This is a genomic window from Nocardioides houyundeii (assembly GCF_002865585.1).
Taxonomy (GTDB): Bacteria; Actinomycetota; Actinomycetes; order Propionibacteriales; family Nocardioidaceae; genus Nocardioides; species Nocardioides houyundeii.
Map to the genome: position 1 here is coordinate 225,014 of NZ_CP025581.1, position 221,172 is coordinate 446,185.

General features: G+C 72.0%; 223 protein-coding genes, 1 tRNA gene and 5 pseudogenes (2 of these 229 only partly in view). 130 read left to right on the forward strand and 99 right to left on the reverse strand.

Annotation, left to right across the window (positions count from 1 at the left end; translation table 11 throughout):
* From C0R66_RS01080 to C0R66_RS01095, 4 genes are all read right to left on the reverse strand, one after another.
* Nucleotides 1–1,697 carry the 5' portion of a HelD family protein gene (locus C0R66_RS01080; protein WP_101523125.1) on the reverse strand. 469 nt of this gene lie to the left of the window's left edge, so the window shows 1,697 of its 2,166 coding nt (coding positions 1–1,697); its start codon is at nt 1,695–1,697; its stop codon lies off the left edge, out of view.
* Nucleotides 1,698–1,794: 97 nt separating this feature from the next.
* Entirely contained in the window at nt 1,795–2,772 is a 978-nt protein-coding gene (locus tag C0R66_RS01085) for a hypothetical protein (RefSeq protein WP_101523126.1), read from the reverse strand.
* A 376-nt stretch (nt 2,773–3,148) separates the two neighbouring features.
* A complete protein-coding gene (locus C0R66_RS01090; RefSeq protein ID WP_241901533.1) occupies nt 3,149–3,655 on the reverse strand; it encodes a SigE family RNA polymerase sigma factor in 507 nt (168 codons plus the stop codon).
* A 96-nt stretch (nt 3,656–3,751) separates the two neighbouring features.
* Nucleotides 3,752–4,510 (reverse strand): enoyl-CoA hydratase-related protein, encoded by a 759-nt coding sequence (locus C0R66_RS01095; protein ID WP_101523128.1) that lies wholly within the window; start codon nt 4,508–4,510, stop codon nt 3,752–3,754.
* 155 nt (nt 4,511–4,665) lie between these two features.
* Here C0R66_RS01095 and C0R66_RS01100 point away from each other — a divergent pair, with 155 nt between their 5' ends.
* The 7 genes and pseudogenes from C0R66_RS01100 to C0R66_RS01130 all read left to right on the forward strand — a co-directional run bounded on the left by C0R66_RS01100 (nt 4,666) and on the right by C0R66_RS01130 (nt 14,549).
* A complete protein-coding gene (locus tag C0R66_RS01100) occupies nt 4,666–5,604 on the forward strand; it encodes a type IV toxin-antitoxin system AbiEi family antitoxin domain-containing protein (protein ID WP_101523129.1) in 939 nt (312 codons plus the stop codon).
* A gap of 122 nt (nt 5,605–5,726) precedes the next feature.
* Nucleotides 5,727–7,661: an anthranilate synthase family protein gene (locus C0R66_RS01105; protein WP_101525966.1), complete on the forward strand. Its 1,935-nt coding sequence runs from the start codon at nt 5,727–5,729 to the stop codon at nt 7,659–7,661.
* A gap of 31 nt (nt 7,662–7,692) precedes the next feature.
* Nucleotides 7,693–9,096: a hypothetical protein gene (locus C0R66_RS01110; protein WP_101523130.1), complete on the forward strand. Its 1,404-nt coding sequence runs from the start codon at nt 7,693–7,695 to the stop codon at nt 9,094–9,096.
* A 114-nt stretch (nt 9,097–9,210) separates the two neighbouring features.
* Entirely contained in the window at nt 9,211–10,899 is a 1,689-nt protein-coding gene (locus C0R66_RS01115) for a sulfatase-like hydrolase/transferase (RefSeq protein ID WP_101523131.1), read from the forward strand.
* Between the two features lie 23 nt (nt 10,900–10,922).
* Entirely contained in the window at nt 10,923–11,531 is a 609-nt protein-coding gene (locus tag C0R66_RS01120) for an anthranilate synthase component II (protein ID WP_241901534.1), read from the forward strand.
* A 350-nt stretch (nt 11,532–11,881) separates the two neighbouring features.
* Nucleotides 11,882–12,780, forward strand: a pseudogene (locus C0R66_RS01125) (anthranilate synthase component I family protein).
* Between the two features lie 62 nt (nt 12,781–12,842).
* Nucleotides 12,843–14,549, forward strand: a complete 1,707-nt coding sequence (locus tag C0R66_RS01130) for an HNH endonuclease (protein WP_101523133.1) — start codon at nt 12,843–12,845, stop codon at nt 14,547–14,549.
* A gap of 10 nt (nt 14,550–14,559) precedes the next feature.
* Here C0R66_RS01130 and C0R66_RS19825 read toward each other — a convergent pair whose 3' ends face one another.
* From C0R66_RS19825 to C0R66_RS01160, 6 genes are read right to left on the reverse strand one after another with little or no spacing between them, the layout of a single operon-like run.
* Nucleotides 14,560–15,951, reverse strand: coding sequence for a sensor histidine kinase (locus C0R66_RS19825; RefSeq protein WP_277869151.1), 1,392 nt, complete (start codon nt 15,949–15,951; stop codon nt 14,560–14,562).
* A complete protein-coding gene (locus C0R66_RS01140; RefSeq protein WP_101525967.1) occupies nt 15,948–16,655 on the reverse strand; it encodes a response regulator transcription factor in 708 nt (235 codons plus the stop codon). The genes C0R66_RS19825 and C0R66_RS01140 overlap by 4 nt, the downstream gene beginning before the upstream one ends.
* Nucleotides 16,656–16,708: 53 nt before the next feature.
* The gene (locus tag C0R66_RS01145; protein WP_101523135.1) at nt 16,709–17,569 is read right to left on the reverse strand and encodes a fructosamine kinase family protein; all 861 of its coding nucleotides are present in this window, start codon (nt 17,567–17,569) and stop codon (nt 16,709–16,711) included.
* Nucleotides 17,566–18,099 (reverse strand): low molecular weight protein-tyrosine-phosphatase, encoded by a 534-nt coding sequence (locus C0R66_RS01150; protein ID WP_101523136.1) that lies wholly within the window; start codon nt 18,097–18,099, stop codon nt 17,566–17,568. Before C0R66_RS01150 ends, C0R66_RS01145 begins: the two co-directional genes overlap by 4 nt.
* The gene (locus tag C0R66_RS01155; protein ID WP_101523137.1) at nt 18,092–18,478 is read right to left on the reverse strand and encodes a phage holin family protein; all 387 of its coding nucleotides are present in this window, start codon (nt 18,476–18,478) and stop codon (nt 18,092–18,094) included. Before C0R66_RS01155 ends, C0R66_RS01150 begins: the two co-directional genes overlap by 8 nt.
* Nucleotides 18,479–18,537: 59 nt before the next feature.
* Nucleotides 18,538–19,206, reverse strand: a complete 669-nt coding sequence (locus C0R66_RS01160; protein ID WP_101523138.1) for a GntR family transcriptional regulator — start codon at nt 19,204–19,206, stop codon at nt 18,538–18,540.
* A 95-nt stretch (nt 19,207–19,301) separates the two neighbouring features.
* Between C0R66_RS01160 and C0R66_RS01165 the strand changes: the two genes are divergently transcribed.
* The gene (locus C0R66_RS01165; RefSeq protein WP_101523139.1) at nt 19,302–20,192 is read left to right on the forward strand and encodes a dimethylarginine dimethylaminohydrolase family protein; all 891 of its coding nucleotides are present in this window, start codon (nt 19,302–19,304) and stop codon (nt 20,190–20,192) included.
* 12 nt (nt 20,193–20,204) lie between these two features.
* Here the strand turns inward: C0R66_RS01165 and C0R66_RS01170 are convergent, their stop codons facing one another.
* Nucleotides 20,205–21,203, reverse strand: coding sequence for an EamA family transporter (locus C0R66_RS01170; protein WP_101523140.1), 999 nt, complete (start codon nt 21,201–21,203; stop codon nt 20,205–20,207).
* Between the two features lie 33 nt (nt 21,204–21,236).
* Here C0R66_RS01170 and C0R66_RS01175 point away from each other — a divergent pair, with 33 nt between their 5' ends.
* The 7 genes from C0R66_RS01175 to C0R66_RS01205 all read left to right on the forward strand — a co-directional run bounded on the left by C0R66_RS01175 (nt 21,237) and on the right by C0R66_RS01205 (nt 26,741).
* A complete protein-coding gene (locus C0R66_RS01175) occupies nt 21,237–21,833 on the forward strand; it encodes a VanZ family protein (protein ID WP_101523141.1) in 597 nt (198 codons plus the stop codon).
* Between the two features lie 5 nt (nt 21,834–21,838).
* Entirely contained in the window at nt 21,839–22,924 is a 1,086-nt protein-coding gene (gene hisC / locus C0R66_RS01180; RefSeq protein ID WP_101523142.1) for a histidinol-phosphate transaminase, read from the forward strand.
* A 34-nt stretch (nt 22,925–22,958) separates the two neighbouring features.
* A complete protein-coding gene (locus C0R66_RS01185) occupies nt 22,959–23,945 on the forward strand; it encodes a glutathione S-transferase family protein (protein ID WP_101523143.1) in 987 nt (328 codons plus the stop codon).
* A 7-nt stretch (nt 23,946–23,952) separates the two neighbouring features.
* Nucleotides 23,953–24,771: a DUF72 domain-containing protein gene (locus C0R66_RS01190; RefSeq protein WP_101523144.1), complete on the forward strand. Its 819-nt coding sequence runs from the start codon at nt 23,953–23,955 to the stop codon at nt 24,769–24,771.
* 133 nt (nt 24,772–24,904) lie between these two features.
* Nucleotides 24,905–25,597: a hypothetical protein gene (locus C0R66_RS01195; protein ID WP_101523145.1), complete on the forward strand. Its 693-nt coding sequence runs from the start codon at nt 24,905–24,907 to the stop codon at nt 25,595–25,597.
* Nucleotides 25,594–26,070 carry a phage holin family protein gene (locus C0R66_RS01200; RefSeq protein ID WP_199286755.1) on the forward strand — a complete coding sequence of 159 codons (477 nt, stop codon included), beginning with the start codon at nt 25,594–25,596 and terminating at the stop codon, nt 26,068–26,070. The genes C0R66_RS01195 and C0R66_RS01200 overlap by 4 nt, the downstream gene beginning before the upstream one ends.
* Entirely contained in the window at nt 26,046–26,741 is a 696-nt protein-coding gene (locus C0R66_RS01205) for a DUF3618 domain-containing protein (protein ID WP_101523146.1), read from the forward strand. The genes C0R66_RS01200 and C0R66_RS01205 overlap by 25 nt, the downstream gene beginning before the upstream one ends.
* Here the strand turns inward: C0R66_RS01205 and C0R66_RS01210 are convergent.
* Nucleotides 26,715–27,440, reverse strand: a complete 726-nt coding sequence (locus C0R66_RS01210; RefSeq protein ID WP_101523147.1) for a phosphodiesterase — start codon at nt 27,438–27,440, stop codon at nt 26,715–26,717. The two genes, C0R66_RS01205 and C0R66_RS01210, sit on opposite strands and share 27 nt — an antisense overlap.
* A 45-nt stretch (nt 27,441–27,485) precedes the next feature.
* Nucleotides 27,486–28,577: a family 43 glycosylhydrolase gene (locus tag C0R66_RS01215; RefSeq protein ID WP_101523148.1), complete on the reverse strand. Its 1,092-nt coding sequence runs from the start codon at nt 28,575–28,577 to the stop codon at nt 27,486–27,488.
* A gap of 59 nt (nt 28,578–28,636) precedes the next feature.
* Here C0R66_RS01215 and C0R66_RS01220 point away from each other — a divergent pair, with 59 nt between their 5' ends.
* The 7 genes from C0R66_RS01220 to C0R66_RS18505 all read left to right on the forward strand — a co-directional run bounded on the left by C0R66_RS01220 (nt 28,637) and on the right by C0R66_RS18505 (nt 36,892).
* Nucleotides 28,637–29,572: an AraC family transcriptional regulator gene (locus C0R66_RS01220; protein ID WP_101525969.1), complete on the forward strand. Its 936-nt coding sequence runs from the start codon at nt 28,637–28,639 to the stop codon at nt 29,570–29,572.
* 114 nt (nt 29,573–29,686) lie between these two features.
* Nucleotides 29,687–30,853 (forward strand): pyruvate dehydrogenase (acetyl-transferring) E1 component subunit alpha, encoded by a 1,167-nt coding sequence (gene pdhA, locus C0R66_RS01225; RefSeq protein ID WP_422385604.1) that lies wholly within the window; start codon nt 29,687–29,689, stop codon nt 30,851–30,853.
* On the forward strand, nt 30,853–31,836 hold the full coding sequence (locus C0R66_RS01230; protein ID WP_101523149.1) for an alpha-ketoacid dehydrogenase subunit beta: 984 nt from the start codon (nt 30,853–30,855) through the stop codon (nt 31,834–31,836). Before pdhA ends, C0R66_RS01230 begins: the two co-directional genes overlap by 1 nt.
* A 28-nt stretch (nt 31,837–31,864) precedes the next feature.
* Nucleotides 31,865–33,265 carry a dihydrolipoamide acetyltransferase family protein gene (locus C0R66_RS01235; protein WP_101523150.1) on the forward strand — a complete coding sequence of 467 codons (1,401 nt, stop codon included), beginning with the start codon at nt 31,865–31,867 and terminating at the stop codon, nt 33,263–33,265.
* A 154-nt stretch (nt 33,266–33,419) separates the two neighbouring features.
* Nucleotides 33,420–34,586, forward strand: coding sequence for a glycoside hydrolase family 6 protein (locus C0R66_RS01240; RefSeq protein WP_158647818.1), 1,167 nt, complete (start codon nt 33,420–33,422; stop codon nt 34,584–34,586).
* A 48-nt stretch (nt 34,587–34,634) separates the two neighbouring features.
* On the forward strand, nt 34,635–35,873 hold the full coding sequence (locus tag C0R66_RS01245; RefSeq protein ID WP_101523152.1) for a serine/threonine-protein kinase: 1,239 nt from the start codon (nt 34,635–34,637) through the stop codon (nt 35,871–35,873).
* A 263-nt stretch (nt 35,874–36,136) separates the two neighbouring features.
* Nucleotides 36,137–36,892 carry a hypothetical protein gene (locus C0R66_RS18505; RefSeq protein WP_158647819.1) on the forward strand — a complete coding sequence of 252 codons (756 nt, stop codon included), beginning with the start codon at nt 36,137–36,139 and terminating at the stop codon, nt 36,890–36,892.
* 14 nt (nt 36,893–36,906) lie between these two features.
* Here the strand turns inward: C0R66_RS18505 and C0R66_RS19240 are convergent, their stop codons facing one another.
* Entirely contained in the window at nt 36,907–37,725 is an 819-nt protein-coding gene (locus tag C0R66_RS19240) for a carboxyl transferase domain-containing protein (protein ID WP_241901535.1), read from the reverse strand.
* Nucleotides 37,638–38,384 (reverse strand): acetyl-CoA carboxylase carboxyltransferase subunit beta, encoded by a 747-nt coding sequence (locus C0R66_RS19245; RefSeq protein ID WP_241901536.1) that lies wholly within the window; start codon nt 38,382–38,384, stop codon nt 37,638–37,640. Before C0R66_RS19245 ends, C0R66_RS19240 begins: the two co-directional genes overlap by 88 nt.
* 160 nt (nt 38,385–38,544) lie before the next feature.
* On the opposite strand from C0R66_RS19245, the gene C0R66_RS01265 reads away from it, so the two are divergent.
* The gene (locus C0R66_RS01265; RefSeq protein ID WP_101523155.1) at nt 38,545–39,732 is read left to right on the forward strand and encodes an MSCRAMM family protein; all 1,188 of its coding nucleotides are present in this window, start codon (nt 38,545–38,547) and stop codon (nt 39,730–39,732) included.
* A 10-nt stretch (nt 39,733–39,742) separates the two neighbouring features.
* Here C0R66_RS01265 and C0R66_RS01270 read toward each other — a convergent pair whose 3' ends face one another.
* Nucleotides 39,743–40,747, reverse strand: coding sequence for an NAD-dependent epimerase/dehydratase family protein (locus C0R66_RS01270; protein ID WP_101523156.1), 1,005 nt, complete (start codon nt 40,745–40,747; stop codon nt 39,743–39,745).
* A 109-nt stretch (nt 40,748–40,856) separates the two neighbouring features.
* Between C0R66_RS01270 and C0R66_RS01275 the strand changes: the two genes are divergently transcribed.
* On the forward strand, nt 40,857–41,213 hold the full coding sequence (locus tag C0R66_RS01275) for a VOC family protein (protein ID WP_101523157.1): 357 nt from the start codon (nt 40,857–40,859) through the stop codon (nt 41,211–41,213).
* A 29-nt stretch (nt 41,214–41,242) separates the two neighbouring features.
* Here C0R66_RS01275 and C0R66_RS01280 read toward each other — a convergent pair whose 3' ends face one another.
* Nucleotides 41,243–41,803 (reverse strand): RNA polymerase sigma factor, encoded by a 561-nt coding sequence (locus C0R66_RS01280; protein ID WP_101523158.1) that lies wholly within the window; start codon nt 41,801–41,803, stop codon nt 41,243–41,245.
* Nucleotides 41,804–41,853: 50 nt separating this feature from the next.
* Between C0R66_RS01280 and C0R66_RS01285 the strand changes: the two genes are divergently transcribed.
* Nucleotides 41,854–43,293 carry a serine/threonine-protein kinase gene (locus tag C0R66_RS01285; protein ID WP_158647820.1) on the forward strand — a complete coding sequence of 480 codons (1,440 nt, stop codon included), beginning with the start codon at nt 41,854–41,856 and terminating at the stop codon, nt 43,291–43,293.
* Between the two features lie 15 nt (nt 43,294–43,308).
* On the opposite strand, the gene C0R66_RS01290 is transcribed toward C0R66_RS01285, so the two are convergent.
* The 4 genes from C0R66_RS01290 to C0R66_RS01305 all read right to left on the reverse strand — a co-directional run bounded on the left by C0R66_RS01290 (nt 43,309) and on the right by C0R66_RS01305 (nt 45,667).
* Nucleotides 43,309–43,827: a flavin reductase family protein gene (locus tag C0R66_RS01290; protein ID WP_101523160.1), complete on the reverse strand. Its 519-nt coding sequence runs from the start codon at nt 43,825–43,827 to the stop codon at nt 43,309–43,311.
* Nucleotides 43,824–44,357 carry an NADPH-dependent FMN reductase gene (locus tag C0R66_RS01295; RefSeq protein ID WP_101523161.1) on the reverse strand — a complete coding sequence of 178 codons (534 nt, stop codon included), beginning with the start codon at nt 44,355–44,357 and terminating at the stop codon, nt 43,824–43,826. Before C0R66_RS01295 ends, C0R66_RS01290 begins: the two co-directional genes overlap by 4 nt.
* 92 nt (nt 44,358–44,449) lie before the next feature.
* A complete protein-coding gene (locus tag C0R66_RS01300; RefSeq protein ID WP_101523162.1) occupies nt 44,450–45,082 on the reverse strand; it encodes a hypothetical protein in 633 nt (210 codons plus the stop codon).
* Between the two features lie 66 nt (nt 45,083–45,148).
* A complete protein-coding gene (locus C0R66_RS01305; protein ID WP_101523163.1) occupies nt 45,149–45,667 on the reverse strand; it encodes a gamma carbonic anhydrase family protein in 519 nt (172 codons plus the stop codon).
* 62 nt (nt 45,668–45,729) lie between these two features.
* Here C0R66_RS01305 and C0R66_RS01310 point away from each other — a divergent pair, with 62 nt between their 5' ends.
* Entirely contained in the window at nt 45,730–47,061 is a 1,332-nt protein-coding gene (locus tag C0R66_RS01310; RefSeq protein WP_158647821.1) for an SGNH/GDSL hydrolase family protein, read from the forward strand.
* 37 nt (nt 47,062–47,098) lie between these two features.
* Nucleotides 47,099–47,509, forward strand: coding sequence for a hypothetical protein (locus C0R66_RS01315; RefSeq protein ID WP_101523165.1), 411 nt, complete (start codon nt 47,099–47,101; stop codon nt 47,507–47,509).
* A 6-nt stretch (nt 47,510–47,515) separates the two neighbouring features.
* On the opposite strand, the gene C0R66_RS01320 is transcribed toward C0R66_RS01315, so the two are convergent.
* The gene (locus C0R66_RS01320) at nt 47,516–48,190 is read right to left on the reverse strand and encodes a VOC family protein (RefSeq protein WP_101523166.1); all 675 of its coding nucleotides are present in this window, start codon (nt 48,188–48,190) and stop codon (nt 47,516–47,518) included.
* A gap of 196 nt (nt 48,191–48,386) precedes the next feature.
* Here C0R66_RS01320 and C0R66_RS01325 point away from each other — a divergent pair, with 196 nt between their 5' ends.
* The 5 genes from C0R66_RS01325 (at nt 48,387) to C0R66_RS01345 (ending at nt 52,912) form a co-directional block, all read left to right on the forward strand.
* Nucleotides 48,387–48,995, forward strand: coding sequence for a potassium channel family protein (locus tag C0R66_RS01325; protein WP_199286756.1), 609 nt, complete (start codon nt 48,387–48,389; stop codon nt 48,993–48,995).
* A gap of 41 nt (nt 48,996–49,036) precedes the next feature.
* Entirely contained in the window at nt 49,037–50,299 is a 1,263-nt protein-coding gene (locus C0R66_RS01330) for a glycoside hydrolase family 6 protein (RefSeq protein ID WP_114423906.1), read from the forward strand.
* 62 nt (nt 50,300–50,361) lie between these two features.
* Nucleotides 50,362–51,279: an ABC transporter substrate-binding protein gene (locus C0R66_RS01335; protein ID WP_101523169.1), complete on the forward strand. Its 918-nt coding sequence runs from the start codon at nt 50,362–50,364 to the stop codon at nt 51,277–51,279.
* A complete protein-coding gene (locus C0R66_RS01340) occupies nt 51,276–52,154 on the forward strand; it encodes an amino acid ABC transporter permease (protein ID WP_199286757.1) in 879 nt (292 codons plus the stop codon). Before C0R66_RS01335 ends, C0R66_RS01340 begins: the two co-directional genes overlap by 4 nt.
* Entirely contained in the window at nt 52,151–52,912 is a 762-nt protein-coding gene (locus tag C0R66_RS01345; RefSeq protein WP_101523171.1) for an amino acid ABC transporter ATP-binding protein, read from the forward strand. The genes C0R66_RS01340 and C0R66_RS01345 overlap by 4 nt, the downstream gene beginning before the upstream one ends.
* An 11-nt stretch (nt 52,913–52,923) precedes the next feature.
* Here C0R66_RS01345 and C0R66_RS01350 read toward each other — a convergent pair whose 3' ends face one another.
* Nucleotides 52,924–53,442: a hypothetical protein gene (locus tag C0R66_RS01350; protein WP_101523172.1), complete on the reverse strand. Its 519-nt coding sequence runs from the start codon at nt 53,440–53,442 to the stop codon at nt 52,924–52,926.
* Nucleotides 53,439–53,927: a flavodoxin family protein gene (locus C0R66_RS01355; protein ID WP_101523173.1), complete on the reverse strand. Its 489-nt coding sequence runs from the start codon at nt 53,925–53,927 to the stop codon at nt 53,439–53,441. Before C0R66_RS01355 ends, C0R66_RS01350 begins: the two co-directional genes overlap by 4 nt.
* Before the next feature lie 107 nt (nt 53,928–54,034).
* Here C0R66_RS01355 and C0R66_RS01360 point away from each other — a divergent pair, with 107 nt between their 5' ends.
* From C0R66_RS01360 to C0R66_RS01375, 4 genes are read left to right on the forward strand one after another with little or no spacing between them, the layout of a single operon-like run.
* Complete coding sequence (locus tag C0R66_RS01360; protein ID WP_101523174.1) at nt 54,035–55,042, forward strand: methylenetetrahydrofolate reductase; 1,008 nt, start codon at nt 54,035–54,037, stop codon at nt 55,040–55,042.
* Nucleotides 55,039–55,824, forward strand: a complete 786-nt coding sequence (locus C0R66_RS01365; RefSeq protein WP_101523175.1) for a class I SAM-dependent methyltransferase — start codon at nt 55,039–55,041, stop codon at nt 55,822–55,824. Before C0R66_RS01360 ends, C0R66_RS01365 begins: the two co-directional genes overlap by 4 nt.
* Nucleotides 55,821–56,741 carry an NAD-dependent epimerase/dehydratase family protein gene (locus C0R66_RS01370; RefSeq protein ID WP_101523176.1) on the forward strand — a complete coding sequence of 307 codons (921 nt, stop codon included), beginning with the start codon at nt 55,821–55,823 and terminating at the stop codon, nt 56,739–56,741. Before C0R66_RS01365 ends, C0R66_RS01370 begins: the two co-directional genes overlap by 4 nt.
* A 34-nt stretch (nt 56,742–56,775) precedes the next feature.
* Nucleotides 56,776–57,414: a maleylpyruvate isomerase family mycothiol-dependent enzyme gene (locus tag C0R66_RS01375; RefSeq protein ID WP_101523177.1), complete on the forward strand. Its 639-nt coding sequence runs from the start codon at nt 56,776–56,778 to the stop codon at nt 57,412–57,414.
* Nucleotides 57,415–57,420: 6 nt separating this feature from the next.
* On the opposite strand, the gene C0R66_RS01380 is transcribed toward C0R66_RS01375, so the two are convergent.
* On the reverse strand, nt 57,421–57,918 hold the full coding sequence (locus C0R66_RS01380; protein WP_101523178.1) for a MarR family winged helix-turn-helix transcriptional regulator: 498 nt from the start codon (nt 57,916–57,918) through the stop codon (nt 57,421–57,423).
* Between the two features lie 133 nt (nt 57,919–58,051).
* On the opposite strand from C0R66_RS01380, the gene C0R66_RS01385 reads away from it, so the two are divergent.
* Together C0R66_RS01385 and C0R66_RS01390 are read left to right on the forward strand one after the other, a co-directional pair.
* Nucleotides 58,052–58,843, forward strand: a complete 792-nt coding sequence (locus tag C0R66_RS01385; RefSeq protein WP_101523179.1) for an SDR family NAD(P)-dependent oxidoreductase — start codon at nt 58,052–58,054, stop codon at nt 58,841–58,843.
* 227 nt (nt 58,844–59,070) lie between these two features.
* Complete coding sequence (locus C0R66_RS01390; protein ID WP_101523180.1) at nt 59,071–59,274, forward strand: cold-shock protein; 204 nt, start codon at nt 59,071–59,073, stop codon at nt 59,272–59,274.
* Nucleotides 59,275–59,609: 335 nt separating this feature from the next.
* On the opposite strand, the gene C0R66_RS01400 is transcribed toward C0R66_RS01390, so the two are convergent.
* The gene (locus tag C0R66_RS01400; protein ID WP_101523182.1) at nt 59,610–60,695 is read right to left on the reverse strand and encodes an SDR family oxidoreductase; all 1,086 of its coding nucleotides are present in this window, start codon (nt 60,693–60,695) and stop codon (nt 59,610–59,612) included.
* 239 nt (nt 60,696–60,934) lie between these two features.
* On the opposite strand from C0R66_RS01400, the gene C0R66_RS18510 reads away from it, so the two are divergent.
* Entirely contained in the window at nt 60,935–62,686 is a 1,752-nt protein-coding gene (locus C0R66_RS18510) for a discoidin domain-containing protein (protein ID WP_158647822.1), read from the forward strand.
* A gap of 73 nt (nt 62,687–62,759) precedes the next feature.
* Here the strand turns inward: C0R66_RS18510 and C0R66_RS01410 are convergent, their stop codons facing one another.
* The 6 genes from C0R66_RS01410 to C0R66_RS01435 are packed head-to-tail and all read right to left on the reverse strand — an operon-like array spanning nt 62,760 to nt 68,378.
* Nucleotides 62,760–63,338: a cysteine dioxygenase family protein gene (locus tag C0R66_RS01410; RefSeq protein ID WP_158647823.1), complete on the reverse strand. Its 579-nt coding sequence runs from the start codon at nt 63,336–63,338 to the stop codon at nt 62,760–62,762.
* Nucleotides 63,338–64,090 carry an enoyl-CoA hydratase/isomerase family protein gene (locus C0R66_RS01415; protein ID WP_101523184.1) on the reverse strand — a complete coding sequence of 251 codons (753 nt, stop codon included), beginning with the start codon at nt 64,088–64,090 and terminating at the stop codon, nt 63,338–63,340. Before C0R66_RS01415 ends, C0R66_RS01410 begins: the two co-directional genes overlap by 1 nt.
* Nucleotides 64,075–65,268 (reverse strand): CaiB/BaiF CoA transferase family protein, encoded by a 1,194-nt coding sequence (locus tag C0R66_RS01420; protein ID WP_199286758.1) that lies wholly within the window; start codon nt 65,266–65,268, stop codon nt 64,075–64,077. Before C0R66_RS01420 ends, C0R66_RS01415 begins: the two co-directional genes overlap by 16 nt.
* Nucleotides 65,261–66,283 carry an LLM class flavin-dependent oxidoreductase gene (locus C0R66_RS01425; RefSeq protein ID WP_101523185.1) on the reverse strand — a complete coding sequence of 341 codons (1,023 nt, stop codon included), beginning with the start codon at nt 66,281–66,283 and terminating at the stop codon, nt 65,261–65,263. Before C0R66_RS01425 ends, C0R66_RS01420 begins: the two co-directional genes overlap by 8 nt.
* Entirely contained in the window at nt 66,280–67,023 is a 744-nt protein-coding gene (locus C0R66_RS01430) for an alpha/beta hydrolase (RefSeq protein WP_101523186.1), read from the reverse strand. The genes C0R66_RS01425 and C0R66_RS01430 overlap by 4 nt, the downstream gene beginning before the upstream one ends.
* The gene (locus tag C0R66_RS01435) at nt 67,020–68,378 is read right to left on the reverse strand and encodes an NtaA/DmoA family FMN-dependent monooxygenase (protein WP_199286759.1); all 1,359 of its coding nucleotides are present in this window, start codon (nt 68,376–68,378) and stop codon (nt 67,020–67,022) included. The genes C0R66_RS01430 and C0R66_RS01435 overlap by 4 nt, the downstream gene beginning before the upstream one ends.
* A gap of 139 nt (nt 68,379–68,517) precedes the next feature.
* On the opposite strand from C0R66_RS01435, the gene C0R66_RS01440 reads away from it, so the two are divergent.
* From C0R66_RS01440 to C0R66_RS01475, 8 genes and pseudogenes are all read left to right on the forward strand, one after another.
* Nucleotides 68,518–69,417 carry a LysR family transcriptional regulator gene (locus tag C0R66_RS01440; protein WP_101523187.1) on the forward strand — a complete coding sequence of 300 codons (900 nt, stop codon included), beginning with the start codon at nt 68,518–68,520 and terminating at the stop codon, nt 69,415–69,417.
* Nucleotides 69,418–69,630: 213 nt separating this feature from the next.
* Nucleotides 69,631–70,233 (forward strand): annotated as a pseudogene (locus tag C0R66_RS20045) (ABC transporter substrate-binding protein); the annotation flags it as partial.
* A 71-nt stretch (nt 70,234–70,304) separates the two neighbouring features.
* Complete coding sequence (locus C0R66_RS20050) at nt 70,305–71,231, forward strand: ABC transporter substrate-binding protein (RefSeq protein WP_338418206.1); 927 nt, start codon at nt 70,305–70,307, stop codon at nt 71,229–71,231.
* Complete coding sequence (locus C0R66_RS01455) at nt 71,228–72,241, forward strand: ABC transporter permease (RefSeq protein ID WP_101523190.1); 1,014 nt, start codon at nt 71,228–71,230, stop codon at nt 72,239–72,241. The genes C0R66_RS20050 and C0R66_RS01455 overlap by 4 nt, the downstream gene beginning before the upstream one ends.
* Nucleotides 72,241–73,152, forward strand: coding sequence for an ABC transporter permease (locus C0R66_RS01460; protein WP_101523191.1), 912 nt, complete (start codon nt 72,241–72,243; stop codon nt 73,150–73,152). Before C0R66_RS01455 ends, C0R66_RS01460 begins: the two co-directional genes overlap by 1 nt.
* Nucleotides 73,145–73,990 (forward strand): ABC transporter ATP-binding protein, encoded by an 846-nt coding sequence (locus tag C0R66_RS01465; RefSeq protein WP_101523192.1) that lies wholly within the window; start codon nt 73,145–73,147, stop codon nt 73,988–73,990. The genes C0R66_RS01460 and C0R66_RS01465 overlap by 8 nt, the downstream gene beginning before the upstream one ends.
* Nucleotides 73,983–74,876 (forward strand): ABC transporter ATP-binding protein, encoded by an 894-nt coding sequence (locus C0R66_RS01470; RefSeq protein ID WP_101523193.1) that lies wholly within the window; start codon nt 73,983–73,985, stop codon nt 74,874–74,876. Before C0R66_RS01465 ends, C0R66_RS01470 begins: the two co-directional genes overlap by 8 nt.
* Nucleotides 74,873–76,156, forward strand: coding sequence for a hypothetical protein (locus C0R66_RS01475; RefSeq protein ID WP_101523194.1), 1,284 nt, complete (start codon nt 74,873–74,875; stop codon nt 76,154–76,156). The genes C0R66_RS01470 and C0R66_RS01475 overlap by 4 nt, the downstream gene beginning before the upstream one ends.
* A gap of 157 nt (nt 76,157–76,313) precedes the next feature.
* Here the strand turns inward: C0R66_RS01475 and C0R66_RS01480 are convergent, their stop codons facing one another.
* Genes C0R66_RS01480 through C0R66_RS01490 form a run of 3 tightly spaced genes read right to left on the reverse strand, consistent with a single transcriptional unit; the run spans nt 76,314 to nt 79,254 of the window.
* Nucleotides 76,314–77,210, reverse strand: coding sequence for an LLM class flavin-dependent oxidoreductase (locus C0R66_RS01480; protein WP_101523195.1), 897 nt, complete (start codon nt 77,208–77,210; stop codon nt 76,314–76,316).
* The gene (locus tag C0R66_RS01485) at nt 77,207–78,580 is read right to left on the reverse strand and encodes an FAD-binding oxidoreductase (protein WP_101523196.1); all 1,374 of its coding nucleotides are present in this window, start codon (nt 78,578–78,580) and stop codon (nt 77,207–77,209) included. Before C0R66_RS01485 ends, C0R66_RS01480 begins: the two co-directional genes overlap by 4 nt.
* 32 nt (nt 78,581–78,612) lie before the next feature.
* Complete coding sequence (locus tag C0R66_RS01490) at nt 78,613–79,254, reverse strand: FMN-dependent NADH-azoreductase (RefSeq protein WP_101523197.1); 642 nt, start codon at nt 79,252–79,254, stop codon at nt 78,613–78,615.
* A gap of 106 nt (nt 79,255–79,360) precedes the next feature.
* Here C0R66_RS01490 and C0R66_RS01495 point away from each other — a divergent pair, with 106 nt between their 5' ends.
* The 5 genes from C0R66_RS01495 to C0R66_RS01515 all read left to right on the forward strand — a co-directional run bounded on the left by C0R66_RS01495 (nt 79,361) and on the right by C0R66_RS01515 (nt 84,658).
* Nucleotides 79,361–79,894, forward strand: a complete 534-nt coding sequence (locus C0R66_RS01495) for a MarR family winged helix-turn-helix transcriptional regulator (RefSeq protein WP_199286760.1) — start codon at nt 79,361–79,363, stop codon at nt 79,892–79,894.
* An 88-nt stretch (nt 79,895–79,982) separates the two neighbouring features.
* Nucleotides 79,983–80,810, forward strand: a complete 828-nt coding sequence (locus tag C0R66_RS01500; RefSeq protein WP_101525974.1) for a formate/nitrite transporter family protein — start codon at nt 79,983–79,985, stop codon at nt 80,808–80,810.
* Between the two features lie 59 nt (nt 80,811–80,869).
* Entirely contained in the window at nt 80,870–81,328 is a 459-nt protein-coding gene (locus tag C0R66_RS01505; RefSeq protein ID WP_101523198.1) for a tRNA (cytidine(34)-2'-O)-methyltransferase, read from the forward strand.
* A gap of 75 nt (nt 81,329–81,403) precedes the next feature.
* A complete protein-coding gene (locus C0R66_RS01510) occupies nt 81,404–82,393 on the forward strand; it encodes an LLM class flavin-dependent oxidoreductase (protein WP_101523199.1) in 990 nt (329 codons plus the stop codon).
* Nucleotides 82,394–82,447: 54 nt separating this feature from the next.
* Nucleotides 82,448–84,658 carry an MFS transporter gene (locus C0R66_RS01515; protein ID WP_101523200.1) on the forward strand — a complete coding sequence of 737 codons (2,211 nt, stop codon included), beginning with the start codon at nt 82,448–82,450 and terminating at the stop codon, nt 84,656–84,658.
* Between the two features lie 17 nt (nt 84,659–84,675).
* On the opposite strand, the gene C0R66_RS01520 is transcribed toward C0R66_RS01515, so the two are convergent.
* Nucleotides 84,676–85,593, reverse strand: coding sequence for an arginase family protein (locus tag C0R66_RS01520; protein ID WP_101523201.1), 918 nt, complete (start codon nt 85,591–85,593; stop codon nt 84,676–84,678).
* Nucleotides 85,594–85,689: 96 nt separating this feature from the next.
* On the reverse strand, nt 85,690–86,436 hold the full coding sequence (locus C0R66_RS01525) for a hypothetical protein (protein WP_101523202.1): 747 nt from the start codon (nt 86,434–86,436) through the stop codon (nt 85,690–85,692).
* Nucleotides 86,437–86,545: 109 nt separating this feature from the next.
* Here C0R66_RS01525 and C0R66_RS01530 point away from each other — a divergent pair, with 109 nt between their 5' ends.
* From C0R66_RS01530 to C0R66_RS01565, 10 genes are all read left to right on the forward strand, one after another.
* Entirely contained in the window at nt 86,546–87,946 is a 1,401-nt protein-coding gene (locus tag C0R66_RS01530; RefSeq protein WP_101523203.1) for an ethanolamine ammonia-lyase subunit EutB, read from the forward strand.
* Nucleotides 87,943–88,740: an ethanolamine ammonia-lyase subunit EutC gene (eutC, locus tag C0R66_RS01535; protein WP_101523204.1), complete on the forward strand. Its 798-nt coding sequence runs from the start codon at nt 87,943–87,945 to the stop codon at nt 88,738–88,740. The genes C0R66_RS01530 and eutC overlap by 4 nt, the downstream gene beginning before the upstream one ends.
* Before the next feature lie 128 nt (nt 88,741–88,868).
* Nucleotides 88,869–89,555 carry a DUF2238 domain-containing protein gene (locus tag C0R66_RS01540; protein WP_158647824.1) on the forward strand — a complete coding sequence of 229 codons (687 nt, stop codon included), beginning with the start codon at nt 88,869–88,871 and terminating at the stop codon, nt 89,553–89,555.
* Between the two features lie 95 nt (nt 89,556–89,650).
* A complete protein-coding gene (locus C0R66_RS01545; protein WP_199286763.1) occupies nt 89,651–90,193 on the forward strand; it encodes a class I SAM-dependent methyltransferase in 543 nt (180 codons plus the stop codon).
* 79 nt (nt 90,194–90,272) lie between these two features.
* Complete coding sequence (locus C0R66_RS19830; protein ID WP_277869152.1) at nt 90,273–90,401, forward strand: hypothetical protein; 129 nt, start codon at nt 90,273–90,275, stop codon at nt 90,399–90,401.
* Between the two features lie 130 nt (nt 90,402–90,531).
* On the forward strand, nt 90,532–91,053 hold the full coding sequence (locus C0R66_RS01550; protein ID WP_101523206.1) for a 2Fe-2S iron-sulfur cluster-binding protein: 522 nt from the start codon (nt 90,532–90,534) through the stop codon (nt 91,051–91,053).
* Nucleotides 91,050–92,051, forward strand: a complete 1,002-nt coding sequence (locus tag C0R66_RS01555; protein ID WP_101523207.1) for an FAD binding domain-containing protein — start codon at nt 91,050–91,052, stop codon at nt 92,049–92,051. The genes C0R66_RS01550 and C0R66_RS01555 overlap by 4 nt, the downstream gene beginning before the upstream one ends.
* Nucleotides 92,048–94,168 carry a xanthine dehydrogenase family protein molybdopterin-binding subunit gene (locus tag C0R66_RS01560; protein WP_101523208.1) on the forward strand — a complete coding sequence of 707 codons (2,121 nt, stop codon included), beginning with the start codon at nt 92,048–92,050 and terminating at the stop codon, nt 94,166–94,168. Before C0R66_RS01555 ends, C0R66_RS01560 begins: the two co-directional genes overlap by 4 nt.
* Nucleotides 94,169–94,300: 132 nt before the next feature.
* Nucleotides 94,301–94,606 carry an XdhC family protein gene (locus C0R66_RS19255; RefSeq protein ID WP_241901537.1) on the forward strand — a complete coding sequence of 102 codons (306 nt, stop codon included), beginning with the start codon at nt 94,301–94,303 and terminating at the stop codon, nt 94,604–94,606.
* The gene (locus C0R66_RS01565; RefSeq protein ID WP_241901538.1) at nt 94,603–95,448 is read left to right on the forward strand and encodes an XdhC family protein; all 846 of its coding nucleotides are present in this window, start codon (nt 94,603–94,605) and stop codon (nt 95,446–95,448) included. Before C0R66_RS19255 ends, C0R66_RS01565 begins: the two co-directional genes overlap by 4 nt.
* 25 nt (nt 95,449–95,473) lie before the next feature.
* Here C0R66_RS01565 and C0R66_RS01570 read toward each other — a convergent pair whose 3' ends face one another.
* A complete protein-coding gene (locus C0R66_RS01570) occupies nt 95,474–96,064 on the reverse strand; it encodes a nucleotidyltransferase family protein (RefSeq protein WP_101523209.1) in 591 nt (196 codons plus the stop codon).
* An 83-nt stretch (nt 96,065–96,147) separates the two neighbouring features.
* The gene (locus tag C0R66_RS01575; protein WP_101523210.1) at nt 96,148–96,555 is read right to left on the reverse strand and encodes a MerR family transcriptional regulator; all 408 of its coding nucleotides are present in this window, start codon (nt 96,553–96,555) and stop codon (nt 96,148–96,150) included.
* A gap of 58 nt (nt 96,556–96,613) precedes the next feature.
* On the opposite strand from C0R66_RS01575, the gene C0R66_RS01580 reads away from it, so the two are divergent.
* Complete coding sequence (locus C0R66_RS01580; RefSeq protein ID WP_101523211.1) at nt 96,614–97,441, forward strand: CE1 family esterase; 828 nt, start codon at nt 96,614–96,616, stop codon at nt 97,439–97,441.
* Between the two features lie 277 nt (nt 97,442–97,718).
* Nucleotides 97,719–98,255: a hypothetical protein gene (locus C0R66_RS01585; protein ID WP_158647825.1), complete on the forward strand. Its 537-nt coding sequence runs from the start codon at nt 97,719–97,721 to the stop codon at nt 98,253–98,255.
* 37 nt (nt 98,256–98,292) lie between these two features.
* On the opposite strand, the gene C0R66_RS01590 is transcribed toward C0R66_RS01585, so the two are convergent.
* From C0R66_RS01590 to C0R66_RS01620, 9 genes are all read right to left on the reverse strand, one after another.
* On the reverse strand, nt 98,293–98,649 hold the full coding sequence (locus tag C0R66_RS01590) for a hypothetical protein (protein WP_101523213.1): 357 nt from the start codon (nt 98,647–98,649) through the stop codon (nt 98,293–98,295).
* 109 nt (nt 98,650–98,758) lie between these two features.
* Complete coding sequence (locus C0R66_RS01595; protein ID WP_101523214.1) at nt 98,759–99,181, reverse strand: hypothetical protein; 423 nt, start codon at nt 99,179–99,181, stop codon at nt 98,759–98,761.
* 139 nt (nt 99,182–99,320) lie between these two features.
* Nucleotides 99,321–99,860 carry a YaeQ family protein gene (locus C0R66_RS01600; RefSeq protein WP_101523215.1) on the reverse strand — a complete coding sequence of 180 codons (540 nt, stop codon included), beginning with the start codon at nt 99,858–99,860 and terminating at the stop codon, nt 99,321–99,323.
* Between the two features lie 150 nt (nt 99,861–100,010).
* Nucleotides 100,011–100,340, reverse strand: coding sequence for a tyrosine-type recombinase/integrase (locus C0R66_RS18515; RefSeq protein WP_158647826.1), 330 nt, complete (start codon nt 100,338–100,340; stop codon nt 100,011–100,013).
* Nucleotides 100,324–100,923, reverse strand: a complete 600-nt coding sequence (locus C0R66_RS01610) for a tyrosine-type recombinase/integrase (RefSeq protein WP_101523217.1) — start codon at nt 100,921–100,923, stop codon at nt 100,324–100,326. The genes C0R66_RS18515 and C0R66_RS01610 overlap by 17 nt, the downstream gene beginning before the upstream one ends.
* A 179-nt stretch (nt 100,924–101,102) precedes the next feature.
* On the reverse strand, nt 101,103–101,273 hold the full coding sequence (locus tag C0R66_RS18520) for a hypothetical protein (RefSeq protein WP_158647827.1): 171 nt from the start codon (nt 101,271–101,273) through the stop codon (nt 101,103–101,105).
* 209 nt (nt 101,274–101,482) lie between these two features.
* Nucleotides 101,483–102,088, reverse strand: coding sequence for a hypothetical protein (locus tag C0R66_RS18525; RefSeq protein ID WP_158647828.1), 606 nt, complete (start codon nt 102,086–102,088; stop codon nt 101,483–101,485).
* Between the two features lie 338 nt (nt 102,089–102,426).
* A complete protein-coding gene (locus C0R66_RS01615; protein WP_101523218.1) occupies nt 102,427–102,900 on the reverse strand; it encodes a hypothetical protein in 474 nt (157 codons plus the stop codon).
* The gene (locus C0R66_RS01620) at nt 102,897–103,340 is read right to left on the reverse strand and encodes a hypothetical protein (protein WP_101523219.1); all 444 of its coding nucleotides are present in this window, start codon (nt 103,338–103,340) and stop codon (nt 102,897–102,899) included. The genes C0R66_RS01615 and C0R66_RS01620 overlap by 4 nt, the downstream gene beginning before the upstream one ends.
* Before the next feature lie 281 nt (nt 103,341–103,621).
* On the opposite strand from C0R66_RS01620, the gene C0R66_RS01625 reads away from it, so the two are divergent.
* From C0R66_RS01625 to C0R66_RS01635, 3 genes are read left to right on the forward strand one after another with little or no spacing between them, the layout of a single operon-like run.
* A complete protein-coding gene (locus C0R66_RS01625; protein ID WP_101523220.1) occupies nt 103,622–104,425 on the forward strand; it encodes a DUF262 domain-containing protein in 804 nt (267 codons plus the stop codon).
* A 14-nt stretch (nt 104,426–104,439) separates the two neighbouring features.
* Nucleotides 104,440–104,835, forward strand: a complete 396-nt coding sequence (locus C0R66_RS01630) for a hypothetical protein (RefSeq protein WP_101523221.1) — start codon at nt 104,440–104,442, stop codon at nt 104,833–104,835.
* Nucleotides 104,832–105,884, forward strand: a complete 1,053-nt coding sequence (locus C0R66_RS01635) for a HEPN domain-containing protein (RefSeq protein WP_158647829.1) — start codon at nt 104,832–104,834, stop codon at nt 105,882–105,884. The genes C0R66_RS01630 and C0R66_RS01635 overlap by 4 nt, the downstream gene beginning before the upstream one ends.
* A gap of 122 nt (nt 105,885–106,006) precedes the next feature.
* On the opposite strand, the gene C0R66_RS01640 is transcribed toward C0R66_RS01635, so the two are convergent.
* The gene (locus C0R66_RS01640; protein ID WP_158647830.1) at nt 106,007–107,005 is read right to left on the reverse strand and encodes an AraC family transcriptional regulator; all 999 of its coding nucleotides are present in this window, start codon (nt 107,003–107,005) and stop codon (nt 106,007–106,009) included.
* A gap of 358 nt (nt 107,006–107,363) precedes the next feature.
* On the opposite strand from C0R66_RS01640, the gene C0R66_RS01645 reads away from it, so the two are divergent.
* The 3 genes from C0R66_RS01645 to C0R66_RS01655 all read left to right on the forward strand — a co-directional run bounded on the left by C0R66_RS01645 (nt 107,364) and on the right by C0R66_RS01655 (nt 109,411).
* Complete coding sequence (locus C0R66_RS01645) at nt 107,364–108,068, forward strand: hypothetical protein (RefSeq protein WP_158647831.1); 705 nt, start codon at nt 107,364–107,366, stop codon at nt 108,066–108,068.
* A 74-nt stretch (nt 108,069–108,142) separates the two neighbouring features.
* A complete protein-coding gene (locus C0R66_RS01650) occupies nt 108,143–109,000 on the forward strand; it encodes a sensor histidine kinase (RefSeq protein WP_158647832.1) in 858 nt (285 codons plus the stop codon).
* A gap of 93 nt (nt 109,001–109,093) precedes the next feature.
* Nucleotides 109,094–109,411, forward strand: a complete 318-nt coding sequence (locus tag C0R66_RS01655) for a hypothetical protein (protein ID WP_158647833.1) — start codon at nt 109,094–109,096, stop codon at nt 109,409–109,411.
* Nucleotides 109,412–109,421: 10 nt separating this feature from the next.
* On the opposite strand, the gene C0R66_RS01660 is transcribed toward C0R66_RS01655, so the two are convergent.
* Nucleotides 109,422–110,729 carry an ammonium transporter gene (locus tag C0R66_RS01660; RefSeq protein ID WP_101523227.1) on the reverse strand — a complete coding sequence of 436 codons (1,308 nt, stop codon included), beginning with the start codon at nt 110,727–110,729 and terminating at the stop codon, nt 109,422–109,424.
* 111 nt (nt 110,730–110,840) lie between these two features.
* Complete coding sequence (locus tag C0R66_RS01665; RefSeq protein ID WP_101523228.1) at nt 110,841–111,560, reverse strand: TetR/AcrR family transcriptional regulator; 720 nt, start codon at nt 111,558–111,560, stop codon at nt 110,841–110,843.
* A gap of 279 nt (nt 111,561–111,839) precedes the next feature.
* Here C0R66_RS01665 and glnT point away from each other — a divergent pair.
* Together glnT and C0R66_RS01675 are read left to right on the forward strand one after the other, a co-directional pair.
* A pseudogene (gene glnT, locus C0R66_RS01670) lies at nt 111,840–113,056 on the forward strand (type III glutamate--ammonia ligase).
* Nucleotides 113,057–113,073: 17 nt separating this feature from the next.
* Nucleotides 113,074–114,066 (forward strand): alpha/beta fold hydrolase, encoded by a 993-nt coding sequence (locus tag C0R66_RS01675; protein WP_101523229.1) that lies wholly within the window; start codon nt 113,074–113,076, stop codon nt 114,064–114,066.
* A gap of 18 nt (nt 114,067–114,084) precedes the next feature.
* Here the strand turns inward: C0R66_RS01675 and C0R66_RS01680 are convergent, their stop codons facing one another.
* Nucleotides 114,085–115,413 (reverse strand): condensation domain-containing protein, encoded by a 1,329-nt coding sequence (locus tag C0R66_RS01680; protein WP_101523230.1) that lies wholly within the window; start codon nt 115,411–115,413, stop codon nt 114,085–114,087.
* 42 nt (nt 115,414–115,455) lie between these two features.
* On the opposite strand from C0R66_RS01680, the gene C0R66_RS01685 reads away from it, so the two are divergent.
* Nucleotides 115,456–116,268, forward strand: a complete 813-nt coding sequence (locus C0R66_RS01685; RefSeq protein ID WP_240311783.1) for an alpha/beta fold hydrolase — start codon at nt 115,456–115,458, stop codon at nt 116,266–116,268.
* On the opposite strand, the gene C0R66_RS01690 is transcribed toward C0R66_RS01685, so the two are convergent.
* Nucleotides 116,253–118,037: a thiamine pyrophosphate-requiring protein gene (locus tag C0R66_RS01690; RefSeq protein ID WP_101523232.1), complete on the reverse strand. Its 1,785-nt coding sequence runs from the start codon at nt 118,035–118,037 to the stop codon at nt 116,253–116,255. The genes C0R66_RS01685 and C0R66_RS01690 overlap by 16 nt on opposite strands.
* 113 nt (nt 118,038–118,150) lie before the next feature.
* Here C0R66_RS01690 and C0R66_RS01695 point away from each other — a divergent pair, with 113 nt between their 5' ends.
* From C0R66_RS01695 to C0R66_RS01720, 6 genes are read left to right on the forward strand one after another with little or no spacing between them, the layout of a single operon-like run.
* Complete coding sequence (locus C0R66_RS01695) at nt 118,151–119,656, forward strand: amidohydrolase (RefSeq protein WP_101523233.1); 1,506 nt, start codon at nt 118,151–118,153, stop codon at nt 119,654–119,656.
* A 39-nt stretch (nt 119,657–119,695) separates the two neighbouring features.
* Nucleotides 119,696–121,195, forward strand: a complete 1,500-nt coding sequence (locus C0R66_RS01700; protein WP_101523234.1) for a pyridoxal phosphate-dependent decarboxylase family protein — start codon at nt 119,696–119,698, stop codon at nt 121,193–121,195.
* On the forward strand, nt 121,192–122,478 hold the full coding sequence (locus tag C0R66_RS01705; protein ID WP_101523235.1) for a lysine N(6)-hydroxylase/L-ornithine N(5)-oxygenase family protein: 1,287 nt from the start codon (nt 121,192–121,194) through the stop codon (nt 122,476–122,478). Before C0R66_RS01700 ends, C0R66_RS01705 begins: the two co-directional genes overlap by 4 nt.
* Nucleotides 122,475–123,026, forward strand: a complete 552-nt coding sequence (locus C0R66_RS01710; protein WP_101523236.1) for a GNAT family N-acetyltransferase — start codon at nt 122,475–122,477, stop codon at nt 123,024–123,026. Before C0R66_RS01705 ends, C0R66_RS01710 begins: the two co-directional genes overlap by 4 nt.
* On the forward strand, nt 123,023–124,810 hold the full coding sequence (locus C0R66_RS01715; protein ID WP_101523237.1) for an IucA/IucC family protein: 1,788 nt from the start codon (nt 123,023–123,025) through the stop codon (nt 124,808–124,810). The genes C0R66_RS01710 and C0R66_RS01715 overlap by 4 nt, the downstream gene beginning before the upstream one ends.
* On the forward strand, nt 124,807–127,116 hold the full coding sequence (locus tag C0R66_RS01720; protein WP_101523238.1) for a GNAT family N-acetyltransferase: 2,310 nt from the start codon (nt 124,807–124,809) through the stop codon (nt 127,114–127,116). Before C0R66_RS01715 ends, C0R66_RS01720 begins: the two co-directional genes overlap by 4 nt.
* On the opposite strand, the gene C0R66_RS01725 is transcribed toward C0R66_RS01720, so the two are convergent.
* Nucleotides 127,088–128,260, reverse strand: coding sequence for a PucR family transcriptional regulator (locus C0R66_RS01725; RefSeq protein ID WP_101523239.1), 1,173 nt, complete (start codon nt 128,258–128,260; stop codon nt 127,088–127,090). The genes C0R66_RS01720 and C0R66_RS01725 overlap by 29 nt on opposite strands.
* Nucleotides 128,261–128,365: 105 nt before the next feature.
* Here C0R66_RS01725 and C0R66_RS01730 point away from each other — a divergent pair, with 105 nt between their 5' ends.
* The 3 genes from C0R66_RS01730 (at nt 128,366) to C0R66_RS01740 (ending at nt 132,596) form a co-directional block, all read left to right on the forward strand.
* Entirely contained in the window at nt 128,366–129,523 is a 1,158-nt protein-coding gene (locus tag C0R66_RS01730; RefSeq protein ID WP_338418207.1) for a ferredoxin reductase, read from the forward strand.
* A 34-nt stretch (nt 129,524–129,557) separates the two neighbouring features.
* Nucleotides 129,558–130,823 (forward strand): fatty acid desaturase family protein, encoded by a 1,266-nt coding sequence (locus C0R66_RS01735; RefSeq protein WP_101523240.1) that lies wholly within the window; start codon nt 129,558–129,560, stop codon nt 130,821–130,823.
* A gap of 165 nt (nt 130,824–130,988) precedes the next feature.
* Nucleotides 130,989–132,596: an SMP-30/gluconolactonase/LRE family protein gene (locus C0R66_RS01740; RefSeq protein ID WP_101523241.1), complete on the forward strand. Its 1,608-nt coding sequence runs from the start codon at nt 130,989–130,991 to the stop codon at nt 132,594–132,596.
* Between the two features lie 4 nt (nt 132,597–132,600).
* Here C0R66_RS01740 and C0R66_RS01745 read toward each other — a convergent pair whose 3' ends face one another.
* Nucleotides 132,601–133,530 carry an oxidoreductase gene (locus C0R66_RS01745; RefSeq protein ID WP_101523242.1) on the reverse strand — a complete coding sequence of 310 codons (930 nt, stop codon included), beginning with the start codon at nt 133,528–133,530 and terminating at the stop codon, nt 132,601–132,603.
* On the reverse strand, nt 133,527–134,381 hold the full coding sequence (locus C0R66_RS01750) for a maleylpyruvate isomerase family mycothiol-dependent enzyme (protein ID WP_101523243.1): 855 nt from the start codon (nt 134,379–134,381) through the stop codon (nt 133,527–133,529). Before C0R66_RS01750 ends, C0R66_RS01745 begins: the two co-directional genes overlap by 4 nt.
* 44 nt (nt 134,382–134,425) lie before the next feature.
* Here C0R66_RS01750 and C0R66_RS01755 point away from each other — a divergent pair, with 44 nt between their 5' ends.
* Nucleotides 134,426–136,174 carry an NHL domain-containing thioredoxin family protein gene (locus tag C0R66_RS01755; protein WP_101523244.1) on the forward strand — a complete coding sequence of 583 codons (1,749 nt, stop codon included), beginning with the start codon at nt 134,426–134,428 and terminating at the stop codon, nt 136,172–136,174.
* 19 nt (nt 136,175–136,193) lie between these two features.
* On the opposite strand, the gene C0R66_RS01760 is transcribed toward C0R66_RS01755, so the two are convergent.
* The 3 genes from C0R66_RS01760 to C0R66_RS01770 are packed head-to-tail and all read right to left on the reverse strand — an operon-like array spanning nt 136,194 to nt 137,555.
* Nucleotides 136,194–136,505 carry a hypothetical protein gene (locus C0R66_RS01760; protein ID WP_101523245.1) on the reverse strand — a complete coding sequence of 104 codons (312 nt, stop codon included), beginning with the start codon at nt 136,503–136,505 and terminating at the stop codon, nt 136,194–136,196.
* Complete coding sequence (locus C0R66_RS01765) at nt 136,502–137,221, reverse strand: hypothetical protein (RefSeq protein ID WP_101523246.1); 720 nt, start codon at nt 137,219–137,221, stop codon at nt 136,502–136,504. Before C0R66_RS01765 ends, C0R66_RS01760 begins: the two co-directional genes overlap by 4 nt.
* A 1-nt stretch (nt 137,222) precedes the next feature.
* Entirely contained in the window at nt 137,223–137,555 is a 333-nt protein-coding gene (locus tag C0R66_RS01770) for a hypothetical protein (RefSeq protein WP_101523247.1), read from the reverse strand.
* Nucleotides 137,556–137,620: 65 nt separating this feature from the next.
* On the opposite strand from C0R66_RS01770, the gene C0R66_RS01775 reads away from it, so the two are divergent.
* Nucleotides 137,621–138,025, forward strand: coding sequence for a hypothetical protein (locus C0R66_RS01775; protein ID WP_101523248.1), 405 nt, complete (start codon nt 137,621–137,623; stop codon nt 138,023–138,025).
* Nucleotides 138,026–138,109: 84 nt separating this feature from the next.
* On the opposite strand, the gene C0R66_RS01780 is transcribed toward C0R66_RS01775, so the two are convergent.
* Nucleotides 138,110–139,987, reverse strand: a complete 1,878-nt coding sequence (locus C0R66_RS01780) for an acyl-CoA dehydrogenase (protein WP_101523249.1) — start codon at nt 139,985–139,987, stop codon at nt 138,110–138,112.
* A 297-nt stretch (nt 139,988–140,284) separates the two neighbouring features.
* Here C0R66_RS01780 and C0R66_RS01785 point away from each other — a divergent pair, with 297 nt between their 5' ends.
* Nucleotides 140,285–140,740 carry an RrF2 family transcriptional regulator gene (locus C0R66_RS01785; RefSeq protein WP_101523250.1) on the forward strand — a complete coding sequence of 152 codons (456 nt, stop codon included), beginning with the start codon at nt 140,285–140,287 and terminating at the stop codon, nt 140,738–140,740.
* Nucleotides 140,741–140,875: 135 nt separating this feature from the next.
* Nucleotides 140,876–143,578, forward strand: coding sequence for a beta-glucosidase (locus C0R66_RS01790; protein ID WP_101523251.1), 2,703 nt, complete (start codon nt 140,876–140,878; stop codon nt 143,576–143,578).
* Here C0R66_RS01790 and C0R66_RS01795 read toward each other — a convergent pair.
* The 5 genes from C0R66_RS01795 to C0R66_RS01815 all read right to left on the reverse strand — a co-directional run bounded on the left by C0R66_RS01795 (nt 143,556) and on the right by C0R66_RS01815 (nt 147,594).
* On the reverse strand, nt 143,556–144,188 hold the full coding sequence (locus C0R66_RS01795) for a DUF2461 domain-containing protein (protein WP_101523252.1): 633 nt from the start codon (nt 144,186–144,188) through the stop codon (nt 143,556–143,558). The two genes, C0R66_RS01790 and C0R66_RS01795, sit on opposite strands and share 23 nt — an antisense overlap.
* Before the next feature lie 63 nt (nt 144,189–144,251).
* Complete coding sequence (locus C0R66_RS01800; RefSeq protein WP_101523253.1) at nt 144,252–145,349, reverse strand: hypothetical protein; 1,098 nt, start codon at nt 145,347–145,349, stop codon at nt 144,252–144,254.
* Nucleotides 145,349–146,515, reverse strand: a complete 1,167-nt coding sequence (locus tag C0R66_RS01805; protein ID WP_101523254.1) for a cysteine peptidase family C39 domain-containing protein — start codon at nt 146,513–146,515, stop codon at nt 145,349–145,351. Before C0R66_RS01805 ends, C0R66_RS01800 begins: the two co-directional genes overlap by 1 nt.
* A 204-nt stretch (nt 146,516–146,719) precedes the next feature.
* Nucleotides 146,720–146,795: transfer RNA gene (locus tag C0R66_RS01810), tRNA-Gly, on the reverse strand.
* A 37-nt stretch (nt 146,796–146,832) separates the two neighbouring features.
* Entirely contained in the window at nt 146,833–147,594 is a 762-nt protein-coding gene (locus C0R66_RS01815) for an SGNH/GDSL hydrolase family protein (protein ID WP_101523255.1), read from the reverse strand.
* A gap of 51 nt (nt 147,595–147,645) precedes the next feature.
* Between C0R66_RS01815 and dcd the strand changes: the two genes are divergently transcribed.
* Nucleotides 147,646–148,221, forward strand: a complete 576-nt coding sequence (gene dcd / locus C0R66_RS01820) for a dCTP deaminase (RefSeq protein ID WP_101523256.1) — start codon at nt 147,646–147,648, stop codon at nt 148,219–148,221.
* Here dcd and C0R66_RS01825 read toward each other — a convergent pair.
* A complete protein-coding gene (locus C0R66_RS01825) occupies nt 148,191–148,655 on the reverse strand; it encodes a hypothetical protein (RefSeq protein WP_158647834.1) in 465 nt (154 codons plus the stop codon). The two genes, dcd and C0R66_RS01825, sit on opposite strands and share 31 nt — an antisense overlap.
* 148 nt (nt 148,656–148,803) lie before the next feature.
* Between C0R66_RS01825 and C0R66_RS01830 the strand changes: the two genes are divergently transcribed.
* The 5 genes from C0R66_RS01830 to C0R66_RS01850 are packed head-to-tail and all read left to right on the forward strand — an operon-like array spanning nt 148,804 to nt 153,733.
* A complete protein-coding gene (locus C0R66_RS01830) occupies nt 148,804–149,838 on the forward strand; it encodes an iron-siderophore ABC transporter substrate-binding protein (RefSeq protein ID WP_101523258.1) in 1,035 nt (344 codons plus the stop codon).
* Complete coding sequence (locus C0R66_RS01835; RefSeq protein WP_241901540.1) at nt 149,835–150,866, forward strand: FecCD family ABC transporter permease; 1,032 nt, start codon at nt 149,835–149,837, stop codon at nt 150,864–150,866. The genes C0R66_RS01830 and C0R66_RS01835 overlap by 4 nt, the downstream gene beginning before the upstream one ends.
* A gap of 5 nt (nt 150,867–150,871) precedes the next feature.
* Nucleotides 150,872–151,927: a FecCD family ABC transporter permease gene (locus C0R66_RS01840; RefSeq protein WP_101525978.1), complete on the forward strand. Its 1,056-nt coding sequence runs from the start codon at nt 150,872–150,874 to the stop codon at nt 151,925–151,927.
* Complete coding sequence (locus C0R66_RS01845; protein WP_101523259.1) at nt 151,924–152,751, forward strand: ABC transporter ATP-binding protein; 828 nt, start codon at nt 151,924–151,926, stop codon at nt 152,749–152,751. The genes C0R66_RS01840 and C0R66_RS01845 overlap by 4 nt, the downstream gene beginning before the upstream one ends.
* Before the next feature lie 10 nt (nt 152,752–152,761).
* On the forward strand, nt 152,762–153,733 hold the full coding sequence (locus C0R66_RS01850; protein ID WP_101523260.1) for a siderophore-interacting protein: 972 nt from the start codon (nt 152,762–152,764) through the stop codon (nt 153,731–153,733).
* A gap of 36 nt (nt 153,734–153,769) precedes the next feature.
* Here C0R66_RS01850 and C0R66_RS01855 read toward each other — a convergent pair whose 3' ends face one another.
* The 5 genes from C0R66_RS01855 to C0R66_RS01870 all read right to left on the reverse strand — a co-directional run bounded on the left by C0R66_RS01855 (nt 153,770) and on the right by C0R66_RS01870 (nt 159,588).
* On the reverse strand, nt 153,770–154,108 hold the full coding sequence (locus C0R66_RS01855) for a TraR/DksA family transcriptional regulator (RefSeq protein WP_101523261.1): 339 nt from the start codon (nt 154,106–154,108) through the stop codon (nt 153,770–153,772).
* A 28-nt stretch (nt 154,109–154,136) separates the two neighbouring features.
* The gene (locus C0R66_RS18530) at nt 154,137–154,295 is read right to left on the reverse strand and encodes a hypothetical protein (RefSeq protein ID WP_158647835.1); all 159 of its coding nucleotides are present in this window, start codon (nt 154,293–154,295) and stop codon (nt 154,137–154,139) included.
* 51 nt (nt 154,296–154,346) lie between these two features.
* Complete coding sequence (locus C0R66_RS01860; protein WP_101523262.1) at nt 154,347–155,183, reverse strand: DUF4097 family beta strand repeat-containing protein; 837 nt, start codon at nt 155,181–155,183, stop codon at nt 154,347–154,349.
* 98 nt (nt 155,184–155,281) lie between these two features.
* Nucleotides 155,282–155,833, reverse strand: a complete 552-nt coding sequence (locus C0R66_RS01865) for a toxin-antitoxin system HicB family antitoxin (protein WP_101523263.1) — start codon at nt 155,831–155,833, stop codon at nt 155,282–155,284.
* A 152-nt stretch (nt 155,834–155,985) separates the two neighbouring features.
* Nucleotides 155,986–159,588 carry a (Fe-S)-binding protein gene (locus tag C0R66_RS01870; protein WP_101523264.1) on the reverse strand — a complete coding sequence of 1,201 codons (3,603 nt, stop codon included), beginning with the start codon at nt 159,586–159,588 and terminating at the stop codon, nt 155,986–155,988.
* Nucleotides 159,589–159,795: 207 nt separating this feature from the next.
* Between C0R66_RS01870 and C0R66_RS01875 the strand changes: the two genes are divergently transcribed.
* Both C0R66_RS01875 and C0R66_RS01880 read left to right on the forward strand, forming a co-directional pair.
* Entirely contained in the window at nt 159,796–159,990 is a 195-nt protein-coding gene (locus C0R66_RS01875) for a hypothetical protein (RefSeq protein WP_101523265.1), read from the forward strand.
* A gap of 45 nt (nt 159,991–160,035) precedes the next feature.
* On the forward strand, nt 160,036–160,560 hold the full coding sequence (locus C0R66_RS01880) for a ferritin (protein ID WP_101523266.1): 525 nt from the start codon (nt 160,036–160,038) through the stop codon (nt 160,558–160,560).
* 1 nt (nt 160,561) lies between these two features.
* Here C0R66_RS01880 and C0R66_RS01885 read toward each other — a convergent pair whose 3' ends face one another.
* Nucleotides 160,562–161,275 carry a LamG domain-containing protein gene (locus C0R66_RS01885; protein WP_158647836.1) on the reverse strand — a complete coding sequence of 238 codons (714 nt, stop codon included), beginning with the start codon at nt 161,273–161,275 and terminating at the stop codon, nt 160,562–160,564.
* A 40-nt stretch (nt 161,276–161,315) separates the two neighbouring features.
* Between C0R66_RS01885 and C0R66_RS01890 the strand changes: the two genes are divergently transcribed.
* Nucleotides 161,316–161,888: a CG0192-related protein gene (locus C0R66_RS01890; RefSeq protein ID WP_101523268.1), complete on the forward strand. Its 573-nt coding sequence runs from the start codon at nt 161,316–161,318 to the stop codon at nt 161,886–161,888.
* 21 nt (nt 161,889–161,909) lie between these two features.
* Here the strand turns inward: C0R66_RS01890 and C0R66_RS01895 are convergent, their stop codons facing one another.
* Nucleotides 161,910–162,146, reverse strand: a complete 237-nt coding sequence (locus C0R66_RS01895) for a hypothetical protein (RefSeq protein ID WP_101523269.1) — start codon at nt 162,144–162,146, stop codon at nt 161,910–161,912.
* Nucleotides 162,147–162,255: 109 nt separating this feature from the next.
* On the opposite strand from C0R66_RS01895, the gene C0R66_RS18860 reads away from it, so the two are divergent.
* Nucleotides 162,256–162,525 (forward strand): hypothetical protein, encoded by a 270-nt coding sequence (locus tag C0R66_RS18860; protein WP_199286765.1) that lies wholly within the window; start codon nt 162,256–162,258, stop codon nt 162,523–162,525.
* A 62-nt stretch (nt 162,526–162,587) separates the two neighbouring features.
* Here the strand turns inward: C0R66_RS18860 and C0R66_RS01905 are convergent, their stop codons facing one another.
* From C0R66_RS01905 to mftR, 5 genes are all read right to left on the reverse strand, one after another.
* A complete protein-coding gene (locus tag C0R66_RS01905) occupies nt 162,588–164,033 on the reverse strand; it encodes an aldehyde dehydrogenase (RefSeq protein WP_101523270.1) in 1,446 nt (481 codons plus the stop codon).
* Nucleotides 164,026–164,490 carry a nuclear transport factor 2 family protein gene (locus C0R66_RS01910; protein ID WP_158647837.1) on the reverse strand — a complete coding sequence of 155 codons (465 nt, stop codon included), beginning with the start codon at nt 164,488–164,490 and terminating at the stop codon, nt 164,026–164,028. Before C0R66_RS01910 ends, C0R66_RS01905 begins: the two co-directional genes overlap by 8 nt.
* On the reverse strand, nt 164,487–164,915 hold the full coding sequence (locus C0R66_RS01915) for a nuclear transport factor 2 family protein (protein WP_101523272.1): 429 nt from the start codon (nt 164,913–164,915) through the stop codon (nt 164,487–164,489). The genes C0R66_RS01910 and C0R66_RS01915 overlap by 4 nt, the downstream gene beginning before the upstream one ends.
* An 11-nt stretch (nt 164,916–164,926) precedes the next feature.
* Nucleotides 164,927–166,048 (reverse strand): NDMA-dependent alcohol dehydrogenase, encoded by a 1,122-nt coding sequence (locus tag C0R66_RS01920; protein ID WP_101523273.1) that lies wholly within the window; start codon nt 166,046–166,048, stop codon nt 164,927–164,929.
* Nucleotides 166,049–166,196: 148 nt separating this feature from the next.
* On the reverse strand, nt 166,197–166,784 hold the full coding sequence (gene mftR / locus C0R66_RS01925) for a mycofactocin system transcriptional regulator (protein WP_101523274.1): 588 nt from the start codon (nt 166,782–166,784) through the stop codon (nt 166,197–166,199).
* A gap of 84 nt (nt 166,785–166,868) precedes the next feature.
* On the opposite strand from mftR, the gene mftA reads away from it, so the two are divergent.
* The 7 genes from mftA to mftF are packed head-to-tail and all read left to right on the forward strand — an operon-like array spanning nt 166,869 to nt 172,809.
* The gene (mftA, locus tag C0R66_RS01930) at nt 166,869–166,985 is read left to right on the forward strand and encodes a mycofactocin precursor MftA (RefSeq protein WP_101523275.1); all 117 of its coding nucleotides are present in this window, start codon (nt 166,869–166,871) and stop codon (nt 166,983–166,985) included.
* A complete protein-coding gene (gene mftB, locus C0R66_RS01935; protein WP_199286766.1) occupies nt 166,985–167,257 on the forward strand; it encodes a mycofactocin biosynthesis chaperone MftB in 273 nt (90 codons plus the stop codon). The genes mftA and mftB overlap by 1 nt, the downstream gene beginning before the upstream one ends.
* The gene (mftC, locus tag C0R66_RS01940; RefSeq protein ID WP_101523277.1) at nt 167,254–168,516 is read left to right on the forward strand and encodes a mycofactocin radical SAM maturase; all 1,263 of its coding nucleotides are present in this window, start codon (nt 167,254–167,256) and stop codon (nt 168,514–168,516) included. The genes mftB and mftC overlap by 4 nt, the downstream gene beginning before the upstream one ends.
* A gap of 10 nt (nt 168,517–168,526) precedes the next feature.
* A complete protein-coding gene (gene mftD / locus C0R66_RS01945; RefSeq protein ID WP_101523278.1) occupies nt 168,527–169,789 on the forward strand; it encodes a pre-mycofactocin synthase MftD in 1,263 nt (420 codons plus the stop codon).
* 2 nt (nt 169,790–169,791) lie between these two features.
* Nucleotides 169,792–170,508 (forward strand): mycofactocin biosynthesis peptidyl-dipeptidase MftE, encoded by a 717-nt coding sequence (mftE, locus tag C0R66_RS01950; RefSeq protein ID WP_101523279.1) that lies wholly within the window; start codon nt 169,792–169,794, stop codon nt 170,506–170,508.
* Complete coding sequence (locus C0R66_RS01955) at nt 170,505–171,305, forward strand: mycofactocin-coupled SDR family oxidoreductase (RefSeq protein WP_101523280.1); 801 nt, start codon at nt 170,505–170,507, stop codon at nt 171,303–171,305. The genes mftE and C0R66_RS01955 overlap by 4 nt, the downstream gene beginning before the upstream one ends.
* Before the next feature lies 1 nt (nt 171,306).
* Nucleotides 171,307–172,809: a mycofactocin biosynthesis glycosyltransferase MftF gene (mftF, locus tag C0R66_RS01960; RefSeq protein ID WP_101523281.1), complete on the forward strand. Its 1,503-nt coding sequence runs from the start codon at nt 171,307–171,309 to the stop codon at nt 172,807–172,809.
* Here the strand turns inward: mftF and C0R66_RS01965 are convergent.
* The gene (locus C0R66_RS01965; RefSeq protein ID WP_101523282.1) at nt 172,747–174,306 is read right to left on the reverse strand and encodes a non-homologous end-joining DNA ligase LigD; all 1,560 of its coding nucleotides are present in this window, start codon (nt 174,304–174,306) and stop codon (nt 172,747–172,749) included. The two genes, mftF and C0R66_RS01965, sit on opposite strands and share 63 nt — an antisense overlap.
* Nucleotides 174,307–174,381: 75 nt before the next feature.
* Here C0R66_RS01965 and C0R66_RS01970 point away from each other — a divergent pair, with 75 nt between their 5' ends.
* On the forward strand, nt 174,382–174,729 hold the full coding sequence (locus tag C0R66_RS01970) for a hypothetical protein (protein ID WP_158647838.1): 348 nt from the start codon (nt 174,382–174,384) through the stop codon (nt 174,727–174,729).
* A 38-nt stretch (nt 174,730–174,767) separates the two neighbouring features.
* Here C0R66_RS01970 and C0R66_RS01975 read toward each other — a convergent pair whose 3' ends face one another.
* The 7 genes from C0R66_RS01975 to C0R66_RS02000 form a co-directional block, all read right to left on the reverse strand.
* The gene (locus C0R66_RS01975; RefSeq protein ID WP_101523284.1) at nt 174,768–175,307 is read right to left on the reverse strand and encodes a hypothetical protein; all 540 of its coding nucleotides are present in this window, start codon (nt 175,305–175,307) and stop codon (nt 174,768–174,770) included.
* A 159-nt stretch (nt 175,308–175,466) separates the two neighbouring features.
* The gene (locus tag C0R66_RS18865) at nt 175,467–175,610 is read right to left on the reverse strand and encodes a hypothetical protein (RefSeq protein WP_199286767.1); all 144 of its coding nucleotides are present in this window, start codon (nt 175,608–175,610) and stop codon (nt 175,467–175,469) included.
* A 156-nt stretch (nt 175,611–175,766) separates the two neighbouring features.
* The gene (locus C0R66_RS01980; protein WP_101523285.1) at nt 175,767–176,633 is read right to left on the reverse strand and encodes an HpcH/HpaI aldolase/citrate lyase family protein; all 867 of its coding nucleotides are present in this window, start codon (nt 176,631–176,633) and stop codon (nt 175,767–175,769) included.
* A gap of 2 nt (nt 176,634–176,635) precedes the next feature.
* Nucleotides 176,636–177,712, reverse strand: coding sequence for an HpcH/HpaI aldolase/citrate lyase family protein (locus tag C0R66_RS01985; protein WP_101523286.1), 1,077 nt, complete (start codon nt 177,710–177,712; stop codon nt 176,636–176,638).
* Nucleotides 177,713–177,773: 61 nt separating this feature from the next.
* On the reverse strand, nt 177,774–178,361 hold the full coding sequence (locus C0R66_RS01990) for a DnaJ family domain-containing protein (protein ID WP_101523287.1): 588 nt from the start codon (nt 178,359–178,361) through the stop codon (nt 177,774–177,776).
* Nucleotides 178,362–178,409: 48 nt separating this feature from the next.
* On the reverse strand, nt 178,410–179,876 hold the full coding sequence (locus C0R66_RS01995) for an MFS transporter (RefSeq protein ID WP_101523288.1): 1,467 nt from the start codon (nt 179,874–179,876) through the stop codon (nt 178,410–178,412).
* Nucleotides 179,876–181,237 (reverse strand): M20/M25/M40 family metallo-hydrolase, encoded by a 1,362-nt coding sequence (locus C0R66_RS02000; protein WP_101523289.1) that lies wholly within the window; start codon nt 181,235–181,237, stop codon nt 179,876–179,878. Before C0R66_RS02000 ends, C0R66_RS01995 begins: the two co-directional genes overlap by 1 nt.
* A gap of 133 nt (nt 181,238–181,370) precedes the next feature.
* Here C0R66_RS02000 and C0R66_RS02005 point away from each other — a divergent pair, with 133 nt between their 5' ends.
* The 6 genes from C0R66_RS02005 to mnhG are packed head-to-tail and all read left to right on the forward strand — an operon-like array spanning nt 181,371 to nt 187,791.
* Nucleotides 181,371–184,250, forward strand: a complete 2,880-nt coding sequence (locus C0R66_RS02005; RefSeq protein WP_199286768.1) for a Na+/H+ antiporter subunit A — start codon at nt 181,371–181,373, stop codon at nt 184,248–184,250.
* Nucleotides 184,247–184,774 carry a Na(+)/H(+) antiporter subunit C gene (locus tag C0R66_RS02010; protein ID WP_101523290.1) on the forward strand — a complete coding sequence of 176 codons (528 nt, stop codon included), beginning with the start codon at nt 184,247–184,249 and terminating at the stop codon, nt 184,772–184,774. Before C0R66_RS02005 ends, C0R66_RS02010 begins: the two co-directional genes overlap by 4 nt.
* Complete coding sequence (locus C0R66_RS02015) at nt 184,771–186,468, forward strand: Na+/H+ antiporter subunit D (RefSeq protein WP_101523291.1); 1,698 nt, start codon at nt 184,771–184,773, stop codon at nt 186,466–186,468. The genes C0R66_RS02010 and C0R66_RS02015 overlap by 4 nt, the downstream gene beginning before the upstream one ends.
* A complete protein-coding gene (locus tag C0R66_RS02020) occupies nt 186,465–187,058 on the forward strand; it encodes a Na+/H+ antiporter subunit E (protein ID WP_101523292.1) in 594 nt (197 codons plus the stop codon). Before C0R66_RS02015 ends, C0R66_RS02020 begins: the two co-directional genes overlap by 4 nt.
* Nucleotides 187,055–187,426 carry an MrpF/PhaF family protein gene (locus tag C0R66_RS02025; RefSeq protein ID WP_101523293.1) on the forward strand — a complete coding sequence of 124 codons (372 nt, stop codon included), beginning with the start codon at nt 187,055–187,057 and terminating at the stop codon, nt 187,424–187,426. The genes C0R66_RS02020 and C0R66_RS02025 overlap by 4 nt, the downstream gene beginning before the upstream one ends.
* On the forward strand, nt 187,423–187,791 hold the full coding sequence (gene mnhG / locus C0R66_RS02030) for a monovalent cation/H(+) antiporter subunit G (protein WP_101523294.1): 369 nt from the start codon (nt 187,423–187,425) through the stop codon (nt 187,789–187,791). The genes C0R66_RS02025 and mnhG overlap by 4 nt, the downstream gene beginning before the upstream one ends.
* Here mnhG and C0R66_RS02035 read toward each other — a convergent pair.
* Nucleotides 187,745–188,395: a nitroreductase family protein gene (locus tag C0R66_RS02035; RefSeq protein WP_101523295.1), complete on the reverse strand. Its 651-nt coding sequence runs from the start codon at nt 188,393–188,395 to the stop codon at nt 187,745–187,747. The two genes, mnhG and C0R66_RS02035, sit on opposite strands and share 47 nt — an antisense overlap.
* Nucleotides 188,396–188,459: 64 nt before the next feature.
* Here C0R66_RS02035 and C0R66_RS02040 point away from each other — a divergent pair, with 64 nt between their 5' ends.
* The 5 genes from C0R66_RS02040 to C0R66_RS02055 all read left to right on the forward strand — a co-directional run bounded on the left by C0R66_RS02040 (nt 188,460) and on the right by C0R66_RS02055 (nt 193,634).
* Nucleotides 188,460–188,765, forward strand: a complete 306-nt coding sequence (locus tag C0R66_RS02040; protein WP_158647839.1) for a hypothetical protein — start codon at nt 188,460–188,462, stop codon at nt 188,763–188,765.
* Between the two features lie 104 nt (nt 188,766–188,869).
* Entirely contained in the window at nt 188,870–189,022 is a 153-nt protein-coding gene (locus tag C0R66_RS18535) for a hypothetical protein (RefSeq protein WP_158647840.1), read from the forward strand.
* A gap of 17 nt (nt 189,023–189,039) precedes the next feature.
* Nucleotides 189,040–192,021 carry a helix-turn-helix transcriptional regulator gene (locus C0R66_RS02045; RefSeq protein WP_101523297.1) on the forward strand — a complete coding sequence of 994 codons (2,982 nt, stop codon included), beginning with the start codon at nt 189,040–189,042 and terminating at the stop codon, nt 192,019–192,021.
* 17 nt (nt 192,022–192,038) lie between these two features.
* Entirely contained in the window at nt 192,039–192,932 is an 894-nt protein-coding gene (locus C0R66_RS02050; RefSeq protein WP_101523298.1) for a sucrase ferredoxin, read from the forward strand.
* Nucleotides 192,933–193,046: 114 nt separating this feature from the next.
* Entirely contained in the window at nt 193,047–193,634 is a 588-nt protein-coding gene (locus C0R66_RS02055) for a hypothetical protein (RefSeq protein WP_101523299.1), read from the forward strand.
* A 36-nt stretch (nt 193,635–193,670) separates the two neighbouring features.
* On the opposite strand, the gene C0R66_RS02060 is transcribed toward C0R66_RS02055, so the two are convergent.
* Both C0R66_RS02060 and C0R66_RS02065 read right to left on the reverse strand, forming a co-directional pair.
* Nucleotides 193,671–194,876, reverse strand: coding sequence for an MFS transporter (locus tag C0R66_RS02060; RefSeq protein ID WP_241901541.1), 1,206 nt, complete (start codon nt 194,874–194,876; stop codon nt 193,671–193,673).
* Nucleotides 194,840–195,763: an EamA family transporter gene (locus C0R66_RS02065; RefSeq protein WP_158647841.1), complete on the reverse strand. Its 924-nt coding sequence runs from the start codon at nt 195,761–195,763 to the stop codon at nt 194,840–194,842. The genes C0R66_RS02060 and C0R66_RS02065 overlap by 37 nt, the downstream gene beginning before the upstream one ends.
* A gap of 40 nt (nt 195,764–195,803) precedes the next feature.
* Here C0R66_RS02065 and C0R66_RS02070 point away from each other — a divergent pair, with 40 nt between their 5' ends.
* On the forward strand, nt 195,804–196,298 hold the full coding sequence (locus C0R66_RS02070; protein WP_101523301.1) for a MarR family winged helix-turn-helix transcriptional regulator: 495 nt from the start codon (nt 195,804–195,806) through the stop codon (nt 196,296–196,298).
* A 17-nt stretch (nt 196,299–196,315) separates the two neighbouring features.
* Here C0R66_RS02070 and C0R66_RS02075 read toward each other — a convergent pair.
* A pseudogene (locus C0R66_RS02075) lies at nt 196,316–197,142 on the reverse strand (aldo/keto reductase).
* 53 nt (nt 197,143–197,195) lie between these two features.
* Between C0R66_RS02075 and C0R66_RS02080 the strand changes: the two are divergent.
* From C0R66_RS02080 to C0R66_RS02100, 5 genes are all read left to right on the forward strand, one after another.
* Nucleotides 197,196–198,893 (forward strand): ABC1 kinase family protein, encoded by a 1,698-nt coding sequence (locus C0R66_RS02080; RefSeq protein ID WP_101525981.1) that lies wholly within the window; start codon nt 197,196–197,198, stop codon nt 198,891–198,893.
* Nucleotides 198,894–199,105: 212 nt separating this feature from the next.
* On the forward strand, nt 199,106–200,956 hold the full coding sequence (gene dnaK, locus C0R66_RS02085) for a molecular chaperone DnaK (protein WP_101523302.1): 1,851 nt from the start codon (nt 199,106–199,108) through the stop codon (nt 200,954–200,956).
* Nucleotides 200,953–201,687, forward strand: a complete 735-nt coding sequence (grpE, locus tag C0R66_RS02090) for a nucleotide exchange factor GrpE (protein ID WP_241901542.1) — start codon at nt 200,953–200,955, stop codon at nt 201,685–201,687. The genes dnaK and grpE overlap by 4 nt, the downstream gene beginning before the upstream one ends.
* A 141-nt stretch (nt 201,688–201,828) precedes the next feature.
* Entirely contained in the window at nt 201,829–202,998 is a 1,170-nt protein-coding gene (gene dnaJ, locus C0R66_RS02095) for a molecular chaperone DnaJ (protein ID WP_101525983.1), read from the forward strand.
* Complete coding sequence (locus C0R66_RS02100; protein ID WP_101523303.1) at nt 202,998–203,429, forward strand: heat shock protein transcriptional repressor HspR; 432 nt, start codon at nt 202,998–203,000, stop codon at nt 203,427–203,429. Before dnaJ ends, C0R66_RS02100 begins: the two co-directional genes overlap by 1 nt.
* A gap of 28 nt (nt 203,430–203,457) precedes the next feature.
* Here the strand turns inward: C0R66_RS02100 and C0R66_RS02105 are convergent, their stop codons facing one another.
* The 3 genes from C0R66_RS02105 to C0R66_RS02115 all read right to left on the reverse strand — a co-directional run bounded on the left by C0R66_RS02105 (nt 203,458) and on the right by C0R66_RS02115 (nt 206,358).
* Entirely contained in the window at nt 203,458–204,840 is a 1,383-nt protein-coding gene (locus tag C0R66_RS02105) for a peptidase associated/transthyretin-like domain-containing protein (protein WP_101523304.1), read from the reverse strand.
* Nucleotides 204,841–204,932: 92 nt separating this feature from the next.
* Nucleotides 204,933–205,781: a pentapeptide repeat-containing protein gene (locus tag C0R66_RS02110; protein WP_101523305.1), complete on the reverse strand. Its 849-nt coding sequence runs from the start codon at nt 205,779–205,781 to the stop codon at nt 204,933–204,935.
* Nucleotides 205,782–205,797: 16 nt separating this feature from the next.
* Nucleotides 205,798–206,358, reverse strand: coding sequence for a response regulator transcription factor (locus C0R66_RS02115; protein WP_101523306.1), 561 nt, complete (start codon nt 206,356–206,358; stop codon nt 205,798–205,800).
* Nucleotides 206,359–206,576: 218 nt separating this feature from the next.
* Here C0R66_RS02115 and clpB point away from each other — a divergent pair, with 218 nt between their 5' ends.
* On the forward strand, nt 206,577–209,168 hold the full coding sequence (gene clpB / locus C0R66_RS02120) for an ATP-dependent chaperone ClpB (RefSeq protein ID WP_101523307.1): 2,592 nt from the start codon (nt 206,577–206,579) through the stop codon (nt 209,166–209,168).
* A gap of 124 nt (nt 209,169–209,292) precedes the next feature.
* Nucleotides 209,293–210,342 carry a hypothetical protein gene (locus C0R66_RS02125; RefSeq protein WP_158647842.1) on the forward strand — a complete coding sequence of 350 codons (1,050 nt, stop codon included), beginning with the start codon at nt 209,293–209,295 and terminating at the stop codon, nt 210,340–210,342.
* Nucleotides 210,343–210,370: 28 nt separating this feature from the next.
* On the opposite strand, the gene C0R66_RS20055 is transcribed toward C0R66_RS02125, so the two are convergent.
* Nucleotides 210,371–210,688 (reverse strand): hypothetical protein, encoded by a 318-nt coding sequence (locus C0R66_RS20055; RefSeq protein ID WP_338418209.1) that lies wholly within the window; start codon nt 210,686–210,688, stop codon nt 210,371–210,373.
* Nucleotides 210,658–211,532 (reverse strand): annotated as a pseudogene (locus C0R66_RS02130) (aminotransferase class I/II-fold pyridoxal phosphate-dependent enzyme); the annotation flags it as partial. The gene C0R66_RS20055 and the pseudogene C0R66_RS02130, both read right to left, overlap by 31 nt.
* Nucleotides 211,533–211,574: 42 nt before the next feature.
* Between C0R66_RS02130 and pyrE the strand changes: the two are divergent.
* From pyrE to C0R66_RS02150, 4 genes are all read left to right on the forward strand, one after another.
* Complete coding sequence (gene pyrE, locus C0R66_RS02135; RefSeq protein ID WP_101523309.1) at nt 211,575–212,114, forward strand: orotate phosphoribosyltransferase; 540 nt, start codon at nt 211,575–211,577, stop codon at nt 212,112–212,114.
* Between the two features lie 144 nt (nt 212,115–212,258).
* Nucleotides 212,259–212,603, forward strand: a complete 345-nt coding sequence (locus C0R66_RS02140; RefSeq protein ID WP_101523310.1) for a PadR family transcriptional regulator — start codon at nt 212,259–212,261, stop codon at nt 212,601–212,603.
* Nucleotides 212,600–213,301, forward strand: coding sequence for a hypothetical protein (locus tag C0R66_RS02145; protein ID WP_101523311.1), 702 nt, complete (start codon nt 212,600–212,602; stop codon nt 213,299–213,301). Before C0R66_RS02140 ends, C0R66_RS02145 begins: the two co-directional genes overlap by 4 nt.
* Nucleotides 213,298–215,016, forward strand: coding sequence for a sulfatase family protein (locus C0R66_RS02150; RefSeq protein WP_101523312.1), 1,719 nt, complete (start codon nt 213,298–213,300; stop codon nt 215,014–215,016). Before C0R66_RS02145 ends, C0R66_RS02150 begins: the two co-directional genes overlap by 4 nt.
* 5 nt (nt 215,017–215,021) lie before the next feature.
* On the opposite strand, the gene C0R66_RS02155 is transcribed toward C0R66_RS02150, so the two are convergent.
* Nucleotides 215,022–215,759, reverse strand: coding sequence for a DedA family protein (locus C0R66_RS02155; RefSeq protein WP_240311787.1), 738 nt, complete (start codon nt 215,757–215,759; stop codon nt 215,022–215,024).
* A gap of 97 nt (nt 215,760–215,856) precedes the next feature.
* On the opposite strand from C0R66_RS02155, the gene C0R66_RS02160 reads away from it, so the two are divergent.
* Together C0R66_RS02160 and C0R66_RS02165 are read left to right on the forward strand one after the other, a co-directional pair.
* The gene (locus C0R66_RS02160) at nt 215,857–216,501 is read left to right on the forward strand and encodes a TrmH family RNA methyltransferase (protein WP_101525985.1); all 645 of its coding nucleotides are present in this window, start codon (nt 215,857–215,859) and stop codon (nt 216,499–216,501) included.
* A 46-nt stretch (nt 216,502–216,547) separates the two neighbouring features.
* A complete protein-coding gene (locus C0R66_RS02165; RefSeq protein ID WP_101523313.1) occupies nt 216,548–217,228 on the forward strand; it encodes a YdeI/OmpD-associated family protein in 681 nt (226 codons plus the stop codon).
* 27 nt (nt 217,229–217,255) lie between these two features.
* On the opposite strand, the gene C0R66_RS02170 is transcribed toward C0R66_RS02165, so the two are convergent.
* On the reverse strand, nt 217,256–217,624 hold the full coding sequence (locus tag C0R66_RS02170) for a hypothetical protein (RefSeq protein ID WP_101523314.1): 369 nt from the start codon (nt 217,622–217,624) through the stop codon (nt 217,256–217,258).
* 138 nt (nt 217,625–217,762) lie between these two features.
* On the opposite strand from C0R66_RS02170, the gene fbaA reads away from it, so the two are divergent.
* The gene (gene fbaA / locus C0R66_RS02175; protein WP_101523315.1) at nt 217,763–218,797 is read left to right on the forward strand and encodes a class II fructose-bisphosphate aldolase; all 1,035 of its coding nucleotides are present in this window, start codon (nt 217,763–217,765) and stop codon (nt 218,795–218,797) included.
* A 141-nt stretch (nt 218,798–218,938) separates the two neighbouring features.
* Here fbaA and C0R66_RS02180 read toward each other — a convergent pair whose 3' ends face one another.
* Together C0R66_RS02180 and C0R66_RS02185 are read right to left on the reverse strand one after the other, a co-directional pair.
* Entirely contained in the window at nt 218,939–219,940 is a 1,002-nt protein-coding gene (locus C0R66_RS02180) for a type IV toxin-antitoxin system AbiEi family antitoxin domain-containing protein (protein WP_101523316.1), read from the reverse strand.
* 228 nt (nt 219,941–220,168) lie between these two features.
* Nucleotides 220,169–221,172, reverse strand: partial view of a DHA2 family efflux MFS transporter permease subunit gene (locus C0R66_RS02185; RefSeq protein ID WP_277869153.1) — the 3' portion only. The gene runs 478 nt beyond the window's last position; 1,004 of the gene's 1,482 nt are visible here — the last part of the coding sequence; the start codon falls outside the window, past its right edge — the gene reads right to left on this strand; the stop codon is at nt 220,169–220,171.

Consider the following 221,172-nt stretch of genomic DNA (forward strand, 5'->3'; position numbering starts at 1 on the left):
CGGTAGTTCTTGGACAGGTGGAAGGAGTGGATCTCCTTGCCCGACAGGGCCGCGTCGCGGGCGGCGTCGGACTCGGCGGGCACCGGCCAGGAGGACTGTGCGGGGTCGCCGACGATGGTCCACGACGCCACGCGGCCGCGGCGGCCCACCATCCGCCACTGCATCGGGGTGAGGTCCTGGACCTCGTCGATCAGCACGTGCGCGAAGGGATCGTCCTCGAGGCGGTGCAGCGGCGGGCGCCACGTCCGGCCCGCCGGTGCGTACTCCCGGTCCGAGGCCGTGGTCAGCTCCTGGAGGTCCCCGCCCACGTGGTCGTCCAGGGTGTGGTCCTCGTCCGCGCGCACCGGCACGTCGCCCAGGGCGTAGCGCAGCTCGTCGAGCAGCGGCACGTCCTCCACACTGAGCGGCAGGCCCTCGGCCCACGACTTCGACAGCAGGGCCTGGTCCTCGGCGCTGATCACGCCCTCGCCCACCCGGGCCAGCAGCTCGGGGTCCCGCAGCCAGCCGAGCACGTCAGCGGGGTCCAGCGGCGGCCACCACGCGGTCGCGAAGTCGAGGAAGGACTGGGTGGAGAGCATGTCGTCGTTGAAGAGCTCCCGGCCGCGCTCCCGGCCGCGCTCGCCGCGCACCTGGCGCCACATCGCGTCCAGCAGGGTCGAGGCCACCCGCGGGAGCTGTCGGTTGCGCATGCCCTGGGTCATCAGCTGGCGTCGGAGCCGACCGAGCAGCGCGGGGTCGAGCACGATGGTGTCGTCGCGCCAGAAGATGCGGTAGTCGCTCGGGCTGCCGGGAGCGGCCTGACGCGCCGTACGACGCATCAGCTCCGCCATCCGGGCGGCGCCCTTGACGTCGGCCACCGCGGGCTCGTCGTGCCGGGTGGCGCGCACCCCGTCGACGACCTCGCCGAGGGAGCGCAGGGCCACCGCGGTCTCGCCCAGGGAGGGCAGCACCCGCTCGATGTAGCGCATGAAGACGCCGCTCGGGCCGACGATCAGCACGCCGCCGGTCTCGTAGCGGCGGCGGTCGTTGTAGAGCAGGTACGCCGCGCGGTGCAGCGCCACCACGGTCTTGCCGGTGCCCGGGCCGCCGGAGATGGAGACGACGCCCTTGCCCGGGGCCCGGATCGCCCGGTCCTGCTCGGCCTGGATGGTGGCCACGATGGAGTGCATGGAGCGGTCGCGGGCGCGGGACAGCTGGGCCATCAGCGCACCCTCGCCGACGATCGGCAGGTCGGTCGGCTCGGAGTCGTCGAGCAGCTCGTCCTCGACGCCCACCACGGTGCGGTGGTCCGAGCGCAGCACCCGACGACGTACGACGTTCATCGGCTCGGCGCCGGTGGCCTGGTAGAACACCGCGGCCGCGGGGGCCCGCCAGTCGATCAGCAGGGAGTCGCGGTCCTCGTCGCGCAGGCCGATGCGCCCGATGTAGCGCGGCTGCTCGTCCACCGCGGGCTTCAGGTCGAGGCGGCCGAAGACCAGGCCCTCGTGGGCGGCGTCGAGCTGCGCGATCCGCTTGGCGGCCTGGAAGACCATCGCGTCACGCTCGACGAGGCCGCCCTCGTGGCCCAGCTTGCCGCGCCCGTGACCCTCGCGGGCGAGCTGCTTGGCGGCCTCGGCCGACTTGCCCAGCTGCACGTAGACCCGGTCGACGAACGCCTGCTCCACAGCGATCTCGCGCGCCACGAGCTCCTCGGACAACTCTGCTTCCCCACTCCCGGTCAGGTCCGGATCCAGGGCGGATTCGGCAAGTCTCCAAGACTACCGGGCGCCTCGTGCTATCCAGCCATGACGCTGCTCACTGCTGGCGGGTGTAGCGCAGGATCGCCAGGCGGGTGCGCGGCCCGGGGCCGCCCTCGACCTCCAGGCTCACCTCGCCGCCGGAGGGCAGGAAGCCGCTGGGCATGGCACCGTCCTCGCCCATGAACTGGGTGCCTTCGGGCTTGCCGTCCACCAGCAGCCTGACCAAGTGCCCGTCGGGCACCCCCGAGAAGTGGTAGGAGATCACCGCCGGCTCGTCGGGCAGCGTGGTGACCAGTGGCCCACCGGGCTCGCTGCGCGCCACCCGGTCGAAGGTCCAGGTCACCCCGTCGACCTCGACCAGGCGGGGCACCGGCTGCCCGGCTGCCATGAAGGGCAGGGGGTCGCCCTGCTCGTAGAGGCCGGCGGCCAGCAGCGCCTCGTCGCCCACCGGGACCGGGTCTCCGGCGTCGTCGACGAACCGGGCCGTCACCTCGACGGTCTCCCCCGGGCGCACCTGCCCGGCCGAGGTCCGGATCCCATCGGGCCACGACGCGAACTGATGGGCGCCCGGGTCGAAGAGAGCGTCGGGCCGGTCGCACCCGGTGCCGCTGACCATCATCTCGCCGTCGACGAGGACCTCCAGCGAGATCGTCTCCGGAGCCCCGACTCCGGGTTCGATCCGGCACACGGCCCCAAAGCTCAGCACCCCTTCGGGCACCTGGACCGACATGGTCAGCGAGCCCTCGCCGCGCACCGCGTCGGCGGCGACCAGCCGGTCGCCGGCCACCCGCTCGCGGAAGGTGAGCCCCTCCACGGTCACCCCGGGGGGCCGCTCGTCGGAGAGCTCGTAGAGAGCCAGGGCGTTCTCGCCAGGACCGGAGAAGCGCAGGGTGCCGCCCTGACCCGGGTCGGCCCGCCAGTACTGGGAGAAGTCCGCCGCGCCCGGCTGGTAGACGTCGCCGTCGGGCTCGGACACCGTCCAGTCGTCCAGGTCGCCAGATCCGACATCGGCCCCGTTCGCCCAGGCGACCACCTGGGGACGGTCCGACTCCTCCAGCTCGATCTCGACCTGGTCGGTGCCGGTGACGGAGCCGGCGTACTCGTAGGTCCAGCCGGCCGCCTCGATGGTGGGGGCACGGGGTGCCCAGCCAGCTGGGCCGGCACGTCGCCGCGTTCCGCGGGGCCGAAGGCGGAGTCTCCCCGGAACAGGTTGAGTCCACCCGCCAGTCCACCCACCAGGGCGACGGAGAGCACCGCCGCCGCGGTGCCGGCGACCCGTCGGCGTCGGCGTACGGCGGTGATCCGATCCCGGACCGCAGCCCTGCGGGACACCTCGTCCGGGGCGTGCCCCGAGACGGCGTCGGCGTGGGCGTGGGCGTGCAGCGATGTGCGCAGGTCGTCGAGAGAGCTCATCGCAGGCCTCCTACGGGGTCGGTGTCGTTCGCGAGGGCGGGGTCGATCCGCAGCTTGGCGAGCGCCTTGCTCGTCTGGCTCTTGACCGTCCCGGTGGAGCAGTCGAGCAGGTCGGCGGTCTCGGCCACCGACAGGTCGTCGAAGAAGCGCAGCACGACCACGGCACGCTGGCGCCGGGGCAGCCCGCCCAACGCCAGCCACAGGTCGTGGCTGTCGTCCACACCGTTCGACGGGTCGGGTGTGCCGGGGTCCGGCACGTCCTCGGAGGCGTGCTCGCCGTTCCAGCGCCGGCGCCACCACGAGGAGTAGGTGTTGACCAGGATGCGGCGCACGTACGGCTCGGGGTGGGTCTCGATCTTGTCCCAGGCGAACCAGGCCTTGGCCAGCGAGGTCTGCAGCAGGTCCTCGGCGAGCCCGTGGTCCCGGGTCAGCAGGTACGCCGTGCGCAGGAGGCCCCCGGAACGGGCGGCGATGAAGCCGTCGAAGTCGACTGTGCTCGTCACGGTCCCCTCCAAGCGGTCGCTGGCGGTTGAGGCGGTCATGCTGGTTGAGACCTGTTGGGTCTTCCCTCGGTTGCCCGCCGGACGAGACTTCTTCGTCTACTTCTTGCGGGAGAGGAACGCCGTCATCGCCTCGCGCGCCTCGTCGGAGCCGAAGAGCCGGGTGCTGAGCGTGGCCATCTCCTCCGCGCCCGCGTCGATCCGCGCCACCAGGGCCGCGTTGAGGATGTGCTTGGTCTCCCGGATGCCCTGGTTGGCGCCGGTGGCGAAGCTCGCGCACAGGCGCTCCACCTCGGCGTCCAGCTCGGCCGCGGGGACCGCCTTGGTGACCAGCCCGTACGCCGCCGCCTCGGTGCCGGTGAAGACCTCGCCGCCCAGCGCGGTCAGGGACGCGGCCCGCGGGCTCATCCGGTGGAACACCGAGAGGCTGATGATGGCCGCGGCCAGCCCGAGCTTGACCTCGGTCAGGGCGAAGGTCGCCTCCTCGGCGGAGACGGCGACGTCGGCCGCAGCGACGATGCCGATGCCCCCGGCGCGCACGGCGCCCAGGTTCTTGGTGACCACCACCTTCGGCATCGTGGCGATGAGGCGCTGCAGCGCGATGATCCGCCGGGTCCCCTCCTCCATCCCGGTGGTGCTCGCCTCGGAGAGGTCGGCGCCGGAGCAGAACACCTTGCCGGAGCTCTGGATCAGCACCACTCGCACGGCCTCGTCGCCGGCGGCGGTCTCCAGGTGCTCGAAGAGCTCGGTGACCAGCTGGCGCGACAGGGCGTTGCGGTTGTGGGGGGAGTCGAGGGTGATGGTCGCGACGGCGTCGGAGACGGCGTACGTCACGAGCGTGGTGGGGGCGTCAGGCATGGCGCACATCCTGCCGCACTTGCTTGGCGTTGGTCCTTGAATCAGGGCGGCCCCGATGTGTCACCCAGTGGCTCACAAGGGCCGCACTCGCCGAGTTCTACACAGCCGGGGTTCTCCAGAAGGTGCTGGGTGCGAGGTCTCGTGAGGATGCAGCGATGGATCTTTCCCCGGTCGCGCACCACCTCGCGCTCCAGTCCGGTGTGGTCACGCGCGCCCAGCTCCTCCGCACAGGGCTGGCTCCGCACGACGTACGCCGGTTGCTGCGCCGGCGCGAGCTCGTCCGACTGCATCCGGGCGTCTTCGTGGACCACACCGGAGAGCCGACGTGGCTTCAGCTCGCCTGGGGTGGCGTCCTGCTCCACTGGCCGGCCGCGCTGAGCCACACCTCGGCGCTCCGCGGGACCGACGGCCCGGGGCGCCGCTCCGAGGACGGGGCGCCGATCCACCTGGCGGTCGATCGCCAGCGTGGGCTGACGGCTGCCCCCGGCATCCGGCTGCACCGGACGGTGGGTCTCGACGGCAAGGTGCTGTGGAATGCGACGCCGCCGCGCGTCCGGATCGAGGAGGCGCTGATTGACGTTGCTGCCGAGGCGAGCCACGACTTCGCCGCGATCTCGGTGCTCGCCGACGCCGTCCAGGCCCGGCGCACCACGGCCGCGCGCCTGGTCGTAGCGCTCGACGGACGAGCGCGTCTCGCCCGACGTCAGTTCTTGCGCGCCGTCCTGCTCGACATCGACCAGGGCGCAGGGTCGGTCCTCGAGCACGGGTACCTGGTCCGCGTCGAGCGGCCGCACGCCCTGCCTCGGGCTCGGCGTCAGGCATCGGCAGTCGGGTCGATCTATCGCGACGTCGTCTACGAGCAGGTGGGTCAGATCGTCGAGCTCGACGGGCGCCTGTTCCACGACTCGGCACAGCGACGCAACCACGATCTCGACCGCGACCTCGACGCGGCCGTGGCCCGACTGGGGACGGTGCGGATCGGCTGGGGGCAGGTCTTCGGGACGCCGTGCCGAACGGCTGACCGCATCGGGCGGCTCCTGCGGGCCCGAGGCTGGGACGGCCGGCACAGGTCGTGCGCCGAGTGTGCTGATTGAGAGCGGGCGAGCGTGTCTGGCCTGGATGGTGGCGCTGCGTGAACGGGCGCAGGGTGCGCTGACCCAGGGGCCGTTTGGGACGCGGCGCCAGGTGTCGATCGACGCGAACTAGGGTGCTCGCCATGGACACCACCCACGCGTCGGCCCAGGAGGTGCGAGCAGCGCTCGCCGAGCTCCAGGGGCACGAGGCCTGGGCACTGCTGCGGCTGGCTCGCAAGGAGCCCGGGGACCCCGACGTCGTCACGTTCGTCGGTGGCCCGCGCAGCGAGGTCGACTCGCTGCTCGACGTGCCGCTGGAGGAGGGGACGCCGCCCGAGGGGCGCCGTTTCGACCGGCTGCTCGCGGTGCCCTTCCGCCAGGTGCGCGAGCGTGGCTTCGAGGCCCACGACGACGGCGCGCCGCTGGTGGTGGTCGACATCGAGACCGAGCAGCGGTTCGCGGTGCCCGCGGTGCTGGAGGCGATCGTCGACGAAGGGCTGGAGTTCACCGACCGCGGCGGGTTCGAGACCTCTGACGAGGACTACGCCGAGGTCGTGGAGTCGATCATCCGCGACGAGATCGGGCAGGGCGAGGGCGCCAACCTGGTCATCGGGCGGCACTACACCGCTGTCGTCGCCGACTGGGACGCGGACAAGGCGTTGACCCTGTTCCGACGGCTGCTGGACCGCGAGCGCGGGGCCTACTGGACGTTTTGCTTCTTCACCGGCGACCGCTACCTGATCGGCGCCAGCCCGGAGCGGCACGTCAGCGTGCACGGCGGCGACGTGCGAATGAACCCGATCTCGGGGACCTTCCGGGTCGGGGCGACCAGCGCGGCGGAGATGAAGCCGCGGCTGCTGGAGTTCCTGCGCGACGAGAAGGAGATCTACGAGCTCTTCATGGTCGTCGACGAAGAGCTCAAGATGATGTGCGAGCTGTGCCACGAGGGCGGCATGGTGCTCGGGCCCTTCCTCAAGCCGATGACCCACCTGGTGCACACCGAGTACCTGCTGGCGGGCCGGTCCAACCGGGACGTGCGCGAGATCCTGCGCGACACGATGTACGCCGCGACCGTGACCGGCAGCCCGGTGGAGAACGCGTGCCGGCTGATCAAGACCTACGAGCCCGAGGGCCGCGGCTACTACGGCGCGGCGCTGGCCCTGCTGGGGCGCGACGAGAGCGGCGAGGCCACGGCCGACAGCCCCATCGTGATCAGGACCGCGGACGTCTCCCTCGACGGCCGGGTGAAGGTGACCGCGGGCGCCACGCTGGTGCGTGACTCCGACCCGGCGTACGAGGTGGCGGAGACGCACGCCAAGGCCGGCGGCATCCTCTCCGCCCTCGGCCTGGTGCCCGGTGCCGGCACCCCCGCGCAGGGCCTGGCCGAGCTGGCGCGTGACGAGGACGTGCTGATCGCCCTGCAGTCGCGCAACCGCCGGCTCTCGACGTTCTGGCTCACCGACCAGGCCGGGTCCACCCCGGACCCGGAGCTGGCGGGCAAGCGGGTCGGGATCATCGACTGCGAGGACGACTTCGTCAACATGCTGAGCCACATGCTCGGCGTGATGGGCATGACCAGCGAGGTGGTCCGGCACGAGGCGCTCGACGACCACGACCTCGACGAGCTCTTCGACCGGTGGGACCTGGTCATCGTCGGTCCCGGCCCCGGTGACCCGCGCGACGGCGACGACCCGAAGATCGCCCGGGTCCGCGCCGCGGTGGACCGGCTGCTCGCGCGGCGCCAGAAGTTCCTGGCCGTGTGCCTGGGGCACCAGACGCTCTGCGAGCGGCTGGAGATCCCCCTGGTCTTCAAGGACATCGTCTTCCAGGGCACCCAGTCCACGGTCACGATCGGCGACCGGGTGGAGCGGGTGGGCTTCTACAACACCTTCGTCGGCCGGGTCGGCGAGTCCGGACTGCCGGACTCGGTGCGGGTCGAGACCGACCCGGAGACCGGAGACATCCACTCCTTGGTGGGACCGCACTACCAAGGCATACAGTTCCACGCGGAGTCGATCCTCACCGAGCGCGGCTACGACCTGATCAACGAGCTGGTCGCGCAGGTGCTGCGCGGCTGAGGCACCAACCACCACCAGGGGGACGCAAGACATGACGGCTGGATTCAAGGTGCGCCTCGCGGCGTGCGCGTCGGCGGCAGCGGTGGCGCTGGGCGCCCTGGCCGGTGCCCCCACCGCGACGGCTTCCCCCACCCCCACCGAGGTCAGCCTGAGCATCGTCGACCCCGCCGCCCGGGCCGCGGGGCAGCGGGTCTCCGCGCCCTCGTCGGCGCCGATCAAGAGCAAGTTCTCCATCCGCGGCAAGGTCAAGGTGAAGGGCAAGTCCAAGCGGACCGTGCGCCTGCTGGAGAAGCGCGGCAAGCGCACCGTGGTCATCGCCCGCAAGAAGACCTCCAAGAAGGGCGTGTTCACCTTCAAGGTCAAGGCGGGCAAGAAGCAGAAGGCCCGCAAGTTCACCGTGCTGGCTCCCCGGGCGCGTGGGGTGAAGAAGTTCCAGAAGCGGTTCAAGGTCCGCATCGTGTCCAACAAGGCCGCGAGCGCCGTGGCGCCGACCTGGGCGAACGGCACCTCGGTCGCCTACTCCGCGGCGCCCACGATCGCCTCGGGGTTCGTCGGCGGTGAGGCGGCCGCCGGTCGCACCGTGCTGGTCCAGCAGCAGTTCGGCAAGAAGTGGTTCGACGCCGCCCAGACCGTCTCGGGTGCCGACGGCTCGTTCTCGGTCGCGCTGAGCAACGACTGGCTGCGCAGCGCCCCCACCCGGGTCCTGGTCCCCAAGACCGGGTCCGCCCGCGCCGCGGTCTCCGAGCCCGCCGGTACGGCGGTCGTCCCCGACTACGTGCCCAACGGCACCGACCCCGGCGACTGGACCGAGTTCGACCCGTCCCGGCGCTTCCGGTTCAACCCGTGCGCGCCGATCGTCTACAAGGTCAACTACACCCACGCTCCCGGGTACGCCCGGGCCATGGTGGCCCGCGTGATGCGCCACGTCCGGCTCGCCACGGGCTACACGCTGGTCGACGGCGGGGACACCGCCGGCTGGCCGGACCCCGCTCCGGGGCAGGCCGGTGCGGACGCCGACACCATGCTGATCATCGGCTTCGGCGGCCAGGCGAACACCTCCATGGACCTGTCCGGCAACACGCTGGGTCGCGGTGGTCCGGACAAGGGCGTGTGGGCCAAGGACTCGCGCGGGCGGCACGTGCAGATCACCCGCGCCTCGCTGATGCTCGACACCGTCGAGCCGCCGGTCGCGTGGAACGAGGACATGATGTCCAAGACCCTGACCCACGAGATCGCGCACGCCCTCGGCCTGGGCCACGCCACCTCGCTGGGACAGATGCTCGGCCCGATCAACGGCCCCGAGCGTCCCACCCGCTACGGCACCGGGGACCTCGCCGGTCTCGCGACCAAGGGCATGCAGGCCGGGTGCTCGCGTCCCGAGCTCAAGAAGGGCGCGCGGGTCGCTCCGGTGACGAACAGCGTCAAGCTGCCCTGATCCTCACCTCGCTGGCTCCCCGAGTCCCAGCGGGTGGCGCTCCGGCTCACGGTGTGGCAACGCGCCGGCGGGCCGGGGCGTCCCTAGGGTGGGGGCCGCACGGGGGAGAGTGACATGACGAGAGCACGGTGGTGCGCCGCGCGGGCGGTCGCCCTGGTCGCCGCGGTCGCGATGCTGCTCGGGTGCGTCCCCGCGATGGGCGACGTGCACCCGGACCGCCCGGTCCGCAAGTCCCGGATCGCTGCGCCCCAGGCCCGTCCGAACATCGTCCTGGTCCTGATGGACGACTTCTCCATGGACCTGCTGCAGACCATGAAGGGGGCGGGGCGCCTGGCCCGCCGGGCGGCGACGTACCAGCACTTCGTCGTGGACTCGCTGTGCTGCGTCTCGCGCGCCAGCCTGATGACGGGGCAGTACCCGCACCAGACGGGGGTGCGCACCAACACCGCCTCGCTCGTGCCGGGGGCGGGACCGATGGGCGGCTGGTCGGCGTTCCGCGCCTACGGCAACGAGCAGCGCAGCGTCAACGTGCGGCTCCAGGCGGCCGGGTACACCACCGGCTTCGTGGGCAAGTACCTCAACCAGTACGAGTACCTCCCCGGGGTCAAGCCGCTGCCCCCGCTGCCGGCCGGCTGGTCGCAGTTCAACGCCCTGTTCGGGTCGGCGTACGACGGGTGGGGCTTCGACAGCACAGGCGTCTCCGGCGGCCGGCTCCAAGCGCGGCACCACCCCATCCCGCCGGCCACGGCCTCGCGCGCCACCCGGGACGCCTCGTACGCCGGCCAGGTGGTGGAGGACTACGCGCTGGACTTCATCCGTGCCCACCGCTCCGACGCCGCGCCGTACTTCCTCGAGGTGGCGCCGTACGCGCCGCACAACCGGACCAACCCGCAGGGCGCCTACCCGGGCGACCCGGTCTTCCCGCCCGCCTTCCGGGACCGCGCGGGTGGCAAGAAGGCGCAGGGCAACTGCGGCCTCGTCTCCTGCCGCTCGCTGACCACCAAGGACCTGCCCGGCTTCGGGGACCGCCGCGCAGACAACGCGCCGCGGACCCTGGCCGGCCGCAAGGCCCGGGCCTGGAACACCGTGCCCACCCTCGGCGCCGCCCGGGCGACGGCCCACCTGCGCAACCGGGCGCAGATGGTGCAGTCGATCGACCGGACCCTGCGCCGGATCCTCAAGGCGGTCGACGAGGACACCGTGGTGGTGCTGACCTCCGACAACGGCTTCCACCTCGGCCAGCTCGGGATGGGGATGGGCAAGGGGACGGCCTACGACACCGACATCCGGGTGCCGCTGCTCATCGCGGGCCCGGGGATCGCCCCGGGCGCGCGGGCCGAGATGACCAGCAACCTCGACCTGGCTCCCACCTTCGAGGAGCTCGCCGGGCTGCAGCCGGCCGCGTTCCGCTCCGGCACCTCGCTGGTGCCGACCTTCACCGACCCGACGCTGCGCACCCGCGACCACGTCTTCGTCGAGCACACCACCGACACCGCCGGTGACGACCCGGACCTGGCGTTCACCGGGGGCGAGCTCAAGCGCATCCCGTCCTACGTCGCGGTGCGCAGCCGCGACGCGCTGCTGGTGCGCCTCGACCTCGACCCCGACCTGCGCCGGACCAGGTACGCCTACGAGTTCTACTCCTACGCCAAGCGCGGCTGGGAGAAGAGGAACGTCGTGCACCAGGCCCGGTACGCCGCCCAGGTCGCGGCGCTGCGGGCCAAGCTGGGGGAGCTCGACGCGTGCGCCGCGACCGCCGGGGACACCGCGGTGAGCGAACGCTGCCGCCGCATCACGCAGTGAACCCTGCTATGACTGGCGCTGCCATGAGTAGCGCTGCCGTGACCCCCGACGTGGTGGTGGTGGACCACCACGACTCCTACACCCACAACCTGGTGCACCTGGTCGCGGGCGTCACCGGGGTGCTGCCGCGGGTGGTGCAGCACGACGAGGTCCCGGTCGCCGAGGTGCTCAGGCACAGCCACGTGGTGCTCTCCCCGGGACCGGGCCACCCCGAGGTGGAGCGCGACTTCGGCGTCGGGCGCGAGGTGCTGCGTGCCGGTACCCGCCCGGTGCTGGGGGTCTGCCTGGGGATGCAGGGCCTGGTGACCGCCTTCGGTGGGCTGGTGGACCGGGTGGAGCCCGCGCACGGCGACCTCGCCGTGGTCGAGCACGACGGGCGGGGGGTGTTCGCCGGCGTGCCGCAGCGCTTCGGCGCCGTGCGCTACCACTCGCTCGCGGTCCGGGCGCTGCCCGACTGCCTGGAGCAGACCGCCACCAGCCGCGGTGCGGACGGCGACCCCGTGGTGATGGGCGTGCGGCACCGCCGGCTGCCGCTGGAGGGCGTGCAGTTCCACCCCGAGTCGATCCTGTCCGAGCACGGCGCCGCGCTGGTGGCGAACTTCCTGGCGCCCGGGTTCGGCCGGGGTGCGTGATGACCACCCCCGAGGAGCACTTCGCCGAGGTCGCCGCCGCCCAGCCCCGTTGCTTCTGGCTCGACGGCGGCGGTGCCCGCGACTGGTCGGGACGCCGCTCCATCATCGGCTGGCTGGACCCTGACGACGTCTCCCTGACCCTGGACGCCCGGGCCGGGGAGGTGCGGCGGCACAGCGGCGGGGGGTCCGTGGTGGTCGGCTCCGACATCTTCGAGGTGCTGGAGGCCGAGCTGGCGTCCGGGTCTGCCCAGGACCAGTGGTTCGGCTACCTCGGCTACGCCTCCCGCCCGGACCTGCCCGCTCGGGCGGCCCGGTCGGCGGCCGAGGGCGGGCTGCCGGACGCGGTGTGGATGCGGCCCCGGCACGTGCGGTCCTTCACCCACGCCGCGGCGGTGGGCACCCGGCGTACCGGACCGGCGGAGGGATCGCCGACGGTGCCCGCGGAGTACGCCGCCGCGTTCGCCGCCGTCCAGGAGGAGCTGCGCGCCGGCAACTCCTACGAGGTCAACCTGACGCACCGGGTCACCACCCGCTCCGACCTCGACCCGGTGACCGCCTACCTGCGGCTGCGCGAGCTCAACCCCGCCCCTACGCCGGGTTCCTCCAGCACGACGTCGACGGGGCCCGGGGCTGGCTGCTCAGCTCCTCGCCGGAGCGCTTCGCCCTGGTCGGCGCCGACGGGGAGTGCGAGACCAGGCCGATCAAGGGCACCACCCCGCGCGGTGCCAGCGCAGCCCAGGACGAGGCGTCCCGCGCGCACCTGGCGGCCGACCCGAAGCTCCGTGCCGAGAACCTGATGATCGTGGACCTGCTGCGCAACGACCTCTCCGCGGTGTGCGAGCCGGGCACGGTCACGGTGCCCGAGCTGATGGCGGTGGAGTCCTACGAGAGCGTGCACCAGCTGGTCTCGACCGTCCGCGGACGGCTGCGTGCCGGTGTCTCGACGGTGCGCGCGCTGCACGCCCTCTTCCCTCCGGGGTCGATGACCGGCGCGCCCAAGCTGCGCACCATGGAGATCATCGACGCGGTCGAGGACACCCCCCGCGGTGCGTACGCCGGCGGGTTCGGCTGGCTCGCGGCGGACGGACGCGCGGACCTGGGGGTGGTGATCCGGTCCCTGATGACGGCCGGCGACGGCCGGTGGACGCTGGGGACCGGCGGCGGGATCACCGTGCGCTCCGAGGTCGCGGCGGAGTACGCCGAGGCGACGTGGAAGGCGGAACGGCTGCTCCGGGTGCTGGCGGGCTGAGGGGCTCGCGCGGCTGTGGATGACCGCAGCGAGTGTCGGCAGTAGTGACTAGAATCGAACACATGATCGAGTCATCCACTTCGGCCTCGCGCGGCGGTTCCCCTGACCCCTGCGCCGGTCCGGGGACGTCGGAGGCGCTCGCCGTCGGTTGGGCGGCCGACCTGGTCGAGCAGCTCTCGCAGCTCGGGTCCTGCGCGGACTCGGTGACCGGCGAGCCTGCCGACGGCGGTGCAGAAGACGGTGCAGAAGACGGTGCAGACGGGGGTGGCACGCGGCTGGCCCTGATCGAAGAGCTCACCCGGGTCACCTGCGCGGCGGCGGCGGCTCGGGTGCGACTCACCGCGTCCTTCGTGGCCCAGGAGACCCGGCGGGTGGAGGCGGAGCGGGACCGGGTCCGGCGGGAGCGACGCGCCGGCACCCGCAGTCCCCACAGCCGTGCGGTGACCGGCCCCCGGGCGGCGCTCGTGGTCGGTGCCCAGGTCGGGCTGGCCCGGCACGAGTCCCCGGCGCGGGGCCGTCGGTACGCCGACGCCGCCGTGCTGCTGGTGCGCGACCTGCCGCACACCCTGGCCGCCCTGAGCCGCGGCGACCTCGACGAGGAGCGGGCGATGGTGGTGGTCCGCGAGACCGAGCACCTGGCGCCGGCCCAGCGGCGGATCCTGGATGCCGAGCTGGCCGCGGCCGACGGTGCCGCGGAGGGGCCGGATGCTCTCGACGGGCCGGTCGAGGGGGTCGGCGCGAGCGCGCTGGGCACGATGGGGCCCGAGGCGCTGCGCCAGGCCGTGGTGCGCCTCTCCCTGCGGCTCGACGACGATGCGGTCTCCCGTCGCATGAGGCGTGCCCGCCGGCAGCGGCGCGTCGTGGGTCGGCTGCTGGGCGACGGCACCGGCAAGGTCTGCGCCGTCCTGCCCGACGATCACTACGCGTCGGTGATGGCCGCCCTGGCGCAGGCGGCCGGTGCCGCCGCTGCTGCGGGGGACTCGCGGACCCGTGACCAGGTGAAGGCAGACACCTTGGTCGCCCGGATCACGGGGCTGGACACCACCCGAGCCGCCCCGGTCGCGGTCAACCTGGTCATCAGCGTCGAGTCGCTGCTGGGGCACTCCAGCGAGCCGGGCTTCCTGCACGCGCTGACCACCACCGCCGGGCGGCCCACGGGCCGGGGCTCGATCGGTGGCTACATCCCTGCCGGACTGTGTGCCGACCTCGTCTCCTTGGCGACCGCGGACTCCAGGGCGTCGCTGCGCCGGCTCTTCACCGCACCCGGGGACGACCAGCTGGTCGCGATGGAGAACCGTGCCAGGCTCTTCGACCGCCAGCTCGCCATGATGATCAACTTCCGCGACGGCGGCGTCTGCCGGACCGTCTGGTGCGACGCACCAGTCCGGCACGCCGACCACGTCACCGCGGTGGCCGACGACGGGGCCACCAGCCTCGGCAACGGCCAGGGGCTGTGCGAGGCCTGCAACCTCGTCAAGGAGACGCCGGGCTGGGACAGCTGGGCCACGACCGACGAGCGAGGTCGGCACGAGGTCGGCACCCTCACGCCGCACGGTCACCTCCACCTGTCCCATCCGCCCGGACTGCCCCGGCCGCCGGGTCCGGGCGCCGGGACGGGCGCTGGGATGGGCGCCGGGTTGGCGGCGAGCAGGCCCGGCGCCCCCGAACCGCCGGGGGTGCCGGCCGGCCGGAGGTGGCTGGAGAGCCGGGGGTTCAGCACGGTGGAGGCCGGTTTCGGTGCTCGGGTCCTCTTCGCCGACGCCGGCTGAGCGCCGCTTCCTACTCCGAAGCCACGTGCTGGGGCGCGCGCGGCAGCCACATCACCAGACGGGCGCCGCCGCTGGGGGAGCGGTCCACGCGGACGGCGCCGGCGTGCCGCTCCACGGCCTGCCGCACGATCGAGAGCCCCAGCCCGGAGCCGGGCATGGAGCGGGAGTCGTCGGAGCGGTAGAACCGGTCGAAGACGTGCGGCACGTCCTTGGCGGCGATGCCGGGACCCTCGTCGTCGATGGTCAGCACCCCGCTGGTGAGCCGGACCTTGATGGTCCCGCCCTCCTTGCTCCACTTGGCGGCGTTGTCGAGCAGGTTGGTCACCGCCCGCTCCAGCGCCTGGGCCTCGCCGCGCACCCGCCACGGCTCGAGCTCGACGTCGAAGACCACGGCAGGGGCCCGCCGGCGCACCCGGGCCAGCGCCCGCTCCACCACGTCGACCAGGTCGATCTCGGCGATCACCTGCGAGAGCGGCTCCTCCCGGGCCAGCTCCACCAGGTCCCCCACCAGGGTGGAGAGCTCCTCGATCTGGGCCCGCACGTCATCCAGCAGCTCGCGCCGGGCGTCCTCGGGCAGCCCGTCGCCGGCCTGGCTGAGCAGGTCGAGATTGGTACGCAGGCTGGTCAGCGGGGTCCGCAGCTCGTGCCCGGCGTCCGCGACGAGGCGACGCTCCCGGTCGCGGGAGGCCGACAGGGCGGCCAGCATGTGGTTGAACGCCGTGGCCAGGCGGGCCATCTCGTCGTCCCCGTCGACCTCGAGCGGGCGCAGGTCCTCGGTCTGGGCGATGTCCTCGACGGAGGCGGTCAGTCGGCGTACCGGCCGCAGACCGCTGCGCGCCACCATCCACCCGGCCATCGCGGCGACCAGCACCCCGGTGGCTCCGAAGGCGAGCATCACCGTGCCCAGGCCGCGCAGTGTCCGCTCGTTCTCGTCCAGCGTCTGCAACAGCACCAGGGCCTGGCCGCCGCCGGCAGGCACGGTGGCCGCCCGGTAGACGACGCCGTTCTCGGCCCGGATGGTGCGCACCGACTCGTCCAGGGTGCCCTCGGCCACGGCCAGCTCCGGGGCGCCCAGCGCCACGGTGGGGCCCTCGTTGTCGGCGGTGAGGACGTTCTTGTCCTCGCGGATGAAGATGACCCGGACGTCCGCGGCGCCCAGCATCCACGAAGGCACGTCCCGGGCGGTCATCTCGGCCAGGGCGCTGTAGGAGGCGGCCTTGGTGGCACGGTTGAGCAGCGACTCGTCGAGGGAGGACTGCAGCTGCATCCGGACGGTCACGAACGACCCGGCGGCCATGAACGCGATCGCCACCCCGACGGCCATGGTGGTCAGCAGCGCCACCCGGCTGGCCAGCGAGCGGCGGTAGTGCCACCCGTGCCGCTGCCACATCGCCGGGCTCACCCGTCCTTCAGCACGTAGCCGACGCCGCGCACCGTGTGCAGGAGGCGGGACTCGCCCTCGGCCTCGGTCTTGCGCCGCAGGTAGCCGACGTACACCTCGAGGGAGTTGGCGGTCGTCGGGAAGTCGTAGCCCCAGACCTCCTCCAGGATGAACGAGCGCTCCAGCACCCGGCGGGGGCGGCGCAGGAACATCTCCAGCAGGGTGAACTCGGTACGGGTGAGCTCGATCAGCCGATCACCGCGCCGCACCTCCCGGGCGCCCAGGTCCATGGACAGGTCGCCGAAGACCAGCGACTCCTCGGCCTCCTCGGCCGAGGGGGTGATCCGGCGCAGCAGGGCGCGCAGCCGGGCCAGCAGCTCCTCGAGGGCGAACGGCTTGGTGAGGTAGTCGTCGGCACCGGCGTCCAGCCCCTCCACCCGGTCGCCCACCGCGTCGCGGGCGGTCAGCACCAGGATCGGCACGTCGTTGCCCGCGGTGCGCAGTGCGCGGGTGGCCTCGAGCCCGTCGAGCCGCGGCATCATCACGTCCATCACCACCACGTCCGGGAGGGTGGACCCGATGCTGGCAAGAGCCTCGGCGCCGTCGCGGGCCAGCGCCACGTCGTAGCCGTTGAACTCCAGGGAGCGACGCAGGGACTCCCGCACCGCCTTGTCGTCGTCGACCACCAGGACCCGCGGCTTCGTCGACTGCTTGCTGTCCGGCATGGCCGCCATGCTGCCAGCGCGACCTGAGGCGGCGCTGAGAGGGCCGCTCGCGCTCACGTGTAGCGGCCGGCGACCGCACCGGCACGGGCACCGTACCCGCCGCCGAAGTGGCAGGCGTGGACCAGGAGCGGGTGCAGCTGGTGCAGCCCCGTCCGGTCCTGCCAGCCGTCGGCCAGCGGGGCCTCGTCGGCGTAGGCGGTGAGCGCCCGCTGCAGGTTGGGCAGCCCGAACAGCGACAGCATCGCCAGGTCGGTCTCGCGGTGACCGCCGTGCGCGGCAGGGTCGATCAGGTGCACCGCGCCGTCCAGGCCCCACAGGCAGTTGCCGTTCCACAGGTCGCCGTGGATGCGCGCCGGGCCCTCCTCGGGCACCAGCGCCGAGAGCCGGCCCAGGACGGAGTCCACGGCCGCGGCATCGCTCTCCTCGATCGCGCCCCGGTCACGGGCCAGCTTGAGGTAGGGCAGGATCCGCCGGGTGGCGAAGAACTCCGCCCAGGTCGGGGCGGTGCGGTTGGGCAGCGGCAGCCGGCCGATGTAGCCGTCGCGCTCCCCGCCGTACGCCGGGGCGCCCGCGGCGTGGGTGCGCGCGAGACGCCGGCCGAAGTCCACCGCCGCGTCCGGGGTGGTCCGCCCGGGCTCGATCCAGCGCACGATCAGGCAGTCGCTGTCGACGGCCAGCACCTCGGCGGCGGGAGCGCCGTCGGGGACCTCGCCGAGCCAGCGCAGCCCGGCGGCCTCGGCCTCGAAAAAACCCGGCGGCGGGTGCGGGAGGGTCTTCATCAGGGCCGTGGAGCCGTCGTTGAGCCGCAGCCGGGTCGCCGTGGAGATGTCGCCCCCCGCGACGGGAGCGGTGCTCACCACGGCCACGCCGAGCAGCGCCTCGGCCCGGCGTGCCACCACGGGGGAGCGGGTCATGGGGCGACGGCGTCCGAAAGCAGCCTCACCAGGTGCGTGCTGGTGCGCTCGACCATGGACATCACCTCCGTGAACCCTTGCTCCCCACCGTAGTACGGGTCAGGTACCTCGCCGCCCGGGTTCTCCGGATCGAAGGCGCGAAACAGCCGGACCCGAGGGGTCTCGCCGCCGACGTCGGCGAGGTTGGACCGGTCCATCACCAGGACCAGGTCGCAGTCCTGGTGCCAGCTCGGCTCGAACTGCCTGGCGCGGTGCCGCGTCGGGTCGTGTCCGGCCCGGGCGAGGGTGGCGGCGGCCCGCTCGTCCATCGGCTTGCCCACGTGCCAGCCGGCGGTGCCGGCGCTGACCACCTCGACCCGGTCGTCGAGACCGGCGGCGGCGACCTGGTCGGCCAGCACCACGTGCGCCATCGGGGAGCGGCAGATGTTGCCCAGGCAGACCAGTGCCACCCGGTAGCGGCCCGGCGTGCGGGGAGGAGGCAGCGCCTCGGTGTCGCCCGGGGCCTCGGTGTCGCCCGGGCGGTCAGTCATCGACGGCGGCGCTGAAGAACCAGCCGACCACGGTGATCACGATCGATCCCCCCACGGCCGTCCAGAATCCGTCGACCTTGAAGCCGATGTCGAGCTGGCCGGCCACCCAGGCGGTGAGCATCAGCAGCAGGGCGTTGATGACGAGCAGGAAGAGCCCCAGGGTGAGGATGATGAACGGCAGCGAGAGCAGCTTGACCACCTTGCCGACCACGATGTTGACCGCCCCGAAGATCAGGGAAACCACCACCAGCGGGACGAGCTTGTCCTCCAGCTGGGCTGAGAAGGGATGGTCGGCGCCGGCGAACCGGATGCCGTCGAAGAGCCAGGCTGCGGTGGCCACCGCCACGGCGGTGGCGACCAGCCACGTCAGGAAGCGCATGCACCTCACCCTAGGGGGAGGCGCGCAGCCGGGTCGGAGACGCGGGCCTGGGACGCGCCTCAGAAGCGCAGGGCCGCCTTGATCGCCACCTCGGCGTCGGCGAGGTGCTCGGCAAGGTGGTCCGCTGCCGCGGCGACGTCGCCGCGCTCCAGCATCGCCACCAGGTGGGTGTGCGATCCCGCCTGGTCGTGGGCGTTGCGCCGGAGCCGGTCGATCTGGGCCAGCGCCAGGCGCAGCTCCGCGCTCAGGCCCTCGGCGACCGCCACCAGCCGGGGGCTGCCGAGCAGGCCGACGAAGGAGGCGTGCACCGCCAGGTGTCGGGCGTTGAGCGCCTGGTACGACGCCCCGTCGGCCACCGCGGCGGCGTAGGCGGCAAGGGCCTGGCGCACCGCCTCGCGGGCCTCCTCCTCGGCCTCGGCCCAGTGCCGGGCCCCGGCGACCTCGAGCACGGCCCGGGCCCGGCAGACGTCGGCGACCGAGTCGGGGTCGGGCTGGGCGACGCTGACCCCGCGGTGCGGCTCCCGGGTGGCCAGGCCCTCGGCCACCAGCACGGTGAGCGCCTCGCGCACGGTGGGGCGGGAGATCCCGAGCTGCTCGGCCAGCGCGACCTCGCGCAGCGGCGTACCGCTCTCCAGCTCGCCGTCGAAGATCGCCCGACGCAGCTCCTCCACGACGCGGTCGACGATGGAGGACTGCTCCAGGTGCAGGTTCCCGAACGACTCGCCCATGACCCCGAGTCTGTCAGGAGTTGATAAGTGGGCGGCGCGCCGCCACACTCACTCCACACGATTGTCAGACAATCTGACAGAACGGGGGCGATGACATGTCAGAGCTGCAGTGGGGCAAGCACTACCTGGCGGTGCGCCCCGACCACTTCCGGGTCGACTACGTCATCAACCCCTTCATGGACCCCGCCGACCAGCCCGACGCCGCGGTGGCCCGGGAGCAGTGGGACCACCTGGTCCACACCATCGAGGCTCACGGCGGCGTGGTGGAGGTGCTCGGCCAGCGCTCCGACGCCCCCGACATGGTCTACGCGATGAACCTCGGTCTCGCCGTGCGCGGCGCGGACGGCAGTGCGAGCGCGGTGCTCTCCCACATGCGCTACGAGCAGCGCCGGATGGAGACCGAGTCGGCGCAGGCCTGGTTCGCCGACGCCGGCCACGTCACCTCCTACGTCGGTCGCGACGGCGTGGGCGCCCACTTCGAGGCCGGTGACGCCTTCCCCTTCGGCGACGCCCTGGTGGTGGGCTACGGACCGCGCACCGAGGAGCTGGGCCTCAAGCACCTCGCCGCCGGCCTCGGGGTGCGGGTGCGCGGGCTGCGCATCGACCACCCCGGGATGTACCACCTCGACCTGGCCTTCTGCCCCCTCGACGAGCGTCGCGCCATCATCTGCCCCGAGGCCTTCGACGACGCCTCCCGGGCCGCGTTGCTCGAGCTGGTGCCCGAGCCTCTGGTCCTGACCGAGGACGAGGCACTGACCACGTTCGCGGCCAACTCGATCGTGATCGGGCGCACCATCGTGATGCCGGCTGCGCCGGAGCGGGTGCGGACCCAGCTGGAGGAGTGGGGGTTCACCGTCGTGGTGGTGGAGATGGGCGAGTTCCACAAGGCCGGCGGCTCGGTCCGCTGCCTGACCAACCCCCTGGACGTGACGCTGGGCCGCGACCTGCCGCTTGTGCCCGGCGGCGAGGTGCTGCTGCCCGGCTAGGTGGCACCGCGGCTACGTCAGGGTGATCGGGTCCTCGGGGTGCTCCTCGCCCCGCGCGGTCTGGGCCAGCAGGATGCCCGCCACCACGGCGACGCAGCCCAGCACGGCCACCGCGCTGAGCGACTCGGCGTACCAGGCCCAGCCGAGGGCCGCCGCGCCCACCGGCTCGAGCATGGCGATCGCGGTCACCAGCGTCGCCGGGATGTAGCGCAGCGCCACCAGCTCCACCCCGAACGGCGCCAGGGTGCCCAGCAGCACCACCCAGGCCAGCACCAGCCACAGCGGCGCCGAGAGGGCGTCCAGGCTGCCCTGGAGCGAGACCGAGGCCGTCAGGTCCGCCTCCACCAGCCACACCGGGGAGGCCAGGTTCATCGCCACCGTCGCCACGGCGAAGCCCCACAGCATCACCTGCACCGAGGAGAGCCCGGCGTCGTGGCAGGCCTCACCCAGCAGGAAGTACGCCGCGAAGCAGATGGCGCCGCCGATGCCCGCCAGCACCCCGAGGGTGTCGAACGAGGCGCCCTGCCAGATCTCGGTGGCCGCCGCCAGCCCGGCCACGGCCAGCGCCAGCCCCCACCACAGACGCGCGGTGACCTCGGTGCGCTGCACGAACTTCGCCCACAGCGCCACCAGGATCGGCGCCTGGTACTCCAGCAGCAGCGCCAGGCTGATGGTCAGCCGGTCCAGTGCCATGAAGTAGCACAGCTGCAGCAGCGCCACCCCGAAGAGACCCAGGGCGGTGACCAGCAACAGCTGCCGGCCCCGCGGCAGCCGCAGCGCCGAGCGCTGCCACGCCACGGCGACCACCAGCAGGGCGACGAAGGTGCCGGTCACCCGCAGCGAGGTGAGCTCGAGCGACCCGATCCCGTTGCGCAGCGCGACCCGCGAGACCCCGGAGTTGAGGATGAACAGCGTCGCGCCGACCACGACGAGACCGATGCCGAACCGGCGCTGGGCAGAGCGCTGGGCAGAGCGCTGGACCGGGCGCTGGACCGGGCGCTGGACTGACATGGAGCAGATTGTCGCGCAGGTAGCCTCGACCCCGTGATCGAGGTTGGCGGAGCGGCGGTGATGGTGCTGGGGTCGGCGGCCTCCGGGCTCGTCCTGGCTCTGGTCGGGCTGGTGCTCGCGCGCTGGCTGGGCCCGGTCACCGCGTTCTCGCTGGTGGGCTTCGTGTGGGCGCTGGTGGTCATCGGGCTGGTCACGCTGGTGCCTCCGACCGGCTCGACCACCCTGGTGCCCGCGGAGGCGCGGCAGCCGACCTGCTCGCGGACCGTCGGTGGCCCGGCCCCGGACGGCTTCTGGATCTTCAGCGGCACCCAGCGGATGCTCAACACCGCGCTCTTCGTGCCGGCCGGGGCGCTGCTGGTGCTTGGTCTGGCCCGGTGGCGCACCGCCTGGCTGCTGGTCCCGATGGGGCTCGCCGGCCTGGTGGGCTACTCGGTGCTCATCGAGATCACCCAGCTGGAGCTGGCCCGCATCGACCGCGCCTGCGACATCACCGACGTCGTCGACAACGCCACCGGGGCGCTCATCGGCTGCGGCATCGGGCTGGCGCTGGCGCTGGTGCTCCAGCCGTGGCGGCGCCGGATGCGCGAGGAGGCACGGCGCGACCGGACGCACCCGGGGTTACTAGGGTGAGCGCCATGACCAGCAACCCCCAGCCGCGCGCCGACCTCGCCGCCATCCCGGCGTACGTCGCGGGCCGGCCGCCCACCCCGCGGCCGGGCCTGATCGGCTACAAGCTCTCCTCCAACGAGAACCCCTACCCGCCGCTGCCCGGCGTGCTGGACGCGGCCGTGGCCGCGGCGCAGGAGATGAACCGCTACCCCGACATGGGCTCCGCGCAGCTCTACCAGGCGCTCGCCGGCAGGCTCGGCGTGCCGAGCGACCACCTGGCGGTGGCGACCGGCAGCGTGGCGCTGATCTACCAGCTGCTCAGCGCGTACTGCACCCACGGCGAGCCGCACGACGAGGTGGTGCACGCCTGGCGCTCCTTCGAGGCCTACCCGATCGCGGTGACCGTGGCGGGCGCCCGCTCGGTGCGGGTGCCGCTGACCGCCGACGGGCGCCACGACCTGGACGCGATGGCCGCGGCCGTCACCGAGCGGACCAAGGTGGTGCTGCTCTGCACGCCCAACAACCCCACCGGCCCGGCGCTCACCCAGACCGAGGTCGAGGTGTTCCTGGCGCGGGTGCCCTCGCACGTCGTGGTGGTCCTGGACGAGGCGTACGTGGAGTTCGTGCGCTCGCCCGACCCGGTCGACGGCGTGGCCACCGTGCTGGCGCACCCCAACGTGGTGGTGACGCGGACCTTCTCCAAGGCCTACGGCCTGGCCGGCTTCCGGGTGGGGTACGCCGTGGCGCAGCCGCAGCTCGCCGCCGCCCTGCGTGCGGTCTCCCTGCCCTTCGGGGTCAGCCACGTCGCCCAGGCAGCGGCGATCGCCTCGCTGGAGGCCGAGGAGGCCCTGCTCGAGCGGGTCGAGGCGCTGGTCGCCGAACGGACCCGGGTGCTGGCAGCCGTCCGCGCCGCCGGCTGGGACGTGCCCGAGTCCCAGGGCAACTTCATCTGGTTCCCCGTCGGCGACCGGGCCGGCGAGTTCGCCGCCGCCGCCGAGGAGCTGGGCATCACCGTGCGTCCGTTCGCCGGCGACGGGGTGCGGGTGACCATCGGCGAGGACGAGGCCAGTGACCGGGTCGTCGAGCTGGCCCGCAGCTTCCCGCGCACCTGACTCGCCCCGCCCGGGCGGCGTCTAGGGTCGAGGCATGAGCGACGACCTGACTCCGACGTACACCGAGAAGGGCAAGCCCTTCGAGCGGGACATGGACTACATCGGAGACCGGGTCCTCGCCGGGAAGCGCTCCTCGGACCCGCACGACGCCGAGTACGGAGGCCGCGACGACGTCCAGGTCTGGCCCGTGCAGCCCGGGCGCTACCGCCTGGTGGCCGCCCCGGCCTGTCCGTGGGCCAACCGCTCCATCATCGTGCGCGAGCTGCTCGGCCTGACCGAGGTGATCAGCCTGGGCAAGCCGGGGCCCACCCACGACAAGCGCAGCTGGACCTTCGACCGCGACCCGGGCGGGCGGGACCCCGTGCTCGGGATCGAGCGGCTGCAGGAGGCCTACCTCAACCGGTTCCCGGACTACCCCAAGGGCATCACCGTCCCGGCGATCGTGGACGTGGAGACCAAGCAGGTCGTCACCAACGACTTCCCCTGGATCACCCACGACCTCTTCTTCGAGTGGCGCGAACACCACCGCCCGGACGCTCCCGACCTCTGGCCCGAGGACCTGCGCGAGGAGATGGAGCAGGTGATGAAGCGGGTCTTCACCGAGGTCAACAACGGCGTCTACCGCTGCGGCTTCGCCGGCTCCCAGGAGGCCTACGACGCGGCGTACGACCGGCTGTGGGCCGCGATGGACTGGCTCGAGGAGCGCCTCACCGACCGCCGCTACCTGATGGGCGAGGCGATCACCGAGGCCGACGTGCGGCTGTTCACCACGCTGGTCCGCTTCGATCCGGTCTACCACGGCCACTTCAAGTGCAACCGCAACAAGCTGACCGAGATGCCGGCGCTGTGGGGCTATGCCCGCGACCTGTTCCAGACCCCCGGCTTCGGCGAGACGGTCGACTTCGAGCAGATCAAGGCGCACTACTACGTGGTGCACACCGACATCAACCCGTCCGGGATCATCCCCAAGGGGCCGGAGCTGGAGTCCTGGCGCACCGCGCACGGGCGCGACCGCCTCTGAGCCCGCGATGACCGGTGACCTGCGTGTCGGCATCAGCGGCTGGCGCTACGCCGGCTGGCGAGGCGACTTCTACCCCAAGGGCCTGCCCCAGCGCCGGGAGCTGGAGTACGCCGCGGAGCACCTGACCTCGATCGAGATCAACGGCTCCTTCTACTCCCTGCAGCGCCCCACGTCGTACGCCGCGTGGCGCGAGGCGACCCCCGAGGACTTCGTCTTCGCCGTCAAGGGCGGCCGGTTCATCACCCACCTCAAGCGGCTGCGCGACGTCGAGACGGCGCTCGCCAACTTCTTCGCCTCCGGGGTGCTGGCCCTGGGCCCCAAGCTCGGCCCGCTGCTGTGGCAGCTCCCGGCCAACCTCGCCTACGACCACGACGTGCTGGACGCCTTCCTGGCGCAGCTGCCCCGGAGCACCACCGCGGCGCTCGAGCTGGCCCGTCGCCACGACGACAAGCTGGCCGAGGACCGGGTCCACCTGGCCACCGACGCCGACCGGGTGCTGCGCCACGCCCTGGAGTTCCGCTCCGAGACCTTCCTCGACCCCGGTGCCTACGACCTGCTGCGCCGGCACCACGTCGCCTGCGTGCTGGCCGACACCGCGGGCCGCTGGCCCAAGGTGGAGCAGGACACCGCCGACTTCCGCTACGTGCGGCTGCACGGGGACGCGGAGCTCTACGCCAGCGGGTACGGCGACCCGGCGCTGGACGAGTGGGCCGCCCGCTGCCGGCGCTGGTCCGAGTCCGGCCAGGACGTCTTCGTCTACTTCGACAACGACGCGAAGGGCTTCGCGCCCTACGACGCGATGGGGCTCATCTCCCGGCTGCGCTGAGTCACGCGCTGGACCAGGGGGATGCGCAGATTGCGCAGCCGCCCGGACGCGGGCTGCATCCCTGCGGCAGGTCCGGGTACGTCGAAGCATCGTCAGACGCACCATCCGTCATCGTCGCACGAGAGGAGAGGCCATGAGCAGCACTGATGCCTCCGCCGCAGGAACCGCCAAGGATGAGGCCAGTCGCCTGGCCGGCACCACCAAGGACGAAGTGAGGTCGGTCGCGGAAGAGGCCAAGACCCAGGCGCGCAACGTCATGGGGGACGCGCGCACCATGGTCGACGAGCAGTCGCGCACCGGCCGCGACCGGCTGGTCGAGACCGCCCGCACCTTCGGTCAGGACCTCGAGGAGATGGCCGACAACGGTCCCGGCGGCATGGCCGGCGACCTGGCTCGCCAGGTCGCGGGCAAGGCGCGCGAGCTCGGCGACCGCCTCGACGGCCGCGAGCCCTCGGAGATCCTCGAGGACGTGCGCAGCTTCGCCCGGGAACGGCCCGGCACCTTCCTCCTCGGCGCACTGGCCGCGGGGCTGGTCTTCGGCCGCGTGGCCCGCGGCGCCAAGGACGCCTCCGGCTCGGACTCGGGCTCGGGCATGGGCTCGGGCATGGGGTCCGGATCGGCCTCGGGCAGCTCGACCGGGTCGGCCCCGGTCGGCACCGGTGACGAGGGCGTCGGCCTGTGGACCGGGCCGCCGGCTGGCGGCGCTGTCTCGCCCCCGCCGGGTGCGGTCTCCCCGGGTCCGGTAGCGGGCGCTCCGGCGCCCGGATCGCCCGGGACCGGTTCGTCCACCCCGCTGTACGACGAGACGCGCGGGACCACGCCGTGAGCGTCACCGGGGGACCCGGCGACCCTGTGCACCCGACGCCGGACCCGCTGCACTCGACGGATCCCCTGCACCAGGGCGGCACGCTGCCCCCGACGGAGACCCGCTCGCTGGGCGACATCATCGGTGACATCACGGCTGGGCTCAGCAACCTGATCAAGCAGGAGATGGAGCTGGCTCGCACCGAGATCAAGCAGGAGGTCTCCACGCTCGGCAAGGGAGCCGGGCTGCTGGGAGGCGCGGGAGTCGCAGGCCACCTGATGCTCCTCTTCCTCTCCCTGGCGGTCGTCTACCTGCTCGACAACTGGATGCCGACCGAGCTGGCGGCGTTGATCGTCGCCATCGTGTGGGGTGTCGCAGCCGCCGTGCTGGGTGCCCGCGGTCGCAAGGAGATCAAGGAAGCAGACCCGCAGCTGCCCAAGACGCAGCAGACCTTGAAGGAGGACGTGCAATGGGCCAAAGCCCAGAAGAGCTGAGCGCCGAGGAGCGCAGGCAGCAGGAGCTGAACCGGGACATCGAGCGCACGCGCAGCCAGCTGAGCCGCGACGTCGACGAGCTCGGCGACAAGGTGAGCCCGAGCCAGGTGATGGAGCGTCGCAAGCAGGCGGTCCGTGGGCGGGTCGTGGGTCTCAAGGACAAGGTCATGGGCTCCGCCCAGGGCGCGGTCGGCTCGGTCCAGAGCGGCGGTCAGTCCGCCGGTCACTCGATCACCGGCACCGCCTCCGACGCGGCCTCCGGGGCGAAGGACACCGCCACCGGCGCCGTCCAGTCCCTCGGCCGGCAGGCCGAGGGCAACCCGCTGGCAGCGGGCGTCATCGCGTTCGGTGCCGGCATGCTGATCTCCTCGCTCATCCCAACCAGCCGGGCCGAGCAGCGCCTCGCCCAGCAGGGCGTGGACGCCGCCAAGGAGCATGGCCAGCCCGTCATCGACCAGGCCAAGTCCATGGCCGGTGACGTCGGCCAGCAGCTGAAGGAGACCGCCCAGCAAGGGGCGGCCGAGGTGAAGTCCTCGGCGCAGGACTCCGCAGAGTCTCTCAGGTCTGAGGGCCAGAGTTCGGCCCAGAACGTCCGGGAGTCAACATCGGGATCCAGCAGCGGGACCGAGACCGGCTCCAGTGGTTCAGGCAGTTCTGGTTCCACGGTCTGAGGGGGGTGGCCGGGCGTCTCCGCGAGGGGCGTCCGGCTCACACCCACCCGTGTCCGGCCGCCCGGCGCGGCTCCCGGCGTACGACGACCGTCGCACCCGAGCCAGCCAGGCGGGCACGAAGTGCCACCCCGGCGGCTCGTTGAGCACCGGGTCGAAGTCCGGCGTCGGTCGCCGCGGCCCGGTCACCACCAGCTCTCCGCGCTGCAGCTCTGCCGCGGCGCTGGCCACTCGGAGCCGGATCCGCACCGGGAGCCGGCCCGCGAGCTGATCCACCTCGACGCCGGTCAGCCGGTGGTCCGCCAGTTCCGCCAGCACCAGCACCCGGGTGCGGTCGACCGACTCCCAGGGCAACAGCGAGGTGAAGGTGGCGCGACCCCACGACGCGGCCGGCCACAGCGCCCACCGCCGCCACCCACGGGTGCCGGGCGAGGTGGCCAGCAGCACGTCCACGGCTCCGCCGGCATCGGGGTAGCGGAACGCGATCCCCAGGATGTCGGGCAGCCTCGCGGGCAGGCCGATCGCCTTGGACATCCGCACCACGCACTCGGTGCGCCCGGTCGGCAGCGGTCCGGCGCCCTGGATCTCCAGGTGTCCGGCCAGCACCTCCCCGCGCGGGTGGAAGAAGCGGGCGGACCGGGCTCGCGAGCCCAGCCGGAAGGTCTCGCGGGCGACCGCGGACAGCGCTGGTACGACGTCCATGCCAGGCCTGTACCCACCTGGACCTTGACCCACGTGATGGGGGGATCAGGGCCTGACCCAGCGCCCGATCCGCGGCAGCCCGTCGACCCAGTTCAGCCGGGCGGCGTACATCGCCCGCTGGGCCCGCTGCTTGGTCCGCTTGGACCAGTCGAAGCCGCTGGAGCAGGGCCGGACGATCCGGTGGCAGGTCCACCCGTGCAGGAAGATCCGGTTCCCCGCCACGTCGGCGCCGCCGGGGCCGCACAGGCCGGTGGTCGCCCGGTCCAGCAGCACGCCGTACTCGGGGGCGCTCCAGTCGGTCAGCACCGGCGAGCGCAGCCAGATGGTGCGGTAGGTGCACCGCGTGTAGTCGCCCTCGGAGAGCAGCAGCACCCACCCCTCGGGTTGAGCGACGAGCACCGGGTTCTCCAGCACTCCGTCGTGCCGCAGCAGCTCGATGCTGACGGCGCCGGGGTGCACCCCGGTGCCGGTGCGGTCCAGCTGCACCAGCCGGATCGAGGAGGGGATCCGGTCGGTCTTGTAGAGCAGCACCAGCCCGTCCGAGCCCTGGTGCACCGACGGGTCGATCACCCCGGCGCGGGGGAGCGTGGCGTCCGTTGGGACCAGCGGGTCGCCTGCTGGCGGCGTCTTGACGTACGACGGGCAGACCAGCGGCGCGTCTCCCACCGGGGTGAACCCCCGCAGCGCGGAGCGGGACCGGGCCACGCCGATGCACCGTCCGTACGGCCCCAGCCCCTTGACCGGGGCGGAGTAGTAGAGCAGCCACCAGCCGCGGACCCGGGTGACGTCCGCGGCCCAGATGTCGCCGGCTCGGGACCAGGAGGGCAGCCTGCTCAGCGCGGGGCCGCCGCGCTGCCAGCGGCCGTTGCGCGACCGGACCCAGGCGCGCGGGGCGCGTTCCCCGGTGGCGAAGCCGACGTACCCGCCGCCGAGCCGCTCCACCGCGGGATCGGCGAAGTTGCTCGCCACGATCGGCTTCGGGCTGCCGATCACCGTGGGCGGGCCGGGCTCGGCCCGGGCCGGCAGCGCCGCCAGTGTGGTCGTCCCGGCGAGCGCCAGGACGCCTGCCAGCACCAGCAGGAGCAGGGTGGTGCGGGTCCCCCGCGCGGGCGCGTCCCGGCGCGGGTCAGGGGTCATGGCGCCGAGGCTAGTGCGCCGAGGGCATGGGTGCGCATCGGCGCGGGTACACCGTGCGCATGCACCTTCGACCACTTCGCTTGGAGACCGCCGACGTCTCCGCGGCCGAGAGCCTGCTGCGAGGCAGCCTGGTGGGTGTGGAGTCGCTGGAGTTCGGACCCGACCTGTCCCTGGACATCAGCGGGGTGCGCGGCGACGACTTCAGCGTGATGCGGCTGACGCACTCCTCGGTGGCGCGGTTGATCACCGGTCCCCCGGGGAACCTGCACGTGCTGGAGGTGCTGCGCGGCTCGGCACGCCTGGGAGTGCGAGGAGTGGAGACGACGCTGCGTCCCGGGCAGGTGATCGCCATCGACTCCGGCTCGCGGGTCCGGCTCGCCAGCGACCGGCTCAGCGTCGGGATCGTCACGCTGTCCCGCGACCTGCTGGCGGCCGCGGCCGACGAGCCGAGCGCCACCATCTCCTTCCCCGACCACTCGCCGCTCTCCGCGGACTGGCCCGAGCAGTGGCGCGGTGCGGTGCGCCGCCTCAACCGCGAGGTGCTGGGGCGCTCGGAGGCCCGCGGCGAGCCCAGGGTGGTCGCAGACCTGGTGTCGGCGCTGGCCGTCAGCGCCCTGGCGGGGTTCGCCCACGAGCTGCAGGACCGGCACCGGGAGCCCGGACCCAGCGCGGTGCGTCGGGCCACGGCGTTCATCGACCAGAACGCCGACCAGCCGATGACGGTGGCCGAGATCGCCCGGGCCGCGCACACCAGCGTGCGGGCGCTGCAGCAGGCCTTCGCCCGGCACCACGACAGCAGCCCCACGGCGTACCTGCGCCAGGTGCGGCTGGAGCGGGCGCACCGCGAGCTGCTCCAGGCAGACCCGGACGACGGGGTGACGGTGGCCGAGGTGGCCGCCCGGTGGGGCTTCGCCCAGCCCGGTCGGTTCGCCGCGCACTACCGCGAGGCCTACGGCCGGCTGCCCAGCGACAGCCTTCGCGCCCAGCCCATGTAGGTTGCTCTCACATGTGTTGTCGGTCACACCCCCGACCGGCGACCCGTGCGAGACGACAGGCGCACTGGCGCGGCGGTGATCCCGCGGCTGCCAGGTGAGAAGAAGGAGTGCAGCGTGAGCCACCACGGATTCGGACCGGACCTGGTCGAGGTCTTCGGGCCCTCGCAGTCCGACGGAGGACCAGAGCTGGTCCAGCTGCTCACCCCGGAGGGGGAGCGCGTCCACCACCCGGAGTTCGACCGGGACTTCAGCGCCGAGGAGCTGCGCGGCTTCTACCGCGACATGGTGCTGACCCGGCGCATCGACACCGAGGCCACCGCCCTGCAGCGCCACGGCGAGCTCGGGATCTGGGCCCAGCTGCTCGGCCAGGAGGCCGCCCAGATCGGCGCCGGCCGGGCGCTGCGCCCCCAGGACCACGTCTTCCCCACCTACCGCGAGCACGGCGTCGCGTGGTGCCGGGGCATCGACCCGCTGGCCCTCCTCGGCCTCTTCCGCGGGGTCGACCACGGGTCCTGGGACCCGGAGGAGAAGCACTTCGGGCTCTACACGATCGTGATCGGCGCGCAGGCCCTGCACGCCACCGGCTACGCCATGGGCATGCAGCGCGACGGCGTCGTCGGCACCGGCGACCCGGACCGCGACGCGGCCGTGGTCGCGCACTTCGGGGACGGCGCCTCCAGCCAGGGCGACGTCAACGAGGCCTTCATCTTCGCCGCCTCCTACAACGCCCCGGTGGTGTTCTTCTGCCAGAACAACCAGTGGGCAATCTCCGAGCCGATCGAGCGGCAGTCCCGGATCCCGCTCTACCAGCGGGCCCTGGGCTTCGGGTTCCCCGGCGTCCGGGTCGACGGCAACGACGTGCTGGCGACGTACGCCGTGACCCAGGCGGCGCTGCAGCGGGCGCGGGACGGCCAGGGGCCGACGCTGGTGGAGGCCTACACCTACCGGATGGGCGCCCACACCACCACCGACGACCCGACCCGCTACCGGCTCTCCGACGACGTGGAGCGCTGGAAGCTGCGCGACCCGATCTCCCGGGTGGAGGTCTACCTGCGGCGCAACGGCCTGGTCGACGACGACTTCATCGACACGGTGCGCGCCGAGGCCGACCAGCTCGGCCACGACCTGCGCGAGGGCTGCAAGGCGATGCCGGACCCGCAGCCGCTGGACATGTTCGACCACGTCTACGCCGAGGAGACCCCTGAGCTGCGCGCCGAGCGCGAGGGCTTCGCGGCCTACCTCGCCCAGTTCGACGGACACAGCGTCGAGGGGAGGCGCTGATGGCCATCCAGCGGATCACCCTGGCCAAGGGGCTCAACTCCGGGCTGCGCAAGGCGATGGAGGACGACCCCAAGGTGCTGGTGATGGGGGAGGACGTCGGCAAGCTCGGCGGGGTCTTCCGGATCACCGACGGGCTGCAGAAGGACTTCGGCGAGGACCGGGTCATCGACTCCCCGCTGGCCGAGTCCGGCATCGTGGGCACGGCGGTGGGCCTGGCGCTGCGGGGCTACCGGCCGGTGGTGGAGATCCAGTTCGACGGCTTCGTCTACCCGGCGTACGACCAGATCGTGTGCCAGGTCGCCAAGATGCACTACCGGTCCAAGGGCCGCTCGAAGATGCCGATGGTCATCCGCATCCCGTTCGGCGGCGGCATCGGCGCGGTCGAGCACCACAGCGAGTCGCCGGAGGCGCAGTTCGCGCACACCCCGGGAATCAAGGTCGTGGCCTGCTCCAACCCGGTCGACGGCTACTGGATGATCCAGCAGGCCATCGCCTGCGACGACCCGGTCGTCTTCCTCGAGCCCAAGCGGCAGTACCACGCCGACAAGGCCGACCTCGACGACTCCGTCGACCCCGACCCGCTCTTCTCCTCCCGGGTGGTGCGGCGCGGCCAGGACGTCACGCTGCTGGCCTACGGGCCGACGGTGAAGACCGCCCTGTCGGCGGCCGAGGCCGCGGCCAACGAGGGCACCTCGCTGGAGGTGATCGACCTGCGCACGCTCTCCCCGCTGGACCTGGGCCCGGTGTACGAGTCGGTGCGCCGCACCGGCCGCGCGGTGATCACCCACGAGGCCCACGTCAACCTGGGCATGGGCTCCGAGGTCGCGGCGCGGATCACCGAGGAGTGCTTCTACAGCCTGGAGGCCCCGGTGCTGCGGGTGGGCGGCTTCGACACGCCGTACCCGGCGTCGCGGATCGAGGAGGACTTCCTCCCCGACCTGGACCGGGTGCTGGACGCCGTCGACCGCTCGCTCAAGTTCTAGCCCGCAACTTCTAGCAGGAAGGGCCGAGATGGCCGAGTTCAAGCTGCCCGACGTCGGCGAGGGCCTCACCGAGGCCGAGCTCGTCTCCTGGAAGGTCCAGGCGGGTGACCTCGTGGAGATCAACCAGGTGATCTGCGAGATCGAGACCGCCAAGTCGATCGTGGAGCTGCCCAGCCCGTACGCCGGCACGGTGCTGTCGCTGCTGGTGGTCGAGGGGGAGACGGTCGAGGTGGGTACCGCGATCATCGCGATCGGCGAGCAGGTGGCCGAGATGGTGATCGACCTGTCCAACCCCGCCGCCAGCGGTGGGGGCGAGGGCGAGTCGCTGGTCGGACGCAACAAGGCCGACCGTGGCCCGCAGCGCCGGGCCCGCAAGGGCTCCGCGTCCCCGGCCACCGACGCCGGGGCCCAGACCCAGCTCCAGGTCCAGGGCGCGTTCGCCGCCGGCGGCGCCATGCCGCTGGAGGTGGCCCCGGCCGACGAGCCGGCGGTGCCCGCCCGCGAGCCCGAGCCGGCACCGGCCAGCCTGCGCGCCCTGGCCAAGCCCCCGGTGCGCAAGCTCGCCAAGGATCTCGGGGTGGACCTGACCCGGTTGGCCGCGAGCGGTCCCGGCGGCACGGTGACCCGGGCGGACGTGGAAGCCGCGGCCGCCGCGACGGAGTCGGCGCCCGCGCCGATGCCCGAGCAGTACGCCGACCTCGGCCGGCCCGGCGTCCACCCGATGACCGGCGCCCGGGAGACCCGCGAGCCGATCAAGGGCGTGCGCAAGATGATGGGGCAGGCGATGGTCGACTCGGCCTTCACCGCCCCCCACGTCACGGAGTGGATCACCGTGGACGTGACCGCGACCGTGGAGCTCGTCGAGCGGCTCAAGGGCCGCCCCGAGCTCCGCGACGTCAAGGTCAGCCCGCTGCTGGTGCTGGCCCGGGCCTGCCTGCTGGCGATGCGGCGTACCCCGGCGATCAACTCCTTCTGGGACCAGGCCGCCCAGGAGGTGGTCTACAAGGGCTACGTCAACCTCGGGATCGCCGCGGCGACACCGCGCGGACTGGTGGTGCCCAACATCAAGGACGCCGACAGCCTCTCGCTGGTGGAGCTGGCGCGGGCCCTGGGCGAGCTCACCGCCACCGCGCGAGAGGGCCGGACGCAGCCCGCCGAGATGAGTGGCGGCACCTTCACGATCACCAACGTCGGGGTCTTCGGGGTGGACGCCGGGACGCCGATCATCAACCCCGGCGAGTCCGCCATCCTGTGCTTCGGGGCGGTCCGCAAGCAGCCGTGGGTAGTGGACGACGACATCGTGGTGCGCCAGGTGACGACGCTGGCGCTCTCCTTCGACCACCGGCACGTGGACGGCCAGCAGGGCTCGCAGTTCCTGGCCGACGTGGCCGGGATCCTGGAGGACCCGGGGACCGCGCTGCTGTTCTGACCCGCGGCGGTGCGGGCGGCCGCGAGCTGGGCAGTTCGCGCCGACGTACGTCGTTTCGCTGCAAAGCCGAGCGGCCGTACCCATTATTAGGTACGTGTTCCCGACGACTCCAGCTCATGGCCTCGGCGTAGACCGCGGATCGGACCTCCTGCTCGTGCGCCACCGGACCGGCGTGCTGGTCCTGGTCGCGTTGATCGCGGCGGGTCTGGGTCTGGGCACGCCCGTGCACGGCGAGGTCTCGCGGGCGGTGGCGGTGCACGGCGCCGCGACCCCCGGGGAGATCTCGCAGACCGCGCAGCGGGCGCACCGCGCCAACCCGCGCAACCCGCTGGCGGGCCGGGTCTGGGGTGTCTACCAGGGTCCGCAGGACCAGGTGTGGGCTCCGTACCAGGCGGCCACCGGCAAGGCGAAACGGCTGATCGGCAAGATCGCGCTCCGCCCCCGGACCAAGTGGTACGGCGCGTTCGTGCCCGACGAGCAGATCGGCAGCCGGGTCGCGGACTACATCGCCTCCTCGCAGCAGGGCGACCCGCAGGCGCTGGTCCAGCTCGCCGTCTTCCGGATGCAGCCGTGGGAGCAGGACGCCTGCTCGCGTTCCGCCACGGACCAGGAGCGGCGCAGCTACCGGACCTGGATCAAGAACCTGGCCGCCGGGATCGGGTCCACCCCCACCCTGGTGGTGATGCAGCCCGACGGGCCGTTCCTGTGGTGCGTGCCGCGGCCGCGGGCCACCGCGCGCCAGCTGCGCTTCGCGACCCGCACCCTCGCCGCGCTGCCCAACACGTCCGTCTACATCGACGCGGGGGCCGCTGACTGGTGCGAGAACGGCAAGGGCAACGACCCCGAGCGCTGCGCCGAGATCCTGGAGCGCACCGGGATCGAGTTCGCCCGCGGCTTCGCGCTGGACTCCACCCACTACACCGGCCCGGCGGAGAACATCCGGCACGGCGCGGAGATCGCCGCGGTGCTGCGTCGCCACGGCTACGGCCGCAAGCACTTCATCGTGGACACCGCCAAGAGCGGTCGCCCCACCGCCTGGGAGGACGTCGTCCCGGCCGCGAAGGGGGACGAGAAGGACAACGCCCGCACCTGCCGCACCAGGCGGCAGAAGCGCTGCGTCACGCTGGGCGTCCCGCCCACCGCGCAGGCCTGGCACCGGGGCTGGGGGCTGTCGCCCGACGTGCGCGCGCTGGCGGCCCGGCACGTGGACGGCTTCGTCTGGTTCGGGCGCCCCTGGCTGTACAACCAGGCCGACCCCTTCGTGCAGAAGCGGGCCCTGTCCATGGCCCGCAGCACCCGGTGGCCGGGCCCGGGCAACTGATTTTGTCTTCACCGGTTTCGCCCGCCGCCGACGGGGTAGGACTCGGCCGTGACTGCGCCTGCCCGGATCGGCCCCTATCTCGTGGGGCCCCGCATCGGCCGGGGGGAGATCGGCGTGGTGCACGCGGCCACCGACGACGTGGCCGGCCGCCAGGTCGCGCTCAAGCTGATCGGCACCCAGGTCGCCGACGACCGAGAGTTCCGCGCCACGTTCGCCCGTGAGGCGCGCAAGCTCTCCTCGCTTCGCTCCGAGCACGTGGTGCCGCTCCATTCCTTCGGCGAGGCCGACGGTCACCTCTACCTGGCCACCGACCTGTTCCCCGACGGCGACCTCGCCCGGATGCTGCAGCGCTTCGGCCCACCGCCCCTGAGCCAGGCGCTGGAGCTGGTCGCCCAGGTGGCCGACGGTCTGGCCGACGCGCACGCGGTGGGGCTGATCCACGCCGACCTCAAGCCCTCCAACGTGATGCTGCGCCGCGAGGGTGCCGGCTTCCGGGCCTGCCTGGTGGACTTCGGGCTGGCCCGCGGCGCCGCGGCCTGGATGGCCCCCGAGCTGCACCACGGTGCTCGGCCCGACGTCGGCACCGACGTCTACGCGCTCGGCTGCGTGCTGTGGGCCGCCCTGTCGGGCCAGCCGCCGTACGCCGGGGGCACCGACTTCCGCACCGCACAGGCCCACCTGGACTCACCCGTGCCGCAGCTGGCGGACGGCTCGCCGCTGGAGCAGCGCGTCAACGCCATCCTGCGCCGCGCGCTCTCCAAGGACCCCGCGGGCCGGCACCCGTCGGCCGCCCAGCTGCGCGACGACCTGGTCGCGGCCCAGGCGCTGCCCGGACCGGGATCGAGTCCCGCCGCGCCGGTGCTCGCTCCCCGCCGACCAGCCCGCCGGAGCGCGGTGCGACGAGCCGCAGTACGACGCACCTCGGTGCGGACAGCCGGCGTGGCGGTGGCGCTGCTCGCGGCAGCCGCCCTGGGCGTCGCGGGGACCCTGCTGGTCGTCGACCAGGAGACCGAGCCGCCCGCGGCCTCGGTCTCCTCGGTCCCGGTCGCTCCGGACGAGGCGGTGGCGGTGGACAACATGGCGACGGCGTTCGCCGAGCAGCTCGTGGTGGGTCCGGACAAGGCTGAGTGCATCGCCCAGACGTGGATCGACGCGGTGGGCGTGGCCTCCCTGGTGGACGCCCGGTTCCTGGACTCCCGGATGGACTTCTACGACCGGGACCTGGAGACCGTGGACTCCGACCTCAAGGACCAGCTCGCGCTGGCGGTGCGGAGCTGCCTGTCCTGACGCCTGGGGCACGCGGCGCGCCGGGCTGGGTTCCACGAATCTCGTGTTGTGGTGTCAAAGTGCCTACTCACGCGTAGGTTGTGTCCCTGCACGGAGGGATCGAGAGTGACGAGGGGTCTGCAGTGACGTGTCCGAGGTGTGACGAGGCACTGGCGAGCGCGACCAAGTGGTGTCCCCACTGTGGCTTCCAGCAGCTGCTCCCGGCGACTCTGGGACCGACCAAGCCGCTCTCCAGGCCGCTGCTGCGAGGCACCCCGACCCCCGTGCCCGCCGGCTCCGGGTCCTCGGCGCGCGAGGTGAGCGCCGTCTTCGGGATTCTCGTGGTGACCGGGCTGCTCCTGCTCGCGATGAGCGTCTTCCCAGGAGAGGGTGACACCCCGGCAGCAGGCGGGGGCCAGAGCCTTTCCGAGCCCCCGGCCGACACGGTGCTCGTGCCCGGTCCGGACGGCGACGAGCCGACCCCCGAGGCCTGGCCCAGCGGTTCGGCCAGTCCGTCGTCGGGCGCGTCGGCCAGTCCGTTGGCGAGCGCGTCCGGCACTCCGTCGTCGAGCCCCGCAGCCAGCGCCACGCCGAGCCCCACGAACGGCCCGACCGCCAGCGGCACCGCGAAGCCCTCGCCGACCGCGAAGCCGACCGGCAAGCCGGGTGAGCCCCGGAAGCCCCGGACCCCCAAGCCCACCAGCGGGCCGACCCGGACGCAGAACCCCACGCCCCAGCCCAGCGCCACCCCTGAGCCCACCCCCACCATCGCGCCGACGCCAACGCCCACGCCGACGCCGCCACCCACGCCGGTGCCGACCGTCAGCGTGCCCGTGGGCCCGTCGCCCGCGGAGGCGGCCAAGGGCCTGAAGCCGCTCCTGAACTGTGGGAACCTGGTCAGCTCGGTCTCCTACCCGGTCGCGGTCGAGTACTGGCGAAGGCAGCTCAAGCCGCTGTGGCTGGACTGGAACCTCGACGGTCGTCCGTGCAACGAGACGGGCTTCTACTCCGCCGCGGTCGTGAAGGCCTACTTCGGCTGAGTCTCGCGGCCGGCTCAGCGCAGGTAGCGCGCCGCCCGCGACTCCGGGGTGCCCGGCCCGACGCTGAGCAGCCGGGTCAGCTCGTACTCCAGCACGGCGCCGATGCGGCGGCAGAAGTCGACCGGCTCGTCGGCGGCGTCCGGGTGCTCGGCGACGATCCGGTCCACGATGCCGAGCTCGTGCAGGTCGATGGCGCGCACGCACTGGGACCGGGCCATGTCCGGGGCGTGGTCGGTGTCGCGGTGCACGATGGCGCTCGCGCCCTCCGGGGGCAGCGGGGAGAGCCAGGCGTGCTGGGCGGCGACCACCCGGTCGGCGGGCAGCAGGGCGAGTGCCCCGCCCCCGTTGCCCTCGCCCATCATCAGGCACAGGGTCGGGGCCTCGAGGGTGACCAGGTCCTCCAGGCAGCGCGCGATCTCCCCGGCGAGGCCGCCGTTCTCGGCGTCCGCGGACAGCGCCGCGCCCTGGGTGTCGATCACGGTGACCAGGGGCACGCCGAGCTCGGAGGCGAGCCGCATCCCGCGCCGCGCCTCGCGCAGCGCTCCCGGCCCCATCGGGTGGTCGGTGGTCTGGCCGCGGCGGTCCTGCCCGAGGAAGACGCACGGCGCCGCGCCGAAGCGGGTCAGTGCGAAGAGCAGCCCGGGGTCCGACTCGCCCTGCCCGGTGCCGTTGAGCGGGATCACGTTGGTCGCGGCGTAGCGCAGCAGCCGCCGTACGCCGGGGCGGTCCGGACGGCGCGAGCGGGTCACCACGTCCCAGGCGTCGATGTCGCCGATCGGCTCGGTGCCCGGGTCCTCGACCGGGGGCAGCGGCAGCCGGGCGCGCTCGAGCACGTCCAGGGTGCGCCGCAGGATGTTGGGGACCTCCTCGGGGCCATCACCCCGTCGACGATGCCGCGCTCGAAGAGGTTCTCCGAGGTCTGCACGCCCTCGGGGAACGGCTTGCCGTAGAGCGCCTCGTAGACCCGCGGTCCCAGGAAGCCGACCAGGGCGCCCGGCTCCGCCACGGTGAGGTGACCGGTGGAGCCCCACGAGGCCATCACGCCGCCGGTGGTGGGGTGCCGCAGGTAGACCAGGTAGGGCAGCCCGGCGCGCTTGTGCGCCGCGACGGCCTCGGAGATCCGGACCATCTGCACGAAGGCCGCGGTGCCCTCCTGCATCCGGGTGCCGCCGCTGACCGGAGCGCCCAGCAGCGGCAGGCCCTCGGCGGTGGCCCGGTGGATCGCCGACACCAGCCGGTCGGCGGTGGCGCGCCCGATGGAGCCGGCGAGGAAGCCGAACTCGCTGACAACCACGGCCACCCGGTGGCCGTCCATCCGTCCCTCGCCGCTGACCAGCGCCTCGTCGACGCCGGACTTCTCCCGGGCGGCCGCCAGCTGCGCGGCGTACGCCGGGGCGACGTCGCCGTGCTCGGCCGGCGAGTCCCAGGAGATCCAGGAGCCGTCGTCCAGGACCAGGTCGATCAGCTGCCGGGAGTCCAGACGAGTGGTCACGGGCGTGAGCGTAGGCCACGCAGGGCGGGCCGACCGGCGGCGGCCCGGGGCCTGGCGGACCTCCCGCAGGGGTGGTCAGGCGGACCGGTGACCCCTAGGGTCGCAAGGGCGGGGCCGTGCCGGGAGGGCTGCGGTCACGCCGAAGGCTTGGGAGGGCCGCATGAGCACACGCACGCACGCACGTATCTCGCTGACCGGGGTGCTGACCCTGGTGCTCGGGCTGGTGCTCGGGCTGGTGATGTCGGCCCTCGCGCCGAGCGCCATCGCCCAGCAGGCGCCGGGTGAGGTCGCCGGCACGGTCACCAGCCAGCACTCCGGCGGGCCGCTGGTCGGGGTGACCGTCGACTTCAGCGTGGTCGAGGGGGGCTCCTCGCAGCTGGTCGCCAGCGCGGTCACCGACGCGGAGGGCCGCTACACCGCCACCGTCCCGGTGGGGACCTACCGGGTCGAGATCCGCGAGCCTGGTCGGATGCTGCCGACGGTCAGCCTGACCCGTGAGGTGACCGCGTCAGGGGTCCTGGACCTGGTCCTGGACGACAGCGTCACCGAGCTCTACGGCCAGGTGACGGCCGGCGGGGTGCCGATCCGGGCGACCATCGAGCTGCAGGTCAAGACCCCGACACCGTTCCCCGTGACGGTCGTCAGCACCACCACCGACGCCCAGGGCAACTACCGGCTGTCCAACCTCGGCGTGGGTGAGTACTACGTCTTGGCCACTCCCGAGGACCCCCGCTACGCCGCCCAGTACTACCCGGGCGTGGCCACCTGGCAGGAGGCGCAGAAAGTCGCGACGCCCCGCGCGGAGCCCCTCGACTTCGACCTGTCGCCGCTGCCGTCGAGCGAGAGCTCCATCCGGGGCCGGGTCACCGCCGAGGGTCAGCCGCTCGAGGGGGTGACCGCGCTCCTGGGCCTGTACCGCGAGGACGCGCAGGGACGGAGGCAGGCTGTCCCGGGCTTCATCAAGTTCCCCGGCAGCGGGGGCAACTACGTCATCGAGAACCTCTCGCCCGGCACCTACTTCGTGAGCGCCTCGCAGTACGGCGGGGACCAGTACTCCCCGACGTTCTTCCGGGACGCGGTGAGCATCAACGACGCGGAGCCGATCGTGCTGGACGGCACCGCCGCCGACGTGGCCGTCGCGGACCTCGACCTGAAGGCGGCCCCGACCCCGACCCCGACGCCGACCGTTACCCCGACGCCGACGGTTACCCCGACACCGACGGTTACCCCGACGCCGACGCCGACGCCGTGGTGGCGCCAGATCTGCTCTGCTCCGCCCACCGGCCCCTCCTGGTACCAGGTGCTGGTGCGCTGGGCGTGCCGCACCGTCCAGCCGCTGCGCGGCTGAGCGCGGCGGCTCAGCCCGGGCGCGACGACGCGACCCGCCAGTCCTGGAGGAGGGAGGCCTCCTCCTCCAGGGCCAGGCCGGTCCGGGCCCCGCCAGGCGTGCTGCTCAGCCAGGCCAGGGTGTCCCGGGCGGTCTCGGCGTGCGGCCGCAGCCTCAGCCCGGCCGCCATGCTGGGCGCCGGGTCGTGGGCGACCAGCCCGTCGTGCTCTGGCCGGGGGAGCCACAGCGGGATGGACCTCGGCCCCGCCCACGGCTGCACGCCCCGGGACTGCAGGAAGTCCTGGTCCACCCAGGTGAGCTCCGGGGTGGCGCCCACCCCGGCGGCGACCCGGTCCAGCAGGTCTCCCAGCGGCACGATCTCGCCGACCGCGTCGAAGACGCCGGCGGTACGGCGCTCGGCCAGGTCCACGATCCAGCTCGCCAGGTCGCGGACGTCGATGATCTGCACCAGGTCGTCCGGTCGGCCGGGGGCCAGCACCTCGACGTGCGCCCCGTGTGCCTGGGCCAGCCGCCAGGGCCAGTAGGTGAAGCGGCCGGTGTTGTCGTCCGGCCCGCTGACCAGACCCGGACGGACGATCGTGGCCGAGGCCGCTCCGCGTAGCACCGCCTGCTCGCAGGCGACCTTCATCTGCCCGTAGATCTCGGGCGACTCGTAAGGGTCGCCGTCGGTGTGGCGGGGCTCGTGCAACCGCAGCGTCGCCGGCGTCCCTGCGACGTCGGTGTCCGGGTAGACGTTGATCGTGGAGACGAAGACCCAGTGGGCGTCGGGCATGCCGGCCACGGCGGTCCGCACCTGGGAGGGCAGCCGGGCCACGTCGACCACCGCGTCCCACCGCTCCTCGGTCACCGAGGCCGGCCCGGGGTTCGTCCGGTCCCAGGGCAGGTGAGTGGTTCCGGCCGCCACCGCGCCGGAGACGCCGCGGCAGGCGCAGGCCACCTGGTGCCCCCGGCCGACGGCGTCGCGCGCCACGGCGCGGGAGAGGAACTGGGTGCCGCCCAAGACCAGCAGTCTCATCCCCCCACGCAACCTGGGAGACCTGCGTGGGGGCAAGACGGACACGCCGGTGTCCACGTCATTAGTTTTGTATCTTGTCGTGTCTCGTCACTTGACCAGCAGGAGAAGCATGTCCGTCGCCCGCATCGCCTCGATCAACCTCGAGTGCCCCGATCCCGTCGTCCTGGCCGGCTTCTGGGCCGCCCTCCTCGGTGGCGAGGTCGCGGTCGAGACGCCCGACTTCTGCGCCGTCAAGGTCGACTCGATCTACCTGGGCGCCGTCCGTGTCCAGGGCTACCTGCCGCCCACCTGGCCGTCGGCCGAACGGTCGCAGCAGCTCCACCTCGACCTCGCGGTCGAGGACCTCGACGCCGCCGAGGAGGAGGCGCTGCGCCTCGGCGCGACCAAGGAGTCCGAGCAGCCGAGCCCGGAGCGGTCCCGGGTCCTGCGCGACCCGGCCGGCCACCCGTTCTGCCTCCGGGCCTAGCTCGCGGCCGCCACGGGCGACGCTCCCGGTCAGGCACCGCCGCGCAGCAGCGGCCTCGCGAGCTTGCGACCGTGGTGGATCTGGGCCTTGACGGTGCCCAGGGGCACGTCGAGCTGAGTGGCGATGTCGTCGTAGGCCAGGCCGTAGACGTCCCGCAGCACCAGCGGCTGCACCAGCGTGGGGTGGTCGCGCTCGATCGTCTCCAGAGCCTCCAGCAGGTCCAGCCGGGTGCCGGCGATGATGCTGGTGGTGCGCGGGTCCGGGCGCTCCAGCGGCGCGTCGTCGGTGGGCGTGGCCAGGTTCTTCAACCGGCGGTACGTCGTCCGGGCGCTGTTGAGGGCCACCACGTGCAGCCAGGTGGTGAAGCGTCCCCGCCCGTGCCACTGCCCGATCTTGCCCGCCACGCTGAGCAGCGCCTCCTGGCTGGCGTCCTCGGCGTCGTCGGAGTACGGCAGCACGCCCCGGCACAGGTTGAGCACCCTGGGGCGCACCTGGGCCAGCAGCAGCTCCATGGCGTCGCGGTCGCCGGTCTGGGCGCGCCGCGCGAGGTCGTCCACCTCGTCCGGGCTCAGCGGCTCGGGCAGTGTCATCGCACGCCTCTCCGCTCCGGGAACCTGGACGCAGGCAACATAATGCAGCGGTGCCCCCACCCGTGACGCTCGGCCGCTACCCGGTGCGTCGGCGCCTGGGCGCGGGGGCCTTCGCCACGGTGTGGCTGGCGCACGACGAGCAGCTGGACTCCCCGGTCGCGATCAAGGTGCTGGCCGACAACTGGGCCGGCGACGGGCACGTGCGTCAGCGCTTCGTGGAGGAGGGGCGCTTCCTGCGCAAGGTGGAATCGCCGTACGTGGTGCCGGTCTACGACGCCGGCGAGCTGGAGGACGGGCGTCCGTTCCTGGTGATGGCCTACGCCGACCAGGGCACGCTCGGCGAGTGGCTGTCCCGGGGGCCGATGACCCGCGCCCAGGCGCTGCAGGTGATCACCGAGGTGGGTGCCGGACTGACGGCACTGCACACCCGCGGGGTGCTGCACCGGGACGTGAAGCCGGGCAACGTGCTGCTGCGCAGCGATGACGGCCGGGTCCGGGCGATGCTGGCCGACCTGGGTCTGGGCAAGGAGCTGGACATGTCGTCGCGGTTGACGGTGATCGCCGGGACCCCGTCGTACGTCGCCCCGGAGCAGGCCCGCGGTGAGGCGCTGGACGGCCGTGCCGACCTGTTCTCCCTGGCAGCCCTGGCCTACCTGCTGCTGGCCGGTCGTCCGGTGTGGTCCCACCAGTCGCTGACCGTGGCCGCCGCGCCGCCACCGGTGCCGCCGATGGGGGAGGCGGTCCCGGCGGAGGTCGAGGCCGTGGTGCGGCGCGGTCTGGCGACCGACCGGGAGCAGCGGCCGGACTCGGTGCGGGAGTTCACCTCGGCCCTGCTGGCCGCGGCCGGTGGACGCAGCGAGGCCGCACCCACCCAGTCCGGGGCCCTGGCCGGGTCGGAGCCCAAGCGGACCGTGCTGGACCCGGCTGAGCACCGTCCCGGATCCCTCTCCCGGGCCCGTTCGTCGCGCCGCCGGCTCTCCTGGCGGCACGGGATGGTCGCGGTCGCCGCGCTGGCGCTGGGCGTGGGCGGGGGATGGGCGGTCGGGGAGCTGACCCGGTCCGAGACCCGCCGGGTCGACGAGGGGACGGTGTCGGTGGAGGTCCCGCGGGCGTGGACCGCCTCGGTGCAGGACGCCGGGTGGATGCCACCGGGCTCCGAGCGCGACTTCCCCGCCCTGGCGCTGGGCACCGGCGCGGACTGGCGCGAGGCCGGGTACGGCGTCTTCGTCGGGCTGCTGCCGGGCAGCGACCTGCCCGCAGCGGTGCCCGGGCACGCCGAGTGCAGCGAGCAGGGTCGCCCGGTCCCGGAACGGCGCGGCGACGACGAGCTGCTCACCGTCGTGCACCGGGGCTGTCCGGGAGCGGCGTCGGTGGTCGTGGAGCGTGTCGTGCAGGTCGCGGCCGACCGGCTGCTGTGGGTGCAGGTCCGCAGCGCCGACCGCGCGACCGCCGAGCAGGTGCTGGCCAGCGTGGAGCTGGACGGCGGCTGACCGGCGCCGCGGCGCTCAGGCCGGGCGCGCCAGCTTGCCGAAGACGCTGCGGTGGAAGACCAGCGGTTGGAAGGTCTCCGAGTGCGCCACCGCGTGCAGCCGCAGCAGCACGATCGTGTGGTCCCCGGCCACCACCTCGTCGTGGATGGTGCAGTCGAAGTGGGCGAGCCCCTCGACCGGGAACAGCGCCCCCTGCTCGCTGACCCGCACCGGGACGTCGTCGAAGCGCTGGTCGACCGGGCCGGCGAGCTGTCGGCACACCTGTCCGTGGTGGTCGGCCAGCACCGTGACCCCCAGGTGCGGAGCCAGGCGCAGGTCGGGCCAGGTCTTGGAGGAGTTCGCGATCGAGAACGACACCAGCGGCGGGTCGAGGCTGACCGAGGTGAAGGAGCTGGCCGCCAGCCCGGTCGCCCGGCCGTCAACCTCCGCGGCCACCGCGACGACGCCGCTGGGGAAGGTGCCGAAGGCCTGTCGCAGCTGCACCGGGTCCAGGTCCTGGTTGGTGCTGAGCGGGTTGCTGGCGGGGTCGGTCATGCCGGCACCCCGGCCCGGGCGGTGACCAGCACCCGCACGTCGTCGGCGACGGCGTCCAGCCAGTCGGCGTACGCCGTGGGGTCGTCGTGCGCGGCGTCGAGCACGTAGAGCCCGCGCACCGTGCGGCCGCCGAGCTCGTCCAGGAGCGGGCGCAGGGTGTGCTCCGGCGCCAGCGCGTGGGCGGGTCCGCCGCCGAGCATCAGCGGCACCGCGACCCCGCGCAGCCCCGTGCCGCCGGCGAAGCGGTCCAGGAAGATCTTCAGCAGGCCGGTGTAGGTGGCCTTGTAGGTGGGGCTCGCGACCACCACCAGGTCGGCGGCGCCGACCTGGGCCACCAGCTCGGTGACGCCCGCGTCGGACCAGTCCAGGAGGCGCCCGCCCAGGGTGCCGAGATCGACGACCAGGTCGGGTGCGGAGCCCGCCAGCGCGGTCGCGACGTGGGTCGCGGCGGCCAGGGTGCGCGACGCCGGCTTGGGGTTGCCGACCACCACCGCGACGCGGGGGCGAACGGGGAAGAGGGGCTGGCTCATGTCACTCCTGGAGGCTTTTGAACTAATGTCTATCAAGATACTCCAGAATAAAGCCACGAGCAGTCATGGTCCCGGATGCTGAGCCCGGCGCGTCAGCCCTGGCGCAGGCCCGCGGCCACCCGGTCCAGGAGCTCCTCGGCCCCCGCCGCGTCCCGGGCCCGGCCGCTCACGTTGACCTCCACCTCCGCGTCGGGACCGTCGCCCAGGTCCACCCAACGCACGAAGTTGTGACGCTGGTGGCCGAGGTCGTCGATGTAGGTGTACTCCAGGCCGTCGGCGCCCAGCGAGGTCGAGCGCACCCCGCGCTCCTGCTCGCGGACCGAGGCGAGCCGGGCCGCGCGGTGCTCGGCGACGCCCGCCTGCTGGCTGCCCACGTGCTCGACGCGCAGCACGAAGGTGTCGTTGGGGTTGCCCCGCACCTTCCACTTGAACTCGTTCGGGGCGTTGCTGATCCGCACCCAGGCAGCCGGGACCGGGAACGTCACCCGGGTGGGCCCCTCGCCGAACGACGTCTCCTCCAGTGCCAGCCCGGTGGGCAGGGGGGCCGCGTCCGGGTCCGGGGTGATCTCCTCGCCGGCGGCCGTCGGCACGCTCGGTGCGGCCGCCGGCACCGGGACCGCCCGGCCCGAGGCGCGCACCGGATCGGCGGCGTACGACGCGGCGTAGCCGGCGCCCGCGCCGAGGCAGAGCAGCAGCCCCGTCGCTGCCAGTCCCCGTCCGCTCATGGGCGCCAAGATAGTCGCGCCATCGTCGAACCGGGTGCTGTCCGGCGAGCCCGGACCCGTCCGGAGTCAGTCCAGGATCTTGGCGTCCCGGTGCAGCTCGCGGTGCTCCTCGTAGATGGCCGCGTTGAGGTGCAGCCGGGCGACCTCGTCCTCGGTGAGCTCGCGGCGCACCTTGCCCGGGACGCCCGCGACCAGGGTGCGGGGCGGCACCTGCATGCCCTCGGTGACCAGGGCCCCGGCCGCGATGAGCACCTCGTCGCCGATGACCGCGCCGTTCATCACCGTGGCTCCCATGCCGACCAGCACGTGGTCGCCGACCGTGGCACCGTGGATGACCGCGCCGTGGCCGACCGAGACACCAGCGCCGAGGGTCAGCGGCTTGCCCGCGTCCACGTGGAAGACGCAGTTGTCCTGCACGTTGGAGCCGGGGCCGATGGTGATCGGCTCGTTGTCGGCCCGCAGCACGGCACCGTAGAAGACCGAGGCTCCCTCGGCCAGGTGGACGGAGCCGACCAGGGTCGCGTTGGGGGCGACCCAGGCGGAGTCGGGCACGACGGGGGAGCGGTCTCCAAGGGCGATCAGCATGGGGGCAACCGTAGCGAGGCTCCCTCTGTGACTGCGATCACATCGGGTGTTACCGTCCGTTTGTGCGCCGAACGATTCCGCTGCTGCTGTCCGCCCTCGTCCCCGTGATGGCCGTCCTGGCCTGGATGCCACCCAGCCAGGCGGACCCCGGCGGCTTCAGCGTGGTGTGGGACAAGGGTCCGGGCGGCGAGCGGTACGTCGCCCTGGGTGACTCCTTCGCCTCCGGCCCCGGCATCGCGCCGCAGCGCCCCGAGGGCTGCACCCGCAGCGAGCGCAACTTCTCCACCCTGTTCGCCCAGGCGCTCGACGTCGACGCGTTCACCGACGCCAGCTGCGGGGGCGCCACCACCAAGGAGCTGTTCGCCGCCCAGGGCGCCGGCAGCGCGGCCAACCCCCGGCAGCTCGACGCGCTGTCCGCGGACACCACCCTGGTCACCTTCGGCACCATCGGCGGCAACGACATCGGGCTGGTGCAGCTGGCGGCCAGCTGCTTCACCACGAACTGCGTCCCGACGTCGGGCGACCCGTACGCGGCGAAGTTCGACGCCCTGAAGACCCAGCTGACCAAGGGCGTCGCAGAGGCGATGACCAAGGCGCCCGACGCCCAGATCCTGGTCGTCGGCTACGGCACCTACCTGCCGCCCGCCGGCTGCGTCGACGTCTTCGGCGGTGCGCTGACGCTGGAGGAGTTCGGCTACGTGCAGAGCCAGATCGACCGGATGTCGGACACCCTCGAGGCCGTGGCCGTCGAGCAGGGCGTGGACTTCGTCGACATGCGCGACATCCCCGGCTCGGTCGACCACACCGCGTGTGCGGCTCCCGAGCGGCAGTGGATCCGGGCCCTCAACACCTACAACGACGGCGTCACGCTGCACCCCTCGGCCTGCGGCATGTCCGCCATGGCCCAGCACCTGACCCGCACCCTCGAGGACCTCCGCGGCTTCCCGCAGACGCCCTTCGACGACTCGTGCGTCAGCGCCGGCGGCCCCGCCTCGACCCCGGCGCCCAGCCCCACGGCGACGCCGACCGTGTCGCCGACTGCCAGCCCGACGGCCACCCCCACGGCGACCCCCACGACGGCGGCGCAGCCCACCCGCGAGACCCGTCTCGCGGCGCTGCGTGCCGAGGCCCGCACGGTGCGGGTCCGTGCCTCCTGCGTGGGCGGCACCAAGGTGCGGCTCGGGATGCGCGGCGACACCGACCACGTCACCCGGGTGCGCTTCGTCGTCGGCGGCCAGAGGGTGGCCGTGGCCCCGGAGGCGCCGTTCCGGGTCACCGCCCAGGCGGGCACGGTGCGGCACAGCGGCCTGGTCAAGGCCAAGGTGACGCTGCGCGACGGCGACCTCAGGATCGGCCGTCACAAGACCGTCGAGCGGCCCCGTTGCCTGCGGTGACCTTGTGCGTCGCTGACGCTGCGGCGATCATCGGAGGATGGACGTAGGCCTCCTGGTCCAGCTGGGCGTCGTCGTCGCCTTTTTGGTCCTGCTCTGGGTGCTGCCTGACTGGGTGGCCTACCGCGAGCGTGCCCGGAGGATGGTCCATCTCCTCGGGGTCGACGCTCCCGAGCCGCCGGCCCCGACCGGCCCGCCGGTCCAGCGGATCGCCGCCGACGCCCAGCGGATCCGCTCGGCGATCCGGCAGGCTCCCGCAGGGACGCCGGTCGCCCGGATGCGCGGCTGGCAGCAGGCCTACGACGACGTGCTGGTCGTGGCCTGCGAGGCGCTGGACCTGGAGCAGCGCCTGGGCCGCCTGCCGCCCGGCGTCCAGCGCGACCTGGAGCGCGAGCGGGTGGAGCGGATGCTGGTGCGGGCCGGTCTGCTCGCGGGCAGCGTCGACCGCTAGCGCAGATCAGCGCGGCGGGAACACGCAGAACTCGTTGCCCTCGGGGTCGGCCAGCACCGTCCACTGCGGCTGGTCCCACAGATGGGTCGCACCCCGGTCGAGCAGCTCCTCCGCCCGCCCCACGACGTCCCAGTGCAGCCGGTTGGGCTCGGTGCGCGGCTCGGGCACCGGCCCGAAGTCCAGCGTCATCCGGTCGTCGACGGCCACGCCGGTCAAGGTCCACCAGTCGCCGTGGGGGTCGCGGGTCGGGGTCGCGCCGAACAGCTCGCCCCACCACTGGGCCAGGTGCTCGGGGTCGGCGCAGTCGATGGCGACGCCGTGGAGGCGGTAGTCCGGCACCTGGTCGGCGCCGCGCTCGAACCCGCAGAACTCGTTGCCCTCGGGGTCGGCCAGCACCGTCCAGTCGAAGCCGGTCTCCGAGGACGGTGCCAGCACCGTGGCGCCGAGGGCGACCAGGTCGTCGACCGAGGCGCAGTCGACGTCGAGGTGGAGCCGGTTCTTGACCCGGTGCGGCCGGTCCACCTGGTTGACCCACACGGTGTGGCGCGGCGTGGGGCCGGTGAGCCGATCGGGGTCGGCCGGGTCGGCGACCTCCAGGCCGCTGACGGCGGACCAGAACCGCGACTGGGAGCCGACGTCGAGGGCGTCGATGCACAGGTCCTGCCAGGTCACGAGGCTCATGAGTCCAGTCAAGCGGTTCCAGGTCGCGGCCGCCACTGCAGGACGACCCGTTCTCCTGCGCGTCCCGTGGTCCCTCGGCGAGGATGCCGGCTGTGCGCGTTGGACCGGCGCATCCCGACGATCCGATGGGCATGAAATGGGACGTACCCGCGACTCGGCTGTGACGCGCTGGGAGCGCCGCACAGAGGTCCCGCTGATGCTCCTCGTGCTGGCGTTCGTGGTTGCCTACGCGTGGCCGGTCCTCGATCCGCGCCTCGACCAGGACCTCAGGACGTTCCTGACCGCGCTCTCGTGGGGCGTGTGGGTCGCCTTCGCCGTGGACCTCGCCATCCGGCTGTTCCTCGCCGAGGAGCGGAAGACGTACGCCGCGCAGCACTGGTACGACGTCGCGCTGGTGGTGCTGCCGATCCTTAGGCCGCTGCGACTCCTTCGACTCCTCGCGCTCCTGCGGATCCTCGACCGCTCGGCCGCCAGCAACTTTGCGGGCCGGGTCCTGGTCTATGCCGCCTCGGTGGCGGTGATGGCCGTGGGCCTCGGTGGCCTGGCAGTCCTGGACGCCGAGCAGGACGCTGCCGGGGCGAACCTCACCTCGTTCGGCGATGCCGTCTGGTGGGCTTGCACGACGGTGACGACCGTCGGCTACGGAGATCGGTTCCCGGTCACCTTCGAGGGGCGCGCGGTGGCCGTCGTGCTCATGGTCGTCGGCATCGGTCTCGTCGGCTCCGTGACCGCCTCGCTTGCCTCATGGATGCTCGCCCGCATCGAGGAGGAACGTCGTACCGGGCGGGACCGGGAATCGTCCTAGCGGGCAGCCGAATCCTTCCTCGGTCGCTAAGGTGCCTGGTCATGCCCAAGATCCGCCGTGGCCACCGCGACGCGCTCGTCAAGTACCTCCTCGCGCTGTCGTTCACCGTGGTGTCGGCGCTCGCCACCGCTCCGGCGCCGCAGCTCTCGCCCGCCCTGGACGAGGCGGCCACGAGGCTGGCGAGACTGCCCGCGTCGGACGGCCCCGGGGTGAACGGGCCCGGCAACGGGCGGGGCACCGGGAAGGGCAAGGCGGGCAAGGCCGAGACCAAGAAGCAGCAGGCGGACAAGCGTCGGGCCAAGAAGAAGGCGGCGGCACGGAAGGCCGCCCCGGCGAGCGACAACCCGCTGGTCGGGCACCCGATGGGCGTCTACCAGGGGCCCGGCGACCAGGCGTGGGCGCCGTACGTGAACTCCAGCGGGGCCAACCGCGAGCTGCTCGCGAAGATCGCGCTGCGCCCCAAGGCCAAGTGGTTCGGTGCCTGGATCGCGGACCGCAGCATCCGGGCCAGCGTCGCCGACTACGTCGCCAACAGCACCGGCGGCGACCCCAACGTCCTGGTGCAGATGGCGGTGTTCCGCATGGTCCCCTGGGAGCACGAGGCGTGCCGTCGGCTGCCCACCCCGGGCGAGCAGGCCAGCTACCGGTTCTGGATCGACGAGTTCGCCGCCGGCGTCGGCGCCGCCCACGCCGCCATCGTGCTCCAGCCCGACGGTCCGTTCGCGCTGTGCGCCCCCGGCGGCTCCCGGCTGCCCTCGGAGCTGGTGAAGTACGCCGCCACCAGGTTCGCCGCGCTGCCGAACACCCACGTCTACATCGACGCCGGTGCCGCCGACTGGCCCAAGGACAACCCCGCAGAGGCCGCCGAGATCCTGGTGCGAGCAGGAGTGGGACAGGTTCGCGGGTTCGCGCTCAACTCCACCCACTACGTCGCGGTGGCCGACGACATCGCCTTCGGCACCAAGGTGGTCGCCGAGCTGGCCCGCCGCGGCATCCCCGGCCGGCACTTCGTCATCAACACCTCCTCCAACGGCCAGGGCTTCGAGTTCAGCCAGGGCCGCGGCAACCACCCCGACAACGCCAACGTGTGCCGCACGCCGGCGGAACGGGTCTGCGTGACCCTCGGCATCCCGCCCACCGTCGACGTGGCCAACCCGCGCTGGGGGCTGGGCGAGGAGCTGTCGGCCGCCGCGGCCGAGCACGTGGACGCCTACCTGTGGTTCGGCCGGCCGTGGCTGAACATGCAGAACGACCCGTTCGTGCTGGACCGGGCGCTGGCGATGGCGCGCACCACTCCCTGGTAGCCCGCGTCCCGCGCCCCGTGGCCGCGACCGAAGGTGCCCGGGTCAGGACTTACGATTCGCCCATGCGCCTTCGCCCCGTCTCCGCCCGTCCCGCCGTACGCCGTCGCGTCGGCGCCTTCGCTCTCGCTCCGCTGCTGCTGGTGGGTTCCGCGTGCGCCCCGACCGAGGACGCGGACGACGAGGCCACCGACAGCGAGACCGGTGCCAGCGACGCCGAGGTCACCGACCCCGCGGCCTGTGCCGAGGACGCGGTGCGCAAGCCCGGCACCCTGACCATCGCGACGGACTCCCCGGCGTACGAGCCGTGGTTCACCGACAACGACCCCACCACCGGCGAGGGCTTCGAGTCGGCCGTGGCCTACGAGGTGGCCAAGCGCCTCGGCTTCGACGCCGACGCCGTCACGTGGGTCACGGTGCCGTTCAACACCTCCTACAAGCCCGGGCCCAAGGAGTTCGACTTCGACATCAACCAGATCTCGGTCACCCCCGAGCGGGCCGAGCGCGTCGACTTCTCCTCCGGCTACTACTCCGCCGCCCAGGCCGTGATCGCACTGGAGGAGAACGCCGCCGCCCAGGCCACCAGCCTGGAGGACCTCAAGGGCCTGCGCCTCGGCGCCCAGACCGGCACCACCTCGCTCACCGCGATCCGCGACCAGATCCAGCCCGACGCCGAGATCTCCGTCTTCGAGGACACCAACGCCGCCAAGCAGGCGATGATGAACGACCAGGTCGACGCGATCGTCGCGGACCTGCCCAGCGCCTTCTACATCACCGCCGCGGAGATCCCGCAGGCCTCGATCACCGGTCAGTTCCAGCCCGACTCCGAGGACCAGGAGACGTTCGGCCTGCTCTTCGAGAAGGGCAGCGAGCTGGTCGGCTGCGTCGACGCCGCGCTGGCCGAGATGGACACCGACGGCACCCTGGCCCAGCTGCAGCAGGCGTGGCTCTCCGACACGGTCGGCGTTCCCGAGCTCCAGTGAGCCGGCCAGACCCGGCGTACGCCGCCACGGCTGACTGGCAGCCGAGCGAGCGCGAGCTGGACCGGCGCCGGGTCCGGCGCACGCTGCACCGCCGCTCGCTGGGCGTCGCGACGCTGACCACGCTCGTCGTCTTCGGGGCGCTGGCGGCCGTGGTCGTCTCATCGCCCGGCTGGGGAGTGGTGCAGGAGTACTTCTTCGACCTCGACCACGCCCGGGACTCGTTCCCCGCGATCTGGGCGGGTTTCTGGCTCAACGTCAAGATGTTCCTGATCGCCGAGCCGCTGATCCTGCTGCTGGGACTGGGTCTGGCGCTGGCCCGCCAGGCCCGCGTGGCGTGGCTGACCCCGCTCCGGCTGCTGGCCGTGCTCTACACCGACCTGTTCCGGGGCGTGCCGACCATCCTGCTGGTGGTGCTGCTGGCCTTCGGGATGCCTGCGCTGCAGCTCCAGGGCGTCCCCAACGACCGGTTCTTCTGGGCGCTGGTGGCGCTGGTGCTCTCCTACGGCGCCTACGTCGCGGAGGTCTTCCGTGCCGGCATCGAGTCGGTGCACCCCTCCCAGCTGGCCAGTGCCGAGACGCTGGGGCTGACCCGGGCGCAGGCGATGCGCCACGTGGTGGTGCCGCAGGCGGTGCGCCGCGTCGTACCGCCGCTGCTCAACGACTTCGTCTCCCTGCAGAAGGACACCGCGCTGGTCTCCACCGTCGGCATCTTCGACGCCGTCTTCGCCGCCCGCGACTACGGCAACTACAACTTCAACGACACGCCCCTGGTGGTGGTGGCGCTGTTCTTCGTGGTCATCACCATCCCGTTGGCCCGGCTCACCGACCACCTGCAGAAGCGGGTCGCGGCCCGGGAGCGGGCGGGTGCGCGATGACCGCCCCGACCTCCGCGGAGCCGCTGCTGCGGGTGCGCGGCCTGCGCAAGACGTACGGCGACCGGGTGGTGCTGCACGACATCGACCTCGACGTCGCCCCCGGTGACGTGATCTGCCTGATCGGGTCCTCCGGCTCCGGCAAGTCCACCCTGCTGCGCTGCCTCAACCTGCTCGAGGAGATCGACGACGGCCTGATCGAGCTGGCCGGGGTCGACATCTCCGACCCGCGCACGGACCGCCGGGCGGTGCGCTCGCAGATGGGGATGGTCTTCCAGGCCTACAACCTTTTCCCGCACCTGAGCGTGCTGGACAACATCACCCTGGCCCCGCGCAAGGTGCACGGCGTGGGGCGTGCCGAGGCCGAGCAGCGGGCCCGCGACCTGCTCGCCCGGTTCGGTCTGGCCGACAAGGCCGCCGCGCACCCCGACCGCCTCTCCGGCGGTCAGCAGCAGCGGGTCGCGCTGGTCCGCGCGCTGGCGACGAGCCCGGCGCTGCTGCTGCTCGACGAGATCACCGCGGCCCTGGACCCCGAGCTGGTCGGCGACGTGCTGGGGGCGGTGCGGAGCCTGGCGCAGGAGGGGACGACCTTGGTGCTGGCCACCCACGAGATGTCGTTCGCCCGCGAGGTGGCGACCCGGGTCTGCTTCCTCGACGGGGGCCGGATCCTGGAGCAGGGTGCGCCCGCCGACATCTTCTCCAGCCCGCGGGAGGCGCGGACGCGGCAGTTCCTCGACCGGGTGCTGAGCGAGCGGGGTTGAGGGCTGGATCCTCAGATGCCGTTGAGGTCGAGGTGGACGGAGAACCCGTTGCCCACGCGGTCGCCTGCCGGCGCGGCGAGCCCGGCCAGCACACCCACCGCGACCGCGAGGAGCAGCAGGCCTCGGGCGAGGGGCTGCAGCTCGGCCTTGGTCAGGGTGCGCTGCCGACGCAGGTAGTCGCTGGTGGAGAAGTTGACCATGGCCACCAGCTGGACCAGGGAGACCGCCAGGGCGACCAACCAGAGGGCGTTCGCCGACTCCCCAGCGCTCCAGAGCGCCACCACCGGCTGGAGACCGACGGCGATCCACGCGAGCACCAGCCGGACGGTGCGCCCGTGCAGCACCCCCACGGAGCCCCAGGTGAGGAGCGCGGCACCCACCGCCGCCGAGAGCAGCACGGAGATCGGCCCGGAGTCGGTGAAGCCGCGATCGACGACGTCCAGCAGCTGCATCGCCAGGAAGGTCCATCCCAGGATCCAGGCGGAGCCGGGCAGCGTCGGGGTCGTCGTCTTGTCCGCAACGTCGGTCACGGGCTGAGTGTGGCACCCCAGCGCTGTGCCCGCTCGATCTCGTGCTCGAGCAGTGGGCCCTCCAGTTCCTCCACGTAGAAGCTCTCCACCGCGATGAGACGGCCAAGGTGGTGCCGCTTCACGCTCCTGGCGGCTGCCTTGGCCGCCGACCCGGGGAGGGAGCGCACCTTCGCGACCCGGGTGTCGAAGGTGGCGACCGCGACCTGGTCCGAAGGTGCCTGCGCCTCCAGCCACTCGCGGATCCCGCGACCCTCGTGGCCCGGCGCCGCGCCCTTGGTGGTGGCGTCCTTGCGGGTGGACTCCCGACTCATGGAGAACGCGTGCGTGGGGCCGCCCACGACCAGCAGGTCGACGACGGCGGGGAGCGTGGGGGGCGCGTCCCCGACCTCGAGCGCCGGTACGTCGGGGCCCAGCCCGCGTGCCACCGCCCGGGCGATCGCGCGGGTGTTGCCCCACATCGACTCGTAGACCACCAGGGTGCTCATGGCGGGGGTGCGTTCTTCATGCCCCCCACGTTCCTCCGTCCGCGCCACGCCGACCAGTGCTTGCGCGTGTGAGGTGACAGATAGTCCGGTCGGTCTAGAGTCGGGGAATGGTCCTCGGCTGCCCCAAGACGATGACCTACGGGCCGTGCGGCGGGGTGCGCGACGACGCCTCGTGCGAGCTCGACACGCGGCCGTGCCCGTTCGCCGGGCCGGACGCGACCGTCGTGGCGTGGGAGCGCCCGCCGAGCGAGCCCACCTTGCCGGGCAGCTCGTTGCTCGCCGCGGCCGGGCGCGGCCCGGTCGTGCTCACCGACCTCACCATCCCGTCGTTCGACCCTGCCGGCGTCGCGGCCGTCACCCGCACGCTGGCCGGCTCCTGCGACGCGCTGCTGGTGGGGGAGCACCAGAACCGGCCGGACTTCCCGCCGACCCTGATGGCCGCCCTGATCGCCGAGGCCGGGGGCGTCGCCTGGGTGACGCTGGCCTGCCGCGACCGCAACCGGCTGGTGCTGGAGCAGGAGCTCGCCGGCCTCGCCGTCGCGGGCGTCGACGGGGTGCTGTGCGTGACCGGGGACGTGCGCGCCCAGGGCGTGCGACCCGACGTCACCCAGGTCTTCGACCTCGACGGCACCCAGCTCGCGGCGCTGGCCCGGGAGGCCGGTCACGCGGTCGCCGTACCGGAGTCGCCCGCGGCCCTGCCGCGACACCTGCGGCCCGCCCGCCTAGTGGAGAAGCAGCGCGCCGGGGCGCACCTGGCCGTCCTGAACCACGTGCGCAGCCCCGAGGAGGTGGCGGCGTTCGTGGCGGCCTCCCGCGCCCTCGGCCTGACCATCCCGGTGATCGCGGCGGTCGCGGTCTACAGCGACGAGCGGTCCGCGCGGCTGCTGCAGAACTTCCCCGGGCTCCACCTGGACGACGCCCAGGTCACGCAGGTGCTGGGCGCCTCCGACGTACGATCCGCGGGCGTCGAGGCGGCCGTGCGCGAGGCGCGGGCGATGCTGGCCATCGACGGCGTGGCGGGGGTCAACCTGTCCGGTCTGGGCTCCGGCGCCGGGGCGATGGCCGGCGCACAGGTCAAGGCCGAGGTGGGCAACCGGATCCGGGAGGACAGATGAGCGAAGCAGAGGCGATGGCCGACGAGTTCGACACCATCGCGTGGTGGACGGCCTCGGCGGTCGCGGAGCTCGGGGAGGACCATGCCCTGCCGGCTGCGTGCCGGGGCAGCGGCAGCCCGGCTGCGCTCGCCTGGCTGGCCTCCTCGATGGAGCTGGGTCAGGGCACCCGGCTGCTGGACTCCGGTGCCGGGGTCGGCGGTCCCGCGGAGTACGCCGCCCGCTCGTACGGCGTGCGCCCGGTCCTGGCCGAGCCCATGGAGGGCGCCTGTCGCGCGGCGCGCCGCCTCTTCCGGCGCCCCGTCGTGGTCTCCGACGGGCTGCGACTGCCCTTCCCGGACGCGGCCTTCGACGCCGCCTGGTCGCTGGGCGTGCTGTGCACCGTGGAGGACAAGCGGGCCTACCTGAGCGAGCTTCGGCGCACAGTGGTCCCGGGCGGTGCCGTGGGGCTGCTCGTCTACACCCGGGCCGTCGACGACCTGCCCGACCAGCCCGAGGGCAACCACTTCCCCAGCCACGACGAGCTCGTCGCCGACCTGGCGGCGGTCGGGCTCGAGCTGGACGACGAGACCGCGCTGGCCGACGTCGCGGCCACCCCCGAGGACTGGGACGAGGCCGCTTCCCGGGTCGAGGAGGTCGTGGCGCGCGAGCACCGCGACGACGAGCGCTGGCAGCGCGCCCAGGCCCAGCAGGAGACGATCGCCGGGCTGATCGGTGACGAGCTCGTCGTCGGCGTGCTCCTCACCTGCCGCACGCCAGTGCCGTCTGACATCGTGGAGCAATGACCTCCACCACCCGCCCGCCCCTGCCCGTCGTCGTCGTGACCGGTGCCAACGGCCTCGTCGGCAGCCACGTCGTCGCCGCGCTGGCCGCACGAGGGGCGACGGTGCGGGCCGTCGTACGCCGTCCGGGGACGGCGCCCGCGATCCCCGGGGTCGAGGAGCGGGTGGGGGAGTTCTCCGACCCGGCGTTCGCCGGCCACGTGGTCGCGGGCGCCGACACCCTCGTCACCACCGTGCACCCGTTGAGCGGGGACGCCCAGACCCAGCTCGAGGTCGGGTACGCCGGCACCCTGGTGATCGTGGAGGCCGCCGCCGAGGCGGGGGTCCAGCGGCTGGTGCACCTGTCGACGGCGGCCGTCTACGACCGCCGCCCCGGGGTCGGCGACGTCGACGAGCACGCCGCGCTGGCGCCGGACGACCCGGGCGACTACGCGGTGATCAAGCGGGACCTGGACCTGGCGCTGTCCGAGGTGAGCGGCCTGACCCGGGTGCTGCTGCGGCCCCCGGCGATCCTCGGCCCGGGGGAGTCCTCGGTGTGGAACACCCTGCGCCCGGCGGACATCGCCCGCGACGAGGCGGAGCGGCACGCGGTGCCGGAGAAGTCGTTCGCCTGGGTGCACGTCGACGACCTGGCGGCGCTGGCCGCCGACGTGGCGGCCGGCCTGGTGGCGACCGCGAACGACCCGGACGACGGACCGGTGGAGGGCGCGTGCACCCCGGTCAACGTGGCCGGCGGCCCGGCGACGCTGCGGGACTACTACGGCGCGGTGACCGAGGCGCTGGGTGTGGAGCCGGTGTGGGAGGAGGGCCCGGCGTGGACCGGGCAGATCCTCTCCGACCGGGCCCGGCGCTGGGGCTGGGAGCCGAAGGTCGACCTGGACCAGGCGCTGGGCGAGCTGAAGGACGGCCTGCGGCGCTGACGGGCCGGGGCGCGACGAGGGAGAGGGGCTGCGGATGCGACCGTCTGCAGCGGAGGTCTGGCCGGTCGTCCATGCGGAGCGGGATCGGCTGGCCGACGACCTGGCGGATCTGACCGCGGAGCAGTGGCGGACCCCGTCGCTGTGTGCCGGCTGGGACGTGCACGACGTCCTGGCGCACCTGGTGCACACCGCCAGGACCACCCGGCTGTCGTTCGCTCGCGACATGGTGATGGCGCGCGGCAGCTTCGACCGGGTCAACGACCGCGGGATCACCCGTCAGCAGAGCGCCGAGCCGCGCGACACCCTGGCGTCCCTGCGAGCGGCGAGCGACCTCACGCGGACGCCGCCGGCGAACCTGGCGACGCGTCTGGTCGAGGCGATCGTGCATGGGGAGGACATCCGCCGCCCGCTCGGGATCCACGGGGCCTACCCGCACCCGGCGACGATCGCGGCGCTCGGCTACCAGGTCCGGACGCCCGTCTCCTTCGGTGGAGGGCGGGAGCGCGTGTCCGGCCTGAGGTTGGTGGAGGCCTCCTCCGGCACCAGCTGGGGCGACGGTCCCGAGGTGGTGGGCCCCGCCCTCGACCTGCTGCTCGCGGTCAGCGGTCGCCCGGTCGCTGCGGCGCGGCTCACCGGCGACGGCGCCCCGCGGCTGCTGGGGGGCGTGGCGTGACCCGTCTCAGCTCGTGGAAGCAGGGGGCTGCCAGCCGCCCTCGTCGCGGATCGAGCGCATGATCCGCTGGGTGATCTGACGCAGCTGCCTCTGCTGAGCCTGCGTCAGCGGATCGAGGACGAGTCGGTGCACCGTGGCCACGTGTCCGGGGGTGGCCTGCTCCACCTTCCGTGACCCCAGGTCGGAGAGGGTCGCCAGGGTGTACCGCCCGTCGCTCGGGTCGGTCTCGCGCCGCAGCCAGCCCTTGGTCTCCAGGCGCGAGACCGCTCGGGAGAGCCGGGACAGGGAGCTGTTGGCGTAGCCCGCCAGCACGCTGAGGCGCAGCGTCCGGTCGGGCGCCTGGGCGAGCGCGTAGAGGAGGCCGTACTCGAAGTGCGTCAGCTCGGCGTCCCGCTGCAGCTGGGCGTCGAGCGCGGAGGGCAGCCACTCCAGCACGGTGGCCAGGGAGGCCCAGGTCTCGAGGTCCTCGCCGATGAGCTCTGCGGGGGTGCTGGGGTCCGACATGGCAGCAGGGTACGGGACGTCACGCCGAGGTGATGACTTGATCAGGAAAGTCATCCGGCCTACGGTTCACTTGACTGAGCAAGTGAATCGGCTGCCCGAGGGGCGGCGCTACCGGACCGGATGATGGGAAGACATGGATCTGCAACTGGCGGGCAAGTCGGCGTTCGTGAGCGGCTCGACGCAAGGAATCGGCTATGCGATCGCGCAGGGGCTGTTGCGAGAGGGCGCGGCGGTCGTGATCAACGGCCGGGACGCCGACCGGGTCCGCGCGGCGGTGGCCACCCTGGAGGCGGCGGTGCCCGGTGCGGCCGTCTCCGGGGTCGCCGCGGACTTCGCCGACCCGGAGCAGGTGTCGCGGCTGCTGGAGTCCCTGGGCGACCTCGACATCCTGGTCAACAACGTCGGCCTGTTCGAGCTCCGCCCGTTCGCAGAGATCGCGGACCAGGAGTGGCAGCGCTACTTCGAGGTCAACCTGATGAGCAGCGTGCGGCTGTCGCGGTACGTGCTGCCCGGGATGCTGGCGCGGACCTGGGGTCGCATCCTCTTCGTGGGGAGCGAGTCGGGGGTGAACGTGCCGGCCGACATGCTCCACTACGGCGTCACGAAGGCCGGGATGCTGGCGCTCGCCAACGGGCTGGCCAAGCTCACCCGCGGCACCGAGGTCACGGTGAACACCATCCTCGGCGGACCGACGTACTCCGACGGGGTCGCTGGCACCGTCGCCCGGATCGCGGCGGCCCAGGGCATCCCGGGCGAGGTGCTGAAGGGCGCCATCATCGGCCAGAACCAGACCTCGCTGCTGGAGCGGTTCATCGAGCCGGGCGAGATCGCCAACCTTGCGCTCTACCTCGCGAGCCCGCTCTCCGCTGCCACCAACGGAGCCGCGGTGCGGGCGGACGGGGGAGTCCTCACCGCCATGCTGTGAGGTGCCGGCGCAGGCGCGGGTCGTCGCCGAAGCAAGAACATTCCACTTCATGACGTATGGTTCATCGTGTTGAAGGGATGGCTCCTAGAGCCGTCTTGGCCGCACACCATGTCGCGGCTTGTATCTCGTACTCCTGGTTTTCGGTTCGCTGGACATCAGCTCAGTTTGGATGTCTTCAGCGGCCCGCGGAGCACAGTGCTCCCCGGTACCGAACAAAGGAACAGATCATGGCACAGGGCACCGTTAAGTGGTTCAACGCTGACAAGGGCTTCGGCTTCATCGCTCAGGATGGTGGCGGCGAGGACGTGTTCGTCCACTTCTCCGCGATCCAGTCCGGTGGCTACAAGTCGCTCGACGAGAACCAGAAGGTCGAGTTCGACCTCGCCCAGGGCCCCAAGGGTCCCCAGGCTGAGAACGTCCGCGTCTCCTGATTTAACTCCGAAGAGCCCCGACCGCACTGCGGTCGGGGCTCTTCGTGCATTTACCCCTCATCGCGTCCCGCAGCCCGGCGCTCAGCTCTCGGACTGCAGCCGGATCCCCGCCAGCAGCAGGTCCAGCGCCCGCCAGCGGTCGGCGTACCTGCGCAGGAACTCGGCCGGCTCGAGACCGCTCTCCACGAACTCCTTCGCTCTTCCACGGCGAGCGGGTCACCTTCCTGGTGCTGGCGGTGATCGTGGGCCTGGTCGCGACCTTCGGCTTGCTCTCCCTCACCGACTCCCGTGCCGCCACCGAGGAGCACTGAGGAAGGGAGGCCGGGGACGAGCTCTCACGGGATGACGCGGGCGTCGCGGTACTGCTGGGCGTAGTCGAAGAACGTCTTCCGGGAGTCGCGGGTCGCGGAGAAGCCCGCGGCGCGGCTCTTGTTCATGTCGGTGACGACCTCGATCTCGCGCCCCAGGTCGGCGTCGGAGTGCCACCAGGACGCGACGCGGGACAGGTCCGGCTCCACCAGGTCGTACTTGGCTGCCATCTCCCGCCACAGCGGCTCCGTGCCGGCCATCGAGGCCTCCAGCGTGCGCGGCGCCCCGGCGTACCCCTCCCACTCCAGGTCGAACCACGCCGCGATCTGGGGCCAGAGCCAGCGCCACCGGAAGACGTCGCCGTTGGCGGTGTTGAACGCCTGGTTCCGACCCGCGGGCGTCCGCGCGGCCCAGGTCATCTGCTCGGCGAGCAGGCCGGCGTCGGTGACGTCGGTCAGCGAGTTCCACTGCTTCTCCGAGCCGGGGAAGACGAAGGGCAGGTGCCGCTCGCGGCACAGCGAGGCGTAGGCGCACAGGGTGGCGACCATGTTCATCGCGTTGCCGGTGGCGAACCCGAACACCGTGTGGGAGCGGTGCACGCTCCAGGTGAACCCGTCGCGCTCGGCGGCGGCGAAGAGCTCGTCCTCCTGGGCGTAGTAGAAGTTGGGGTAGGGCAGCCGCTCCTCGTCCTCGTGGAACGGGGTGTCCGGCATCGCGCCCTGGCCGTAGGCCTCGAAGGGGCCGAGGTAGTGCTTGAGCCCGGTCATCAGGGCAACGTGCTTGAGCGACTTGCCCGGAGACAGCGCCGCCAGGAGGTCACGCACGGCGCCGCCGTTGACCCGGATGTTCTCGGACTCGGTCTCCATCCGGGTCCACGCGGTGATCGCCACGAACTCCGGCGCCACGTCGGCCAGCGCCGTGGCCAGCCCCGCGGGGTCGCCGAGGTCGGCACGGACGGGGCGTACGTCGGGGTGGGGCGTCGAGCCGCTGCGTGAGAGGCCATAGGTCTCCCAGCCGTCCTCGAGGAGTCGCCGGGCGACGGACTGCCCCACGATCCCGGTGGCTCCGACGACCAGGGCGCGCCCCGGTGAGGTGGTTGCTGACTCGGACATGGCAGTCCTCTCGCGGTGGGGGATCGGTCTACGACACCAGTGTGGTCTGGACCACTTTGGTCTTTGCGCCCGGCCCGGCTTACGGTGCTCCGGCCGGCGTTACCGGGAGGGGCGGCGTCGGCGCCGGGGTGTCACACGCCGACACCCGGAGGTCTCCGCACACCCGCGGTCCCAGCTCCCTCCCCGCTTCCCCCGGCTGCAGCCCCTCGGACTCGCACACCTCGGGAAGGTTCCCTCTCTTGTCACGCCTCAGCGCCACGTTGGCGCTCACTCTCGTCGGCTCCGTGGCCGCCGTCCTGGCCGGCTCGACGCCGGCCCAGGCCGCCGTGCCGACACGTCCCTTCGACCACTACGTCGCGCTCGGCGACTCGTTCACCGCGGGCCCGTTGATCCCGCCGACCAGCCTGGCGCCGTGTGCGCGCTCGACCAACAACTACCCGCGGATCCTGGCCGATCGGCTGGGCGTGAAGCTCACCGACGTCTCGTGCTCCTCGGCCCGCACCGAGCACATGACCACCCCTCAGGAGGGCATCCTCGGCACCGCGCCGCCGCAGTTCGACGCGCTGCGCCCCGACACCGACCTGGTCACCCTCGGCATCGGCGGCAACGACGGCGGCCTCTTCGGCACGCTGATCGACGAGTGCCCCGCGCTCGCCCCCAGCGACCCGGAGGGCTCGCCGTGCCAGGACGAGTTCACCCAGGGCGGCGTCGACCTGATGGCCGCCAAGATCGTCAAGACCAAGCAGGACGTGCTCGGCGTGCTCGACGGCATCCGCGAGCGGTCGCCGTACGCCGAGGTGGCGGTCGTCGGCTACCTCCGCCTGATGCCGGAGAGCGGCTCGTGCACCAACGGCGCGGTCCCGATGACCGGCAAGGACATGCTCTGGGCCGACAGCCTCCAGCGCCAGCTGAACACCGCGCTGGCCGAGGCCGCGGCGGAGCGCGGCGCGAAGTACGTCGACCTGTACGGCCCCTCGCGCGGCCACGACGCCTGCGCGGGCGAGGACGCTTGGGTGCAGGGCAAGTGGATCGACATCCTCAAGGCGATGGAGTACCACCCGTTCGCCTCCGGCATGGAGGCCGGCGCGAAGATCGTCTACGAGACCCTCTTCGGCACCGACCTGGCCCGCGGCCGGCAGGTCCAGGCCTCGGGCACCGAGCACGGCTACGCACCGTCGTACGCCGTGGACAACGACACCTCGACCCGCTGGGCCAGCGGTGAGTGGGCGGACGGCGCCTGGCTGCAGGTCGACCTCGGCGCCCGCCGGTCGGTGGACCGGCTGGTGCTCAACTGGGAGAAGGCGTACGCCGCCGGCTACCGGATCGAGGTCTCCGACGACGGCGCCACCTGGCGCACCGTGTGGGAGACGATCAACGGGGACGGCGGGCACGACACCGCCACCTTCGACGCCACGCAGGCTCGTTACGTCCGGGTCAGTGCCGCCAAGCGCGCGACGCGCTACGGCATCTCGCTCTTCGACCTGGAGGTCTACGGGCCGGCGGAGTCGGGGTCCCCGGGAGCGGGCACCGGAGCCGGGACGGGAGCGGGCACGGCGACGCAGGTTCCCGCGCCCACCGCGACCGAGACCAGCGCCGGCGCCACGACGGAGCAGCGGCGGGTCAACGCCACGGTGCTCGGCTCGCCCCGGCCCGACCGGGTCCGGGTGCGACTGGCCGACGGGAGCAAGGCCGTGGTCCGGCTCGTCGGGGTGAAGCAGCCCCGGTCGTCGTGTCGTCCCGCCGCCCGGAAGGCGGCCCGGAAGGTGCTGGCCAAGGGCAAGAAGGTGGTCCTGGTCCGCGACGCCCGAGCATCCGGCAAGCGCGCCTCGAGCCGCTACGTGATGGTGGGCGGCAAGGACCTGGGGAAGCGACTGGTGCGCGGCGGTCACCTGCTGGTGGCCAAGGGGTCCTTCACCAAGCGCAAGGCCTACACCAAGGTGCAGCGCGCCGCGCGGAAGCACGGACGCGGCTCGTGGGGCGGCTGCCGCTGACCTGAGCGCGACGGACTCCTCGGTCAGGTCGGAGCCAGACCTGGCCGAGGAGGCTCGCTGCCCGGGCCCTGCCTCAGCGTGCCCAGGTGGAGGTGAACCAGTGCACGGCCCCGGTCTCCGGGTCGTAGCTGCGCCGCGGCAGGGTGCCGATGTCGGCGCCGTAGACGTGGATGCCGATCACCGGCTCGGCGCCACCGCACGAGACCTGGTGCACGTCGTCGTCGGTGGTGCAGCACACCGTCACCTCACCGGCGGTCCACGAGTCGCTGCCCTCGGCGACCAGCGGGACGTCCGGTGCCGCGGGCTTGTGGAAGCGGGTCTCGACCTCGACACCGCTGTAGATGCCCACCACGCCCCAGGTCTCGTGGCCGTGCACCGGCGTGCCCTGGCCGACGTCCCAGACGGCGCTGGCGATCGAGAAGGCGCCGTCGGCGGCGACGTGCAGCGGGTACATCACGTAGCGCTCCGGGTCGGGCCGTCGCAGCAGCTCCGGGATCTCGAAGCCGCTGCGGAGCAGTGCGGTGAGCTCCCCGTGGACCGCCGCGGTCAGGGCCTGCTCGTCCAGGCCCTGGTCGATCAGCGCCCGCACGGTGGCGGCGAACTCCGCCACCTCGGGGATGTCGCTCTGCACGGGGACGATCTCCCTTGTCATCACACGCTCTCTCTCTGACGGGACGGCTGGCGGGACGGCTGACGGGGTGTGGCGGCATAGGCCAGGACGCGCTCCTGCAGGCCGGGCTCGGCCACCGAGCGGGCGAGCGCGGCGAGAGCGCCGTCGGCGTCGTAGGCACGGGCCTGGGCCAGCAGACCGGGCCGGGCGATCGGAGCGGTGAGCGCCCAGGTGCGCAGCACGGCGTCGACGCAGGGTTCCGGGTCGTCGGCGAGCTCGGTGAGCAGCCCCTCGCCGAGTGCCTCCGACGCGTCCCGCCGGCGGCCGCCGTCCAGGGCCCGGTGGGCGCCGGCCTGCGAGGAGAGCCGCGCCGTGCCCAGGACGACGCCGAAGGCCGAGCCCGGGAACCGGAACGATGCTCCCGGGGTGCCGATCCGCCTGTCGCAGGCCAGCGCGAGGTCGGCACCGGCGCCGATCGCGGCGCCCTCGACCACCGCGACGGTCAGGCAGGGCAGGGTCAGCAGCCGCTCCAGGACGAGGCCGATGCGCAGCAGCCGATGGGCCAGCGACCCGTCGGTCTCCTGGGGCAGGTCGGCGAGGTCGAGCCCGGCGGCGAAGTGCCGGTCGTTGCCGCGCAGCACCAGCGCGTCGGGGCGGGCCTCCGCGGCCTCCTCCAGCACGCCGTGGAGCGCCTCGACCAGCTCGGTGGAGAGCGCGTTGGCGCGGTCCGGCCGGTCGAGCGCGACCTGCCAGACCGCGCCGCGCCGGACCCGGAGCGTCACCGCGCCGCCCATTCGGCGAGCACCTCGGCGGTGTCGTGGCCGAGCAGCGGCGCCGCCCGGTCCAGCCGCGGGTCGAGCCCCGCGATCCGCGCGGGGAACACCACGGCCGGCGTCGGGCCGGCCAGCGGCACCTCCAGCTCGTCCACCAGCCCGGTGTCGCTGACGTGCCGGTCGGCGAGCATCTCGCCGAAGGTGTTGACCGGACCGCACGGGACCCCGCGGGCGCGCAGCTCGGTGAGCCAGTGCTCCCGCTTCTCCCGGTGGAACTGCTCCTGGAGCAGCGCCTCGAGGTCGTGCTGGTGCGCGACCCGGTCGAGCTGGGTCAGGAACCGGGGATCGGTCACCAGCCCAGGCAGCCCGACGACCTCGGCGACGGCGTGCCACAGCCGGTCGTTGCCCGCCGCGACCGTGAACTCCCCGTCGGCGGCCGCGAACCCCTGGTACGGCGCGTTGCGCGGGTGCGCGGTCCCCAGACGTTGCGGCTCCCGGCCCGACCCCCAGTACTCGCTCGTCTGCAGCGCCGAGACCCCGATGAGGCAGTCCAGCATGGGGCAGTCCACGTGCACCGAACGTCCGCTGTCGCGGACCTGCGGCAGCAGCGCGGCGATGGTGTAGGCGGCGTACAGGCCGGCGGTGAAGTCGCCGACCGGCACTCCCGCCTTCACCGGGTGCCCGTCGGGGTCGCCGGTGACGCTCATCAGCCCGGACATGCCCTGGATGACCACGTCGTAGGCGCCGTCGTTGACGTACGGGCTGGAGAGTCCGTAGCCGGAGATCGAGCAGTAGACCAGCCCCGGGTGGCCCGCGGTGACCTCGTCGTAGCCGAGCCCGAGCCGGTCGAGCACGCCCGGACGGTAGTTCTCCACCACCACGTCCGCGGCCTCGATCAGCTGCCGGGCGTGCGCGAGCTGGGCCGGGTCCTTCAGGTCCGCGACCACCGAGCGCTTGTTGCGGTTCACCGAGGCGAAGTTGTGGCTGAACCGCTGCTCGCCGTCGGCGGAGGTGGCGAACGGCGGCCAGGCGCGCATCTGGTCACCGCTCGGCGGCTCCACCTTGACGACGTCGGCGCCGAGGTCGGCCAGCAGCATCCCGGCGAACGGCCCGGCGGCCACGTGCGCCAGCTCCACCACCCGGACGCCCTCGAGGGGTCGACGCAGCGGGGGAGCGGCTGGACGACTGCGCTCAGGCACTGGCCACCTCGGGAACGGGTGCGATGACGTGCTCGGCGAAGAGCTCCTTGCCGGCGCGCCAGGTGGCCGGGTCGAGGCCGGGGGAGTCCGCGTGGTGGTAGGTCATGGTGTGGCCGAGGCGGCCCTGGAGCTGCTCGAACTTCTCGCGCACCTCCGCCGGGCTGCCGACCAGGGCGGTGCTGGTGGCCAGGTAGGACTCGAAGTCGTCGTACGGCAGCCGGCCGAAGACCTGGCCGAACTGCTGCATCTGGCAGTCGAACGCCGGCCGGAACTGCCGGCGGGCGTCCTGGCTGCTCGCGGCGACGTGCACCCCGGCGACCCCGACGCCGACCTGGACCTCGGCCGCGTCGCGGCCGTTCGCGGCCCACTCCTCCCGGTAGGTCGCGAGGTGCTGAGCCACCGCGTCGATCGTGGCGAAGAGGTTGCCGCTGACGAGCCGTTCGCCCCAGGCCGCCGGCCGGGCGGCCGACTCGCGCGAGGAGAGCCCGGCGTGCCAGACGGGGATCCGCGGCTGCCTCGGCGGGGGCGAGAGCTCGACGCCGTCGAGGGCGGGCCGGAGCCCACCGTCGTACGTCGCGGAGCGGTTGTGCCACAGGTCGCGCAGCAGCTCGTACGACGCGACCGTCAGGGGCGTCTGCTGCTCGGCGCTGATGCCGAAGACCTTGGCGGAGGTCGGGCCGAGGCCGGTCCCGATGATGAGCTCGAGCCGTCCACCCGAGAGCTGGTCCACCGTGGCGTAGTCCTCGTAGGCCCGCACCGGGTCGTGCATGGCGATCGTGGTGGCGGCGGTGAACAGGCGGATCGTCGACGTGCGAGCCGCGAGGTAGCCCAGCAGCACGGCCGGCGACGAGCTCAGGTACGTCGGCTCGTGGCGCTCGCCGACGCCGAACCCGTCGAACCCGAGGCTCTCGGCGAACGCGGCGGTGTCGCCGAGCTGCCGGTAGCGCTGGGAGACGTCGGCGCCCGGCTCGTGCGGGATGAGGCTCATCAGCATGAAGCGGTGCTGCGGGCTCATGCCGTGACCCCGTCCAGGGCGAGCTCGCTGACGATCGCCGGCAGGTCGCGTCCCAGGCGCAGGGACTCCAGGAAGAGCACGATGGTCGCCGCGACCGCGCGGTGCGTGGCGTCGTTGAGCACGTCGTGCCGTCCGCCGTGGACCACCTTGACCACGGCGTGGGGCACGCCGGCGTACGGCGCGACGGCCTCGTCCAGGGCCGTGACGGTGTCGGCGTCCCCGTGCAGCACCAGCGTGGGCTGCTCCGGTACGACGGGTGCCTCCCAGTCGCGGGGAAGCGGCAGGTTGAGCGCGCCGCGCTCGAAGGCGCTGTCGCCCTCGAGGACTCCGCGGTGCACGGGGCACGCCGAGCGCGCGTCCAGCTCGGCCGCCCAGTCGTCCACGCCGGCCCAGGAGGCCGAGGAGGCCGACGCGGCACCGGCGATGATCGCCGCGTCCGCGTGCACGTCGTCGGCCACCCGACCCACCCAGCTGGCCCCGGTGTCGGCGCCGAGCAGCACCTTGGGGGCCGGCAGGGACTCGTCGGCGACCAGCTTCTCCAGGACCGTGCGGCTGCCCTCGGTGTCGTCGAGGTCCAGGGCTACCAGCCGCACCTTCCAGCTCTCCGCCGCGATGCGCCGGCCGAAGCGCTGGTACTGCGCCGTTGTTTCACCCCGGCCCGGGACGACGATGAGCGTCCCGCGCGGGACCGCGCCGGTCGGCTCGTCCCAGGCGTCCGGGCCCCGCTCCCCGGTGCTCATGCGCTCGCGCCCGAGGTGCGCGCCGCGGCGTACCTGTTGGCCGGGACCGGAAGGCCCAGGTTGCCGCGCAGGGTGTCGGACTCGTAGTCCTTCCGGTAGACGCCGCGCTCCTGGAGGATCGGCACCACCTCCTGCACGAAGCGGGAGAAGTTCGCCGGGTGCCCGGTGTGGATGTTGAAGCCGTCGGCGGCCCGCGCCTCCCACCACTCGACGAGCTTGTCGGCGACGGTCGACGGCGATCCCACGAACTCGCGCTTGCGCCACACCCGGGTGGACTCGACGGCCTCGCGCAGGGTCCAGCCGTTGTCGACGGCGCGCTTCGTGATCGCCTGCGCCTGGGTGTAGAACGAGCGCTCGCCGTAGGCGAGGGTCTCGGCCGGGAAGGGGGCGTCGAGGTCGTACTGGGTGAAGTCGTGCCAGCCGAACGGGCGCCCGAACTCCCCCAGCGCGGCCTCGAAGGTGTGGTCCACCTCGTGGTAGTGCGCCTCGAGCTCGCGGGCCTCCTCGTCGGTGTCGGCCACGACCACCTGGACCCCCGGCATCACCACGAGCTCGTCGGGGTTGCGGCCGAACTTGTCCCGGGCCCGGGCCTTGATGTCGGTGTAGAACGCCTGGCCGCTCGGCACGTCGGGTGCGTGGGTGAAGATGCCCTCGCCCACGCTGGCGCCGAGGTCACGGCCCTGGTCGGAGTCGCCGGCCTGGAAGATCACCGGGGCGCCCTGGCGCGAGCTCTCGATGTTGAGCGGGCCCCGGACCTTGAAGTACTCGCCCTCCCAGTTCAGCGTGTGCTGCTTCGCGGCGTCGAGGAACTGCCCGGTCTCCCGGTTGCGCGGGAAGGCGTCGTCCTCGTAGGAGTCCCACAGCGCGCGGGCGAGCTCGACGTACTCCCGGGCCCGCCCGTAGCGGGTGTCGTAGTCGTACATCTCGTCGAGGCCGTAGTTGAGTGCGGTCCCGGCGTCGCCGGTGGTGACCACGTTCCAGCCGGCGCGGCCGCCGCTGATCAGGTCGAGCGAGGCGAGGCGGCGCACCAGGTTGAACGGGCTGTTGAAGCTGGTCGTCAAGGTGCCGACCAGACCGATGTTGGTGGTGTGGGTCGCCAGCGCGCTCAGCAGGGTGAGCGGCTCCAGCCGGTTGAGGTAGTGCGGCGGCGAGTACGGGGTGATGAACTGGCTGTCGACGATGAAGAGCAGGTCGAACTTCGCCGCCTCGGCCTCCTTGACGGCCTTGAGGTACCAGCCGATGTTGACGCTCGCGTCGCCCGGGATGTCCGGGTCGTGCCAGAGCGTGTGCTGACCGGGGCCGCCGGTCGGGGTGGTGACCGCCCCCAGGTGAATCTGCCGCTTCGCCATCATCATCCAATCCGTGATACGCGCCCGAACCTCTCGAGTCGCATTGAACACAATCTCAACTAAGTTACGAGACAATGTCCAACAATGAGTCACCACTTCATCCATCACGTCCGCTGATGGGTAGGACGGACAGGTCTGCCGAGCAATGCCAGGAACCCTCGACATCACCCCGCTGCGCAGCTTCGTCGCCGTCGCTGACAACGGCGGCTTCCAGCGAGCCGCCGACGCGCTGCACCTGAGCCAGGCGGCCGTCAGCCAGCACGTACGCCGTCTGGAGCTGGCCGTGGGGCGGCGGCTGTTCGAGCGGGACGGGCGGTCCTCGCGGTTCACCCACGACGGCGAGGCGCTGCTCGGCTACGCGCGCCGGCTGCTGGAGCTGCACGACCGCACCCTGGCCCACTTCCTCCCCGACGAGGTCCCGGCGCTGGCCATCGGCTCCACCGAGCACGCCGCGGCCCAGCTGCTGCCCGCCCTGACCGGCGCCATGGGCAGTGCCCTGCTCCGGCACGAGGTGCGCCTGCGGCTCGACCGCGGCGTCCGCCTGCGGGAGGACCTCGCCGCGGGTCGGCTCGACCTGGCGATCCTGCCGGGACCGACGGCGAACCCCGAGCTCGACGGGTCGGCCAGTGCCCTGACCGTCGGCTCGCTCGAGCTCACCTGGTACGCCGCCCCCGGGTGGAGGCTGCCCGGTGACGGCACGGTGCCGATCGTCGTCTTCGAGAGCCCGTGCGCGCTGCGGGTGCGCGCGGTGGAGACGCTGAACGCCCACGGGCTCAGTCCGAGCGTGGTCGGCGAGGCGGTCCAGCTCGCCGGGGTGCAGGCGGCCGCCGCCGCGGGCGTGGGGGTCGCGCTGATGGCCACGCTGGGCCAGGTGCCCACGGGTCTCGTCGAGGTCGAGGACCTGCCGCTGGTGCCGCCGCTGGAGTTCGCGGTGTGGGGGCGCTCCGGGATCGACCCCGGGCTGCTCGCCTTCGTCGCCGACGCCCTGGGCCGGACGGTGGCCGCCGCCCCACGTGCGGAGCGGGGTGTCGACGTGGCGGTGTGAGCGCGGTGACCCATCGCGCTGGGCGATGAATGCGGCGAGAAAGCGTTGTTGGACTCCAGGCGTCCTGACGGGCACCCTCGTACCCGTCCCGGATTAAGTCGATCAACTAACTTATATTCAGGACTCGCAGCCGCCTCAGCGGTGGCGCCCGATCCACGGGGTCCTGACGACCCCGGCAGCGCGGCCTGGCCGCAAGAAAGGCTGAATCGCACCATGAGGAAGAAGTCGCGCCCCACCCTGGCTGCGCCCGCCCCCCGCGGCACCGTCCGCCGTCGCACGAACCGCGTGCGGCGCTCCCTCGTCGCCGCGTCCGCGGCCGTCCTGACCGCCTCGCTCCTGGCCGCCTGCGGTGGCTCGAGCTCGTCCGGTGCCGCCGGCAGCGGCACCGGGGGCGTCCTCAACATCGCCAACCCCGGCGACGTGCCGGCGTACGACCCGGTGGTGCTCGGCCCCACCGCAACCACCCAGACGCTCTCGCTGATCTACGAGCCCCTCTTCACCCTCGACGAGGCCGGCAAGATCCAGCCGGCCCTCGCGACCGAGTACACCTTCAACGACAAGGGCGACCGGCTCTCGCTGACCCTGCGCAAGGGGCTGACGTTCCAGGACGGTTCCCCGCTCGACGCCGAGGCCGTCGTCTACCACCTCGAGCGCGGCCTCTCCCAGGAGAACTCGGCGCTGAAGGCGGCGTACCACGAGATCAAGAGCGTGAAGGCGGTGGACGCCACCCACGTCCAGATCGACCTCATCCGGACCGACTTCGGATTCCCGCTGATCCTGGCGAACCGCTCCGCCCTGATTGCCAGCAAGCAGGCCGCGGAGAGCGACCTGAAGACCCTCAACGCCACCGGTCCCGTGGGGCGGGCCCGTTCAAGGTGGTCAAGGTCGTGCCCGGCGCGTCGATCACGCTGGAGAAGTGGGACGGCTACTGGGACGCCGACAACATCAAGATCGACAGCGTCAAGGTCAGCCTGCAGACCGACCCGGCCACGGTGCTCTCCGGTCTGCAGACCGGCGTCTACAACTTCGCGCTCAGCCTGTCGCCGCAGAACGTCGAGTCGGCCAAGTCCTCAGGCCTGAAGGTGTGGGCGGACACGGCGGCCAACTGGGTCGCCGCGTTCGTCAACGTCAACAAGAAGATCGCCCCCTTCACCAACCCCAAGGTCGTCGAGGCGTTCAACGCCGCCATCGACCGCGAGGCGTTCGTAAAGAACCTGACCTTCGGGCTCGGTGTCGCGAGCGCCAACCCGGTGCCCTCGAACAACCCGGCGTTCAACCCCGCCATCGACGAGGAGATCGCCTTCGACCCGGCGAAGGCCAAGAAGCTGCTCGCCGAGTCGGGCGAGAAGGACCTCTCGATCGAGGTCCACGTCTTCCCGACGACGTCGGCTCCCGCGGAGCAGCTCCAGCAGCAGCTGGAGGCCGTGGGCTTCAAGGTCAAGATCGTCGCCGACGACACCACGTCGTTCTACCCCGGCTACTACGGCAAGACCCAGCAGGCCGCGGTCTACGGCTACGTGGGGCGGGACAACAAGCTGCTCGCCCTCGACGAGCACTTCTCGGAGTCCGGCATCCTGAACCTCTCCGCGACCGAGGACCCGGCCTACACCGCCGCGCGGCAGAAGGTACTCACCACCCCGCTCGACGACCCGAACTACGACGACTACCTCCAGGCTGCCGCCAAGGTCGGCGTCGAGACCGGCGGCAGCGTCTTCCTCTACACCTCGCCCACCGCCTCGGTGACGTCGGCGGACGTCTCCGACTTCGGCAAGACCGACGGCTTCTTCCGCTGGAACGGGATCACGGTCGGATGACCGTGCTCGCGGAGAGCGGGACGGACTGGACCGTCCGGCCCGCCCTCCACCGTCTGCGGCGGGTCGCCGCCGGCGCGGGGCGGCTGCTGGCCGCCTTCGTCCCGGTCTTTCTGCTCGGCTCGATCTTCACCTTCCTGCTGGGCGCGTTGAGCGGGCGGAGCCCGGCGGTCATCCAGCTGGGCGAGAACGCCACGCCGGAGGCGGTCGAGGCGATGAACAAGGAGTGGGGCCTGGACCGGCCCTTCCTCGTCCAGTACGTCGACTGGCTCGGCGACGTGCTCCGCGGCGACTTCGGGGTGAGCTGGGCGAACAACACCCCGGTCAGCGAGCTGCTCGCCGGCCGGGCGGCGATCAGCCTCTCCGTGGCGGTGCTCGCCCTGGTGCTGGGCGTCGTCGTCGGGTCGGCCCTCGGCGCCCTGGCCGCGCACTACCACGGCTCGTGGTTCGACCGGGGCGTCACGATCTTCACCTCGATCATCTCCGTGATGCCGCCCTTCATCGTGGGCATCGCGCTGATCGTCGTCGTGGCGGTCCGCTTCGAGTGGCTCCCCGCCGCCAGCTACGTGCCGTTCGAGCAGGGGCTCTGGCCGTGGCTGAGCCACATCATCCTGCCGGCGCTGGCGCTCAGCCTGGACACCATCTCCGACATGGCGCGGCAGCTGCGCGTGGGCCTGCTCAACACCTCGAAGGAGAACTACGTGACCGGGGCGATCGTGCGCGGTCTCAGCCCTCGCCGGGTGTTCTTCGTCCACACCCTGCGCAACGGCGTCGGTCCGGCCATCGCCGTGCTCGGGCTCAAGTTCCCCAACCTGCTCGGCGGTGCGGTGGTCACGGAGTCGATCTTCCAGCTCTCCGGCTACGGCCTGTTCTCCGCGCAGTCGGCGATCAAGGGCGACGTCCCGGCCGTCCAGGCCGTGCTGGTGGTCGCGGTGATCCTCGTCGTCGTCTTCAACCTGGTCGTCAACGCGGTCCTCGCCCTGCTCATCCCGGCATCGAAGAGAGGTGTGTGATGGTCCGCAACGTGCTGCGGCTCCGGAGCGGGCAGGTGGCGGTGACGATGCTGGCGCTCCTGGTCCTGCTCGCCGTCCTCGGCGGCTTCCTGGCGCCGTACGAACCCAACGCCACCGTCGGGGACCCCCTGACCGGTCCCTCGGGAGGGCACTGGCTCGGCGCCGACTACCTCGGGCGCGACGTGCTGAGCCGCCTGCTCGCGGGCTCCGCGCTGAGCCTCGCCGGCGCGCTGTTCGTCGCGGTCCTGGCCTTCCTCCTCGGGACGGTGCCGGGCATGCTGTCGATCTACCTCGGCCGGACGTTCGAGTGGATCTCGCTGCGGCTGACCGACACCCTGATCGCGCTGCCGTTCCTGGTTTTCGCGGTGGCGATGACGGCCCTGCTCGGCAACGGCGTGGTGCAGGCGCTCTTCGCGGTCGGCATCCTGCTCGCCCCCGTCTTCTACCGCGTGGCGCGCAGCGCCACGATGGGCGTCGAGAGCTCGCAGTACGTCGAAGCGGCCGTCCTGGCCGGGGCCAGCACCAGCTGGGTGGTCTCCAAGCACGTGCTGGTCAAGGTGCTGCCGCCGCTGGCGATCTCGTTCGCGACGACCCTGGGCATGGGCCTGGTGGTCATCGCGAGCCTGACGTTCCTCTCCATCGGTGTCACCCCGCCCACCGCGACCTGGGGCGGCGTGCTGGCCACCGACCTCCAGTTCATCGCGATCCGGCCCTTCGCCCCGTTCGTCCCGGTCGTGCTCATCCTCGTCTCGGTGCTGGCCTGCAACCTGCTCGCCGACGCCATCCGGGACGTGACGGGCGAGTCGGGCCGGCAGCTCCTCGCCGCTCGGGAGGCCAGGCGGTCACGCCGTCGCCCCCTGGTCGCGGCACCATCCCCCGCTGGAACCCCCGAAGGAGACACCCATGTCTGACAGCGTTCTCACCGTGCGGGACCTCGAGATCACCAACACGGTGACGGGAGCACCGCTCGTCCACCGGGTGGACCTCGACCTGCGGCGGGGCCAGGTGCTGGGCATCGTCGGCGAGTCCGGAAGCGGCAAGACGATCACGATCCGCGCCGTGCTCGGCATCCTGCCGCACGTCCTGGAGATCACCCGCGGCTCCATCGAGATCCTGGGCCGAGCGACGACCAGCTTCAGCGCCCAGGACTGGATCGACACCCGAGGCACCGTCATCTCGGCGGTGTTCCAGGACCCGGGCTCCTACCTCAACCCCTCCATCCGCATGGGCAAGCAGGTCCAGGAGGTGCTGCGCGTCAAGAAGGGCCTGTCCCGTGCCGAGGCGCGGGCCGAGACCCTGCGTCTCTTCGAGGCAGTGCACCTGCGCGACCCCGAGCTGGTCTACCAGCAGTACACCCACGAGCTGTCCGGCGGCATGCTGCAGCGGGTGCTGATCGCCGCGGCCATCGCGCTGGGACCCGAGGTCCTCATCGCCGACGAGGCCACCACCGCCCTGGACGTGACCGTGCAGGCCGAGATCCTCGACCTCCTCGTGGAGCTCAAGGAGAGGGAGGGGCTCTCCCTCGTGGTGATCTCCCACGACCTGGCGGTCGTCGCCCAGCTGTGCGACGACGTCCTGGTGATGCGGGACGGGGAGGTCATCGAGCATGGCACCGCCGAGGCCGTGCTGCGCTCCCCGCAGCACGAGTACACCCAGCTGCTCATCGCCGAGCACGAGCGGTACGGGCTCGACTACTTCTTCGCCAAGCACGCCCTCGCCTCGTCACGGAAGGTCGCCACCTATGCCTGACCTGCCCCGCACCCGTCCGCTGCTCGCCCTCGAGCGCATCGACGTGCACTACGGCCGTGGCCGCACCAGCACTCACGTCATCCATGACGTGAGCCTCCAGGTCGCCCGCGGCGAGATCGTCGGACTCATCGGGGAGAGCGGCTCGGGCAAGTCCACGATCGCGCGCGCGGTCCTCGGCCTGGTGGGGCTCAGCGGCGGTGACATCCATGTCGACGGTGAGCACGTCAACGTCCACTCGCGGGCCCAGCGCCGCGCCTTCCGGCGCCGCGGCGTCGTGCAGTACGTCTTCCAGGATCCGCTGCGCAGCCTCGACGGCGACGTCTCGATCGGCGACTCGATCGCGGAGCCGCTCCGCATCCGCGGCGGCCTGTCCCGGGCGGCGGTCAAGGAGAAGGTCCGCGAGTACGCCGGCAAGGCCCGGCTCGACGTTCAGCTGCTCGACTGCTATCCGGCCGAGATCTCGGGTGGGCAGCGACAGCGCGCGGCCATCGCACGGGCGCTGATCACCGAGCCCAAGCTGCTGATCCTCGACGAGCCCGTGAGCGCGCTCGACGCGGCGACCCGGGTGCGGATCATCGACGGTCTGACCGCCCTGCGCGACGAGGGCATCGGCATGCTCTACATCTCCCACGACCTCGGCTCGGTGGCCGGCGTGACTGACCGCACCGTGGTGCTGAGCCAGGGAGTCGTGGTGGAGTCCGGCCGCACCCAGGACGTGGTCACCGACCCGCAGCACCTCTACACCAGGCTGCTCGTCGGCTCGGCGCCGCTGCTCTCGGGGGAGGCGCTGACCCGGCATGAGCGCAACGAGCTTCGCAGGCAGCTGAGTCAGGCCTTCTTGGACAGCGACGAGGCCAGGGACCAGGGCCCTAGTCTTCGGACATGAACGCACGGGGGCTCGGACTGATGGTGACGGCGCTGTTGACTGCGCTGCTGACGACACTTCTCGGGGGCCAGGCCGCCACGGCGGCTTCTCTCGAAGCTGCGGCACCTGCCGACAACGGGCCGCGCTTCCTGGAGGACTACCCCAGCTTCTCGCCCAACGGGGACGGGGACCATGACCGTCTCGAGGTCGGCTACCAGCTCCGAGTCGGCGCTGTCGTCCAGATCCGGGTAGAGCCGCGCACCAAGGTTGCGCCGTTCACCGTCGCGCTCGGGTGGAAGCCAGCAGGCCGCCACACCTGGAGGTGGAACGGGCGGACCCCACAGGGGAGGCTCGTGCCAGAGGGCTTGTACGAGGTCCACCTCCTGACGCCACAGGGTCGCGCGGAGTCGTTCGCGTCGCTGGACCTGACGTTCGAGTCAGGGGTCTTCGTCTCGGAGCGCTTCGGTGCCCCTCGCGACCAGGTCTCCAAGGTCTACCCGCGCTCCGTCGCCGTCCGGGACGGCGTACGCCTGTTCGTCGGCCGGGTTTCCGACGGTGAGGTGCGAAGCGGTGTCGTGACCTTCCGCAACGCGTCCGGTGGCGTCGTGCTGCGCCGTGACCTGCGTTCCCTGGACCGGGACGACGAGCTGATCTGGGAGGGTCGCGACAGTCGGGGACGCCCGCTGCCGCCAGGTCGCTACCTCGCCACTGTGTCGGGGGCCGACAGGCTGGGCAACGAGGGCGCCAGCAAGCCGCTGCGGCTGTGGGTCTCCCAGGATCGCCTGGTGTGGCGTCAACGGACCCGGGTGCTGACGGCGCAGAAGGCGTGGATCTCGCCGTGCAGCGGCAGTACGACTCCCGAGTGCCAGATGACCGTCCCCGGTGGGGAGGTGACGCCCAGTGTCCGTCTCGCGGGCGGACTGACCCACCGGGCTGAGCCGAGCCAACCCTTCATGGGAAGAGCCCGGTCACAGCACTTCCTGGCGGTGCCGAAGGCAGTGCGCGGGGTGGACGCCATCCGGGTCGCCTTCGCCGGTGAGCCGACGAACCCGGGCGGGACCGACGTCGGCCACCTCTCCGCGGGAGCGGGCGGGCCGGGAGCCGAGGCCATGGTGTCCTCCGGCAGCACAGGACGAACGCGATGGGTCGAGGACCCGGTCTATGGCGACGGGGTCGAGCGCTCGGACCGCGACCGCCGGCGACTGCCGGGCGCTTACTGGGAGTTCTGGACCGAAGGGGATGACGCGTTCGACGTGGGCACCTTCACGGTGAGCCTCCGCTACCTGGCCGTCGCCGGGTAGCCAGCCCCGGTCACCGGCAAGAACGAAGGCACGAGTGCGGCTCGTTGGGTCGGCGTGGAGCCACCCTGCTGGGGGCGCAGCGCAGCACGACCCTTGATCGACTCAGGCAAGCACGTCCTTGAGACAAAGCAACTCGCGCGGGTGGCCACAGGGCCGTTCAGGCGCGCGCCGCGGCGACCTCACGTCGTACGGCGGGGGCCACCTCGGCCGCGAACAGCTCGGTGGTGGCGGTGTCGTCGGAGGGGAGGATGAACCCGCTGGTGCCGTAGGTGAGGGCGATGTCGGTGAGCTCCTCGACCCACTGCTCGGGCGGGCCCTGGAGGACGCCGGTGCTGGTGCGGGCGAAGGCGCCGGAGATGTTGAGGAAGCGTCGTACGGCACGGGGGTCCCGCCCGGCGGACTCGACGCCCTCGTCGATGTGCTTGTTCATGGCGGTGAGGTCGGCGGCGCCGCCGGGCAGGTAGGGCAGGGAGGGCAGCCAGCCGTCGGCGACCCGGCCGGTCAGGTCCAGCATGCGTGGCTTGTAGGCGCCGATCCAGATGCCGGGGTGGTGGGCCGGCGCCGGTCCGCGCTTGGCGCCGCTGACCGAGTAGTGGGTGCCGGTGACGCTCAGGCCGCCCGGCTGGTCGGTGTCCCAGATGCCGCGGATGATGGTGACCGCCTCCTCCAGGGCCGCGATCGACTCGCCAGCGGTCCGCCGAGGCCCGCCCATGGCCTCCACGCCGTCCCAGAAGGCACCGGCGCCGATGCCGAGCTCGACGCGTCCGCCGGAGAGCAGGTCGGCCGTGGCGACGCTGCGGGCGAGCACGGCGGGCGGGCGCAGCGGCAGGTTGGTTACGTTGGCGCTGAGGTGGATCCGCTCGGTACGGGCCGCGGCGTAGGCGATCAAGGTCCAGGTGTCGTGGAACTTCGCGACGTACGGGTGGTCCTGGAAGGTGACCAGGTCCAGGCCGGCCCGGTCGGCCACGATCGCCTGCTCCACCGCGTGGTGGACCGGCTGGTTGGTCGGGGTGACGAAGGTGCCGAAAAGCAGGTCGTGTCCGTAGTCGGTCATGCGAGGCTCCTGGTGGGTGGGGTGGCGAGGTTGAAGTTGTCGCGGAACAGGTTGGTCGGGTCGAGCTCGGCCTTCAGGGCCCGCAGCCGGGCCAGGGTGGCCGGCGGGAACGCCTCGAGGATGCGGTCGGGGCCGGTGTCGGTCTCGAAGCTCAGGTAGCTGCCGGACAGGTGCGGCCGGAGCTGGTCCCAGGCGCGGTCGACGCGCTGGGCGTTGGCGCCCATGGCGACGATGGAGAATCGGGCGTCGCGGTGCGCGAAGGCCGTCGCGTCCCGGGGCACGTCGGCGACCGCCCCGCCCATGCTGCGCAGCTGGAACCAGTGCACCGCGCCGCTGGCGAGCAGCCGCGCGCTCGCAGCGGCGACCTCGGGCGTGAGCTCGGTGACCAGCCCGGACCGGGAGACCGGCTCGCCGCGTCCCTGGTGCGGCGCGTCGGGGAACATGTTCATCACCGCCGCGTACGGCGCGATCACCACCTGCTGCTGGACCAGCGGCGCGATCTCGGCGAACGGCTGGAGCTGCGCCACGACGACGTCGGGGTCGTCGGAGGCGACCATCGCCATGATCTGGGCGACCCCGGATCTGCCCATGATCAGGTTGGGGGTGGTCTCCCGTGGGGCGGCATCGGTGACGCGACCGAACTCCTCGAGGAACGCGGCCGGGTCGTCGACCCGGAAGGCGAGCTGGGCCCAGCCGATGTCGGGCACCTCGTCAACGGTGAACTCGAACGACGTGACGATGCCGAAGTTGGCGCCGGCGCCGCGGACGGCCCAGAACAGCTCGGGGTGCTCGGTGTCGCTGGCCCGTACGACGGAGCCGTCGGCCAGCACCATCTCGACGGCGCGCAGGTGGTCGATGGTCAGACCGTGCTTGCGGCCCAGGAACCCGATGCCACCGGCGGTGGCCAGGCCACCGACCCCGACCCCGCCGTAGTCGCCCGAACCGAGCGCCCAGCCGTGGGGCTGGAGGGCGCTGGCGACGTGCTTCCACCGCGCGCCGGGCCCGACGCGGACGAGTCGACGGGATGCGTCGAGGACCTCGATCGCGTCCAGGGCGCCGACGTCGATGACGAGGCCGCCGTCGTTGGTGGAGCGACCGCTGATGCCGTGACCGCCGCTGCGGACTCCCAGCGGCAGGTGCTGGTGGCGCCGGGCGACCGCGACCGCCTCCACCACCTCGGCCGGGCTCTGCGGTCGGAGCACCAGCCCCGGGCTGCCGCCGCGCAGGTACGTCGACCGGACACCCGGGTACGCAGCGTCGCCGGGTTCCACCGCGGTCCCGGCCAGCACGTCGGGCAGTCCGTCGTAGTCGATCCCGGGACGGCGGTGCGCCCGGAGGTCGGATCGGACTGCCCGTCCGTGCTGCGTCATGATGCGCCTCTTCTTGACCGGTCCTGGGTGGCTCAGGCGGCGCGCCGGGCCGCCAGCGCGGCTCCGGTCTCGACGGCAGCTTCCTCGGCGCTCTTGCGCATCACCGCCGCCAGCTCGGCGAACTCGTCGAGAGCGGGGTTGATGCCGACGAGGGTGAACTCGCGCTCGATCAGCGTCAGGTCCGCGCCCCACAGGTCGACCAGGATCCGACGCAGGTAGTCGGTGTTGTGGTCCCAGCCCTCGCGCGGGGTCCCGGCGCCGTAGGCGCCGCCGCGGGTGACCACCAGAGCGGTCGGGGTGCCCTCCAGCAGCCGGGCGCCCTGCGGTGCGCCGGCCAGCGCCAGGTCGATCCAGGACTTCACGTGCTGGGAGACGCCGAAGTTGTAGAGCGGGAGCGCGAGCACGGCCGTGGTGGCCTGCTGCAGCTCGTCGGCCAGCTGCTGCGCGAGGCCCAGAGCCTGGTGCTGCGCGTCAGTACGGTCCGTCTCCGCGGTGGCGCCGCCGACGACCGCCGAGGCCCAGGCCTCCGCAGGCAGCGGGTCGCGGCCGAGGTGCCGGCGTACGACGGGGGCGTCGGGGTGCGCGGTGGTGAGCTCGGTGAGGACGAGGTCCCCCAGCGCGCTGCTGGCGGAGTGGTCGCCCTGGATGGAGGAATCGACACGAAGGATGGACACGGGAGTCTCCTGACGAGGGGGCGCGAGGATCGACCCCGCTTGAATGTTCAAGTCACACGGTAGCCGCTGTGACTTGAACATTCAAGCCCCGCGCTATCCTGGGTACGTGACCGCAGAGAAGGAGAGCCGGATCCACTCGGCCCAGGAGGACGAGCCGTGGCTGACGCCCGAGCAGCAGCGCGAGTGGCGCGGGCTCGTGGCACTGCTGATGACCCTTCCGGCCGCCCTGGACGCTCAGCTCAAGCGCGACGGCGGAGTGAACTCGTTCGAGTACCAGCTGCTCGCCGCCCTGGGGGAGGCGCCCGATCACAGGATGGTCCTCAGTGACCTGGCCCTGCTCGCCCAGGGATCGCTCTCGCGGATCTCGCACGCCGTGACGCGGCTCGAGCGCGCCGGCTGGGTGGAGCGAGGGTCCTGCTCCGTGCCCGGTGCTCGGCGCACGGAGGCCCGACTCACCGAGGCGGGCCTGGCCAAGCTCGAGGAGCTCGCCCCCGGTCACGCCCGCGAGGCGCGCCGGCTGGTGGTCGACAGACTGACCCCGGAGCAGCTCGCTGCTCTGGGCGAGGCGGCTCGGACGATCGCCCGGGCCTGCGCCGAGGACGGGCCGCCCGAGTGTCGCGAGAAGATCGTCGACTGCTGAGCTCGTCGGCGGTGACCCGCGCGGGCGGCCTCCGGGGTCGATAGCGTGTCGTCATGAACGCACCTCCTTGGCGACTGCGGTCCCGATCGTGACCCGGCCGTCCGGTGGTTCCGACGACCTGGCGGCGCCGAAGGGCTCTCGCGAGGAACCCGAGCTGGAGGAGGCCTACGACCGCCTGGTCGACCAAGGGCACGAGCGGCTGAGCCGCCCCCTGCTGCCACTGCTGTCGACCGGTCTCCTGGGTGGGGTCGACGTGGGCGTCGGGGTGCTGATGTACCTGGTGGTGCAGGCGGAGACGGGCAACCACCTGCTCGCCTCGCTCGCCTTCACCGTCGGCTTCGTGGCCCTGCTGCTGGCCAGCAGCGAGCTGTTCACCGAGAACTTCCTGGTGCCGGTGATGGCGGTGGTTGCCAAGGAGGGGACGCTCACCCAGCTGCTCAGGCTCTGGGTCGTCACGCTGGCGGCGAACCTGGTGGCCGGCTACGCCATGGCGGGGATGATCGTGGTGGCGCTGCCGGACGTGCACGAGGTGGCGGTGGAGGCCGGCTCGCACTACGCCCACCTGGGTGTGTCATGGCGCTCGTTCTTCCTCGCCGTGCTCGCCGGCGCAGTGATCACGCTGCTGACGCGGATGCAGAACGCGACCGAGAGCCTCGGTGTCCGCCTGGTCCCGGCTGTGCTGATGTCTTTCGTGCTCGTGGGCGCCCAGCTCTTCCACTCCGTGCTCGACTCGATCCTGATGTTCGCCGGGCTGTTGACCGGCGAGGCCGACTACGGCTACCTGGACTGGTTGGGAGCGCTCGGCTGGTCCGCGCTCGGCAACGTCGTCGGCGGACTCGTGCTCGTCACCGGCCTCCGTCTGCTGCGGGTCCCGCACCGGGTCGCCGAGAGCCGCGAGGAGGGGCAGACCGGCTGAGCCGCCGGCGTTTCTCCCGGGTCATCGACGGGGAGTTAGTTTGAGGGGTGTTTCACGTCATGTTCCTCGAGCCCCGCATCCCTCCCAACACGGGGAACGCGATCCGGATGGTCTCCGGGACCGGCGCCACCCTGCACCTGGTCGAACCGCTCGGCTTCGACCTCGAGGAGTCCAAGCTGAAGCGTGCGGGCCTGGACTACCACGACCTGGCCTCGGTCGAGGTGCACCCTGACCTCGACACCGCGCTCGCCGGCGAGGCGCTGGCCTCCTCCAGGGTGTTCGCCTTCACCGCGCACGCGACGCGTTGGTACACCGACATCGAGTTCCAGCCCGGCGACGTGCTGCTCTTCGGCCCGGAGCCGACGGGCCTGCCGGACCAGGTGCTGAACCACGGCCGGGTGACGGAGCGGCTCCGGATCCCGATGGTGCCGGGCCGTCGCTCGCTGAACCTGTCGAACTCCGCAGCCGTGGTGACCTACGAGGCCTGGCGGCAGCACGGGTTCCCCGGCGCCCACTAGGCACAGCGACGGATCACACCTGCTCCGGCACGTCCGGAGCGGAATAGACCCCCGCCCCCAGGCCGTTGGCACACCATGACTGCGACCCCCATCTCGATCCTCGACCTCGCCCAGATCGCAGCCGGAGGCAGCGCCGCCGACAGCTTCCGGACCAGCGTCGAGATCGCCCAGCTCGCGGAGCGCAGCGGCTACCGTCGCGTCTGGTACGCCGAGCACCACAACATGCCGACCATCGCGTCCTCGGCGACCGCCGTACTCATCGCGCACGTCGCGGCACACACGTCGTCCATCCGTCTTGGGGCCGGCGGGGTGATGCTGCCCAACCACTCCCCGCTGGTGATCGCCGAGCAGTTCGGCACCCTGGCGACGCTGCACCCGGACCGGATCGACCTCGGGCTGGGCCGTGCTCCCGGGAGCGACCAGAACACGATGCGCGCCCTGCGCCGGGACCCGAGATCGGCCGAGTCGTTCCCCAGCGACGTCCAGGAGCTTCAGGGCTACCTGACCGGCAGGTCGCAGATCCCCGGTGTCGAGGCCGTCCCGGGCACCGGGACGAACGTGCCCCTCTACATCCTCGGCTCCTCGCTCTTCGGGGCCCAGCTGGCGGCCGCGCTGGGTCTGCCCTACGCCTTCGCCTCGCACTTCGCGCCTCAGGCGCTGCAACAGGCCGTGGCGACGTACCGCCGCAGCTTCCAGCCGTCCGAGCAGCTCGCCGAGCCCTACGTCATCGCCGGCGCCAACGTGGTCGCCGCCGACTCCAGCGAGGAGGCCCACGCGCTGCTGCGGGAGTCCCAGCGACTGCGGGTCAGCCAGCTCGTCGGCCGGGGTCGCACCTTCAGCGACGCCGAGGCCGACGCCGTCCTCGACTCGCCGTCGGGCCAGCAGATCAAGCAGATGAGCCACTACACCGCCGTGGGCAACCCTGACGAGGTCCGCGAGTACCTCGACAAGTTCGCCGTGCACGCCGACGCCGACGAGCTGATCGTCGCCTCGATGGCGCGCAGCACCGAGGCGACGCTGCGCTCCTTCGAGCTGCTGAGCCAGGTGGCAGACCTGGCGGGATGACCGCCGGGCGAAGCGGCCGGGAACAGAGCGGGGCCGGTGCGGGTTGAGGGGCCCGTGAGTGCACCAGAGATCACCCGCGCCAGCGTCGGCCTTCGCAGCGAGCGGGGGCCGATCCTGCTGGCCGTCATGCTCAGCATCGGCCTGGTCGCCATCGACTCGACGATCCTGGCCACCGCGGTGCCCGCGGTCGTCGACGACCTCGGCGGGTTCACGTCGTTCCCGTGGCTGTTCTCGATCTACCTGCTGGCCCAGGCCGTCGCGGTGCCGATCTACGGCAAGGTCGCCGACCTCTACGGCCGCAAGCCGGTGATGCTGCTGGGCATCGGACTCTTCGTCCTCGGGTCGCTGCTGTGCGGCATCGCGTGGAGCATGCCGGCGCTCATCGTCTTCCGGCTGCTGCAGGGCCTGGGCGCCGGCGCCGTGCAGCCGATGGGCATGACGATCGTGGGCGACATCTACTCCATGGAGGAGCGCGCGAAGGTCCAGGGCTACATCGCCAGCGTCTGGGCCACCGCGTCCATCGTGGGCCCGACGCTGGGCGGGGTCTTCGCCGACTACCTGTCGTGGCGCTGGATCTTCTTCGTGAACCTGCCGCTGGGCATCGCCGCCGGCTGGGTGATGTGGCGCCGCTTCGACGAGCGGGTGGAGCCGCGCAAGCACAGCATCGACTACCTGGGTGCCGTCTTGCTGGCCGCCGGGGGCACGCTGCTTCTGCTCGGCCTGCTCGAGGGCGGGGTGCGCTGGGAGTGGGCGTCGGTCCCCGGGGTCGCGATCTTCGTCGTCGCCGCCTTGCTGCTGGCCGCGTTCGTCGGGGTGGAGTCGCGGGCTCCGGAGCCGGTCCTGCCGCTGTGGATCTTCCGGCGCCGGGTGCTGAACGCGTCGAACTCGGGCGCCTTCGTCGTCGGCGTGCTGATGCTCGGGCTGACGTCGTACGTGCCGTTGTACGCCCAGGGCGTGCTCGGGCACGGCGCCCTGGTCGCCGGTCTGGCGCTGGCGTCGATGACGATCGGGTGGCCGATCGCGGCCTCCACGAGCGGGCGCTTCTACCTGTCGATGGGCTTCCGCAAGACGGTCCTGATGGGCTCGCTGTTCGTGATCGCCGGCGCGGCACTGCTGCTCCCGGTGAACGCCGACAGCGCGCTGTGGCAGCTGGCCCTGCCGTGCTTCGTGATGGGCATCGGGTTCGGGTACGTCGCCAGCCCCGGCGTCATCGTCGCGCAGTCCTCGGTGGGCTGGCAGCACCGCGGCGTGGCCACCGGCACCAACATGTTCTCGCGCTCGATGGGCAGCGCCGTCGGGGTGGCGGTCTTCGGCGCGATCGTGAACAGCCGGCTGGCCGGCAGCGCCGAGGGCGCCTCACTCGACCTCGAGCACCTCTCGGCCGGGGTGCTGGCGCCCGCGATCCACCTGGTGTTCGTCTGCTCCGCGGTGGTTGCCCTGGCACTGCTGCTCTCCGGGCTGCTCATGCCGCCGCATGCGGGCGAGGAGGCCCGTCGGCTCCTGAGTCGACCGATCGGACGGACCCGGCGACCACCTGAGAGGGTTGAGCACGTGGATGTTCGGGTGGGCCTGTGCGGCTGGACGGTCTCGCAGTCGTCGTACGTGCGTCGGTTCCCGGTCGTCGAGGTGCAGCACACCTTCTACGAGCCGCCGGCCGACGCCCTGCTGGCCCGCTGGCGCGCGCAGGTGCCGCCAGGCTTCGAGTTCACGATCAAGGCCTGGCAGGTCGTCACCCACGAGTCCAACAGCCCCACCTACCGGCGGATGAAGCAGCCGCTGCCGGCCAGTGCCCGGGGCCAGGTCGGGGCGTTCCGTACGACGCCTCCGGTGCTCGCGGCCTGGCAGCGGACCCTGGAGTGCGCCCGGGTCCTGCAGGCCACCGCCGTGCTGCTGCAGTGCCCGAAGAGCTTCCGTCCCACGGCCGAGAACGTGGCACGGCTGCGGACCTTCGTGTCGCAGGTGGAGCGGCCGACCGGGCGGCTGCTGTGGGAGCCTCGCGGCGAGTGGCCCACGCAGCTGCTCACCGAGCTGTGCGCCGAGCTGGACCTGGTCCACGTGGTCGACCCGATGCAGACCGAGACGGTGACGCCGGAGCAGACCTACTACCGGCTGCACGGCACCACGGGCTCGCGGCACGTCCACACCGATGACGAGCTGCGCCGGCTACGGGACCTCGTCGACGGTCGCCCATCGCCGTACGTCATGTTCAACAACCTGCCGCGCACCGGGGACGCGGAGCGGTTCCGCGACCTGCTCTCCGGCTGAGTCCGCACGATCGGTCGCTACGAGTGGTCGCCCACCGCTCCCGCGAGCACTCGGGCCAGACGAGATGCCAGGTCTTGGAGCGTGGAGCCGTCCGGCTCGCCGTGATCGGGATTGATCTCGCACACGGTCAGGCCGCAGAAGTTGGGCGCGGCCACCAGCACCTCGAGCGCCGCCATCACGGTCTCCAGCTTCAGGGCAACGTTGCGGCGGGTGTTCTCGGCCAGCGGAGCGTCCGCGAAGTCGACCAGGTCGATGTCCAGGTGCAGCAACAGCCGGTCGAACTGCGCGGCCCATCCCTTCACCACCCGGGTGGCGGCCTCGACCGGGTCGTCACGTACCTCGTCGTGGTGGACCCAGGCGATGTCGCGCTCGTCGATGACGGTGCGCTCGAAGGCGGTCGGCTCCACCTGCCCGAACAGCAGGACCTGCTCAGGGTCCAGGAGCGGGACACGAGGACCGACCCCTGCGAGGCTCGCGACGGTCCCGTCCACACCGAGCAGGTGGGCCACTCCCATCCAGTCCAGCGCGCCGTCGTCGGTGCTCTGCGGAGTGTTCAGGTCGGCATCGTGGTCGAGGTAGACCAGGCCAAGGGTCCCCGGCGCCGTGGCGGCGCCGGCGACGGTCCCGAGCTCCACGGTGCAGTCACCGCCGAGGACCAGCACCTTCGAGCCCTCCGCGGCCAGGGCGTCTCGGACCCGGGACGCGACGCTGCTGGCGGTGTGGGTGACCAGGTCCGCGTTTCTCGCGCGCGGGTTGTCCCGGTCGGCTCGCATGCGGATCGTCTCGGTGTCACCCGCGTCCTCGACGTCCACGCCGTGCCCGCGGAGCAGGTCGATCAGGCCCGCGTCCCGCAATGCGCGCGGAGCCTGTTCCTGGCCAGGTCCGTAGGCCCCGGCGCTGCTCGGCGCTCCGATCACCGTCAGTCGGTTCGACATGTGACCACTCTGGCGGAGCCCGCGGATCCCGGCAACCGTGCTCTGCGGTGGGCGCTACGGGCCCAGGAAACGCCTGACGGCGGGCAGCGGAGCGCTTCAGGAGACTCTCTTGAAGGAGATGTGCTTGACCCGGGGCTTGTGGCTCGGGGCGGTGACGATGACCCGGAGCAGGACCCGCTTGCCCTTCCAGCCGGGCCGCACCTTGGCCTTCAGGCCCTGCTTGACGACCTTCCCGCCCACGACCCACTTGTAGGCGATCATGCGGGGTTCGGTCACCGATCCACCGATCACCGGCCCCTCCAGGGGGTTGAGGCGCGTCTTGGTGACGCGCAGCGTCTTCCCGACCTTCGCCCGCCTGGGCGTACCGGGGGCCTTGGTGCTCCACGCGGCGATGTACGAGGCAGGTACGACGGTCGCTGGGCCGTCCTGCCAGGCATCGTCGCAGTCGCGCGGGTAGTCGCTCGGCGTCGGGACCTGCCCTGCGAGGACAGGCATGGTCGGGTCGGAGAACGTGACGCGATACCCGACAGCCGGTCCGACGTCGTCGGGGTCCATCCGCTCCGAGACCGTGAAGCCGTCGTACCGGCTGGTAGCGCCCGCGCCGGCGAAGGACTCGGTCGTCACCACGCGGTCGCAGCCAGTGACGGTGACGGTGTAGGTCACATCCGCGGCGACGCCCTGGGAGAACGTGACGATGACATCACTGATGGTGGCGTCCAGGACCTGGAACTGCTGATCGACCACGTGGATGTCCCGCGGCTCCGCCTGGGCGGAGGCAGGCACGGACAGTGCGACGGCGGCCAACGCCGCGGACGTCGACAGGTTGACGGTGCGAACCTTCACATTTCCCCCCGGAACTTCGCTGTTGGGCCTCATCCTGCCCGGGATCAGCCTCGAAGGTGACCCTCGAGAGAAAGCAGTCCACGCGCGACTCATGGGGGAGGGTAGGTCCGTGCGCATCTACCGGCAAGCCCTGCGAGGACACGGCTACGCCTTCCACGGACTGACCGACCTGCTGGCCAAGGCCTCCCCGCTGCGCTCCGGCGACGAGCTGGCCGGCTGCGCGGCCGAGGACCCGCTGGAGCGGGTGGCAGCCCAGGTGGCGCTGGCCGACGTACGGCTCACCGACTTCCTCGACGACCTCGTCGTCGCCTACGAGGACGACGAGGTCAGCCGGCTCATCGTGGACTCCCTGGACCGGGACGCCTTCTCGGCCGTCTCCGAGCTCACCGTCGGCGGTCTGCGGGACCACCTGCTGGAGACCGCCTCGGGTGCCGGTGCCGCCGCCGCGCTCGCGGCGCTCGCCCCGGGCCTGATGCCGGAGATGGCGGCGGCCGTCTCGAAGATCATGCGCAACCAGGACCTGGTCGTGGTGGCCCGGGCCGTCGACGTACGGTCCCGGTTCCGGACGACGGTCGGCGGCCCGGGCAGGCTCTCGACCCGGCTCCAGCCGAACCACCCGCTGGACGACCCGCGCGGCGTGGCCGCCTCGGTCCTCGACGGCCTGCTGCTGGGGTGCGGGGACGCGGTGATCGGCATCAACCCGGCCTCGGACTCACCCGGCGCGGCGCACGACCTGCTGGTGCTCCTCGACGAGGTCCGCACCACCTACGAGATCCCCACCCAGTCGTGCGTCCTGGCCCACGTGACCACCACCTTGGAGCTGATCGAGCGGGGCGCCCCGGTGGACCTGGTCTTCCAGTCCATCGGCGGTACCGAGGCGACCAACCGGTCCTTCGGGGTCGACCTCGCGCTGCTGACCGAGGCCAGGGACGCGGCGCTGTCGCTGGGCCGCGGCACCGTCGGGCAGGACCTGATGTACTTCGAGACCGGCCAGGGGTCCTCGCTGTCGGCGAGCGCACACCTCGGCACCGGGGGACGTCCGGTGGACCAGCAGACCCTGGAGGCCAGGGCCTACGGTCTCGCGCGCCACCTCAGCCCGTTCCTGGTGAACACCGTGGTCGGGTTCATCGGTCCGGAGTACCTCTACGACGGCAAGCAGATCACCCGCGCCGGGCTCGAGGACCACTTCTGCGGCAAGCTGCTGGGACTGCCGATGGGGGTCGACGTCTGCTACACGAACCACTCGATGGCCGACCAGGACGACATGGACGTCCTGCTGGTCTCCCTGGCCGCTTCGGGGGTCTCGTTCATCATCACCGTGCCAGGTGGGGACGACGTGATGCTCGGCTACCAGAGTGCCTCCTTCCACGACGCCCTCGCCGTACGTGAGCTGCTGGCCCTGCGGCCCGCCCCGGAGTTCGAGGGGTGGCTGGCGGGTCTGGGGCTGCTCTCGGCCGACGGTGCGCTCGTCCCGCTCGAGCACTCGCCGCTGACGGGGCTCGGCTCGTGAGCGCCCCGGACTGGGTGCGGCTGCGGCAGTCGACCAGCGCCAGGATCGGTCTGGGTCGTGCCGGCAACGCGGTGCCGGTCGCGGCCGACCTGGAGCTGCGGATCGCGCACGCCGAGGCACGGCGCAACGTCCTGACCGACCTGGACACCGACGCCCTGGAGCGGGACTTCCGCGCAGCGGGCCTGCCCGCGCCGGTCCGGGTGCGCTCCCGGGCCCGGGACCGTGCGGAGTACCTGCGCCGGCCCGACCTCGGCAGACGGCTGTCAGAGGAGGACCACGGTTCGCTGGGCGCCGTGGTGCCCGCGGAGCGTGACGGCGCAGCTGCGGGCAGTCGTCCGCGTCTGGTCGTGGTGTGCGCGGACGGGCTGTCTGCCCAGGCCACGCAGTGCCACGCGCTGCCGCTGCTGGTCGAGCTGCTGCCTCGCCTGGACATGGAGGTCGTGGCCTGCCTGGCCGCGACCCAGGCTCGTGTCGCCCTGGGCGACCCGATCGGCCACGCGTTCGGCGCGGCCCTGGTGCTGGTGCTCATCGGCGAGCGGCCGGGACTCTCGTCCCCGGACAGCCTGGGCGCCTACCTGACCTTCGACCCGCGGCCGGGACGCACCGATGCCGAGCGCAACTGCGTCTCGAACATCCGGACCCCGGGCGGCCAGTCGTACGCCGGTGCCGCGCGGGTGCTCGACGGTCTCGTGCGGTCGATCCTCGCCGGCGGTGCCAGTGGTGTGGGCGTCAAGGACCTGACACCGCGCGAGGACGAGACGTCCCAGCTGCGCCGCACGGACGTGGCCGAATAGCCGCGAGGAGCACGACCTAGGGCGCGACGTTCCGTGAGAGGCGCCTCGTACGTCATGGAGCTGGTCATGGGGGCACGACCGTAGCCGCCGCTCCGGTCGGCTTCGTGGAGCCCGCTAGCGTGGGTTGTGTGAGCGAACTCACTTCAGTCCCCGTTCCACTCCCCGTTCGGGAACCCGTCATCGTCATCGTCCTCGACCTGGCGGCCAAGGCGATGCTCCTTGTCCTGCTGATGACCGCGATCCGGTACCCCGAGCTCGGCCACCTCGAGGGCAAGGGCGCCACCGCCCGGGCGGTCGGCTATCCGCTGATGGCGTTCGCGATCCCGGCGGTGTGGTTTCTGCGGTACCGCCACCGGACGACGTTCCCGTGGCTGGTGGACCTGATGGCGACCCTGACCTGCTTCACGGACACGCTGGGCAACCGGATGGACCTCTACGACAGCATCCGGTGGTTCGACGACGTGATGCACTTCGTCAACACCGGCGTGCTGACCGCTGCGTTCATCCTCCTCACCCTGCCGCCGTCCCAGACCCGTGGACGGGTGCTCGAGCGCTCCCTCGCCTTCGGCGTCTCCGCGGCGCTCGCCTGGGAGGTCGCGGAGTACTACGCCTTCCTCAGCACCTCGGGAAACGTCGACCGGTACGCCGACACGCTGGGCGACCTCACGCTCGGCTCGATCGGGTCGGTGGTCGCCGGGCTGGTCGTGCACTGGGCCTGGGAGCACGACCGACTCCTGACGGCGGGGCCCCAGCCCCTGGCGACCGTCTTGGCGGTCGACGTACGTCCACCGGACGACCGGCGACCGTGGCCCTGAGGGCGGGGTGCGGCACCCAGCCTGGCTACGACGCGCTGGCCGCGGCCTACGACGAGGCGTTCCCGACCGGATACGTCTCGTCGGTTGAGCGGCAGGTGATCGCGCTCTTCGCCGAGGACCTGGTGGCGACCGGACTGCAGGGGACGGTCTTGGACGTCGGGTGCGGCACGGGGCACGTCACCCGCGACCTGTCAGCGCGAGGACTGGAGGTCCTGGGGGTCGATCCGTCGACCGCGATGCTGGGGCGGGCGCAGCAGCGTTATCCGGAGATGAGCTGGGCGCTGGGAGATGCGAGTCTTCGCGAGCTCCCGCAGGACCAACCTCCCTTGGCAGGGATCGTCGCCCGGTTCAGCCTCATCCATGTCGACCCGGAGCTGATCCCGGACGTCTTCACCAGCTGGACCGCTCGACTGCAGCCGGGCGCCCACGTCATGGTCGCGTTCCAGTGCGCCGAGGATCCGGCTGAGGCGGTGATGGAGTTCGACCACGTCGTCGCTCGGGCGTGGCGCTGGCACCCTGACGCGATGGCGGCCGCACTGACAGAGGCCGGCATTCTCGAACGCTGGCGTCTCGTGGCCCAACCGGACGCGTCCAATCGCTTCGCCACCTGTCACCTCGTCGGTCAGGTCGCGGCGTGAGTGCCGAAGCGCCGTACTCCGATCTGAGGCGCGGCCTCACTGCCCACGTGCACATCCCTGCAGGCCCTACCATCGAAGAATGTCCACGAGGGGGTCGGAGCGCGCCGACGTCCGACGCAACCGCCAGCTGATCCTCGACGCCGCCGCAGCGGCGGTGCTGAACAACCCTCAGGCGAGCATCAGCGACGTGGCGAACGGGCTGGCCTGACGCGGGCCACCGTGTACCGCCACCACGAGGACCGGGACGCGCTCGAACTCGGCAGGTGTTGTGGATCAGACCGAAAGTCGAACGTCGAACAGCCGCGAATAGCTGCGAACGATCTGGGTACGGCCCGGCCATGGATTCCGAGATCCGGCTGGTCGTCGACGGCACCCCGCACTCCCTGTCCGTCGACACGCGGACCACCCTCCTTGACGCGCTGCGCGAGCGGCTGCAGGTCACCTCCCCGAAGAAGGGGTGTGACCACGGCCAGTGCGGCACGTGCACCGTCCTGCTCGAGGGACGTCGGCACCTGACCTGCCTGGCGCTGGCGGTCGCGCACGACGGAGCCGAGATCGTCACGGCAGCGGGACTGTGTCACGGCGAGGGCGAGGAGCAGGGCGACCTGCACCCCATGCAGGAGTCGTTCCTGGAGCACGACGGCTACCAGTGCGGCTACTGCACGCCCGGCCAGGTCTGCTCGGCGGTCGGCATGCTGGAGGAGGCCAGGCAGGGGCACCCGAGTTACGTCACCGGCGACCTGACAGCGGACGTGGACCTCGATGATGCGGAGATCCGGGAGCGGATGAGCGGCAACCTCTGCCGGTGCGGGGCCTATCCCGGGATCCTCGCGGCAGTTCGCCAGGCGGCCGGCCGATGAGGACCTTGGCTTACCGCCGCCCCACCTCCGCGGAGGAGGCAGTCGAGCTCATGGCGAGCAACCCCGGGGCCAAGTTCATGGCCGGCGGCAGCAACCTGGTCGACCACCTCAAGCTCGGTGTCGCCTCTCCGGAGCTGGTGGTCGACGTCAGCGCCCTTCCCCTCGACGTCGTCGAGGAGTGCGAGGGGGAGGACGGCCACTTGCTGCGCATCGGCGCCAACGTCCGCAACAGCGACCTGGCTGCGCACCCGGTGGTCCGCTCCCGTTTCGCGGTGGTCGCTCGCGCGTTGCTCGCCGGTGCCTCCGGCCAGATCCGGAATCAGGCGACCACGGCCGGCAACCTCCTCCAGCGCACCCGCTGCGTCTACTTTCAGGACGTCACGACGCCGTGCAACAAGCGGGAGCCGGGAAGCGGCTGCTCCGCGCTGGACGGCTATGGGCGCTACAACGCGATCCTCGGCGCGAGTCCGGAATGTGTGACGACCCATCCCTCGGACCTGGCGGTCGGGCTGGCCGCCGTCGACGCCACCGTGGTGGTGCTCGGCGTGGACGGCGAGCGCCGGGTCCCGCTGGAGGACCTGCACCGGCTGCCGGGAGAGCACCCCGAGGCCGACACCACGCTCGCTCCCACCGACCTGATCACCGCCGTCGAGCTGCCGATGAGTCACCCGGACACGGTGTCGACGTACTCGAAGGTCCGCGACCGCGCCTCCTTCGCCTTCGCCCTCGTCTCGGTGGCCGCGACCCTGCGCCTCGACGGTGGCACCGTGGACGAGGTCCGCATCGCCTGGGGCGGTGTCGCCCACAAGCCATGGCGCGCGCACGTCGCCGAAACGGCGCTGGTCGGAGGACGGCTCGACGAGGACGCGGTCCGGGCCGCCGTCGATGACGAGCTGGACGTAGCCACGACCAGTGCCGAGACCGCCTTCAAGGTCGCCATGGTCCGCAACGCCACCACCATGACGCTCCTGCGGCTCGCCGAGGAGGCAGCGCGATGACCGAGCAGCAGACCCGACGGATCTCGCCGCGCTCGATCGGCACGTCGCTGGACCGCGTGGACGGGCCCGAGAAGGTGACGGGCCTGGCGTCGTACGCCGTGGAGCACGCCGCGGACGACGGAGTCGCCGCGCCGCTCAGCCTGTGGCTCGTGACCTCGACGGTGGCCAAGGGGCGGGTGACCCGGGTCGACGGCTCCGCCGCGCTGACCCACCCCGGTGTGACCGCCGTGCTGGACCACACCAACGCGCCCCGGCTGGCGAAGACGGACAACGGCGAGCTGGCGATCCTGCAGGACGACCGGGTGGGCTTCCGCGGCCAGGTGGTCGCCCTGGTGCTGGCCGAGACCTCCGAGGCGGCGCGGGAGGGCGCGGCGCTGGTCGAGGTGACTTACGAGCAGCAGCCGCACGCGGCCGAGCTGCGCGAGGACAACGCGACGTACCGTCCCGAGCGGGTCAATCCCGACATGGAGACCGACACCGATGAGGGCGACGTGGACGCGGCCCTCGCGTCGGCGGAGGTGGTGGTCGAGCAGACCTACCGCACGCCCTACGAGCACAACAACCCGCTCGAGCCGCACGCCACCGTCGCCTGGTGGGAGCAGCACGACGGGCGCGACGTGCTCACGATGTTCGACTCGACCCAGGGTGTGCACGGTGTCGTCCAGGCCCTGGCACCCATGCTCGGCCTCGAGCCCGACCAGGTGCGGGTGCGGGCGCCGTACGTCGGGGGCGGGTTCGGTAGCAAGGGCGAGGCCCACGCACACGTCATGGCGGCCGCGCTCGCCGCCCGCACGACCAGGGGACGACCGGTCCGCCTCGCGGTGACCCGGCAGCAGATGTTCTCCCTCACCGGCTACCGCACCGCCACGATCTCGCACATCAGGCTCGGGGCGGACGCCGATGGTCGACTGGCTGCCATCGAGCACGCCGTGCAGGAGCAGACGTCGGTCGTGCGCGAGTTCGCCGAGCAGACCGCCGCGCCGACGCGGATGATGTACGCCGCCCCGAACCGGCGCACCAGCCACCGCCTGGCACGGCTCGACGTCGCCGTGCCGTCGTGGATGCGGGCGCCGGGGGAGATGCCCGGCATGTACGCCCACGAGGTCGCGATGGACGAGCTCGCTGTCGCGTGCGGTCTCGATCCGATCGTGCTGCGCGAGCGCAACGAGCCCGACCGGGACCCGGAGACCGGCAAGCCCTTCAACGACCGTCGGCTGCTGGACTGCCTGCACCGCGGGGCCGACCGGTTCGGCTGGGGTGACCGTCCGCTCCAGCCGCGGTCCCGCCTGGACGGCGACTGGTGGGTCGGCACGGGGGTCGCGTCGGCGACGTACCCGGCCATGAGATCGCCCGGGAACAGCGCTCGCATCACCTCGCTCGAGGGTGGTCGCTACGCCGTCGCGATCGGCGCCGTCGACATCGGCACCGGCGCGCGGACGGTCCTGACCCAGATCGCGGCCGACGCGCTCGAGGTCGACCCGGCGGACATCGACCTCGCGCTCGCGGACAGCCTCCTGCCACCCGCCTCGGTGGCTGGGGGCTCGTCCGGCACGACCTCGTGGGGCACGGCGATCGTCGCCGCCGCGCAGCTCTTCCGAGCCGACCACGGCGACACCCCCGACCCGGGACTGCACACCACGGCCTCGGCCGCGGACAACCCCGCGGCCGAGGAGTTCGCGTTCCACTCGTTCGGTGCCGTCTTCGCCGAGGCCCGGGTCAACCGCTGGACCGGCGAGGTCCGGGTCCCGCGGCTGCACGGCGTCTACTCCGTCGGTCGGGTCATCAACCCGAGGACCGCGCGCTCGCAGCTGATCGGCGGGCTCGTGATGGGGCTCTCCGCGGGCCTGTTCGAGGAGTCGTACCGCGACCCGCGCTTCGGCCACGTCGTCACCCAGGACCTCGCGACGTACCACGTGGCCGCGCACGCCGATGTGCTCGACGTCGACGCGGAGTGGCTCGAGGAGTCCGACGAGGTCTTCACGCCCATGGGGTCGCGCGGCGTCGGCGAGATCGGCATCGTCGGCACGGCCGCGGCGGTCGCCAACGCCACCTTCCACGCCACCGGGGTACGGGTGCGCTCGCTGCCGCTGACGCCCGACCACTTCCTCACCACCTAAAGTCCTGGGGCGATCCGCCGCCCCCGGGTGCTCGTCGTGTCCGGTCAGGCCGGCCGCGCCCGAGCGTCGTTCGACGGACCCTGCAACGGAACGGAGTGGAGAGAAGTGTGGACATGTGGCTAGGCCGATGCGATGCGTGAGGTGCTGCCCCAGTTGCTGACGTGGTGGGAGGCCGGCCAAACCGTGGGCATGGGGACCGTCATTGCGACCTTCCAGTCCGCGCCCCGTCCGCCGGGTGCGTCGATGCTGGTGGGTCCAGACGCGTCGGCCGTCGGATCGGTCTCGGGAGGCTGCGTGGAGGGATCCGTCTACGAGTCAGCCCAGGAAGTTGCCGGCACGGGCGAGCCGGTTCTGCACCGCTACGGCGTGTCCGACGACGATGCCTTCGCCGTTGGTCTGACTTGCGGGGAATCCTCGACGTCTACATCGAGAGGGTGAACCGGGACACATTTCCGGAACTGCCTGAGATCGCTGCAGACATCGCCGCCGGGCGGCCGGTCGCCGTGGCGACCGTTGTCGAACATCCGGATAGAGCTCGGATGGGCCGCCGCATGGTGATCCGGCCCAGTGACGTGGTGACTTCGAGCGAGAGATCGCTAGGGAGCGCGCGTGTAGATGCCGCCGTTCGAGACGACGCCTTGGGCATGCTCGCAACTGGCCACAGCGGAACCCTCTCGTACGGGCCGAGCGGGGAACGGCGCGGGGAAGGCATGCGCGTTTTCGTCTGGGCCTTCGCACCGCCGCCTCGCATGCTCGTCTTCGGTGCGACCGACTTTGCCGCCGAGATGGCACGAGTCGGTGGCTTCCTCGGCTACCGAGTCACGGTGTGTGATGCCCGGCCGGTCTTTGCCACGGCGAGTCGGTTCCCGGAGGCCGACGAGGTCGTCGTGGAGTGGCCGCACCACTACCTAGCCGGGGAACTGCAGGGGGGACGCATCGACGGGCGCACCGTGGTCGCGGTTCTCACCCACGATCCGAAGTTCGACGTACCGCTGCTGGAGGTGGCGTTACGGGTGCCCGAGATCGGCTACGTCGGCGCCATGGGCTCGCGGCGTACCCACGAGGACCGGATGACGAAGCTCCGTGAGGCGGGGTTGGATGAGAAGGAGCTGGCCCGGTTGTCCAGCCCGATCGGTCTCGATCTCGGAGCCAGGACGCCGGAAGAGACTGCGATCAGCATCGCCGCCGAGATCATTGCGAGTCGCTGCGGCGGGACCGGTCAGCGGCTTCGTGCCACGCAGGGGACGATCCACCATGCGGCGCGCCCCCTTACTGGATGAGCTGACGTGTCAGGGGCGGAACGAGTCAACGGCGTGACGAAGGGAAGTCCTCGGGGCGGTCGACGTCCATCCCGGTTGCCAAGTCTCCGCATTCCACGGAGACGACCTGATGTGTTGCCAGGTAGCCGCGGGCTCCAGCGTCGCCCACGGAGCTGCTTCGAATCGCGCTCCAGTGCGCGCGGCCCAGGACCACGGGGTGGCCTGCGTTGCCGTCATAGACCGCACGTGCGAGCGAATCGGGACCAAAACGGGCCGTCATTCTCTGCACGACTGCAGCCGACACGTCCGGCAGGTCCACCAGGGTGACGACGGCTGCCTGTGCCGCAGTTCCCGCGGCCGCAGCCAGTCCTGCCCTCAATGACGCCGACTGCCCCGTGTCCCAATCCTCGGCGATGACGGATTCGACGATGCTGCCATTCACGGCACAACGAGCGACCAACGTGCGTGCCTCAGCCGCTGCCGCACCAAGTACGACAACGAGGTGGTCGCAGCCACCCAGGACGAGTGCGTTCATCGCGTGGTGCACCAAGGGGACGCCGCCAGGATCACGAACCAAAACCTTGGGCTGTCCGTACCGACGGCCCGCCCCGGCCGCAAGGATCAGCCCAGTCAGCATTCCATCATCATCCCTGGTGGTAGTACCGCCCGCTCTGGTTCGACCTCAAGGGAGGGTCGACGCCGTCGGGCAGGTCGAGGGCGTTAGCCTGCGCGCTTTGCATGAGACGTTGTCCACGCCCCGGCGCCTTCTGCGGAGCAGCCCGTCGACGCGTTCTCTTGGAGGAAGTCGACGAGCAAGGCGCGGGTCCGGGTCAGGTCGTCAATGCGGGCACCCAGGTCTTCGCACATCGACTCGACGCGGGCGCGCACTGCGACCGGATCGACCTCGTCAGGTTTGCCGGTTGCGCACGGCAGCACTGCGCTTACCGCCTCGCGTGAGAAGCCGATCTCGTACATGACCCGGATTGTCTGGACCACGACCACGTCGCTCTCGGCGTACTGTCGGTAGCCGTTGAGCGCGCGCTGCGGTGTGACCAGCCCCTGCTGTTCGTAGTAGCGCAGCGAGCGTGGGCTGACGCCGCTGCGAGTGCTGAGCTCGCCGATGTTCACACGGTGACTCCGCTCGCACTTGACCTTGACACGATGTCAGACTCTAGCGTCATCCAACGTGAGCGAGAGCATCGAGGCCGCGGGCCGGCAGAGGACCTTCACCGTCGTGGGCGAGCAGGAGGGGCCGCCGGGACGGGCGCTGCTGCTCGTCTTCCACGGCTCCAAACAGGACGGCGCCGCGCACCGGCGCTTCACCGGCCAGATGTACGACGCGCTCGCCGCTGACGCGCAGGCGGTCGTCGTCTACCTCGACGGCTACCAGGGCAACTGGAACGACGCGCGCAAGCAGTCGTTCTTCCCAGCTCGCATGGAGGGCGTCGACGACGTCGCCTTCGTTAGGGCGGTCGTCGATCGGCTTGTCGCAGGGTGGGGCGTGGACCGCGCCCGGATCGTCGCGGTCGGCTACTCCAACGGTGGCCAGATGGTTCTGCGGCTCCTGCACGAGGTCCCTGATCTGCTTGCCGGGGCCGCCGTGGTCTCGGCAACGATGCCGGCGCCGGGCAGTTTCCGCACCGACATCTCGCAGCCATCCGCCGTCCCGGTCCCGGTCGTGCTCGCGCACGGCACCAAGGACCGGATCGCCCCCTTCGACGGCGGCACCATGAGCGGCCTCATGCGCCGGGTCTTCAAGGTCGGTGGGACCACGCTCTCCGCGCCAGAGACCGCGGCCTACTTTGCGCAGCGCAACGGCATCACCACCCCGCCCACGCAGCGGTCAAACGGTGACGTGGAGCGAGTCGAGTACGCCGAACTCGATCGGGCGTCCGTCACCCTGCTCACCGTGAGCGGCGGTGGGCACACCGTGCCCGGACCGAAGCGGGCGCCGTTCCTGCTCGGCCGCACGGCTCGGGGGTGTCGATGGCCGACGAGGTCACTCGGCTACTGACGGCGGAGCGGCCCTGACCCGCTCGGGCCATGCCCACAACCCGGCACAGACAACCCTGTGGTCGGCAGCCCCAAAGTCTCCGACGAATAGGTCCGGGCAGGCCAGGTCGGCAAGGCGCGGGGTCGTGCGCTCGTCGGCATGAAGTGCGAGTCGAGCTCATGCCCGACTCGCGGGAGATTGACGCACATCCTGGCGCCCGACTTGCGGCAGATCCAGACGTACGAAAGAACGGAACGATTGCGCTGACCCACGAATGAGTCGTGTGAGACTCACAGACGTGCATCCCTCCCGCGCGGCGGCCCTCCTGGTGTGCGCCTGGACGCTCGGTGTGCTCGGCGCGGCCACGGCTACCGCTTCGTGCGCGACAGACTCCCCAGATCCATCGCCGTATGCGTTCCTAGGAACGGTCGTCGGGACCAGCGAGGGCGGTCGAGTGGCGGAGGTCGTCACAGACGAGGCAGCGACGGTGACCGTCCAGGGCACCAAGGACAGGACCTGGTTCTCCAACTCCTACAGTTCGAGCGACCGGCGCTACGCGTTAGGCGGTAGGTACGAGTTTCACCCGCTCAACGAGGACTCCCCGTACTCGGACAACGCCTGCACCGCCACCCGACAGGTCAGCGGCCCACCGTTGTCCGCTTTCCCGGAGCCACAGACCCGCGAGGGGGTGCTGCCCGAGTGGTTACCGGTGGATGAACAGGCCGGGCCACTCGGATACCTCATCTTCTTCGGCCCCATCGCATTCGGAGCATTGGCCTTGTTCACCGTGCTGAGGGGACTCCACCGCAGGCGGCGCACGGCACATGCCTCCTGAGTAGGCCCGCGCGCATCGCGGCAGATCCGGTTGTTCGCTAGGACCGCAGGAAGGTGTCTTCGATGAGCACCTCAGGGGCCAGTCGCACCCGCGTTCGGCCCAGGTGACCCGCAGATCCGTACTCCAACAAGATCTCTGCCGTCTTTCCGGCGCCAGCGACCGTGAGCACAGTCGCCGTCTCGCGGTGAAGGTCCGTCACGATCTCACCACCCCGGCGGTGTCGCACCCGCACGCTGTTGTCGGTGACATCCCAGGTCAGATGAACGGCTTCGCCGCCCGTGACGGGGTAGACCAACTCACGGACGTACTCGTCGCCGGAAACGGCCTCAACGTCTGGCGTCACACCGAGGGCCGTCCGCCACGCCTCGTCATCCGCAACTTGAAGGGAGGTCATGCGGGAAGCCTAGTGATCGCATCTCGGCATGATCGGATGTTCTGGTCGGGCCCATATGCGGGGAAGTGACGCAGCTTTCCGAACCGCACAAGCAGCGGCCAATGGCCCGTCAGGCGAGGTCCTCGAAGGACTCTTCGCCGGGCCTCCAGCACATCCAAGCTTGGTCCTCGAAACCGGTCAGTACCGCAATCTCTGCACCGGTCAAGGCATCCCGGTCTGGATGCAATGCGATTGCCGCGTTCGGGAACTCGATGCGCAATCCCGTCCCTGTCGCTTCGTGCGTGTTCAGGACCAGGTTGGGGATCAGGGCACGAAGTGCGTCCGCGTAGCCGAGGTCGCCATCCGAGAGCACTTGTCCGCCTACGGCTTCTACTGTGGGCATCGCGTCGCAGGTCAGGACGGGCATGTCTTCTCCGAGGCCCTCGAACCGCAGTTGAGCGTAGTCCTGGACAAACTCCACCGAGACCAATCGCGCACCTACGAGCCTCCCGAGAAATTCGTTCGGGACGTACGGCGGCGGGTCGAGAGACATATCCACATGGTGCCGTAGGAGGTGTCCGCGTTTCCACAGATCTGCACGTCCCGCAGGCGGCGGAGTGGGTGTGGCCTGCTGGCACCCATGAAGTGCTGCTCGGCAACAGCGGGGCCGATAGCGAGGGGAGCCCGCGCCACTAACTGATCGGATGATCGTGGACCGCCGACGAAAGGTGCACGCCATTTAGTTCGAGGTAGAGCTGCCGCTCGGTAACAGTGAGCGTGAGGGCGTTGCGGCGCTCGATCGCGTCCACGGCGGAATCGATGAACCCGGGATCAAAGTTGTGCAGGACGATCTCGCTTGAGCGATGTATTTTCGCGCCCGCCCACTGCGCCAGCACCCTGGTGTGGTCGCGGTGCGTGTAGATGGCCGTGCGCTCAGCAGCCTTGCTGCCCGCGTGAAGGCGCGCGGCGTCCGGCGCCCCAACCTCGATCCAGGCCAGCAGCTTCCCGCTTAGGTCGCGCACGAGCACCGCCGGGTCGGCGGCCGCCGAGATCCCCTCGCTGAACGCGATGCCCTCTTCGTATTCGAGGCAGTAGGCGAGCACACGCGTCACGAGGTACGCCTCGGTTTCTGACGGATGCCGCGCCGCCCGAAGCGTGAACTGCTCGTAGACGCCCCGATCCATGTCGGCCAGCTCGATCTCGAACGTGTGCATCGTCGCGCCGGCTGCCATGGGGCAATGCTGGCCTACATCGCGTCCTGAAGTCGAATGGCCTGAATCGCCGGGGGGAAACGAGGAAACGTCGCGACGTGTCAGCGACAAGGCCTTGTCTTCCCTCGGAAAGGGGCGCATATCCTTCTAGGCGCAGGGGACGCAGGACGTTCACACTCCAGCGACGTAAGCGGTGAGGAAGTGGACACCGTGTCGGTCGAGGTTTCCGCGGGCGCGGTCGTAGTGCTCGGTCGTGCGTGGGTCGGCGTGGCGCGCCAGGATCTGCGCGTCGCGGAGCGGGACGCCGGCGTCGAGAGCGTTGGTGATCGCGGCGTGACGCAGCGAGTGCGGGCTGATGTGCCGAGGGACGCCCGCGACCTTGGCGATCCTCACAACCATCCGGTAGACGTCTCGGCGGTCGATCGGATTCCCCGTCGTCGGTCTCAGGACGAGCGGCCCGTCGGATCGCTGCCCTCGGCAGGCCTCAAGGACACGCAGCACTGGGGATCGTGATCGGCATGGTGGCGGGCTTGTTGCCCTTTCCGACCAGATGCAGGACTCGGTGACCGCGCAGCGTATCGGCGTAATCCTCGATGCGCACTGCGGCTGCTTCAGATGCGCGCAGAGCGTTGATGCCGAGAAGGAATGCGAGCGCCCCGTGGTGCGCCGTGAGTGTCTGGGCGACTTGGAGGAAGCAGATGAGTTCGAGCCGGTCGAGTCCTTGGGTGCGGGACTCGTCGTGCTGGATCTTGGGGAGGCGCGCGTAGACGGCAGGGTCGGCTGCGATCAGGCCATCGATGTGTGCGAACCGGAAGAAGCCGCGGACGCCGTGCATCATCGTGACGATCGAGGAGTCCATCAGGCCGGTTTCGCCGAGTTGGTGGATGTACAGCTCGACGTGGGCACGCTGGATCCCGAGGAGGGGGTCCAGTCCGTTGTTCTCGCACCAGGTGAACCAGCGCCGGAGCTGGTAGGCGTAGAGCCGGTGCGTGCGTCCCGAGTATCGGGCGAGGTAGGAGACGGCTGCGAGTTGCGCAGCGGTCATGGTGAAGGGCTGGAACGGGAAGACGGTCGAGTCGGACATGAAACGCTCCGTGCCGCGGCTGGCTTAGCTCAGCCCGCCCGCCGCCAACGCGCCGAGCTCCTGGGTCCGCGACGCTAATCCGGCGCCGGACTCAGCGCGTCCGCAGGCGGAGGAAAGACGCACCTTGTACAGCGCCCATCGCGGCGGAGGCTGGAGTCGTCCTCTCGGCGCGGATTCTGTCAGTCGTCTCGCAGGGCTCGATGCTGGTCGACGTTCCGTCCGGCCGCGGGGTCCGGCGGAACATCCGACTCGACACTCGCGACGGTCTCGTCCAGCCGCACGACTGGCGGGAGGCTGCGGTAGTCCTGCTTGGGCTCCACCTCACCGCGGCGGTCGTCCTCTGCTGTCATTCCTTGACCCTAGCCCTGCAATCGAGATCAACGGGTGCAGCGCACCCATGACATCGGCGGGAAGCGCTCAATACGATGTGGGCGAAGTCGGGGGCGGCGCCCGCAAAGCGGCGGTATGACGCGCTTCTTGCTGGCTTCCGACGAGGGCGAGCCTGCCGTCTGGCGCATCACTCGGAGCTCGGTGGCTCCAGACTGGCGAGCTTGGATCTCTAACGCGCTACTACGAGCTGTCCGATGGCATCCCGCGACCAGACTTGACCTGCCGCATCACGAAAGCGAACTTCTACGCGCAATTCCGAATGCTCCACCTCGCTCGGTGTCCGTCCATGGGGCTTGGCGGTGAGGTCCAGACTCACTGGGAGGTTCTCCTGTGTCGGAGGCAGATACGCCAGCCGCTCGCTTCCCAGCAGCCGCCGGTCGCGGCCCACGGAAGTCTCATCCATAAGAACGAGCCAGAAGTCGACTTCCACTTCGGTCGCCGGCAGAGCCGACGCGTTCCGGAGCAACGCGCGCGCACCGACGATTGCTTCAGGGTCTTCCTCGGTATAGACGTCCTCGATCGAGGATCTCGTCCCCAGCGAGAGCCCAGCTGGCCACGCTGCGATCAGCGCGGCTTGGGAAGCTCGTTGAGCCTCCTCCCATCTATGCTCTCGCTGCGATTCGAGGCCAAATGCCCGAGCCGCGTAGAAGCCCGCCACAATGGCAGCGCCCACACCGATCAGTGTCGCCCAGGCTTCAAGCCACGAAGGTAACTCTGATAACGGCCGGCCTGCCACGCGCCAACTTCCCCAGGAGAGCGCGCTGGTCAGTGCCACCCCAGCCAGGGCGCTCAAGAGAATCTTGCGGGGACCCCAACCATTCGGTTTCATCACCCCGCTATGATGTCGCAACTCAACGCCGCGATGCACAAGCGCGGGTGGAGACCTCCGGCCTGCTTCTCCAGCCTCGGGCCAATGCGAACGAGTGTGTGACAGTGACTCGTTCGCTCCGAGCGCAGTACGACTCACGCGGCGGTATGACCATCCTCGCCGAGGTTTTCGGGAGTGCCCCGGAAGGTGGGCCATGCCGTTCCGCTGTGGGACGTGGCACTCCTGGCGACTCTCGAGGGCGCCCACCTAACGGTCCGTTGACTGTCATCTCCTGACCCCGGCAACTACTCGAGCCTGGCAAGGGCGTTTCGGATTGCTGCTTCGAGCTTGGCCTGCTGCGAAGCCGTTAGTTCGTCCGAGGTGCGTATGACAACGGTGCCGACAACGCTGTGTGACCCCGAGGAAAGGACGCCGCCGTCGAAAGCCGCCAGGTAGGTGTTGCGCGCCTCCGCATCATCGATCGTCTTGTAGACCTCGATAGCGCCGCCAGCTTCGGTTCCCTTGTCAACGAGGTCACGGCCAAACACGCTTTCCTGATCCACCAGGGTTGAAGCGAGGTACACGGTCGCGGTGTACCCGCCCTGCTTGTTGAGGTTCCCGTTTGGATCGCGATCTTCAGTGACTGCCTGGACCCCGCGGACGGCCCTGAGGTCCTTGACCCGGTCAATCGCAAAGTTCCCGCCGGGGTTGGTCACCTGCTCCATCTGCTTGATGCTCGCCTCAAGGGCCGCCTTGGACTCACTTACCTGGACGATCACCGCGCCGTAGTCCCGAGGTCCTCTATGTCGGCGATCCGCGCCGGGAACTCTTCGGTCGCCTTCTTGATGTCTTCAGTTGACCGGGGGAGATCCGGGGCTGCAGGCGCATCGTTACGACTGCCCTGAGCCTCGCCAATGGTCGCACCAGCGCTCACCAGGAGGTTCGCGTCGAGGGGCTGCGCGTCCGAATCGATCACGTCTTGTAGCCCAGAGACGGCAGCGTCCAACTCACCGTTCCGTGCATCGAGTCGTTCGACGGCGGTGTTGTACCCCTCGTTGGCCTTCTTGAAGGCGTCGACGGCCTCGTCGTGGGGAACCTTGACTTGGAGGTACCAGGCGCCTACGACTGCAAGCACCGCAACAAGAGCCGCGGCAACGATGAGGCTCAGCTTCTTTACGCGAGGCTTCGCGGACGGGGGTGTTTGCACTTCGTCTTCCACAGGGGGGCTCTCCTCGATGCATTTCGCAGACCGAGCCGACAGGCTAGGTCGTTCTCCTAAGCTCGCAGGAGTTCGGCTGATTCGCTGTCCCGCGCGCCGCCCCGGGGTGTACATCGCGCTCGTTCGCGAGGGTGTGACGCGGTGCCGTTCTGGTCATCGTGGGCGCTACAGACTGAGGCAATTCAGTCACGCCCACGGCTGCAACGGGAACTGGCACCAAGATCCGCTGGATCGGTCTAGAGTCGGCAATCACACTGGACGCAGACAGGAGAAGTTGACGAGTGTCGCTCTTTCCAGGCGAGGAACTGACGTTCTCGACACAGCCCGCCGTAGCGCTCAGGTCGTCGGACGACGCGGTCAATGAGAAGTACGTCTCTGGCGAAGTTCGGATCGTCACCGAGCAGGCTCGCTACCCGTTGAACACCATAGCCACGATGGTGAGCAGCCCCGACTACGAACTCAATCCCGAGTTCCAGCGCCGCCATCGCTGGTCACCTGAGAAGCAGTCTCGACTTATCGAGTCTTTTATCATGAACGTGCCAGTCCCTCCAGTTTTTCTTTACGAGGATGAGTACTCGCACTTCGAAGTGATGGACGGCCTGCAGCGACTGACTGCTATATCGAGCTTCTATCGGAACGATCTAGAACTAGTTGGCCTCACCGAATGGCCAGAACTGAACGGTCGCACGTACGCCCAACTGCCGGACCAAGTCCGCCGCGGGATAGATCGCCGATACCTCTCGTCCATAATTCTGCTACGGGAGACGGCCAACACGCCCGAGGAGGCGGAGCGCCTCAAGCAACTTGTTTTCGAGCGTATCAACAGCGGCGGAGAGAAACTTAAAGAGCAAGAGTCCCGTAACGCTGTCTATAACGGGCCATTGAACAAACTTTGTATCAAGCTCTCACGCAATCCGGACCTGTGCGTCCTGTGGGGGATCCCTCCGCCGAACCTCATGGAACATCTTGAGGTCGCTGATCCACAACTGGAGATCAATCCGCTGTATCAGACTATGGGCGACGTAGAATTGGTCCTTCGCTTCTTTGCGCATCGGCAACGACGGCGCATCGGGGGGGTGCCCTAAAGACGTACCTCGACATGTACCTCAAACAGGGGAACAGCTTTCCTGAATCGACGCGTGACGACCTAGCGACCCTCTTCGAAGAGACCATAGCCCTCGTGCGCGAAGTTCTCGGCGAAAAAGCTTTCTGGTTATGGCGCTTCAGGCACAACCAGTGGAACTGGCTCGCCCGTCCAACTACCTCTGCCTACGACGCGGTTATGTACGTATTCAGCCAGAACCTGCACCGAGCAGCCGAACTCCGGAGGCATGCCGAAGATTTCCGGGCAGCGATGCCCGTTTTTTACCAGCACCACGTGCAAGCCTTCGACGCGCGGACCACCAACATGACGAATTTGCGTGAACGAGACATGCTGCTCGGGAGGCTCGTGGAGTCGGTTGTCGAGCATGGGCGATACGTTCCGAGCGAATGAGGTCCAACCTGATCGAGTTGTATGCGCGCACAGCTCTACTCCGCAGAAACCTCGAACTCGCCGAGTCGGTAGACGCACTTCGATCTTGGCGCCGACCCCACGCTCGACGGTATGCCGCCGATCGACAGATCGAGGCCTTCCAGCGCAACGCACCAGGGAAGGCGGACACAAGAGGGTTCACCAACAGTGGAATCTTGGTTGGCCTGTATGGCGCCCTTGAGCAGTACGTCGAGCGGCTGATCGAAGATTCCGTCGAGACGTACATCGCTTGTTGCCAGTCGTACGCCGGTCTACCTGGAGGCGTTCTCCGACAGTACTCAATCTTGAGCGCTGAGGTGCTGACCGCCATGGCAGCCGAACGCTACTCCGGAAGCGTGACGGAGGAGGAGTTAGCGGCGGGCCTGTACGGAACGCTCAAGCGAACTACCCCTATCCCTCTCGCGACGGGTGTGTTCTCAAGGCATACCGCGAATTTTCGCTGGGAACTCATCAAGTCGCTGTTTGCTAGAGCCGGTCTTGATGTGGCGTCAACACGGACATCCAGTCATCTGACTGATGCCATGGCGGCGCACTTCCCGGACGAGGGGGATCCAGTCTTCGTCATCAATGACTTGGCGGAGCGGCGGAATGCCCTCGCTCACGGGATTACGTCAGATCTCCTCTCCTTCGAATTGCTGGGCTCGTATGTTGCCGTTATCGAGGCATTCGCTGAAGCGCTTTACGCGTCAGCGGCATCGGCGACGTTGCGCGTGATCTTGGCGGAGGGGGCGATCATCGAATTCGGGAGCCTGGGACGTCCAGACAGAGTCTTTCGCCGCGAGGTCGCCGGGTACCTGACCCTGCCACAAGAAGTCGCAACCGGGCGGGTAGTCGCCATCATCAGGAGTGATCGGGTATCGGCCGCCGTCGTAAAGGAGATCCAGGTGAATAACGCCACCGTGAAGGTGGCTGAGCAGGGCTCGTCTGCCGGGCTGCGGCTTTCCGCCCCACTATCCGGGCGCAGTCGACTGTGTCTGCTTCCGGACAATGCTCGGCGCATAGCTGAGTAGCGGCGGGGCAGCTCGCTTCGCCCAATGCCGGGCTTCCAGTGGCCGGACGGACTGTGGAGCATAGTGGGTGAAGTGACGCTCGGCGAGGACTCTCGCCGAGCGGCGTACGCCTTAGGCCCAGCTCAGGACACCGGACGCGACATCGTCGCGGAAGGGGTCTCGCCGTACTCCTTGCGGTAGGCGATCGAGAAGCGCCCCGGATGCAGGATCCCGTGGCGTAGCGCCACCTCCTGCACGGTCGTCTCTCCCGGCGACGCCGCGACCAGGGCTGCGTGCGCCCCGCGGAGTCGTACGCCGCGCAGGTAGGTCATCGGTGGAGTGTCGTAGTGGCGCTTGAACCCGTCCTGCAACGCCCGGACGCTGAGATGCACCTCGCTCGCCAGGGTGACTGTCGTCCATGGGTGTTCCGGACGCTCCTCGAGCAGGTGCGCGGCTCGCTCGATGGCTGACCTGGGAGACGTCGGCCCCGGTCGGTCGAGCTCATCGCTGTACCGGTGGCGGTGGGTGAGCAGGAAGCTGTTGACGACGAGCGCCTCGACGTGGCGTTGCACCAGCGCGGTCGGCGCTGTGCCACGGTCCAGGTGCATGAGTGCCAGCTGCACAGCCGGGACGAGGGCCCGCGCCAACCCGTTGGCCTCGGCCTTGGCCTCTGGACGCAGCGGCCCGCGGAGGCTGTGCCCGAGGAGCGACTCCAGCTGGTGTTCGATGGCCCACTGGGACAGGAACAGAGTCAGCACCCGGCAACCGCGGAACCAGTACGCGTTGGTGACCGTGCCCGGTTCGTAGACCAGTCCCTCGCCGGCGACCGCAGCCTGGGCCTCGCCGCCGTTGGCCGCTCCGGTGGCCCGACCCTGGAGGGTCAAGTTGATGTGAAAGCCGCTGGTGGCGTCGGTGACCACCCGGGCCGCCGAGCCGAACGACAGCACCCCGACCATCGACGATGCGAACTTGGCCTCGGTCAGATTCAGGTGGAACTCCGGCTGGGCCTGGCTGGGCAGCACCAGCCGGGTGGACACCTGGTACCTCGAGGCGACGGCGGCCTCGGCCTCTTCGGGATCGGTCGTCTGGAAGGTGGCGTCCGGGTGGATCCCACTCGGGGGTCCGAGCTCGGTCGCAGGCATCACAGGCCGCCCACGCGACGCGCGACTTCGCCGCGCGCTCGGGTGGGCAGCTTGCTCATCCCCAGTGCAGGGGTCCAGAACCGGTGGGCCACGCACAAGGGTTACCCCCCGGGCTGGCATTCATGCCCCATGCCCGCGGCGTGTCGGTCCGTCGGTGCTGCAGCGGCGTACCGCCGGGAGCGGCTGGTCCGACGGGATCGCTGTCCGATGTGCGCATGCTCCTGTACCGAGAGCGCGGCCTCGGGCAGGGAGCCGCGCACGCCGGACCGGATCCGCTACGGCCGACATATCGTCCGCTGCAGCGAGCCGACTCGACCTGGATCGTCCACCGAAAGGGCAGGGGACTAGTGCCACGGCTATGAAACTGATGCCACGCTCCGACGTACGACTGCCACCGCCGCTGGTGTGGCAGCTGCCCACCCTGTGCCTCACGGCAGTCGCGGGAGCCGGTCTCATGCTCGGCAGACCGGCGCCCCACGCCTCGGCGACCACGGTGGTCGGCCTGGCGCTGATGGCGGCGGTGACGTTCGCCTGCGGTGTCGTCCCCTGGACCGCACTGGCGCGCCGCTGGCAGGCCCTCATGCCGTTGACGTCCATGGTCGCCGTGGCGTTGATGGAGATCGACACCGTCGAGGTGATGCCCTCCGTGGTGCTGCTGGGACTCTTCCCCGCCCTGTGGCTCGTCTTCGAGTTCGGGCGGACCGGTACGGCGCTGGCCGTCTTCTCCGTCGCGGCGCTGCAGTACGTCGACTACCTGAGAGATCCCTATCTCCCCGCCACGAGCGTGGCTTGGGCGCAGGCAGTCATGCCGCTCATGGTCGCCGTGAGCCTGTGCCTCGGTGCCCAGCACGTGACGGAACGGCTGCGGGAGAAGGGCAAGGTGATGGCAGAGCAGGCAGCGCTGCTGGAGAGCACCCTGGAGCTCGCCCACGACCGGCTCCTCCTGGTGCAGGCCATCCTCGACTCGGTCGACGCGGCCATCGTGGGATACGACGAGGACGGCGAGGTGATCCTGGAGAACTCCTCTGCTCACGCACTCGCCGCCCGGGCGGGGCGCGACTGACCGGGCCCTGGGACGGTCGACCGCTCCACTTCTACTGCGACGACCGGGCGACCCCGGTGCCCGAGGGCCAGGGCGTGTTGAGCCGTGCGAAGGCAGGCGAGGATGTGCCGTCGCAGACCTACTGGCTCGGGCCTCCCGAGGACCAGGTGGCGGTGACGCTCTCGGCGCGGCAGATGCATCGCCGAAACGGTGACCGGCTTGGCGCCGTCGTGGTGGGCTGGGACGTGACCGCGAGTCTCGAGGCGGTCAGGGTGCGGGAGGAGTTCCTCACCACCGTCTCCCACGAGCTGCGGACGCCGCTGACCGCCATCATGGGATACCAGGAGCTGATCGTCGACGAGCTCGACCCGCAAGACCACCGGATCGGCCCCATGCTCGCGATCGCCCAGCGCAACGCCGGCGTGCTGCTGTCCAGGGTCTCCCAGCTCCTGCAGGTCTCGGGGGCGGACGGACCGCCGATCCAGCCGCGACCCGTCGACGTCGCCGCCCTCGTGCGGGACGTGGTGGCCAGGCACCAGGGCAGTGCGTCGGACGCCGGCATCGCCCTGACCGCCGAGGTGCAGACGCCCGTGACCGCCCACCTGGACCCCGACGCGTGGCAGCAGGTGGTCGATCACTTGGTCTCCAACGCCATCAAGTACACCCCCGCCGACGGAGAGATCGAGGTGGCTCTGGAGTGCTGGGACGACGCGCTCACCCTCCGCGTCGTGGACACCGGCATCGGGATGTCGCGGGCCGAGCAGGAGCGAGCCTTCGAGCCCTTCTACCGCACCACGACGGCACGCGACCGGGCGATCCAGGGCCTCGGGGTGGGGCTCTCGATCACCCGGCAGATCGTGGAAGCCCACGGCGGCGCCGTCACCCTCGCCAGCCTTCCCGACCGAGGAACCGGCGTGACGGTCCGGGTCCCGCTACGGCCGAGCAGCGTGTAGGTGTCCGTGATCCGACGCCCGGACGACGCGGGTTCCCGCGATGCACTGCCCAGCAGGCGCGCGGTGCGATCGGCCGCTGTCTCCACTTGGCTCTTGGCTGTCGTCCTGGCCTTCTGCGCCATCCGGGCTGCCAGCACCATCGCGGCGGTGCTGGAGGTCTCCGTGCTCGTCGTCGCTGCACTCGGGGCAACCGCCATGTGGTTCCGCGACTGCTTCGAGGCGCGCCTCAGCGTCATCATGGCGGTCGTCGCGACCACGGGCGGCACACTGCTGGACATCGTCGTGGGAATGCCCGGCTCCGGCGACGCCGTCCTGCCTCCTGCGCATGTGCTGCTCCTCGTGCTCGGCGCGGGGACGCTGCTCGCTCTGCTCCCGGAAGGCCTCGGCGTTCGCCTTCACCTCGGGGGCTGAGCCGGATTCCTCACACCTCCAGGTAGTGCTGCTGCTCCGCGTGCCCGCGCGGCTGGTGCGCCAGCTCGCCGGTGTCCTCGTAGGCGTTCTCCGCGTGCAGTGCCGAGTCCAGACCGACCCGCTCGTCCTCGTCGGAGACCCGGATCCCGATGGTGCGCTGCAGCACGGTGGCGATCAGGAAGGTCATGGTGAAGGTCCAGGCGCAGGTGGCCAGCAGCGCCAGGGCCTGCTTGCCGAGCAGGTCGATCCCGCCGCCGTACAGCAGGCCGGCCTGGCCGATGGGGGAGTCGGGGTGGCCGAGGAAGCCGATGGCCAGTGCCCCGACGATGCCGCCGACCAGGTGCAGGGCGACCACGTCGAGCGCGTCGTCGTACCCGAAGCGGTGCTTCAGGCTCACCGCGAAGTAGCACACGACCGCGGCCAGGATGCCGATCGCCATCGAGCCGATCGGGGAGACCGTGCCGCACGACGGGGTGATGGCGACCAGGGCGGCGATCGCGCCCGAGCAGGCGCCCAGCGTGGTGGCGTGGTCGTCGCGCAGCTTCTCCACCACCAACCAGGCGCAGGCGCCGGCGCACGCGGCGGCCAGGGTGTTGAAGATGGCGACCGCGGCGTCGTTGTCGGCCGCGCCCAGCGCGGAGCCGTCGAAGCCGAGCCAGCCGGTGAGCAGCAGGCCCACGCCCACGATGACCATCGGCAGGTTGTGCGCCTTGGGCTGCACCGGCCAGGTACGCCGCCGCCCGAGCACGATGGCCAGGGCGAGCGCCGCGATGCCGGAGTTGACGTGGATCGGGGTGGACCCGGCGTAGTCGACCGCGCCGAGCACGTTGGCCAGCCAGCCGCCGGTGTAGCCCTCGGCGTCGAAGGCGAACGTCCAGTGCGCCACCGGCAGGTAGCACAGCGTCACCCAGATCGCGGCGAACACCATCCAGGCGCCGAACTTCATCCGGTCCGCCGCCGCCCCGGCGACGATGCCGATGGTCAGGCCGGCGAAGCCCAGGTGGATGGTGGCCAGGCCCAGCGGCGGGAGCCCTGCCCCTTCCTCGGCGACCAGCAGCGACCCCATCCCTGCGTGCTCGAGCGGGTTGCCGATGATCCCGGCGCCGCCGACCGAGTCGCCGAAGACGACCGAGTAGCCGTAGGCCACCCAGATGAAGGCGGTCAGGGCGAACGACCCGAAGACCATCATCATCATGTTGGTCGTGGTGCGGCGCGAGACCATGCCGCCGTAGAAGAGGACGAGCCCGGGCAGCATCAGGATCACCGCGATGATCGCGGTGAGCAGCCAGGCGGTGTTGCCGGCAGTCGTGGAGTCCATGGCGGTGCGCCTCCGGAGGTCGGGAGTGGGATGCGCACCCGGAATTCGATGCGTTATTGAAAGCGTGGGACTGCCAGTTTTCAATAACGCATCGAATCTGTTTCCGTCCTGTTAAACCTCGCCGAGCTCCGCCAGCGCTGCAGCCTCCACCTCGGGCGCTAAGGAGGGGTCGGCCAGCAGGGCCCGCAGCGCCGTCGCGGCCGCCAGTCGCGCGGCAGCGGGAGCATCCGCGAGGGCCGCCGGTCGGTCAGCGGCGTCCGGGGTGGGGGTGCGGAAGCGGTGCTGGACGCCCTCGGTCTGCGCCAGGCAGGCGACCACCGCGATCCGGGCGTCGGCAGCGACGAAGTCGCCCGAGGCGATGCCGGCGGCCACGATCTCCTCCAGCGCCGCGCGCAACCGGCCGTAGTCGTCGAGGATCTCCGCGAAGGTCTCGGGCTGGGAGCGTGCCACCCGCTCCAGGTCGTAGAAGTCCAGGGCGCCGCGGCACATCTGCAGCACGTCGGTGTGCAGCACCGCATACAGGTGCACCGCCGGGGGAGTGGCTCCGCCGGAGAGTCGCTCGGCGACCTCCAGGGACTCGCGGTTGGCGCTGACCAGCGCCCGCAGCAGCTCCTCCTTGGAGGAGAACCAGTAGTAGACCGAGGACTGCCCCAGCCCCACGGTCCGGGCCACCTCGGTCATCGTCGTCGCGGCGTACCCCCGCTCGGCGAAGAGCCGGGCGGCGGCGTCCAGGATCTCCTGCCGCGGGTCCCCGCCCGCGGCACCGGTACGCCGGGGGCGCCCCACCGCGCGCGGCTGGGCCGGGGAGTCTTTGGTGGACGTCCTGGTCATGGCATCTCCGATCGATTCGCAGAGTTAACGAGCCCGCAACAATTTCGATGTGCCATCGAAACGTGTCGAGAGCACTCTTTCGATGAGCCATTGAAACCGTATCCCAGGAGGACCACGATGAGCGCCACCGACACCACCAGTGTGACCCCCGCCGAGACCGACGTCGCCGAGGTCCAGGGCCGGCTCGAGGCCGCCGGCGTGCGCTACGCGCTGGCCGGCTTCAGCGACGTGCACGGGCGCCTCAAGGGCAAGGTCGTCCCCATCGCCCACCTGGCCAACATGGCCGGCGGCTCCGAGCTCTTCACCGGCGCGGCGGTGGACGGCGTACCGCAGGAGATCAACGACGAGGAGGTCTCCGCCCAGCCCGACCTCGACCGGGCCTTCGTGCTGCCGTGGAAGAAGGACGTCGCCTACTTCCCCTCCACCCTCTACACCGAGGGCAAGCCGTTCGAGGCCGGCTCCCGGCACATCTTGCAGCGCCAGATCGCCGCCGCCGCCGAGCTCGGCCTGAAGTTCAACCTCGGCATCGAGACCGAGTTCTTCGTGCTCGACGACGGCCCGGACGGGCCCACCGAGGTCTCCGACCGCGACACCGCCGAGAAGCCCTGCTACGACCTGACCACCACCCTGGACAACTTCGGTTGGCTCACCGAGCTGGTGGAGGCGATGGACGAGCTCGGCTGGGACGTCTACTCCTTCGACCACGAGGACGCCCGCGGCCAGTTCGAGATCGACTTCATGTACGCCGACGCCCTCACCATGGCCGACCGCGTCGCGTTCTTCCGGCTGATGGCCGGCGAGATCGCCCGCAAGCACGGCCACTTCGCCTCCTTCATGGCCAAGCCATTCGCCGACCGCACCGGCTCCGGCGCGCACTTCAACATGTCGCTGGCCGACCTGGACACCGGCGCCAACCTCTTCGCCGAGGGCGACGACCCGCACGGGGTCGGCGTCTCCGAGATCGGCTACCACTTCATCGCCGGCATCCTGCGCCACGCCAAGGCGATCAGCGCGGTCATCGCCCCCACCGTCAACAGCTACAAGCGACTGGTCCGCAAGGGCTCCACGTCCGGCTCCACCTGGGCGCCGGTCTTCGTCAGCTACGGCGACAACAACCGCACCAACATGATCCGCGTCCCGTCCGCCGGGGCCGCGTGGAGTGCCGCGCCGCCGACATCAGCTGCAACCCCTACCTGGGTGCCGCCATGCTGCTGGCCGCCGGCCTGGAAGGGGTCCGCGAGCACCTCGACCCCGGCGCCCCGCACCGGGAGAACATGTACGACTACTCCGACGCCCAGATCGCCGAGCTCGGCATCGGGATGCTGCCCCGCAACCTCTCCGAGGCGATCGACGAGTTCGAGGCCGACTCGCTGTCCCGCGAGGTCTTCGGGGAGGCGCTCTACAACTCCTTCATCGACCTCAAGCGCGGCGAGTGGGAGTCCTACGCCTCGCACGTCTCGGCGTGGGAGACCGAGCGCTACCTCAAGTTCTTCTGATGCCGCACGCTGAGGGGATGGACACCTTCGACCTGGGCAGGCTCGCGCTCGAGTCCGGCGCGAGCCTGCCCGGGCGGTTGGTCTACGCCACCCACGGCACGCTGGCCCCGGACGGCGACAACGTCGTCCTGGTGCCGTCGTACTACACCGGGACCCACGACAGCTACCTGCCGTGGATCGGTCCCGGCCGGGTCCTCGACACCGACCGCTGGTTCGTGGTCGTGGTCGACATGCTCGGCAACGGCCTCTCCACCTCCCCGTCCAACGCGGACCCCGAGGTGCGCGGCCCGCGCTTCCCGCTGGTCACCGTGCGCGACCAGGTGCGAGCCCAGCGGCTGTTGCTGGACCACCTCGGCGTCCGGCGGCTGCGGCTGGTGATGGGCTGGTCGATGGGCGCCATGCAGGCCTACGAGTGGGCGGTTTCCCACCCCGGCGACGTGGACGCGCTGCTGGCGATCGCCGGGGCGGCCCGCTGCTCCCCGCACAACCACGTCTTCCTCGAGGGCGCCCGGGCGGCGCTCCGGGCCGACCCCGCGTTCGCCGGTGGGGCGTACGACGTACCGCCGGTCGCGGGGCTGCGCGCCTTCGGCACGGTGTACGCCGGGTGGGCCTACTCCCGCGACTTCTTCCACGACCGCGCCTACCAGGCGCTCGGCTACGCAGACGTGGACGCCGTACTCGAGGACTGGGCCCGCGACCACGAGGGCCGCGACGCCGGAGACCTGCTGGCGATGATGGACACCTGGCAGTCCGGGGACGTCGGGCGCGGACGTCCCGGTGGTTACGAAGCCGCGCTCGGTTCCATCACCGCGCGGAGCATCGTGATGCCCTCGACCACCGACCAGTACTTCACCCTCGCCGACTCCCGGATCGAGGCCGACCTGGTGCCCGGCGCCGAGCTCCGGCCGCTGGTCTCCGACCTGGGTCACGTGGCCGGTCGCCCCGGCGTGCGGGAGGCGGAGACGGCGGTCGTCGCCGGAGCAGTCCGCGACCTGCTGCACCGAGCCTGAGGCGCAGCAGGCCGCGGGCTATGGGGTGGCGTCCTCGAGCGGACCTCCCGAGACGTCCTGGACCTCCCGGCGCAGCTCGGCGACGAGCAGGTCCAGCCACCGACCGACGTTGCGGCGCGCCTCGTCGGTGTCGGGGTAGCGACAGCGCAGGTGCAGTCCCGACTCGTCCAGCACGAACCAGAGCATCACCCCGTCGGTGCGGATGGAGGCGCCGACGTACTGCGCCTCCAGCCCGGTGGCATCGACCCTGACCGGCAGTCGCCGCAGGTCGAGCCAGGAGATCGCGAACATGCCCGGGGCCTCGGGCATCCCGCCCCAGGGCGAGAGCACGTCCTCCAACGGCCAGGAGCCAAGCCGGACCGCGTCCTTGACCGCGGCCGCGGCGGCGCGGGGGTCCGGGTCGTCGCTGCAGAGCACCGAGTTGGTGATGAACCAGCCCACCGAGTCGTGCCACGTGGGCTCGTAGCGACTGTGCACCGGGAAGACCGCGCGCAGCGGCTCGTCGGCCAGCACCCGCGTGACCCGGGTCATCGCGGCGACGACCACGGCCAACGCCGAGACGCCGAGCCCAGCGGCCAGGGCGTCCAGCGAGGCGCTCCCGTCCACGTCCAGCACGTCGCGGACCTCGACCCGCTCCCAGTGCATGCCGTCGTCCTCGCCGAGCGACATCGGGAACCGCGGCATCACCCCGCCCGACTCCTCGAGGGCGCTGCGCCAGCGCTCACGCACCTCCGCCGGCGCCGGCTCCATGGCCCGCAGTGCGGCCGTGTGGTCGGCGAAGGGCGGCGGGGCGGGCAGTCCCGCGAACGGCTCGTGGCCCAGCCGTACGGCGTCCAGGGCGCTGAGCAGGTCCCGGGCGATCACCAGCATCGACCACATGTCGACATGCGCGTGGTCGGCGGCCACCACCACGGTCTGACCGTCCGCCGTCTCCAGCAGGGAGAGCCGGTGCGACGGCGCGGAGCAGGGGCGGCACGCGGCGTCGAGGAGCTCGCGCAGCGCGTCGTTCACCGCCTGCCCAGGACCGATCCGGTGGTCGGCCCACCGGCCCTCGCCGACGGCGGTCGCGTGCAGCTCGGGGCCGTCAGGGCCGGGGGAGAAGACCGAGCGCAGCGTGCCGTGCCGGAGCAGGACCGCCCGCCAGGCCGCCTCCACCTCGTGGACCGGCCTGGCGGAGGGGAGCCGGAAGGAGAGGGCCATCCACGACCCCTCGCGGTCACCGGCCCCGACGTGTCGTCGCTGGTCGAACGAGACGGGCAGGGCGCGGTCGGTGGGCACGACCGACAGCTCATAGGTGCGCAACCGACCGAAGGGCAGCCGAAGATGAGCGATGTTGGTCAGGCGCATGAGCCGTACCCTAGGTCTCCCGTCACGGACAGGAGCCCCGGCTTGCCCAGACTCACCGTGCCCCACGCCGAGCTCGACTGGGAGCTCAGCGACGAGGGCGGCGCCCCCGTCGTCCAGCTGCACGGCCTCACCTCCAGCCGGTACCGGGACCGGCTGCTCGACCTGGACCTCGGCCTGGGGCTCAGCGGCACCCGACTGCTGCGCTACGACGCACGCGGGCACGGTCGGTCCACCGGACGGAAGGTGCCGCAGGACTACCGGTGGGAGGCGCTTGCCGACGACCTGCTGCGGCTCCTGGACCACGTGTTCCCCGGGGAGGCGGTGCACGGGGTCGGGCCGTCCATGGGGTGCGGCACCCTGCTGCACGCGATCACCCGGCGACCTGACCGGTTCTCCGCGCTGACTCTGGTGGTGCCGCCCACGGCGTGGGAGACGCGCACGGCCAAGTCTGCGGACTACCTGGAGGCCGCTGACCTGGTGGACCGCGAGGGGTTCGAGGCGTTCGTCGCGGTGGGAGCCGCGGTCGCTCTGCCGCCGGCGACGGTCGGTACGCCGCGCACGGTGCCCGACGTGCCGAAGGAGATGCTCTCCACCCTGTTCCGCGGCGCGGCGCTCACCGACCTGCCACCCCGCGACGCCGTGGCCCGGATTGCCGTGCCGACCACGGTGCTGGCCTGGACCGACGACCCCTCGCACCCGCAGAGCACCGCGGAGGAGCTGGTCTCGCTGGTGCGGGGGAGCCGGCTGGTGCTGGCGAGCGCGCCGGAAGACGTCGCCCGGTGGCCAGGGCTGCTGCACGAGCAGGTGCAGTCCCGGCACGGGACGCGCTCAGGAGATCCTCATTCACTCTCCTGACGTGCCTGCTCGTCGAGCAGCGCGCGGGCGTGCTCGCCGTCCTCCTCCTGGTCAAGCCCCCTGCGGAAGCTCTCCAGCTTTTCCTCCCCGCCCGGGAACGGCGGCAGCAGCGGTACGTCGGGGTCCACGATCGCCTCCAGCACCACCGGTCGGTCGGCGGCCAGCGCCCGGTCCCAAGCCGAGTCCAGCTCCTCGGGGCGCTCCACCCGGATGCCGGTGAGGCCGAGCAGGTCGGCGTACCGGGCGTAGGGAAAGTCCGGCAGCGTCTGGCTGGCGTCGAAGCGCGGGTCGCCCTCGGTCTCGCGCTGCTCCCAGGTCACCTCGGCGAGCTCGTCGTTGTGCAGCACCAGCACCACGAACCGCGGGTCCGCCCAGTCGCGCCAGCGGTGCGCGACGGTGACCAGCTCGGCGATGCCGTTCATCTGCATCGCGCCGTCGCCGACCAGCGCCACCACCGGCCGGTCCGGGGCGGCCAGCTTGGCCGCGATGCCGTAGGGCAGGCCCGACCCCATCGACGCCAGCGTCGAGGACAGGTGGGCCGGCACGCCGGGTGGCAGGGTGAGGTGCCGGGCGTACCAGTAGGTGATGGACCCGACGTCCACGGCCACCTGAGCGTCCGCGGGCAACCGGGAGGACAGGGCGCGCACCACCCGCTCGGGACTGAGCGGGTGGGCGTCGGCGTTGGCGCGCTCCGCGGCGATCTCGTGCCAGCGCACCACCTGTTCGGTGACGCGCTCGCCCCACACGGGGTCGCGTTCCTCCTCCAGCAGCGGCAGCAGCGCCTCGAGCGTCTCGGCGGCGTCGCCCACCAGGCCCACCTCGACGGGGTAGCGGTTGCCCAGGTGGCGGCCGTCGATGTCCACCTGCACGCCGCGGGCCTGTCCCGGCGCGGGATAGAACTCTGTCCAGGGGTCGTTGCTGCCGACGATGAGCAGGGTGTCGCACTGGTCCAGCAGCCACCCGGACGCGGTGGTGCCCAGGTGGCCCATCACCCCGCAGCTGGTGGGCAGCGTCTCGTCCCACCACGGCTTGCCGAGCAGGCTCGTGGTCACCCCGGCGCCGAGCCGCTCCGCGACCGCGCGGACCTGGTCGCCGGCGTCGCGCGCCCCCTGGCCCACCAGCAGCGCGACCCGCTGCCCGGCGTTGAGCACCGCAGCGGCCTCCGCCAGGTCGTGCTCGGCGGGCAGCACCCGGGGCGGGCGCCACTGCGGCACGGTCGGCACCACGCCGTGCTCGTGCGGCAGGTCCTCGGGCGCGGGCTCCACCTGGATGTCGTGGGGCAGGATCACCACGCACGGCGAGCGGGTGGCCAGCGCGGTGCGGAAGGCGCGATCGATGACCATGGCGGCCTGCTCGGGTGCCAGCACCGCCTGCACGTACTGCGCCGCGACGTCTTTGAACAGGCTGCTGAGGTCGATCTCCTGCTGGTACTCCGCCCCCAGGGCGGTGGTCGGTTGCTGACCCACGATCGCGACGACCGGCTGGTGGTCGAGCTTGGCGTCGTACAGCCCGTTGAGCAGGTGGACGGCGCCCGGACCCTGGGTGCTGATCATCACTCCGACCTCGCCGGTGTACTTGGCGTGCCCCACCGCCATCAGCGCGGCGTTCTCCTCGTGCCGGGCCTGCACGAACTCCGGGTCACCGCCGGCCCGGCGCAGCGCCCCCATCACCGGGTTGATGCCGTCGCCGGAGTAGCCGAAGAGCCGGCCGACCCCCCACGCGCGCAGCCGCTCCACGACCAGGTCGGCCACCAGCCGCTGCTCAGCCACGTCGTCCTCGCATCGCCTTCTCCTCCTGCTCGCCGAGCACCCACGTGCCCACCGGACGCGGGCCTCATGCGGGGCCTTCGCGCAGCGCCGGAGTCGGCGCCTAGGGTTCGCGCATGGACCACCTGCTGATGCGCGACGTACGGCTGGTGCCCGTGCGTGCCGGCGATGTCGTGCCCGACGCCCCCGTCGACATCCGGATCCGCGGCGGCGAGGTGACCGAGGTCGGTCCCGGCCTGGCGGTCGAGGACGCCGAGGTCGTCGACGGTGGCGGGGGATGGGTGATCCCCGGGCTCTGGGACCACCACGTGCACCTGGCCCAGTGGACGCTGGCCAGCAGCCGCCTGGACCTCAGCCCGGCCCGCTCCGCGGCCGACGCGGTGCGGATGGTGCGCGAGCGCCTGGATGAGTGGCCGGACCGGCCCGTCATCGGGTGGGGGCACCGGTCCACCGCGTGGCCGGAGGAGCCGGTGGTCTCCATGCTTGACGCCATCGACACCGACCAGCCGATCATCCTGATCGCCGGCGACGGTCACCACGGCTGGCTCAACACCACCGCACTGGTCACCCTGGCGCTGCCGGTGCGCGAGGGCGTGGTCTCCGAGGCCGAGTGGTTCCGCGCCTACGGCCGGCTCGCCACGGTGATCGGCGACGACGGCAGCGGCCCCGACGCCTACCGCCGTACCTTCGACGGGGCCGCCCGCCTCGGCGTCGTGGGGGTCACCGACTTCGAGTTCTCCGGGGGCTTCCGGGAGTGGGTGGAGCGCCGCCGCGGCGGCGCCGACACCCTGCGGGTGCGGATGGCCACCTACGCCGACGGGCTCGACGAGGTGATCGCGGCAGGTCTGCGCACCGGCGACCCCCTGCCCGACTGCGACGACCTGATCCGGATGGGACCGCTGAAGATCATCAGCGACGGCTCGCTGAACACCAAGACCGCCTGGTGCTGCGAGCCGTACGTCGGCCCGTCGCCGCTGGGCTTCCCGCTCGGCAACCCCAACCAGAGCACCGAGGAGCTGCGCGAGCTGCTGGCCCGGGCCACCGAGCACGGGCTCGAGGTGGCGGTGCACGCCATCGGCGACCAGGCGGTGGCCGAGGTGCTCGACGCCTTCGAGGCCACCGGCGCCCGCGGCACCGTCGAGCACGCCCAGCTGGTGCGCCGCGAGGACGTGACCCGGATGGCGGCCCTGGGCGTGGTGGCCAGCGTGCAGCCGGCCCACCTGCTCGACGACCGGGACGTGAGCGAGCGGCTCTGGCCCGGGCGCGGTGACCGGTGCTTCGCCCTGCGCTGGATGCTCGACGACGGGGTGCGGCTGGCGATGGGCTCCGACGCCCCGGTGGCCCAGCTCGACCCCTGGCTGGCGATGGCCGCCGCGGTGCACCGGACCGCGGACGAGCGGGAGCCCTGGCACCCCGAGCAGTCGATCACCGCGCGGGAGGCGCTGGCCGCCTCCACCGACGGTCTGGGCGTCGTGGCACCCGGGCACCCGGGCGACCTGGTGCTGCTCGAGGTGGACCCGCTGGCCGAGCTGGGCTCGCCCACCGAGGTCGCCGCGCACCTGCGCGGGATGGGGGAGCGGGTCGCTGGGACATGGGTAGCGGGACGGCGGGTCTACCCCTAAGGTAAGCCTTACCTAACTCCCTCGCGGAAGGTCAGCTCGGTGACCCCTCCACCCCTGCAGCACCTCTTCCACCCCCGCAACGCCGCGGCCTACCTGGACAGCGTCCGCGCCGGCGCCGAGACGGTCGCGGCCCACCTGGACCGCGGCGGCCGCCCGGCCACCGGGTGCGACGCCCGCGACGCCGCGGCCCAGGTCGCGGCGGTCGACCTGGACGCCCCCCTCGGTGACAGCGCCGCGGCGCTGGAGGAGCTCTCCCGGCTCTGGCTCTGCGACACGGTCTGGTTCCACGAGCCGACGTACGCCGCGCACCTCAACTGCCCCGTCGCCATCCCGGCGCTGCTCGCCGAGGTGCTGATCAGCTCCGTCAACGCCTCCCTGGACACCTTCGACCAGAGCGTGGGCGCCACCTTCATCGAGCGGCACCTGGTCGACTGGACCGCCGGACGCATCTACGGCGCCGCCGCCCCCGACGCCGACGGCATCTTCACCAGCGGCGGCACCCAGTCCAACCTCCAGGCGCTGCTGCTGGCCCGGGACCACGCGCTCGCCGGGACGTCCCAGGGCCGGCTGCGCATCCTCGCCTCCGCCGAGGCCCACTTCAGCGTCGGCAAGGCCGCGCGGCTGCTCGGGCTCGGCGACGCCGCGGTCGTGGCCGTCGCCACCGACGCCCAGCGCCGGATGGACCCGGCGGCGCTCGCCCGCGCCCTGGACACCGCCGCGGCCGACGGCGACGTCGTGATGGCGGTGGTCGCCACCGCCGGCACCACCGACTTCGGCGCGCTGGACCCGCTGCCCGAGATCGCCGCCCTGGCCGGCGCGCACGGTGCCTGGCTGCACGTCGACGCGGCGTACGGCGGGGGGCTGCTCGCCTCCCGGACCCGCCGGCACCTGCTGGCCGGCATCGAGCACGCCGACTCGGTGACCGTGGACTTCCACAAGACCTGGTTCCAACCGGTCTCGGCCAGCGCGCTGGTGGTGCGCGACGCCGCCACCCTGCGGCACGTCACCTGGCACGCCGACTACCTCAACCCCAAGGACGCCGCCCACCCCAACCAGGTGGACAAGTCCATGCAGACCACGCGGCGCTTCGACGCCCTCAAGCTCTGGATGACGCTGCGCACCATGGGCGCCGACACCGTCGGCGACTGGTTCGACGCCGCCATCGACCTGGCCGACCAGGCGGCCCAGGCGGTCGCCGGGTCCGGTGAGCTCGAGCTCGCCGCCGAGCCCCAGCTCTCCACCGTGGTCTTCCGCTACCGCCCCGCCGGGCTCGCCGACGCCGAGACCGACCAGCTCAACACCCGGATCCGGGCCCGGCTCTACTCCGGCGGCCAGGCGATGGTCGCGGCCACCAAGGTCGCCGGCCGCACCTACCTCAAGCTCACCCTGCTCAACCCGATGGCCACGCCCGCGGACATCCTCGGTGTCCTCGCCCGGGTCCGCGAGGCCGGCGAGGCGCTGCTGCTCGAACGCATCCCCTCGCCCCGCACCGGCGGCCTCGCGGGCCGCGACCTGCACCTGGTGGAGGCTGGTCGATGACCCGGGACCGACTGCACGACTTCGTCGCCGTCGGCGTGGGCCCGTTCAACCTCGGCCTGGCCGCGCTCACCGAGCCGATCGCGGAGCTGGACGGCGTCTTCCTCGAGGCCCGCGACGCCTTCGACTGGCACGGCGGGATGATGCTGCCCCAGGCCACCCTGCAGGTGCCGTTCCTGGCCGACCTGGTGACCCTGGCCGACCCCACCTCCCGGTTCTCCTTCCTGGCGTTCCTCAAGGAGACCGGCCGGCTCTACCAGTTCTACATCCGGGAGAACTTCCTACCGCTGCGCCGGGAGTACAACCGCTACTGCCGCTGGGTCGCCGACGAGCTGCCCGCGGTCCTCTTCGGCCGCTCGGTCACCGCGGTCGAGCACGACGGGACGGCGTACGTCGTGACCGCCGCGACCGGCGAGGTGTTCCGCGGCCGCCGCCTGGTGCTCGGCACCGGCACCGCGCCCCGGGTGCCTGCCGGTCTCGAGAACGTCGGCATCCACTCCTCCGACTACCTGCACCGCAAGGCCGAGCTCCAGGCCACCGGGTCGATCACCGTGGTCGGCAGCGGCCAGTCCGCCGCCGAGGTGTACGCCGACCTGCTGGCCGACCAGCCCGCCCACGGCTACGCGCTGAGCTGGGTGACGCGCAGCCCGCGCTTCTTCCCGATGGAGTACACCAAGCTCACCCTGGAGCTGACCTCCCCGGAGTGGTCGGCGCACTTCCAGGGACTCCCGGCGCAGACCCGGGCCCGGGTGCAGGCCGGCCAGGCGGCGCTGTCCAAGGGGATCAGCGCCGAGACGATCGACGCCATCCACGACGCGCTCTACGCTCGCTCCCTGGACGACGACCTCGACACCACGCTGCTCACCGCCACCGAGGTCACCGGCGCCACCCGTGACGGTGCCGGCTGGCGGCTGGGCCTGCGGCACACCGAGACCGAGGAGGAGTTCGCGTTGCGCACCGACTCGGTGGTGCTCGCCACCGGCTACGCCGCAGGAGTGCCGGCGTTCCTAGCGCCCGTCCGCGACCGGCTCCGGCTCGACGACCGGGGCCGCTACCTGGCCAGCGCCACCTTCTCCGTGGACCACGAGGGCCGCGAGATCTTCGTGCAGAACGGCGAGGAGCACACCCACGGCTTCGTCGCCCCCGACCTGGGGATGGGCGCGATGCGCAACTCCGTGATCATCGCGGCGATGCTGGGCCGCGAGGTCTATCCGGTGGAGAAGCGGATCGCCTTCCAGGAGTTCGGCGTCCCGGACCGGCTGCGGCTGACGGAGGTGGCCCGATGAGCCCGAGACTCACCATGGAGCCGCTCGACCTGGAGCGCGACCTGGGCCTGCTGCACCGCTGGGTCACCCACCCGCGCTCGGTCTACTGGGGGATGCAGGACGCCTCGGTGGCCGACGTGGCGGGCGAGTACGCCCGGATCGCCGAGGACCCGCACCACCACGCCCTGCTGGGACGCGCCGCCGGGGAGCCGCAGTTCCTCCTCGAGCGCTACGACCCGCGCCACCACCCCCAGCTGGCCGAACTGCCCGAGCTGGAGCCCGGCGACGTCGGGATGCACCTGCTGGTGGCGCCCACCGACTCGCCCGTGCCCGGCTTCACCTCCGTGGTGATGCGCGCGGCCGTCGCCTCCATCCTGGCCGACGCGCCGCGGGTGGTGGTCGAGCCCGACGTCCGCAACGACAAGATCGCGGCGCTCAACGCCGCCGCCGGCTTCCGGGTGCTGCGGCACGTCCAGCTCAGCGACAAGGTCGCCGCGCTCAGCGTCTGCGACCGCGCCGACTTCGCCGCCTCCCGCCTGGGCCGCGCCGGGCAGGGCGGTGCCGCATGAGGTACGACGAGCACCTCACCCCCGAGCTGCTGGAGCGGGCCCAGCGCCACCTGATGGCCAAGGCGATCTCGGAGTTCTCCCACGAGCGGCTGCTCGCCCCGCGGGCCGTCGGCGACGGCTACCTGCTGGAGACCCCCGGCGGGCGCTCGGCGTACTCGTTCACCGCCCGGGTGCACCCCCTGGAGCACTGGGTGATCGACGAGCAGAGCGTGACCCGCACCGTCGACGGCGAGCCGGCCGCGCTCGACGTCCAGGAGCTGGTGGTGGAGCTCGCCGGGGTGCTGGGCATCCCGGACGCCCTGCTGCCGACCTACCTGGAGGAGCTGGCCAGCACCCTGGCCGCGGCCACCTGGAAGCTGGCGCACGGCACGCTCACCGCCGCCGAGCTGGTGCACGCGGACTACCAGCAGATCGAGGCCGCGATGACCGAGGGCCACCCCGCGTTCCTGGCCAACAACGGCCGGATCGGGTTCGGCGCCGACGACTACGCGGCGTACGCCCCGGAGACCGGGAGTGACGTCCGGCTGCTGTGGCTGGCGGTACGCCGGGACCAGGCCCGGCTGTCCCTGGCCCGTGACGTCGACGAGCGCACCCACTACCTGCGCGAGCTCGGGGCGGAGACCGTCGCGGAGTTCGAGGACCGGCTGCGCGAGCTCGGCCTGGACCCGGCCGGCTACCTCTACCTCCCGGTGCACCCGTGGCAGTGGGTCAACCGGGTGGCGATCTCCTTCGCCCCCTCGGTGGCCCGCCGCGACCTGGTGCTGCTGGGGGAGGGGCCCGGCGCGTTCCGGGCCCAGCAGTCGATCCGCACCTTCTTCCCGCGCGAGCACCCGGAGCGCTCGTACGTGAAGACCGCCCTGGCGATCCAGAACATGGGCTTCCTGCGCGGACTCTCTCCGGCGTACATGGCCGCCACCCCGGCGGTCAACGACCTCGTGGCCGACCTGGTCGCCGGCGACGCGACGCTGGGCGAGTGCGGGTTCACCGTGCTCCGCGAGCACGCCGCCATCGGCTGGACCGGGGACGCCTTCCACGCGCTCGCCACACCCTCGCCGTACCGCAAGATGGTGGCCGCACTGTGGCGGGAGAGCCCGGTGCCGCGGCTGGCACCCGGCGAGCGGCTGGCCACCATGGCCTCCCTGCTGCACCGCGACGCCGTCGGCGCCTCGCACGTGGCCGCCCTGGTCGCCGCGTCCGGCCTGGACCCGGCAACCTGGGTGCGGTCCTGGCTGCGGGCCTACCTGCGCCCGCTGGTGCACTGCCTGGTCGCCCACGACCTGGCGTTCATGCCGCACGGGGAGAACCTGGTGCTGGTGCTCCGCGACCACGTCGTGGTGCGCACGATCATGAAGGACATCGGCGAGGAGGTGGCGGTGATGGGTGACGCCCCGCTGCCGCCCGAGGTGGAGCGGATCCGCGCCCAGGTGCCCGCCGACGTCCAGGCCCTGGCCATCCACACCGACGTCTTCGACGGGGTGCTGCGCTACGTCGCAGCGATCCTCGACGAGGACGGGGTGCTCTCCGACGCCGACTTCTGGGCCGAGGTGCGCCGCTGCCTCGACGACCACGCGGCCGACCACCCCGAGCTCGCCGACGCCGTCGCCCGGCACGACCTGACCCGGGAGGAGTTCCGGCACAGCTGTCTGAACCGGCTCCAGCTGCGCAACACCCTGGCCATGGTCGACCTGGCCGACCAGTCGGAGTCGCTGATCTTTGCCGGCACCCTGGAGAATCCGGCTGCCAAGCCCGTCGCGGCGGTCTCCCCGGCAGGAGCGGACCGGTGAGCGTGTGGCGCGACCCCTGGGGGGTCCCGCACGTGCGCGGCGGGTCGGTGGCCGAGCTCGCCTTCGAGCAGGGCCGGGTGACCGTCGAGGCGCGCGGGGAGCAGCTGGAGCGGGAGCGGCTGCACGGCGAGGGACGTCTCGCCTCCGTCGTCGGGCAGTCCGGGGTGGAGTGGGACGCCTTCGCCCGCCGCGCCGGGATCGCCGAGCTCGCCGAACGGGCGTTCTCAGGCCTCGACGCGGAGACGCAGGAGTTCGTCCGGGGGTACGTCGACGGGGTGCGGGCGGCCGGGCTCACTGAGTGGCAGCCGTGGACCCCGCTGGCGGTCTTCCTGGTCCAGCACATCCACTTCGCCAACTACCCGAGCGTGCTGTGGCGCCACCACGTCGAGCGGCACCTCGGCACGGCAGTCAAGGACCTCTTCCGGCGCGAAGGGATGCCGAACGGCAGCAACGCGTTCGTGATCGGGGGCGGCCGGACCGGCTCGGGGCTGCCGATCATCGCCGGCGACCCGCACCGCATCTTCGAGTCCCCGGGCGTCTACATGCAGGTGCGGCTGGTCTGCGACGAGCTCGACGTCGCGGGCCTCGCCTTCCCCGGCGTGCCCGGGGTGCAGCACTTCGGCCACGCCGGCGAGGTGGCGTGGGCGGTCACCAACGCGATGGCCGACCACCAGGAGCTCCGGCAGGTCACGGGCGAGGCGGTGCTCGAGCGGCGTACCGAGCTGGTCGAGGTCGCCGGGGCCGACCCGGTGCCGGTCGAGATCGCCACCACCGCCCACGGGCCCGTCGTGGTGCACGACGCCGCCGGCAAGGAGGCGTGGGCGCTGTGGACTCCCGCCTGGTCGGCCGGAGATCTCGGCTTCGGGGCCCTGCTGCCGCTGCTGCGCGCCCGTTCCGTCGCCGACGTGGAGAGCGCCCTGGAGGCCTGGGTGGAGCCGGTGAACAACTGGATCGTCGCCGACACCGGCGGCCGGCTGCTGCACAAGGTCGCCGGCCGGATGGCGGGGGACCCCCCGCTGCCCCGGATCGAGGGCGGACCGGACGACGTGCTGGTCACCGCCAACGACCGGCGCGACGACTCCTTCGCCGTGCTGACCGAGGACTTCGCCGCGCCGTTCCGCCGGGACCGGATCACCGAGCTGCTGGCCGGCGACGGCTGGGACGCGACCCGCGCGGCCGAGGTGCTCACCGACGACCTCCAGCTGGCGTGGCGCTCGCTGCTGGACGCGCTCCCGGACTCGTCCTCACCCGTCGTCGCCCGGCTGCGGGCCTGGGACGGCCGGATGGCGGCCGACAGCACAGAGGCGGCGCTCTTCGCGGCGGTGCGTGCCCGGCTGGTCGAGCTGGTCTGCGCGTCGCCGGCGTTGGCGCCGCTGCGCGAGCCCTGCCCGTACGGCGTCCTGCACGCGCCCTGGTTCCACCTCGGGGTGCGGGTCGCCACCGCGCTGCCGCACCTGCTGCGCCGCCCCGACGACGTACGCCGCCTGCTCGACGTGGACCTCCCGGCCCTGCTGGCCACGGCGGTCGACGACGTCGCGGGCGACCCGCCGTCGGGCACCTGGGGCGAGCGGCACCGGTTCGTCCACGACGGCACCCCGCTCTCCGGGGACACCGACTGCGTCGCGGCCACCGGCTGGGCCCCGGGCTCCGAGCTGGTCGCCCGCGGGCCGGTGGCGCGCTACGTGTGGGACCTGGCGGGACGGAGCCGCAGCCGCTGGGCGATGCCCGAGGCTTCGCAGGTGCCGGTCTGGGCGGCCGGGACGCTGCTGCCGGTCGAGCCCTTCACCCTCGCTCCGGTGGACCCGGCTCGCGACGCCGAGCTGATCCACCGCTGGGTGACTGCGCCCCGCGCGGAGTTCTGGGGGATGGCCGAGCGGACGCCGGCGGAGGTCGGGGAGATCTACGCCTACATCGCCGACCAGCCGCACCTGAGCGCCAGCCTGGTGCGCAGCGACGGCGTGCCGATCGGGATCTTCCAGACCTACGACCCCGCGGTCGACGAGATCGGGGAGTTCTACCAGCGCCGGCCCGGTGACCTCGGGGTGCACCTCTTCCTCGCCGACGACGCCGCGCGCGCGGGTCAGACCCCGGCGCTGATGGCGTTCCTGATGGCGGGCGTGTTCACCGACCCGCAGGTGAACCGGGTGGTGCTCGAGCCGGACGTGGCCAACGACAGGTCCATCGCCCTGCTGCGCCGGCTGGGCGCGACCCTGGGCCCGGTGGTGCAGCTGCCGGGGAAGCAGGCGCAGTTCGCGTTCCTGACGAGAGACTGGTGGCTCAGCGCGGGGGCACCGCCAAGGCGATGACCGCGTCGCGCACGAAGTCGGGGTCCTCCAGCAGGTCGCCGTACACCTCTCGGAGCTGGCCCACCCGGTAGCGGACCGTCTGACCGTGCACGAAGAGGGCGGCCGCCACCGCCTCGCGCCGTCCCTGGTGCAGCAGCCAGAGCCGCAGCGTCTCGGTCAGCTTGTCGCGGGCCGCCGGGGTCAGCTCGGCCAGCGGCGCCAGGACCCGGACGCGCAGGTCGGCGGCCGCCTCGGCGTCGGCGCTCACCACCAGCTCGGCCAGGTGGGACTCGGTGTCGCTGACCGGGCCGGACAGCTCCAGGCCCCGCCGCGCCCGCAGGTACGACGTCCGCACCTGGTCCCAGGGCCGGGCCGGACCGACCACGGCCGGGTGGCCCGTGGCGCTGCGCAGCAGCACCGCCCGGAGGGCGTCCGGCACCAGCAGCACCGAGTCGTCGTCGACGGACGCGGGGTCGGTGACCGTCAGGGTGCGCGGGTCGAGCAGGTCCCGGACCTGGCGCAGGTGGGCCTCGGGGACGAGCACCGCGGTCAGCGTCTGGGGGAGCTCCCAGTCGGCGCGCGTGGCGGCCCGGGCCAGCGCCTCGGTCTCCTCCCCGCGCAGCAGCGCCAGCGCCAGCGCCTCGCGCATCCGCTCCCGCACCCGACCGGACGTCGCGGCCTCGTCGCTGTGCCCGGAGACGCTGGAGGCGGAGAGCTGGTCGATGTAGGCGAAGACCAGTCCGGCGAACTTCGCCAGGGTCTCGGCGTCCACCCCGTCGGCGAGCAGGCCGGCCGACATCTCGTTCCAGGAGACCCGCGCCCCCACCCGGTAAGCGGCGAGCAGCGACTCCATGCTGCGCCCGGAGCGGGCCTCGCCGCGGCCCAGCTGGTAGGCGCCCTCCATCGCCGGGGCGGTGGGCCGGGTGCCGTCGGAGTTGCGGCGCGAGGCCAGCTGGATGAACCCGCCCAGGGCCAGCTGCACGGCGTTCCGGATGTTCTCGCCCATGGCGCCGGAGAGCGCATTAGCATAAGTGGGAACCTCGGCGATGATGGCTTGGACGGCCGCATCGGCGACGCGGGGCAGGCGGCTCCGCATCACCGCGACCTCGGCGCCGCTGAGGTCGAGTCCGTGGTTCGCTGCCGTCCGGGCGTTATGTCGGGGCATCGGGACTCCCTCAAGGCTGGTTTCATCATGAGCGAACAAATGTGATGTGTATCTTCACGTGTGGTGGTCAGGAATCTACCCCCCGGGACCAGTCATGATGGGTGCATGGCCATGTTGCTGAACCAACCCAACCCCAGCCCGAGGGCTGCGGGGCGCCGTCGCGGCGCCACCCGGTTGCGGGACCGCGCCATCCGGCTGGTGGAGGCGGCCACCACGCCGCTGCTCCCCGCCGACTACCTGGACCTCTTCGCGCCCCTGCGCTCGGGCGCCGAGCTGCGCGGCCGCATAGTGGCCGTGCATCCCGAGACCGCCGACGCGGCCACCATCCTGATCCAGCCGGGTGCCGACTGGGCCGGTCACGTGCCCGGCCAGTACACCCGCGTCGGGATCGACGTCGACGGGGTGCGCCACTGGCGGGCCTACTCGCTCACCCACGGCCCGCGCGCCGACGGCCTGATCTCCATCACGGTCAAGGCCGTGCCGGACGGCATCGTCTCCAGCCACCTGGTCCGCGCCGCGGCGCCCGGCACCCTGGTCCACCTGGAGCAGGCGACGGGTGAGTTCGTGCTTCCTCCCGAGGGCGGCAAGTTCCTCTTCGTCACCGCCGGCTCCGGGGTCACCCCGGTGATCGGGATGCTGCGCAACCTCTTCCCGGTCGCCGACGCCGGCGTCGTCCGGCTGGCGCGCAGCGAACCGTTCGACATCACCGTGGTGCACGTCGCGCCCAGCGAGCCCGACTCCATCTTCCTGCGCGACCTCAAGGCGCTGCACGAGGCCGGGCTGATCCACCTGGTGCCGCGCTACGACGACGTGCACGGCGTGCTCGACGTCGCGGAGCTCTCCTCGCTGGTGCCCGACCTCTCCGCCCGCACCACCCTGGCGTGCGGGCCCGCCGGGCTGCTGGACGCGCTGGGCTCGCACCACGAGGCCGCCGGGCTGGCGCTGATCATCGAGCAGTTCCGCACCACCCGGGTCGCCGCCGGGGAGGGGGGCACCGTCTCGTTCGAGCAGTCCGACCGCGAGGTCGAGGCGGACGGCGCGACGCCGATCCTCGACGCCGCCGAGGACGCCGGGCTGCTGATGCCCAGCGGCTGCCGGATGGGCATCTGCATGGGCTGCGTGCTGCCGCTCAAGGAGGGCTCGGTGCGCGACCTGCGCAACGGCGAGGTGACCACCGCCATCCCCGGCGAGACCGACCCCGGGGGCATCAAGATCCAGACCTGCATCAGCGCCGCCGCCGGCGCCTGCCGCATCGACCACTGACCGTTCCCACTCGACCGACCTGCAAGGAGTCGCCATGACCGCCATCACCAAGAAGGCCGAGAACCCGACCGCCCACCTCTCCCCGGAGGACATCGAGGAGCTCGGGCGCGAGCTCGACCGCATCCGGCAGAGCGTGATCGACGACCGCGGCGCCAGCGACGCGGCGTACATCCGGGGCATGGTGAAGACCCAGCGCTACCTCGAGCTCGGCAGCCGCGCCGTGCTGCTCTTCTCGTCGCTGCCCCCGGCCTGGCTGGTCGGCACCGCCGGGCTGAGCGTGGCCAAGATCCTCGAGAACATGGAGGTCGGCCACAACGTCATGCACGGCCAGTGGGACTGGATGCGCGACCCGAAGATCCACTCCTCGACCTGGGAGTGGGACAACGCCTCGACCGCCGAGGGCTGGAAGCACAGCCACAACGAGGTGCACCACACCTACACCAACATCGTCGGCAAGGACAACGACCTCGGCTACGGCATCATGCGCGTCGACGAGGACCAGAAGTGGTACCCGATGCACCTGGGCCAGCCGCTGTGGAACTTCATCAACGCCTGCTTCTTCGAGTACGGCATCGCCGCCTACGACCTCGAGCTCGGCAAGAACCTCTCCAAGCCCAAGGACAAGCGCAGCCCGGAGTTCAAGCGCCGCGCCGCCAACACCCTGCGCAAGATCCGCCAGCAGATGACCAAGGACTACGTCGTCCACCCCGCGCTGTCGATCCCGACCGGGTCGTTCCTGCCGACCCTGGCGGCCAACTTCACCGCCAACCTGGTGCGCAACCTGTGGTCGCACTCGGTGATCATGTGCGGGCACTTCCCCGAGGGCGTCGAGACCTTCGAGCGCGACGCCATCCCGGATAAGGAGACCCGCGGCGAGTGGTACCTGCGCCAGATGCTGGGCAGCGCCAACATCTCCGGGTCCGAGGCCATGCACATCATGACCGGCAACCTGAGCCACCAGATCGAGCACCACCTGTTCCCCGACCTGCCGAGCAACCGCTACAAGGAGGTCGCCCCGCAGGTGAAGGCGCTCTTCGACAAGTACGACCTGACCTACCTGGAGCGCCCGCTGCCCCAGCAGGTCTACAGCGCCTGGCACAAGGTGGTCCGCCTCAGCCTGCCCAACGGGTTCCTGGCCTCCACCACTCCCAAGAACCTGCCCGGCCAGCTGACCAAGCTCTACAAGATGACCACTGGCGGCCCCAAGGTGCGCCGCGCCATCCAGGCCCGCCTCCTGCAGGAGGCGCGCCGGCGTCAGCCCGGCCAGGCCGCCCCGGCCCCGGAGCGCACCGCGGCCTGAGGCCTGCTCGCCCTGATCCCCGCCGGAAGGTGCCCGACTCGGGCGTCACCGGCGGGGATCTCGGCATGGTGAGCAACTACCCTTGCGGCCATGCCTTCCCCCGCCTTCCCCCGGCGTACCTCCGCTCGAGTCGCGTCCGTCCTCGCGGCCCGCGGTCGCTGAGACGTGGGCTGGCTGCTGCTGGCGCTCTTCGCGCTGGTCTACCTCGCCGTAGGCCCCTGGACCTTCTTCCTGGCCGCCGCGCTGCTCGCGGTGCCCCGGATCCGGGAGCGGGTCCCGCGCCCTCGGCCCACCTGGCGGGGCGCCGGCATCGGGGTCGCGGCGCTGGCCGTGCTGGCGCTGCTGGTGGTGCTGATCCCCGACGGCCGGCTGCCCATCCCCTCCGCGGGCGGCTCCCTGGTGACCCCGGCGTACGACGGCCGCCAGGTCTCGGCCCGGCCCGTGGCCGCCGAGGTCCCGCCCCAGCACCCGTGGCTGGCGGCCAACGGCACCAGCTCCCTGCACAAGGACGCCTGGAACACCGACGCCGTCCAGGGGCCGGGCCCGCTGGGGGACCGGCCCGGGGTGGAGACCGGCTCCTACGGGCTGGAGCAGTGCGCCTCGCTGGCCTTCGACAGTCGCGGCCGGATGGTCGGCCTGTGCCGCGACCGCAAGGGCCCGGTGCTGCGGGTGCTGGATCCGGAGAAGCTGCGTCCGCTGGCGACCAAGCGACTGCCCGCCGGCAAGGACGAGGGCCCGGAGGGCCACGACGTCTGCGGGGGGAGCTACTTCTACCTCGACAACGGCGACCGCGCCGTGGTCATCACCGCCGACCGCAAGATCCAGGCGATCGGCACCGCGGACGCCGACGACGAGCCCGACCTCACCGTCGACGAGTCGTGGAGCCTGGAGGACCTGGTGCCCGCCGACGACTGCCTGGTGGCCGCGCTGCCGGACTGGACCGGACGGATCTGGTGGAGCTCCCAGGCGGGGCGGGTCGGCGTCGTGGACCCGGTGGCCGGCACCGTGCAGGTGCTGGAGCTCGGTGAGGCGGTGAGCAACTCCTTCGCCGTCGACGAGACCGGCGGGGTCTTCCTGGTCACCGACCGGGCGCTCTACCGGTTGGCCGTCGACGCCGCGGGCGCGCCGGTGGTCACCTGGCGCACCGAGTACGACCGCGGCGTGGAGCGCAAGGCGGGTCAGCCCAGCCAGGGCAGCGGCACCACGCCCACCCTGGTCGACGGCAACCTGGTGGCGATCGCGGACAACGCCGAGCCCCGGATGCGGGTGGTCTTCCTGGACCGCGGCACCGGCACCGAGGTCTGCCACTCAGCGGTCTTCGACGGCGGCGAGAGCGCCACCGACACCTCCCTGGTCTCGGTCGGATCCGGTGTGGTGGTGGAGAACAACCACGACTACGACTCGCCGCTCTCCACGGCGCTGGGCTTCGGCACGTCGCCCGGTCTGGCCCGGGTCGACGAGCGCGACGGCCAGTGCCGGGTGGTGTGGACCAACGACTCGGTCGCGCCCTCGGCGGTGCCGGTGGTCTCCTGGGCCAACGGGCTGCTCTACACCTGGACCAAGCGGCCCAACCTGTGGGGCGTCGCCGCGTGGTACCTGACCGCGATCGACGTGCACTCCGGCCACACCGCCTTCTCGGTGCGGTCGGGGACCGGGGCGCTGCACGACAACCACCACAGCGGGCTCGTCCTCGGTGCCGACGGGTCGGCGTACGTCGGCACGCTGGGCGGGCTGGTGCGGGTGCGGGACTACCAGCGGAAGAGCGAGGACTGACCGGTCAGGGGTAGGTCAGGCCCACCGTCTGCTCGCTGATCTCCCAGAGGCGGCGCTGCGCCATCTCGTCCCGGGCCAGCGGGGTGCTGCCCACCAGGCGGGGCGGCCCGGACAGCTGCCCGAAGCCACCGGGCCCGCAGTAGGACCCGCCGGGCAGGTCGGCGGTCGCGGCCATCAGCACCGGCCAGGCGCCGCGCTCGGCGGACTGGGAGACCGCCTTGGTAGCCGCGTCGAGGATCGAGGCGAGGCCGCCGGCGGAGCGGCCGGTGCGACCGTTGGCGACCAGGTGGGTGCCGGAGATGCCGGGGTGCGCGGCCAGCGCCCTGACCGGGAGTCCCCGGGACCGGGCTCGCCGGTCCAGCTCGAAGGTGAAGAGCAGGTTGGCCAGCTTGGACTCGGCGTACTCCGGCCAGCGCTTGTAGCTGCCCCGGGGCGTGCGCGGGTCGTCCAGCGGCGCGGTCCGGGCCCGGCGGTGCATCTGCGAGCTCACCGTGACCACCCGTCCCTCGCCGCTCTCGGTCAGCTGCGGCAGCAGCAGCCCGGTGAGCAGGAACGGCCCGAAGTGGTTGGTCGCCATCTGCAGCTCCAGGCCGTCCACGGTCCGCTGGTAGGCGGGCGCCATCACCCCGGCGTTGTTGACCAGCAGGTGCAGCGGCCCGTACGCCGCGGCGTCCTGCCCTGCCCGGCGTACCGAGTCCAGCGACGCCAGGTCGACCACCAGCTTCTCCAGGGCGGCCGCGGGCACCTCGGCCCGGATCGCCTGGGCGGTCTCCTCGAGCTTGGCCCGGGTGCGGCCCGCCAGCACCACCCGGGCGCCGTGCCGGGCCAGCTCCAGGGCGGTGTGGTGTCCCAGGCCGCCGAGGCTGGGGCCGGTGACCAGGGCGGTGCGTCCGGTCAGGTCGCCGATCTCGGCCGGCGACCACGGCTCGGTCACGGGGTGACCGCCAGGGACTCCACCACGCGCAGGCCCAGGTCGGTGTCGCCGCCGACCCGCACCAGGCCGGGCTCGGGACGGCGCCGGCCGCCGGCCAGCAGCAGGAAGGACTCCAGGTCGCAGTGGATGGTGGCGTCGATCTCGTCCGACGCCGTCTCGGCGAGCAGCCGGCCGCGGCCGTCGGGAGCGACGCAGGCCACACGGCGGGGCAGCCCGGCGACCTCCAGCGCGACCGTGGTGCCGACCGGCGCGCGCACCTTCTTGGCGAGCACGAAGCCCAGGCTCTCGGCGAGGTACTCGGCCGAGTGCCGGGCCGCGGGGGAGTCGAGGTTGCCGGGGCGCCCGACCGCCCGGCGCACGTCCTGCTCGTGCATCCACACGTCCAGGGGACGGTTGCGCAGCAGGGTGCGGGTGGACCAGCCGATGGCGCCGAAGAGGCCCGGTGCGACCGCGTCCGGGTCGCGGGGCGGGTCGGCGAGGAGCGCGGTGTTGCGGCTGGTGGCGGACTCGCGGATCTCGTTGATCAGCTGGTCCGGGGAGGCGTCGCGCCGGGCCACCACGCCCTGCTCGGTGAAGGTGCCCATCGGGCTCTTCAGGTGCCCGCTCTCGACGAGCTCGACCTCGGCGTGCGGGGTGCCCACCAGCAGCGACTCCAGGTGCGCGGTGTGTGCGGCGACCGCGTGCACGTCCCAGCCGGGCAGGTCGGTGGGGCGCGCCCAGTCGTCGTCGTCCAGCTCCTCCAGCAGCGTGGTGAAGTCGTTGACGGCCTGCCACCAGGTCGTCACCGCGGCGGCGAGCTCTCGGGACGCCTCGTCGGTGGTGGCCGTGGTCGTCTCGCGCTGCTCGGTCATGGCCCGCAGCCTAGGGTCTGGGTGGGTGCGGGGAGAATGGCTGCATGCGTGTTCGTGCTCCCGAGCTGACCGGACGCGGGTGGCTCAACACCTCCGGTCCCCTGTCCCTGGCCGATCTCCGGGGGCGCTTCGTGCTCCTGGACTTCTGGACCTTCTGCTGCGTCAACTGCCTGCACGTGATCGACGAGCTGCGGCCCCTGGAGGAGCGGTACGCCGAGGAGCTGGTGGTGGTCGGCGTGCACTCGCCCAAGTTCGTGCACGAGGCCGACCCGGACGCGCTGGTCGCCGCCGTGGAGCGCTACGACGTGCACCACCCCGTGCTGGACGACCCGGAGCTCACCACCTGGTCGGCCTACACCGCGCGGGCCTGGCCCACGCTGGTGCTGGTCGACCCCGAGGGCTACGTGGTCGCCCAGTACGCCGGGGAGGGGCACGTGCACGCCATCGACCGGCTGCTCGGCGAGCTGGTGCCCGAGCACCGCGAGCGCGGCACCCTGCAGCCCGGCGACTCGCCGTACGTCCCGCCGGTGGTGGAGCCGAGCGACCTGCGGTTCCCGGCCAAGGCGGTGCCGCTGCCCGGTGGCGGGGTGCTGGTCGCGGACGCCGGGCACCACGAGGTGGTCGAGCTGGCCGGCCCGGAGGGGCCGGTGCTGCGCCGGTTCGCCGGCTTCGCCGAGCCCAACGGCCTGTGCCTGCTGCCCGGCGAGGTGGCCGCCGAGGTGGGCTACGACGTGGTGGTGGCCGACACCCGGCACCACCAGCTGGCCGGCATCACCCTGGCCACCGGCGAGGTCCGGGTGCTGGCCGGCGACGGCGAGCAGTGGATGCCCGGCGACGACACCAGCAGGCTCTCCAGCCCCTGGGACGTCGCCTGGTGGGAGGGGGCGGTCTGGGTGGCAATGGCCGGGATCCACCAGCTGTGGACCTTCGACCCGCGCACCGGCTCCGTCGCCGTGGCGGCCGGCACCACCAACGAGGGACTGCGCGACGGACCGGCCGACCAGGCATGGCTGGCGCAGACCAGCGGCCTCGCGGTGGCGGGGGAGCGGCTGTGGTTGGCCGACAGCGAGGTCTCGGCGCTGCGCTGGGTGGCCGACGGGGAGGTGCACACCGCGGTGGGGACCGGACTCTTCGACTTCGGCTTCCGAGACGGCGCGAGCGACCAGGCGCTGCTCCAGCACCCGTTGGGAGTGACCGCCCTGCCCGACGGCTCGGTCGCGGTCTGCGACACCTACAACGGCGCCGTACGCCGGTTCTCACCCGAGGACGGCGAGCTCACCACGCTGGCCACCGGCCTGGCCGAGCCCAGCGGGGCGTACGTCGACGGCGAGCACCTGGTGGTCGTGGAGTCGGGCGCGCACCGCCTCACCCGGGTCGCGCTCGGCGCCTCGGCCAAGGCCGCCGACTTCAGCCACCGCACCCAGCGCCCGGTCACCGAGGTGGCGGCGTCGCTGGTGCTGGACGTGGCGTTCACGCCGCCGCCGGGGCAGAAGGTGGACGACCGCTACGGCCCGGCCACCCAGCTGATGGTGACCGCCACCCCGGCCGCGCTGCTGCGCAGCGGTGAAGGACGCGGCACCGACCTGCGGCGCACCCTCGAGCTGGACCCGAGCGTCGGCGAGGGCGTGCTGCACCTCGCGGCCCGCGCTGCCTCCTGTGACGACGTGCTGGGCGAGGGCGCGGCCTGCCACGTGCACCAGCAGGACTGGGGCGTGCCGGTGCGGGTCAGCGCCGACGGGGAGGCCGTGCTGAGGCTGCCCCTGGGCGGCACCGGGGTCGGTGAGGGCAGGTGAAGACCCGGCAGCCGGGAGGTCAGGCCTCGCGCCAGGGGTCGAGCTCCTCGCGGGCGGACTCCACGAGCCGCTCGCGCTGGTCAGGGTCCATGGCATCCCAGGTGCCGTAGCCGCGCGAGGCCAGGGGGGCGACGAACGCCCCGAACTCGTCGTCGCGCGCCAGCGTTCGCAACGACTCCTCGCCACGCAGCACGGCGTCGATCCGTCGGCGCACCGCCTCGTCCTCGGCATGGTCGCGCAGGGTCCGCAGGGACTCACGGAGCATCGCGTCGAGCTTGCTGTTCGCCGCCAGCGTGGGGAGCAGCGGCCTCGGCTCCTCCTCCTCACTCACCCGGGCACCTGCGTGTTGTTGTAGGCGCCGGGGAGGTCGACGGTGCTGAACCCCTTGACCGACGCCAGGGAACCGGCGATCAGGCCGAGCAGCGCCTCGCAGGCGAGCCACACCTTCGCCCGGATCTCGAGCAGCTCCTTGATCACCTGGGCGCCCTTGTAGATCGAGTAGCCGGCGCCGCTGGCACCGGCGATCCCTCCGACGATCGTCCAGGAGCTGGCCGCCGCGGCGGCCAGGCTGATGCCGGCGGCGATCGCCCAGTCGGCAAGGCTCTCCACGAGTCCTCCCACGGCGTTGGCCATCTCCTTGACCCCGAAGGCGGTCTGGTCGTACTGGGAGGCGATGTCCTCGAAGTTCGCCTTCTGCTCGGTGAGGCGGGCGGCGAGGTCGGTGAAGTACGTCGACGCCGAGGCCGCAGCCTGTCCGTCCCAGGTGACGCGGAGCGTGTCCAGGTCGGTGGTGACCCCGTGGGCCGCCTCGTCGCAGAACTGGCCCAGCTTGCGGAGGGCGTCGGCCGACCGCGAGACCTCGCTCCAGTCGCCGGCGAACCACTCGCCGACCTCCTGGGGGATGTTGGGCCCGCCCATCTTGTCGATGGCGACCATGGCCCAGTGGCCCAGGGAGATGAGGTCGCCGATGTGCAGGTACTGGTCCAGCGCCGCCGGGATCAGCGGCTCGGCCTGGGGGGCGGTCAGCAGCTTGCTCGGGTCGTCCATGTCAGCCCACCTTCGGGATCCGGGTGGATGCCATCGAGTGGAGCTGGGCGTCGGCCTCGGCCGCCCGCTCGGTGTCCGTGTCCTCGTAGTGACGGGCGGTGGCCAGCAGCTCGTCCGCCGACTTGTCGCACACCTGGGCGAGGTGGGCGAAGAGCTCCTGCACCGCGGGGCGCACCTCGCTGGTGGAGTTGAGCAGCCGCACGAAGGCGGAGCCGCCCGACGCGTCGGGCTTGGTGTGTGCGGCGTAGGTGACAGCCCCTTGGCAGGCTGCCTCCAGCATGATGAACTCTCGGGCGAACTGCTTCACCCGGCCCGGACGGACCTTGAAACCCACGGCGTCCCCCTCCCACAGCGCTGGCGACTGTGCCGCGCCGCCCCGAAACTACCCCAGGATGAGCGATGGAAACCTCGAACGACCAGCTGCCAGACCGCGGAGCCGTGCTGCGCGGTGGGCTGGTGGGCGCCCTGGTGGGTGCCGGGCTGCTCGCTCTGGCCGTATTCTTCCTCTTCCGCCTCGACGAGCCCGCGGACCTGCTGGGCGTCTTCATCCCGTTGTCGGTCGGCCTGGTCGCGGCCGCCCTCGGGACCATGGCCCTGGTCCCGCTGCGGTGGGGGGACGGTCCCGAGGCCGGCGTGGTGATCGCGCGGTTCTTCCGCGGCCTGGCCGTGGGCGGCCTGGTCCTCACGGTCGCGGGCGTCGCCCGCGGCGAGCTGCCGTGGATCGCCTTCGCCCTGCTCCCCCTGCTCGCCTGCGGGGCCCTGGTCCGGGAGAGCGGACGTTTCGCCCGGCTCCCCGCGCGCTGAACGGCGCCGCGCCGAGGAGCCAGGGCCTGGAACGACGAAGGGCCGCACCCCCTCGGGGTGCGGCCCTTCAGTGTCTGGCGCCGATCAGAACGCGGCCTCGTCGAGGTCCATCAGCGAGAGGTCGATGCTCTCGGCGATGGCGCGCTCGGCGGTGAGCCGGGGCAGGTTGGTGGTGACGAAGAACTGCGCCGCCGCGACCTTGCCCTCGTAGAACGCCTTGTCCGACGGCTTGACGTCGCCGCCGAGCTTGGCCAGCGCCACCTCGGCCTGGCGCAGCAGCAGCCAGGCGCAGACGACGTCGCCCAGCACCATCAGCAGGCGGGTGGTGTTGAGGCCCACCTTGTAGATGTTGCGCAGGTCGCCGCCCTCGGCGGAGGCGTCGGCCGACATCAGGTCGTTGATCATGTGGCCGACGATGGCGTTGGCGTCCGCGAGCGCGGTGGCCAGCAGGGCGCGCTCGTTCTTCAGGCGGCCGTTGCCGGCCTCGGACTTGATGAAGCTCTCGATCTCGCCGGCCAGGTGGCCCAGCGCGCGACCCTGGTCCTTGACGATCTTGCGGAAGAAGAAGTCCTGGCCCTGGATCGCCGTGGTGCCCTCGTAGAGGGTGTCGATCTTGGCGTCGCGGACGTACTGCTCGACGGGGTACTCCTGGAGGAAGCCGGAGCCGCCGAAGATCTGCAGCGACTCGGTGCCCAGCAGCACCCACGAGCGCTCGGAGCCGTAGCCCTTGACGATCGGGAGCAGCAGGTCGTTGACCGCCGCGGCGAGCTTGTCGTGCTCGCCGTTGTGCTCGGCGATCATGATCTGGTCCTGCCAGGTGGCGGTGTAGATCACCAGGGCGCGCATGGCCTCGGCGAACGACTTCTGCACCATCAGCGAGCGACGTACGTCGGGGTGGTGGGTGATCGTGACGCGGGGGGCGGTCTTGTCGGCCGACTGGGTGAGGTCGGCGCCCTGGACGCGCTCCTTGGCGTACTCCAGCGCGTTGAGGTAGCCGGTGGACAGGGTCGCGATGGCCTTGGTGCCCACCATCATCCGGGCGTTCTCGATGACGTCGAACATCTGCGCGATGCCGTTGTGCACCTCGCCGAGCAGCCAGCCCTTCGCGGGCTCGCCGCCGCCGACCTGCGGGTCGCCGAAGGTGACCTCGCAGGTGTTGGAGACCTTGATGCCCATCTTGTGCTCGACGTTGGTGACGTAGACGCCGTTGCGCTCGCCGGTCAGCTCGCCGGTCTCGTGGTCGAAGTGGTGCTTGGGCATCCAGAAGAGCGAGAGGCCCTTGGTGCCCGGGCCGCCGACGCCCTCGACGCCCTCGGGGCGGGCGAGCACCAGGTGCATGATGTTCTCGTTGAGGTCGGACTCGGCCGAGGTGATGAAGCGCTTGACCCCGGTGATGTTCCAGGAGCCGTCCTCGTTGGGGGTGGCCTTGGAGCGGCCCGCGCCCACGTCGGAGCCGGCGTCGGGCTCGGTGAGCACCATGGTGCAGCCCCACTCGCGCTCGACCATGATCTGGGCGACGCGCTGGTCGCGCTCGTTGCCGTTGGCGTAGACGACGCCCGCGAACGGGGCGCCGGCGGCGTACATGTGGACCGGAGCGTTGGAGCCGAGCACCATCTCGCACATCGCCCAGTTGAGGCTGGAGGGGGCGGGGGTGCCGCCGAGCTCCTCACGGATCTGGAGACGCCAGAACTCGGCGTCGATCCAGGCCCGGTAGCTCTTCTTGAACGACTCCGGCACAGGGGCGGTGTGGGTCTTGGGGTCGAAGACCGGCGGGTTGCGGTCGCTGTCCTCGTAGGACGCGGCGATCTCCTCGCGAGCGAGGCGGTCGACCTCGGCCAGCACCTCGCGGGCGGTGTCGGCGTCCACCTCGGCGAACGGACCCTGGCCCAGGACCTCGTCGCGACCGAAGACCTCGAAGAGGTTGAACTCGATGTCGCGCAGGTTGCTCTTGTAGTGGCTCACGGACCCACCTGTCTGTTTCGGAGTGACCGGTTCCGGACGGAAGACCAGTCCTTGCGTTTCGGATCGTGTCGGTGCGGGTAGACAGGCCAGGACCTGTCGGCCTACGCACGTGACTGGCGCGTAGCACGCGCGTGCTACCCGCCAGTAACCCTAATGGTGCCTTGCCGCCCGCCTGTCGCGCAAGCAGACGTGCCAGTGATCTATGCAACGAGGCGCAATCCTACCTTTTTCCGCGATGTCGCTGCGGAGAAGACCCAAGTGCACTAGTTCGGTCGACTCGTCTGACAAACTGGGCTCATGCGAGTCTCTGCCAAGTCCGATTACGCCCTGCGAGCGCTGATCGAGCTGGCACGCAGCAACGAGGGCCCGGTCAGCGCCGAGGAGCTGGGTCGCCGCCAGGAGATCCCGCACGGGTTCCTCCAGGCGATCCTGGCCGACCTGCGGCGGGCGGGTGTCGTGGTCTCCCAGCGGGGGCAGTCCGGTGGCTGGCGGATGGCGCGCGCCGCCGAGGAGGTCTCGGTGGCCGACGTGATCCGCGCCGTCGACGGGCCGCTGGTCTCCGTCTACGGTCTGCGGCCCGAGGCCGTCTCCTACAACGAGAAGGCCGCCGTGCTCCAGCACGTGTGGATCGCGGCCCGGCACTCGCTGCGCGACGTCTTCGAGCAGGTCTCGATCGCGGCGCTCGCGTCGGGCACGCTGCCCGAGGAGGTCACCTCCCGCACCTCCGACGAAGACGCCTGGCAGCCGCACTAGTCCGACACTGAGCCGTCCCCCGGCTGGGGGCAACCGCGGCAGGGTCATTGGACGGCGGCAGGGTCATTGGACTCTGGGCAGGGAGCAGTCGGCGACGCACGCTGCCGAGGTAGCCCTTCCACGTTGGGAACCTCCATGTCCGCCATTCCGCGACCTGCTATGCGCGCCCTCGGCGTACGACGCACCCGCCGGTGGCGCACCGCGGCCGGTGCCCTCGGTGCCGCGCTGCTGGTCGGCGTGCTGGGCATCCCCGGACCATCGTCCGCCGCGGACGAGCCGTGGATGAACGCGTCGCTGTCCCCGGACCGGCGGGCCGACCTGCTGTCCCGGGTGATGACGCTGGAGCAGAAGGTCGCGCTGTTCAACGTCAACGGCGAGGTCACCGTGCCCGCGCTCGGCATCCCGCCGCGGCACGAGATCGACGGGACGTCCGGGGTGCACCAGAGCGAGCTGCCGGCCACCGCGATGCCCTCGGCGCTGGCGCTGGCCTCCTCCCGGAACCGCAGGCTGGCGCGGCAGTGGGGCCGGCAGACCTCCACCGAGGCCTTCGCCTTCGGCTACGACGGCAACGCCGCGCCGACGATGGACGTGGTGCGCTCCCCGTTCTGGGGCCGCACCTGGGAGACCTTCGGCGAGGACCCGATCCTCAGCGGCATCCTGGGTGCCTCCGAGATCCGGGGCGTCCAGTCCGTCGAGGGCGTCTACGCCCTCGTCAAGCACTTCGGGGTCTACAACCAGGAGACCGGCCGGGCCCAGCTGGACAACGTCATCGACCAGGCCACGATGCGTGGCACCTACCTGCGCAACTGGGCGATCGCGGCGCGCGCCGCCCGGCCAGGGGCCGTGATGTGCGCCTTCCCCAAGATCAACGGCGAGTACGCCTGTGAGTCCCGCCGGCTGCTGACCCGGATCCTCAAGCGGGAGTGGGGCTGGCCCGGCTTCGTCTCCACCGACGTCAACGCCGGGCACAGCTGGAGCATGTTCGAGGCAGGCACCGACGTCGCCGGCGCGCCGTGGGTCGGACCGGCGCTGCTCGACCAGGTGCGCACCGGCGCCATCCCCAAGGCCCGCTTCGAGGACATGGTCCACCGGATCCTGCGCACGATGTTCGCGCAGGGTCTCTTCGACCGCCGGGCCCCGGGGACCACCGGGGGCGCCATCGAGCCACCGCAGCCGTTGACCGAGCCTGTGGTTGCCAGGGGCGAGGAGATCGCCCGGGACGCAGCCGTACGAGGCAGCGTGCTGCTGAGGAACTCCGGCGTACTTCCGCTGAGCAGCGAGAGGACCCGGTCCCTGGCGGTGATCGGCTCCGGAGCCGACGAGTACCTGACCGGGACCGGGTCACCCCAGGTGCCGCAGCCCGCCAGGCTCACCACGATCCTCGAGGGGCTCCAGCGGCGGGCCGCGGGCGCCTCCGTGGTGTACGCCGAGGGAACCGACCCCATGCGGCTGGGCGACGTGCTTCCCGGCCCACCGGCGGTGCAGTCCTCGGTGCTCACCCCCAGTGGCGGCGCGGGGGCCGGGCTCACCGCGCAGTACTTCGCGAACCCGGACTTCTCCGGCCAGCCGTTCATCCAGCGGACCGACCCCCAGGTCAACATCCGCACCGGCCTGAGCGCGCTCATCGAGACCTTCGACGAGCACACTCGGCTGGATCCGGGCCCGGTGCCGTCCCCGCTGCTGGTGCAGCCGGGCTCCGTGCGCTGGACCGGGACGCTGCGACCGGTCGCCAGCGGGCGCTACACGCTGAGCCTGACGCACCTGGGCGCCGCGACCCTGTACCTGAGCGGCGAACGCGTGCTGAACGACCCGGGGACCACGCTGAACGTCCAGCGGGTCCCCGTCGACCTCACGGCCGGGCAGAGCTACGACGTCCGGATCGACTACTCCGCCGACGCGCCCAACCAGTGCTGCCCCGTCACGGACCGCCCCGGTCCCACCATCCGGTTCGGCTGGGTTCCGCCGGTCGACGCCGCCACCCCGCAGATGCAGCGGGCCGTAGAGGTGGCCCGCGCCGTGGACACGGCCGTGGTGGTGGTGCGCGACGACGTCGGCGAGGGCACCGACCGCTACACCCTGACGCTGCCGCAGAGTCAGGACGCGCTCGTACGGGCGGTCGCCCGGGTGAACCCGCGCACCGTGGTCGTCTCCGCCACCTCGGGCCCGGTGCTGATGCCCTGGTTGCGCCGGGTCGAGGCCGTGGTCCAGTCGTGGTACCCAGGGGAGGCCGGCGGCTCGGCTCTCGCCTCCCTGCTCTACGGCGACGCCAACTTCACCGGCCGCCTGCCGCTGACCTTTCCGGCCAGCGAGGAGCAGGTCGGGGGCATCGTGTCCGGAGCCAACCCGGTCGCGGACTTCAGCGCGCTCGCGCCCACAGTCAGGTACCCCGAACGCTGGGCGATGGGGTACCGCGGCTACCTGGCCAAGAAGCAGCGCCCGCTCTTCCCCTTCGGCTACGGCCTGTCCTACTCCAGGGTCCGGTATCAATCGGTTCGCGCCAGGGACGTGAAGCGCGGAAAGACCGGCTATGCCGTGGTCCGGGTCCGCAACCGGTCCCGGCGTGCGGTGACCGAGCCGGTGCACGTCTACGTCGGGCGGCTGCCGGGCCGGGTGAGCACGCCGATCCGCCAGCTCGCCGGTGTCAAGCTGGTCCGGCTGGGTCCGGGGCGCACGGCCCGGGTGCGGGTGGCGATCGACCGGCGGGTGCTGGAGCACTGGAGCAACGCGCGTCGCCGGTGGGTCGCCCCGACCGGCAGGGTCCGGGTCTTCACCGGCCCATCGGCCGAGCAGTTGCGGCGCAGTGACGTCTTCCGGGTCACCCCGCGGCGGCGGAGCTGATCCACGCCACCAGGGGCCGCAGCTCGCGCCAGTCCCCGCGCACCCGCTCCAGCAGCTCCGGGCCCAGGGCGTCCGCCTCGAACCCGTAGTCCCGGCCCACGAAGAGCTGCTTGTGCCGCAGCAGCTCGATCCGGGGGTGGTCGGCGTCGTAGCCGCGCGGGGAGGTCTTGAGGCGGTCCCCGCCGACCTCCCACCCGTTCTTCTCGTACTTCCTCAGCAGCCGCTGCAGCGTGGGGCCGGTCTGGTCGTCGGCCATCGCGTCGCGGATCCCGGCGAGCCGGGGACCGCTGGCGTCGTAGAAGCCGGCGCCCACCCGGGTGCCCCGCGGAGAGAGCTCGAAGTACCAGCCGGTCGACGGGCCGGCGGCGACGAACGCGCCCTGGTGGGTCTTGTACGGCGTCTTGTCCTTGCTGAACCGCACGTCGCGGTAGGGGCGGAACACCTTGGCGGCGCCGAACTCCGGCTCAAGGGCCGCCATCAGCGCCTTCATCGGCGCCTCCACAGCCTCCTTGTAGACATGCTTGTGGGCCTCCCAGAAGGACCGGGTGTTGTCGACCTCGAGGTCGTCGTAGAAGTCGAGGGCAGCGACGGGAAAACCGGTGAACTCCACCCGGTCACCCTAGTGAGGCACGCGGCGCCGGACCCAGCCAGTGCGGCCGGCCGGTGCGGTGCGTCACTCCACCGGTGCCCAGAGCTGCTCGTCGCCGTCGTCGCTGAGCACGGTCAGGTTGAGGACGTCGCCCGCGCACTCCAGCGCGGAGACGAAGCCCCGTCCGGTGCCGCCCGAGCGGTAGGCCACCTGGACCTCGCCGCCGGGCCGCCAGGCGAGCACCCGGGTCGGCTCGCCCCGGGCCGGGGCGGCGGCGAAGTAGACCGAGCTGCCGCACGGGGTCAGGGTCCCGGTCGCCCCGGCGCCCAGCTCGGTCACGGTGCCGTCGTCCAGGGCCAGGACGTGTCCCCGGCTCACCTGGCGCTCGTCGCGCACCTCCGACCACACCGCCCCGGTCTCGGTGGCCACCGCCTCCCAGCCGCGGCACGGGGTTGCCTCCGCGATGGGGACGGCCCGGCCCTCGACCAGGAGCACCGGGGTGCGGCACGAGGTGGGACGACGGTCGTCGAAGGTGAGCATCGCCGTGCCGGCAGACGACATCGTGACCTGCGAGAAGCCCTCGCCCTTGCCGGCGCAGTGGTCTCGCTGCGCGTGGCCGGAGGGCAGGTCGAGCAGGGCCAGGCAGTAGGCGCCCCGCGGGCCGATGGCGGGGTAGCGCAGCTCGTCGCCGTACGACGCCCACGCGCCGCCGGCGGCCGGCACCGGTCTGCGCACCCGCGTCCGGTCTCCGGTGCCGAGGTCGACGACCGTCCCCGTGGTCGGACCGGTCTCCGCCGCCGGCGGGGAGACCACCACTGCGCGGTCCTCGTCCAGCAGCACCTGGGAGATGCGGCGGCCGCGCGGCGCCGGGACCACGATCTCCTCGGCACCGGGGTCGACGTTGCGCCGCAACGTCGCCCGGCGGCCGTCGGGGGACACCACCGCTCGCCACTCCTGGCTGACCACCACGGTCGCGGTGGCCGCCTCCCCGGTCGGACGCCAGTCCAGGGGTGCCGGGGCGCTCGAGCCGGCAGCCGGGGACTCGGGGGAGTCGCTGGGGGAGTCGCTGGTCGGGTCGCCGGGCGCGTCGTCGGCGGCGTCCTGGGTGCATGCCCCGAGCGCCAGGACCAGGGGGAGGGTGATCCAGGGCGCTGCGCGCCGGACGGCGTACCGGGGGAGCATCAGACCCCGACGTTGTGCTGGAAGTGGGCGCGGTTGGCGCGGTACTGCTGGTAGGCCGAGTGCCACTGGTTGCGGGCGATGAAGGGCTCGGAGGGGTCGAAGCGCTGCTGGTTCCACGGCTCGAAGTAGCCCAGCTGGGGGTCGCCGTCGCCGGTGCGCTGGAAGCCGCGGCCCACCTGGAAGTGCCCCGAGGCGTCGTCGTCGAGATAGGGGTAGAACCGCTTCTCGAGCACCGGGTGCAGCACCACCGGCGCGCGGTAGTCCTCGATGTGGCGCATCATCAGCCGGAACCACTGCCGGAACGTGAAGTCGTCGATGTCGAGCACGACGTAGTCGTCGGCGTAGGCATTGCGGTCGTAGCCGGTGTTGTTGTTGACCACCCGCACCAGGTCGGTGATCGCGGTGCCGGCGCGGGTGGTGCCCAGGCGCTTCGCCCACACCCGCTGGTCCTGGCGCCGCTTGCGCCACCCCCAGGCGATGGACTGGGCGGTGGCCGGCCCGCACCAGTAGACCTGGTTCTGCTCCCGGCTCCGCCGACTCGTCAGGATCGAGGCGCGCCTGGCGTGCTCGCGGGCCTTCTTCGGACGCCCCAGCGTCCCGTCGGGCAGCGGGCGACCCTGGACCTCGGCGCGCAGCAGCCGCACCTTGTCCACGGCGCGGGCCGCTGCCTCCAGCTCCCGGCGGTCCGCCGCGGCGCGCTCCGTCGGCGTCATCCGACGCCGGCGCTCCAGCAGGCCGGCGGCGTCCAGGTCGCCGGTTCGCTCGACCCTGCCGCCAGCGGCTTGGCGTGCGTGCCGACCCGCGTCCTGGGCGGCGTACGCCAGCCGGTCGCCGACCTCGGCCGGGGAGGCCGTGGTCCAGCCCAGGCCCAGGCAGTAGCGCTCGCCGGCGAAGACGGCGCAGCGGGCGGCCTCCGCCGCCGCGGACCGGCGGCCGGTGAGCGCGCCGGCCTGGACGACGCGGTCGATCTCGACCCGCATCGCGGGCGTGATCCGGCCGTGGGTGCGCCAGTCCGCCTGGGCGCTCGCGCTCGGCGCCGCCGCGGAGGTGGCAGCTGTGGCGGCGGGCTCGTCGTCGCGCGGCACGAAGGGGGCCGCGGCGAGCAGCAGGGCCAGGCCGCAGAGCGCCAGCTGCCAGCGTCGGGAGTGAAAGGGGGAGCGAGCCACGAGAGCGCCTTCGGGTGGGGGACGACTGCTACATCGCCCCACTGTTCCCGACTGTCACTCCAGTCGCAACCGTCCCAGGGTGATAGACGTATCGCGCCCAGGGTCTGCAGCGCTAGCGGGGTGCGTGGGCGCGGTCGCGAGCGCACCAGGCCGGAGTGCGCGGCAGAAGGGGCTCGGCGCGGACACGAGCCAGGGGGGAGTGCGTGGAGCGGACGACGAGACTCGAACTCGCGACATCGACCTTGGGAAGGTCGCGCTCTACCAACTGAGCTACGTCCGCATGCCGTCCGGATCTCTCCGGCCGACGACGGTGGATGCTACCCGATCCGCTCCAAGGTGGGGTGCTTGGGCGTCAGACCGTCGCCGGAGGACCGGCCCGTGATGCGGCGGTGCACCCACGGGCCGAGGAACTCCCGGGTCCAGCGGGCGTTCTCCCGCAGCTGCTCGCGGCGCGGCAGCACCGTCATCGGCTGGACCGGGATCGGCACCAGCGGGTGCTCGACACCGAGCGCGTCCAGCACCTGCATCGCCATGTACTGGTGGCCGGCGGCGTTGAGGTGCATCCGGTCCGGGTCCATGTGCGCGGGCAGGTCGGGCAGGCGCATCCGCCACATGTCGACCAGGGTGGCGTCGTGCTTCTCCGCGATCTCGCGGACCCACTCGTTGAAGATCGCCATCCGGCCGCGGACCGCGGCGTAGATGCCTGAGCTCCCGGGATCGACGATGGTGAACATCACCACCCGGGCGCCGGTGGCGCTCAGGCGCCCGATCGCCTCGTCGTACGCCGCGGCGAGGCCGTCGAGGTCGACCCGGGGTCGCAGCACGTCGTTGCCGCCGCCGTGGATCGTCACCAGGTCCGGCTCCAGGGCGATGGCCGGGTCGACCTGGTCGGCGATGATCGCGGGCAGCTTGCGCCCGCGGATCGCGAGGTTGGCGTAGCCGAAGTCGTCGGTCTCGCGCGCCAGGTGCTCCGCGACCCGGTCGGCCCAACCGCGCAGGCCGTTGGGGCGGGTCGGATCCGGATCGCCGACTCCCTCGGTGAAGGAGTCTCCCAGAGCGACGTAGCGGTGAAATGTCATGGCTCGATTGTCCCCGATGTCGACAAGGCGGGACGACGGTAGGGTGGTCGGGTGCTGCTCTCAGATCGCGACATCGCCGCAGAGATCGAGGCCGGTCGGATCGCCCTCGACCCGTGGGAGTCGACGATGCTCCAGCCCTCGAGCGTGGACATCCGGCTGGACCGCTACTTCCGCGTCTTCGAGAACCACCGCTATCCCCACATCGACCCGGCCGCGGACCAGTTCGACCTGACGCGCATGGTCGAGCCCCAGGGCGACGAGGCCTTCATCCTGCACCCCGGCGAGTTCGTGCTCGGGTCGACGTACGAGGTGTGCTCGCTGCCCGACGACATCGCCGCCCGGGTGGAGGGCAAGTCCTCCCTGGGTCGCCTCGGGCTGCTCACCCACGCCACGGCCGGGTTCGTGGACCCGGGCTTCTCCGGGCACGTCACCCTGGAGCTGGCGAACGTCGCCACGCTGCCGATCAAGCTCTACCCGGGCATGAAGATCGGCCAGCTGTGCTTCTTCCGCCTCTCCTCGCCGGCGGAGCACCCCTACGGCTCGGCGAAGTACGGCTCGCGCTACCAGGGCCAGCGAGGTCCGACCCCGTCGAAGTCCTACGCGAACTTCCACCGCACCCAGATCTGACGGACGCCGACCGCCAGCAGCAGCCAGGTCCACGGCCCCCACAGCACCGCGCCGACGCCGTCCCAGAAGGTCCAGTAGGCGTGCGGTGTCGGCGTCCGGAACCACGACACCGCCGAGGTCAGGGCCAGGACGGTCAGGAGCGGAGCGCAGACGGTGGCGATCGCGATGAGCCACCCAGAGCCCCCGTGGGCCAGCAGGGCGGGCACCGCGAGGGCCAGGACGAGCGCCGCCGCGGCGTACCCACCGGTGGAGAGCGCGTAGTCCCCGGCGTCCGGGGTGCTGCCGCCGATCAGGAACCACAGGGAGCCGTAGCCGACGACGAGCCCGTTGAGCAGGGTGGGTGGCACCGCGCAGCACAGCGCGTACATCAGCCAGGGTCCCCCGGTCTTGGCCGGCGTCCTGCCGGCCTTGCTGCTGGCCGTTCCTGTGTCCATGTCTGCCCCCTCTTCCGGGGCCAGCATGGGCCAGCGAGCAGCACCGGGGGATGCGTTCGGGTACTCATCCTGCGGACCGGGGTGGCGGCGCGTTGGCAGTTGAGGCTAGCCTTCATTAAGTAAGGCTTCCCTAACACTGAGGATCTCCATGCGTCGCACCACGATCACGGCCGCCGCGGCCGGTCTCACGCTGCTGCTCTCCGCCTGCTCCACCGGCTCCACCGACACCGCCGAGGACGAGGCCGCTCCCGTGGAGCCGTCGAGCTCGGTGGACGCGGACGCCTTCCCGGTCACCGTCGAGCACGCTTTCGGCGCGACCGAGATCGAGGCCGAGCCCACGCGCGTGGTCACGATGGGCTGGTCCGACCACGACGTCGTGCTCTCCCTCGGCGTGGTGCCGGTCGGCGCCACCGAGATCTCCTGGGGCGGCAACGAGCAGGGTTCGACCCCGTGGTTCGACGACGCCCTCGCCGAGCTGGACGGCGAGCAGCCGGAGCGCCTCTCCGACGCCGACGGTGCCCCCGTCGACGAGATCGCCCAGCTCGAGCCCGACCTGATCCTGGCCACCGGCTCCGGCATCACCGAGGCGGAGTACAAGAAGCTGTCCAAGGTCGCCGACGTCGTGGCCTACCCGGACGCCCCCTGGGCCACCAGCTGGCAGGACTCCCTGGAGATGGTCGGCAGCGCCCTGGGTCGCACCGCCCTCGCCGACGAGGTCCGCGCCGACACCGAGGCCTCGATCGCCGAGGCCGCCGAGGCCCACCCCGAGGTGGTCGGCAAGTCGTTCGTCTTCGCCTCGCTGACCACCACCGACATGTCGAAGATCGACTACTACACCCCCGAGGACAACCGGCCCCGGCTGCTCACCGACCTCGGCATGGTCAACGCGCCGGTGATCGAGAAGATCAGCGAGAAGGGCGCCTTCTACGGCACCCTGTCCGCCGAGCGCGCCGCCGACCTGGAGTCCGACGTCTTCATCACCTACGCCGAGTCGGACAAGGACCTGGCCGCCTTCACCAAGGACCCGCTGCTCGGCCAGATCCCCGGCCTCAAGTCCGGCCACGTGCTGGCCTCGACCGACCAGACCGACGCGCTGGGTCTCTCCGCCCCCTCGCCCCTCTCCATCCCGTACGCCATGGAGAAGTTCGTGCCGCTCGTCGCCGAGGCCGTCCAGGGCTCGTGACGACCACGCTCGCCGTCGTCGCCGAGCCGGACCGGGGCACCACGCCCGATCCGGCTCGGCGGCACTGGCGCGCGCTGGTGCTCGTCCTGCTGCTCGCCGCGGCGGTGGTGACCGCCTCCCTGCTGGTCGGCTCCCGCACCATCAGCCCGGCCGTCCTCTTCGACAGCTCCCACCCGCAGCACCCCATCGCGCTCGCGCGCTTCCCGCGCACCGCCCTGGCGCTGGCCGTCGGTGCCGCGCTCGCCCTGTCCGGCGCCTGCATGCAGGGACTGACCCGCAACCCCCTGGCCGACCCGGGGATCCTCGGCGTCACCGCCGGCGCCTCGTTCGCCATGGTGGTGGCCATCTCGTTCGTGGGCATCTCCACGCTCACCGGACGCCTCTTCTTCGCGCTGCTGGGGGCCGCGCTGGCCGCCGTGCTGGTGCACGCGCTGGCCGGGCTGGGTCGCGACGGCGCCACCCCGGTCAAGCTGGCCATCGCCGGTGCCGCCCTGACCGCCGCCCTCACCAGCTGGACCTCGGGCATCCTGCTCTCGGACCGTCGCACCATGGAGGTCTTCCGCTTCTGGCAGGTCGGCACCGTCGGCGGCCGCGGCTGGGACGTGCTGGCCGCCGGCGCCCCGTTCCTGGTCCTCGGCGTGCTGCTGGCGGCGTACGGCGCCCGGGTGCTGGACCTGCTCGCGCTGGGTGACGACCTGGCGCGCGGCCTGGGCCGCCGGGTCTGGCTGGACCGCGCGGTGGTCGGCCTGGCCATCGTGCTGCTCGCCGGCGCCGCCACCGCGCTGGCCGGACCCATCGCCTTCGTCGGTCTCGTGGTCCCGCACGCCGTGCGCGCCCTGGTCGGGGCGCACCACACCCGGCTGCTGCCCTGGTCGGCCGTGGGCGGCGCGCTGCTGGTCACCGCCGCGGACACCCTGGGCCGGGTGGTCCTGCCGCCCACCGAGGTGCAGGTCGGGATCATGACCGCCGTGGTGGGGCTGCCCTTCTTCTTCCACCTGATCCGCCGCGGCCGGGTGAGTGGCCTGTGACCGCCATGCTGGCGCGCCCGGGGGCCGAGACGGCCCGCCCGACCGGGGACCCCGCGCTGGTACGACGGGTGCGGCGCGGCACCCGCCGCCGTACCCGGCTGGTGGTGGGCGGGCTCGCGGTCGCCCTGCTGCTGGCCCTCGCCGCCCGGGTGCTGCTCGGCGACTACACCGTGACCATCCCCGACTTCCTGCGCATCCTGGGCGGGCAGGAGATCCCCGGCGCGAGCTTCATCGTGATGGAGTCCAAGCTGCCCCGGGCGCTGCTCGGGGCGATGGTGGGCGCCGCGTTCGGACTCGGCGGCGCCATCTTCCAGGCGACCCTGCGCAACCCGCTGGCCAGCCCGGACATCCTCGGCATCAGCGTCGGCGCCAGCGCGGCGGCCCTGGTCGCGATCATCGAGCTGGACCTGGCGGGCCTCGCGGTCTCGGGCTTCGCCGTGGTGGGCGCCATCGGCGTCGCGCTGGTGATCCGCCTGGTCGCCGGGGACATCGGCGGCAACCGGCTGGTGCTCATCGGCGTCGGCCTGGCCGCCGCGCTCCTGTCCGTCATCCACTACCTGTTCACCCGCGCCGACGTGTACGACGCCCACGTCGCCCTGCGCTGGCTCACCGGCAGCGTCAGCTCCGCGGACTGGCCCACCATCCGGTTGCTCGCCGCGGCCCTCGTGGTCGTCGTACCGGTGGTGGCGTGGCTGGCGCGCAGCCTGCCCGTCACCGAGCTGGGGCCGGACACCGCGACCGCGCTGGGGGTGGACCGCTGGCGCTCCGAGGCGCTGCTGCTGGGTGCCGTGGTGCTGGTCGCCCTCGCCGTGGCCGCCTCGGGACCGGTCGCGTTCGTGGCCTTCCTGGCCGGACCCATCGCCCGGGTGCTCAACGCCGGGCGCACCTGCCTGACCGGCGCCGCCCTGGTGGGCGCGGTGCTGGTGGTCGGCGGCGACTACGTGGCGGACTACCTGATCGCCGACGTGAACTTCCCCGTCGGCGTCGTCACCGGCGCCTGCGGCGCCCCGTTCCTGCTCTGGCTGATCGCCAGCGGCCGCACCGGAAGGAGAGGCGCATGAGCGCCACCCCCCTGACCGCCCCCCTGACCACCGCCCCGACCCGTCTGGCCACCCGCGAGGTCTCGCTGGGGTACGGCGACCGCGTGGTCGTGGACTCGCTGACCGTGCAGATCCCGGACCACGCCGTCACGGTCATCGTGGGCGCCAACGGCTGCGGCAAGTCGACGCTGCTGCGGGGAATGGCCCGGCTGCTGCGGCCCTCGGCCGGCACGGTGCTGCTGGACGGCGAGGCGATCCACCGCCGCTCCACCAAGGACGTGGCCCGCAGCCTGGGCCTGTTGCCGCAGAACCCGGTCGCTCCCGAGGGCGTCACCGTCGTCGACCTGGTCTCGCGAGGGCGCAACCCGCACCGCGGTGCCCTGCGCCGCTGGTCGGCAGCCGACGACGCGGCGGTCGCCGAGGCGCTGGCCCTGACCAGCACCGAGTCGGTGGCCGACCGGCTGGTCGACGAGCTCTCCGGTGGTCAGCGCCAGCGGGTGTGGATCGCGATGGCGCTGGCGCAGGGGACCGACCTGCTGCTCCTCGACGAGCCCACGACCTACCTCGACGTGGCGCACCAGGTCGAGATGCTCGACCTGCTCGCCGACCTCAACCAGTCCCGCGGCACCACCATCGTGATGGTCCTGCACGACCTCAACCTGGCCGCCCGCTACGCCCAGCACCTGCTCGCCATGCACGAAGGACACGTCGTCGCCGAGGGCAGCCCGGCCACGGTCGTGACCGAGACGGTCGTCCACGACGTCTTCGGGCTCCGCTGCCGGGTCATCGACGACCCGGTCTCCCACACCCCCTTGGTGGTCCCCCTGGGCCGCCACCACCACTGAACGGACCGCCATGACCGTGACGAGCCCCCAGGCCCTGCCGCTGATCCTCGACGTCGTCGAGGTCGTCGACGTGCACCGCCTCTCCCCGTCGTTCGTGCGCGTCGAGCTGGGGGGCGCCTGCCTGGCCGAGTTCGGCACCGGCGGCCCCCTGCGCGACCAGCGCTTCAAGCTGGTCTTCCCAGGGGACTCCGGCGAGCTCCCGGACTTCTCCGGTGCGACCCAGTCCTGGTTCGCCTCGTGGCTGGACATCCCCGCCGAGAAGCGCGGCCACATGCGCACCTACACGGTACGGGAGGTCCGCGGCAGCGGCCCGGAGACCCGGATCGTGGTCGACATCGTGCTCCACCTCGGTGCCGGCGAGCACGGTCCCGGGGCCGACTGGGCCGCCCGGGCCAAGCCCGGTGACCGCCTGGTGACCCTCGCGCCGCGTGCTGGTCAGGCGTTCGGCGGTGTGGAGTTCGTGCCGGGCGAGGCCACCGAGCTCCTGCTGGTCGGCGACGAGACCGCCGTCCCCGCCATCGCGGGCATCCTGCGCGACCTGCCCGCGGGGATCCGCGGGGCGGCGTTCCTGGAGGTGCCCGTGGCGGCTGACTTCCTCGAGGACGTCATCGCCCCCAGCGGCATCGAGCTGGTGTGGATCGCGCGGGACCAGGCGCCGCACGGCGAGCAGCTGCACGCCGCCGTGCTGGCCCACTTGGGGACCGAGGGGCAGTCCGCCGCCTTCCTGGCCGCCGAGCCCGACGAGATCGACCCGGACTTGTGGGAGACGCCGACCTACTCCTCCTCCGGGGAGACGATCGAGGAGATCGCCGGCGCGGGGGAGGCACCGGTCCTGCCGCACGCCGGCCTCTACGCCTGGATCGCCGGCGAGTCCGGCATGGTCACCGGGCTGCGCCGGGCGCTGGTCCGGGGGCTGGAGATCGACCGCCGCCAGGTGGCGTTCATGGGCTACTGGCGTCGCGGCGTCTCCATGCGCTCCTGAGGCCCTGAGGTCCTGAGGCCCTGGGTCGGTCGCGGCTCAGGCGCAGCTGACGCAGGTCCGCGCGGTGGGGCGCGCCTCCAGCCGGGCGTCCGGCACCCGGGCGCCGCACACCTCGCAGACGCCGTACGTGCCGGCGGCCAGGCGCTCCTCGGCCGCCTCGATCTCCTTCAGCTGGCGTCGCGCCTGCCCGACCAGCGCGTCCACCTGGGAGCGCTCGAAGGCGATGGTGGCGCCTTCCGGGTCGTGCTCGTCGTCGGCGTTGGTGTCGAGCGAGGCCGCGACGATGGAGTCGAAGTCGCCGGTCAGGTCGGCCAGTCGGCGTAGCGTCCGGTCGCGCTCGGCCTCGAGGAGCGCAGTCGCCTGGGTCGGGGTCATGGTGCCTAGTGTCGCTCGACCCGGAACCTCAGCTGTCGATCCGGTCGGCGAACCGGCGCAGCTGGCCGGCGAGCTGCGCGCGGCGTCGTACGGCGGGGGGCCGGGGGCGCTGCTCGGTGCGGGCGCGCGTCTTGTTGCGAGCGACCAGCTCGAGGTCGGTGGGTGAGTCGAACAGCTCGAACCACATGGTGTCCTCCAAGGGTGGCTGATGTGCGGTCGGAAAACTGGGGGCGCTCGATCAGAGCTGGGTGAGCACGACGTCGCCGGAGACGGTCTTGGCGCGGACCTCGACGTGGTCCTGGCCGTCGGCCGGTTCGCCCGTCGGCGGCAGGTCGGAGCGGATGGCGCCGGAGAGGGTGGTGATGTCGGTCCACACCGGGGTGCCGCCGGGGATGCCGAGGCGGACGTCGCCGGAGGCGCCGCGCACGCCGACCCGCCCTCGCTGCACCTTCGTCAGGCGTACGTCGCCGCTCCCGGTGGCCATGCTCAGGTCGGCAGCCGCGTGGGTGACGGTGAGGTCGCCGGAGCCGGTCTTGACGACCAGCTCCGCCTCGACGGTCTGGACCGTGACGTCCCCGGATCCGGTCGAGAGGGTGGCCGGGGCGGTGACCAGGCCGAGGACGATGTCGCCGGAGCCGCTCTTGGCCTGGAGCTCGCCCGCGACCACGTCGATCCTGATCTGGCCGGAGCCTGTCTCCAGCAGGGCCTGTCCGGCGAGCCTGGCCACCTCCACCTCCCCGGAGCCGCTCTTCACGGCGAGGGTGGCGAGCGAGCCGGTGACCTTCGTCCGGGCGCTGCCGGTGCGCAGCACCGCGTCGCTCCCGGTAGGCAGCACCACGGTGACGTGGAGCGACTGCTCGCCGGCGGATTCGAAGCCGAAGCGCGGGGGTGGGGCGAGCACCGAGATCTGGTCGCCGTGCTGGGTCACCTCCACCAGGTCGGAGTGGGGACCCTCGACGTCGACCCTGGTCTCGCCCTGGGCGCGAGCCTCGTCGGCGGCGTCGATCGTGAGGGTGCCGCGGCCGACCTCGGCGCGGAGCTGGATGGGGTCGGGGGTGTGGAAGCGGTGGTTCATGGCGTCTCCAGGGTGTGCTCGTCCGCGGCGTCGGCGTGGCCGGCTCCGGAGGGGTGGGTGCTGTCGGTTGGGGCTGAGTGGCCCCGGAGTGCAGTTGGTCAGATCCAGCCGGTCATGTGCTTGGTGCCGCGGCCGGAACGGCCCGGGCGACCGAACGGGTCGGTACCCCCGAGGAACGGGATGCTCGACAGGTCGAGGTCGATGTTGACGGCGTTGTCGTTGGTCGCGTGGCGGACCAGGTTGACCAGCCAGGTGTTGAGGCTGTGCCCGGACTGTGCCGCCTGCTCCTCCGCCTTCGCCTTGACCGACTCCGGCAGTCGGAGGGTGACCCGGGCCAGGCCCCCGTCGGGGTCCTCGGGGGCGGGCTGCAGTGGGGGAGGAGTGGGGGGCGCCACGACTCCCGCCGGCGGCGCCTGCTCGACGACGAAGTCCAGCTCGCGCCCGTTGAGCCTGACGTCGACGCTGCCGTTGGGCATCTCGGTGGTGATCTCGGCGGCAGCCTGGCTGATCGCCTCCATCAGCGCCAGCCGGGCGGCAGGGTCGAGGGCGTAGGCGAGCCGCTCTGCGGCGGCCTGGAGCTCCTCGCCGCCCGCCTGTGCCGCGGCCGTCAGGTCCCGGCGCAGGTGGTCGACGTACGGCGTGATGTCCATGCGCACCACTATGACGTCATAGTGACGTCATAGTCAATAGAAATGGCGTCGTCGTGATGTCAGTGCGTGCGCCCTGGCCGACATCCCGTCCAAGACGCAGAACAGCCGCAACTGCGCAGGTGCGCGGTTGCGGCTGTTCGGTGAAGCGGGGATCAGAGGTCGAAGAGCGAACCCGATCCGTGGATGTCGACATCGGTCTTCGGCTGGTGCGCCTCTCCGTTGGATGCGGGGGGCGTGCTCGCGGCGGGAGCTGCGGGCTCCTCCTCGGCGGGCTCCTCGGCAGGAGACTCGGTGGTCTCCTCCGTCGGTGCTGCCTCGGACCCTGCCTCAGCGGAAGCCTCGTCGGCTTCCACTGCGTCCGAGTCCACTGCGTCCGAGTCCACTGCATCCGAGTCCACGGCGTCCGAGTCCGCAGCGGCCTGGGTCGCAGCAGCGCTCAACGCAGCCCCGTCGGGCGCGGCCGGGGCCACGCGGTCCTCGGCGGGGGACTCGGTCGAGGTTGATGCCTCGGCGACCGGCTCGGTTGCCGCCTCGGCAGGCGCCTCGGCAGGCGCCTCGGTGGCTGCCGAAGCAGTTGCCGGGGCAGTTGCCGGGGCAGTTGCCGGGGCAGGCTCCGGAGCGACGATGTCGAACAGCGAGCCGCCGTCCGGGATCGACTGGGCAGGTGCCGCAGCCGGGGCAGCAGCAGCCGGCGGGGCCGGCGTCTCTGCCTGCGGCTCAGCTGCCTGCGGCTCGGACGCCGTCTCCGCCGCGGCAGACTCGGGCGCGACCTCGACCTCGACCTCAGGCTCGGTCTCCGGCTCTGTCTCGGCGGCCTCCGGGGCAGCCTCGACCTTCGGCTCGGCGACGGGTGCGGGCTCCGGGGCGGCGATGTCGAACAGCGAGCCGCTGCCGATCTCGCTGGCCGGCGCGGCCGGGGCGGACTCAGCCGGAGCGGAGTCAGTTGGAGCGGAGTCAGCCGCAGCCGGCTCTGCCTTGGCCGTCTCCTCCGGCTCCGGTTCGGCCGCCGGAGCAGCCGGCTCGGCGGGAGCGCTCAGGTCGAACAGCGATCCACCCGAGCCCAGGTCCGCAGCAGGCTCCGCCTTGGGGGCCTCCGCCTTGACCTCTGCCTTGACCTCTGCCTTGGGGGCCTCGGCCTTCGCCTCGGGGGCGGGGGTGTCGAAGAGCGACCCGCCGGTCTCCTGCTTGGCCGCGGGAGCCGGGGCCTCGGGGGCCGGGGTGTCGAAGAGCGACCCACCGGTCTCCTGCTTGGCGGGAGCGGCTGCCTCGGGAGCGGGGGTGTCGAAGAGCGACCCGCCGGTCTCCTGCTTGGCCGCGGGAGCCGGAGCCTCGGCAGCGGGAGTGTCGAAGAGCGACGACCCGCCGCTGGCCTTGGCGTTCGGACCCACGTCGGCGGTCTCGGTGACGGTGTCCTCGGTCTGGGTGACGTCCCCGACCTCGGGCTCGTCCTTGACCTCCTCGTCGCCGGCGGCGACCGTGGCCGCGGTGGCGCCGGCGGCGGCTGCCTTCTTGGCGGATCCGGGGGCCGCCTTGGTGGCAGACTCGCCCTTGACCGAGGCGAGCAGCATCTGCGCGACGTCGAGGACCTCGACCTCCTCGCGGGCGTTGCCCTTGGCCTGCTCGGAGGTGAGCCCGTCGGCCAGCATCACCCGGCAGAAGGGGCAGCCCACGGCGATCTGGTCGGCGCCGGTGCCCACGGCCTCCTGGGTGCGGTTGACGTTGATCCGCTCCCCGATGTTCTCCTCCATCCACATGCGGGCACCGCCGGCGCCACAGCAGAAGGACCGCTCGGAGTTGCGCTCCATCTCGACGACCTCGGCGCCGGGCAGGATCTGCAGCAGCTCGCGCGGGGGCGTGTAGACCTCGTTGTGCCGACCCAGGTAGCAGGGGTCGTGGTAGGTGATCGAGCGCTTCGCGGCGCCGGCCCCCTCCTTCACCGGGGTCAGCTTGCCCTCGCGGACGAGCCGGTTGAGCAGCTGCGTGTGGTGCACGACCTCGAGCTCGATGCCGAAGTCCTTGTACTCGTTCTTGAGGGTGTTGAAGCAGTGGGCGCAGGTCGAGACGACCTTCTTGACCTTGTACTCCTTGAAGGTCTCCACGTTCTGCATGGCCAGGCCCTGGAAGACGAACTCGTTGCCGGCGCGGCGGGCCGGGTCACCGGAGCAGGTCTCGCCGTTGCCGAGCACGCCGAAGCTGATGCCGGCGATGTCGAGCAGCTCGGCGACCGCGCGGGTGGTCTTCTTGGCGCGGTCCTCGTAGGCGCCGGCGCAGCCGACCCAGAACAGCCAGTCCACCTCGTCGAGCGACTCGATGGTCTCGCCGACGACGGGCACCTCGAAGGGCAGGTCCTTGGCCCAGTCCATGCGCGCGTTCGGCGACATGTTCCAGGGGTTGCCCTTGTTCTCCAGGCCCTTGAAGAGCTGGTTGAGCTCGGCGGGGAAGTTGGCCTCCACCAGCACCTGGTAGCGGCGCATGTCCATGATGTGGTCGACGTGCTCGATGTCGACGGGGCACTGCTGGACGCAGGCGCCGCACGAGGTGCAGTTCCACAGCACCTCCGGGTCGATGACCGCGGAGCCGTCCTCGGGCATGTAGAACCAGCCCTCGCCGGTGTCGCCGACCATCGGGCGGTTGACCTCGCGGGCGAGGTCCTCGTCGTTCTCCAGCAGGGCGGTGGCGGCCTCGCTGCCCTCGCCTCCGGCCTGGACGTACGGCGCCTTCGCGTAGGCGTGGTCGCGCATCGCGGTGATGAAGAGCTTGGGGGAGAGGGGCTTCTCGGTGTTCCACGCGGGGCACTGCGACTGGCAGCGGCCGCACTCGGTGCAGGTGGTGAAGTCGAGGATGCCCTTCCAGGAGAAGTCCTCGATCTTGCCCACGCCGAGCACCGAGTCCTCGTCGAGGTCGTCGATGTCGTCGAGGGTGATGGCCTTGCCCTCGGAGGTGAGCGGCTTCATCGCGCCCAGCGCCGTACGGCCGGAGGCCTCACGCTTGAAGAAGATGTTGAAGAACGCGGTGAAGCGGTGCCAGGCGACACCCATCGTGAGGTTCAGCGAGATCGTGATCATCCAGGTGAAGGAGATGACGATCTTGAGCATCGCGACGAGGTAGATGAGGTTCTCGACGGTGCCCACGGACAGGCCGCTGAACAGCTCGCCCAGCCAGAACGTGAAGGGGAAGTGCAGGGCGCTGGCGTTGTCGGCGTACTTGTGGCCGTCCAGGTCCAGCAGCGCGTACTCGAGGCCGCGCAGCACCAGGATGCACAGGCCGACACCCAGGATGACGCTCTCGACGAAGTAGGCCTGCCACATGGTGGAGCCGAAGAAGCGGCCCTTGGCGCCGCGGGTGCGCTCCTTGGGGCGGGTGGCGCGGTAGATGATGAAGGCCACGATCGCCACCACCATGACCACGGTGAACAGCTCCGAGATCCACTCCCAGAGGAAGAAGTGGCCGATGAGCGGCAGCGCGAAGTGGGGGTCGAAGAGCTGGCCGAACGCGGTGAGCAGGGTGAAGAAGAGCAGCCCGAAGCCGACGAAGACGAACCAGTGGCCCGCACCCATCCAGGTCCACTGGAGCATGCGCGTGTGCCCCAGCGTCTCCTTGGCCAGGGTCAGACCGCGACCCACCGGGTTGTCGGTCCGTCCGAGCGTCGGCTGGCCCATCCGGACGACCGCGAGGATGCCGCGGATGGCCCGGACGAACAAGGCGATGCCCACCGCCGCGATGGCGAGGGAGACGATGATCGCGATGGTCTGCATGAGACTTTGCTCCTCGTGGCTGTGAAGGACGTCGCCGTGCTGTACGACGTGACGTCAGGGGGGAGCCTATGCGAGGGGTATGACGTCATCTGCTCCATCCCGTACGTAGCAGCGTACCCGGCGGTAACTTGCAGGGCGGCGGGCCAGCCGTCCACGTACTGAGAAGCAGGTTAGGCATGCCTAATTAGTGACTGCTACCGTCGCTGCGTGGCCAAGACCAAGGACCAGGCCCGCAAGCTCCCCAAGCGGGAGTGCTGCGAGTCCAAGACGAAGTGCGGCAGGTGCCCCCTGCGGATGCTGAAGGAAGGCACCCTGCCCGAGGGGTATACGGTCAAGAAGCGCAAGCTCGTCCGGGTCGACGGCAAGAAGGTCACCAAGAAGCGGCTCTCCGAGGTCGCCTGAGTCGCGGCTGCGTCCCCTGCCAGCCGACGTACCAGGAGCCCTTCGATGCCCGCCGCACGCTTCGCCGATCAGCTCAACGTCCAGATCGGGAACGAGCTCGCCGCGCACAACCAGTACCTGGCGTGCGCCGTCTACTACGACGCCCAGACGATGCCGCGGATGGCCGCCTTCTTCTACGCCCAGGCGCTCGAGGAGCGCGAGCACGCGCTGATGATGGTGCAGTACCTGCTCGACACCGACGCCGAGGTGACGGTCCCCGGTGTCGGGGCCCCGGTCTCGGCGTTCGACGACGTGATCGCGCCGGTCGCGCTGGCCCTGGCCCAGGAGAAGCGCGTCACCGAGCAGATCAACGGCCTGCTGCGGATCGCCCGCGAGGAGTTCGACTTCGCCTCCGAGCAGTTCATGCAGTGGTTCATCAAGGAGCAGGTCGAGGAGGTCGCCACCATGACCGACCTGCTGGCCGTGGTCAGCCGCAACGTCGACGACATCGAGGACATCGAGGAGTACGTCGCGCGCGAGCAGGCCGCGGGCGGCGCCGACCCGACCGCGCCCCGGGTCGCCGGCGCCTGACTCAGCCCGTGCGGTCGATCCGCACGAAGACGTCGTCGAGGCGGCCGTGGAACTGGTCGTTGTCGATGCTGGTCACGTCCTTGCCCCCGAGCCGCACCGGCGCCGCGCTGCTCAGGTTGCCCGTCGGGGCGGCGCTGCTGGCGACCACGCTCCCGTCGACCACCAGCACCATCCCTGACGGCGTACGGCGGCAGGTCAGCCGGTGCCACGCGCGATCGGCGATGCTCGCGGTGGAGCCGAGGAGCACCCGGCCGGACGACCCGGAGACCACGCAGCTGGGCACTCCCTGGTCGACCTGCAGCTTGTACTGGCCGCCGGGCTCGTCGTGGTAGCCCTTCTGCATCACGTTCATGGAGTGCAGCGCCTGCCGGGGCCCGATCCGCACGGAGGCGCCGAAGGCGAAGGTGTCGCTGCGCGGGTCCAGCGAGCTGCGGTCGCCCACCTCCAGGACGGCCCGGCCGCAGCCCACGCACGGGAACTCCACACCCCGGCCCCGGGCCCCCGGTCGGCGCCGGAGCTGCCCCACGCCGTCGGTGACCACCTGGGCGCTCGCCCGGGCCGGGCTCCCGGTCACCGAGGTGCCCGGGGTCAGCGTCCGGACCCGGTCGAAGTCCAGACGCAGCCGGGTCTGGCCGGCGGGCGCCGCCCCGGCGGGCAGGGCGGTGAGCGCCAGCAACGCCGCCGTGACGACCTGGACGCCCACCCGTGACCTCATGGCGCACACCCTAGGGTCCGTGGGCCCTAGGGTCGTCGGCATGGCGATCATCCACGAGGCGAACCTGACCCCGGCCAAGCCCGAGCTGCTCGAGACCTGGCTGGACCGGCAGCCGTGGGGCGGCTCCGGACCGGTGGACCTGGTGGGCGGCTACCGCTTCGACGACCCGGCCGGAGAGGTCGGCGTCGAGGGGCTCGTCGTACGCCGGGGCGAGCGCACGCTGCACGTCCCGCTCACCTACCGCGGGGCGCCCCTGGCCGGCGCCGAGGAGCACCTGGTCTGCACCATGCAGCACTCCGCCCTGGGGCAGCGCTGGGTCTACGAGGCCGGCCACGACCCGGTGGGCGTGGACTGCTTCGTGCGGGCGCTGCGCGGCGAGCAGCAGCAGGCCGTCGTCGAGGTGTGGCACGGGGAGACCTTCGCCGGGACCCGTGAGCCGGCCGTGCGGGTGGTGCGCGAGGGTCCGGTGCCGGTCGAGGGCGGCAGCCTCGTGCTGGTCGGCGACCTGGACCCGGCAGCCCAGGGGGAGGCCCCTCAGGGCGAGGTGCGCCTGGTGGCCTCCTGGGACGGCGGCACCGCGGTGGTGGCCGCCCTGGCGGTGCCGACGCCCTGAAGGCCGGTCAGCGCGGTCCGGTCAGGCGGCCGGGCGGGAGGCCTGCATGATGCGCGCCCCGGGCTCGGTGGCCAGCGTGATCTTGGTGACCAGCTCGATGTTGCTGGTGTAGAACTCGATGGTGTCGCGGCCGCCGGGGCGGACGGTGGTCCGGATGGGCTCCGTGATCTGGACGCCGGAGCCGGCGCGCAGCGCGGCGGTCACGAAGACCCCGCGGCCGCTGGGAGTGTGGATGATGACGTCGTGCACCGAGTTCATGGGCGAACGGTGTCACGAGGCCCCATCGGCCCTGGTCGCCGGGGCCGTACCTGCGGGTAGCTCCAGGGCTGTCGGGAGCAGGTCCTAGAGTGCGGAGTGTGATCACGCGATGAGCAAGATGGACAACCTGCGCGCCATGCGCGAAGCCCGGTACGCCGAGAGCCAGGCGCGCACCAAGCAGGCCGGTACGACGCCGCGCGCGACCAAGTCGGCGGCGGCGGCTGAGAAGCCTGCTGCGCGCAAGGCGGCGGCGCCGCAGGCCGCCCCCGCAGCCGAGGCGCCGGGGCCCGCCGAAGAGCTGTGCGGTCACCGCAACATGAGCGGCCGCAGCTGCACCCGGGAGAAGGGCCACGCCGCCAAGAGCCACCGGTACTCCTAGAAGCACCACAGGGATGCCGGAGCGATCCGGCATCCCTGCGGTGACTGACTGGCTGACTAGGCTCAGGCGTACTGGATGAGCTTGGTCTCGAGGAACGCGCTCAGACCCTCGACGTTGCCCTCCCGGCCGAGGCCGGACTGCTTGTAGCCGCCGAAGGGCTGCACCACGCACATGCCCCAGGTGTTGATCGAGATCTGACCGGTGCGCACCTGCCGGGCGATCCGCTCGGCGAGCTCGACGTCCGAGGCGTACACGGCGCCCGAGAGGCCGTAGTCGGAGTCGTTGGCGATCTGGATCGCCTCCTCGACGGTGTCGAAGGGGATCACGCAGACCACGGGTCCGAAGATCTCCTCCTGGGCGATGCGCATGTCGTTGCGCACGTCGGCGAAGATCGTCGGCTTGACGTACCAGCCCGCGTCCAGGTCCGAGGGCCGGTCGCCGCCGGTGACCAGGCGGGCGCCCTCCTCGACGCCGATCTGGATGTAGCCCTCGACCCGCTCGCGCTGACGCTCGGCGGCCAGCGGCCCGATGACGGTGTCGCCCTCGCGGGGGTCGCCGACCTTGAGGCCCTCGAAGATGCCCTTGAGCGCCTCGACCACCTCGTCCTGGCGGTGCCGGGGCACCACGATCCGGGTGATGGCCGCGCACACCTGGCCGGAGCTGCCGATGCCGGCGAAGGCCAGCGTCGGCAGGACCTGGTCGAGCGGGATGTCGTCGGCGATGATCCCGGCCGACTTGCCCCCGAGCTCGAGGGTGACCCGAGCGATCCGCTCGCCCGCCAGGCTCATGATGCGGCGACCGGCGGCCGTGCTGCCGGTGAACGAGATCTTGTCTACGTCGGAGTGCTTGACGAGGTACTCACCGACCTCGCGACCTCCCGGCAGCAGGCTGATAACGCCTTCGGGCAGCCCTGCGGCTTCCAGCGCCTCGGCCAGGATCATCGTGCTGACCGGACCCTCGGGGGCCGGCTTCAGCACCACGGTGCAGCCGGCCGCGAGTGCCGGGGCGATCTTGAGCGAGGCCGTGGCGACGGGCCCGTTCCACGGGATGATCACCGCGACCACGCCGATGGGCTCGCGCACCACCTTGCCGTGGCCGTCGGCCCAGGTGCGCTCCTCCTCGAACTCGAACCGCTCGTGCAGCGTGGCGGCGTCGCCCCACATCTTGATCGCGTTGTCGTGGAAGGCCGCGCTGACCGCGGCCGGGGCACCGATCTCGGCGGTGAACGCCTCGATCATCTCGGGGAGTCGGGCCTCCACCTCCTTGCCGACGCGGGTCAGCACCTCGGCGCGCTCGGCGGGCGACATGCGGGGCCACGGGCCCTCGTCGAACGCCTTGCGAGCCGCGGCCACGGCGCGGTCCATGTCTGCCTCGGCGGCCGCGGGGACGGTCGCGATCACCTGCTCGGTGATGGGCGAGACGACCTCGATCTTCGCCTCGGTGCTGGGCTCGACCCAGTGCCCGCCGATGAAGAGCTTGTCGAAGCTCCGGATGTTTGTCTCAGTCATGGACTTCTTCCTCGATCTCTGGTGTCTCGGGCGGCACGACAGTGCCGCCCATGGCCTCGACCAGCCGGATGGGGTCGAAGAACTCGGTGAGCTCGGCGATCTGCCCCTCCGCCACGGTCACCTTGGTGATGTAGGTGTTGCGGTACGACGTCCCCGTGGCGCGCATCGACGCGTCCGAGGTGTACTCCGCGACGTACTCGCCAGGCGTCTCGGTGGCCTGGATCCGGTAGTCGGAGAAGTTGAGCGCCCCGATCATCTGGGGCAGCGCCTCGTAGTAGTCGCCGATCGCCGGCCGCCCCGCCACCTCCTGGGGGATGCCCAGGGGTGCGTAGGGCAGCAGCACCCGGCCGTCCTCGTGGAACAGCGGAGCGACGTCGGCGACCCGGAGCGAGCCGACGGCGTCGAGGTAGGCCTCGATCACCTGCTTGTCGCCCAGGTGGCGATCGCTGGTCGTCATACCTCGAACCCCGCCATCTCCGGCGTCGTGAGCGGGCTGATCACCCGGCTGGCGATCCGCCATCCCTGGGGAGTGCGGACATAGGTGTCCTCGTTGAGCGCGATCGCCTTGAACTTCGCCCCGGTCCGCGTCTCGCCCTCGGAGAAGACGTAGTTGGTGCCGCGGGCATGGTCGGCGTCGTCGAAGGCGACGATGTGGTTGGTGAGGATGTGGAACTGGCGCGCGACCGCCTTCGCGTCGTTCTCGAAGAAGGCCCTGATCTGCTCGTGCCCCTCGTAGCGCTCCAGTCCCACCGCCGTGGCGTCCCACACCGCGTCGGCTGCGAACGCCGACAGGGCGAGCTCGGGCTCGAAGCGGTCCAGCCCCAGCGCGTAGGTGTGGGTCGCCCGCACGATGTCGAGCTCGTCCTGTGTCGTGGTGGTCATCGGTCGGCCGATCAGTCCTCGTAGACGATGACGCCGCGGACGTTCTTGCCCTCGCGCATGTCCTGGAAGGCGGTGTTGATGTCCTCGAGCTTGTACTCCTTGGTGATCAGCTCGTCGAGCTTGTGCTCGCCACGGCGGTAGAGGTCGGCGATCAGCGGGATGTCGTTCTGGGCGTTGGTGGTGCCGTAGAGCGTGCCCTGGATCCGCTTGCCGGACATGGCGAAGGTGTACAGGTCCAGCTGGATGTCGCGCTGGGTGACCGGGGCGGCCGAGGTCACCACGATGGTGCCCCCGCGCTTGGTCATCTCCTGGGCGGGCTGGAGGATCTCCGGGGTCAGCACGCCGACGGTGATGATGACGACGTCGGCTCCCTGGCCGTTGGTCATGCCGGCGACCAGCTCGGCCGCCTCGGCGAAGTCGGCCGCGCTGTGCGTCGCCCCGAGCTGCTTGGCCAGGTCGCGCTTGAACTCCACCGGCTCGACCGCGACGAGGTTCTTCGCCCCCTTCTGGCGGGCGCCCTGCACGGCGTTCATGCCGACGCCGCCGGTTCCGATCACGACCACGGTGTCGCCGAGCTGCATGTCGGCGGCCCGGACCGAGGAGCCCCAGCCGGTGGGCACGCCGCAGCCGATGAGCGCGGCGGACTTGAGCGGGATGTCCTTGTCGATCTTGACCAGTGCGTTGGTCGGCACGGTCACGTAGGGGGCGAAGGTGCCCAGGTAGGACATCGCCCCGATGCCCTTGCCGCGGGCGTGGATGCGGTGGGTGCCGTCGGGGGAGGTGCCGGCCAGGACGCCTGCGCCCAGGTCGCACATGTTGGCCCGGCCGCTCACGCACATGCTGCACTTGCCGCAGCTGGGCAGGAACGAGAGCACCACGTGGTCGCCGACCTCGATGCCGTCCACGCCCTCGCCGACCTCGGTCACCACGCCGGCACCCTCGTGGCCGCCGAGCACCGGGGCCCAGTCGAGCGGGATGTCGCCGGTGTCCAGGTGGTCGTCGCTGTGGCAGATGCCGGACGCGGCCAGCTTGACGGTCGCCTCGCCGCGCTTGGGCGGGTCGAGCTCGATCTCCTCGACGGTCCATCCCGACTTGGTGCCGGGCTCCCACAACAGTGCGCCTTGAATCTTCATCTCTGCTCCTCAAGTCATAGTCAATCGCCCGAATTATCCGATTGATGAATATGATCTTGCACACGTGAGGGCCGGAAAGGCAAGGCGGCGTCGAGAGTGCACAGCGACGACGGCGCCCCACCGGCCGGCGTGGCGGGTGGAGGGGGCGCTAGGGCCGCGAGAGTGCGGAGAGCGCCGAGAGGCCCTGCTCCAGCAGTGCGGTGAGGTCGCGCGCGGGGTCGTCGAGCCACAGCTCGTACGCCGTCATCGCCAGGGCCAGGCCCGCGTGGCCCAGCAGTCGGGGCTCGAGCGCGTCGGGCTCGAGGTCGAGTCGTGCGGCGGCGTACTCGGCGATCACCCGGCGCCACTCGCCGTACCGCAGGGCGGAGTGTGCCTGCAGCGCGGGCGTCTGGAGGATCAGCCGCATCCGCTCCACGTGTGGCGGCGAGGCGTCGGCGGGGAAGCGGTTGAACTCCACGATGCCCCGGCCCACGGCCTGGTAGACGCTCAGGTCCGCGGGCGTCTCGTCCAGGATCTGGCGGAAGCCGGCCAGGGTGCGGTCGAACTGGCCCCAGGGGATGTCGTTCTTGGAGCGGTAGTAGCGGAACAGGGTGCGGCGCCCCACCCCGATGGCGCCGGCGATCGCCTCCAGGGTGGTGGCCTCGAAGCCCCGCTCACGGAAGAGCGCGAAGGCCGCCTGCTCGATGGCGGCGTGGCTGGTCACCTCGGGGCGACCCGCCGACGTTCTCCTGGACACGAGTGCAATGTAGGCCCTTGCATTAGTGCCACGAGTGCACTTATTGTGAGGCCCACGTCACACACCCCTTCGGAAGGACCTGTCATGACCCCCGAGAACGTCACCATCGCAGAGCAGACGGCCCCGCAGTCGGCAGAGCAGCTCACCGCCGAGAGCTTGATCGAAGAGGTCTCCATCGACGGCATGTGCGGCGTGTACTGATGCTCGACGAGGCCTGGACCCTGTCACCGTCGGTGGCGCTGCGCCCCGAGCCCTTCGGTGCGCTGGCCTACCACTTCGGCAACCGCAAGCTCACGTTCCTCAAGCGGCCCGAGCTGGTGGCAGTGGTCCGGGCACTCGGTGAGCAGCCCGACGTCCGCTCGGCGCTGGTCGCCGCCGGCGTCCCCGAGACCCAGCACCTGGCGTACGCCGACGCACTCGCCGGCCTCGCCCGCACCGACATGATCCGCCCCCGCGAAGGAGTGGCCGCGTGACCATCGCGCCCGAACGTCCCATCACCGGCTCGCTTGTCGAGCAGTTCGAGCTCGGCCTCGACGCCCCGATCTGCCTGACGTGGGAGCTCACCTACGCCTGCAACCTGGAGTGCGCGCACTGCCTGTCCAGCAGCGGCCGTCGCGACCCCCGCGAGCTCAGCACCGAGCAGTGCGAGGCCGTCATCGACGAGCTGCAGCGGATGCAGGTCTTCTACGTCAACATCGGCGGCGGCGAGCCCACCATCCGCCCCGACTTCTGGCACCTGCTCGAGTACGCCGTGAACCACCAGGTGGGCGTGAAGTTCTCCACCAACGGCGTCCGCCTCACCCCCGAGCGCGCTGCGTTCCTGACCAGCCCGGCCTGCGCGGGGTACGTCGACGTGCAGATCTCCCTGGACGGCGCGACCGCCGAGGTCAACGACTACGTCCGGGGCCCCGGCTCCTACGACACCGCCCTGACCGCGTTGGCGAACCTCCAGGACGCCGGCTTCACCGACGCCAAGATCTCGGTCGTCTGCACCCGGCAGAACATCGGCCAGCTCGACGAGTTCAAGGCGTTGGCCGACCGGTTCGGCGCCACCCTGCGCCTCACCCGGCTGCGCCCCAGTGGCCGCGGCGCCGACGTCTGGGACGAGCTGCACCCGCTGCCCGAGCAGCAGCGCGAGCTCTACGACTGGCTGATGGCCCACGGCGAGGGGGTGCTGACCGGCGACTCGTTCTTCCACCTTGCCGCGTTCGGCGAGCCGCTGCCCGGCCTCAACCTGTGCGGCGCCGGCCGCGTGGTCTGCCTGATCGACCCGATCGGCGACGTCTACGCCTGCCCGTTCGCGATCCACGACAACTTCCTGGCCGGCAACCTGCTGGCCGAGGGCGGCTTCCAGCGGGTCTGGCAGACCTCGGAGCTCTTCACCGAGCTGCGCTCCCCGCAGACCGGCGGGGCCTGCTCGAAGTGCACCTTCTACGACACCTGCCGGGGCGGCTGCATGGCCGCCAAGTTCTTCACCGGCCTGCCGCTGGACGGGCCCGACCCCGAGTGCGTCCAGGGCTACGGCGAGACCGCCCTGGACCAGCTCGCGCAGTCCGGCGGACGGGTCATCCCGGCCGCCAGCCAGGACCACTCCAAGGCCAACCCGACCCGCAACCAGCCGGTGATGCTCACGCTCAGCCGCCGTCCCGACCAGCTGACCCTGCCCAGCGCGCCGCCCGTGTCGGCCTGCGCCGAGGACCCGCTGGCCGGCTTCATCCCGCTCACCAAGTAGAGGAAACCCGATGTCGAAGCCCCAGTGGCTGCAGAACCCCTGGAAGCCGAACCCCTGGTTCGAGTCCGTCGCCGTCGCCCAGGAGCGCGCCCGCAAGCGGCTGCCCGCCCCCGTGTACGGCGCCCTGGTCGCCGGGTCCGAACGCGGCCAGACGGTCGGCGACAACCAGGCCGCCTTCGCCGAGCTGGGCGTCGCCCCGCACGTCGCCGGCCAGCAGCCGGTGCGCGAGATGGCCACCTCGGTGATGGGGCAGCCGATCTCGCTGCCGGTGCTGATGAGTCCGACCGGCGTCCAGGCGGTGCACCCCGACGGCGAGGTCGCGGTCGCCCGCGCGGCGCACTCGCGCGGCACGGTGGTGGGCCTGTCGAACTTCGCCTCCAAGTCGATCGAGGACGTGGTCGCCACCGGTGCCACCACCTTCTTCCAGATGTACTGGACCGGGGACCGCGACGTGGTGGTGCAGCGGATGCAGCGCGCCCACGCCGCCGGTGCCGTCGGCCTGATCGCCACCCTGGACTGGTCCTTCTCGATGGGTCGCGACTGGGGCAGCCCGGAGATCCCCGAGAAGGTCGACCTGAAGACGATGGTGCGGATGGCGCCCAAGGTCGTCACCAAGCCGCGCTGGCTGTGGGAGTTCGGCCGCACCGGCCAGATCCCCGACCTGACCGCCCCCAACCTGGCGCCGCCCGGCGGCGAGGCGCCCACGTTCTTCGGGGCGTACTACGAGTGGATGACCACCCCGCCGCCGTCCTGGGACGACGTGGCCTGGATGCGCGAGCAGTGGTCGCAGATCAGCGGCGGCAAGCCGTTCATGCTCAAGGGCGTCTGCCGGATCGACGACGCGCTGCGGGCCCGGGACGCCGGCGCCGCCGCCATCTCGGTCTCCAACCACGGCGGCAACAACCTCGACGGCACCCCCGCCGCGATCCGCATGGTGAAGCCGATCGCGGACGCTGTGGGACACGACCTCGAGGTCGTGATGGACGGCGGCATCCGGCGCGGGTCGGACGTCGTCAAGGCGGTCGCCCTGGGTGCTCGCGCGGTGATGATCGGTCGCGCCTACCTGTGGGGCCTCGCGGCCAACGGCGAGACCGGCGTGGGCAACGTGCTCGACGTGCTGCGCTCGGGGATCGACTCGGCCCTGCTCGGGCTGGGGGTCTCCTCGATCGACGAGCTCACCCCCGAGCACCTGCTGGTCCCTGACGGCTTCCACCGCGAGCTCGGCGCGACCAGCCCGGCCGGCGCGCACGTGGCCACCGGCACCCGGGGCTGAGGATGCCCCGGCCCGGGCCGCCCTCGGGACCGGTACCCGGGTCGCTGGCCGAAGCGACGTCCCGGGAGTCGGCCGGCGCCAGCCTGGTGCTGGTGCCGGTCGGCTCGACCGAGCAGCACGGCCCCCACCTGCCGCTGCAGACCGACACCCTGATCGCGACCGCGGTCGCCGAGGCCGCCGCCGAGCGCCTGGGCGGTCCCGGCGCCGGGGTGTGGGTGGCGCCGGCCCTGGCCTACGGCTCCAGCGGCGAGCACCAGTCCTTCCCCGGCACCGCCTCCATCGGCACCGAGGCGCTGCGGTTCCTGGTGGTCGAGCTGGTCCGCTCGCTGCGCACCTGGAGCGAGCGCGTCGTCCTGGTCAACGGGCACGGCGGCAACCTCACCGCGCTGCGCGCCGCGGTCGACCAGCTGGTGGTCGAGGGGCACGACGTGGCCTGGGTGGCGTGCGCGACCGAGGACGTCGACCTGCACGCCGGCCGCACGGAGACCTCGCTGCTGCTGCACCTCGCCCCCGCCCTGGTGCGGCTCGAGCTCGCCGAGGCCGGTGACTGCCGCCCGCTCACCGAGATCCTCCCCGACCTGGTCCGGGGCGGCGTGGCCGCAGTCTCGGCCAACGGGGTGCTCGGCGACCCCGCCGGCGCCTCCGCGGACGAGGGCCGGGCGGTGCTGGCCGCGATGACTTCCGACGTGCTGGCCCGGCTGGCGCCGGTCGCGCCATGAGCCAGCCCCCGGAGACACCCCTGGCCGCACCCGCGGACCGGACCGCGCTCGTCACCGGGGCGGCCCGGGGCATCGGTGCCGCCACGGTGGCGCGGCTGGTGGCCGACGGCTACCGGGTGATGGCGCTGGACTCCTGCGAGGGCCCGCCCCTGGCCACCGCCGAGCAGCTGGACGCCCTCGCGGCCCGACACGGCGACCGGGTGCGCTGCCGGGTGGTCGACGTCCGGGACCGCCCGGCCCTGGAGCGGGCCGTCGCCGAGACGGTCCGGGTCTGGGGACGGCTCGACGTCGCGGTCGCGGCGGCCGGCATCATCCTCGGCGGCCGGCCGCTGTGGGAGACCCCCGACGCGGTGCTCGACGACCTGTGGGACGTGGTGGCCAAGGGCGTGTGGAACACCGCCGCAGCCTGCGTCCCCGCCATGCTCGCCGGCCCGGAGCCCGGGACCTGCCGTTTCGTGGCCGTCGCCTCGGCCGCCGGCAGCCACGGCCTGTTCCACCTGGCCGGCTACAACGCCGCCAAGCACGCGGTGGTCGGCATGGTGAAGGGCCTGGCCGCCGACCTGGTGGGCACCGGCGTCACCGCCAGCGCCGTCTCCCCGGGCTCGACCGACACCGACCTGCTGCGCACCACGGCCGCCCTGTACGACGTACCGGTCGACGAGCTGGCGCAGCACCAGCTGATCCGCCGCGCGATCGACCCGGCCGAGATCGCCGCCGCCATCGCCTTCTGCGCCTCCCCGGCCGGCGGCGTGGTCAACGGCACCGTGCTGCACGCCGACGGCGGGTTCGGGGCGTGAGGTGACGTCGTTGCAGGCTCCCGCCCCCGCGCGCGTCCTCCCGGCCGGGTTCGTGGTCGAGCTGGACCCGGCGGCGCTGGTCCTCGACCGGGGGCGCCTGCTGGTCGGCGGCTCACCGCTCACCGTCATGCGTCTCGCCGACGCGGCGCGGGCCCGGCTCGTCGGCGACCGGCTGGTCGTCACGGACGCCGCCTCCGCGGAGGTCGCGGAGCGGCTGCTGGCCACCAACCTCGCCCGTCCGGTGCCCGACGCCTCGGCCGAGGTGGCGGTCGAGGACCTCACCGTGGTGGTGCCGGTGCGTGACCGCCCCGCCCAGCTGGACCGGTGCCTGACCGCGCTGGGTCCGCTGTCGGTCGTCGTGGTCGACGACGCCTCCCGGGACCCGGCCGCCGTGGCCGCCGTCGCGCGCAGGCACGGGGCCGCCGTCGTCGCCCTGGAGACCAACCTCGGACCCGCCGGCGCCCGCAACGCCGGGCTGGCGCAGGTCACCACCCCGGTGGTCGCCTTCGTCGACTCCGACGTCCAGGCCTCGGCGGCCGACCTGCTGCGGCTCTCGCGTCACCTCGCGGACCCGACCGTGGCGATGGTCGGGCCCCGGGTGGCCGGCCACGTCCCGCGTGCCGACCCCCGGTGGTTCGAGCGCTACGACGCGGCCGCCTCGTCGCTGAGCCTGGGCCCCAAGCCGTACGCGGTGCGCCCCGGCGCCGGGGTCGCCTGGCTGCCCAGCGCCTGCCTGGTCGCCCGCACCGACCACCTCGGGGCCGGCTTCGACACCGACCTGCGCGTCGGCGAGGACGTCGACCTGGTGTGGCGGCTGGTCGGCGCCGGCAGGCGGGTGCGCTACGAACCGGCGGTCACCGTGCGGCACGACGTACGTCCCACGGTTCGCGGCTGGCTCGGTCGCAAGGTGCTCTACGGGTCCGGCGGCGCCGGCCTGGCCCAGCGGCACGGTGCCCACGTGGCGCCGGCCGTGCTCTCGCCCACCCTGGCGCTGGCCGGAGCCGCGGCGCTGCTGCGCAGCAGGTGGTCGCTGCCGGTGCTGGGCGCCGCAGCCGTGCACGCGAGCGTCTCGGTGGCCCGGGCGCTGCCCGCGGACGTGCCGCTCGGCACGCGGGCCCGGGTGTCGGGGACGCTGGCGGTCAAGGGAGTGGGCTGGTCGGTCCGCCAGGAGTCCGCGCTCCTGCTCCGGCACTGGTGGCCGCTCGGCGCGCTGGCCTGCTGCTTCGCCCCCGGTCGGCGTGCGGTGGCCACCGCCCTGGTCGTGGACTCGGTGGTCGCGGCCACCGAGCACCGCGACGCCGACCTGGACCTGGCGACGCTGGTGCTGGGGCGTCGCCTCGACGACCTCGCCTACGGCACCGGTCTGTGGTGGGGCGCGGTGCGGGGGCGCTCGCCGGCGGCCCTGCGGCCGCGTCGACCCGGGGCCTCCCGGGCGCCCCGCTCAGGTCAGCTCCGGAAGCTCCTGCGCCGCGCCCAGCAGCACCCGGAACGGGTCGCCGACTGACTCCAGCCGGTCGAGCACCGTCCGGATGGTCCAGCGGTCCGGACGCAGCTCGGGGTCGTCCAGCTCGTCCCAGCCGATCGGCACCGACACCGGGGCTCCGGCCGCCGGCCGCGGCGAGTACGGCGCCACCAGGGTCTTGTTGATCGCGTTCTGGGTGTAGTCGAGCCGGGCCAGGCCGCCGCGGGCCTTGACCTCCCACTTCCAGCTCACCAGCTCGGGCACCACCTTGCCGACGGTGCGTGAGATTCCCTCCACCCAGGCGCGGGTGTCGTCGAAGGTGTAGCCCGGCACCACCGGCACCCAGATCTGGATCCCGCGCTGCCCGGTCACCTTCGCGCCGGCCGTGACGTCCAGGTGCTCCAGTGCGGTGCGGTGCAGCCGGGCCAGCACCAGCAGCTCCTCCCAGGTGGTCCGCTCGCCGGGGTCCAGGTCGATCAGGGCGTACGTCGGCTCGTGGGGTGCGTGGGCCGTGGAGGTCCACGGGTGCCACTCCAGGGCCCCGAAGTTGGCCATCCACACCAGGGCCGCGGGTTCGTCGGGCACCACGTACGTCGGGGTCTCGCCCTCGCCGGCGTCCGGGTTGTCCCAGGCGCCCAGCCACGCGGGCGCGTGCGCGGGGCGCTGCTTGTGCCAGAAGCCCTTCGACCCGGCCCCGTCGGGAAAGCGGTGCAGGTTCACCGGGCGACCCCGCAGGTAGGGCAGCGAGGTCGGCGCGATCCGGGCCGCGTAGGCGAGGAGCTCGCGCTTGGTGACGGGCGGGTCGCCGGGAAACAGCACCTTGTCGAGGTTGGTGACCTTGAGGCGGCGCCCGAAGACCTCCCAGGTGCCGTGGGTGCCCAGGGCTGCCAGCTCGTCGATCGCCTCGGTGGGCAGCGGCTCGGGGACCAGGGAGACGCTCGCCCGGTCCGCCGGCGCGTCCGAGCGCCAGAGCCGGTCCGGGTCGGCCTTGACCTCCTCGTTGGTGCGGCCGCTGAGCACCGATCTCAGGTGGTCCTCGGGGTCCCAGCCGGTGACCGCGTGCTCGTCGTGCTTGTGCAGCAGCATCCACTGCTGGTCGTCGCTGCCCCGGCGCACCAGCACCAGCCGCCCCTGCAGCTTCTCCCCGTGCATCTCGACGTGCAGCTCCCCGGCCGCGACCGCGGCCGCCGGGTCGTCGGTGTGCACCGGCTCGTAGGTGCCGGTGTCCCAGACGATGACGTCGCCGCCGCCGTACTCCCGCGACGGGATGACCCCCTCGAAGAGCAGGTACTCCACCGGGTGGTCCTCGACGTGGACGGCCAGGCGCCGGGCCGCCGGGTCCAGGGTGGGGCCCTTGGGCACCGCCCAGCTGACCAGGACCCCGTCGATCTCGAAGCGCAGGTCGTAGTGCAACCGGCTGGCCCGGTGGCGCTGGACCACGAACCGCGCCCCGTCCGAGGCCGGTACGGCGGCCCCGGCGGGTTCCGGCGTCCGGGCGAAGTCGCGCATCCGGCGGTACTCCGACAGCGGCGCGCTCATGCCTGGCCGGTGCCCAGTCGGGGCCCCGCTCATGCCGCCGTTGTCGGCGGGGACGGGCAGGATGAGGGTGTGAGCATGATGATCAGGCCCCCGCACTCGGTGCTCCTCGTGGTGGGGCGGGAGGACTTCGCGCCTCCGACGACCTTCGGGGGCGCCACCTGTGTGGCGACGCCGGACTGCGTGGCCGTGGCGGTCATCGACGTGACCCAGTCCCCGACGCGGATCGCGCTGTCGCCCTCACCGGGGCACGACCTGCGCAAGCTGGGGGAGTTCTGGATCGAGTCCGAGGGCCTGGTGTCGATCCGCGACATCTTCGGCCGGGAGCACGACACGATGGGGGTACCGCCCGGGCTGACCCTGGTCACCATCTGGGGCGACCGCGATGATGCGCCCCGAGACGTGGCGGTGCAGATCACCCGCTGACCACGCCGGGTGTCGACGTGGTCGGCGGGTGAGCGAGGTCAGGCGCGGTGCTGGGGCGAGCCGGGGTCGGTGTCCGTCCCGGTGGTGCCCGTGGTGTCGCTGGTGCTCGTCGTCTCGGTGGTCCCGCCGCCCGAGGTCGTGGTCGTCGCCTCGGTGGTGCTCCGCTCGGTCACCGTCTGGTCGGTGCTGGTCCGGTCGGCGCCCGGGGTGTAGCCGCCGGAGGTGTGGTCGACGTCGGGGTCGATCCGGTCCGCCTCGCGGAGCTTGTCCTCGTAGCGGGCCTCCTGCTGCTGGTAGTCGGTCTGCGCGACCTGCGCCCGCTCCTCGGCCCTTTCCGCCTCGCGGCGCAGCTTCTCGGCGCGGACCTCCTCCTCCTTGGCGCGCAGCTCGGCGTCCGGGAGGACGGCCGCGTGCTGGTCGGCGTGCTGACGCAGCTCGCTGGCGCGCTCGGTGCGCTCGCGCAGCTCCTGCTCCTGCTTCTGCTTCTTCCGCTTGCTGAGCAGCCAGGCCGCGAGGCCGGCGAGCAGCAGGAGCACCACGACGGCGACGACGATCCAGGTGACCTCTTCATTGTCCATTCCGGTGATGTACCCCTGCGGGGGCAGCCATAACCCTGTGCCTGCCGGCCCGCCCGCTGAGCGACCGGCCGTCGAGGGGCCGGGCATGACGAAGGCCCCCAGCGATGTCGCTGGGGGCCTTCGTCAAAGCGGTGCTACACGGTGCTCAGGTTGGTTCGACTACCAGACCCGGCGGGAGTTCCCGCCGATCGGGACGAAGTTCAGGATCAGACCAACGACCAGCAGGATGCCGCCGATGGTGGTGAGGACAGAGATGCCGGCAACGAGGCCGACGATGAGCAGAATCAGGCCGAGGACGACCATGGTTCCCTCCTTCGTCATGGTCCGCGGGGTCACGGACGGTTAATGGTTGGTTACCCCGCGTCCTTGAGGCTTAAACATCTTTCCTGAGTTTTTTGTGAATTCTTCGGATTTTCCCAGATCCAGGTGCTAGCGACTTGCTGTCACCATGGTGTCCGCTCAGCCCTGCAACGCCTCGATCGCCTCGTGGATCGTCAGGGTGCGAGTGGCGGACTCCACGTGCAGGTTCTCCACCATCCGGCCGTTGTAGGTCACCACCCCGCTGCCCTTGCCATCCTCGAAGGCCTGGATCAGCCCGCGGGCGTCGGCCACCGCCTCGGCCGACGGGGCGAAGGCGGTGTTGGCGCCCTCGACCTGTCCGGGGTGGATCAGCGTCTTGCCGTCGAAGCCCAGCTGCCGGCCCTGCTCGCACTCGGCGAGGAAGCCCTCGGTGTCCTTGACGTTGTTGTAGACGCCGTCGATCACCGCGATCCCGGCGGCCCGGCCGGCCAGCAGCACGGTGTGCAGGCTGGGCAGGATCGGGGCGCGACCGGGCACGTGCTCGGCGTACAGCTCCTTGACCAGGTCGTTGGTGCCCAGCACGAAGGCGGTCAGCCGCTCCGAGGCCCGGGCGATCGAGAGCACGTCGAGGATTGCCACCGGCGTCTCGACCATCGCCCACAGCTTGGTGTGCTCCGGTGCGCCTGCGGCCTCCATCGCCGCGACCAGCCCACGCACCTCCTCGGCGCTGTTGACCTTGGGCACCACGATGGCGGCCGGCCCGGCCTTGCTCGCGGCCGCGATGTCGGCGTCGTGCCACTCGGTGCCGATCCCGTTGACCCGGATCGTCACCGTGCGGCGGCCGTAGTCGCCCGAGGCCACCGCGGCGCAGGCCGCGTCCCGGGCTGCCGGCTTGGCGTCGGGTGCGACGGCGTCCTCGAGGTCCAGGATGAGCGCGTCGCAGACGATGGACTTGGCCTTCTCCAGCGCCCGCTCGTTGGAGCTGGGCATGTAGAGCACCGAGCGCAGGGGAGTGAACTCGCTCATGGTCAGGCCACCTCGATCGCGTCGTAGGACTTCTTGAGCTCAGGGTCGATGGCGGCCAGCTCCTCGGCGAGGGCGACCATCACCTGGCACTGCTTCACCGAGGCGTCGTCCTCCATCTTGCCGTCCAGCATCACCGCGCCGGTGCCGTCGCCCATCGCGGCGATCACCCGGCGGGCGTGGGTCACGTCCTCGACGCTGGGGGAGAAGACCCGGTTGGCGATGGCGATCTGCTTCGGGTGCAGGCTCCACGCGCCCACGCAGCCCAGCAGGAAGGCGTTGCGGAACTGGTCCTCGCAGGCCGTGACGTCGGTGATGTCGCCGAACGGGCCGTAGTAGGGGTAGATGCCGTGCATCGCGCAGGCGTCGACCATCCGCGCGATCGTGTAGTGCCACAGGTCCTGCTGGTACGTCGTCCGCTCGGCGTCGTACTGCGTCTCGCCGGAGGCGTTCTTCGGGGCGTCGGCGCGCACCAGGTAGCCCGGGTGCCCGCCGCCGACGCGGGTGGTCTTCATCCGCCGGTCCGCGGCCAGGTCGGCCGGGCCCAGCGAGAGGCCCTGCATCCGCGGCGAGGCGGCGCAGATCTCCTCGATGTTGGCCACGCCGCGCGCGGTCTCCAGGATCGCGTGGATCAGGATCGGCCGGGTCAGCCCGGCCTTGGCCTCGAGCTGGGCCAGGATCCGGTCGACGTAGTGGATGTCCTCGGCCCCCTGGACCTTGGGCACCATGATGACGTCGAGCTTGTCCCCGATGGCCGGCACCAGCGTGGTCAGGTCGTCGAGCACCCACGGGCTGTCCAGGGAGTTGATGCGGGTCCAGAACTGGGTGGGCCCGAAGTCCGTCTCCTGACCGATCTTCACCAGGCCGGCGCGAGCCGTCTCCTTGTTCTCGGCCTTGACAGCATCCTCGAGGTTGCCCAGGAGCACGTCGACCTTGCCAACCATGTCGGGGACCTTGGCGGCCATCTTGGGGTTGCCCGGATCGAAGAAGTGGATCGCCCGGCTGGGGCGAGCGGGCACCTCGCGCACCGGCGCGGGGGCGCCGACGGCGAGCGGGGCGAAGAAGTCCTTGGCAGAGCGCATGGGCCGGAATTTAACAGCGCGGCAGCCCGGCTCCCCATCGTGGCCGCGCCGGTGGACCGCCTCAGGCCTGCTCGGGTCGCCGCCGGCGGCCCGGCCACCAACGCCGGGACCGCGGCTGCTGCGCCGCCCGGAGCGCGGCCAGGGCCTGGCGCTGGGCCTCGCGCCGCGCCGTACGCCGCTCGCGCCAGCGCTCGACCTCGAGGTCGGGGTCGCGGGGCCGGGTGATCATCGGCGGGCCGGGCATCGGCCCCGCGGGCGGGGTGTAGAGCGCGGTCCGGACGGCCGCGTTGAACTCGGCGACCCGCTGCCGCACGCCCTCCTCGGTCGTCACCCGGTCGAGCTGGTCGTCGAGCTCGGCGTCCTCGCGCCGGATCGCCAGGGCGGGCGGCAGCACCGAGATCTGCTCCCGCTCCACCAGCTTCTTGACCCACCAGTCCGGGTCGTGCTCGGCACCGAGGTCCGAGATCGGTCTCCCGGCCCCGGGCAGGTCGGCGAAGTCGCCGCGCTGCACTGCCTGCTGGATCTGCAGCTCGACCCACGAGCCCTGGTTGGCGATCCGCTGCTCGGCGGCGTCCCGGCCGGTGCGCCGGTCCCGAGCCCGGGCAGGCCGCGGAGGCCGCTCCGGTCCGCGCGGTTCGGAGTCCGTCATCACCCACCTCCTGCCGCGTCCAGCGTACGGAACCGGAGAAGGCCGGGCTCAGATGCCGGGCAGCACCTCGGTGGAGTCCGAGGGGTGCTCGAACACGTGCTTGGGGGCCAGCAGCAGCCCGCAGGCGGCCAGCACGGCGGCCAGCGAGCAGACCGACCACACCGTCAGGTAGCCCAGCAGGGGCGCGGCTCCGGCCTGCGGCTCGGCGAGGGAGCCGGTGGAGGCGAGCGCGATGGCGAAGATCGAGGAGGCGATGGCCCCGCCGACGGTCTTGGTCGCGTTCGTCATCCCGGTGGCGAAGCCGGTGCGCTCGGGTGGTGCCGCGGCGGCGGCCGCCGCCGGCAGGGCGGCGACCAGGGCGCCGGAGCCGAGGCCCGCCACCCCCATGTTGACCATGGCCTGCACCGTGGTGTCGTGGAAGGGCAGCCACAGCGCGTAGCCCAGGGCCACCAGCACCGCCCCCAGGACCAGGGCGTTGTGGGCGCCGAACCAGCGTGAGGTGAGCGGCAGGGTGAAGGCGCCCACTGCCAGGCTCACCACGTAGAGGCCGATCAGGGTGGAGACGAAGCCGGCGTCGGCGCCCAGTCCGTAGCCGACGACGTCGGGGTCGGTGCGCGCGAAGGTGGACATCGGGATCTGTGCCCCCAGCACGGAGAAGCCGAAGAGGAAGGCGGTCAGCTGGATCGGCCACTGCGCCGCGGTGGCGAGCAGCCGCACGTCGACCAGCGGCTCGGCGAGGCGGGCCGAGTGCCGCCAGAACGGGACCAGCACCAGCACACCGGCCAGGATCAGCAGCCACGCCAGGAACGAGCCGGGCCCCTCCAGCCGGATGACCATCAGCCCCGCCATCGCCAGGCCGAGGGCGGTGGTGATGAGAGCGAAGCCGCGCCAGTCGATGCCGCCGCGGCCGGTGCCGGGCAGGTCCTCGATGCCGAGCCAGATGATGCCGAGGCAGGCCGTCACCACGATGGCCGGCAGCGAGAGCAGCGCCGGCATCGACCAGGACTCGACCAGGGCGCCGCTGGTCAGGGCGCCGATGATGACGCTCAGCTCCAGGGCCCCCACCAGGATGCCCGCCGCGCGCCGGGTGAGCTGCGCCTGGCGACCGGAGTCGGCGGTGCGGCGGTAGACGATCGCGACCTCGATGGGCAGCCACACGACGTAGGCGCCCTGCAGTGCCCAGCCGATGAGGAAGGTGGTGAAGGAGGGAGCCAGTACCAGGATCCAGGAGCCGATCGCGGTGACGGCCGTGGAGAGCAGCAGCACCTTCTTGTGCCCGACCAGGTCGGCCAGCCGCGCCAGCAGCGGCACGCAGAGGGCCGAGACGATCAGCTGCGCGGCCTCGAACCAGTTGACGTCGGCGTCGCCGATCGACAGGTGCTCGGCGATGTCGGTGAAGATCGGGGTGTAGAAGCCCTGGAGGATGCCGCTGGCGAACTCCACCGCCACCAGAAAGCCCACCACCAGGGTGAGGCTGTGGGCGGTGGAGGGCCTCGCGTCGCTGGCTTGACTCATCAGCGGATCCTCTCGATCAGGGTGGTGTACCAGCGCACGCCGTCGACCAGGTCGTCCAGGCCGATGCGCTCGTCGAAGGAGTGGATCGACTCCCGCTGCGCCTTGCTCATCCGGAACGGGGCGAAGCGGTAGACGCGCTCGCAGATCTCGGTGAAGTGCCGGCTGTCGGTGGCGGCCATCATCACGTACGGCGACGCCACCGCATCGGGGAAGACCTCGGCGATCGTGGCCTCCAGCAGGGCGAACGCCGGGTCGTCGAGGAAGGGCGAGATCGGGCTGGGCTCGCCGGACTCGATGACGTCGATGTGCACGTGCTCGTCGTCGACGGCCCTGCGCAGGTGGGACAGCACCCCGGCCACGGTGTCGCCGACCATGATCCGCACGTTGACGCCGGCCCGGGCCTGCGCCGCGATCACGTTGAGCGCCGGCGAGCCGGACAAGGTGGTGACCGCGGCCGTGGTCCGGGTCATCGCCGCGGACTCGGGGCCGGCGGCCACCAGCGCCCGGGTCAGGACGGGGGCGATCCGCGAGCCGTGGGCCATCACCGGTCGCAGCGCCCGCGGGGCGTGCGGGGCGAGCCGGCGCAGCAGCTCCACGGTGGGGGCGGGCAGGCTCGCGGCGAACGGCGTCCGCTCCAGCCGCATGATGGCTCGGGCTATCCGGGCCGTGGGCCCCATCCGGGCCGGGGTCGAGGCGTGGCCGCCGCGGCCCTCGGCGCGCAGCTCGACGGAGGTGACGCCCTTCTCGGTGACGCCGACGACCGCGACCGGCGTGGTGACGCCGGGGAACGCGCCGGAGGCGACCGCGCCGCCCTCGTCGACCACGAACCACGGGTGCACGCCGCGCTCGGTGAGCACCCGGACGGCCTCCTGGGCGGTGGCGCCCATCACCTCCTCGTCGCAGCCGAAGGAGAGCCAGAGGTCCTGGGCGGGGGTGAAGCCGCGTTCCAGCAGGGTCTCCACCGCCTCGCAGATCCCCACCACGCAGCCCTTGTCGTCCAGGGTGCCGCGGCCCCAGAGCTGGCCGTCGGCGATGACCCCGTCGAAGGCCGGGTGGGTCCAGGTCCCCTCCACAGGTACGACGTCCAGGTGGGCCATCAGCACCACCGGCCGCGCGTCGTCGGCTCCGGCCCAGCGGAAGAGCAGGCCGTGCGAGCCGACGCGGGTGAGCTCGAGCCGCTGGTGCAGCAGCGGGAACTGGCGCTCCAGCTCGACCAGCAGGGCGTCGAAGGCCGCGACGTCGACCAGCGCCGGGTCGCGGTCGGAGACGGTGGGCAGGCGGACCAGGGCCTGCAGCTTGGAGACCGCCCGGTGTGGGGCGGGCCGGGCGGGGCCGGCGGTGTCCGGTGCGGCGTGATCCATGGAGGGACCCTAGAGGGGCCACGCTCTGGCGTCGTCCGTGGTCCGCACCGTCACGTAGAATGGCCCCCGCAGCACCGACCACGACCAGACCATCAGGCCCTGTCTCCCCGGCAGGGCGCCCAGGGGCCTCTTCTTGCTGATCTTGCTCGCCGCGCTCTTCGGCTTGGCCGCGGTGTGCCCGTGGCTGGTCCAGGCGATGGGTCGACGGGCGTTCCTGCCCGTGGCCGTCGTACCGCTGGCGGGGACGGCCTGGCTGGCCACCCAGGTCACTGCCGTCGCCGACGGCGAGGTGCTCACCGAGGTGCACCCCTGGGTGGGGAGCATCGGCGTCGACCTGGCGTTCGCCCTGGGACCCCTGCAGTGGCTGATGGCCGTCATCGTGCTGGGGATCGGCAGCGTGGTGCTGGCCTACTGCGCCTGGTACTTCCACGACGACAGCCTGGGGGTGCCCCGCTTCGCGGCCGTGCTGGTTGCCTTCGTCGCCGCGATGCTCGGCCTGGTGCTGGCCGACGACCTGCTGCTGACCTACGTCTTCTGGGAGCTGACCACGGTCTTCTCCTTCCTGCTCATCGGGCACGACCCGGCCCGGCGCAGCAGCCGCCAGGCGGCGATCCAGGCGCTGGTGGTCACCACGCTGGGCGGGCTGGCGATGCTCGTCGGCATGCTGGTGCTGGGCCAGAGCGCCGGCACCTACCGGACCAGCGAGATCCTGGCCGACCCCCCGGGCGGCGTCGCGGTCGTGGTCGCGGTGCAGCTGCTGCTGGTCGGCGCGATCAGCAAGTCGGCCCTGGTGCCGTTCCACTTCTGGCTGCCCGCCGCGATGGCCGCGCCGACCCCGGTCAGCGCGTACCTGCACGCCGCGTCGATGGTGAAGGCCGGGGTCTTCCTGGTCGCGCTGATGGCGCCGGCGTTCGGCGACGTCGCCGGCTTCCGGGAGGTCCTGGTCGCCCTGGGCCTGGTGACGATGCTGCTCGGCGGCCTGCGGGCGCTGCGCCAGCACGACCTCAAGCTGCTGCTGGCCTACGGCACCGTGAGTCAGCTCGGGTTCCTGATGCTGGTCCTGGGGCTCGGCACCCGGAGCGCGATGCTGGCCGGGCTCGGGCTGCTGCTGGCCCACGCGCTGTTCAAGGCCACCCTGTTCCTGGTGGTCGGGATCATCGACCGCACCACCGGGACCCGCGACCTGCGCCGGCTCACCGGGCTGCGTCGCCGGATGCCGTGGGTGACCGGCGCCGCCGTGGTGGCCGCCGCGTCGATGGCCGGGCTGCCGCCGCTGCTGGGCTACGTGGCCAAGGAGAGCGTCTTCGTCGCGCTCGTCGACGTCGCCCGCGAGGGCGACGGCACCGGCCTGGGCGGACCGCTCGGCTGGGTGGTGCTGGTCGGGGTGGTGCTGGGCTCCGCGCTGACCGTGGCCTACTCGGCCCGCTTCGTCTGGGGCGCCTTCGCCGACCGCGACGTCGAGGAGAAGCTGACGGTGCGCCGGGTCCCCCCGGGCTTCGTCGCCGGCCCGGTGCTGCTGGCCGCCCTGACGGTGCTGCTGGCGTTCTTCGCCCACCCGATCACCGAGCTCCTCGCTCCGTACGTCGACCTGTTGCCGCCCGGCGTGCACCACGCCGAGCTGGCGCTGTGGCACGGCGTGGGACTGCCGCTGGCCTGCACGGCGGTGGCGGTGCTGCTGGGCCTGGCCCTGCACCTGGCCCGTGGGCCGTTCGCGCACCTCCAGGCCGGCTTCGCCCACGACCTCAGCCTCGACCGCGCCTACCGGGGCGGGATGCGGCTGCTGGACCGCACCGCCGTCGAGGTCACCGCGGTCGTGCAGCGGGGCTCCGCGGCGGCGTACCTGGGGATCATCCTGGTGGTGGTCATCGTGGCTCCCGGCTCGACGCTGATCGGCGCCTGGGACGACATGCGCGTGCGTGCCTGGGACACTCCGGCCCAGGCCGTGATCGGCGTGGTCATCGTGGCCGCGGCGCTGATGGCGGCCCGGTCCCGGCGGCGGCTGCGCGCGGTGCTGCTCGCCGGCGCCACCGGCTACGGCACCGCGGTCCTGTTCGTGCTGCACGGCGCCCCCGACCTCGCCCTGACCCAGGTGCTGGTGGAGACCCTCACCGTCGTGGTCTTCGTGCTCGCGCTGCGCCGCCTGCCGGAGTACTTCTCCGACCGGCCGCTGACCCGGCAGCGCTTCTGGCGGATGGCGCTCGGCGCCGGCGTCGGGCTGGTCGCCGCCGGCTTCATGATCGTCGGCTCCGGGGCGCGCGTGGCCGAGCCGGTCTCCGCCGTCCTGCCCGAGCTGGCGGTCGACTACGGCGGCGGCAAGAACATCGTCAACGTCATCCTGGTCGACGTCCGGGCCTGGGACACCCTCGGGGAGATCTCGGTGCTGGTGGCTGCGGCGACCGGGGTGGCCAGCCTGATCTTCATCGACGCTCGGGGCGCCGGCATCCGGCGCGTGCACGAGATCCGCTACCCGGCGGCGGTGCAGAAGCAGCCCACCGGGGGCGGTCGCCGGGTGTGGCTCGCGGCGCCGCGGACCCTGCCGCCGGAGAGCCGCTCGATCATCTTCGAGGTGATCACCCGACTGATCTTCCACACCATCATCGTGTTCTCCGTCTACCTGCTGCTGGCCGGCCACAACGCTCCCGGCGGCGGGTTCGCGGCCGGGATGGCGGCCGGACTGGCCCTGGTCATCCGCTACCTGGCCGGGGGCCGCTACGAGCTGGACGAGGCCGCGCCCGTGGACGCGGGCCGACTGATCGGCGGCGGCCTCGCGGTCGCCGCGCTGGCGGCGCTGCTGCCGCTGGCCTTCGGCGGCGACGTGCTGCAGTCGGCCGTGGTCGACCTGCACCTGCCGCTGCTGGGCGACCTGCACCTGGTCACCTCGGTGCTCTTCGACGTGGGCGTCTACCTGGTGGTGATCGGGCTGGTCCTGGACCTGCTGCGGGCGCTGGGCTCCCAGATCGACCGCCAGGTGATCCGGGAACGCCGTACCGCCGAGGAGGCCCGACAGTCATGACCGACGTCAACCTGACCCTGGTGATCATCTCCTCGTCCCTGCTCGCCTGCGGCGTCTACCTGCTTCTGGAGCGCAGCCTGTCGCGGGTGCTGGTCGGCCTGGTGATGATGGGCAACGGGGTGAGCATCGCCTTCCTGGTGGCCGGTGGACCCACCGGTGACCCCCCGATCGCCGGCCGCGGAGACACCGCCGACATGGCCGACCCGCTGCCGCAGGCGATGGTGCTGACCGCCATCGTGATCACCCTGGCCACCACCGCCTTCGTCCTGGCCATGGCCTACCGCAGCTGGCAGCTCAACGGGCACGACGACGTCCAGGACGACGCCGAGGACGCCCTGATCCGACGGTTGGCCACCATGGACGTCACCTCCGACTCCTACGACGCCTCCTCCGACGAGGGAGACCCGGACCAGGAGCTCGCGAGCGACTTCGCCGAGGGCGAGCTCGCCGCCGAGCAGGCGGAGCAGGCAGAACAGGCAGCTCAGGCAGATCAGGCAGACGGCGAGCAGGAGACCCGCACATGAGCTGGCTCGTCCCCCTTCCCGTCGCCCTGCCGCTGCTGGGTGCCGGCCTGTCCCTGGTGCTGGCCCACCAGCCCCGCGCCCAGCGGTGGCTGAGCGCGGCAGTGCTGACCGCGATGGTGGTGGTGGCCGCGCTCCTGCTGGTGGCCGCCGACCGCGACGGGCCGCAGACGCTGTGGGTCGGCGGCTGGCCCGAGACCGTCGGCATCGTGCTCGTCGCGGACCGGCTCTCGGCGCTGATGCTGCTGGTCAGCGCGGTGGTGACGCTCGCGGTGCTGAGCTACTCCATCGGGCAGGGCATGGTCGAGGACGAGGAGGGCGCGCCGCTGTCGGTGTACCACCCGACGTTCCTGGTGCTGGTGGCCGGAGTGGCCAACGCCTTCCTGGCCGGCGACCTGTTCAACCTGTTCGTCAGCTTCGAGATGCTGCTCTTCTCCAGCTACGTGCTGCTCACCCTCGGCGGCACCATCACCCGGATCCGCGCCGGGACGATCTACGTGCTGGTCAACCTGCTCTCCTCCACCCTGTTCCTGATCTCCCTGGCCGTGGTCTATGCCGCCACGGGCACCCTCACGCTGGCGCACCTGGCCCAGCGGATCGCCGACCTGCCCGACCACGTCTCGCTGATGCTGCAGCTGCTGCTGCTGCTCACCACGTTCGCGATCAAGGCCGCGATCTTCCCGCTCTCCTTCTGGCTGCCCGACAGCTATCCCACCGCACCCGCCCCGGTCACCGCCGTCTTCGCCGGACTGCTCACCAAGGTCGGCGTCTACGCGATCCTGCGGATGCAGACGCTGCTGTTCCCCGACAGCCGGCTCACCGGCCTGCTGCTGTGGGCGGCCCTGTTCACCCTGGTCATCGGCATCCTGGGAGCCATCGCACAGTCGGACATCAAGCGGATGCTCTCCTTCACCCTGGTCAGCCACATCGGCTACCTGGTGCTCGGCATCGCGCTGGGCGGCGAGCTGGGCGTCGCGGCCACCATCTTCTACGTCGTGCACCACATCACCGTGCAGACCGCGCTCTTCCTGGTCATCGGGCTGGTGGAGCGGCGGGCGGGCAGCACCTCGCTGGTCCGGATCGGCGGGCTGGCCCGGCTCTCGCCGCTGGTGGCCGTGCTGTTCTTCATCCCCGCGATGAACCTGGCCGGGATCCCGCCCTTCTCCGGCTTCATCGGCAAGGTGGGACTGCTCCAGGCCGCCGAGGCCAACGGCAGCCCCCTGGCCTGGGTGCTGGTGGCCGCCGGGGTGCTGACCAGCCTGCTCACCCTGTACGCCGTGGCCAAGACCTGGGCGGTGGCGTTCTGGCGCACCCCGCTGGAGGCCCACGAGGCACTGGAGGCGATCGTCGAGGTCGACGCCGATCCGCTGCCCGGGCACGACACCGCGCCCGTGGCGCAGCACAAGGGGCACGTGCACACCGTCACCGGCACCATCTCGCGCCAGACGCTGGAGGACGCGCGCAGGCTCGCCGACGAGGGGGAGCCGGACCGCGACTTCTACGAGCTGATCGAGGCCGGTGACGACACCGAGCACATGCCGGCCAGCATGGTGCTGCCCGCCGCCGGGCTCGTCGCGGCCACGGTCGCGCTCACCGTCATCGCCGGGCCGCTGTACGCCCTGAGCGACCGCGCGGCCCACGACCTGCTGGACCGGTCGCCGTACATCGAGTCGGTGCTGGGAGGTGGACAGCCATGAGCCCGCAGCTGCGCACCCGGCGCGACGGCACCCGGCGACCCGCGCGCTACCGCGCGCTGCAGCCCGCCGCCCTGGTCTGGCTGACCCTAGTGTGGCTCGCGCTGTGGGGCGAGGTCTCGCCGATGCTGGTGGTCTCCGGCGTGCTGGTGGCCGTGCTGGCCTGCCTGGCCTTCCCGCTGCCCCCGATCGACTTCGGCTCCCGGGTGCGCCCGGCGCGCTTGGTCTACCTCCTCGCGCACTTCCTGGTCGACGTGGTCCGCGCCAGCATCGACGTGTCGCGGGTGGTGCTCCGGCGCCGCCCGGTGCGCAACGCGGTGGTGGCGGTCAACCTGGAGAGCTCCTCGGACTTCGTGCTCACCTCGGTGGCCGCGATGCTGTCCCTGGTGCCCGGCTCCATCGTGGTGGAGGCACGGCGCTCCACCCACACGCTCTTCCTGCACGTGCTCGACGTCCCGGACCCCGCGGCCGCCGAGGCGTTCCGCGCCCAGGCGCTGGCGGTCGAGCAGCGGTTCCTGGCCGCCTTCCCGCCCAAGGCGGCGGCTGCCGAGCAGGACGCGCTCGGCTCGGCGCAGGGCGGTGGTCGGCCATGACGGTCGTGCTCGTCGTCGCCGCGTCGCTGCTCGGGATCGCCTCGATCCTGCTGGTGGTGCGCCTGACCATCGGTCCCACGATCCTGGACCGCAGCATGGCGCTGGACGTGATGATGGCGGTGATGGTCTGCGCGGTCGCCCTGTGGTCGGCGCACACCGACGAGGTGGACCTGCTCCCGATGCTGCTGGTGCTCAGCACCGTGGGGTTCGTGGGCTCGGTCGGCATCGCCCGCTACGCCAGCGGCGTGGACGACGTGGAGGCGGAGCTGAGCGCCGAGGACCCGGTCAGCGACCGCTCCGCCCACGAGCGTGACCGGGCCAGCGACGGGGCCCGCTACGGGGCCGACGACAGGGATGGTGAGCGATGAGCTGGACCCTGCTGCTCGACCTGCTCTCGGCCGTCCTCCTGCTGTCCGGCTCGTTCTTCGCCCTGGTGGCCGCCATCGGCGTGGTGCGCCTGCCGGACCTGCTCAGCCGGATGCACGCGGCGACCAAGCCGCAGGTGATCGGGCTGATGCTGGTGGTCGTGGGGCTGGCGCTGCGGCTGCGCGAGCCCGCGGCCCTGGGCGTCCTGGCGCTGATCGTGGTGATGCAGATGGCCACCAGCGTCGTCTCGGGCCACATGGTGGGCCGGGCCTCGTTCCGGGCCGGGCAGGTGCGCGAGGACCTGCTGGTGGTCGACGAGCTCAGCGGGGAGTTCGACCAGGGCCAGGAGCCGCGCGGGGCGCCGTGAGCTGACCCCACCGGCCGTGGTGCACCACCTGGTCCGGGCCGCGTCGGGTGCGGCGCGCCGCCGAGCCGGTGGCGCCGTTCGGGGCCGGGTGCCCCACGGTGATCGCCCCGATCGGGGTGAGCTCGGCCGGCACCCCGAACTCCGTCCGGAACGCGGCCAGCCGGTCGGGCGGGATCCCGAAGAAGCACGCCCCCAGGCCTTCGTCCACGCACGTCTGCAGGATCAGCAGTGCCGCCATCCCGGTGTCGACGTGCCAGTAGGGGACGGGCCAGCGGGCCTCGTCGCGGTCGGTCCAGCCCTTGTCCGGCTCGGCGTAGCGGTCCAGGTAGGCCTCGCGGTTGCTCAGCGGGACGATCACCGCCGGCGCGGTCCGCATCCCGTCCAGCCAGGCGTTGCTGGCGTCGGGGTCCGGCGAGGTGGCCCGCCAGAAGCGCGTCACCTCCGCCGGCCCCTCCAGCCGCAGGAACGCCCAGCCCTGGGAGAAGCCCGCGCTGGGGGCCCGCACGGCGTGCTCGAGCATCCGGTCCAGGGCGCCCGGGTCGACGGGCTCGTCGGTGTAGCGGCGGACCATGTGGCGACGACGTACGACCTCGCGGAACTCCATGCGCCACATCCTGGCCCAGCCGCGCGCCGGCCCGGACGGCCGGTGTCGCTGGGAGACTGGATCGGTGAACATCGAGCAGATGTGGCAGGACGTGGCGACGGTGGGCCGGGTCGACGGGGGCGGCTATCGACGCCAGTCCTTCGCCGCCGCCGACCTGGAGCTGCGGCAGTGGTTCGCCGCGGCCGCCGCGGAGCGGGGGATGAGCTGCGAGGTCGACCCGTTCGGCAACCTCTCGGCCTGGTGGCGACCTGCCGGCCTGAAGGCGGGCCGGGCACGCCGACCTCGCCGACTGCCTGGTCGGCGTCCAGGCCCTCGCAGACACCCTGGCCCGGCTCGCGGTCTGAGGTGCCGCGCGGCCGCCCTGAGGTAGGGGGGCGCCCCGGGGTGCGGCACAGATAGGGCAGGCGCCCGATGTGAGCGGCTACCTCAGCGACCGACTCTCTTCTCATCAGTCATCGCGAGAAGGAGAGCATCATGGGCGGCATCGACTACTACACCCAGGCCGAGATCGACTACCGGCTGGAGCGAGCGCGCCGGGCCTGGCCCCGGAGTCGCCGCAGGGGCCGCCGCGCGGCGACCACCAGCCGGTGGCAGGGGCCCCTGCGGGGTGCCGAGGAGATGCGCTGAGCGGCGGCGTGAAATCCATGCCCGCACTGTCGGTGGGGCACGACATGATGGACGTCGTGACCGCCAACCGCAGCGTCGACCTCGTGGGACGAGATGCCGAGCTGGAGGAGCTGTGCTCCCGGCTCGGCATCGCCGCGTCCGCGGACGGCTTGACGGCACGCACCACCTCGGTGCTCCTGGCCGGCGACGCGGGCGTGGGCAAGACCCGGTTGCTCAGCGAGCTGCGGGACCGTGCCCTGACGGCCGGCTGGCACGTCGTGGCCGGGCACTGCGTGGACCTGTCGGACTCCGCCCTGCCCTACCTGCCGTTCTCCGAGATCCTGGGCCTGCTGGCCGGCACCCTGCCCGAGGTCGCGGGCAGCACCCTGGCCGACCAGCCGGTGCTGCAGCGGCTGCAGCCCGGACGCCGGGTCCGCACCAGCACCGAGCATGCCGACGAGTCGCCGCTGGAGCGGGCCGACCTCTTCGAGGCGATGCATGCCCTGCTCGAGCGGGCGGCGGGGGAGGCTCCGATCCTGGTGGTGGTCGAGGACGCCCACTGGGCCGACCAGTCCACCCGCGACCTGCTCAGCTTCCTCTTCTCCCGGGGGTTCGCCGCCCCGGTGGGGCTCGTGGTCAGCTACCGATCCGACGACCTGCACCGGCGCCACCCGCTGCGCCGCCAGGTCGCGCAGTGGTCCCGGCTGCCGGTGGTGCGGATGCAGCTGGAGCCGCTGGGCGCCAGCGAGGTGCGCCAGCTGGTCCACGTGCTGCACCCCGACCCGATCGCCGAGCGCGACGTGGCCGACATCGTGGAGCGGGCCGAGGGCAATGCGTTCTTCGTCGAGGAGCTGGTGGGCGCCGCCCGGGTGACCGGCGGGGTGCCGGCCGACCTGGCCGACCTGCTGCTGGTCCGGCTGGAGCGGCTCGACGACGGCGCCCAGCAGGTGGTGCGGACCGCCGCGGTGGCCGGGCGCAAGGTCAGCCACGCGCTGCTCGCGGCGGTCTCCGGGCTGGGGGAGCAGGAGCTCGACGAGGCGCTGCGCACCGCGGTGGAGCGGCACGTCCTCGAGCCGGTCGGCGGCGACGCCTACTCCTTCCGCCACGCCCTGCTGGCCGAGGCGGTCTACGACGACCTGCTGCCCGGCGAACGGGTACGCCGGCACGCGGCGTACGCCCGGGTGCTGCAGTCCGGCGCGGTGCCCGGGACCTCGGCCGAGCTGGCCCGGCACGCCAGGCTCGGCCAGGACGTCGCCACGGCGCTGCGGGCCAGCATCGACGCGGGCGACGAGGCGATGCGGGTGGGCGGCCCCGAGGAGGCCTCCCAGCACTACGAGCTCGCGATGCAGCTCCTCGACCACCCGGCCACCCGCGAGGCTGCCCCAGGAGCCCTCGGCCTGGCCGAGCTGGCGATGCGCACCGCCGACGCGCTCACCGCCGCCGGCCACGCGCACCGGGCAAACGCGCTGCTGGCCGAGACCCTGCAGCGGCTGCCCGCCGGCTCCTCCGACATCGACCGGGGGCTGCTGACCTCCCAGCTGGCACTGAGCATCTTCACCATCGAGGACGAGGGCGACGAGCTGGAGCTGGCCCGCCGGGCCGTGGCGCTGCTGTCGGGGGGCACCGAGGCCCAGCGGGCGCGGTCCCTGGCCAACCAGGCACGCATCCTGGCCGGGCACCTGCGCGAGGACGAGGCCCGCCGGGTCGGCGCCGAGGCGCTGGCGATGAGCCAGCGCCTGGACCTGCCACGGCTCAGCGCCGACATCCTGACCACGCTCGCCTCGCTACAGCGCCACCAGCTCGGGGACGACGTCGGCGACGCGCTGGCCGACGTCATCGGACAGGCGCGCAGCAGCGGCGCCGTGCACGCCGAGCTGCGCGGTCTGTACGGCCTCGGGCGGTTCCACCAGGACCGGGGCGAGATGGACGAGGCGCTCGCCCTGTTCGAGACCTGCCGTGCCCGCGGCGTCCAGATCGGCACGCCGTGGGCGCCGTACTCCTTCGACGCGCTGGTGATGAGCGGGTCCGTGCAGTTCGTGACCGGCCGCTGGGAGGACGCGCTGCGCACCGCCGGCCAGGCCCGCAACGCTCCGGCGCCCCTGGTCGCCGGGGTGCTGCGCGGACTGGAGGCCACGGTGGCGGCCGCCCGCGGTGAGCGCGTGGCGACCCAGCTGGTGGCCGAGCTGCGGCCCCTGTGGTCGGGCGAGGGGCTCGTCGGGCTGTTCGCCGCCACCGCCGAGCTGGAGCTGGCGGAGCAGTCCGCGGACAGCAGGGGCGCGCTCGGCACCTACGCCCGCGCCGTCGAGGTGCTGGGCGCCATGTGGCGCGACCTGTTCCAGGCCCGGCTCCGGCTGGCCGCGCTCACCCTCGGGGTGCTCGGCACGGCGTCCCGGCAGGAGAGCGGCGCCGAGCGGATCGCGGCCCAGGCCACCGCCGACCGGCTGCTCAGCGACGGGCGTCGGGTGGTGGCCCACACCCGGGAGGACGGGCTGGTCTTCGGCCCCGAGGCACTGGCGTGGATCCAGCGGCTGGAGGCCGAGCACCTGCGCTGGCGCTGGCTGGCGCAGATCGACCCGCCCGCCCCGGACGAGCTCCGCGAGGCCTGGGAGCAGACCGAGGCGGCGTTCGTCCGCTACGGCCACGTGCACGAGCTGGCCCGGGTGCGGGCCCGGCTCAGCGACGTGCTGCGCGGCCTCGGCGAGCCCGAGCTCGCCCGGGAGGCCGGCGACCTCGCCCGCGCCGCCGCCCACTCGCTCGGCGCGCAGCCGCTGCTCGGTGAGCTGACGGCGCTGGGCAGCGCCCCGGTCGCCGGCCGCGCGGAGCAGGTGGGGCTGACGCCGCGGGAGAGCGAGATCCTGGCGCTGGTCGCCGAGGGGCGCAGCAACGGCGAGATCGGCCAGCAGCTCTTCATCGCCACCAAGACGGTGAGCGTGCACGTGTCCAACATCCTGGCCAAGCTGGGCGCCGCCTCGCGCACCGAGGCCGCGGCCCTGGCCCGCAGGCGGGGGCTGATCGGCTGAGAGGCACAATCTCCTGCGTGAGCCAGCCGCAGACCGAGTCCCCGACGCTGCGGTGCGCCGTGGCCAGCCGCAGCACCGGGGAGCCGCTGGCCGGCACCGCGCCCACGGAGACGACGTACCTGTTCGTCGAGTACGCCGGGGCCTGGGGTCGGCAGGCGCTGGAGGAGAGCCGGCTTCCCGAAGCGGTGCGGGTGTTGCTGAGCAGCCTGACCGGGGTCCGGGTGCAGCTGATCCGCAGGCACGGCGGCATCTCGGGGCCGGGGGTGCGGATCTTCACCGCCCACGTGTCGGAGTCCGCCGTACGGCTGGAGACCGCGGTGCTGGGCGATGTCTCGGAGCTGCTCGAGATGGACCTCACCCCGTTGATCGCGGGCCGCGGCCTGGACCTCACGCCGTACCACGACGAGCTCCTGCTGGTCTGCACCAACGGGCGGCGGGACGTGTGCTGCGCCGAGCTGGGCCGGCCCGTGACGGCCGCCCTGGGGGCGCGCTGGCCGGAGGCGACCTGGGAGATCAACCACCTCGGCGGGCACCGCTTCGCCGCCACCCTGCTGGCGTTCCCCAGCGCGGTGACGTTGGGACGTCTGGACCACGAGTCAGCCGTGCTGGCCGTCGAGGAGCTCCAGGCCGGCCGGCACCCCCTCGGCTTCTCCCGCGGCAGGGCCGGCGTCAGCCCAGCGGCGCAGGTGGCGCAGCTGCACGTGGTGGAGGAGACCGGGCTCGACGGCCTCGGTGACGTGGTCGTCACCGGTGAGGCCGACGGCGTGGTGAGCCTGAGCGCCGACGGCACGCCGTGGCAGGTGGGCGTCCTGACCCGTACCGGGGAGGCCGTGCGGCAGAGCTGCGCGGACCTGCAGGGCAAGCCGGTCCTGGTGCACGAGGTGGTCGCCGCGGGGCCCGTCCAGGCCTGATCGCCGCCTGCCGCGGGGCCTGGACCGAGACCAGATGACGACGAAGGTGGACGCCCGCCGCCGAGATGGAACAATGGGGGCGCCCGACCCGATCCGTCCGGAGGAGAAGCCCCCGTGCCCGACCGCCCGTCGCTCGAAGAGCGCCCCGTGCTCGCCGGGATCCTCGCCCTGGTGGGCGTGGCCCTGGTCGTCGGCCTGCTCGCCGGTGTCGGGGTGCTGATCGGCAGCAAGGTGCTCGGCCTCGGCGGCGAGGACACCGCCACGGCATCGGACACCAAGGTGACCTCCGGTGAGTCCCTCTACCTGCCCACCCCGTCCGAGACGGTGCGGCCCACCGGCCCCCAGATCACCCTGGACGCCACCGGTCCCACGCCCACCAGCACGGTGGTGACGCCCGTGCCCGAGTCCCCGACCACCTCCGCGCCGCCGGAGAAGGCAATCACCCTCACCGCCGGCCAGTCGACGGTGGCGGCGATGCAGCAGATCGACCTCAGTGGCTCCTACCCCCAGGGCGACGGCGCCATCCTGCAGGTGCAGCGGTTCGAGAACGGCGGCTGGGCGGCCTTCCCGGTGACCGTCTCGGTGAGCGGGGAGACCTTCGCGACGTACGTCCAGACCGGCCAGGGCGGCGAGACCAAGTTCCGGGTGCTCGACACCGACTCCGGCCTGGCCTCCAACGAGGTCGTCGTCACCGTCGGCTGAGCCTGAAGCGGAGACTGCGGCCTCGCGCCAGGCAGGTCAGGCGCCCCCCGCGCCCCGCAGCCGTACGTCGAGCTGTCGGGTCCAGTAGCCGACCCAGCCGGTGCCCAGCACCATCAGCACACCGAGCACCAGGCAGGCGATGGCCAGCGGGGCGACGGCGGCCACGGCGCTGACCAGCAGCGGGCCGCCGCTGTTGCCGATGTCGCCGCACAGCCGCCACCCGCCGAGGTACTGCGCCCGGCCGGCCACGGGCGCGGTGTCCGCGCCGATCGTCATCACGATGCCGGAGCCCAGGCCGTTGCCGACGGCGATGAGCACCATCACCGCGGTCACCGACCAGGCGGCGGTGGCCAGGGGGAGCACGAAGCTGGCGACCGCGACGGAGGCGACCACGGGCAGTGCCACGACCATCCGGCCGTAGGTGTCCATCAGCCAGCCGCCCGGGAAGAAGAAGGCGATGTCGATCGCGCCGGCCACGGCGAAGATCAGCGACGTGGTGCTCGCGCTGAGCCCCACGTGGTCCGCCCAGAGGGGGAGCAGCCCGACCCGCAGGGAGCGGCTCACGCCGATGACGATCACCGCGACTCCGAGCGTGGCCAGCGACCGCCGCTCCGCGCGGAGTACCGAGAGCACCGGGAGGTGGCCCGAGGCCCGGGCCTCGGCCCGCTCCGAGGCACCGAGGTCGGGCATCATCCGGGCCAGCAGGGCGCTGGCCACCGACATGCCGGCGGCCAGCAGGAACGCCGACCCGAGGCCGAAGAAGTGGATCAGCCCGGCGCCGAGCAGCGGCCCCACGAAGATCCCCACCCGGTGGCTGCCGCCCAGCCCGGCCAGCGCCCGGGCCCGGTAGTGGGCCGGGACCACGTCGATCATGAAGCCCTGACGGGCCATCAGGAAGGTGGTCCACGCCATCCCGCTGAGCAGTACGGCGGCTCCGAGGCCGAGCAGCGACTGCGTCAGGCCGGCCCACACCATCGCGGCCGCGTCCACGAACCCGACGGTGAACAGCGCCTGGCGCTCCCCGATCCGGGCGATCAGGGCGCCGGCCGGCAGCGAGGTCAGCATGCTGCCGATGCCCAGCAGGGCCACCACGAAGGCGGCGGTGGCCACGTCGGCGCCCAGGTCGCGGGCGTGCAGAGCCAGCACCGGCATCACCGCGCCGTGCCCGATCGAGTTGACGATCGTGGGCCCGTACGCGGTGACCGCTACGTCTCGGAGGCGGAACTCGGTCTCTGCGGACACGGCGCCGATTCTTGCGCAGCACGCCGACGCCTGGTCGCTCCGGTCTGGCCGGCCAGCACCCCGCCGAGCACCAGCAGCATGCCGAGCGCCTGGGGGAGCCCGAAGGCCTCGGCGGCGACCACGACCCCGAGCACCGTGCCGACCAGGGGGTTGAGCAGGCCCACCAGGGCCACGGCGCCCGCGGGCATCGCGCGCAGCGCGGTGAACCAGCAGAAGTAGGCCAGCCCGGTGCCCACCACCGCGATCCAGGCCAGTCCGAGCACCGCGTCGCGGTCCAGCGCCGGCGGCGCGCCCTCGACCAGCAGCGCGACCGGCAGGATGGCCAGGCCGCCGACCACGAGCTGCCAGGAGACCAGCGTCAGCATGTCCACCGGCGGGTGCCACCGCTTGATCAGGGTGAACCCGAGCGCCGAGATCAGCACGGACCCGAACGCACCTGCCAGGCCCACGCCCGTCACGCCGTCAGGGGTCTGCCAGACCAGCAGCGCCACCCCCACCAGGCCGACCACCGCCGCGGCGAGCCGGACGGCGTGGGCGCGCTCGGAGAGCACCAGCCACGCCATCCCCATCACCGCCAGCGGGGAGGTCGCCTGCAGCGTGGAGGCGAGCCCGCCAGGCAGGTTGTAGGCCGAGACGAAGATCAGCGGGAAGAAGAGCCCGATGTTGCACAGCCCCAGAATCAGCGCCTTCCACCACCAGTCCCCGCGCGGCAGGGTCCGGGTCCAGGCGAGCAGGACCAGTCCCACGGGCAGGGCGCGCACCAACGCCGCGAAGAGCGGACGGCCGGGCGGCAGCAGCTCCTCGGTGACGACGTACGTCGTGCCCCAGGTGATCGGCGCGACGGCCGCCAGCAGGACGGTGCGCCAGGAGGCGGAGGTGTCTTCCACGGAAGAGACTTTACCTTCCAGGGAAGGTAAGGTCCACCCCATGAGCAGCGAGCCCGACCACGTCGGCCGGATCATGGACCAGTGGGCCCGGGAGCGCCCCGACCTCGACGTCTCTCCGATGGGGGTCATCGGGCGCCTGCACCGGCTCGCGGACCGGCTCCAAGCCGAGCTGCGCCCCGTCTTCGCCGCCCACGGGCTGGGCGAGGGGGACTTCGACGTGCTGGCCACCCTGCGCCGCAGCGGAGCGCCGTACCGGCTGACCCCCAGCCAGCTGGCCGACAGCGCCATGGTGACCTCGGGGGCGGTCACCAAGCGGGTGGACCGCCTGGTGTCAGCCGGACTGGTCGAGCGGTCCGCGAGCCCCCGCGACGGACGCTCCTGCGACGTCGCGCTGACCCCCGACGGGCTCGAGCTGGTCGACCGCCTGGTGACCGAGCACGTGGCCAACGAGCACCGGCTGCTCGCCGGGCTCGGTGCCGCGGAGCGCTCGCGCCTGGCCCAGCTGCTGGAGCAGTGGGGGCGGACGATCGACTGAGCCGGGCGTCGCCTCGCTCAGCCGAAGAGGTCCGGGTCCGGACCCGTGCGGCCCTCGGGGCCACGGTCCAGGCCGCTGAGCGTGGCCATCTGCTCCGAGGTCAGCTCGAAGTCCAGGATCTCGGCGTTCTCCCGCATCCGCTGGGGTGGGTGGTCTTCGGGAAGATCACGTCCCCGCGCTGCAGGTGCCAGCGCAGCGTGACCTGGGCCGGCGTACGGCCGAGCCGGTCGGCGATCTCCACGATCGGCTCGGACCGGGAGACCGCGCCCCTGGCGATGGGGGACCAGGCCTCGGTGACCACGCCGTGCCGGGCGTTGGCGGCGCGGACCGCCTCGTTGATGAAGAAGGGGTGCACCTCGACCTGGTTGACCACCGGCACCACGCCGGTCTCGGCGACCACCCGGTCCAGGTGGTCGGGCTGGAAGTTCGAGACCCCGGCGGAGGTGACCAGGCCCTCCTCGACGAAGGAGACCAGGGCCCGCCACGCAGTCACGTAGTCGTCACGCGAGGGCAGCGGCCAGTGGATCAGGAAGAGGTCGACCCGGTCCAGCCCGAGCTTGGTCAGGGACTCCTCCAGGCTGCGCCGAGCCCGGGCCGGCTCGTGGTTGGGGTTGTCCAGCTTGGTGGTGACGTAGAGCTCCTCGCGAGGTACGCCGGACTCGCGCAGCGCCCGCCCCACGCCGGCCTCGTTGCCGTACATCTGGGCGGTGTCGATGTGCCGGTAGCCCAGCTCCAGGGCCGCCGCGACCACCTGCTGCGCGTCCTGGTCGCTCACCTTGTAGGTGCCCAGGCCCAGCTGGGGGATGGAGGTGCCGTCGTGGAGGGGGAGGTGGGGGAGGTCCATGTCACTCACCGTATCCACCCACCGGGTGCCGTCGCGTGGCATCCTCGTCGTCCATGACCAGCACCGCGAAAGCGCCCGAGAGCACCGACTCCCCGCTCCGGCGCTACGCCCGGATCGCCCGCTTGGCCTATCGGCACGGCCGGGGCGACCTGCTCCAGGGGCTGGAGATGGACGAGTTCAGCCACGACGACGACCCGCCGCTGGGCGACGACGACAAGGCCGAGGCCTTCGCCCGTGACCTGGAGAAGATGGGTCCGACGTACATCAAGCTGGGCCAGCTGCTCTCCACCCGCTTCGACCTGCTGCCCGCGGCCTACACCCAGGCCCTCGCGCGGCTCCAGGACGACGTCACGCCGTTCGGGTTCGAAGCCGTGCGCGAGATCGTCGAGGCCGAGCTGGGCGGGCGCCTGGAGGACCTGTACGGCGACTTCGACCCGGAGCCGATGGCGGCGGCCAGCCTGGGCCAGGTGCACCGGGCGACCCTGCGCAACGGCCGGGAGGTGGTGGTCAAGGTGCAGCGTCCCGAGGCCCGGGACGTGGCTCGCGCCGACATGGACACCCTGGCCAGCCTGGCCGCCATGATCGACCGGCGTACCGACGTGGGGCGGCGCTACGGCTTCGAGAAGCTGGTCGCCCAGTTCCGCCAGTCCCTGGCCGGGGAGCTGGACTACCGCCGCGAGGCGCGCAACCTGCAGCGTTTTGGGAGGCTCGTCGAGCCCTACGACCTGCTGCTGGTCCCGCAGCCCGTGCCCGCGCTGAGCACCGGCCGGGTGCTGACCATGGACCTGGTCGAGGGACGCAAGGTGACCGAGCTGGGCAAGCTGGCACTCCTGGACCTCGACTCCGCTCCCGTGGCCGAGCAGCTCTTCGCCTGCTACCTGCACCTGATGCTCGGGGAGGGGGTGCTGCACGCCGACCCGCACCCGGGCAACCTGCTGCTCACCGACGACGGCCGGCTGGCCCTGCTGGACCTCGGCATGGTCGTCTCGGTGCCGCCGCGGCTGCAGGACAAGGTGGTCAAGCTCCTGCTCGCCATCACCGACGGCGACGGCGAGGAGGTCGCCGCGGTGCTCGCCGAGATGGGGCACCAGCTGCCGGACTACGACGCCGGGGCCTTCCGCAACGACGTCGCCCACCTGGTCTCCGAGGCCGTGGGGGCCGGCCCGGACCTGCAGGCCGGCATGGTCCTGGTCGAGCTGAGCCGGCTCTCGGGGCTGCACGGGCTGCGTCCTCCGGCGGAGATGTCGCTGATCGGCAAGGCGCTGCTCAACCTGGACAGCTCCACCCTGCACCTCGATCCGGACTTCTCCCCGGCCGAGGCGCTGCGCGACAACGTCTCCGCCATCCTGGCCAGCGGGCTCGGGGTGAGCCCAGGCGGCATCATGGCTGCCGCGATCGAGGCGAAGGAGTTCGCCAAGCTGCTGCCCCGCCGCGCCAACCGCATCCTGGACAACCTGGCCGCCGGGGAGTTCAACGTCCGGGTCGACGCCCTCGACGAGGAGCGGCTGCACACCGTGCTGCTGCGGGTCGCGAACCGGATCACCCTGGGGATGGTGATCGCGGCGATGCTGGTCGGCGCCGCGCTGATGATGCGGGTCGACGAGGGGCCGCGACTCTTCGGGGTCCCCGGCGTGGCGCTGAGCTTCTTCACCCTCGCGGTGCTCGCGGGGGTGGCGCTGACGGTCTGGATCGTGACCACCGACGGCAAGGTGGCCGCCCGACCCCGCTCCCGGCCCGGGGACCGCGGCTGAGGGACGTCCGCCTCCTCAGGTCGGCGGTCTCGCCTGGGAAAATCGGCCCCCGTTCGGGAACAATCCCCGGACGTACGTGCGTTGAACTCCATGAACGAAGTTGAGTTGAAGCCACTCAACTTGTTTGCCAGAATCGCTCCCAAGGGCGCAGGATGGCGTCACCAGATCTTTCCCGGGACGTTCCCGGGACGCGACAACGGAGGTAACCCAACATGGCACGTGCTGTCGGCATCGACCTCGGCACGACGAACAGCGTCGTCGCCGTCCTGGAGGGTGGCGAGCCCACCGTCATCGCCAACGCAGAGGGCGCCCGGACCACTCCCTCGGTGGTCGCCTTCACCAAGTCCGGCGAGGTGCTGGTCGGCGAGGTGGCCAAGCGCCAGGCCGTCACCAACGTGGACCGCACCATCCGCTCCGTCAAGCGCCACATGGGCACCGACTGGAGCACCCAGATCGACGACAAGAAGTTCACCTCTCAGCAGATCAGCGCCTTCGTGCTGCAGAAGCTCAAGCGCGACGCGGAGGCCTACCTCGGTGAGCCCGTCACCGACGCCGTGATCACCGTGCCGGCGTACTTCTCCGACGCCCAGCGCCAGGCGACCAAGGAGGCGGGCGAGATCGCCGGCCTCAACGTCTCGCGCATCGTCAACGAGCCCACCGCGGCCGCCCTGGCCTACGGCCTGGACAAGGGCGAGGACCAGACGATCCTCGTCTTCGACCTCGGTGGCGGCACGTTCGACGTCTCGCTGCTGGAGATCGGCGAGGGCGTCGTGGAGGTCAAGGCGACCTCCGGTGACAACCACCTCGGTGGCGACGACTGGGACAACCGCGTCGTGGCCTGGATGGTCGACAAGTTCAAGAAGAACAACGGCGTGGACCTGGCCGCCGACAAGATCGCCAAGCAGCGCCTGCAGGAGGCTGCGGAGAAGGCGAAGATCGAGCTCTCCAGTTCCAGCGAGACCACGATCCACCTGCCCTACATCACGCACGGCGAGTCCGGCCCGCTGCACTTCGAGGAGAAGCTGACGCGCGCCGAGTTCCAGAAGATGACCGCAGACCTGCTCGACCGCACCAAGACGCCGTTCCAGTCGGTGCTCAAGGACGGCGGCGTCGCGGTCAAGGACATCGACCACGTGGTCCTCGTCGGTGGCTCCACCCGGATGCCGGCTGTGGCCGAGGTCGTCAAGGACCTGCTCGGTGGCAAGGAGCCCAACAAGGGCGTCAACCCCGATGAGGTCGTGGCCCTGGGTGCGGCCCTGCAGGCCGGCGTGCTCAAGGGTGAGGTCAAGGACGTGCTGCTCCTCGACGTCACCCCGCTGAGCCTCGGCATCGAGACCAAGGGCGGCGTGATGACCACCCTGATCGAGCGCAACACCACCATCCCGACCAAGCGCTCGGAGATCTTCACCACCGCGGACGACAACCAGCCGTCGGTGGAGATCAAGGTCGCCCAGGGTGAGCGCCAGATGTGGGCGCAGAACCAGCCCCTGGGCAACTTCGAGCTCACCGGTCTGCCGCCGGCTCCCCGCGGCGTGCCGAAGATCGAGGTCACCTTCGACATCGACGCCAACGGCATCGTGCACGTCTCCGCCAAGGACCACGCGTCCGGCCGCGAGCAGTCGATGACGATCTCCGGTGGCTCCGCGCTGGGCAAGGACGAGATCGACCGCATGGTCAAGGAGGCCGAGCAGTACGCCGAGGAGGACGCCAAGCGTCGTGCCGCGGTGGACGCCCGCAACCAGGCCGACAGCCTCGTCTACACCACCGAGAAGTTCCTGGCCGACAACGGCGACAAGATCCCCGAGGACGTCAAGACCGAGGTGACCGCCGACGTCGAGGCCCTCAAGGCCACGCTGGAGAACACCGAGGTGGACGCCGAGACGATCCAGGTCGGGGTCAACAAGCTCAACGAGTCCAGCCAGAAGATGGGCGCCGCGATGTACGCCGCCGCGGAGGCCGACCAGGCCGCCGCCGGAGGCAGCGACGGCTCGACGGGCGAGTCCGACGACGACGTGGTGGACGCCGAGATCGTCGACGAGCCAGGCGACGGTGAGGCCAAGTGACTCCTCCCCCCACTGGCTCGGCGGGGGGCTCCCAGGAGCCGCCCGCAGCGGACGGGACCTTCGGGGCCGGCGCCGGCGAGATGGCGGCCGAGACCGAGGTCGAGGCACCCCTGACTGATCAGGGGGCCTCGGCCCCGGCCCGGACGGCTGACAAGTCCGGCGACAAGCCGGCCGACTCCAGCACGGCGGAGGAGGACATCGCCAAGGCGCGGTCCGACGTCGCGGCCCTGACTGCCGACCTGCAGCGGCTGCAGGCCGAGTACCTCAACTACAAGCGCCGGGTCGACCGGGACCGCCAGCTGGTGGCCGAGAACGCGGCGTACAAGGCGCTGCTTCCGGTGATCGAGGTCCTCGACACCGTCGACCGGGCCAGGGAGGCCGGTGAGGTCGACGGCGGGTTCAAGGCGGTCGCCGAGCAGCTCGAGCGGGCGGTCGCGGTCTCCGGGCTGTCCCGCTTCGGTGCCGCGGGCGACGCGTTCGACCCGCAGCTGCACGAGGCGCTCAGCCACCTGGGCGAGGACCCCGACGTCGCGGTGACCACCGTCAAGGTGGTGGCCAAGGGCGGCTACCGGATGGGCGAGCGGGTGGTCCGCGCCGCTCAGGTGCTGGTGGTGGACCCCGCGTCCAGCCCGGCGGCGCCGGCCGACTCCGAGCAGTCGACCGGGGAGCCGCAGGACCAGAGCGGCGAGCCGGACCCGGCGTCCGAGACAGGTATCCCGCCCAGCTCCTGAGCGTGGTGCCCGAGGAACGACAGCCCGAACAGACACACTGCAAGCCGCACCGCGGTCACCGCACCGCGGTGCGGCGCGCAGGTTCGGGCGACATGAGAACGATGGCGAGAGGAGGGTGAGCGAGTGAGCGCGACCGACGGCATGCGTGCCGACTGGGCAGGCAAGGACTTCTACTCCGTGCTGGGGGTGAAGAAGGATGCCTCCGCCTCGGAGATCAAGACTGCCTATCGCAAGCTCGCCCGGGAGAACCATCCCGACTCCAACCCGGGCAACGAGGCCAAGCACGAGAAGTTCAAGGAGATCGCGGAGGCCTACGACGTCCTCGGCGACGCCGAGAAGCGCAAGAAGTACGACGAGATGCGCTCCCTCTACGGATCCGGCGGCTTCGGCGGCCGCAGCACCGGCGGCGGTGCCGGCGGGTTCGACTTCAACGACCTCTTCGGGGACCGGGGCCAGCCCGGTGCCGGTGGTGCCGGCGGCGGGTTCGGCGACGTCTTCAGCGACCTGTTCGGAGGTGGGGGTGGCCGGCAGCGGGGACGCGCCCAGGCGCGACCCCAGCGGGGCGCCGATGTCGAGACGACGGCGACCATCAGCTTCACCGACGCCATCGACGGAGTGACGATCTCCCTCCGGTTGACCTCCGACGCTGCCTGCCCGACCTGCCACGGCACGGGCGGGAAGCCGGGCACCAAGCCGCACGTGTGCACCACCTGCGAGGGCGCCGGCTACGTGGTGTCCTCGGTCGGCGGTGCCTTCTCGATGAACGAGCAGTGCCCGACCTGCGGCGGTCGCCAGCTGGTCTACGACGACCCCTGCCCCACCTGCCACGGCAGCGGCCGCGGGGTGTCCTCGCGCTCCATCCAGGCGCGCATCCCCGCCGGGGTGAAGGACGGTCAGCGCATCCGGCTCAAGGGCAAGGGCGGCTCCGGCGAGAACGGCGGACCGGCCGGTGACCTGCTGGTCACCGTCAAGGTCGGCAAGCACCGGGTCTTCGGGCGCACGGGCGACAACCTCACCCTGGAGGTCCCGGTCTCCTTCGACGAGGCGGCCCTCGGGGCGGAGGTGAAGATTCCGACGCTCGGGGGCATGCCGGTGACGCTCAAGATCCCGGCCGGCACTCCGAGCGGCCGCACCTTCCGGGTCCGCGGCAAGGGCGTGACCAGGCGGGACGGCACCAAGGGCGACCTGCTCGCGACCGTCGAGGTGCAGGTGCCGGCAGTGCTCAACCAGGCGGCTCGCGAGGCCGTGGAGGCCTACCGGGACGCCACCACTGACCGGCCGTTGCGCACGAACCTGTTCCAGGGTGCCTGATGAGCGGCCCCGGGGCCCCATCGCCTGACGCCGCGGTCTACGTCATCTCGGTCGCGGCGGAGCTGACGGGGCTGCATCCCCAGACCCTGCGCACCTATGAGCGGATGGGCCTGATCCGGCCCGGGCGCACCAGCGGCGGGGGACGTCGCTACTCCCACCGTGACCTGGAGCTGCTGCGCGAGATCGCCAGCCTGACCAGCTCCGGGATCGGGCTGGACGGGGTACGGCGGATCCTCGCGCTGGACTCCGAGGTCGCCGAGCTGCGAGCCCGCAACGCAGAGCTCGAGGCAGAGCTTGCGGCGGCCCGTGACCTGCTGCGCCGGAGGGCCAACCCGATGGGGGCCACCGTCAGCGCGGTCAACCGGCTGCCGGTGCTGCGGCGGCCCGAGCCGCCGCAGTCCCTGGTCGTCTGGCGCCGACGTGGCTTCTAGCGCTTGACCTTCTTGGGCTTCGTCTTCATCACCAGCGAGGGGTAGCCGGGGCCTTGGCGGTGACCTTGGCCTGCAGCTTCTTGCCGGCGTACTTCTTGGTGATCTTGAACTTCGCCTTGGTCGCGCCCTTGATCTTCTTGCCGTTGGCGAACCACTGGATCTTGACCTTGGCGCTGGACGGCGTCACCTTGCCGACGACCGCCTTGAGGGCGCCGCCGACCTTGGCCGAGCCCTTGGCGACCGGGGTGCCCTGCGGGGTGCCGAAACCGATGGTCGCGGGCACGCTCGGGACGACAGGCGGGACCGGGACCGGGGCGGGCGGGGCCGGCGGCGTGGTCGGCTCGTCGGTCGGCTCGTCAGTCGGCTCGTCAGTCGGCGGGACGTAGCCGTCCGCCGGGGTGCCGAGGGTGACGTTGACGCCGGGGGCGATGTTGCCCGCGGTGACCGTGACGTCGGCGGCCTCCTCGATGGTGCCGGCGTTCGGGTAGAACTTGGAGTCGAACCAGTTGGTCGACCAGTCGTCGAACTGGAGCCGGTAGGTACCGGCCAGCAGCCGCTCCACGTCGTAGAAGCCGTCGGCGTCGGAGTAGGCCCACGCGACCGGCACCCACGCGCCGCGCACCAGGGTGCTCACGGTGACCTGGGCCTCCGGGAGAGCCAGGCCCTCGGGGCCGGTCACCCGGCCCATGATGTGTCCGGCCAGCGCCAGCTCGGCGTCGACCTGGACGTCGGTGCGGTTGGTGACCACGACGTCCGTGGCGTCCTCGACGCGGGCGGCGTCGTCGTAGTACTCGTCGGCGTGGATGCCGGAGTCGTCGGTGAAGCCGACCCGGTAGGTGCCGTCGGCCCGGGGGTCGAAGGCGTAGCCGCCGTCGGCGTCCACGAAGGCCCAGTCGATGCTGGCCCAGTAGGACTCGGCCGCGTTCCACTGGTAGAGGTAGGCGTAGACCTCCACCTGGGGAGCGGTCGAGGCCAGCGTCGCGGTGCCGTAGATCTCGCCACCGCGGGCGAGCTCGGCGTCGTAGCCGGTCTTGACGTCCCCGTCGCCGACGGTGATGTCCTGAGCCTGCTCGACGTCGGTGACGTCGTCGTAGAACTCCTCGACCAGACCCGGGTGCTCGAAGCCCAGGCGGTAGGTGCCGGGAGCCAGGTCCGGCACGGTGTAGCTGCCGTCGGGCTCGACCCAGGTGTTGGTCGCCTGCCGCCACTCCGGGCTGTCGGGCGAGCCGACGTTCTGGTAGGCGCTGACGGTGACGTCGTCGGCGAACAGGCCCGCGGGCACGGTCACCGTGCCCTGGACGGTGGCCGTGCCGGGGGCGGCAGAGGCGCCCGGGGCGACCAGGACGGTGGCCGCGAGGGCGAGGAAGAGCGACACCGATGCGGCGTAGAACTTGGTTGTGGGGGAGCGCACGAGACCTCCAGGACTGCTGCCGCTGGTACCTCCAGCGGTCCTCCCGCACAGTGCCACCGCTGCGCGCGGAGCGCGGGGCGAACCAGGATCTTTTACTCTTCCGGGCCTGTCGCCCCCGGTCCTTCGGCGCCCTCGCGCGGCCAGTGGCCGGGACGCTCGAGCCCGGCCGGTAGGGCGGTGCGGGCGTTTCCGCGGGTAGCGTTCACCTGGGACTGTGTGAGGTAGAGCACGTCGCTCAGCCGCGCATCCTGCACGTTCGCGTCCCGTACGTCGGCCCCGAGCAGGTCGGCCCGGCCCAGGTCGAGTCCCCGGAGGTCGGCTGCCAGCAGCAGCGCGCCGTGCAGGTCGGCGTCCTTGAGCGTGGCGCCCCCGTGAGCGCCCGACCGGAGGTCCCGTCCGCTGAGGTCGGTGCGGGACAGGTCGGAGGCGTCAGTGGGTCGCAGCCGCGCGGACCCGGCGCGCAGGAGGGCCCCGACCTGGCCCATGACCTCGTCCATGTCCAGCACGAGCAGCTCGGTGGGGGAGAGCGCGACAGCGTCGGCGAGCTGGGCGAGGAGCACCTCGGCGTCCGGGGCGGGGGAGCGCTGCGACACCTCCACCAGGTGTCGCAGCGCCTCGTGCAGCATCCGCATCACCGAGAGCACCGCCGCCATCTCGCCCCGGTCCGCGCCCGGGTCGCGCCAGGAGCGGCCGGCGTACGTCACCTGGGTGACCTGCTGCCCGGCGCCGAAGCAGTCGAAGACGGTGCAGCCGGGCCAGCCCCGCTCGCGCAGCGACTCATGGATGGTGCACCGATCGGCGGAGGACAGGTGGTGGCAGGCCGGACCCGCCGGCTTGTCCACCCCGAAGCCGGAGTCGGCGCGGAACGGGGTCACCACGCAGCACAGGGCCGCACACGAGGAGCAGTCGGCCCTGAGCAGGGGGAGGGGGGCGCGGATCACCGGCCCATGGTCCCACTCAGCCGCGCAGCTGGCTCTCCGCGGTGGTGTCGCGGCTCGCGAAGTCCCGGCCCAGCGGGTAGGGCCGGATCGGGCGCACCGCGCCCGTGAGGCCGATCTGCTTGAGGTGCTCGGTGATCGACTTCGCCGAGACGCCCTTGACGATGTAGCCCCAGGCGCCCTCCTTGAGGGCGGCCTCGGTCATGTAGGTCGCCGAGATCGCGGAGCAGACCACGACCTTGGTGAAGGGGGAGTCCTCGTAGATCAGCGGCAGGATCTCCAGGCCGCCAATGTCGGGCATGTGCAGGTCAAGCAGCACGATGTCGGGCTTCTCGGCCCCGATCAGCGCCATGGCGCTCTCGGCATCACCGGCGTCGCCGACGACCTCGAACTCGGCCGCGTCCAGGGCGATGCGCAGCACGAAGCGCACCTCCTCGTCGTCGTCGACGATGACCACGCGCATCGGTCCGGGATAGCGCAACGACTCGAGCGTCGGCTGGGGTTGCGTGGGCTCGACCACGCTCTCCTGTGGGACCGCCGACTTGCTCTTGTCGGCGGACTGACCGCGAAACAGCTTCACTATTCCTCCACGCCCGGGTGCTGACCGGGGGCAATCGTGCCACGGCGAAGAGCGTTCCCGCAGCAATAGTCCAAGTCGCGGCAATAGTCGAAGTTGAGTGGAATGCACTCAACTTCTGGCGTGTTTCACCGGTGCGGGAGGACAATGGATGTGGAGCAACCGACCGGCCGTGCCGCCCCGCTCGAAGATCACCTCGTCACCAGAAAGGTCAGCCTGACGTGAGCCAGTTCGGAGCCGACAAGTTCACCACCCGCAGTCGTGAAGCCATCGAGGCCGCGCAGATCGCGGCCACCACCGGCGGCAACAGCCAGACCGACCCGCTGCACCTCCTGGTCGCGCTGCTGCGCCAGGAGGACGGGATCGCCCGGAGCCTGATCGCCAAGTCCGGGCTGGACCCGGCGGTCGTGCTGGCCCGCGCCGAGGCCGCGCTCTCCGCGCTGCCCACCGCGACCGGCGCCACCGTCCAGCAGCCGGCGGCCTCCTCGGCCCTGACCCGGGTGCTGGCCTCGGCCCTGGACCTGGCCGGTTCCATGAAGGACGAGTACGTCGCCACCGAGCACCTGCTCGTCGCGCTGGCCAGCGTGCAGTCCGACGCACAGCGGGTGCTCACCGACTCCGGGCTCAGCGCGGAGGTCCTGCGCGAGGGGCTCACCGCGGTGCGCGGCAACCGCCGGGTCACCAGCCAGGAGGCGGAGTCGACGTACGAGGCGCTGGAGAAGTACTCCGTCGACCTGACTGCCGCGGCCCAGGAGGGCCGGCTCGACCCGGTGATCGGGCGGGACTCCGAGATCCGGCGCGTGGTGCAGGTGCTCAGTCGCCGCACCAAGAACAACCCGGTGCTGATCGGCGAGCCCGGCGTCGGCAAGACCGCCGTGGTGGAGGGCCTGGCCCAGCGCGTGGTCGCCGGCGACGTGCCCGACTCCCTCAAGGGTCGGCGGGTGCTGAGCCTCGACCTGTCCGCCATGGTGGCCGGGGCGAAGTACCGCGGCGAGTTCGAGGAGCGGCTCAAGGCCGTCCTGGAGGAGATCAAGGACGCCGGCGGCCAGATCATCACCTTCATCGACGAGCTGCACACCGTGGTCGGTGCGGGCGCCGGAGGCGACTCCTCGATGGACGCCGGCAACATGCTCAAGCCCATGCTGGCCCGCGGCGAGCTGCACATGATCGGCGCCACCACGCTGGACGAGTACCGCGAGCGGATCGAGAAGGACCCGGCCCTGGAGCGTCGCTTCCAGCAGGTCTTCGTCGGCGAGCCGAGCGTGGAGGACACCATCCAGATCCTGCGCGGCATCCAGGAGAAGTACGAGGCGCACCACGGCGTGCGGATCACCGACGCCGCGCTGGTGGCGGCCGCCACCCTCTCGGACCGCTACATCAGCGGCCGCCAGCTCCCCGACAAGGCGATCGACCTGATCGACGAGGCCGCCTCCCGGCTGCGGATGGAGATCGAGTCCTCCCCGGAGGAGATCGACCAGCTGCGCCGCTCGGTGGAGCGCCTCAAGATGGAGGAGTTCGCCCTGGAGAAGGAGAGCGACCCGGCCTCCCGCGAACGGCTCGAGGTGCTGCGCGGCGACCTCGCCAACCACGAGGAGGAGCTGCGGGCGCTCGAGGCCAGGTGGGCACGGGAGAAGTCCTCGCTCGAGGGCGAGGGCGAGCTGCGCCGGCGCCTGGACACCGTGCGGATGCAGGCCGAGAAGCTGATGCGCGACGGCGGCGAGGAGAACCTGCGCCAGGCCTCCGAGCTGCTCTACGTGCAGATCCCGCAGCTGGAGCAGTCCCTGGCCGACTCCGCCGCCGCCGAGACCACGACGTTGGAGCCCCTGGTGGGCGAGGAGGTCGGCTCCGAGCAGATCGCGGAGGTGGTCGAGGCGTGGACCGGCATCCCCACCGGACGGATGCTGCAGGGCGAGACCGCGAAGCTGCTGGACATGGAGTCCGAGATCGGCCAGCGGCTGGTCGGACAGCACCAGGCCGTCCAGGCCGTCAGCGACGCCGTACGCCGTTCGCGCGCCGGGATCTCCGACCCCAACCGGCCCACCGGCTCCTTCCTCTTCCTGGGCCCCACCGGCACCGGCAAGACCGAGCTCGCCAAGAGCCTGGCCGACTTCCTGTTCGACGACGAGCGGGCCATCGTGCGCATCGACATGAGCGAGTACTCCGAGAAGCACTCGGTCTCCCGCCTGGTCGGCGCCCCGCCCGGGTACGTCGGCTACGACGAGGGCGGCCAGCTCACCGAGGCCGTGCGTCGGCGCCCCTACTCGGTGGTCCTGCTCGACGAGGTGGAGAAGGCGCACCCCGAGGTCTTCGACATCCTGCTGCAGGTGCTCGACGACGGACGGCTCACCGACGGCCAGGGACGCACGGTCGACTTCCGCAACACGCTGCTGGTGCTGACCTCCAACCTGGGCTCCAACTTCCTGGTCGACCCGACGCTGGACCAGCACGCCAAGAAGGAGTCGGTGATGACGGTGGTCCGCTCCAGCTTCAAGCCGGAGTTCCTCAACCGCCTCGACGAGATCGTCATCTTCGACGCCCTGACCAAGGAGGAGCTGACCCACATCGTCGACCTCCAGCTGGCCCTGCTGGAGAAGCGGCTGGCGACCCGGCGCATCACCATCGAGGTGACCGACGAGGCCCGGCAGTGGCTCGCCGAGACCGGCTACGACCCGGCGTACGGCGCCCGGCCGCTGCGCCGGCTGATCCAGACCGCCATCGGCGACCCGCTCGCCCGGATGCTGATCGCCGGCCAGGTCACCGACGGCGGCACCGTGCGCGTCGAACGGGGCGAGGACGGGCTCGTGCTCGTCTGAGGCCTGGCCTCCCGACACCTCGTCTGCCCGGCACCCCGGTGCCCCGCAGGCGAGGTGTCGCGCATTTTGTCCCCCATGATGAGATGAGCGGGTGAGTTCTCCCGCGCTGCCCAGACCCCCTCAGGTGACGTTGGCTGCGTGGATGATCATCGTGGGGTCCTTCCTCGTGGTGGTCTCCGCGGTCGAGGTCGTCACCGGACTGCGCTCCCTGGAGACGCGGGAGAGCGTCGAGACCTTCCTCTCCGAGGCACCCAGCACGCTGGGGCTCGACGTCGAGCAGGTGCTGCAGATCCTGCGCGCGACCGCCCTGGTCACCGCGGCGTGCGCGGCGGCGGCCGCCGTCCTGGGATGGCACGTGCTGCAGCGCAACCGCGGCGCGCGGGTGGGTCTCACCGTGCTCGCCGTCCCGCTGTTCCTCAGCGGGCTCGTCACCGGCGGGTTCACCTCCTCCCTGGTCGCCGCGGCCTCGCTGCTGCTGTGGCTGCAGCCGGCGCGCAACTGGTTCGCCGGCAAGCCCGCCCCCGCGGTCCCCGACCAGCGGGTGCCGTGGCCGCCGGTGCAGGCCTCGGTCGAGTCCTCGGCGCCGCCCGCCGAGAACGGTTCCGGCACGACCGGAGCCGACCCCGAGGTCCCGGACCAGGGTGCCCGCCCGGTGCACGGCTTCGGGGACCAGCCCAGCTGGGAGGCCCCCGGCGCCGTGTCGCTCACCAAGCCGGCCGCGCCCGGCGCCGCCGCCCCCGGCGGCCGGCCCGGTGCCGTGGTGGCGGCCGCCGTGCTCACCTGGGTCTGCGCCGGCTTCACCCTGCTCTCCACGGTGGGCAGCATGGTGCTGGTCGGCACCTCCCCGGACGCGGTGATGGAGGAGCTGGAGAAGCAGCAGCCCGACCTGCTCGAGCAGGAGGGGGTGACCCAGGACCTGGTCGTCAACACCGTGCTGGGCGTCGGTGCCGTGGTCGCCCTGTGGTGCCTGGTCGCGATCGTGGCCGCGGTCCTGGTGATGCGCCGCCGCCCCGGCGGGCGCAGCCTGCTCCTGGGCTCGGCCGTGGCCACCGCCGTGTTCGGCCTGGTGGGCGCCCTGAGTGCGCCGCCGATGATCCTGGCGGTGCTGGCCGGGGCCGTGGTGTTCGTGCTGCTGCGCCGCCCGGACGTCCAGGCCTGGTTCCAGAGCCGCTGACCCCGCCGCCTCAGGCGCGCCTGCTGCCTCAGGCGCGCAGCTCGGCGGCGACCAGTCGACGTACCCCTTCGGCGACGACGTCCGGCTGCTTGCAGAACGCCCACCGCACCAGGTGGCGCCCCGCGTCGACGTCGTCGTAGAAGGCCTGGGTGGGGATCGCCACCACCCCGGCCCGTTCCGGCAGGGCCTCGCAGAAGGCCAGGCCGTCGGTCCAGCCCAGCGCCGAGATGTCGGTGGTGACGAAGTAGGTGCCCTCGGGGATCCGGGGGACAGTCCCGCCGCGGCCAGCCCCTCGCAGAGCAGGTCGCGGCGTGACTCCAGGGAGCGCGCCAGCTCGCGCGGCCACTCCGGCTCGGCGTCCAGGGCGTGCGCGATCGCGGGCTGCAGCGGGGAGCCGGAGGTGAAGGTCAGCCACTGCTTGGCCGACAGCAGGGCGCCCACCAGGTCGGCCGGCCCGGTCGCCCAGCCGATCTTCCAGCCGGTCAGCGAGTAGCTCTTGCCCGAGCTGGACAGCGTCAGGGTCCGCTCGGCCATCCCGGGCAGCGTGGCGATCGGGACGTGGGTGTGGCCGGAGTAGGTCAGGTGCTCGTAGACCTCGTCGGTGACCACCACCAGGTCGTGCTCGATGGCCACGTCGGCGACCAACTGCAGCTCGGCGCCGGTGAGCACCGTGCCGGTCGGGTTGTGCGGACTGTTGAGCAGCAGCACCTTGGTCCGGGGCGTGATCGCGGTGCGCAGCGTCTCGGCGTCGAGGCGGAAGTCGGGGCGCGCAGGGTGACCGGTCGGCGCACCCCGCCGGCGATCTGGATCATCGCCAGGTAGGAGTCGTAGTAGGGCTCGAGCACCGCCACCTCGTCGCCGGGGTCGACCAGGCCCAGCAGGGCCGCGGCGATCCCCTCGGTGGCGCCGGTGGTGACCACCACCTCGCGCTCGGGGTCCAGCTCGATCCCGTAGTGGCGCTGCTGGTGCCGGGCGATCGCCGCGCGCAGCTCGGGGGTGCCGGGACCGGGCGCGTACTGGTTGCGGCCCTGCGCCAGCGCGCTGCGCGCCGCCTCCACCACGCTCGCCGGGCCGTCGGAGTCGGGGAAGCCCTGCCCCAGGTTCAGCGCTCCGGTGCGCACCGCCAGCGCCGACATCTGGGTGAAGATCGTGGGCGGGATGCCGTCCAGCCGAGTCGCGTGGGAGTGCATGCCTGCGAGCGTAGCCCGCAGCCCGGGTGCAAGGATCGCCTCATGAGCGACTCCCTCCAGGACCCGGCCCTCGCCGCCGACATCGACGCCTGCTGCCGCCTCACCGGAGAGTTCACCCTCCGCTCGGGCCAGCAGGCGACCGAGTACTTCGACAAGTACCTCTTCGAGTCCCAGCCCACCCTGCTCGCCCGCGTCGCCGAGCAGATGGTCGGGCTGCTGCCCGAGGGCACCGAGCTGCTCGGCGGACTCGAGCTCGGCGGCGTGCCGATCGCCACCATGGTCAGCGCCCGCACCGGGCTCCCGGCGCTGTTCGTGCGCAAGAAGGCCAAGGAGTACGGCACCTGCAAGCTCGCCGAGGGCCCCGACGTCGCCGGTCGCCGGGTGACGCTGATCGAGGACGTCATCACCACTGGGGGCGCGGTCCGCGACGCCACCCGCGAGCTGCGCGCGGCCGGCGCGATCGTCGAGGTCGTGGTCTGCGCCATTGACCGCTCGCCCGCCGGTGAGAACCCGCTCGCCGACGTCGGGCTCGAGGTGCGCCCGGTGCTGACGAAGGCGGAGCTGGACGCCGTCCAGGGGTGAGGCGGGGGGTGCAGGGATCCCCGCCTAGGCGGGTGTTCTGCGGGTTAGGGGGGCATGCAAGCCCCTCTAACCGTCGGGATCCCCGCATAGCCGGGGATCACTGCACCCGCTAGACAGGCTGACTAGGTAGTGAGACCATCTAGCATGCCCGCACCCACCTGGCCCAGCGACTGGACCCGCGCAGTCCTGACGCTGTGCGTGCTCCGCGCGCTGGCGCCGGGGCCCACCTACGGCTACGCGCTGGCCGGGGTGCTGGAGGACGCCGGCCTGGGCGCCGTCAAGGGAGGCACCCTCTATCCGCTGCTCGGCCGCCTGGAGGCTGCCGGGTGGGTGAGCGTGGAGTGGCGCGCCGGCGAGGGCGGACCGGGACGCAAGTACTTCTCGCTGACCCCGCACGGCGTCGAGGAGCTGCGCCGGCAGAGCGAGCTGTGGGACGACTTCACCGGCATGGTGCGCGAGCACCTGCACGAGCACCAGGGGGCCTCATGACCACCGATCTCGACAAGGACCACAAGGCGTGGCTCGACGAGCTGACGCTCGAGCTGCGGCTCAAGGACGTGAGCGGCCGGGACATCGGGGACGCGGTGGCCACCGCGCGGGAGTTCCTGCGCGACTCCGGGACCAGCGCCGAGGAGGCGTTCGGCAGCCCCCGGGAGTACGCCGACGCGCTCGCCCTGGCGCCAGCCCCCGACGCGGAGCGGGGGGTGCGGCGGGCGGTCCTCGGCGGCCTCCTCGTGCTCCTCGGCTTCTTCGCGGTCGTGTACGCCGGAGGGCCCGCGTGGCGCGGTGAGAGCGTGGAGCTCGACGCCAGCACCGTGGCGCTGCTCCTGCTCGCCGCGCTGCTGGTGCTGCTCATCCCGAGGTACCTGTCCACGGTGATGCACGCCGCGCCGTGGCGGATCGGCCTGGGCGCGGCGGTCGTCTTCGCCGTTCAGGTGCTCATCGCGTTCACGCTCGGCGACGTCACGGTCGCCTCCCTCCCGGCGCTGCCGATCGCCCTGGTGGGGGCGGTGGTCCTGGTGGGCGAGGTCGGGTGGCTGGCCCGGCAGGACGACGACCCGCTGCAGGACCCCCTCGAGCCGCAGGTCAGGACGCACGTCAGTCCGCTGGTCAGAATGCTGCCCGGGCTCGTGTCGTGCGTGGCCGCGGTCGGCTTCGTCGTGCTCGACGTCATGGTGGGCGGATGAGCGGGCGGACGCGGGCGGCCGCCGCACTCCTGGCCGGTCTCTGCCTGGTCACCGCGGCCTGCTCGGGCGGGGGGAACCCGGCGGACGTCGCCTCGAGTGCGCCGTCGCCCACCGCCGTGGGCAGCGGTCCCGCGGACCCCACCCGGCCCAACCTGCTGGTCATCGAGACCGACGACATGCGCGCCGACGAGCTGGTCTGGATGCCCCGCACCTCGCGGCTGCTGGGGGCCAAGGGCCTGCAGTTCCTCAACTCGTTCTCGCCCAACCCGCTGTGCTGCCCGGCGCGGGCCAGCTTCCTGACCGGCAAGTACTCCCACAACCACCGGGTGCTCAGCCACGAGCCTCCGTACGGCTTCGGCGCCTTCGACGACTCGGTCACCCTGGCCACGCAGCTGGCCGACGCCGGCTACTCGACCGCGCTGATCGGCAAGTACCTCAACGGGTACGGCGTACAGCCGACGCTGGCGGGGGAGGACTCCAGCGGCTACGTGCCGCCGGGCTGGACCCAGTGGTGGGCCGGGCTGGACAACAAGCGCGGTCGCGCCGGCGGCACCTACGACTACTTCCACCTCACCGCCAACGTCAACGGCGAGCAGGTGAGCTGGCCCGGCCGCTACAGCACCGACCTGACCGCAGAGCAGACCGGCGAGGTGGTGGACGCGTTCTCGCAGGACCCCGACCGGCCGTGGTTCGTGTGGTGGAACCCCGTCGCGCCGCACCACGGCGCCCCGATCGAGGACGACGACCCGGGCACCGTGAAGCGCAGCGACGGCTTCGGGGTGAACTGGGTCACCCCGGCCCGCCCGGACGAGGTGCGCGGTCGCTTCGACGACGAGATCGGCAAGGGTGCCGGGGTGCCGGCGTCCGGGTCGCCCGAGGCAGACGTCTCCGACAAGCCCCGCTACCTGCGGCTGCTCCCGGAGCTCAGTGACACCGAGCGCGACGTGCTGCGCACCGTCACCCGGCAGCGTGCCGAGGCGCTCTCCGTCCTCGACGACCGGATCGCGGAGACGTTCGCACACCTGAAGAAGATCGGCGAGGCGGACGACACGGTCGTGGTCTTCACCTCCGACAACGGCTACTACCTCGGTGAGCACCGCAAGCGTCAGGGCAAGATCAACCTGCACGAGCCCTCGATCCGGGTGCCGCTGCTGATCCGCGGCCCCGGTGTCCCGCAGGGCACCCGGTTCGACCCGGTCACCACCCTGGACCTGTCGGCGACGCTGGCGGCGTACGCCGGGGTGGAGCTGCCCGGCGCGGACGGCACGGACCTGCGACCGCTGATTGCCCAGGGCGACCGGGGATGGTCGCGGGCGGTGGTGATCCAGGGGCGGATGCCCGAGGCCGGCTACGAGGCGGCCGCCGACAGCGAGCCCGACTGGGACGGCCTCGGCACCGTCGGCGTACGCCTGGGGCGGTGGAAGGTGGTGCGCTACGCCACCGGCGAGCGCGAGGTCTACGACCTCGACCGCGACCCCCTGGAGCTGGAGAACCTCGCCGCCGGACCGGACACCGCGCTGCTGGCCCGCCTGGACCAGGTCTGGGAGCAGTACGTCGACTGCGCCGGCGCGGGCTGCCGTCAGGCGCTGCCGGAGCAGCTGAGGCTGGACCCGGCCGAGAACGAGCGGATCACCCGGCAGCAGGACCTGGCCGAGCGCGAGACGTTCGGCGGACCCGGGCGCTCGGCGTCCGGTCCGCCGACCTCAGCCCCGTAAGGCGATCAGTCGACGTCCTGACCCAGGATGTCGCGGTCGGGACGGCCGTCGTGGTCGCGGTCCTCGGCCTCCGGGGCGTGGGTGCGCTTGTGCCGGATCCACTCGAAGGCGACCGGGATCACCGAGAAGGCGACGACGGCGATGATGATCTTGTCGATGCTGTCGCCCAGCGCCGGGAAGGTCTTGCCGAGGAAGTAGCCGAGCAGCGTGATGCTCAGGACCCACGCCACGGCGCCCACGGCGCTCCAGGTGAAGAAGCGCTTGCGGTTCATCAGCGTCACGCCGGCGACCACGGTGATGTAGGTGCGCACGAACGGCACGAACCGGCCGATCACCAGGGCCTTGTTGCCGTGCTTGTCGAAGAAGACCTGGGTCTGGTCGAAGTACTTGCGCTTGAGGATCTTGCCGTCACGCTCGTAGAGCGGCGGTCCGAGGGCTCGCCCGATCTCGTAGCCGGTGACGTTGCCCAGGAACCCGGCCAGGGTGAACAGCAGCAGCGCCGCGAACAGCTCCACCACGGGCGGGCCGGGGAAGACGTCGATCTTCTCGCCGGCGATGAACAGTCCCATCGCGAAGAGCAGGGAGTCGCCGGGCAGGAACGGGAAGAACAGACCGCACTCGATGAAGATGATCGCCAGGCTCAGCCAGAACAGCTCCTCGCCGAACCTGCTGAGGAGCCAGTTGGGATCCATCCAGTCCATCCCGAGCAGGAGCGGATGGACGAGTGCGATCAGTTCGGTCACGGGGCACACCCTATCGGGGGGCACCTACCCTTCCCCCATGCCCGACCACCCCACCGACCCCTCCGTCGCCCCGGAACAGCGGGCGCCGTACGACCCGATGCCGCACGGCCCCGCGGAGGTGGGCGTGGGTCCGTGGCAGGGGGAGTGGCCCACAGGCGCGCAGTACGACGCCCGGCTGCTCGCCGAGGGCGACCGGCGCAACGTGGTCGACCGCTACCGCTACTGGACGGTGGAGGCGATCGTCGCCGACCTCGACACCCGGCGCCACGACTTCCACGTCGCGATCGAGAACTGGCAGCACGACTTCAACATCGGCACCATCGTCCGCTCGGCGAACGCGTTCCTGGCCGCCGAGGTGCACATCGTGGGGCGCAGGCGGTGGAACCGACGCGGCGCCATGGTCACCGACCGCTACCAGCACGTGCGGCACCACGAGGACGCCGACGCGCTCGCCGCCTACCTGCACTCGCTGCCGGAGCCGGTGCGGCTGATGGGGATCGACAACCTGCCTGGCTCCTCCCACCTGGAGACCATGCAGGTGCCGCGCCGGGTCTGCTTCCTCTTCGGCCAGGAGGGCCCCGGGCTCTCCGCCGCCGCGCGCGAGGCGTGCGACGGCACCTTCTCCATCGCCCAGTTCGGCTCCACCCGCTCCATCAACGCCAGCGCTGCCGCCGCGATCGCGATGCACAGCTGGATCGTGGCGCACGCGGACCTCAGCGACGAGGCGGCTTGGCGGGGCTGAGGCCGAGTGGCTCGCGGGTGTCCCCGGCTGGCCCTAGCGTGGACCCATGGCCGGAAACCCTGTCGGAAACCCTGTCGGAACTCCTGGCGGCACTCCCGAGCGACCCGCGACCTTCTTCCGCGGGCCCGAGGAGTTCCGCGCCTGGCTGGAGGCCAACCACGACACCGCCCCGGAGCTGTGGATGGGCCTGAGGAAGAAGCACGTGCCCGACCGGGGACTGACGTGGGAGCAGGCGGTCCCCGAGGCGCTCTGCTTCGGGTGGATCGACTCGGTCTCCCAGCCGATCGACGAGGACTCTCGGCGGCAGCGGTGGACGCCGCGACGCGCGGGCAGCAACTGGAGCAACGTCAACATCGCCCACGTGGAGCGGTTGACCGCCGAGGGGCGGATGCACCCCGCCGGGCTTGCGGCCTTCCAGCGGCGCCAGGCCGACCGGTCGGGGATCTACTCGTTCGAGAACGGGAACGACGACCAGCTGCCCGCGGTCATGCAGTCACGACTGGAGGAGACGCCGCCCGCAGCGGACTTCTGGGCGGCCGGGACCCCGTCGTACCGGCGCACCGTGGTCTCGTGGGTGACGTCGGCCAAGCGTGAGGCGACCGTGGCGAAGCGGCTCGCTGAGCTCGTCGAAGCCTGCTCCAAGGGTCGGCTGGTGAAGTTCCAGCAGTACGGCGAGGAGCCGGCGTGGGCGCGGAAGGCGCGGGCCGCGTTGGGGATCGACGACTGACGCCTCTCGTCAGCGGGGGACCGCCGGTCAGTAGTCCTGGAAGAAGCCCAGGACCGCTACCACCAGGCCACCCGCGAGCGCCAGCGACCCCAGCACGACGGCGGTCGTGGCCAGGGGCACGGTCAACGGGTCGGGGGACCGGCGCAGCGGAACGGCCAGCATCACGGCGACGAGGCCGATCAACGCCGGGAGCATGCCGAGCGGCACCATCCAGACCAGCCGCCCTTCCGTCATCACGTCGGAGAGGAACCTGCTGCTGAACAGCGCCGACAGCGCGTTGGAGAGGCTCCCACCGCCGAGCGCACCGACCAGGCCGACCGCCACCGCCACGAATGCTCGGGTCCGGTCGGCGACGACGTCGGTCGATCCCACGGTCTGGGTGCTCTGGTCCGTCATGACTCCCCCTCGTGGGGCCGCGGGGGCGGCCCTCGACCGTCATCGTAGGGGAACCTGAGCCAGGCGCCGGAGACCTTCCCGGCGCTGAGTGACTAGGCTGGTGGCGTCGACCGCGAAGATCACCCGAGGAGCCCGCAGATGCCCATCGCCACCCCCGAGCGCTACGCCGAGATGCTCGACGCCGCGAAGTCCAAGGGCTTCGCCTTCCCCGCCATCAACGTCTCCTCGTCGCAGACGCTGAACGCCGCGCTCAAGGGCTTCGCCGACGCGGGCTCCGACGGCATCATCCAGATCTCCACCGGTGGCGCGGAGTACCTCTCCGGCCCGTCGGTCAAGAACATGGTCACCGGCTCCGTGGCCTTCGCCGCGTACGCCGCCGAGGTCGCGAAGAACTACCCCGTCAACATCGCGCTGCACACCGACCACTGCCCCCAGGACAAGCTCGACGGCTTCGTCCGGCCGCTCCTCGACATCTCCGCCGAGCGCGTCGCCCGTGGCGAGCTGCCGCTGTTCCAGTCGCACATGTGGGACGGCTCCGCGGTGCCGCTGGAGGAGAACCTGAAGATCGCCGAGGAGCTGCTCGCCAAGTGCGCCGCGGCCCACATCATCCTCGAGGTGGAGATCGGCGTCGTCGGCGGCGAGGAGGACGGTGTCGCCAACGAGATCAACGACAAGCTCTACACCACCCCCGAGGACGCGCTGGCCACGGTCCGCGCGCTCGGCACCGGTGAGAAGGGCCGCTACATGACGGCGCTGACCTTCGGCAACGTGCACGGCGTCTACAAGCCCGGCAACGTCAAGCTGCGCCCCGAGATCCTCCAGGCCGCCCAGGAGGCCGTGGTCGCCGAGCTCGGCCTGACCGCAGGCGCCAAGCCGTTCGACCTGGTCTTCCACGGCGGCTCCGGCTCCACCGCCGAGGAGATCGGCGCGGCCGTCGACTACGGCGTGGTGAAGATGAACGTCGACACCGACACCCAGTACGCCTTCACCCGCCCGGTCGCGGACCACATGTTCCGCAACTACGACGGCGTGCTGAAGACCGACGGCGAGGTCGGCAACAAGAAGCACTACGACCCCCGCGCCTGGGGCAAGGCCGGCGAGGCCGGCATGGCCGCCCGGATCGTGGAGGCGTGCCAGAACCTGCGCTCGGCGGGCACCACGCTGGGCGCCTGAGCCCGGCGGCTCCGGCCGCGCCAAACACATGTAACGCGCTGTTAGACACGCTCTACGTACCCACCGGTGGGGGCGCGGAGCACGTTAAACAGCGCGTTACATGTGTTTGGGCAGGCGCGAGCAGCTGCCACACGACCGCGGTCACCCGTGCCGGGCCCGATCCCGTCGCACCAGGTACGGCGCCAGGTCGGCCACGTCGGTGCCGTAACGGGCCACGGTGGCCTCGAACTCGCGCAGCACCCGTCTCTTGGCGTGGTCCCAGCCCGAGGTCAGGTCGCGGTGGGTCAGGCGCGACATCCCGAGGTGGAAGCCGGTGATGAAGTCCTGTCGGAGCTTCTCGGCCCACAGCACGTCCGCCGGCTCCTGGCCCGCGAAGGTGCCGTCGTACTTGATGCGGCCGTCGATCTCGATGACGTGCCGCCCGACGCGCAGGTCGCACCACACGGTCCGGCGCGCGTCCCTGAGCCCGAACTGGGTCTCGGGCCGACCGATCCCCAGCTCGGTCACCAGCAGTCGGCCCAGGGACTCCTGCCAGCTCTCGGCGCCCGGGTCTGCCAGCAGGATTGCCCGGTCCACCGAACGCCGTCCTGGCCAGCACTTCATCCCGGATGCGGCCTGCCGCAGCTGGGAGCGGGTGACGCCGAGACTGAGCGCGCGGTCGCAGGCGGGCAGTCCGCCTCGGAGCCCGTGCTCGCGGACCAGGTCCAGACAGGTCCTGGCGGGATCGAGCACCTCGAGGCCGTCGACGTGGCGCACCTGGTCCGGATGGAACGGCGCCCCGTGGTGCTTGGTCCCGGCGATGAGGCGGGTGCCGTGCACCCCTTCGCGGGTGATGTGGACCAGGCTTGCCCTGGCGTCGGGAAGCCCGAGTCCGTGCACGAGTGAGGCCGAGTCGTGGCTGAAGACGTGTTCCACCTCGAGGACCAGGGCGGCGGCCCGGACCCGCAGGAGTGGTTTCTCGTCGAACTCGCCCGCCTCGCGCCACTGGTCGCCGTCGACGTAGACGCCGCGGCGGAGCCGGACCCAGGCTCCGGTGCGCACCAGTCGCGCCACCGCCGGGACGTCGAGCCCGGCCGCGAGGGCCTGGCGGCTGGTCAAGAGCCCGTGCTGGCGGCGGGCGGGGAGAAAGCCGGTGAGATCCATCGCCCCAGGCTCGGGACTTCTCGCGCCCGGTGCGCCGCTGGTGCGATCGGCTGTGGACCCGCCGGGACCGGGCCAGCCTGTGCACCTGCCGGGGTCAACCACATGTAACGCGCTGTTAGACACGCTCTACGCCCCCACCGGCGGGTACGTGGAGCGTGTCTAACAGCGCGTTACATGTGCGGGGCGCGGTGGGCGGCGCGGTGAGCAGGGCAGAGCGGGCGGGGCGGATCAGCGCGCGTGCTTCATGCCCTCGAAGGAGAGCGCGGCCAGCAGCCCGATGACCAGGACGGCGGGGATGATGAGCAGCGACTCGCCCATCGCCTGGGTGAACGGACCCCAGGCGGCCTCGGGGAGTCCGCCGCCGCCCATCGCGGTCTCGGGGGAGCCGCCGGCGCCCAGGCCCTGGGCGGCCAACCGGGAGTCCATCAGTACGGCGATCGTCGCCGCGCCCAGGACCGCGCCGACCTGGCGGGTCGCGTTGTAGATCCCCGAGCCGGCACCGGCCTGCTGCACCGGCAGGTTGCGGTTGGCGGTGGTGCTGAGCACCGCCCACAGGAACGAGCTGCCGATGCCCAGGCAGCCGAGCGCCACCAGCAGCTGCCAGACCGGGGTGTCCGGGGCGAGGATGAGCGCGATCGCGGTCAGCGCGCCGCCCATCACCACGAAGCCGAACGAGGTCAGGATGCGCGGGTGCACCCGGTCGGCGAGCCGCCCGACCAGCGGGGCCAGCAGGATCGACATCGCGGCCATCGGGATGAGCAGCATGCCGGCCTGGGTGGGGGACCACCCCCGGACCAGCTGGGCGTAGAGCATCACCGGGAAGCCCATCGCGGTGAAGCCGAAGCTCACGGTGCTGATGCCGAGGTTGGCGAGGGAGAAGTTGCGGTCCCGGAAGAGCTCCAGCGGCACCAGCGGCTCGTTGCGGTTGCGGGCCTGCCACCAGATGAAGACCGCCAGTACCACCAGCCCGGCAGCGATCAGCCGCCACACGGTGAGCGGGCCGGTGATGGTGCCCCAGTCGTACTGCTGGCCCTCCTGGAGCCCGAAGACCAGCAGGAACATCCCGATGCCGCTGAGCGCCACCCCGAGCCAGTCGAAGCGGTGCTCGTGGGTGGCCAGCGCCGGCACCAGGCGCCAGGCCAGCACGAAGGCGATGATGCCGACCGGGATGTTGATGAAGAAGATCCACTCCCAGCCGAGGGAGTCCACCAGCACCCCACCCAGGATCGGGC

Bases quoted from the DNA above. Each gene is read 5' to 3' on its own strand.
- C0R66_RS01880 (WP_101523266.1), top strand. From the start codon at position 160,036: ATGCCCGCCGCACGCTTCGCCGATCAGCTCAACGTCCAGATCGGGAAC.
- C0R66_RS01955 (WP_101523280.1), top strand. From the start codon at position 170,505: ATGAGCCAGCCCCCGGAGACACCCCTGGCCGCACCCGCGGACCGGACC.
- C0R66_RS02020 (WP_101523292.1), top strand. From the start codon at position 186,465: ATGAGCCCGCAGCTGCGCACCCGGCGCGACGGCACCCGGCGACCCGCG.
- C0R66_RS01710 (WP_101523236.1), top strand. From the start codon at position 122,475: ATGAGCCCGAGACTCACCATGGAGCCGCTCGACCTGGAGCGCGACCTG.
- C0R66_RS02000 (WP_101523289.1), bottom strand. From the start codon at position 181,237: ATGGATCACGCCGCACCGGACACCGCCGGCCCCGCCCGGCCCGCCCCA.
- C0R66_RS01345 (WP_101523171.1), top strand. From the start codon at position 52,151: ATGACCGCCCCGACCTCCGCGGAGCCGCTGCTGCGGGTGCGCGGCCTG.
- C0R66_RS01315 (WP_101523165.1), top strand. From the start codon at position 47,099: ATGGACGTAGGCCTCCTGGTCCAGCTGGGCGTCGTCGTCGCCTTTTTG.
- C0R66_RS01825 (WP_158647834.1), bottom strand. From the start codon at position 148,655: ATGGACACAGGAACGGCCAGCAGCAAGGCCGGCAGGACGCCGGCCAAG.
- C0R66_RS01275 (WP_101523157.1), top strand. From the start codon at position 40,857: ATGTCCGTCGCCCGCATCGCCTCGATCAACCTCGAGTGCCCCGATCCC.
- C0R66_RS01140 (WP_101525967.1), bottom strand. From the start codon at position 16,655: ATGCCGGACAGCAAGCAGTCGACGAAGCCGCGGGTCCTGGTGGTCGAC.
- C0R66_RS01735 (WP_101523240.1), top strand. From the start codon at position 129,558: ATGACCGCCATCACCAAGAAGGCCGAGAACCCGACCGCCCACCTCTCC.
- C0R66_RS01115 (WP_101523131.1), top strand. From the start codon at position 9,211: ATGACGAGAGCACGGTGGTGCGCCGCGCGGGCGGTCGCCCTGGTCGCC.
- C0R66_RS01765 (WP_101523246.1), bottom strand. From the start codon at position 137,221: ATGGACGACCCGAGCAAGCTGCTGACCGCCCCCCAGGCCGAGCCGCTG.
- mftE (WP_101523279.1), top strand. From the start codon at position 169,792: ATGCCCCGGCCCGGGCCGCCCTCGGGACCGGTACCCGGGTCGCTGGCC.
- C0R66_RS01725 (WP_101523239.1), bottom strand. From the start codon at position 128,260: ATGCCCCGACATAACGCCCGGACGGCAGCGAACCACGGACTCGACCTC.
- C0R66_RS01205 (WP_101523146.1), top strand. From the start codon at position 26,046: ATGGGCCAAAGCCCAGAAGAGCTGAGCGCCGAGGAGCGCAGGCAGCAG.
- C0R66_RS01840 (WP_101525978.1), top strand. From the start codon at position 150,872: ATGCTGGCGCGCCCGGGGGCCGAGACGGCCCGCCCGACCGGGGACCCC.
- C0R66_RS01265 (WP_101523155.1), top strand. From the start codon at position 38,545: ATGAGCACACGCACGCACGCACGTATCTCGCTGACCGGGGTGCTGACC.
- C0R66_RS01455 (WP_101523190.1), top strand. From the start codon at position 71,228: ATGACCGTGCTCGCGGAGAGCGGGACGGACTGGACCGTCCGGCCCGCC.
- C0R66_RS02165 (WP_101523313.1), top strand. From the start codon at position 216,548: ATGGCCGGAAACCCTGTCGGAAACCCTGTCGGAACTCCTGGCGGCACT.
- C0R66_RS01430 (WP_101523186.1), bottom strand. From the start codon at position 67,023: ATGAGCACCGGGGAGCGGGGCCCGGACGCCTGGGACGAGCCGACCGGC.
- C0R66_RS01370 (WP_101523176.1), top strand. From the start codon at position 55,821: ATGACCTCCACCACCCGCCCGCCCCTGCCCGTCGTCGTCGTGACCGGT.
- C0R66_RS01990 (WP_101523287.1), bottom strand. From the start codon at position 178,361: ATGACGGACTCCGAACCGCGCGGACCGGAGCGGCCTCCGCGGCCTGCC.
- C0R66_RS02170 (WP_101523314.1), bottom strand. From the start codon at position 217,624: ATGACGGACCAGAGCACCCAGACCGTGGGATCGACCGACGTCGTCGCC.
- mftA (WP_101523275.1), top strand. From the start codon at position 166,869: ATGACCCCCGAGAACGTCACCATCGCAGAGCAGACGGCCCCGCAGTCG.
- pyrE (WP_101523309.1), top strand. From the start codon at position 211,575: ATGAGCGACTCCCTCCAGGACCCGGCCCTCGCCGCCGACATCGACGCC.
- C0R66_RS01905 (WP_101523270.1), bottom strand. From the start codon at position 164,033: ATGACTGAGACAAACATCCGGAGCTTCGACAAGCTCTTCATCGGCGGG.
- C0R66_RS01095 (WP_101523128.1), bottom strand. From the start codon at position 4,510: ATGCCTGACGCCCCCACCACGCTCGTGACGTACGCCGTCTCCGACGCC.
- C0R66_RS01325 (WP_199286756.1), top strand. From the start codon at position 48,387: ATGCTCCTCGTGCTGGCGTTCGTGGTTGCCTACGCGTGGCCGGTCCTC.
- C0R66_RS02025 (WP_101523293.1), top strand. From the start codon at position 187,055: ATGACGGTCGTGCTCGTCGTCGCCGCGTCGCTGCTCGGGATCGCCTCG.
- C0R66_RS01360 (WP_101523174.1), top strand. From the start codon at position 54,035: ATGGTCCTCGGCTGCCCCAAGACGATGACCTACGGGCCGTGCGGCGGG.
- C0R66_RS02035 (WP_101523295.1), bottom strand. From the start codon at position 188,395: ATGGAGTTCCGCGAGGTCGTACGTCGTCGCCACATGGTCCGCCGCTAC.
- C0R66_RS01475 (WP_101523194.1), top strand. From the start codon at position 74,873: ATGAACGCACGGGGGCTCGGACTGATGGTGACGGCGCTGTTGACTGCG.
- C0R66_RS01890 (WP_101523268.1), top strand. From the start codon at position 161,316: ATGGCGATCATCCACGAGGCGAACCTGACCCCGGCCAAGCCCGAGCTG.
- C0R66_RS01270 (WP_101523156.1), bottom strand. From the start codon at position 40,747: ATGAGACTGCTGGTCTTGGGCGGCACCCAGTTCCTCTCCCGCGCCGTG.
- C0R66_RS01320 (WP_101523166.1), bottom strand. From the start codon at position 48,190: ATGAGCCTCGTGACCTGGCAGGACCTGTGCATCGACGCCCTCGACGTC.
- C0R66_RS18530 (WP_158647835.1), bottom strand. From the start codon at position 154,295: ATGTGGTTCGAGCTGTTCGACTCACCCACCGACCTCGAGCTGGTCGCT.
- C0R66_RS18520 (WP_158647827.1), bottom strand. From the start codon at position 101,273: ATGACAGCAGAGGACGACCGCCGCGGTGAGGTGGAGCCCAAGCAGGAC.
- C0R66_RS01145 (WP_101523135.1), bottom strand. From the start codon at position 17,569: ATGACCCGCTCCCCCGTGGTGGCACGCCGGGCCGAGGCGCTGCTCGGC.
- C0R66_RS02180 (WP_101523316.1), bottom strand. From the start codon at position 219,940: ATGGATCTCACCGGCTTTCTCCCCGCCCGCCGCCAGCACGGGCTCTTG.
- C0R66_RS02010 (WP_101523290.1), top strand. From the start codon at position 184,247: ATGACCGACGTCAACCTGACCCTGGTGATCATCTCCTCGTCCCTGCTC.
- C0R66_RS01165 (WP_101523139.1), top strand. From the start codon at position 19,302: ATGTCAGAGCTGCAGTGGGGCAAGCACTACCTGGCGGTGCGCCCCGAC.
- C0R66_RS02070 (WP_101523301.1), top strand. From the start codon at position 195,804: ATGAGCAGCGAGCCCGACCACGTCGGCCGGATCATGGACCAGTGGGCC.
- C0R66_RS02100 (WP_101523303.1), top strand. From the start codon at position 202,998: ATGAGCGGCCCCGGGGCCCCATCGCCTGACGCCGCGGTCTACGTCATC.
- C0R66_RS01375 (WP_101523177.1), top strand. From the start codon at position 56,776: ATGCGACCGTCTGCAGCGGAGGTCTGGCCGGTCGTCCATGCGGAGCGG.
- C0R66_RS01845 (WP_101523259.1), top strand. From the start codon at position 151,924: ATGAGCGCCACCCCCCTGACCGCCCCCCTGACCACCGCCCCGACCCGT.
- C0R66_RS02045 (WP_101523297.1), top strand. From the start codon at position 189,040: ATGCCCGCACTGTCGGTGGGGCACGACATGATGGACGTCGTGACCGCC.
- C0R66_RS01920 (WP_101523273.1), bottom strand. From the start codon at position 166,048: ATGAAGATTCAAGGCGCACTGTTGTGGGAGCCCGGCACCAAGTCGGGA.
- C0R66_RS02160 (WP_101525985.1), top strand. From the start codon at position 215,857: ATGCCGCACGGCCCCGCGGAGGTGGGCGTGGGTCCGTGGCAGGGGGAG.
- C0R66_RS01640 (WP_158647830.1), bottom strand. From the start codon at position 107,005: ATGCCTGCGACCGAGCTCGGACCCCCGAGTGGGATCCACCCGGACGCC.
- C0R66_RS01830 (WP_101523258.1), top strand. From the start codon at position 148,804: ATGCGTCGCACCACGATCACGGCCGCCGCGGCCGGTCTCACGCTGCTG.
- C0R66_RS18535 (WP_158647840.1), top strand. From the start codon at position 188,870: ATGGGCGGCATCGACTACTACACCCAGGCCGAGATCGACTACCGGCTG.
- C0R66_RS18860 (WP_199286765.1), top strand. From the start codon at position 162,256: ATGAGCAAGATGGACAACCTGCGCGCCATGCGCGAAGCCCGGTACGCC.
- C0R66_RS01280 (WP_101523158.1), bottom strand. From the start codon at position 41,803: ATGACACTGCCCGAGCCGCTGAGCCCGGACGAGGTGGACGACCTCGCG.
- C0R66_RS01705 (WP_101523235.1), top strand. From the start codon at position 121,192: ATGACCCGGGACCGACTGCACGACTTCGTCGCCGTCGGCGTGGGCCCG.
- C0R66_RS01570 (WP_101523209.1), bottom strand. From the start codon at position 96,064: ATGCTGACTGGGCTGATCCTTGCGGCCGGGGCGGGCCGTCGGTACGGA.
- C0R66_RS01865 (WP_101523263.1), bottom strand. From the start codon at position 155,833: ATGGACATCACGCCGTACGTCGACCACCTGCGCCGGGACCTGACGGCC.
- mftB (WP_199286766.1), top strand. From the start codon at position 166,985: ATGCTCGACGAGGCCTGGACCCTGTCACCGTCGGTGGCGCTGCGCCCC.
- C0R66_RS01590 (WP_101523213.1), bottom strand. From the start codon at position 98,649: ATGACCTCCCTTCAAGTTGCGGATGACGAGGCGTGGCGGACGGCCCTC.
- C0R66_RS01380 (WP_101523178.1), bottom strand. From the start codon at position 57,918: ATGTCGGACCCCAGCACCCCCGCAGAGCTCATCGGCGAGGACCTCGAG.
- C0R66_RS01235 (WP_101523150.1), top strand. From the start codon at position 31,865: ATGGCCGAGTTCAAGCTGCCCGACGTCGGCGAGGGCCTCACCGAGGCC.
- C0R66_RS01110 (WP_101523130.1), top strand. From the start codon at position 7,693: ATGACGGCTGGATTCAAGGTGCGCCTCGCGGCGTGCGCGTCGGCGGCA.
- C0R66_RS02080 (WP_101525981.1), top strand. From the start codon at position 197,196: ATGACCAGCACCGCGAAAGCGCCCGAGAGCACCGACTCCCCGCTCCGG.
- C0R66_RS01105 (WP_101525966.1), top strand. From the start codon at position 5,727: ATGGACACCACCCACGCGTCGGCCCAGGAGGTGCGAGCAGCGCTCGCC.
- C0R66_RS01975 (WP_101523284.1), bottom strand. From the start codon at position 175,307: ATGGACAATGAAGAGGTCACCTGGATCGTCGTCGCCGTCGTGGTGCTC.
- C0R66_RS01410 (WP_158647823.1), bottom strand. From the start codon at position 63,338: ATGACAAGGGAGATCGTCCCCGTGCAGAGCGACATCCCCGAGGTGGCG.
- C0R66_RS01210 (WP_101523147.1), bottom strand. From the start codon at position 27,440: ATGGACGTCGTACCAGCGCTGTCCGCGGTCGCCCGCGAGACCTTCCGG.
- C0R66_RS01560 (WP_101523208.1), top strand. From the start codon at position 92,048: ATGACCGAGCAGCAGACCCGACGGATCTCGCCGCGCTCGATCGGCACG.
- C0R66_RS01550 (WP_101523206.1), top strand. From the start codon at position 90,532: ATGGATTCCGAGATCCGGCTGGTCGTCGACGGCACCCCGCACTCCCTG.
- C0R66_RS01595 (WP_101523214.1), bottom strand. From the start codon at position 99,181: ATGTCTCTCGACCCGCCGCCGTACGTCCCGAACGAATTTCTCGGGAGG.
- C0R66_RS01400 (WP_101523182.1), bottom strand. From the start codon at position 60,695: ATGTCCGAGTCAGCAACCACCTCACCGGGGCGCGCCCTGGTCGTCGGA.
- C0R66_RS01385 (WP_101523179.1), top strand. From the start codon at position 58,052: ATGGATCTGCAACTGGCGGGCAAGTCGGCGTTCGTGAGCGGCTCGACG.
- C0R66_RS02145 (WP_101523311.1), top strand. From the start codon at position 212,600: ATGACCACCGATCTCGACAAGGACCACAAGGCGTGGCTCGACGAGCTG.
- C0R66_RS01465 (WP_101523192.1), top strand. From the start codon at position 73,145: ATGTCTGACAGCGTTCTCACCGTGCGGGACCTCGAGATCACCAACACG.
- dnaK (WP_101523302.1), top strand. From the start codon at position 199,106: ATGGCACGTGCTGTCGGCATCGACCTCGGCACGACGAACAGCGTCGTC.
- C0R66_RS02140 (WP_101523310.1), top strand. From the start codon at position 212,259: ATGCCCGCACCCACCTGGCCCAGCGACTGGACCCGCGCAGTCCTGACG.
- mftD (WP_101523278.1), top strand. From the start codon at position 168,527: ATGTCGAAGCCCCAGTGGCTGCAGAACCCCTGGAAGCCGAACCCCTGG.
- C0R66_RS01555 (WP_101523207.1), top strand. From the start codon at position 91,050: ATGAGGACCTTGGCTTACCGCCGCCCCACCTCCGCGGAGGAGGCAGTC.
- C0R66_RS01980 (WP_101523285.1), bottom strand. From the start codon at position 176,633: ATGAGCGAGTTCACTCCCCTGCGCTCGGTGCTCTACATGCCCAGCTCC.
- C0R66_RS01435 (WP_199286759.1), bottom strand. From the start codon at position 68,378: ATGATGATGGCGAAGCGGCAGATTCACCTGGGGGCGGTCACCACCCCG.
- C0R66_RS01885 (WP_158647836.1), bottom strand. From the start codon at position 161,275: ATGAGGTCACGGGTGGGCGTCCAGGTCGTCACGGCGGCGTTGCTGGCG.
- C0R66_RS01390 (WP_101523180.1), top strand. From the start codon at position 59,071: ATGGCACAGGGCACCGTTAAGTGGTTCAACGCTGACAAGGGCTTCGGC.
- C0R66_RS01120 (WP_241901534.1), top strand. From the start codon at position 10,923: ATGAGTAGCGCTGCCGTGACCCCCGACGTGGTGGTGGTGGACCACCAC.
- C0R66_RS01695 (WP_101523233.1), top strand. From the start codon at position 118,151: ATGGACCACCTGCTGATGCGCGACGTACGGCTGGTGCCCGTGCGTGCC.
- C0R66_RS01790 (WP_101523251.1), top strand. From the start codon at position 140,876: ATGTCCGCCATTCCGCGACCTGCTATGCGCGCCCTCGGCGTACGACGC.
- C0R66_RS01965 (WP_101523282.1), bottom strand. From the start codon at position 174,306: ATGAGCGCGCCGCTGTCGGAGTACCGCCGGATGCGCGACTTCGCCCGG.
- fbaA (WP_101523315.1), top strand. From the start codon at position 217,763: ATGCCCATCGCCACCCCCGAGCGCTACGCCGAGATGCTCGACGCCGCG.
- C0R66_RS02150 (WP_101523312.1), top strand. From the start codon at position 213,298: ATGAGCGGGCGGACGCGGGCGGCCGCCGCACTCCTGGCCGGTCTCTGC.
- dnaJ (WP_101525983.1), top strand. From the start codon at position 201,829: ATGCGTGCCGACTGGGCAGGCAAGGACTTCTACTCCGTGCTGGGGGTG.
- C0R66_RS01290 (WP_101523160.1), bottom strand. From the start codon at position 43,827: ATGACCGACCCCGCCAGCAACCCGCTCAGCACCAACCAGGACCTGGAC.
- C0R66_RS01130 (WP_101523133.1), top strand. From the start codon at position 12,843: ATGATCGAGTCATCCACTTCGGCCTCGCGCGGCGGTTCCCCTGACCCC.
- C0R66_RS01195 (WP_101523145.1), top strand. From the start codon at position 24,905: ATGAGCAGCACTGATGCCTCCGCCGCAGGAACCGCCAAGGATGAGGCC.
- C0R66_RS01895 (WP_101523269.1), bottom strand. From the start codon at position 162,146: ATGAACTCGGTGCACGACGTCATCATCCACACTCCCAGCGGCCGCGGG.
- C0R66_RS01305 (WP_101523163.1), bottom strand. From the start codon at position 45,667: ATGCTGATCGCCCTTGGAGACCGCTCCCCCGTCGTGCCCGACTCCGCC.
- C0R66_RS01995 (WP_101523288.1), bottom strand. From the start codon at position 179,876: ATGAGTCAAGCCAGCGACGCGAGGCCCTCCACCGCCCACAGCCTCACC.
- C0R66_RS01870 (WP_101523264.1), bottom strand. From the start codon at position 159,588: ATGCAGACCATCGCGATCATCGTCTCCCTCGCCATCGCGGCGGTGGGC.
- C0R66_RS01665 (WP_101523228.1), bottom strand. From the start codon at position 111,560: ATGACCAGGACGTCCACCAAAGACTCCCCGGCCCAGCCGCGCGCGGTG.
- C0R66_RS01155 (WP_101523137.1), bottom strand. From the start codon at position 18,478: ATGCGCTTCCTGACGTGGCTGGTCGCCACCGCCGTGGCGGTGGCCACC.
- C0R66_RS19255 (WP_241901537.1), top strand. From the start codon at position 94,301: ATGCGTGAGGTGCTGCCCCAGTTGCTGACGTGGTGGGAGGCCGGCCAA.
- C0R66_RS01970 (WP_158647838.1), top strand. From the start codon at position 174,382: ATGATGATCAGGCCCCCGCACTCGGTGCTCCTCGTGGTGGGGCGGGAG.
- C0R66_RS01355 (WP_101523173.1), bottom strand. From the start codon at position 53,927: ATGAGCACCCTGGTGGTCTACGAGTCGATGTGGGGCAACACCCGCGCG.
- C0R66_RS01170 (WP_101523140.1), bottom strand. From the start codon at position 21,203: ATGTCAGTCCAGCGCCCGGTCCAGCGCCCGGTCCAGCGCTCTGCCCAG.
- mnhG (WP_101523294.1), top strand. From the start codon at position 187,423: ATGAGCTGGACCCTGCTGCTCGACCTGCTCTCGGCCGTCCTCCTGCTG.
- C0R66_RS01470 (WP_101523193.1), top strand. From the start codon at position 73,983: ATGCCTGACCTGCCCCGCACCCGTCCGCTGCTCGCCCTCGAGCGCATC.
- C0R66_RS01365 (WP_101523175.1), top strand. From the start codon at position 55,039: ATGAGCGAAGCAGAGGCGATGGCCGACGAGTTCGACACCATCGCGTGG.
- C0R66_RS01630 (WP_101523221.1), top strand. From the start codon at position 104,440: ATGTACCTCAAACAGGGGAACAGCTTTCCTGAATCGACGCGTGACGAC.
- C0R66_RS01910 (WP_158647837.1), bottom strand. From the start codon at position 164,490: ATGACGACCAGCGATCGCCACCTGGGCGACAAGCAGGTGATCGAGGCC.
- C0R66_RS01160 (WP_101523138.1), bottom strand. From the start codon at position 19,206: ATGGGCGAGTCGTTCGGGAACCTGCACCTGGAGCAGTCCTCCATCGTC.
- C0R66_RS01915 (WP_101523272.1), bottom strand. From the start codon at position 164,915: ATGACCACCACGACACAGGACGAGCTCGACATCGTGCGGGCGACCCAC.
- C0R66_RS01415 (WP_101523184.1), bottom strand. From the start codon at position 64,090: ATGGGCGGCGCGGTGACGCTCCGGGTCCGGCGCGGCGCGGTCTGGCAG.
- C0R66_RS01510 (WP_101523199.1), top strand. From the start codon at position 81,404: ATGACTGCGACCCCCATCTCGATCCTCGACCTCGCCCAGATCGCAGCC.
- C0R66_RS01730 (WP_338418207.1), top strand. From the start codon at position 128,366: ATGGCCATGTTGCTGAACCAACCCAACCCCAGCCCGAGGGCTGCGGGG.
- C0R66_RS01755 (WP_101523244.1), top strand. From the start codon at position 134,426: ATGCGTGTTCGTGCTCCCGAGCTGACCGGACGCGGGTGGCTCAACACC.
- C0R66_RS01300 (WP_101523162.1), bottom strand. From the start codon at position 45,082: ATGAGCGGACGGGGACTGGCAGCGACGGGGCTGCTGCTCTGCCTCGGC.
- C0R66_RS01750 (WP_101523243.1), bottom strand. From the start codon at position 134,381: ATGACCGAGCAGCGCGAGACGACCACGGCCACCACCGACGAGGCGTCC.
- C0R66_RS01610 (WP_101523217.1), bottom strand. From the start codon at position 100,923: ATGTCCGACTCGACCGTCTTCCCGTTCCAGCCCTTCACCATGACCGCT.
- C0R66_RS01440 (WP_101523187.1), top strand. From the start codon at position 68,518: ATGCCAGGAACCCTCGACATCACCCCGCTGCGCAGCTTCGTCGCCGTC.
- C0R66_RS01645 (WP_158647831.1), top strand. From the start codon at position 107,364: ATGAAACTGATGCCACGCTCCGACGTACGACTGCCACCGCCGCTGGTG.
- C0R66_RS01295 (WP_101523161.1), bottom strand. From the start codon at position 44,357: ATGAGCCAGCCCCTCTTCCCCGTTCGCCCCCGCGTCGCGGTGGTGGTC.
- C0R66_RS01505 (WP_101523198.1), top strand. From the start codon at position 80,870: ATGTTCCTCGAGCCCCGCATCCCTCCCAACACGGGGAACGCGATCCGG.
- C0R66_RS01485 (WP_101523196.1), bottom strand. From the start codon at position 78,580: ATGACGCAGCACGGACGGGCAGTCCGATCCGACCTCCGGGCGCACCGC.
- C0R66_RS01520 (WP_101523201.1), bottom strand. From the start codon at position 85,593: ATGTCGAACCGACTGACGGTGATCGGAGCGCCGAGCAGCGCCGGGGCC.
- C0R66_RS01775 (WP_101523248.1), top strand. From the start codon at position 137,621: ATGGAAACCTCGAACGACCAGCTGCCAGACCGCGGAGCCGTGCTGCGC.
- C0R66_RS01815 (WP_101523255.1), bottom strand. From the start codon at position 147,594: ATGACATTTCACCGCTACGTCGCTCTGGGAGACTCCTTCACCGAGGGA.
- C0R66_RS01150 (WP_101523136.1), bottom strand. From the start codon at position 18,099: ATGACTGACCGCCCGGGCGACACCGAGGCCCCGGGCGACACCGAGGCG.
- C0R66_RS01100 (WP_101523129.1), top strand. From the start codon at position 4,666: ATGGATCTTTCCCCGGTCGCGCACCACCTCGCGCTCCAGTCCGGTGTG.
- C0R66_RS19830 (WP_277869152.1), top strand. From the start codon at position 90,273: ATGTCCACGAGGGGGTCGGAGCGCGCCGACGTCCGACGCAACCGCCAG.
- C0R66_RS01675 (WP_101523229.1), top strand. From the start codon at position 113,074: ATGGACACCTTCGACCTGGGCAGGCTCGCGCTCGAGTCCGGCGCGAGC.
- C0R66_RS01680 (WP_101523230.1), bottom strand. From the start codon at position 115,413: ATGCGCCTGACCAACATCGCTCATCTTCGGCTGCCCTTCGGTCGGTTG.
- C0R66_RS01215 (WP_101523148.1), bottom strand. From the start codon at position 28,577: ATGACCCCTGACCCGCGCCGGGACGCGCCCGCGCGGGGGACCCGCACC.
- C0R66_RS18865 (WP_199286767.1), bottom strand. From the start codon at position 175,610: ATGGTCGTCCTCGGCCTGATTCTGCTCATCGTCGGCCTCGTTGCCGGC.
- C0R66_RS01985 (WP_101523286.1), bottom strand. From the start codon at position 177,712: ATGCGCTCTGCCAAGGACTTCTTCGCCCCGCTCGCCGTCGGCGCCCCC.
- C0R66_RS01480 (WP_101523195.1), bottom strand. From the start codon at position 77,210: ATGACCGACTACGGACACGACCTGCTTTTCGGCACCTTCGTCACCCCG.
- C0R66_RS01855 (WP_101523261.1), bottom strand. From the start codon at position 154,108: ATGACCCCGACCCAGGCGACTGCGCTCCTCGAGGCCGAGCGCGACCGG.
- C0R66_RS01850 (WP_101523260.1), top strand. From the start codon at position 152,762: ATGACCGTGACGAGCCCCCAGGCCCTGCCGCTGATCCTCGACGTCGTC.
- C0R66_RS01715 (WP_101523237.1), top strand. From the start codon at position 123,023: ATGAGGTACGACGAGCACCTCACCCCCGAGCTGCTGGAGCGGGCCCAG.
- C0R66_RS01220 (WP_101525969.1), top strand. From the start codon at position 28,637: ATGCACCTTCGACCACTTCGCTTGGAGACCGCCGACGTCTCCGCGGCC.
- C0R66_RS01330 (WP_114423906.1), top strand. From the start codon at position 49,037: ATGCCCAAGATCCGCCGTGGCCACCGCGACGCGCTCGTCAAGTACCTC.
- C0R66_RS01335 (WP_101523169.1), top strand. From the start codon at position 50,362: ATGCGCCTTCGCCCCGTCTCCGCCCGTCCCGCCGTACGCCGTCGCGTC.
- C0R66_RS01425 (WP_101523185.1), bottom strand. From the start codon at position 66,283: ATGAGCCCGCAGCACCGCTTCATGCTGATGAGCCTCATCCCGCACGAG.
- C0R66_RS01635 (WP_158647829.1), top strand. From the start codon at position 104,832: ATGAGGTCCAACCTGATCGAGTTGTATGCGCGCACAGCTCTACTCCGC.
- C0R66_RS01800 (WP_101523253.1), bottom strand. From the start codon at position 145,349: ATGCTCCCCCGGTACGCCGTCCGGCGCGCAGCGCCCTGGATCACCCTC.
- C0R66_RS01660 (WP_101523227.1), bottom strand. From the start codon at position 110,729: ATGGACTCCACGACTGCCGGCAACACCGCCTGGCTGCTCACCGCGATC.
- C0R66_RS01190 (WP_101523144.1), top strand. From the start codon at position 23,953: ATGACCGGTGACCTGCGTGTCGGCATCAGCGGCTGGCGCTACGCCGGC.
- C0R66_RS01230 (WP_101523149.1), top strand. From the start codon at position 30,853: ATGGCCATCCAGCGGATCACCCTGGCCAAGGGGCTCAACTCCGGGCTG.
- C0R66_RS01460 (WP_101523191.1), top strand. From the start codon at position 72,241: ATGGTCCGCAACGTGCTGCGGCTCCGGAGCGGGCAGGTGGCGGTGACG.
- C0R66_RS01600 (WP_101523215.1), bottom strand. From the start codon at position 99,860: ATGGCAGCCGGCGCGACGATGCACACGTTCGAGATCGAGCTGGCCGAC.
- hisC (WP_101523142.1), top strand. From the start codon at position 21,839: ATGACCAGCAACCCCCAGCCGCGCGCCGACCTCGCCGCCATCCCGGCG.
- C0R66_RS01860 (WP_101523262.1), bottom strand. From the start codon at position 155,183: ATGAACCACCGCTTCCACACCCCCGACCCCATCCAGCTCCGCGCCGAG.
- C0R66_RS01785 (WP_101523250.1), top strand. From the start codon at position 140,285: ATGCGAGTCTCTGCCAAGTCCGATTACGCCCTGCGAGCGCTGATCGAG.
- C0R66_RS02015 (WP_101523291.1), top strand. From the start codon at position 184,771: ATGAGCTGGCTCGTCCCCCTTCCCGTCGCCCTGCCGCTGCTGGGTGCC.
- C0R66_RS01185 (WP_101523143.1), top strand. From the start codon at position 22,959: ATGAGCGACGACCTGACTCCGACGTACACCGAGAAGGGCAAGCCCTTC.